Origin of the sequence: Chachezhania antarctica, from assembly GCF_003646465.1 — a bacterium.
GTDB lineage: Bacteria > Pseudomonadota > Alphaproteobacteria > Rhodobacterales > Rhodobacteraceae > Chachezhania > Chachezhania antarctica.
This window is the reverse complement of sequence record NZ_QZEX01000002.1, coordinates 170,489-396,428: the sequence shown is the minus strand read 5'-3', so window position 1 is coordinate 396,428 and position 225,940 is coordinate 170,489. Positions and strand designations below refer to the sequence as shown.

At 65.6% G+C, this 225,940-nt stretch carries 213 protein-coding genes, 1 pseudogene and 1 riboswitch (2 of these 215 cut by a window edge); of the genes and pseudogenes, 125 read left to right on the top strand and 89 right to left on the bottom strand.

Annotated features, from left to right (window positions below):
- Positions 1-1,006, top strand: the 3' portion of a protein-coding gene (locus D4754_RS05660; RefSeq protein ID WP_121061944.1) for an AMP-binding protein. 668 nt of this gene lie to the left of the window's left edge; the window shows 1,006 of its 1,674 coding nt (coding positions 669-1,674); its start codon lies beyond the left edge, outside the window; it ends in the stop codon at positions 1,004-1,006.
- A 33-nt stretch (positions 1,007-1,039) separates the two neighbouring features.
- Here the strand turns inward: D4754_RS05660 and D4754_RS05655 are convergent, their stop codons facing one another.
- The 3 genes from D4754_RS05655 to D4754_RS05645 are packed head-to-tail and all read right to left on the bottom strand — an operon-like array spanning position 1,040 to position 2,163.
- A complete protein-coding gene (locus tag D4754_RS05655) occupies positions 1,040-1,408 on the bottom strand; it encodes a ribbon-helix-helix domain-containing protein (RefSeq protein ID WP_121061943.1) in 369 nt (122 codons plus the stop codon).
- 15 nt (positions 1,409-1,423) lie between these two features.
- A complete protein-coding gene (locus D4754_RS05650) occupies positions 1,424-1,738 on the bottom strand; it encodes a muconolactone Delta-isomerase family protein (protein WP_121061942.1) in 315 nt (104 codons plus the stop codon).
- A 29-nt stretch (positions 1,739-1,767) separates the two neighbouring features.
- Positions 1,768-2,163 carry a VOC family protein gene (locus D4754_RS05645; protein WP_121061941.1) on the bottom strand — a complete coding sequence of 132 codons (396 nt, stop codon included), beginning with the start codon at positions 2,161-2,163 and terminating at the stop codon, positions 1,768-1,770.
- 338 nt (positions 2,164-2,501) lie between these two features.
- Between D4754_RS05645 and D4754_RS05640 the strand changes: the two genes are divergently transcribed.
- The 3 genes from D4754_RS05640 to D4754_RS05630 all read left to right on the top strand — a co-directional run bounded on the left by D4754_RS05640 (position 2,502) and on the right by D4754_RS05630 (position 5,264).
- Complete coding sequence (locus tag D4754_RS05640) at positions 2,502-3,362, top strand: hypothetical protein (RefSeq protein ID WP_163025787.1); 861 nt, start codon at positions 2,502-2,504, stop codon at positions 3,360-3,362.
- Between the two features lie 258 nt (positions 3,363-3,620).
- Positions 3,621-4,460 carry a mechanosensitive ion channel family protein gene (locus D4754_RS05635; protein ID WP_121061939.1) on the top strand — a complete coding sequence of 280 codons (840 nt, stop codon included), beginning with the start codon at positions 3,621-3,623 and terminating at the stop codon, positions 4,458-4,460.
- 30 nt (positions 4,461-4,490) lie between these two features.
- Positions 4,491-5,264: a Stf0 family sulfotransferase gene (locus tag D4754_RS05630; protein ID WP_121061938.1), complete on the top strand. Its 774-nt coding sequence runs from the start codon at positions 4,491-4,493 to the stop codon at positions 5,262-5,264.
- Here D4754_RS05630 and D4754_RS05625 read toward each other — a convergent pair.
- The gene (locus D4754_RS05625; RefSeq protein WP_240453758.1) at positions 5,248-5,898 is read right to left on the bottom strand and encodes a ribonuclease T2 family protein; all 651 of its coding nucleotides are present in this window, start codon (positions 5,896-5,898) and stop codon (positions 5,248-5,250) included. The two genes, D4754_RS05630 and D4754_RS05625, sit on opposite strands and share 17 nt — an antisense overlap.
- A 123-nt stretch (positions 5,899-6,021) precedes the next feature.
- Here D4754_RS05625 and D4754_RS05620 point away from each other — a divergent pair, with 123 nt between their 5' ends.
- Entirely contained in the window at positions 6,022-6,813 is a 792-nt protein-coding gene (locus tag D4754_RS05620) for a DUF1013 domain-containing protein (protein WP_121061936.1), read from the top strand.
- Between the two features lie 110 nt (positions 6,814-6,923).
- On the opposite strand, the gene D4754_RS05615 is transcribed toward D4754_RS05620, so the two are convergent.
- On the bottom strand, positions 6,924-8,003 hold the full coding sequence (locus D4754_RS05615) for a PA0069 family radical SAM protein (RefSeq protein ID WP_121061935.1): 1,080 nt from the start codon (positions 8,001-8,003) through the stop codon (positions 6,924-6,926).
- A 217-nt stretch (positions 8,004-8,220) separates the two neighbouring features.
- Between D4754_RS05615 and D4754_RS05610 the strand changes: the two genes are divergently transcribed.
- The 3 genes from D4754_RS05610 to D4754_RS05600 all read left to right on the top strand — a co-directional run bounded on the left by D4754_RS05610 (position 8,221) and on the right by D4754_RS05600 (position 11,267).
- The gene (locus D4754_RS05610) at positions 8,221-8,928 is read left to right on the top strand and encodes a corrinoid protein (RefSeq protein ID WP_121061934.1); all 708 of its coding nucleotides are present in this window, start codon (positions 8,221-8,223) and stop codon (positions 8,926-8,928) included.
- A 242-nt stretch (positions 8,929-9,170) separates the two neighbouring features.
- The gene (locus D4754_RS05605) at positions 9,171-9,827 is read left to right on the top strand and encodes a DUF1638 domain-containing protein (protein ID WP_121061933.1); all 657 of its coding nucleotides are present in this window, start codon (positions 9,171-9,173) and stop codon (positions 9,825-9,827) included.
- Positions 9,828-9,950: 123 nt separating this feature from the next.
- Positions 9,951-11,267 carry a calcium-binding protein gene (locus D4754_RS05600; protein WP_121061932.1) on the top strand — a complete coding sequence of 439 codons (1,317 nt, stop codon included), beginning with the start codon at positions 9,951-9,953 and terminating at the stop codon, positions 11,265-11,267.
- Positions 11,268-11,371: 104 nt separating this feature from the next.
- On the opposite strand, the gene D4754_RS05595 is transcribed toward D4754_RS05600, so the two are convergent.
- The 3 genes from D4754_RS05595 to D4754_RS05585 form a co-directional block, all read right to left on the bottom strand.
- Positions 11,372-11,806: a hypothetical protein gene (locus D4754_RS05595; protein ID WP_121061931.1), complete on the bottom strand. Its 435-nt coding sequence runs from the start codon at positions 11,804-11,806 to the stop codon at positions 11,372-11,374.
- A gap of 103 nt (positions 11,807-11,909) precedes the next feature.
- The gene (gene bmt, locus D4754_RS05590; protein WP_121061930.1) at positions 11,910-12,947 is read right to left on the bottom strand and encodes a betaine--homocysteine S-methyltransferase; all 1,038 of its coding nucleotides are present in this window, start codon (positions 12,945-12,947) and stop codon (positions 11,910-11,912) included.
- A 145-nt stretch (positions 12,948-13,092) separates the two neighbouring features.
- A complete protein-coding gene (locus D4754_RS05585) occupies positions 13,093-13,407 on the bottom strand; it encodes a DUF1476 domain-containing protein (protein WP_121061929.1) in 315 nt (104 codons plus the stop codon).
- Positions 13,408-13,565: 158 nt separating this feature from the next.
- On the opposite strand from D4754_RS05585, the gene purC reads away from it, so the two are divergent.
- The 6 genes from purC to D4754_RS05555 all read left to right on the top strand — a co-directional run bounded on the left by purC (position 13,566) and on the right by D4754_RS05555 (position 22,191).
- The gene (purC, locus tag D4754_RS05580; RefSeq protein ID WP_121061928.1) at positions 13,566-14,327 is read left to right on the top strand and encodes a phosphoribosylaminoimidazolesuccinocarboxamide synthase; all 762 of its coding nucleotides are present in this window, start codon (positions 13,566-13,568) and stop codon (positions 14,325-14,327) included.
- Positions 14,328-14,380: 53 nt separating this feature from the next.
- Positions 14,381-14,611: a phosphoribosylformylglycinamidine synthase subunit PurS gene (purS, locus tag D4754_RS05575; protein ID WP_121061927.1), complete on the top strand. Its 231-nt coding sequence runs from the start codon at positions 14,381-14,383 to the stop codon at positions 14,609-14,611.
- Positions 14,611-15,279 carry a phosphoribosylformylglycinamidine synthase subunit PurQ gene (gene purQ, locus D4754_RS05570; protein ID WP_121061926.1) on the top strand — a complete coding sequence of 223 codons (669 nt, stop codon included), beginning with the start codon at positions 14,611-14,613 and terminating at the stop codon, positions 15,277-15,279. The genes purS and purQ overlap by 1 nt, the downstream gene beginning before the upstream one ends.
- 36 nt (positions 15,280-15,315) lie before the next feature.
- Positions 15,316-17,124, top strand: coding sequence for a sensor histidine kinase (locus tag D4754_RS05565; protein WP_121061925.1), 1,809 nt, complete (start codon positions 15,316-15,318; stop codon positions 17,122-17,124).
- Positions 17,125-17,274: 150 nt separating this feature from the next.
- Positions 17,275-18,609 (top strand): sigma-54-dependent transcriptional regulator, encoded by a 1,335-nt coding sequence (locus D4754_RS05560; protein WP_121061924.1) that lies wholly within the window; start codon positions 17,275-17,277, stop codon positions 18,607-18,609.
- A 636-nt stretch (positions 18,610-19,245) separates the two neighbouring features.
- On the top strand, positions 19,246-22,191 hold the full coding sequence (locus D4754_RS05555; RefSeq protein ID WP_121061923.1) for an Rne/Rng family ribonuclease: 2,946 nt from the start codon (positions 19,246-19,248) through the stop codon (positions 22,189-22,191).
- A gap of 34 nt (positions 22,192-22,225) precedes the next feature.
- On the opposite strand, the gene tusA is transcribed toward D4754_RS05555, so the two are convergent.
- Positions 22,226-22,459, bottom strand: coding sequence for a sulfurtransferase TusA (gene tusA / locus D4754_RS05550; RefSeq protein ID WP_121061922.1), 234 nt, complete (start codon positions 22,457-22,459; stop codon positions 22,226-22,228).
- Between the two features lie 131 nt (positions 22,460-22,590).
- Here tusA and D4754_RS05545 point away from each other — a divergent pair, with 131 nt between their 5' ends.
- Entirely contained in the window at positions 22,591-23,343 is a 753-nt protein-coding gene (locus D4754_RS05545) for a cytochrome c biogenesis CcdA family protein (protein WP_121061921.1), read from the top strand.
- Here D4754_RS05545 and D4754_RS05540 read toward each other — a convergent pair.
- The 3 genes and pseudogenes from D4754_RS05540 to ccmI form a co-directional block, all read right to left on the bottom strand.
- The gene (locus D4754_RS05540) at positions 23,332-23,571 is read right to left on the bottom strand and encodes a DUF1289 domain-containing protein (protein ID WP_121061920.1); all 240 of its coding nucleotides are present in this window, start codon (positions 23,569-23,571) and stop codon (positions 23,332-23,334) included. The two genes, D4754_RS05545 and D4754_RS05540, sit on opposite strands and share 12 nt — an antisense overlap.
- Positions 23,568-24,038, bottom strand: coding sequence for a Holliday junction resolvase RuvX (gene ruvX / locus D4754_RS05535; RefSeq protein ID WP_121061919.1), 471 nt, complete (start codon positions 24,036-24,038; stop codon positions 23,568-23,570). Before ruvX ends, D4754_RS05540 begins: the two co-directional genes overlap by 4 nt.
- A 293-nt stretch (positions 24,039-24,331) precedes the next feature.
- Positions 24,332-25,552 (bottom strand): annotated as a pseudogene (ccmI, locus tag D4754_RS05530) (c-type cytochrome biogenesis protein CcmI); the annotation flags it as partial.
- 207 nt (positions 25,553-25,759) lie between these two features.
- On the opposite strand from ccmI, the gene D4754_RS05525 reads away from it, so the two are divergent.
- The 6 genes from D4754_RS05525 to D4754_RS05500 all read left to right on the top strand — a co-directional run bounded on the left by D4754_RS05525 (position 25,760) and on the right by D4754_RS05500 (position 31,835).
- The gene (locus tag D4754_RS05525) at positions 25,760-27,004 is read left to right on the top strand and encodes a sarcosine oxidase subunit beta family protein (protein WP_121061917.1); all 1,245 of its coding nucleotides are present in this window, start codon (positions 25,760-25,762) and stop codon (positions 27,002-27,004) included.
- Between the two features lie 169 nt (positions 27,005-27,173).
- Positions 27,174-27,368 (top strand): hypothetical protein, encoded by a 195-nt coding sequence (locus D4754_RS05520; protein ID WP_121061916.1) that lies wholly within the window; start codon positions 27,174-27,176, stop codon positions 27,366-27,368.
- Between the two features lie 90 nt (positions 27,369-27,458).
- Positions 27,459-27,794 carry a TfoX/Sxy family protein gene (locus D4754_RS05515; protein ID WP_121061915.1) on the top strand — a complete coding sequence of 112 codons (336 nt, stop codon included), beginning with the start codon at positions 27,459-27,461 and terminating at the stop codon, positions 27,792-27,794.
- 64 nt (positions 27,795-27,858) lie between these two features.
- Positions 27,859-28,188: a sarcosine oxidase subunit delta gene (locus tag D4754_RS05510; protein ID WP_121061914.1), complete on the top strand. Its 330-nt coding sequence runs from the start codon at positions 27,859-27,861 to the stop codon at positions 28,186-28,188.
- A gap of 61 nt (positions 28,189-28,249) precedes the next feature.
- Positions 28,250-31,261: a sarcosine oxidase subunit alpha family protein gene (locus D4754_RS05505; protein ID WP_121061913.1), complete on the top strand. Its 3,012-nt coding sequence runs from the start codon at positions 28,250-28,252 to the stop codon at positions 31,259-31,261.
- Positions 31,254-31,835: a sarcosine oxidase subunit gamma gene (locus D4754_RS05500; protein WP_121061912.1), complete on the top strand. Its 582-nt coding sequence runs from the start codon at positions 31,254-31,256 to the stop codon at positions 31,833-31,835. The genes D4754_RS05505 and D4754_RS05500 overlap by 8 nt, the downstream gene beginning before the upstream one ends.
- A 2-nt stretch (positions 31,836-31,837) precedes the next feature.
- On the opposite strand, the gene D4754_RS05495 is transcribed toward D4754_RS05500, so the two are convergent.
- Positions 31,838-32,605, bottom strand: a complete 768-nt coding sequence (locus D4754_RS05495; protein WP_121061911.1) for an FkbM family methyltransferase — start codon at positions 32,603-32,605, stop codon at positions 31,838-31,840.
- Positions 32,606-32,714: 109 nt separating this feature from the next.
- Between D4754_RS05495 and D4754_RS05490 the strand changes: the two genes are divergently transcribed.
- The gene (locus tag D4754_RS05490) at positions 32,715-33,314 is read left to right on the top strand and encodes a superoxide dismutase (RefSeq protein ID WP_121061910.1); all 600 of its coding nucleotides are present in this window, start codon (positions 32,715-32,717) and stop codon (positions 33,312-33,314) included.
- A gap of 64 nt (positions 33,315-33,378) precedes the next feature.
- Here the strand turns inward: D4754_RS05490 and D4754_RS05485 are convergent, their stop codons facing one another.
- Positions 33,379-34,770 (bottom strand): diguanylate cyclase domain-containing protein, encoded by a 1,392-nt coding sequence (locus D4754_RS05485; RefSeq protein WP_121061909.1) that lies wholly within the window; start codon positions 34,768-34,770, stop codon positions 33,379-33,381.
- A gap of 99 nt (positions 34,771-34,869) precedes the next feature.
- On the opposite strand from D4754_RS05485, the gene D4754_RS05480 reads away from it, so the two are divergent.
- From D4754_RS05480 to D4754_RS24335, 8 genes are all read left to right on the top strand, one after another.
- On the top strand, positions 34,870-35,148 hold the full coding sequence (locus tag D4754_RS05480; protein WP_121061908.1) for a DUF3572 domain-containing protein: 279 nt from the start codon (positions 34,870-34,872) through the stop codon (positions 35,146-35,148).
- An 11-nt stretch (positions 35,149-35,159) separates the two neighbouring features.
- Positions 35,160-35,849 (top strand): HAD family hydrolase, encoded by a 690-nt coding sequence (locus D4754_RS05475; protein ID WP_121061907.1) that lies wholly within the window; start codon positions 35,160-35,162, stop codon positions 35,847-35,849.
- Between the two features lie 114 nt (positions 35,850-35,963).
- A complete protein-coding gene (locus D4754_RS05470) occupies positions 35,964-37,532 on the top strand; it encodes a trimethylamine methyltransferase family protein (RefSeq protein ID WP_121061906.1) in 1,569 nt (522 codons plus the stop codon).
- A 121-nt stretch (positions 37,533-37,653) separates the two neighbouring features.
- A complete protein-coding gene (locus D4754_RS05465; RefSeq protein WP_121061905.1) occupies positions 37,654-38,241 on the top strand; it encodes a heme NO-binding domain-containing protein in 588 nt (195 codons plus the stop codon).
- Positions 38,238-39,350, top strand: a complete 1,113-nt coding sequence (locus D4754_RS05460; RefSeq protein WP_121061904.1) for a GGDEF domain-containing protein — start codon at positions 38,238-38,240, stop codon at positions 39,348-39,350. The genes D4754_RS05465 and D4754_RS05460 overlap by 4 nt, the downstream gene beginning before the upstream one ends.
- A gap of 304 nt (positions 39,351-39,654) precedes the next feature.
- A complete protein-coding gene (locus tag D4754_RS05455) occupies positions 39,655-40,902 on the top strand; it encodes a peptidoglycan-binding domain-containing protein (protein WP_121061903.1) in 1,248 nt (415 codons plus the stop codon).
- 28 nt (positions 40,903-40,930) lie between these two features.
- Positions 40,931-41,305, top strand: coding sequence for a radical SAM protein (locus D4754_RS05450; RefSeq protein WP_121061902.1), 375 nt, complete (start codon positions 40,931-40,933; stop codon positions 41,303-41,305).
- Complete coding sequence (locus D4754_RS24335) at positions 41,290-44,061, top strand: MFS transporter (RefSeq protein ID WP_240453757.1); 2,772 nt, start codon at positions 41,290-41,292, stop codon at positions 44,059-44,061. Before D4754_RS05450 ends, D4754_RS24335 begins: the two co-directional genes overlap by 16 nt.
- A 319-nt stretch (positions 44,062-44,380) precedes the next feature.
- Here the strand turns inward: D4754_RS24335 and D4754_RS05440 are convergent, their stop codons facing one another.
- From D4754_RS05440 to D4754_RS05415, 6 genes are all read right to left on the bottom strand, one after another.
- Complete coding sequence (locus D4754_RS05440; RefSeq protein WP_121061901.1) at positions 44,381-45,808, bottom strand: amidase; 1,428 nt, start codon at positions 45,806-45,808, stop codon at positions 44,381-44,383.
- Between the two features lie 216 nt (positions 45,809-46,024).
- The gene (locus D4754_RS05435) at positions 46,025-47,245 is read right to left on the bottom strand and encodes a serine hydrolase domain-containing protein (protein WP_121061900.1); all 1,221 of its coding nucleotides are present in this window, start codon (positions 47,243-47,245) and stop codon (positions 46,025-46,027) included.
- A 106-nt stretch (positions 47,246-47,351) separates the two neighbouring features.
- A complete protein-coding gene (locus D4754_RS05430; RefSeq protein ID WP_121061899.1) occupies positions 47,352-48,374 on the bottom strand; it encodes an extracellular solute-binding protein in 1,023 nt (340 codons plus the stop codon).
- A gap of 66 nt (positions 48,375-48,440) precedes the next feature.
- Positions 48,441-49,247 carry an ABC transporter permease gene (locus tag D4754_RS05425; RefSeq protein WP_121061898.1) on the bottom strand — a complete coding sequence of 269 codons (807 nt, stop codon included), beginning with the start codon at positions 49,245-49,247 and terminating at the stop codon, positions 48,441-48,443.
- Entirely contained in the window at positions 49,240-50,172 is a 933-nt protein-coding gene (locus D4754_RS05420) for an ABC transporter permease (protein WP_420837202.1), read from the bottom strand. Before D4754_RS05420 ends, D4754_RS05425 begins: the two co-directional genes overlap by 8 nt.
- A 33-nt stretch (positions 50,173-50,205) precedes the next feature.
- Positions 50,206-51,291 (bottom strand): ABC transporter ATP-binding protein, encoded by a 1,086-nt coding sequence (locus D4754_RS05415; protein WP_121062247.1) that lies wholly within the window; start codon positions 51,289-51,291, stop codon positions 50,206-50,208.
- Between the two features lie 269 nt (positions 51,292-51,560).
- On the opposite strand from D4754_RS05415, the gene D4754_RS05410 reads away from it, so the two are divergent.
- From D4754_RS05410 to D4754_RS05400, 3 genes are all read left to right on the top strand, one after another.
- Positions 51,561-53,222, top strand: coding sequence for an amidohydrolase (locus D4754_RS05410; protein ID WP_121061897.1), 1,662 nt, complete (start codon positions 51,561-51,563; stop codon positions 53,220-53,222).
- A gap of 335 nt (positions 53,223-53,557) precedes the next feature.
- Positions 53,558-54,310 (top strand): SDR family oxidoreductase, encoded by a 753-nt coding sequence (locus D4754_RS05405; RefSeq protein ID WP_121061896.1) that lies wholly within the window; start codon positions 53,558-53,560, stop codon positions 54,308-54,310.
- A gap of 29 nt (positions 54,311-54,339) precedes the next feature.
- On the top strand, positions 54,340-54,738 hold the full coding sequence (locus D4754_RS05400) for a GFA family protein (protein ID WP_121061895.1): 399 nt from the start codon (positions 54,340-54,342) through the stop codon (positions 54,736-54,738).
- Between the two features lie 34 nt (positions 54,739-54,772).
- Here D4754_RS05400 and D4754_RS05395 read toward each other — a convergent pair whose 3' ends face one another.
- Positions 54,773-55,390 (bottom strand): TetR/AcrR family transcriptional regulator, encoded by a 618-nt coding sequence (locus D4754_RS05395; protein WP_163025786.1) that lies wholly within the window; start codon positions 55,388-55,390, stop codon positions 54,773-54,775.
- Between the two features lie 104 nt (positions 55,391-55,494).
- On the opposite strand from D4754_RS05395, the gene D4754_RS05390 reads away from it, so the two are divergent.
- The 20 genes from D4754_RS05390 (at position 55,495) to D4754_RS05290 (ending at position 74,338) form a co-directional block, all read left to right on the top strand.
- Positions 55,495-56,628 carry an acyl-CoA dehydrogenase family protein gene (locus D4754_RS05390; protein WP_121061893.1) on the top strand — a complete coding sequence of 378 codons (1,134 nt, stop codon included), beginning with the start codon at positions 55,495-55,497 and terminating at the stop codon, positions 56,626-56,628.
- A gap of 48 nt (positions 56,629-56,676) precedes the next feature.
- Positions 56,677-57,438, top strand: coding sequence for an SDR family NAD(P)-dependent oxidoreductase (locus tag D4754_RS05385; protein ID WP_121061892.1), 762 nt, complete (start codon positions 56,677-56,679; stop codon positions 57,436-57,438).
- 753 nt (positions 57,439-58,191) lie between these two features.
- Positions 58,192-59,529, top strand: coding sequence for a DNA-packaging protein (locus tag D4754_RS05375; RefSeq protein WP_240453788.1), 1,338 nt, complete (start codon positions 58,192-58,194; stop codon positions 59,527-59,529).
- A gap of 582 nt (positions 59,530-60,111) precedes the next feature.
- Positions 60,112-61,305 (top strand): phage portal protein, encoded by a 1,194-nt coding sequence (locus D4754_RS05370; RefSeq protein WP_121061890.1) that lies wholly within the window; start codon positions 60,112-60,114, stop codon positions 61,303-61,305.
- Positions 61,298-61,534, top strand: coding sequence for a GTA head formation protein, RCAP_rcc01685 family (locus D4754_RS05365; protein ID WP_121061889.1), 237 nt, complete (start codon positions 61,298-61,300; stop codon positions 61,532-61,534). The genes D4754_RS05370 and D4754_RS05365 overlap by 8 nt, the downstream gene beginning before the upstream one ends.
- 17 nt (positions 61,535-61,551) lie before the next feature.
- On the top strand, positions 61,552-62,136 hold the full coding sequence (locus D4754_RS05360; protein WP_420837198.1) for an HK97 family phage prohead protease: 585 nt from the start codon (positions 61,552-61,554) through the stop codon (positions 62,134-62,136).
- A 41-nt stretch (positions 62,137-62,177) separates the two neighbouring features.
- Positions 62,178-63,359 carry a phage major capsid protein gene (locus D4754_RS05355; protein WP_121061888.1) on the top strand — a complete coding sequence of 394 codons (1,182 nt, stop codon included), beginning with the start codon at positions 62,178-62,180 and terminating at the stop codon, positions 63,357-63,359.
- A gap of 195 nt (positions 63,360-63,554) precedes the next feature.
- Positions 63,555-64,154: a head-tail connector protein gene (locus D4754_RS05350; RefSeq protein ID WP_121061887.1), complete on the top strand. Its 600-nt coding sequence runs from the start codon at positions 63,555-63,557 to the stop codon at positions 64,152-64,154.
- On the top strand, positions 64,151-64,501 hold the full coding sequence (locus D4754_RS05345) for a head-tail adaptor protein (protein WP_121061886.1): 351 nt from the start codon (positions 64,151-64,153) through the stop codon (positions 64,499-64,501). Before D4754_RS05350 ends, D4754_RS05345 begins: the two co-directional genes overlap by 4 nt.
- Positions 64,498-64,911: a DUF3168 domain-containing protein gene (locus D4754_RS05340; protein WP_121061885.1), complete on the top strand. Its 414-nt coding sequence runs from the start codon at positions 64,498-64,500 to the stop codon at positions 64,909-64,911. The genes D4754_RS05345 and D4754_RS05340 overlap by 4 nt, the downstream gene beginning before the upstream one ends.
- A gap of 283 nt (positions 64,912-65,194) precedes the next feature.
- Entirely contained in the window at positions 65,195-65,608 is a 414-nt protein-coding gene (locus tag D4754_RS05335; RefSeq protein ID WP_121061884.1) for a phage major tail protein, TP901-1 family, read from the top strand.
- A gap of 3 nt (positions 65,609-65,611) precedes the next feature.
- Positions 65,612-65,932, top strand: coding sequence for a gene transfer agent family protein (locus D4754_RS05330; protein WP_121061883.1), 321 nt, complete (start codon positions 65,612-65,614; stop codon positions 65,930-65,932).
- The gene (locus tag D4754_RS05325) at positions 65,929-66,144 is read left to right on the top strand and encodes a rcc01693 family protein (protein ID WP_121061882.1); all 216 of its coding nucleotides are present in this window, start codon (positions 65,929-65,931) and stop codon (positions 66,142-66,144) included. The genes D4754_RS05330 and D4754_RS05325 overlap by 4 nt, the downstream gene beginning before the upstream one ends.
- On the top strand, positions 66,128-66,829 hold the full coding sequence (locus D4754_RS05320; protein ID WP_121061881.1) for a phage tail tape measure protein: 702 nt from the start codon (positions 66,128-66,130) through the stop codon (positions 66,827-66,829). The genes D4754_RS05325 and D4754_RS05320 overlap by 17 nt, the downstream gene beginning before the upstream one ends.
- A gap of 15 nt (positions 66,830-66,844) precedes the next feature.
- Positions 66,845-67,477 (top strand): DUF2460 domain-containing protein, encoded by a 633-nt coding sequence (locus D4754_RS05315; RefSeq protein WP_121061880.1) that lies wholly within the window; start codon positions 66,845-66,847, stop codon positions 67,475-67,477.
- Positions 67,477-68,367, top strand: coding sequence for a DUF2163 domain-containing protein (locus tag D4754_RS05310; RefSeq protein ID WP_121061879.1), 891 nt, complete (start codon positions 67,477-67,479; stop codon positions 68,365-68,367). The genes D4754_RS05315 and D4754_RS05310 overlap by 1 nt, the downstream gene beginning before the upstream one ends.
- Positions 68,364-68,828, top strand: coding sequence for a C40 family peptidase (locus D4754_RS05305; RefSeq protein WP_121061878.1), 465 nt, complete (start codon positions 68,364-68,366; stop codon positions 68,826-68,828). Before D4754_RS05310 ends, D4754_RS05305 begins: the two co-directional genes overlap by 4 nt.
- The gene (locus tag D4754_RS05300) at positions 68,825-72,724 is read left to right on the top strand and encodes a baseplate multidomain protein megatron (RefSeq protein ID WP_121061877.1); all 3,900 of its coding nucleotides are present in this window, start codon (positions 68,825-68,827) and stop codon (positions 72,722-72,724) included. The genes D4754_RS05305 and D4754_RS05300 overlap by 4 nt, the downstream gene beginning before the upstream one ends.
- Positions 72,725-72,823: 99 nt before the next feature.
- Entirely contained in the window at positions 72,824-73,126 is a 303-nt protein-coding gene (locus tag D4754_RS05295) for a DUF7742 family protein (protein ID WP_121061876.1), read from the top strand.
- A gap of 261 nt (positions 73,127-73,387) precedes the next feature.
- A complete protein-coding gene (locus D4754_RS05290; protein WP_121061875.1) occupies positions 73,388-74,338 on the top strand; it encodes a PAS domain-containing protein in 951 nt (316 codons plus the stop codon).
- Between the two features lie 358 nt (positions 74,339-74,696).
- Here the strand turns inward: D4754_RS05290 and D4754_RS05285 are convergent, their stop codons facing one another.
- The 4 genes from D4754_RS05285 to D4754_RS05275 form a co-directional block, all read right to left on the bottom strand.
- A complete protein-coding gene (locus D4754_RS05285) occupies positions 74,697-75,242 on the bottom strand; it encodes a nucleotidyltransferase family protein (RefSeq protein WP_163025785.1) in 546 nt (181 codons plus the stop codon).
- Positions 75,243-75,259: 17 nt separating this feature from the next.
- Positions 75,260-75,769, bottom strand: a complete 510-nt coding sequence (locus tag D4754_RS23855; protein ID WP_163025784.1) for a hypothetical protein — start codon at positions 75,767-75,769, stop codon at positions 75,260-75,262.
- Between the two features lie 127 nt (positions 75,770-75,896).
- Positions 75,897-76,295 (bottom strand): hypothetical protein, encoded by a 399-nt coding sequence (locus tag D4754_RS05280; RefSeq protein ID WP_163025783.1) that lies wholly within the window; start codon positions 76,293-76,295, stop codon positions 75,897-75,899.
- A gap of 113 nt (positions 76,296-76,408) precedes the next feature.
- Positions 76,409-77,587, bottom strand: coding sequence for a hypothetical protein (locus D4754_RS05275; protein WP_121061872.1), 1,179 nt, complete (start codon positions 77,585-77,587; stop codon positions 76,409-76,411).
- Positions 77,588-77,788: 201 nt separating this feature from the next.
- On the opposite strand from D4754_RS05275, the gene cysE reads away from it, so the two are divergent.
- Positions 77,789-78,595, top strand: a complete 807-nt coding sequence (cysE, locus tag D4754_RS05270) for a serine O-acetyltransferase (RefSeq protein WP_121061871.1) — start codon at positions 77,789-77,791, stop codon at positions 78,593-78,595.
- 47 nt (positions 78,596-78,642) lie between these two features.
- Here cysE and D4754_RS05265 read toward each other — a convergent pair whose 3' ends face one another.
- The 4 genes from D4754_RS05265 to D4754_RS05250 all read right to left on the bottom strand — a co-directional run bounded on the left by D4754_RS05265 (position 78,643) and on the right by D4754_RS05250 (position 82,815).
- Positions 78,643-79,998, bottom strand: coding sequence for a pyruvate dehydrogenase complex dihydrolipoamide acetyltransferase (locus D4754_RS05265; RefSeq protein WP_121061870.1), 1,356 nt, complete (start codon positions 79,996-79,998; stop codon positions 78,643-78,645).
- Between the two features lie 12 nt (positions 79,999-80,010).
- A complete protein-coding gene (locus D4754_RS05260; protein ID WP_121061869.1) occupies positions 80,011-81,387 on the bottom strand; it encodes a pyruvate dehydrogenase complex E1 component subunit beta in 1,377 nt (458 codons plus the stop codon).
- Positions 81,388-81,399: 12 nt separating this feature from the next.
- Complete coding sequence (pdhA, locus tag D4754_RS05255; protein WP_121061868.1) at positions 81,400-82,389, bottom strand: pyruvate dehydrogenase (acetyl-transferring) E1 component subunit alpha; 990 nt, start codon at positions 82,387-82,389, stop codon at positions 81,400-81,402.
- A gap of 126 nt (positions 82,390-82,515) precedes the next feature.
- Positions 82,516-82,815, bottom strand: a complete 300-nt coding sequence (locus tag D4754_RS05250; RefSeq protein ID WP_121062243.1) for an FtsB family cell division protein — start codon at positions 82,813-82,815, stop codon at positions 82,516-82,518.
- A gap of 194 nt (positions 82,816-83,009) precedes the next feature.
- Between D4754_RS05250 and D4754_RS05245 the strand changes: the two genes are divergently transcribed.
- Positions 83,010-84,692, top strand: a complete 1,683-nt coding sequence (locus D4754_RS05245; RefSeq protein WP_240453756.1) for an acyl-CoA dehydrogenase family protein — start codon at positions 83,010-83,012, stop codon at positions 84,690-84,692.
- Between the two features lie 316 nt (positions 84,693-85,008).
- Here D4754_RS05245 and D4754_RS05240 read toward each other — a convergent pair whose 3' ends face one another.
- Together D4754_RS05240 and D4754_RS05235 are read right to left on the bottom strand one after the other, a co-directional pair.
- Complete coding sequence (locus D4754_RS05240; RefSeq protein WP_121061867.1) at positions 85,009-85,902, bottom strand: fructose bisphosphate aldolase; 894 nt, start codon at positions 85,900-85,902, stop codon at positions 85,009-85,011.
- Between the two features lie 320 nt (positions 85,903-86,222).
- Positions 86,223-87,413 (bottom strand): phosphoglycerate kinase, encoded by a 1,191-nt coding sequence (locus D4754_RS05235; protein ID WP_121061866.1) that lies wholly within the window; start codon positions 87,411-87,413, stop codon positions 86,223-86,225.
- A 155-nt stretch (positions 87,414-87,568) separates the two neighbouring features.
- On the opposite strand from D4754_RS05235, the gene D4754_RS05230 reads away from it, so the two are divergent.
- Together D4754_RS05230 and D4754_RS05225 are read left to right on the top strand one after the other, a co-directional pair.
- Positions 87,569-88,075 (top strand): peptidylprolyl isomerase, encoded by a 507-nt coding sequence (locus D4754_RS05230; protein ID WP_121061865.1) that lies wholly within the window; start codon positions 87,569-87,571, stop codon positions 88,073-88,075.
- Positions 88,068-88,619 (top strand): peptidylprolyl isomerase, encoded by a 552-nt coding sequence (locus D4754_RS05225; RefSeq protein ID WP_121061864.1) that lies wholly within the window; start codon positions 88,068-88,070, stop codon positions 88,617-88,619. Before D4754_RS05230 ends, D4754_RS05225 begins: the two co-directional genes overlap by 8 nt.
- Positions 88,620-88,807: 188 nt before the next feature.
- Here the strand turns inward: D4754_RS05225 and D4754_RS05220 are convergent, their stop codons facing one another.
- The 4 genes from D4754_RS05220 to bcp all read right to left on the bottom strand — a co-directional run bounded on the left by D4754_RS05220 (position 88,808) and on the right by bcp (position 92,366).
- A complete protein-coding gene (locus tag D4754_RS05220) occupies positions 88,808-89,419 on the bottom strand; it encodes a bactofilin family protein (protein WP_121061863.1) in 612 nt (203 codons plus the stop codon).
- Complete coding sequence (locus D4754_RS05215) at positions 89,409-90,737, bottom strand: M23 family metallopeptidase (RefSeq protein WP_121062239.1); 1,329 nt, start codon at positions 90,735-90,737, stop codon at positions 89,409-89,411. The genes D4754_RS05220 and D4754_RS05215 overlap by 11 nt, the downstream gene beginning before the upstream one ends.
- Positions 90,738-91,083: 346 nt before the next feature.
- Positions 91,084-91,887 (bottom strand): ferritin-like domain-containing protein, encoded by an 804-nt coding sequence (locus tag D4754_RS05210; protein ID WP_121062237.1) that lies wholly within the window; start codon positions 91,885-91,887, stop codon positions 91,084-91,086.
- Between the two features lie 17 nt (positions 91,888-91,904).
- Entirely contained in the window at positions 91,905-92,366 is a 462-nt protein-coding gene (gene bcp / locus D4754_RS05205) for a thioredoxin-dependent thiol peroxidase (protein ID WP_121062236.1), read from the bottom strand.
- A gap of 229 nt (positions 92,367-92,595) precedes the next feature.
- Here bcp and D4754_RS05200 point away from each other — a divergent pair, with 229 nt between their 5' ends.
- The 8 genes from D4754_RS05200 (at position 92,596) to D4754_RS05165 (ending at position 104,097) form a co-directional block, all read left to right on the top strand.
- On the top strand, positions 92,596-96,198 hold the full coding sequence (locus D4754_RS05200; RefSeq protein ID WP_121061862.1) for an AsmA-like C-terminal region-containing protein: 3,603 nt from the start codon (positions 92,596-92,598) through the stop codon (positions 96,196-96,198).
- Positions 96,199-96,346: 148 nt separating this feature from the next.
- A complete protein-coding gene (gene queA / locus D4754_RS05195; RefSeq protein WP_121061861.1) occupies positions 96,347-97,399 on the top strand; it encodes a tRNA preQ1(34) S-adenosylmethionine ribosyltransferase-isomerase QueA in 1,053 nt (350 codons plus the stop codon).
- Positions 97,400-97,607: 208 nt separating this feature from the next.
- The gene (locus tag D4754_RS05190) at positions 97,608-98,885 is read left to right on the top strand and encodes an MFS transporter (RefSeq protein ID WP_121061860.1); all 1,278 of its coding nucleotides are present in this window, start codon (positions 97,608-97,610) and stop codon (positions 98,883-98,885) included.
- A 105-nt stretch (positions 98,886-98,990) separates the two neighbouring features.
- Positions 98,991-99,566 (top strand): DUF924 family protein, encoded by a 576-nt coding sequence (locus tag D4754_RS05185; protein WP_121061859.1) that lies wholly within the window; start codon positions 98,991-98,993, stop codon positions 99,564-99,566.
- A gap of 235 nt (positions 99,567-99,801) precedes the next feature.
- Positions 99,802-101,196, top strand: a complete 1,395-nt coding sequence (gene lpdA, locus D4754_RS05180) for a dihydrolipoyl dehydrogenase (protein WP_121061858.1) — start codon at positions 99,802-99,804, stop codon at positions 101,194-101,196.
- Positions 101,197-101,262: 66 nt separating this feature from the next.
- Positions 101,263-101,742, top strand: coding sequence for a GNAT family N-acetyltransferase (locus D4754_RS05175; RefSeq protein WP_121061857.1), 480 nt, complete (start codon positions 101,263-101,265; stop codon positions 101,740-101,742).
- Positions 101,743-101,940: 198 nt separating this feature from the next.
- A complete protein-coding gene (locus D4754_RS05170; protein ID WP_121061856.1) occupies positions 101,941-102,795 on the top strand; it encodes an SHOCT domain-containing protein in 855 nt (284 codons plus the stop codon).
- A gap of 129 nt (positions 102,796-102,924) precedes the next feature.
- Positions 102,925-104,097 carry an MFS transporter gene (locus D4754_RS05165; protein WP_121061855.1) on the top strand — a complete coding sequence of 391 codons (1,173 nt, stop codon included), beginning with the start codon at positions 102,925-102,927 and terminating at the stop codon, positions 104,095-104,097.
- Here D4754_RS05165 and D4754_RS05160 read toward each other — a convergent pair.
- Positions 104,094-104,459, bottom strand: coding sequence for a hypothetical protein (locus D4754_RS05160; RefSeq protein WP_121062235.1), 366 nt, complete (start codon positions 104,457-104,459; stop codon positions 104,094-104,096). The genes D4754_RS05165 and D4754_RS05160 overlap by 4 nt on opposite strands.
- A 236-nt stretch (positions 104,460-104,695) precedes the next feature.
- Between D4754_RS05160 and uvrA the strand changes: the two genes are divergently transcribed.
- Positions 104,696-107,584: an excinuclease ABC subunit UvrA gene (gene uvrA, locus D4754_RS05155; protein ID WP_121061854.1), complete on the top strand. Its 2,889-nt coding sequence runs from the start codon at positions 104,696-104,698 to the stop codon at positions 107,582-107,584.
- A 340-nt stretch (positions 107,585-107,924) separates the two neighbouring features.
- Here uvrA and D4754_RS05150 read toward each other — a convergent pair whose 3' ends face one another.
- The 6 genes from D4754_RS05150 to D4754_RS05125 form a co-directional block, all read right to left on the bottom strand.
- Entirely contained in the window at positions 107,925-108,314 is a 390-nt protein-coding gene (locus D4754_RS05150) for a HEAT repeat domain-containing protein (RefSeq protein ID WP_163025782.1), read from the bottom strand.
- Between the two features lie 207 nt (positions 108,315-108,521).
- The gene (locus D4754_RS05145; protein ID WP_121061852.1) at positions 108,522-108,848 is read right to left on the bottom strand and encodes an excinuclease ABC subunit A; all 327 of its coding nucleotides are present in this window, start codon (positions 108,846-108,848) and stop codon (positions 108,522-108,524) included.
- A gap of 89 nt (positions 108,849-108,937) precedes the next feature.
- Positions 108,938-109,810 carry a 3-hydroxyisobutyrate dehydrogenase gene (gene mmsB / locus D4754_RS05140; RefSeq protein WP_121061851.1) on the bottom strand — a complete coding sequence of 291 codons (873 nt, stop codon included), beginning with the start codon at positions 109,808-109,810 and terminating at the stop codon, positions 108,938-108,940.
- Between the two features lie 87 nt (positions 109,811-109,897).
- Positions 109,898-110,929, bottom strand: coding sequence for an enoyl-CoA hydratase/isomerase family protein (locus D4754_RS05135; protein ID WP_121061850.1), 1,032 nt, complete (start codon positions 110,927-110,929; stop codon positions 109,898-109,900).
- On the bottom strand, positions 110,929-112,071 hold the full coding sequence (locus D4754_RS05130) for an acyl-CoA dehydrogenase family protein (protein WP_121061849.1): 1,143 nt from the start codon (positions 112,069-112,071) through the stop codon (positions 110,929-110,931). Before D4754_RS05130 ends, D4754_RS05135 begins: the two co-directional genes overlap by 1 nt.
- Before the next feature lie 133 nt (positions 112,072-112,204).
- Positions 112,205-113,704, bottom strand: coding sequence for a CoA-acylating methylmalonate-semialdehyde dehydrogenase (locus D4754_RS05125; RefSeq protein WP_121061848.1), 1,500 nt, complete (start codon positions 113,702-113,704; stop codon positions 112,205-112,207).
- A gap of 159 nt (positions 113,705-113,863) precedes the next feature.
- Between D4754_RS05125 and D4754_RS05120 the strand changes: the two genes are divergently transcribed.
- The 4 genes from D4754_RS05120 to D4754_RS05105 all read left to right on the top strand — a co-directional run bounded on the left by D4754_RS05120 (position 113,864) and on the right by D4754_RS05105 (position 117,040).
- Positions 113,864-114,760 (top strand): LysR family transcriptional regulator, encoded by an 897-nt coding sequence (locus D4754_RS05120; protein WP_121061847.1) that lies wholly within the window; start codon positions 113,864-113,866, stop codon positions 114,758-114,760.
- A 60-nt stretch (positions 114,761-114,820) separates the two neighbouring features.
- Positions 114,821-115,255 (top strand): CBS domain-containing protein, encoded by a 435-nt coding sequence (locus tag D4754_RS05115; protein ID WP_121061846.1) that lies wholly within the window; start codon positions 114,821-114,823, stop codon positions 115,253-115,255.
- A gap of 217 nt (positions 115,256-115,472) precedes the next feature.
- Complete coding sequence (coaD, locus tag D4754_RS05110) at positions 115,473-115,991, top strand: pantetheine-phosphate adenylyltransferase (RefSeq protein ID WP_121061845.1); 519 nt, start codon at positions 115,473-115,475, stop codon at positions 115,989-115,991.
- A gap of 110 nt (positions 115,992-116,101) precedes the next feature.
- Positions 116,102-117,040 (top strand): hypothetical protein, encoded by a 939-nt coding sequence (locus D4754_RS05105; protein ID WP_121061844.1) that lies wholly within the window; start codon positions 116,102-116,104, stop codon positions 117,038-117,040.
- Positions 117,041-117,044: 4 nt separating this feature from the next.
- Here D4754_RS05105 and D4754_RS05100 read toward each other — a convergent pair whose 3' ends face one another.
- The 5 genes from D4754_RS05100 to cobS all read right to left on the bottom strand — a co-directional run bounded on the left by D4754_RS05100 (position 117,045) and on the right by cobS (position 123,355).
- Entirely contained in the window at positions 117,045-117,389 is a 345-nt protein-coding gene (locus D4754_RS05100; protein ID WP_121061843.1) for a DUF427 domain-containing protein, read from the bottom strand.
- A 64-nt stretch (positions 117,390-117,453) separates the two neighbouring features.
- Positions 117,454-119,247 (bottom strand): aminopeptidase P family protein, encoded by a 1,794-nt coding sequence (locus D4754_RS05095; protein ID WP_121061842.1) that lies wholly within the window; start codon positions 119,245-119,247, stop codon positions 117,454-117,456.
- A 265-nt stretch (positions 119,248-119,512) separates the two neighbouring features.
- Entirely contained in the window at positions 119,513-121,387 is a 1,875-nt protein-coding gene (gene cobT, locus D4754_RS05090) for a cobaltochelatase subunit CobT (protein WP_420837197.1), read from the bottom strand.
- A 121-nt stretch (positions 121,388-121,508) separates the two neighbouring features.
- A complete protein-coding gene (locus tag D4754_RS05085; RefSeq protein WP_163025781.1) occupies positions 121,509-121,928 on the bottom strand; it encodes a hypothetical protein in 420 nt (139 codons plus the stop codon).
- 440 nt (positions 121,929-122,368) lie between these two features.
- Entirely contained in the window at positions 122,369-123,355 is a 987-nt protein-coding gene (gene cobS, locus D4754_RS05080; protein ID WP_121061840.1) for a cobaltochelatase subunit CobS, read from the bottom strand.
- A 305-nt stretch (positions 123,356-123,660) separates the two neighbouring features.
- Here cobS and D4754_RS05075 point away from each other — a divergent pair, with 305 nt between their 5' ends.
- On the top strand, positions 123,661-124,218 hold the full coding sequence (locus D4754_RS05075; RefSeq protein WP_121061839.1) for a fasciclin domain-containing protein: 558 nt from the start codon (positions 123,661-123,663) through the stop codon (positions 124,216-124,218).
- A gap of 156 nt (positions 124,219-124,374) precedes the next feature.
- On the opposite strand, the gene D4754_RS05070 is transcribed toward D4754_RS05075, so the two are convergent.
- Complete coding sequence (locus D4754_RS05070) at positions 124,375-124,968, bottom strand: J domain-containing protein (RefSeq protein ID WP_121062231.1); 594 nt, start codon at positions 124,966-124,968, stop codon at positions 124,375-124,377.
- 161 nt (positions 124,969-125,129) lie between these two features.
- On the opposite strand from D4754_RS05070, the gene D4754_RS05065 reads away from it, so the two are divergent.
- Positions 125,130-125,402 carry a BolA family protein gene (locus tag D4754_RS05065; protein WP_121062230.1) on the top strand — a complete coding sequence of 91 codons (273 nt, stop codon included), beginning with the start codon at positions 125,130-125,132 and terminating at the stop codon, positions 125,400-125,402.
- Positions 125,403-125,576: 174 nt separating this feature from the next.
- On the opposite strand, the gene D4754_RS05060 is transcribed toward D4754_RS05065, so the two are convergent.
- Entirely contained in the window at positions 125,577-126,476 is a 900-nt protein-coding gene (locus D4754_RS05060) for a GNAT family N-acetyltransferase (RefSeq protein ID WP_240453755.1), read from the bottom strand.
- Between the two features lie 109 nt (positions 126,477-126,585).
- Between D4754_RS05060 and D4754_RS23850 the strand changes: the two genes are divergently transcribed.
- Positions 126,586-126,765, top strand: a complete 180-nt coding sequence (locus tag D4754_RS23850) for a hypothetical protein (protein ID WP_163025763.1) — start codon at positions 126,586-126,588, stop codon at positions 126,763-126,765.
- A gap of 10 nt (positions 126,766-126,775) precedes the next feature.
- Here the strand turns inward: D4754_RS23850 and D4754_RS05055 are convergent, their stop codons facing one another.
- The 5 genes from D4754_RS05055 to pepN all read right to left on the bottom strand — a co-directional run bounded on the left by D4754_RS05055 (position 126,776) and on the right by pepN (position 132,802).
- Positions 126,776-127,237, bottom strand: a complete 462-nt coding sequence (locus D4754_RS05055) for a DUF4177 domain-containing protein (protein ID WP_121061837.1) — start codon at positions 127,235-127,237, stop codon at positions 126,776-126,778.
- 64 nt (positions 127,238-127,301) lie between these two features.
- Entirely contained in the window at positions 127,302-127,790 is a 489-nt protein-coding gene (locus D4754_RS05050; protein WP_121061836.1) for a thioesterase family protein, read from the bottom strand.
- Between the two features lie 224 nt (positions 127,791-128,014).
- Positions 128,015-129,526 (bottom strand): Asp-tRNA(Asn)/Glu-tRNA(Gln) amidotransferase subunit GatB, encoded by a 1,512-nt coding sequence (gene gatB, locus D4754_RS05045; RefSeq protein WP_121061835.1) that lies wholly within the window; start codon positions 129,524-129,526, stop codon positions 128,015-128,017.
- 176 nt (positions 129,527-129,702) lie between these two features.
- Complete coding sequence (locus tag D4754_RS05040) at positions 129,703-130,137, bottom strand: hypothetical protein (RefSeq protein WP_121061834.1); 435 nt, start codon at positions 130,135-130,137, stop codon at positions 129,703-129,705.
- Between the two features lie 118 nt (positions 130,138-130,255).
- Positions 130,256-132,802, bottom strand: coding sequence for an aminopeptidase N (gene pepN, locus D4754_RS05035; RefSeq protein WP_121061833.1), 2,547 nt, complete (start codon positions 132,800-132,802; stop codon positions 130,256-130,258).
- 327 nt (positions 132,803-133,129) lie between these two features.
- Here pepN and D4754_RS05030 point away from each other — a divergent pair, with 327 nt between their 5' ends.
- The 3 genes from D4754_RS05030 (at position 133,130) to D4754_RS05020 (ending at position 134,563) form a co-directional block, all read left to right on the top strand.
- Entirely contained in the window at positions 133,130-133,321 is a 192-nt protein-coding gene (locus D4754_RS05030; protein WP_121061832.1) for a hypothetical protein, read from the top strand.
- A gap of 166 nt (positions 133,322-133,487) precedes the next feature.
- Positions 133,488-133,856, top strand: coding sequence for a VOC family protein (locus D4754_RS05025; RefSeq protein WP_121061831.1), 369 nt, complete (start codon positions 133,488-133,490; stop codon positions 133,854-133,856).
- Positions 133,856-134,563, top strand: coding sequence for a helix-turn-helix transcriptional regulator (locus tag D4754_RS05020; protein WP_121061830.1), 708 nt, complete (start codon positions 133,856-133,858; stop codon positions 134,561-134,563). Before D4754_RS05025 ends, D4754_RS05020 begins: the two co-directional genes overlap by 1 nt.
- A gap of 64 nt (positions 134,564-134,627) precedes the next feature.
- Here the strand turns inward: D4754_RS05020 and arsJ are convergent, their stop codons facing one another.
- From arsJ to D4754_RS05005, 3 genes are read right to left on the bottom strand one after another with little or no spacing between them, the layout of a single operon-like run.
- Positions 134,628-135,869 (bottom strand): organoarsenical effux MFS transporter ArsJ, encoded by a 1,242-nt coding sequence (arsJ, locus tag D4754_RS05015; protein WP_121061829.1) that lies wholly within the window; start codon positions 135,867-135,869, stop codon positions 134,628-134,630.
- 29 nt (positions 135,870-135,898) lie between these two features.
- Complete coding sequence (locus D4754_RS05010; RefSeq protein WP_121061828.1) at positions 135,899-136,897, bottom strand: ArsJ-associated glyceraldehyde-3-phosphate dehydrogenase; 999 nt, start codon at positions 136,895-136,897, stop codon at positions 135,899-135,901.
- Positions 136,894-137,733 carry an arsenate reductase/protein-tyrosine-phosphatase family protein gene (locus D4754_RS05005; RefSeq protein WP_121061827.1) on the bottom strand — a complete coding sequence of 280 codons (840 nt, stop codon included), beginning with the start codon at positions 137,731-137,733 and terminating at the stop codon, positions 136,894-136,896. The genes D4754_RS05010 and D4754_RS05005 overlap by 4 nt, the downstream gene beginning before the upstream one ends.
- Positions 137,734-138,052: 319 nt before the next feature.
- Here D4754_RS05005 and D4754_RS05000 point away from each other — a divergent pair, with 319 nt between their 5' ends.
- From D4754_RS05000 to D4754_RS04990, 3 genes are all read left to right on the top strand, one after another.
- The gene (locus D4754_RS05000; RefSeq protein ID WP_121061826.1) at positions 138,053-140,194 is read left to right on the top strand and encodes a malate synthase G; all 2,142 of its coding nucleotides are present in this window, start codon (positions 138,053-138,055) and stop codon (positions 140,192-140,194) included.
- A 103-nt stretch (positions 140,195-140,297) separates the two neighbouring features.
- Positions 140,298-140,720, top strand: coding sequence for a GlcG/HbpS family heme-binding protein (locus tag D4754_RS04995; RefSeq protein WP_121061825.1), 423 nt, complete (start codon positions 140,298-140,300; stop codon positions 140,718-140,720).
- Between the two features lie 141 nt (positions 140,721-140,861).
- A complete protein-coding gene (locus D4754_RS04990; protein ID WP_121061824.1) occupies positions 140,862-141,722 on the top strand; it encodes a gamma-glutamyl-gamma-aminobutyrate hydrolase family protein in 861 nt (286 codons plus the stop codon).
- A gap of 155 nt (positions 141,723-141,877) precedes the next feature.
- Here D4754_RS04990 and D4754_RS04985 read toward each other — a convergent pair whose 3' ends face one another.
- Entirely contained in the window at positions 141,878-144,115 is a 2,238-nt protein-coding gene (locus D4754_RS04985; protein ID WP_121061823.1) for a xanthine dehydrogenase family protein molybdopterin-binding subunit, read from the bottom strand.
- 3 nt (positions 144,116-144,118) lie between these two features.
- Positions 144,119-144,583: a (2Fe-2S)-binding protein gene (locus D4754_RS04980; RefSeq protein ID WP_121061822.1), complete on the bottom strand. Its 465-nt coding sequence runs from the start codon at positions 144,581-144,583 to the stop codon at positions 144,119-144,121.
- 121 nt (positions 144,584-144,704) lie between these two features.
- Here D4754_RS04980 and D4754_RS04975 point away from each other — a divergent pair, with 121 nt between their 5' ends.
- Together D4754_RS04975 and D4754_RS04970 are read left to right on the top strand one after the other, a co-directional pair.
- Positions 144,705-145,310, top strand: coding sequence for a TetR/AcrR family transcriptional regulator (locus D4754_RS04975; RefSeq protein WP_121061821.1), 606 nt, complete (start codon positions 144,705-144,707; stop codon positions 145,308-145,310).
- Positions 145,311-145,625: 315 nt separating this feature from the next.
- On the top strand, positions 145,626-146,090 hold the full coding sequence (locus D4754_RS04970) for a DUF2269 family protein (protein WP_121061820.1): 465 nt from the start codon (positions 145,626-145,628) through the stop codon (positions 146,088-146,090).
- 120 nt (positions 146,091-146,210) lie between these two features.
- Here the strand turns inward: D4754_RS04970 and D4754_RS04965 are convergent, their stop codons facing one another.
- A complete protein-coding gene (locus D4754_RS04965) occupies positions 146,211-146,963 on the bottom strand; it encodes an SDR family NAD(P)-dependent oxidoreductase (protein ID WP_121061819.1) in 753 nt (250 codons plus the stop codon).
- Between the two features lie 276 nt (positions 146,964-147,239).
- On the opposite strand from D4754_RS04965, the gene D4754_RS04960 reads away from it, so the two are divergent.
- From D4754_RS04960 to D4754_RS04945, 4 genes are all read left to right on the top strand, one after another.
- A complete protein-coding gene (locus tag D4754_RS04960; RefSeq protein WP_121061818.1) occupies positions 147,240-148,814 on the top strand; it encodes a Re/Si-specific NAD(P)(+) transhydrogenase subunit alpha in 1,575 nt (524 codons plus the stop codon).
- Between the two features lie 13 nt (positions 148,815-148,827).
- On the top strand, positions 148,828-150,273 hold the full coding sequence (locus D4754_RS04955; protein WP_121061817.1) for an NAD(P)(+) transhydrogenase (Re/Si-specific) subunit beta: 1,446 nt from the start codon (positions 148,828-148,830) through the stop codon (positions 150,271-150,273).
- A gap of 186 nt (positions 150,274-150,459) precedes the next feature.
- Positions 150,460-150,867, top strand: a complete 408-nt coding sequence (locus D4754_RS04950; RefSeq protein ID WP_121061816.1) for a PaaI family thioesterase — start codon at positions 150,460-150,462, stop codon at positions 150,865-150,867.
- 101 nt (positions 150,868-150,968) lie between these two features.
- Positions 150,969-152,246 (top strand): DUF3422 family protein, encoded by a 1,278-nt coding sequence (locus tag D4754_RS04945; RefSeq protein ID WP_121061815.1) that lies wholly within the window; start codon positions 150,969-150,971, stop codon positions 152,244-152,246.
- 69 nt (positions 152,247-152,315) lie between these two features.
- Here the strand turns inward: D4754_RS04945 and D4754_RS04940 are convergent, their stop codons facing one another.
- The 3 genes from D4754_RS04940 to D4754_RS04930 form a co-directional block, all read right to left on the bottom strand.
- Complete coding sequence (locus tag D4754_RS04940; protein WP_121061814.1) at positions 152,316-153,281, bottom strand: ABC transporter permease; 966 nt, start codon at positions 153,279-153,281, stop codon at positions 152,316-152,318.
- Positions 153,274-154,281 (bottom strand): ABC transporter permease, encoded by a 1,008-nt coding sequence (locus D4754_RS04935; protein ID WP_121061813.1) that lies wholly within the window; start codon positions 154,279-154,281, stop codon positions 153,274-153,276. The genes D4754_RS04940 and D4754_RS04935 overlap by 8 nt, the downstream gene beginning before the upstream one ends.
- A gap of 359 nt (positions 154,282-154,640) precedes the next feature.
- Entirely contained in the window at positions 154,641-156,341 is a 1,701-nt protein-coding gene (locus D4754_RS04930) for a peptide ABC transporter substrate-binding protein (protein WP_121061812.1), read from the bottom strand.
- Between the two features lie 353 nt (positions 156,342-156,694).
- Here D4754_RS04930 and D4754_RS04925 point away from each other — a divergent pair, with 353 nt between their 5' ends.
- From D4754_RS04925 to D4754_RS04905, 5 genes are all read left to right on the top strand, one after another.
- Positions 156,695-158,524 carry an ABC transporter ATP-binding protein gene (locus D4754_RS04925; protein WP_121061811.1) on the top strand — a complete coding sequence of 610 codons (1,830 nt, stop codon included), beginning with the start codon at positions 156,695-156,697 and terminating at the stop codon, positions 158,522-158,524.
- 16 nt (positions 158,525-158,540) lie between these two features.
- A complete protein-coding gene (gene argE, locus D4754_RS04920; RefSeq protein WP_121061810.1) occupies positions 158,541-159,713 on the top strand; it encodes an acetylornithine deacetylase in 1,173 nt (390 codons plus the stop codon).
- A gap of 3 nt (positions 159,714-159,716) precedes the next feature.
- Entirely contained in the window at positions 159,717-160,889 is a 1,173-nt protein-coding gene (locus tag D4754_RS04915; RefSeq protein WP_121061809.1) for a M20 aminoacylase family protein, read from the top strand.
- A gap of 9 nt (positions 160,890-160,898) precedes the next feature.
- Positions 160,899-162,062, top strand: a complete 1,164-nt coding sequence (locus D4754_RS04910) for a M20 aminoacylase family protein (RefSeq protein WP_121061808.1) — start codon at positions 160,899-160,901, stop codon at positions 162,060-162,062.
- Between the two features lie 100 nt (positions 162,063-162,162).
- Complete coding sequence (locus D4754_RS04905; protein WP_121061807.1) at positions 162,163-163,329, top strand: M20 aminoacylase family protein; 1,167 nt, start codon at positions 162,163-162,165, stop codon at positions 163,327-163,329.
- A 376-nt stretch (positions 163,330-163,705) separates the two neighbouring features.
- Here D4754_RS04905 and D4754_RS04900 read toward each other — a convergent pair whose 3' ends face one another.
- The 3 genes from D4754_RS04900 to moaA are packed head-to-tail and all read right to left on the bottom strand — an operon-like array spanning position 163,706 to position 167,050.
- Positions 163,706-164,743, bottom strand: coding sequence for a glycosyltransferase family 4 protein (locus D4754_RS04900; RefSeq protein WP_121061806.1), 1,038 nt, complete (start codon positions 164,741-164,743; stop codon positions 163,706-163,708).
- Positions 164,736-166,037 carry a 3-deoxy-D-manno-octulosonic acid transferase gene (locus tag D4754_RS04895; RefSeq protein ID WP_121061805.1) on the bottom strand — a complete coding sequence of 434 codons (1,302 nt, stop codon included), beginning with the start codon at positions 166,035-166,037 and terminating at the stop codon, positions 164,736-164,738. Before D4754_RS04895 ends, D4754_RS04900 begins: the two co-directional genes overlap by 8 nt.
- Positions 166,037-167,050, bottom strand: coding sequence for a GTP 3',8-cyclase MoaA (gene moaA / locus D4754_RS04890; RefSeq protein ID WP_121061804.1), 1,014 nt, complete (start codon positions 167,048-167,050; stop codon positions 166,037-166,039). The genes D4754_RS04895 and moaA overlap by 1 nt, the downstream gene beginning before the upstream one ends.
- Positions 167,051-167,144: 94 nt before the next feature.
- On the opposite strand from moaA, the gene D4754_RS04885 reads away from it, so the two are divergent.
- Positions 167,145-167,663: a hypothetical protein gene (locus tag D4754_RS04885; protein WP_121061803.1), complete on the top strand. Its 519-nt coding sequence runs from the start codon at positions 167,145-167,147 to the stop codon at positions 167,661-167,663.
- A 152-nt stretch (positions 167,664-167,815) separates the two neighbouring features.
- On the opposite strand, the gene D4754_RS04880 is transcribed toward D4754_RS04885, so the two are convergent.
- The 4 genes from D4754_RS04880 to glmU form a co-directional block, all read right to left on the bottom strand.
- Complete coding sequence (locus D4754_RS04880) at positions 167,816-168,493, bottom strand: DNA alkylation repair protein (RefSeq protein WP_121061802.1); 678 nt, start codon at positions 168,491-168,493, stop codon at positions 167,816-167,818.
- A gap of 217 nt (positions 168,494-168,710) precedes the next feature.
- Positions 168,711-169,265 (bottom strand): pyridoxamine 5'-phosphate oxidase family protein, encoded by a 555-nt coding sequence (locus D4754_RS04875; RefSeq protein WP_121061801.1) that lies wholly within the window; start codon positions 169,263-169,265, stop codon positions 168,711-168,713.
- A gap of 18 nt (positions 169,266-169,283) precedes the next feature.
- Positions 169,284-171,107, bottom strand: a complete 1,824-nt coding sequence (gene glmS, locus D4754_RS04870) for a glutamine--fructose-6-phosphate transaminase (isomerizing) (protein ID WP_121061800.1) — start codon at positions 171,105-171,107, stop codon at positions 169,284-169,286.
- A 13-nt stretch (positions 171,108-171,120) separates the two neighbouring features.
- Complete coding sequence (gene glmU, locus D4754_RS04865; protein ID WP_121061799.1) at positions 171,121-172,467, bottom strand: bifunctional UDP-N-acetylglucosamine diphosphorylase/glucosamine-1-phosphate N-acetyltransferase GlmU; 1,347 nt, start codon at positions 172,465-172,467, stop codon at positions 171,121-171,123.
- A gap of 144 nt (positions 172,468-172,611) precedes the next feature.
- Here glmU and D4754_RS04860 point away from each other — a divergent pair, with 144 nt between their 5' ends.
- The 3 genes from D4754_RS04860 (at position 172,612) to D4754_RS04850 (ending at position 175,758) form a co-directional block, all read left to right on the top strand.
- Positions 172,612-173,283 carry an HAD-IA family hydrolase gene (locus D4754_RS04860; protein WP_121061798.1) on the top strand — a complete coding sequence of 224 codons (672 nt, stop codon included), beginning with the start codon at positions 172,612-172,614 and terminating at the stop codon, positions 173,281-173,283.
- Between the two features lie 262 nt (positions 173,284-173,545).
- The gene (locus D4754_RS04855) at positions 173,546-174,739 is read left to right on the top strand and encodes a DegT/DnrJ/EryC1/StrS family aminotransferase (RefSeq protein WP_121061797.1); all 1,194 of its coding nucleotides are present in this window, start codon (positions 173,546-173,548) and stop codon (positions 174,737-174,739) included.
- Positions 174,740-174,963: 224 nt separating this feature from the next.
- Positions 174,964-175,758 (top strand): IclR family transcriptional regulator, encoded by a 795-nt coding sequence (locus D4754_RS04850; protein ID WP_121061796.1) that lies wholly within the window; start codon positions 174,964-174,966, stop codon positions 175,756-175,758.
- Between the two features lie 9 nt (positions 175,759-175,767).
- Here the strand turns inward: D4754_RS04850 and D4754_RS04845 are convergent, their stop codons facing one another.
- Together D4754_RS04845 and D4754_RS04840 are read right to left on the bottom strand one after the other, a co-directional pair.
- On the bottom strand, positions 175,768-177,381 hold the full coding sequence (locus D4754_RS04845; RefSeq protein WP_121061795.1) for an APC family permease: 1,614 nt from the start codon (positions 177,379-177,381) through the stop codon (positions 175,768-175,770).
- A 231-nt stretch (positions 177,382-177,612) separates the two neighbouring features.
- Complete coding sequence (locus D4754_RS04840) at positions 177,613-178,305, bottom strand: hypothetical protein (RefSeq protein ID WP_121061794.1); 693 nt, start codon at positions 178,303-178,305, stop codon at positions 177,613-177,615.
- Positions 178,306-178,776: 471 nt separating this feature from the next.
- On the opposite strand from D4754_RS04840, the gene D4754_RS04835 reads away from it, so the two are divergent.
- Complete coding sequence (locus D4754_RS04835; protein ID WP_121061793.1) at positions 178,777-181,977, top strand: chemotaxis protein CheB; 3,201 nt, start codon at positions 178,777-178,779, stop codon at positions 181,975-181,977.
- A gap of 320 nt (positions 181,978-182,297) precedes the next feature.
- Here D4754_RS04835 and cobF read toward each other — a convergent pair whose 3' ends face one another.
- The 6 genes from cobF to cbiE are packed head-to-tail and all read right to left on the bottom strand — an operon-like array spanning position 182,298 to position 187,460.
- The gene (gene cobF, locus D4754_RS04830) at positions 182,298-183,044 is read right to left on the bottom strand and encodes a precorrin-6A synthase (deacetylating) (RefSeq protein ID WP_121061792.1); all 747 of its coding nucleotides are present in this window, start codon (positions 183,042-183,044) and stop codon (positions 182,298-182,300) included.
- On the bottom strand, positions 183,041-183,769 hold the full coding sequence (cobA, locus tag D4754_RS04825; RefSeq protein WP_121061791.1) for a uroporphyrinogen-III C-methyltransferase: 729 nt from the start codon (positions 183,767-183,769) through the stop codon (positions 183,041-183,043). Before cobA ends, cobF begins: the two co-directional genes overlap by 4 nt.
- Positions 183,766-185,088, bottom strand: a complete 1,323-nt coding sequence (locus tag D4754_RS04820; protein ID WP_121061790.1) for a cobyrinic acid a,c-diamide synthase CobB — start codon at positions 185,086-185,088, stop codon at positions 183,766-183,768. Before D4754_RS04820 ends, cobA begins: the two co-directional genes overlap by 4 nt.
- Positions 185,081-185,875 carry a precorrin-4 C(11)-methyltransferase gene (gene cobM / locus D4754_RS04815; RefSeq protein ID WP_121061789.1) on the bottom strand — a complete coding sequence of 265 codons (795 nt, stop codon included), beginning with the start codon at positions 185,873-185,875 and terminating at the stop codon, positions 185,081-185,083. Before cobM ends, D4754_RS04820 begins: the two co-directional genes overlap by 8 nt.
- Positions 185,872-186,255: a cobalamin biosynthesis protein gene (locus D4754_RS04810; protein ID WP_338031137.1), complete on the bottom strand. Its 384-nt coding sequence runs from the start codon at positions 186,253-186,255 to the stop codon at positions 185,872-185,874. The genes cobM and D4754_RS04810 overlap by 4 nt, the downstream gene beginning before the upstream one ends.
- Positions 186,237-187,460 (bottom strand): precorrin-6y C5,15-methyltransferase (decarboxylating) subunit CbiE, encoded by a 1,224-nt coding sequence (gene cbiE / locus D4754_RS04805; protein ID WP_121061787.1) that lies wholly within the window; start codon positions 187,458-187,460, stop codon positions 186,237-186,239. Before cbiE ends, D4754_RS04810 begins: the two co-directional genes overlap by 19 nt.
- Here cbiE and D4754_RS04800 point away from each other — a divergent pair.
- Positions 187,459-188,214, top strand: coding sequence for a cobalt-precorrin-6A reductase (locus D4754_RS04800; RefSeq protein WP_121061786.1), 756 nt, complete (start codon positions 187,459-187,461; stop codon positions 188,212-188,214). The two genes, cbiE and D4754_RS04800, sit on opposite strands and share 2 nt — an antisense overlap.
- Here the strand turns inward: D4754_RS04800 and cobJ are convergent.
- The 7 genes from cobJ to D4754_RS04765 form a co-directional block, all read right to left on the bottom strand.
- Positions 188,187-188,942, bottom strand: a complete 756-nt coding sequence (gene cobJ, locus D4754_RS04795) for a precorrin-3B C(17)-methyltransferase (RefSeq protein WP_121061785.1) — start codon at positions 188,940-188,942, stop codon at positions 188,187-188,189. The genes D4754_RS04800 and cobJ overlap by 28 nt on opposite strands.
- On the bottom strand, positions 188,939-189,712 hold the full coding sequence (gene cobI, locus D4754_RS04790) for a precorrin-2 C(20)-methyltransferase (protein WP_240453754.1): 774 nt from the start codon (positions 189,710-189,712) through the stop codon (positions 188,939-188,941). The genes cobJ and cobI overlap by 4 nt, the downstream gene beginning before the upstream one ends.
- A gap of 5 nt (positions 189,713-189,717) precedes the next feature.
- Complete coding sequence (locus D4754_RS04785; RefSeq protein ID WP_121061784.1) at positions 189,718-190,347, bottom strand: precorrin-8X methylmutase; 630 nt, start codon at positions 190,345-190,347, stop codon at positions 189,718-189,720.
- A 142-nt stretch (positions 190,348-190,489) separates the two neighbouring features.
- Positions 190,490-191,644: a cobalamin biosynthesis protein CobG gene (locus D4754_RS04780; RefSeq protein ID WP_240453753.1), complete on the bottom strand. Its 1,155-nt coding sequence runs from the start codon at positions 191,642-191,644 to the stop codon at positions 190,490-190,492.
- A complete protein-coding gene (gene cobN / locus D4754_RS04775) occupies positions 191,641-194,940 on the bottom strand; it encodes a cobaltochelatase subunit CobN (protein ID WP_121061783.1) in 3,300 nt (1,099 codons plus the stop codon). Before cobN ends, D4754_RS04780 begins: the two co-directional genes overlap by 4 nt.
- 24 nt (positions 194,941-194,964) lie before the next feature.
- On the bottom strand, positions 194,965-196,020 hold the full coding sequence (gene cobW / locus D4754_RS04770) for a cobalamin biosynthesis protein CobW (protein WP_121061782.1): 1,056 nt from the start codon (positions 196,018-196,020) through the stop codon (positions 194,965-194,967).
- Between the two features lie 3 nt (positions 196,021-196,023).
- Positions 196,024-196,440 (bottom strand): DUF1636 family protein, encoded by a 417-nt coding sequence (locus D4754_RS04765; protein WP_121062227.1) that lies wholly within the window; start codon positions 196,438-196,440, stop codon positions 196,024-196,026.
- 105 nt (positions 196,441-196,545) lie between these two features.
- A riboswitch (cobalamin riboswitch) is annotated at positions 196,546-196,757 on the bottom strand.
- A gap of 39 nt (positions 196,758-196,796) precedes the next feature.
- Here D4754_RS04765 and cobO point away from each other — a divergent pair.
- Positions 196,797-197,405, top strand: coding sequence for a cob(I)yrinic acid a,c-diamide adenosyltransferase (cobO, locus tag D4754_RS04760; RefSeq protein ID WP_121061781.1), 609 nt, complete (start codon positions 196,797-196,799; stop codon positions 197,403-197,405).
- Here cobO and D4754_RS04755 read toward each other — a convergent pair.
- The gene (locus D4754_RS04755; RefSeq protein ID WP_121061780.1) at positions 197,402-198,127 is read right to left on the bottom strand and encodes a sulfite exporter TauE/SafE family protein; all 726 of its coding nucleotides are present in this window, start codon (positions 198,125-198,127) and stop codon (positions 197,402-197,404) included. The genes cobO and D4754_RS04755 overlap by 4 nt on opposite strands.
- A 299-nt stretch (positions 198,128-198,426) precedes the next feature.
- Between D4754_RS04755 and D4754_RS04750 the strand changes: the two genes are divergently transcribed.
- Positions 198,427-200,463, top strand: coding sequence for a DEAD/DEAH box helicase (locus tag D4754_RS04750; protein ID WP_121061779.1), 2,037 nt, complete (start codon positions 198,427-198,429; stop codon positions 200,461-200,463).
- 206 nt (positions 200,464-200,669) lie between these two features.
- Here the strand turns inward: D4754_RS04750 and D4754_RS04745 are convergent, their stop codons facing one another.
- Positions 200,670-201,782: a Ppx/GppA phosphatase family protein gene (locus D4754_RS04745; RefSeq protein WP_121061778.1), complete on the bottom strand. Its 1,113-nt coding sequence runs from the start codon at positions 201,780-201,782 to the stop codon at positions 200,670-200,672.
- Between the two features lie 284 nt (positions 201,783-202,066).
- On the opposite strand from D4754_RS04745, the gene D4754_RS04740 reads away from it, so the two are divergent.
- The 5 genes from D4754_RS04740 (at position 202,067) to D4754_RS04720 (ending at position 207,463) form a co-directional block, all read left to right on the top strand.
- Positions 202,067-202,363: a virulence factor gene (locus tag D4754_RS04740; RefSeq protein WP_121061777.1), complete on the top strand. Its 297-nt coding sequence runs from the start codon at positions 202,067-202,069 to the stop codon at positions 202,361-202,363.
- A 49-nt stretch (positions 202,364-202,412) separates the two neighbouring features.
- On the top strand, positions 202,413-203,348 hold the full coding sequence (locus D4754_RS04735) for a methylenetetrahydrofolate reductase (RefSeq protein ID WP_121061776.1): 936 nt from the start codon (positions 202,413-202,415) through the stop codon (positions 203,346-203,348).
- Positions 203,349-203,433: 85 nt separating this feature from the next.
- Entirely contained in the window at positions 203,434-204,492 is a 1,059-nt protein-coding gene (locus D4754_RS04730) for a methyltetrahydrofolate cobalamin methyltransferase (protein WP_121061775.1), read from the top strand.
- Between the two features lie 115 nt (positions 204,493-204,607).
- Positions 204,608-205,618 carry a cation transporter gene (locus D4754_RS04725; protein ID WP_121061774.1) on the top strand — a complete coding sequence of 337 codons (1,011 nt, stop codon included), beginning with the start codon at positions 204,608-204,610 and terminating at the stop codon, positions 205,616-205,618.
- Between the two features lie 63 nt (positions 205,619-205,681).
- Entirely contained in the window at positions 205,682-207,463 is a 1,782-nt protein-coding gene (locus tag D4754_RS04720) for a gamma-glutamyltransferase family protein (protein ID WP_121061773.1), read from the top strand.
- 31 nt (positions 207,464-207,494) lie between these two features.
- Here D4754_RS04720 and D4754_RS04715 read toward each other — a convergent pair whose 3' ends face one another.
- The gene (locus D4754_RS04715) at positions 207,495-208,079 is read right to left on the bottom strand and encodes a poly-gamma-glutamate hydrolase family protein (protein WP_121061772.1); all 585 of its coding nucleotides are present in this window, start codon (positions 208,077-208,079) and stop codon (positions 207,495-207,497) included.
- Positions 208,080-208,127: 48 nt separating this feature from the next.
- Positions 208,128-209,105, bottom strand: a complete 978-nt coding sequence (locus D4754_RS04710; protein ID WP_240453752.1) for a class II glutamine amidotransferase — start codon at positions 209,103-209,105, stop codon at positions 208,128-208,130.
- A gap of 248 nt (positions 209,106-209,353) precedes the next feature.
- On the opposite strand from D4754_RS04710, the gene D4754_RS04705 reads away from it, so the two are divergent.
- From D4754_RS04705 to nuoL, 22 genes are all read left to right on the top strand, one after another.
- A complete protein-coding gene (locus D4754_RS04705) occupies positions 209,354-209,551 on the top strand; it encodes a hypothetical protein (RefSeq protein ID WP_121061770.1) in 198 nt (65 codons plus the stop codon).
- A 283-nt stretch (positions 209,552-209,834) separates the two neighbouring features.
- Complete coding sequence (locus D4754_RS04700) at positions 209,835-210,200, top strand: NADH-quinone oxidoreductase subunit A (RefSeq protein WP_121061769.1); 366 nt, start codon at positions 209,835-209,837, stop codon at positions 210,198-210,200.
- Positions 210,200-210,724, top strand: a complete 525-nt coding sequence (locus tag D4754_RS04695; protein ID WP_163025817.1) for a NuoB/complex I 20 kDa subunit family protein — start codon at positions 210,200-210,202, stop codon at positions 210,722-210,724. The genes D4754_RS04700 and D4754_RS04695 overlap by 1 nt, the downstream gene beginning before the upstream one ends.
- Positions 210,725-210,784: 60 nt before the next feature.
- Positions 210,785-211,396, top strand: a complete 612-nt coding sequence (locus tag D4754_RS04690; protein WP_121061767.1) for an NADH-quinone oxidoreductase subunit C — start codon at positions 210,785-210,787, stop codon at positions 211,394-211,396.
- Positions 211,397-211,414: 18 nt separating this feature from the next.
- A complete protein-coding gene (locus tag D4754_RS23845; RefSeq protein WP_163025778.1) occupies positions 211,415-211,585 on the top strand; it encodes a hypothetical protein in 171 nt (56 codons plus the stop codon).
- Complete coding sequence (locus D4754_RS04685; protein WP_121061766.1) at positions 211,585-212,805, top strand: NADH-quinone oxidoreductase subunit D; 1,221 nt, start codon at positions 211,585-211,587, stop codon at positions 212,803-212,805. Before D4754_RS23845 ends, D4754_RS04685 begins: the two co-directional genes overlap by 1 nt.
- A 165-nt stretch (positions 212,806-212,970) precedes the next feature.
- On the top strand, positions 212,971-214,179 hold the full coding sequence (locus tag D4754_RS04680; RefSeq protein WP_121061765.1) for an NADH-quinone oxidoreductase subunit E: 1,209 nt from the start codon (positions 212,971-212,973) through the stop codon (positions 214,177-214,179).
- A gap of 9 nt (positions 214,180-214,188) precedes the next feature.
- Complete coding sequence (locus tag D4754_RS04675; RefSeq protein WP_121061764.1) at positions 214,189-214,416, top strand: DUF5337 domain-containing protein; 228 nt, start codon at positions 214,189-214,191, stop codon at positions 214,414-214,416.
- 4 nt (positions 214,417-214,420) lie between these two features.
- Positions 214,421-215,698, top strand: a complete 1,278-nt coding sequence (nuoF, locus tag D4754_RS04670) for an NADH-quinone oxidoreductase subunit NuoF (RefSeq protein ID WP_121061763.1) — start codon at positions 214,421-214,423, stop codon at positions 215,696-215,698.
- Positions 215,698-216,132 carry a DUF5333 family protein gene (locus D4754_RS04665; RefSeq protein ID WP_163025777.1) on the top strand — a complete coding sequence of 145 codons (435 nt, stop codon included), beginning with the start codon at positions 215,698-215,700 and terminating at the stop codon, positions 216,130-216,132. Before nuoF ends, D4754_RS04665 begins: the two co-directional genes overlap by 1 nt.
- A 57-nt stretch (positions 216,133-216,189) precedes the next feature.
- The gene (locus D4754_RS04660) at positions 216,190-216,963 is read left to right on the top strand and encodes a sulfotransferase family 2 domain-containing protein (protein WP_121061761.1); all 774 of its coding nucleotides are present in this window, start codon (positions 216,190-216,192) and stop codon (positions 216,961-216,963) included.
- Between the two features lie 104 nt (positions 216,964-217,067).
- Positions 217,068-217,490, top strand: a complete 423-nt coding sequence (locus tag D4754_RS04655; RefSeq protein WP_121062226.1) for an MAPEG family protein — start codon at positions 217,068-217,070, stop codon at positions 217,488-217,490.
- Positions 217,491-217,650: 160 nt separating this feature from the next.
- A complete protein-coding gene (locus tag D4754_RS04650) occupies positions 217,651-217,992 on the top strand; it encodes a hypothetical protein (RefSeq protein ID WP_121061760.1) in 342 nt (113 codons plus the stop codon).
- Between the two features lie 86 nt (positions 217,993-218,078).
- On the top strand, positions 218,079-218,525 hold the full coding sequence (locus D4754_RS04645) for a DUF5333 domain-containing protein (protein ID WP_420837196.1): 447 nt from the start codon (positions 218,079-218,081) through the stop codon (positions 218,523-218,525).
- A gap of 2 nt (positions 218,526-218,527) precedes the next feature.
- Entirely contained in the window at positions 218,528-220,543 is a 2,016-nt protein-coding gene (nuoG, locus tag D4754_RS04640; RefSeq protein WP_121061759.1) for an NADH-quinone oxidoreductase subunit NuoG, read from the top strand.
- On the top strand, positions 220,540-220,938 hold the full coding sequence (locus tag D4754_RS04635; protein ID WP_420837195.1) for a hypothetical protein: 399 nt from the start codon (positions 220,540-220,542) through the stop codon (positions 220,936-220,938). Before nuoG ends, D4754_RS04635 begins: the two co-directional genes overlap by 4 nt.
- A gap of 6 nt (positions 220,939-220,944) precedes the next feature.
- Positions 220,945-221,985 (top strand): NADH-quinone oxidoreductase subunit NuoH, encoded by a 1,041-nt coding sequence (nuoH, locus tag D4754_RS04630; protein WP_121061758.1) that lies wholly within the window; start codon positions 220,945-220,947, stop codon positions 221,983-221,985.
- A 3-nt stretch (positions 221,986-221,988) separates the two neighbouring features.
- On the top strand, positions 221,989-222,483 hold the full coding sequence (gene nuoI, locus D4754_RS04625) for an NADH-quinone oxidoreductase subunit NuoI (protein ID WP_121061757.1): 495 nt from the start codon (positions 221,989-221,991) through the stop codon (positions 222,481-222,483).
- A 64-nt stretch (positions 222,484-222,547) separates the two neighbouring features.
- The gene (locus D4754_RS04620; protein WP_121061756.1) at positions 222,548-222,955 is read left to right on the top strand and encodes a carboxymuconolactone decarboxylase family protein; all 408 of its coding nucleotides are present in this window, start codon (positions 222,548-222,550) and stop codon (positions 222,953-222,955) included.
- The gene (locus D4754_RS04615) at positions 222,952-223,554 is read left to right on the top strand and encodes an NADH-quinone oxidoreductase subunit J (RefSeq protein WP_121061755.1); all 603 of its coding nucleotides are present in this window, start codon (positions 222,952-222,954) and stop codon (positions 223,552-223,554) included. Before D4754_RS04620 ends, D4754_RS04615 begins: the two co-directional genes overlap by 4 nt.
- A 165-nt stretch (positions 223,555-223,719) precedes the next feature.
- Positions 223,720-224,025: an NADH-quinone oxidoreductase subunit NuoK gene (gene nuoK, locus D4754_RS04610; RefSeq protein WP_121061754.1), complete on the top strand. Its 306-nt coding sequence runs from the start codon at positions 223,720-223,722 to the stop codon at positions 224,023-224,025.
- A gap of 4 nt (positions 224,026-224,029) precedes the next feature.
- Positions 224,030-225,940: the 5' portion of an NADH-quinone oxidoreductase subunit L gene (gene nuoL, locus D4754_RS04605; RefSeq protein WP_121061753.1), read on the top strand. The gene runs 219 nt beyond the window's last position; only the first 1,911 of its 2,130 coding nucleotides appear in the window; it begins with the start codon at positions 224,030-224,032; the stop codon falls past the right edge of the window.

Here is a 225,940-nt window from a genome sequence, read left to right as displayed (position 1 = left end):
CGCGGCGGTGCTGATCTATTCCGAGAACTCGAAGGACGATCCCGCCTCGCTTCCGGGGAAATCGAGCCTCGTCTATTCGCCGCTGTTCCACATCATGGGGCTGACCGCCGGTTTGCTGAAGCGCACCCATGAGGGCGGGGTGATGTACCTGCGGCTGCGCTACGATGCCGAAACGGCGATCCGCGAGGTCGAGGAGAAGAAGATCAACTCGCTCGGTGGTGTGCCCACTACATGGATCGCCGCGTTGCAGATCCCGGATATCGACAAGCGGGACCTGTCCTCGCTGGAATACATCGGATCGGGCGGGGCACCGCTGCCGGTCGAGGTCTACAACCGCGTGAAGCAGCTGACCGGCCTGAAGCTGCGCGGCGGCTGGGGGATGACCGAAACCTCGCCCGCAGGGACGAACGTGCCCAAGACCATGCCGGACGAAAAGCTGGGCACCATCGGCATTCCGCTGCCCGGGCTCGACCTGAAGATCGTCGATGTCGAAGACCCCCGCAAGACGCTGGGCCCGAACGAGACCGGGGAGATGGCGATCATGGGGCCGAACGTGACCCGAGAGTACTGGAACAAGCCCGAAGAGACGGAGGCCGCCTTCTGCGACGGCTGGTTCCTGACCGGCGATATCGGCTACATGGACGAGGACGGGTATTTCTTCCTGGTGGACCGCAAGAAGGACATGATCCTGTCGGGCGGGTTCAACGTGTACCCGCTGGTGATCGAACAGGCCGTGCATCTGCACCCGGCGGTGTCCGAAGCGATGGCCATCGGCGTGCCGGATGATTACCGCGGCGAAAGCGCCAAGGTCTTCGTGGTACTCAACGCAGGTGCGAAATCCTTTTCCCTGAAGGACTTGCAGGGCTTTCTTGAAGACAAGCTGGGCCGGCACGAAATCCCGCGCGAGCTGGAATTCCGGACCGAGCTGCCGCACACCCCCGTGGGCAAGGCGGACCGAAAGGCGCTGAAGAAGGAAGAGATGGAAAAGCTCGCCCACGCGAGCTGACCTTGAGCGCGCTCCTCAGGGGGCGCGTTTCGCCTAGAGCCGCGGGGCGCTGGACAGGCGGGCGCGGTCTTCGATGTCGAGGATATCCTGCGCGGGCAGCACCGACAGGTTCACATGATCTTCGAGCGGGATCAGCCCGCGCAGCTGAAGGTCCAGGTAGCGCAGGCAGCAGACCCGCAGGAACGACGTGAAATTGCCCACGTCGTGCCCGGCATCCAGGCTTTCGTTGTAAAGCCGGTGCAGCAGCTGCGGGACGGTCAGGCCGTCCCGCGCGCCGATGGATTCGAGCGTGCGCCAGAAAAGCTCCTCAAGGCGGACGCTGGTGACCATCCCGTCCATGCGGAATGACCTTGTATGAGATGCCCAGAGTGCGGGATCGGCGCCGATGAACAGCTGGCACATCTCGATATTTCCCCTTCAGCGGCCGAGACGTTCCTTCACGTCGTCGGCAAAGTCTTCATACCGGCGAAGCGATTTCACCTCGACGTTCACATGGTGCCCCATCTTCTGCATGATTGGCAAATCGAACAGGATCTGGTCGAGCGTGTCGGGGCTGTCGACCTCGACGATGGCCAGCACCTTGCGTTCGCCGACCACTTTCCACAGGTCCTTGACGACGCCCGCGGACTTGGCGCCAAGGGCGGCCTCCGCCTCCTCGGCCCAGACCCCCAGCAGGCCCTGCTGTGCCATGGTCGCGTCGTATTCGACGGTGAAGTTCAGTTGATAAAGCATTGTTTCCTCCCGTTTATGTCTGCTTGTGCTCAGGTGAAGCGGCCACCCTTTTCGATCACTTCGATCTGGTAGCCATCCGGGTCCGCGACGAAGAAGAACCTGGCCAGCCGTTCTCCGCCGGGGCGGAAATCGACGATATCGCGGGGCTCGGCGCCGGCCTTGATCGTGCGCTCGCGGGCGGCTTCGAGGTCCTCCACCACGAAGGCGATATGGCCGTAGCCGTCCCCCAGATCGTAAGGTTCCGTCCGGTCCTTGTTGACGGTCAGCTCCAGTTCGAACGCTGAGCCTTCCGAGACCATGTAGACCAGCGTGAAGGTGTCGAAATCGAGCCGGTCCTTCACTTGCAAGCCGAACGCTTCCTCGTAAAAGCGGATCGACGTCTGTTCGTGCAGCACACGGACCATGGAATGTACAAGTTTTGCCATTTTTTCGCTCCTTCTGCACAAGGTTAGCACAGGCACAGAACGCGAAGGTATTAGGGGGATAATACCTGTCCGGCATTCGGGCATGTTCACGCCACGTCCAGACGGCGGGCAGGCTTGACGATCCCTGTGCAGACCTACCTAATGGAAAGCTCAGACCGGCCGGTCCGGTTTGAAACGGTCCGCCAGCAGAACGTCGCCAGCTTCCAACCCTCTACAAAAAATTCACTTTTCGCTGCCGCCAGTCCTGATATCGCTGCGCCTCAACCTCCCCGTACACCAAGAAGGGGCTTCCTTTGCTCTCTTTCAGAAAACACCTGTGCCTGCTTGCGCTTCCCGTCGTGGCAGGCACCGCCGCCGTCGCGCAGCCTGAAGACATCGCGCCGTCCGCAGCCTTCAGTGGCGCTGCGGCCTTCCAGGGGTCGACGGAAGTCGACATGAAGAACGGCGATACCTTCCAGTGGTCGCGCAGCTACTTCCAGGCCAGCGGCATGATCGCCCAGTCGCGAGTGTCGTCCGTCGGGATCGAGATCGGTGGCGGGCAGACGAATTACTCCTTCGGCAGCGGGTTTGTCGGGCGGTCGTCGATCGACGTGAACGAACTGAAGGTGTCCTTTCCAATTCGGTTCCCGGTCGGGGAGAGGAGCGCCGCCTTCATCGTTCCCCAGATCAACTACGCGGCGGAAAGCGGCGCTGATCTTTCGGACGGGTTCACCTACGGGGCCATCGGCGGGATCATGTGGCGGGTGTCGCCGGATCTGGTGATCGGCCCCGCGATGGGCGTGCAGACCAGCCTTCTGGACGAAACCGTATTTTTCCCCTTCCTGTTGATCGACTGGCAATTTTCCGACCGGTGGCGCCTGGCCACCGGGTCGGGCTTTGCCGCCAGCCGCGGCGCCGGCCTTCGCCTGGCGTTCGAAGCCACCGACACATGGGAACTCGGGCTGGAAACCCGGTACGAGGAGTTCGAATTCCTGCTGGATGACTCCCACGGCCGGGCCGGTGGAACGGGCGTCGACAGCTCGACCCCCATCGTCCTGACAAGCCGCTGGACCCCCAGCGACACCTTGACGATCACCGGTTTCGCGGGGGCTGCCGTTAACGGTCAGTTCAAGTTCGAAGACGCCAACGGAAACGAAGTTTCACAGTCCGATTATGATCCGGCACCGATCTTCGGCCTGCTGGCCCGGCTGGAATTCTGATCGCCCTGTCCGGTCCATAGGCACCAGTGGACGGTGCCCACGATCGATGCCGTCGGACTTCTTCCGGCGGCTTTTTCATTCCAAAACAACGTTCTGAAGCCGGAAGCTGTTGTAACTCTGCCGCAGTCGCGTGCTGACCGATCCGAAACTCCCGGTATTTCCGATATTGACCAGACACTTGCCTGCAAGTGAGGGTAAGGCAGATTAAAGCCATTTACCCCGGCGGTTGATCGCCAATTACTGATACGGGAGTTCATTATGGAAGCTGCAACAGAAAATTATGTGGCGATGGTCGCCGCCTGGGTGCCCTTGATCCTCGACATTTTGAAGGCTCTGGCGGTTCTGGTTATCGGCTGGATCGTGGCGGCCTGGCTTGCAGCACGGGTCCAACGCCGCATGGACCGGATGAAGAACGTGGATCCGACGCTGGGCAAGTTCCTGTCCAGCATCGTGAAATGGTTCCTGCTGCTGATGGTCATCATGGCCGTCCTCGGCGTCTTCGGCATCCAGACAACCAGCCTTGTCGCCGCCCTTGGTGCCGCATCGCTGGCGATCGGCCTGGCCCTTCAGGGCACGCTCAGCGATCTTGCCGCGGGCTTCATGCTGATCCTGTTCCGCCCCTTCGTCGTCGGACAATATGTCGAGGCAGGCGGCATGTCGGGTACGGTGAAGGAGATCAACCTTTTCTTCACCGAGATGGCGACGCCCGACAACGTCCAGATCATCGTGCCCAACGGCAAGATCTGGGGGTCGGTGATCACCAACTTCTCGGCCCACAAGATCCGGCGGCTGGATCTGGTCTTCGGCATCGATTACGCCGACGATATCGACACGGCCGTCGGGATCATCGACACGCTGGCCCGTGCAGATGACCGCATCCATTCCGATCCTGAACCGTGGGTGCGGGTCACGAACCTTGGCGACAGCAGCGTCGATCTGACGGCGCGGCTTTGGTGCAGCGCGGATGACTACTGGGATCTGAAGTTCAAGCTGACGAAAGAGGTGAAGGAAGCCTTCGACAAGGCCGGCATCACGATTCCCTTCCCCCACACCGTCGCGATCTACAAGCCCGAAGGGCAGGCGGACGCGGCAGAGTAGACGCAGCGCACCCGCAGGGGACATGGGAGAATGTCGGATTACGACGGCTATGTCCTTTGCGGGACGCCCCGGACGGGCAGCACGCTTCTGTGCGATATGCTCGCCTCCATGGGCACGGCAGGCAGCCCGGACAGCTATTTCCAGAACACCTTCAGCCGCTACTGGCTGAAGGCCTGGGACCTGCCGGAGCGTGCCTTTGTGCCGGGGGACGTGTTCGACAGGCTCTACCTCGATCATGTCCTGGCCGAGGGCAGGGCGGGTACGCCGGTCTTCGCCCTGCGCCTTATGCGCGCGGATGTGGAAGGTCTGACCGGGATGCTCGGCCGTCTCCATCCCGGCCTTCCAGACGACCGCGCGCGGCTGAAGGCCGCGTTCGGGCGGCTCGCCTACATCCACCTGTCGCGGCAGGATACGCTGGCGCAGGCGGTGTCGTACCTGCGGGCGCGTCAGACTGGGCTCTGGCACAAGGCGCCCGACGGGTCCGAGATCGAGCGCCTCGCCCCGCAGGAGCCCGAGGGCTACGATTACCATCGCATCGCCGCCCAACTGGCCGAGTTCGAGACTCTGGCCGCCGCCTGGGACCCATGGTTCGACGCACAAGGCATCACGCCGCTCAGGATCGCTTACGAGGACCTGGCCGAAGATCCCCCCGGCGCGCTGGCGCGGATCGCGGCGAAGCTGGGCCTGCCCGCGCCGAAGAACGTGCAGGTCGGCGTTGCGCGCCTGTCCGACGCCACCAGCGCCGACTGGATCGCCCGCTTCCGCCGCGACCGTGCGGCAAGGACCGTCAGCGGATCGGCGTAAGCAGCGCGTCGGTCGCCGTGCAATCGCGCAGCGTTCGCCCCGTGCAGGGCCGCGGATCCAGATCCCGCGTCAGGCATAGCCGCGCCTCGGCAATGGCGCTTTCCTTGCAGGTGATCGTCAGCATGTCCGCGTTCCATCCGGGATTGGCCTCGAGAAACGCCTCCTCCACGACCGACGCGGGCAGGGTCACGGGTTTGTCCAGTTGCCGCAGCATCGCGGGCCTGTTCACGGCCTCGTAGGCCTGCCGCGACAGCGCGAAGTAATCGCCGGCCGACAGGCCCGAACAGGTGCCGTGCTTCTCCCACTGGTGCCACGCCAGCCCGGCCGTGCCCATGATGTCGGCCATGCCCAGCGTCATCGCCTGGCTGGGCGGATGTTCCGTCGTCTTGCAGTAGTCCGGCCAGCCGTTGTCGTATTGCGGCCAGAGCCCGTGCAGCGTCCAGCCGAAGTCACGATCTTTGTCGCATTGCTCCGACCCATGGGCATCGCCGACTTGCGCGCACCAGTTGGGCGACCATGACAGGCTCAGCACGTAATAGTCGAAATCCCCGGGCGTTTCGTCCCCGGCCCAGGCGGCTCCGGCCGCGAATACGGCCAGAAACAGCGCACCCAATGCCTGCATTGCCTCTTTCATTCCACAAAGCTCCCGTCTATATACGCCCAACGTTTTCCCCAAAAGGTAACTCGTTCCGGAAATTCCGGGACCGCCCCGATCCGGGCGACGGGTGAACTTTATGCGAAGAAAGAGGCGCGCAACATGTCAAAACCGTTGATGGCCAAGGCCACGGCCGTTTGGCTGGTGGACAACACCACGATCAGCTTCAAGCAGATCGCCGATTTCGTGGGTCTGCACGAGCTGGAAGTCCAGGGCATTGCCGACGGCGACGTGGCGGCCGGCGTGAAAGGATTCGACCCGATCGCCAACAACCAGCTGACCCAGGAAGAAATCGACAAGGCGGAGAACAATCCGCTTCACCGGCTGACCCTGAAATTCAATCCTGCCTCGGTGGGCGAGGAAAAGCGCCGCGGACCGCGCTACACGCCGCTGTCCAAGCGGCAGGACCGGCCGGCGGCCATCCTGTGGCTGGTCAAGTTCCACCCGGAACTGGCGGATTCGCAGGTCTCGAAACTGGTGGGCACCACCAAGCCCACGATCCAGTCGATCCGCGAACGCACCCACTGGAACATCGCCAACATCCAGCCCATCGACCCGGTGGCGCTGGGGCTGTGCAAGCAGTCGGAACTCGACGCCGCCGTGCAGAAGGCCGCCGCCAAGAAGGCCGCCGATGGCGCGTTGATGAGCGACGACGAACGCCGCCGTCTGGTGAGCACCGAACAATCGCTCGACATGCCGGCCGAACCTCGGATGCCCACCGCGATTGAAGGGCTCGAAACCTTCTCGCTCAGCGAGACCGGCACCGGTGGCGGATACGCCTCGGATGACGACGATGGCGGCGACAAGCCGGCAATCGACGCCGAAAACTTTTTCAACCTGCCCAAGGGCAATGACGAAGACGAAGACGACGCCGAAGACGACGACAAACGCTGATACCGGACCGGTCGGGCCCTGCGCCCGACCGTCCCCCGCGCTTCATTGGTCTTCAAATACCTCGGGGGAGTCGCCCGAAGGACGGCAGGGGCAGATCCCCCGATCCCCCCTCAGAACAATGACAGCTGGTCGCCCGCCTGGGGCGGCACCGCGAACAGGTCGCAGCGCAGATCCGGCGCATCGCCGTTCATGCCCAGCCGTTTCGCCGCTGCGCGAAAACGCTGCCCGATCATCTCCGCATATCGCCCTTCGCCGCGCATCCGGTGCCCCCAGCGCGGGTCGTAATCCCGCCCGCCATGCATCTCCCGAAGCCGTGCCATCACCTTCTCCGCCCGTCCCGGCTCATGCTCGGCCAGCCATTCCTGCCACAGCTCCGACACCTCCCGCGGCAGGCGCAGCATGATCCAGCTGGCGGTCTCGGCCCCCATCTCCCGGCCCGCGGCGAGGATCGCCTCCAGCTCGTGATCCGTCAGCCCCGGCACCACCGGCGACACCATCAGCCGCACCGGCACCCCGGCCTCCACCAGCCGCCGGACCGCTGCCAGCCGCCGCGCGGGCGAGGGCGCGCGCGGTTCCATCCGTCGGGCAAGCTCCGGGTCCAGCGTGGTGATCGAGATGCCCACCCGCGCCAGTCCGTCGGCCGCCATGGGCGCCAGGATATCGATGTCCCGCTCGATCAGCGCGCCCTTGGTGACGATGGCCACTGGGTGGTTGAACGTTCGCAGCAGCTCAAGGCACCCGCGCGTGATGCGGCGATCCCGCTCAACCGGCTGGTAGGGATCGGTATTGGTCCCGATGGCAATCGGCGCCACCTTGTAGCGTTTCGCACTCAGCTCTCGCCGCAGCACCTCCGCCGCCCGGGGCCGCGCGATCAGCCGCGTTTCGAAATCGAGCCCCGCCGAATAGCCCAGATAGGCATGGGCCGGTCGGGCAAAGCAGTAGATGCAGCCATGTTCGCACCCGCGGTAGGGGTTGATCGACCGGTCGAAGGGCAGATCGGGCGAGGTGACATAGTTGATCAGGCTCCGCGGCACCTCGTCCTCGACGATTGTCGCGAAGCCGGGGCGGTCTTCCTCGATCTCCCAGCCATCCCAGACCTCCACCCGGTTCTTGTCGAACCGGCCGGGCGTGTTGCTGACCGCCCCGCGCGCCTTGCGGCGTTTTTGATCGATTCCCCGTACCTGTTCCATGCGTCCAGAAGTGGAACATTTAGCGAACATTTGCAACAGTGCCTGCGGGCTGGGCACCGCGTCCAGTCACTGGGCAGCCGCGCAACGCCTTCAGGGCCCTGTGCCCGCGACAGAAATGCACGGAAGTCGGTCCCGGTTGAATGCTGGTCGGAATTTAACCAGTGTTTAGAGGGGTTATGGCATTACTGGAACGCGCCAGCCTTCAAGGAGACGCGCCATGGCAGATGAAGAAGACGAGATCGTCCTGTCGGAACTGGATGACGAAGAACTCGTCCAGCAGATGTACGACGACCTGTATGACGGTCTGAAAGAAGAGATCGAAGAGAGCGTGCACATCCTGCTGGATCGCGGCTGGGAACCCTACAAGATCCTGACCGAGGCGCTGGTGGGCGGCATGACCATCGTCGGCAAGGATTTCCGTGACGGGATCCTGTTCGTGCCCGAGGTGCTGCTTGCGGCCAACGCGATGAAGGGTGGCATGTTCATCCTGAAGCCGCTTCTCGCCGAAACCGGCGCGCCCACCATCGGGCGGATGGTGATCGGCACGGTCAAGGGCGACATCCACGATATCGGCCAGAACCTTGTCACCATGATGATGGAAGGCGCGGGCTTCGAGGTGATGAATATCGGGATCAACAACCCGGTGGAAAACTATGTCGAGGCGGTGAAGGAATTCGACGCCGACATCCTTGGCATGTCCGCGCTTCTGACGACGACGATGCCCTACATGAAGGTCGTCATCGACGCCATGAAGGAACAGGGTATCCGCGACGATTACATCATCCTCGTCGGCGGCGCGCCCTTGAACGAGGAATTTGGCAAGGCCATCGGTGCCGACGCCTATTGCCGCGATGCGGCCGTGGCCGTCGATACCGCCAAGGATTTCATGGCCCGCAAGCACAACCAGATGGCCGCCGGCACGTAACGTTCGCGGCTATCCGACCCGAAGCCACCTTTGCGGACCCGCTGTCGTGCTGCCGGTTCGGGGGCGGCGCTCTCACAAAGGGGCGCAGCCCCGCGCATCTGCGCGGCTTGCCCTTGCTGCGGGGGGCGGCCAGGCCCAGGCAGCAAAGGCGATGGCGGGGTCCGTGAAGATGGGCGCCCTCTTTGTGCTGAGCCCGAGCATACCTATCTCTGTTCCAGTACGGCCACCGGGAAACCGCGAGCATGATCCTGCCGCCCGACGAAAAGCTCACCCAAGACGGGCTCGCCCCCACGGCGGCCCCGTCAGACGGCCGCGTGCTGCTCATCGCCTGCGGGGCGCTGGCGCGGGAGATCCTGGATCTGAAGGACGCGAACGGCTGGGAACACATGGCGCTGACCTGCCTGCCGGCGATCCTTCACGCGCGCCCCGAAAAGATCGTGCCCGCCGTCCGCGCGGCGGTGGACAAGCATCGGGGCGACTATGCCCGGATCTACGTCGTCTACGCCGATTGCGGCACCGGGGGCCTCCTGGAGGCCGCGTGCGCCGAGATGGGCGTCGAAATGGTGAAAGGCCCGCATTGCTACGCGTTCTTCGAAGGCAATGACCGCTTCGCCGAACGGGCCGGCGACGAGGTGACGGCCTTCTACCTGACCGATTTCCTTGTCCGGCAGTTCGATGCCTTCGTGTGGCGGCCGCTTGGGCTCGACCGGTATCCGCAATTGCGGGACACGTATTTTGCCCATTACGAGAAGCTCGTCTACCAGGCCCAGACCGATGATCCGGCGCTGACGGACCTGGCCCGCGCACATGCTGACAGGCTGGGCCTGGCCTTCGAACGGCGGGTCACAGGCTATGGCGACCTGGCAGTGACGCTGTCGGACTGGGCGGCAAGGCGCTGATTTAAAACTATAAATGCGGCGCGCCATGTTGCGGCCAAACTTTTTCCCAGATTTTTACCTTTTTTCTGAAACTCATCGTCTCTGCGCCCCGTGTCTTCTTGTACCACAGCAATGGAGATACCCATGGCGCTTGAAAGCAAGACATTCGAATCGCTGCGTGACAGCCTGAAATCGGCCGATGCCGTTTACCGCGTCGATTTCACGACGCTCAACTCCTCGGGCGTATCGGCCGAGGGCGTGCTGTCGCTCGACCGTGCGAACATGACGCTCGACGTGGGCCTGGCCGGTAACGGCTTCGCCTCGGGCCAGACGGTGGTGCAGCACATCCATGGCCTGTTCGACGGCGACGGCAACAACATCGACAGCCAGACCCCCACCATCGCCAATGACACCGATCAGGACGGCATGGTCGAGGTTCTGGAAGGCGTGCCCAGCTACGGCGACATCATCATGTCGCTGGTCAATGACAGCGACGGGTTCGACACGACCACGGCGTCGGGAGATTTCTCGTTCTTCCGGTCCTACGATCTGACCGATGACAGCCTGTTCGGCAGCATCGTGACGGGCAACGATTATGCGGCCGAAGACCTGCTGCCGCTGCAACTGCGCGAAGTCGTGCTGCATGGCATGGAAGTGCCGAATGGCATCGGCAGCGGCACCGGTGGCGAGGTCGACGGGTCGCAGGACGGGTTCGTCCAGCTTCTGCCGGCCACGGCGGGCGAGATCGAAGCCGCCAGCCTGAAGCAGGCCATGGCAACGGTCGATATGCAGGCCGACATGCTGGGCGAGACGGCCGACCTTGGCCGCGGGAACCAGACCTTCAACGGGGGCATCGGCAACGATGTCGTCAAGGGCCAGCGCGGCAGTGACAGCCTGTTCGGCGGCGGGGGTGACGACTTCCTGCGCGGCAGCAAGGGCGGCGATCTTCTGGTCGGCAACGATGGCGATGACACTCTGATCGGCAACCGCGGCCGCGATATCTTTGGCGGCGGCGGCGGTAACGACTTCATCGAAGGCGGCCAGGGCAAGGACGAGTTCCACTTCGACGCCGGCACCGGCAAGGACAAGATCCGTGACTTCACCTCGGGCGAGGACGTGATCTCGATACTCGACGGTGGTGCGATCGACTTCGCGAACTCGTCCGAGGACGCATCGGGCCGGGGCGACAGCGATCTGGACAGCCGGGACTTCGACACGATCGAGAACCTTGCCGACATCGTGGGCGCCAATGACGGCCAGATCATCTATTCCAAGGGCGGCATGAACAACGTCGCCTGGGGACTGGCCGACGATGTCGAAGCCTATGTCGCGGTGGCGAATGCCAAGCGGACGAAACTGTTCTACGACGACGACTGGTCGGACCTTGAGGGCCGCGAAGAGATCGCCGTGCTGCACGGCTTTACCGAGACGATGACGGCGTCCGACTTCGACGTCTACTGACCTCCCTCGCAGGCCGGGCCATCCCCCGTCAGCCTGCAGCTTCCCCGCCGGACCGATGGGTTCGGCGGGGTTTTTCGGACCCCGGCGTCGGGTTTGCCCGCGACCTAGTCCAGCGTCAGACGGTCGACGGCGCTGTCGGGCAGGAAATGATGCAGGGTGTTCATCCACAGGACGAATTTCAGCCCCTCAGGCGTGCGTTCGATGATCCAGTCTTCGCCCACGATGCAGCGCAGCGGCGGACGGCCGTCGGTATCGGGGAAATGCGCTTCCCAGTAGAACGACCCGATGGCCCGGACGCGTTCCGGTTCGTCCGACAACTGCGCAAGGACGAAATCGCCCAGCACGAGATGCTGCGAGGCGAATTGTTCGTGATAGGCATGATGTTCGTCGAGCGTCATCGAGACGCCGCTTTCCTGCACGTAGATCCGGGCCGGGTGGTGAAGAAAGAAGGCTTCGCGTTCCGCGATGGTTCCGCCGTGGCGCAGCGTATCGCACCAGGATTCACCCAGGGCCAGAACTTCGTCGAGAGTGATTGCCATCTGGAGCCCCTTGTCTATTTTCGTCCGGCAGAAACAGGAAACCGCACGTCGTTAGCTTTGTCCGCTGCGATGAAAACTGCCGCAGACCGTTGACGAAAACTGACTATCCCCGGCGGCGGCCGCGACGGGTGCGTTGCGGGGTGTCGTCACCGGGTTCTTCGGTGCCGTCCACGTTGGAACTGAAACCGCCCAGGATCTCGACGATCTTCTCCAGCGTCGGCGCCTCGTCGCGCGGGCGGGAATCCAGTGCCTCGCGCATCGCGCGGAGGTGTTCGGGCGTGGTGCCGCAGCATCCGCCGACGATCCTGGCGCCGGCGTCGCGGGCCATGCAGGCATAGGCGGCCATCAGTTCGGGCGTGCCGTCGTAATGGATGTGGCCTTCGACATATTTCGGGATGCCGGCGTTGCCCTTGGCGATGAAGGGGCGGGAGGTGTTCTTGGCGGCAAAGCCTAGCACCGTGCGCATCAGGTCGGACGCGCCGACCCCGCAATTGGCGCCGTAGGCGATGGGCGGATTGTCCAGCTCTTCGACCATGTCGGCCATGCCGGCCGAGGTCAGGCCCATCATCGTGCGGCCCGCGGTGTCGAAGCTCATCGTGCCGCACCAGGGCAGGCCGGCCAGCGCGAAGGCTTCGGCCGCGGCCTTGTATTCTTCAGGCGCGCTGATCGTTTCGAGCCACGCGATATCGGCCCCGCCTTCCTTCAGCGCGTCGGCCTGTTCGTGGAACATCTCGACCGCGACGGCGTGGGAGAGGGTGCCCACCGGCTCCATGATCTCGCCCGTGGGCCCGACGGAGCCTGCGACGATCACCTTGCGTTCGGCTTTGTCAGCCACGTTGCGGGCGATCTCCACGCCCACCCGGTTCAGCTCGCGCACGCGGTTCTGCGCGTCGTGCAGCTTCAGGCGCGAGGCATTGCCGCCGAAGGTGTTGGTCAGGAACAGGTCGCTGCCCGCATCGACGGGACCCTGGTAGAGCGCCGCGATTTTCTTGGGCTCGTCCGTGTTCCACAATTCCGGCGCGTCGCCCGATTGCAGGCCCATGTTGAAAAGCGTGGTGCCGGTCGCGCCGTCGGCCAGAAGGACTTCCTTCGAGGCGAGCGCCTTGATCAGGGCATTGTCAGAGGGGGGGGCTGCGGTCATGGCACCTACCGGAACGAGGGGAACAGGATGTGGTCGAAAACCGGTGTCACGCGCGCGTGACCCGGGCAAGACCTAAATCTTTCATGATGAACATGAGGTGCATTGCGGCGGGCGCACCCGCCGCGTGCCAGTGTCCGGAAAGGGATCAGCCTTCGGACATGATCTCCGCCTTGGCGACGGGAAGAAGTTCTTCCATCGTGGCGCGGATTTCGTCTTCCGTCGCCTTGTCGCCCAGATCTGCCTTCACCTTGCGCACGACGTCTTCGTGGCCAGCTTCTTCGAAATCGGCGATGACGACCGATTTGGCGTATTCCGCCGCTTCACCGGCGGTCTTGCCCATCAGGCCGGCGGCCCACAGGCCCACCATCTTGTTGCGCCGCGCCACGGCGCGGAACTGCATTTCTTCGTCGTGGGCGTATTTTGACTCGAATGCGTTGGCGCGATCGTCGAAAGAGCTCATGTGCCTCTATCCTTGTGCAGCGGACGGGATCTCGGCAGATATGCCCTTGCGACCGCTTTCGCGCAAGGGTCCGGCGGCAGTTGCGACATCGCGGACCTTGGATTATGAGGGCTCAACGGCCGGACGGCTTCCGGTACTCCCACCCGAAAGGCACCTTCATGGCGCGGCGCAAGAAGATTTACGAAGGCAAGGCGAAGATATTGTACGAAGGCCCCGAGCCCGGGACCATCGTTCAGTATTTCAAGGACGACGCCACAGCCTTCAATGCCGAGAAGCGCGACGTGATCGAAGGCAAGGGCGTGCTGAACAACCGCCTGAGCGAATTCTTCATGACCGGGCTGAATTCCGTCGGCGTGCCGACCCATTTCATCCGCCGCCTGAACATGCGCGAACAGCTTGTCCGGTCGTGCGAGATCATCCCGCTGGAAATCATCGTGCGGAACTATGCCGCCGGGTCTCTGTCCAAGCGGCTGGGGATCGAGGAGGGCACGCAGCTGCCCCGTCCGATCGTCGAATATTGCTTCAAGGACGACGCCCTGGGCGATCCGCTTGTGACGGAAGAACACATCGCCGCGTTCGGATGGGCCACCCAGCAGGACATGGACGATGTGCTGAGCCTTGCGCTGCGGGTCAACGATTTCATGTCGGGCGTGATGCTGGCGGTGGGCATCCGGCTGGTGGATTTCAAGATCGAGATCGGCCGCGTTTATGATGGCGATTTCCAGCGGCTTGTCATCGCGGACGAGATCAGCCCCGACAGCTGCCGTCTGTGGGACATCGAGACCGGCCAGAAGCTGGACAAGGACGTGTTCCGCCGCGATCTGGGCAGCCTGACGGATGCCTATTCGGAAGTGGCGCGGCGGCTGGGCGTCCTGCCCAAGAATTCCGCCACGGTCAGCAAGCCCACGCTCATCAACTGAATCCATTGGTGACAAGACAGGGCTCAGTGGCAGCTCTCAAGGAGACGCAGGCAATGAAGGCACGTGTGACGGTGCATCTGAAGACGGGTGTTCTGGACCCGCAAGGCGAAGCGGTGCGGCAGGCACTGGGCGCGATGGGCTTCGACGGGGTCGAAGGCGTGCGCCAGGGCAAGGTGCTGGACCTGGATCTGGCAGACGGCACGACCGAGGCGCAAGTGACCGAGATGTGCGAGAAGCTGCTCGCCAACACGGTCATCGAATCCTACACGATCGAGATGGCCTGATGCGCGCGGGCGTCATCACGTTCCCGGGCTCGAACGCCGACCGGGACCTGGCCGAGGCATTCCGCAAGGGCGGCGCCGATGTCACCATGGTCTGGCACAAGGAAACCGAGCTGCCGCAGGGGCTGGACATCATCGGCATCCCGGGCGGGTTTTCCTTTGGCGACTACCTGCGCTGCGGTGCGATTGCGGCCCAATCCCCGATCATCCGTGCGGTGACGGGCTTTGCAGAAAAGGGCGGCTATATACTTGGCGTCTGCAACGGTTTCCAGGTGCTGACGGAAACGGGGCTTCTGCCGGGTGTGCTTCTGCGCAATGCTGGCCTGCATTTCGTGTGCCGGACGGCGCCATTGACCGTGGTGACGTCGGACAGCGCGTTCACCAGCGACTACAATGCCGGGGACGAGGTCATGATCCCCATCGCGCATCACGACGGCAACTACTTCGCCGACGATGACACGCTGGCGCGGCTGGCGGGCGAAGACCGGATCGCGTTTACCTATGGCGACAATCCCAACGGCTCACTGAACGATATTGCCGGGATCCTTTCGGACAACCGGCGCGTGCTGGGCATGATGCCCCATCCCGAACGCTGCGTGGAAGAGGTGCAGGGCGGCACCGACGGGGCGGCGATGTTCCGCGCGCTGGCGGATGTGCTCGCCCCTGCCTGACTTGTGAAGGGCAGGGACCGGGCGTAGCATCGCGCCATGGCCAGGACCGATCAGAGGGACGCGGAGAACAGCTCCGAAACGCTGCCGGCGGTATCGCCTGCTCCGCGCCGCCGTTCGCGCGCGGAAACCCGGCGCTGGCGGCTGCGGACCGCGATCATCGTCCTTCTGGTGATCGCGATGGGGACCATGTGGATCACCAACCAGCTGCTGACCGCGCGCTTCACCGAAACGACGAAGAACCGCGCCGAACTGCGCCTTGCGCTCTACAGCGGCAACCTCGTGTCGGAACTGCGCCGCAACGCCATCGTGCCGCAGCTTCTGGCCCGGGACCCGACACTGATCGGGGCGCTGAATTCCGGCGATTTCAGCCAGTCGACCCAGCGCCTGATTTCCTTCGTCGAGGAGATCGGGGCGGCGTCGCTGATGCTCTTGGACCGTGACGGGCGGACGGTGGCTGCGACCGACCGCAGCCGGTTGGGCTCGATCCACCGCGCGGCGCCCTATTTTCTTGACGCGTCGCGGTCGAACACGACGGTCTTTTCCGTCTTTACCCATGATGCGGGGGGCTATGGCTTCACCTATTCCCGCCGCATCGACAACGGCACCAACCTGCTGGGCGTGATCGTGGTCGAGGTCGACCTTCAGAAGTTCGAACGGGCCTGGGCCGGGATTTCCGACGCGGTTCTGGTGACCGACAGCACCGGCACGATCATCCTGTCGACCGAACCGCGCTGGGTGGGCTTGCAGGAAGACGCAGCACTGGAACGCGAGGCACCGCTTTCGGCCATCGAACGGGCGATCCGCGCCACGACCGACTGGGGCGCGCTGCCGCCAGATGCGTACCTGTTCGGCGAGGCGGTGATGCGGCTGCACACCCGGATCCCGTTCCACGGCTGGCGGATGACGTCCTTTACCAATTACGCCTCGGTGCGGGAGAAGGTGAACGGGGTCCTCGCGCTCGAAATCATGGGCTTCGCGATCCTTCTGGCGCTGCTTTTCTATGCCGCCAACCGTAAGACGGCCCTGCGCATGGCCCTGTTTCAGCGGGAATCCGCCGAACTTCGCCATCTGAACGCCCGTCTTCAGGCCGAGATCGCCGAGCGCGAACGCGTGCAGGAAACTCTTGCCGTGACCGAACAGTCGCTCGCGCAAAGCTCCAAGCTGGCGGCGCTGGGGGAAATGGCGGCGGCGATCAGCCACGAGCTGAACCAGCCGCTGGCGGCGATGAAGACCTATCTGGCCGGCGCCAAGCTTCTGATCCGCCGCAACCGGACGGAAGAAGCGCTGGCCGCCTTCGGCCGTCTGGACAGCCTGATCGAGCGCATGGGCGCGATCACCCGGCAGCTGAAGACCTACGCGCGCAAGGGTGGCAACACGCTGACGCCAGTGAATGTCGGGGCGGCGCTGTCGTCTTCCCTGTCGATGATGGAGCCGCAATTGCGCACCCGGCATATCCGCCTGACGCAAATCCTGCCCAAGGAGCCTGTCTGGGTGATGGGCGATCAGGTTCAGATCGAACAGGTGATCATCAACCTGCTGCGCAACGCGATTGACGCCACGAAATCGGTGGACGACCCGGCACTGGATGTGATCCTCGCTGCCGGCGAAACGGCCAGCCTGACGGTGCGGGACAATGGTGACGGGGTCGAGGATTTCGACAAGCTGTTCGAGCCATTTTACACGACCAAACAACCCGGTGATGGGGTGGGTCTTGGGCTTGCCATTTCGTCGGGCATCGTAAACGACCTGGGTGGCCGGCTGACCGCCAGAAACGGCGAAAAGGGCGGCGCGGTGTTCGAAATACGCCTGCCGATCCTGAAGCGAAATGTCGAAGCGGCGGAATAATAAATCGGAACCGTTGGAACCGGGGGCGCCCCCATTACGTAGTACTTTGAGTTTGGCCAGAACCGGGCGAAGATCCGTCAAGGCAAAAAAGGATTTCAGGGGGTCCGAAGCATCGGCGCATGCGCCGCAAGAAAGCAAGGAGACGGCCGGATGGCGCAGTCGATGAAAATTGCGATCGTGGATGACGAGCAGGATATGCGGCAGTCGATCAGCCAGTGGTTGGCGCTGTCGGGTTACGATACGGAAACATTCGCCTCGGCCGAAGATGCGCTGAAGGTGCTGGGCCCGAATTATCCGGGCATCGTCATCTCGGACATCAAGATGCCGGGAATGGACGGGATGCAGTTCCTGAAAAAGCTCATGGGATCCGACAGCGCGCTGCCGGTGATCATGATCACCGGCCATGGCGACGTGCCGATGGCCGTGGAAGCGATGCGCGTGGGCGCCTACGATTTCCTGGAAAAGCCCTTTGATCCGAACCGGATGTCGGACCTGGCCCGCAAGGCCGCGAATGCCCGCCGTCTGGTGCTGGACAACCGCCAGCTGCGGCGCGAGCTTTCGGACGGCACGCAGATCATGAAGAAACTGGTGGGCGCCAGCCCGGTGATGGAGCGCCTGCGGGAAGACATCCTCGACCTTGGACAGGCCGACGGTCATGTACTGATCGATGGCGAAACGGGGACGGGCAAGACGCTTGTCGCCCATGCGCTGCACGCCGTCGGCGGCCGCGCGGGCAAGAAGTTCGTGCTGATCTCGTGTTCCGCGTTCGAGGAAGAGGCACTGGCCAAGCGGCTGTTTGGTCCGATGCAGCCCGATGACGAACGTCTGCCCGCGCTGGAAGAAGCCCGCGGCGGGACGCTTGTGCTGGAAGACATCGAAACCCTGGGCGATCCGCTGCAAGCCAAGCTGCTGAGCGCGATCAACGAACAGGGCACGCCGGGCGAAACCCGGATCGTCGCGATCTCGAACATGCAGGAGGTCGGCCGCACCTGCGAAGACGCGCTGCGCCCGGATCTGTTCTACCGTCTGGCCGCGTTGCGCATCACGGTGCCGCCGCTCCGGTCGCGGGGCGAGGATATCCTGACGCTGTTCACTCGCCTGACCGAGCAGTTCGCCGAGGAATACGGCTGCGAAGCGCCCCAGATCTCGGCCCAGTCCGCCGCGCAGATCCTGCGCGCGCCGTGGCCCGGGAACGTGCGGCAGCTGATCAACACCTCGGAACGCGCGGTGCTGCAGGCGCGGCGCGGGTCGGGAACGATCGCATCGCTGCTGATCTCGGATCACGAGGAAATGCAGCCGGTGATGACGACCGAAGGCAAGCCCCTGAAGGAATACGTGGAAGCGTTCGAGCGCATGCTGATCGACAACACCATGCGCCGCCATCGCGGGTCCATCGCCGCCGTGATGGACGAATTGTGCCTTCCTCGCCGTACGTTGAACGAGAAGATGACGAAATACGGGCTCCAGCGGTCCGACTACCTGTAAGACGGTCCGGCGCAGGTCCCTGCACGGGGCCTGCGCGCGGCGCTGCGTCATGAACGCAATCTGCCGTTTCATTCATCCGTATTGCAACAACCCGCCGAAAGGATGGTGCAAAACGCTGACCGAACAGGAATGTTACGGATATCCCGACGTGTACATGGTCTTGTCTACATCTTGGCCATTGTGTTTACCGCCACGCTGGTCTTATGCTAAACGGACGGTCTAGCCTGCACTCGGTGCAGGCGAACCGACTTTGAGAGATTCACTGTTCCCGGCCACGGCCCGAACCGGTGGACGCCCCGACGAAGGGGCGCCGGCGCGCTGTGGTTTCGGATTGGTACAATCCGAGCCTCTGGAACAGATGTGACAGACCCTGGAAACAGGGTCGACCCGAGCGCCTTTTTCCGTGCCGTGAACCGGCCGGTGGAAAGGAATATAACGGGCAGGCCGATCGCCTATGGGCGGGGTCTGTCGGAGAAGAACCGCGATGACGCGCGCGCAAGAGATCGAAATCCGGGCGGAAGGGGCAACAGCCCCGTCCTGCCGCGCCGCGTCTCCCATCGCCCAGACAAGACATGCCCGCACGTGCTCCGGACCGCCTGGTCCGGACGTGCGCTTGCGCGTGTGCACGAAGGACAAATGGCAAAGAAAATGCTCATCGACGCCACCCACGCGGAAGAAACCCGCGTTGTGGTGGTGGACGGAAACAAGGTCGAGGAATTCGATTTTGAAGCCGAAAGCAAACGTCAGCTTGCAGGCAATATCTATCTAGCGAAAGTCACACGGGTAGAGCCGTCGCTGCAGGCGGCCTTCGTGGATTACGGCGGCAATCGCCATGGCTTCCTCGCCTTTTCGGAGATTCATCCCGACTACTATCAGATCCCGGTCGCAGACCGCGAAGCGCTGATGGAAGAAGAACGCGCCTTTGCCGAGGCGCAGAATTCGCGTGAAGACGACGAGGGCGAAAAAAATTCGAAGCGTTCGTCGTCTTCGTCCTCCTCGTCGTCTTCGTCTTCCCGGTCGCGTTCGCGCTCGCGGTCCTCGTCGAAGACGCAGGCAGAAACGGTCAAGTCGGATGACGCCGTCGAAACCAAGGATGTGGATCCCAAGGCCGAAGACACTACAGTCGTCTCGCCCGAAATCAGCGGGATGGAGACGATCGACCTCGACGCCGAGAATACCGGCACCGAGGCAGAGGCGCAGACCGATGCTCAGGCGGGCGATACCGCAACGGACACAGCCGACGCACAGGCCGAAGACACGAAGCCGAAAAAGGCCGACAAGGCCCCTTCGGACGACGAGTCCGGCGACGATTCGTATGACGACACCGATGGTGACGACGACGACAGCGACGATGACGGCAACGATGGCCGTAAGTCCCGTCGCTCAGTCTCCCGCTCGCGCGGGTCGCGCAACGATGCGGCGTCGAAGGACGACAGCATCGAATCCGTGTCCGACGACGACGACCAGGATGAAATCCGTCCGCCCCGCAAACCGCGGCCGCGGCGCTACAAGATCCAGGAAGTCATCAAGGTTCGCCAGATCCTGCTGGTGCAGGTCGTCAAAGAAGAACGCGGCAACAAGGGTGCAGCGCTGACGACATACCTGTCGCTGGCCGGCCGATACTGCGTGCTGATGCCCAACACGGCACGGGGCGGCGGGATTTCCCGCAAGATCACCAGCGCGACCGACCGCAAGAAACTGAAGGAAATCGCCACCGAGATCGACGTGCCGAAAGGCGCGGGCCTGATCGTGCGGACCGCGGGCGCCAAGCGCACCAAGGCCGAGATCAAGCGCGATTACGAATACCTCCAGCGCCTGTGGGAACAGATCCGCGAGCTGACGCTGAAAAGCATTGCGCCCGCCAAGATCTATGAAGAAGGCGACCTGATCAAACGTTCGATCCGCGATCTTTATAACCGCGAGATCGATGAAGTCTTCGTGGAAGGCGAACGCGGCTACCGCAACGCCAAGGACTTCATGAAGATGATCATGCCGTCCCACGCGAAGAACGTGAAGCAGTACAACGATCCGCTGCCGCTGTTTGCGCGCTACCAGGTGGAAAGCTACCTTGCGGCGATGTTCAATCCCACGGTGCAGCTGAAATCCGGCGGGTACATCGTCATCGGCGTGACCGAAGCGCTGGTGGCCATCGACGTGAACTCGGGCAAGGCCACCAAGGAAGGCTCGATCGAGGAAACGGCGCTTAAGACGAACCTGGAAGCGGCGGAAGAAGTCGCGCGCCAGCTGCGTCTGCGGGATCTGGCCGGTCTGATCGTGATCGACTTCATCGACATGGACGAGCGCAAGAACAACGCCGCCGTCGAGAAGCGCATGAAGGACCGCCTGAAATCGGACCGCGCGCGGATCCAGGTTGGCCGCATCTCGGGCTTTGGCCTGATGGAGATGTCGCGTCAGCGTCTGCGTCCCGGCATGCTGGAAGCGACGACACAGCCCTGTCCGTCGTGCCATGGCACGGGCCTGATCCGGTCGGACGACAACATGGCACTGTCGATCCTGCGCCAGATCGAGGAAGAGGGCGTCCGCGGCCGTTCACGCGAGGTTCTGGTCAAGTGCCCGGTGGGCATCGCCAACTTCCTGATGAACTCCAAGCGCGAGCATATCGAGCAGATCGAACTGCGCTATGGCATGGCCGTGCGCGTGGAAGGCCATCCGCACCTGATCTCTCCGGATTTCGAGATGGAGAAGTTCAAGCAGGCCACCCGCGCCGTTCCGGTGCCGCAATCGAACGTGGTGTCCATCGACACCACGCAGTTCGACATGGACGACGTGGACACGGACGAAGAGGAAACGCCGGACGAGGATACCCAGGCCAAGTCGGACACTTCCGACAAGTCCGACAGCGGTGAGAACGGCGATTCGGACGACCAGCCGAAGAAGAAGAAGCGCCGCCGCAGCCGCAGCCGCCGCCGCGGAAAAGGCTCGGGCGACAAGCGCGACGACAACGGGTCGGACGAGAATGGCTCGGGCGACAACGGGTCCGGCGACAACGGGTCCGGCGACAACGGGTCCGGCGGGTCGAACGGCGACGATGCGAACGACGGAACGTCGAACAACGATCCGTCGGGCGATGACACGCCGGATGACAACAAGCCCGGCGGCCGCGGCTCCAGCCGTCGCAAGTCCGACAAGGACAAGCCGGCCGAGGACGCGCCCGCACCGGAACCTGTCGCGGCCGAGGCTCCTGCCGAGACGGCGGACGCCGCATCCGCCGAGGCCGCTCCGGCGCCCGAGGTGACGCAAGCCCCGGCGGCCGATCCTGTCCCGGACGCCCCGGAAGAAGCGGCCCCGGAACCGGAAACGGCCGAGGCACCTGCAGCGGAGACGCCTGAACCCGTTCAGGCAGAAGACGCGCCGGCAGAACCCGAGGTCTCGGCAGAGCCTGCCCCGGAACCGGAGAAGGCCCCCGAAGCCCCGGCCGAAAGCCCGGTGACCAACGGTGCCGCACCGCACGATACCGCCGCGGAAGAATCCGCTCCGGAACACGCGGATGTTGCCGTGACTGAGGCCGAGCCGGAAGACGACAAGAAACCCAAGCGTCGCGGCTGGTGGTCGCTGGGTTAAGAAGAAACGGGGCGGGCGCCGGAAGGATGCCCGCCTATCGTCCCTTGCGGATCAGGTAGATCTGGTGGGGGCCTTCGAACTGCTGCGCCAGCAGGGTATGCCCGGCCTCGGTGCAGAAATGCGGCACGTCGATGATGGCCGCCGGATCGTCGGCCAGCATTTCCAGCACCTGGCCTTCGTCCAGATCCTTCAGCCGCTTTCGCGCCTTCAGGACGGGCAGGGGGCACAGAAGCCCGGTGGCATCCAGGTGATGATCGATCTTTGTCATGTCGAATGCGTAGCGCGTTTCGCGGCAGAATGCGAAGCGGTTTGACCGTGCCTGCGATGTTTCGACCTTGCCACGCCGTTGTGACCGCGCGCCGCGTGACGCCGGCCCGCGCTTGGCCTATGTGATCGTTCATGTTCGGGATCGACATATTCGATGCGGCGCTTCTGCCCGCGATGCTGGTGGCGCTGGTCGCCGGCGTGATCAGTTTTCTCAGCCCCTGCGTGCTGCCCATCGTCCCGCCATATCTGGCGTACATGAGCGGCGTCTCCCTGAACGACATGAACAGCGAAAAGGCCGCCCGCCGCCGCGCGACCTTTGCCGCGTTCTGCTTCGTGCTGGGGCTGTCGACCGTGTTCCTGTTCCTTGGCTTCACCGCTTCGGCCCTGGGCACGTTCTTCCTTAAAAATCAGGAGCTTTTCGCCAAGATCTCGGGCGTGGTGGTGATTATCTTCGGCCTGCATTTCCTGGGCGTCTTCCGCATACCGCTGCTGGACCGCGAAGCGCGGCTGGACACGGGGGACAAGGGGGGCTCCGCCCTGGGCGCCTATGTGCTGGGACTGGCCTTCGCCTTCGGCTGGACACCCTGCATCGGCCCGCAACTGGGCGCGATACTGTCGCTTGCGGCGTCCGAATCCTCGGTCGCGCGGGGGACGGTGCTTCTGGGGATCTATGCCGCGGGGCTGGGCATACCGTTCCTGCTGGCGGCGATGTTCATCGGGCGGTCGATGAAGATCATGAATCACATGAAGCGTCACATGAAGCTGATCGAACGGATCATGGGCGGGCTGCTGCTTCTGGTGGGTCTGGCGCTGGTGACGGGGCTTTTCACCCGGTTCAGCTGGTGGCTGCTGGAAACCTTCCCCGGTCTCGCCCTACTGGGGTGACCGCCGCCGCCCGCCGCGCCGTTTCCTGAGCCGGCTTTCGCGGGACGGCAGTTCCTCCATCAACGCGGCGCGGTCCTCGGGGGACAGAAGCGACCACTGCCCGATTTCCTGCGCCGTGCGGTAACACCCGATGCAGATCTTCTCGTCCGGATGCAGCACGCAGATCCGCACGCAGGGGGAGGCGATCTCCTCCCGCGACCAGACGTCTTTGCCATCGCGCCGCGTCATGCGTTCAGCACCCGCAGCCGGTCCAGCGCGCCCTGCAGGATATAGCTGGCGGCCACGTGGTCGATCACTTCCGACCGCCGCCGGCGCGAGGTATCGGCCTCCAGCAGCGCGCGTTCTGCGGCGACGGTGGACAGGCGTTCGTCCCAGAACCCGATGGGCAGATCAGTCTTCTGCATCAGGTTGCGCGCGAAGGCGCGGGTGGACTGGCAGCGCGGCCCTTCGGAGCCGTCCATGTTCCGGGGCAGACCAAGGACGATCCCGCCGATATTGCGGTCGGCGATGATCTTCAGCAGAGCCTCGGCATCCAGCGTGAATTTCTTCCGCCGCACGGTTTCCAGAGGAGTCGCGACAGAGAGCATCAGATCGGTCACCGCAACGCCGATGGTCTTGTCGCCCAGATCCAGCCCCATCAGCGCGCGGCCAAAGGGCAGGGCGCGGGCGAATTCATCGAACGGATCGCAGATCATTCGGTTGGCTCCGGCAATCCGGCCGCCTGCGCCGCGCTGCGGATCTGGTCGATCGCGGGTTGATCGTTGGCAAAGATCGCCAGCGCCTCGTCCCGGATGGCCGCTGCGCGTTCGGTATCGCCCATCACGCCAAGCGAACGGATCAGCTGCGCCCATTGCTCGGGCGGGCCGCCTTCGGTTGACAGCCGGTCGGACAGGTTGTTGACCATGCCCTGGATCATGGCAGAGCGCGCCTCGACCGAAAGGTCGGACGCAGCGTCGATATCCCCGGCGCTCGGGCCGCGAACGGGTGGTTCCTCAAGACCGGCATCCAGTGCCGCGGCGCGGATCAGGTCGATGGCCTGCGGGCTCCCGGCGAAGACGGTCAATGCCTCGTCCAGAATCGCGGTGGCCCGTTCGGTATCGCCCAGAACGCCCAGCGAGCGGATCAGCTGTGCCCATTGCTCCGGCGGGCCGCCTTCCGTTGCCAAACGCTGCGACAGGTTTTCGACCATGCCACGGACCATTGCCGTGCGGTCTTCGCCCGAAAGCTCCGACGCCGCCGCGATATTTTCATCGCTAGGGTCGCGCATGACGGGGGCGGGCAGGGTGTAATTGACGCCCGCCCGCTGCGCGACCTCTTCGATCTGCGCGCGGATCGGGGCTGACCATGGTGCGTCAGGCCCGCTTTGCTGCAGAAGTTCCTGCCAGAACCGGAAGGCCAGATCCGGCCGCCCGGTCTGAAGCTGCATCAGGCCCCAATAATACCGCGCCGCCCCGTTCTGCGGATCGACGGTCAACGTCCGGCGGAGCGCGGCTTCGGCCTCGGGCGAGACATAGCCGCCCGCGGCGCGGATCATCAGCCCGGCCAGCGTGGCGTGGTCGGCGGCCGTCGCCTCGTCACCCTTCAGTTCGACCAGCTTCTGTTGCGCCTCGTAGGCGGCCTTGTAGTTGCCCAGATTGGCCTCGTGCTGCGCCAGCAGCGCCTGGCCCTGCGCGTCGGCGGCGCGTTCGGCCGTCGTCGCGCGCAGGCGTTCTATCAACTGGCGGTAATCGTCGGTCACGTCGACGAGCGGCGGGGCGGGCGGCATCGATGCCTCGGCCGCCGCTTGGTCGGGCCGGCCTTCGCGGGCCTCCTGGGCCAGGGCCACCCGGCGTTTCAGGGACAGGTCGCCATAGCCCGGCGCGCCCAGATCGCGGTAGAGCCACAGGCTCCCCCCCACGACGGCGACGGCCAGCACGGCAACGGCGCCCCACGTGGCCCAGGCCGGGCCCTGCCGTTCGGCGCCTTGGGTTTGCGCGGCGCTGTCGGCGGCAAGGATCCGGCGCGATATTTCCGTGCGCACCCTGTCGGCCTCGGCCTCGGCGATGACGCCGCGGGCCAGATCGCGGTCGACCTCCTTCAACTGGGCGCGGTAGACCTCCAGATCATAGGCGGTGGCCTGTGCATCCCGTCCGCGCGGGCGCAGAACGGCCAGGGTCAGAAGGGCCGCAACCGCAAGCGACAGGCCGATGCTGGCGATCCAGAATGTCATTGCCTCTCCGTCTGTTGCCGGGCTGCATGTGTGCCCGCCGTCTACAGATGGCGTGCCTGTCGCGAAAGCGCAAATAACGAAAGCGCAGGATGTCGCAAGCGGCCGATATTGTGGCGTGCTTTTTCATCGGCCAATCTGCAGGGAAGGATAAGACTCGCCAGGGCCCGGTTCGGGCCTACGTTCACGTTCGTGCCGGAGCAAGCCCAGATGAAACGCTATTCCGCCTTCGCCATCGCCCGCGAAGCCTTCCGCGCCCACACGGGCTGGGACAAGGCCTGGGCCCGGGCCGAGCCCAAGCGCCGCTACGACGTGATCATCGTGGGCGCCGGCGGCCACGGGCTGGCCACGGCCTACTACCTGGGCAAGAACTTCGGCATCACCAACGTGGCGGTGCTGGAAAAGAACTGGCTGGGCGGCGGCAACACGGGCCGCAACACCACGATCATCCGGTCCAACTACCTGCAGGATCCGTCGGCGGCGATCTACGAGAAGTCGCGCAGCCTGTACGAGCATCTCAGCCAGGACCTGAACTACAACGTCATGTTCTCACCCCGCGGCGTGATGATGCTGGCCCAGACCCAGCACGAGATCCGCGGCTACCAGCGCACCGCCCACGCGAACGCGCTGCAAGGGGTGAAAACGGAATTCATAACCCCCGAGCGCGTGAAGGAGCTGTGCCCGATCATCGAACTGAAAGGCCCGCGTTACCCCGTTCTGGGCGCGCTCTGGCAGGAACGCGGCGGCACGGCCCGCCACGATGCGGTGGCCTGGGGCTATGCGCGGGCGTGCTCGGACATGGGGATGGACATCATCCAGAACTGCGAGGTGACGGGCGTCCGCACCGAGGCCGGCAAGGTACAGGGCGTCTCGACCACCCTGGGCGAGATCGACTGCGCCAAGCTGGGCGTTGTCGTCGCGGGCCATTCCGGTGCGCTGGCCGACATGGCGGCCTTCCGTCTGCCGATCGAAAGCGTGGCGCTGCAGGCGCTGGTGTCGGAACCGATCAAGCCCTGCATGGATGTCGTCGTGATGGCCAACACCGTCCACGGCTACATGTCGCAATCCGACAAGGGCGAGATGGTGATCGGCGGCGGCGCCGACGGCTACAACAACTACACCCAGCGCGGCAGCTTCCATCATATCGAGGAAACGGTCCGCGCGCTGGTCGAAACCTTCCCGATGATCTCGCGCCTGAAGATGCTGCGGCAATGGGGCGGAATCGTGGACATGACGGGCGACCGGTCCCCCATCCTGTCGAAGACGCCGGTCGAGAACATGTTCATGAACTGCGGCTGGGGCACGGGCGGCTTCAAGGCCATCCCGGGATCCGGCTGGGGCTTTGCGGAACTGATGGCCACGGGTGAAAGCGCGCTCTGCGCCGAATTCTCGCTGGACCGCTTCCGCGAAGGCCGCTTCATCGACGAAAGCGTCGCCGCGGGGGTTGCGCATTGATGACCCGGGTCTCTTTCCAATGCCCGGCCCCTGCATATGGTCAGGTCCCGACGGCGGGGCCCAATATGCGGCAAATCGGTAACACATGCGTCAGCGGGCATTTGTTTCGGAACTCTTCCCCTCTGTGTCGTGTTCTTCCTGCAACCGTAACCGAACGCAGGAGGCAAAGATGTCAGACCAGACCGACCACGGCTCGGGCGGCGACCGATTCATGGCCTTCGTTCTCGGCGCACTTCTCGTTGTCGCGATGGCCGCGGGCTATCTCGCGTATACGGGCGGCGTCCCGTTCGCCGAACGACCTGACCTCTGGACCCGGATGCCCGGCGGCATCGAAGTCCATGGCGAGGTCAATTCCGGCAGCTGACCTTTCAGCTCTGACCGGCACTGACGGGGACAGGCGTGTCGCGCGCCTGTCCCCGTCGTCGTGCGCGGTGGCTCTTGGCGGGGGCGCCTGATGGCCTATTCCACCGAAAACGCCGACATCATGCGCGCCGATCTGGGGATCGCGCCCGGCCTGTCGGAAAAGAAGATGTTCGGCGGGCTCTGCTTCATGCTGCATGGCAACATGGTCTGCGGCGTGATGAAGGACCACGCCATGTACCGCGTCGGCAAACCGCGCGAGGCGCAGGCACTGGTGGCCGGGGCCGAACCCTTCGCGCTCACCGGGCGCAAGATGGGCGGCATGGTCCAGCTGGATGACGGCGCCTTTACCGATGATGCCACCCGCTGCGCGCTGACCGATCTCGCGCTCGCGCATGCCAACAGCCTGCCTGCGAAGGAGCGTGCCTGATGCCCGTCCGCACATCCGCATCCCGTGGCCGCGCAGGCGCCACATTCCACGCAAAGGTCCCGTCATGCTGATCCTCCAGTGCCCCTATTGCGGTGTCATGGCCGATGAAACCGAACTGTCCCCGGGCGGCGAGGCGCACCTGACCCGCGAAGGGCCGGGCGCCTCGGACGATGCGTTCCACGATTACCTGTTCATGCGCGAGAACCCGAAGGGCGTGCATTTCGAACGCTGGCGCCACGCCTATGGCTGCGGCAAGTGGTTCCACGCCGCCCGCTGCACCACCACCCTGCAGGTCTTCGGCACCTACAAGGCCCAGACCACCGAACCCCCGAAGGACATCCGCGACCGCATTACCAAGGCGCGGCCCGGCTGGACGTGGAGGGATTACGCATGACGCCCCTCGTTCTTCTTTCTCCAAATACTCAAATCCGACTTCGTGGCCAGGGAACCCGTTCATGAGCTACCGCCTCCAGGACCGCGGCCGCCTGATCGACCGCTCGGACAAGATCACCTTTACCTTTGACGGCAAGACCCTCGACGGCTTCGCCGGCGACACGCTTGCCTCGGCCCTTCTGGCCAATAACCAGATGCTGGTCGGCCGGTCGTTCAAGTATCACCGCCCGCGCGGCATCGTGGCCTCCGGCGCGGAAGAGCCCAACGCGCTGGTCAACCTCGGCCACGGCGCCCGGATGGAACCCAACCAGCGCGCCACTACGACAGAACTGTTCGACGGGCTCACGGCCGTGTCTCAGAACCGCTGGCCCAGCCTCGACCATGATATCGGCGCGGTGAATGCGCATCTGTCGCGCTTCCTGCCGGCGGGGTTCTACTACAAGACGTTCCTATACCCGCGCGCCTTCTGGAAATCGGTCTACGAGCCCTTCATCCGCCAGTCGGCAGGCCTTGGCCGCGCGCCGGAAGAAAAGGACGCCGATACCTACGAACATTTCAACACGCACACCGACGTGCTGGTGATCGGTGGCGGCGTGGCCGGCCTGACGGCGGCGAAAGCCGCGGCCGATGCCGGGGCGAAGGTGCTGCTCTTCGAACAGACCGCCGTCTGGGGCGGACGCTCGCCCGTCGATGGCGGGATTATCGACGGCCTTGCGGCCAGCGCCTGGGTCGACCGGACCGTGGCCGAGCTTGAGGCGATGCCCAACGTCACCCTGCGCCTGCGTGCGATGGGGGCCGGGGTCTACGATCATGGCTACGTGCTGGGCTACGAACGGCTGACCGATCACACGCCGGACAAGGACGGGCCGCGTCACCGGCTGTGGCGGATCCGCGCCAAGCAGATTGTCACCGCGACCGGCGCCATCGAACGCCCGCTGGCCTTTGCCGGCAACGATGTGCCGGGCGTGATGCTGGCCTCGGCCGTGCGCGATTTCCAGGAAAACTGGGGCGTGGTGCCGGGCAAGCGGATGGTCGTGGCCACGAACAACGACGATGGCTACCGCACCGCGCTGCTGCTGAACGCGGCGGGGGTCGAGGTGCTGCGCATCCTCGACGCGCGCGAAGGCGGCGGCGGAGAGCTGATGGGCGAGGCCCGGAACGCCGGTATCCGCGTGGATTGCGGCCGGGGCATCGGCAAGGTGTCGGGCGGCAAGCGGGTGAAACACATCCAGATCTGTATGACCAACGGCACCGGCGGCGCGATGGAGGAGATCGCCTGCGACGGCGTCGCCATGTCGGGCGGTTGGTCCCCGGCCGTGCACCTGTGGTCGCACACGGGCGGCAAGCTTCTGTGGGACGAGGCGCAGGCCCATTTCCTTCCCGATTTCTCGCGCCCGCCCACAGGTGCCGACGGCCAGGCCATGGTGCGCACGGCAGGGTCGACCAGCGGGCCGATGGAACTGGCGGCCGTGATTCAGGATGCCCGTTCGGCCGGCGCGGACGCGGCCAATGGCGCAGGCTTCAAGGCGAAGACGTCTAAGCGCCCCTCGGTCGAGACCGCGACCGAGGCGCCGATGCTGCCGGTCTGGCAGATGCCGGGCCGGGCGGATTATCACCTGAAGTCGAAAAGCTGGCTGGATTTCCAGAACGACGTGAAGGTGACGGACGTCGAACTCGCCGCCCGCGAAGGGTTCGAGAGCGTCGAACACACCAAGCGCTATACCACGCTGGGCATGGCGACGGATCAGGGGAAGCTGTCCAATATCAATGGTCTGGCGGTCCTTGCCAATGCGCTTGGCAAGCCCATTCCGCAGGTCGGCACGACGACATTCCGCCCGCCCTACACGCCGATCTCGATGGGCGCCATCGCAGGCGAGGCACGCGGCGAAATCTTCCAGCCCGTTCGCAAGACGCCGATTCACGGCTGGCTCGACGCACAGGGCGCCGACTGGGAACCGGTGGGCCACTGGCGCCGCCCCTACGCGATCCCGCAGAAGGGCGAGAGCGTGCACGACGCCGTGATGCGCGAGGTCACGAACACGCGCGAAAATGTCGGGCTGCTCGATGCCTCGACCCTCGGCAAGCTCTTGGTCAAGGGGCCGGATGCGGGGCGGTTCCTAGACATGCTCTACACCAACATGATGAGCAATCTGAAACCGCGCCGCTGCCGCTACGGGCTCATGTGTTCGGAAAACGGGTTCCTGACCGATGACGGTGTCGTCGCCCGGATCAGCCAGGAATCGTGGCTCTGCCACACCACCACCGGCGGGGCCGACCGGATCCATGCGCATATGGAGGAATGGCTCCAGACCGAATGGTGGAACTGGAAGGTGCACGTGGTCAACGTGACCGAACAATACGCCCAGATCGCCGTCGTGGGCCCGAAGGCGCGCACGCTTCTGGAAGCCTTGGGCGGCATGGACCTGAGCGCCGATGCGCTGCCCTTCATGGCCTGGGCCGATGGCAAGATCGCGGGCATCCCCGTGCGGGTCTACCGGATCTCGTTCTCGGGCGAGCTCAGCTTCGAAATCTCCGTCCGTGCGGGGCAGGGGCTGGCGCTGTGGGAAAAGTTGATGGAGGCCGGCAAGGTCTACGGCGTCATGCCCTACGGGACCGAGGCGCTTCACATCATGCGGGCCGAAAAGGGCTTCATCATGATCGGGGACGAAACCGACGGTACCGTGATCCCGCAGGATCTGGGGCTCGACTGGGCGATTTCGAAGAAGAAGGAAGATTACATCGGCAAGCGCGCGCAGGCGCGGGCGCACATGATGGATCCGGATCGCTGGAAACTGGTGGGGCTGCAGACGCTGGATGGCTCGGTCCTGCCCGATGGCGCTTATGCCGTTGGCGAAGGCATCAACGCGAATGGCCAGCGGATCACGCAAGGCCGCGTGACCTCCTCCTATCATTCGCCCACGCTGGGCTGCGGCATCGCGATGGGGCTTGTCCATCGGGGCCCCGATCGGATGGGCGAGGTGCTGGAATTCCCCGGCACTGATGAAAAGACCTACCGCGCCCGGATCGTGAGCCCGGTCTTCTACGACCCCGAAGGGGAGAAGCAGAATGTCTGACGTGAAATCCGTGACCGCCTTGGGCGGCAAGTCCTTTGGCGGTCTGGTCCGGGTGGCCGAGGCGCCGTTGCAGGGCATGATCACCGTGCGCGGCGATCTTGGGCTGGCTTCGGTCAAGGAAGCGGCGACGGGCTTGACCAAGGCCGAGATGCCCGCGACCGGCCGGATCGAGACCGGGGCGGAGGGCGCCATCGCCTGGATGTCGCCCGACGAACTGCTGGTCCTGTGCGCCTATGCCGACGCCGCCCCGTCCGTGCCGAAGATGGAGGACACGATGGCCAAGGATTTCGCCTCGGCCGCCGATGTGTCGGACGCGCGGGCGATGTTCCGGCTGGAAGGGGCCCTGTCGCGCGAGGTGCTGGCCAAGCTGTCCCCGGCCGATCTGTCGGTCGAAGGTTGCGCGGTGGGCCAGATGCGCCGGACGCGCCTGGCGCAGGTGCCGGCGGCGATCTGGTTTACCGACGACGAAACCGCCAGCGTGATCTGCTTCCGGTCCGTCGCGGACTATGTCTTTGCGCTGCTGAAGACGGCCGCGCAGCCCGGTTCAGCGGTGGGTCTTGCCCCGGCGGGGTAAGATCAGCCGGCTGTCAGCAGGAACGACGGGAACTTTTGCAGCGCGCGGTCTCCGGTCAGCGCGTCGCGGCCCGTCGTGCCTGTCTTGACGTCCCGGATGCTGGGGTAGAACGACAGTGCGTCGGCCAGTTGGGCCAACGCGTCGGCGCGCTCCGCTTCCGGTAAGTAGGGGCCATGGGTCGAGAGATACAGCGCCGGGCGTTGTTTCTTCAGCCAGGGAAGAAGGCGCGGGATCAGGTCGAACTCGGCGCCTTCGACGTCGAGCTTTACCAGCGACACCTTCGACAGGTCGACCGCGTCTTCGAACACGGCCCAGTCGAGGGTCAGCACATCCATGCCGTGGGCGCCGTCGGGGTTCAGAAGGCTCGTCATGCTGTCGCCGGGTTCGCCCCGGAAACTGGCCATCCGGGCCACGCCGGTTTCGCCCGCGACAGCCGCGGCAAAAGCACCCACGTTGTCGAGCCCGTTCAGCGACAGGTTCCAGTCGAGCGCGCGAAACGCCTCGCGGTCGGGTTCGAACGCCCAGACCTTGCGGGCCTTCTTCGCGGCATAAAGCACCGTGGGCCCGATCCAGGCGCCGATGTCCAGATAATCGTGGTCCGGCGACAAATGGCCGTCGAGCACATCAAATGTTTCGGGCTCCCACCCGTTCCGGCTGCATTTGCGCCAGAACTTGGTGTGAAGCGGGTCAAACCTGAAAGGAACGCCGTTCAGGCTGCCCGGATAGGCACCGCGGAACCGCCAGAAGGCCTTCTGCAGATCGTTCAGCATGGCGCGCGCATGCAGGTCGCGCGCAGACGCGACCCTCTCGGGCCTTGACCTGCGGGGGGCCGAGACGCATGTAAAGCACAGACAATTGTAATCATTCAGGGGGCCCCAAATGGCTTTTGAACTTCCGGATCTTCCTTATGCACACGACGCGCTTGCGTCCAAGGGCATGTCGAAAGAAACCCTGGAATATCACCACGACATTCACCACAAGGCCTATGTCGACAACGGCAACAAGGCGATTGCCGGGACCGAATGGGACGGCAAGTCGCTGGAAGAGATCATCAAGGGCACGTACGACAAGTCCTCGGTGGCCCAGTCGGGTATCTTCAACAACATCAGCCAGCTGTGGAACCACAACCAGTTCTGGGAAATGATGGGCCCGGGTTCGTCGGCCATGCCGGGCGAGCTGGAAAAGGCGCTGACCGAAGCGTTCGGTTCGGTCGATGAGTTCAAGTCGCAGTTTGCCACCGCCGGTGGCGGCCAGTTCGGTTCGGGCTGGGCGTGGCTGGTGAAGGACACCGATGGCAGCCTGAAGGTCACCAAGACCGAAAACGGCGTGAACCCGGTGTGCTTCGGCCAGACCGCGCTGCTGGGCTGCGACGTGTGGGAGCATTCCTACTACATCGATTTCCGCAACAAGCGCCCCGCGTATCTGGAAAACTTCCTGAACAACCTCGTGAACTGGGAAAACGTCGCCTCGCGCATGTGATCCCGGCCGGTTCAGGCTTTGACGCTACGAAAACGCCCCGTCCTGCGACGGGGCGTTTTTCATGTCAGGCGGCTGCTTCGATGGTCTTGAACCGGTTTCGTCCGGCTGCCTTGGATTGGTAAAGGGCCTGGTCAGCCTGGTCGATGAGGCGGGTTGCCAGCTGTTCGTCGGTGCCCGCCGCGCCGATCCGTCCGGCCGAGATCGTCACCACGCCGACGCTGATGGTCACGTCCACGGGGCGTTCGGCCCCGGCGATGCGGAACGGCCGGCCGTTGATTTCCGCGCAGATCCGGCGGGCGATGCGCGAGGCATCGTTGGCCTTGACGCCGGGAATGGCGATCAGGAATTCTTCCCCCCCGACACGGGCGATCATGTCGTCGGGTTCGAACATCAGGCGCAGACGCTGCGCCGTCTCGATCAGAACGGCGTCGCCCGCGGCATGGCCGTAGTGGTCGTTGATCTGCTTGAAATGGTCGAGATCGGCCATCATCAGCGCAAGGTCGCCCCGGGTTCCGATCGTGTCCCGCAGGGCCGAGGTGAGATAGGGCAGGGCATAACGACGGTTGTAGAGCCCGGTCATCGGGTCCAGCACCGCGGCGCGCAGGCCGGCCCTGACGGTGGACCGCAGCCGGTCGCGCCGCGCCTTGCGGGCCAAGTCGAGCTCCAGCCGCAGGGCCAGTTCTTCCGCGTCGAAGCCGCCCGCCATCACATCCTGCGCCCCGCGATCCAGCGCATCGGCGAGGCTGTGCGGTTCGGCCCCTTCCGCCAGTGCGATCACGACGCAATTGGCGGTGGAGCTGCGCGCGAACAGTTCCGACATCAGCGACAGGGCCGGGGCGGGATCGCGGCGCGGGATCTCGATCACGATGGCATCGGGCACGGGTTGCGTCATCAGCCCCTGGATATCGCCCAGACGGAAGGTGCGCAGGCTGTGCCGTGTCTTGCTGGCCAGCTGACTGCGCCAGACTGTCCCGGTTTCTGCCTGCGCCGTGACAAGCGCCACGCGGGAGGGGCCGGAATAGGCCGTCGGGGCCTCGGCGAAGCCCAGTACCTCTCCGGTCATGGCGGGCAGGTCCTCGGCCCCGTCGCGCAGGCGCAGGAGGCTGCGGATCCGGGCTTGGAACACCAGATCGTTCAGCGGCTGTTCCAGCACGTCGTCGATGCCGGCGGCCAGCGCCTTCAGCCGGGCCATGCGGTCGCGCTGGTTGCCGATCGCAAGGATGGGGATCGCGGCCTGCGGCGGATCTTCGGAAAGGATCTTCTTCACGTCCTCGGCCGTGCCATCGGGCAGTTTCATCGCCGTCACGATCAGGTCGGGCCGGGTGCGTCTGACAAGGTCGCGCAACCCAACGAGATCAGTCCCCTGGACGATACGATAGTACGCGGCAGAAAGCTGCACTTTCAGGATGATGCGGTTGGTGGCAACGCCATCCAGGATCAGTATGGTGCCCTGCACGCTCCGGCCCTTTCGAGGGTTGTATTAACTATTACGGACAGTTTTCATGAATCTGGTTAATAAATTCTTTCACTTTTCAACCTTCGGCGAGGTTCCTGCATGAATCCTGACGCGGCAGAAACCTTCGCGCTGGACGTCCTGACCTGGCTGGCGGGCTCGGACGACCTGATGCCGGTGTTCCTGGGCTCGACCGGCGCGTCGATCGACGACCTGCGGGACCGGGCGGGCGACGCCGAATTCCTGGGTGCCGTGCTGGATTTCCTGATGCTGGATGACGCCTGGGTGATGGCCTTTGCCGAAAGCCGCGGGATAGATCCCGAACGGGTGATGCGCGCGCGGGCGGCGTTGCCGGGCGGGCAACAGGTCAACTGGACGTGAAGGAAAATCCCATGAGGTACGATGCGATCCTGTTCGACAAGGACGGCACGCTGTTCGATTTCGGCGGGACATGGAACGTCTGGGCCGCGAACCTGCTAAAGGACCTGTCGGGCGGCGATCCGGCGCTGAAGCAGGATCTGGCCGACCGGATACATTTTGATCTGGACTCCGTATCGTTCCGGCCAGACAGCCCGGTGATCGCGGGCACCAACCGTGAAGCGTCGTTCCTGCTGCAGCAGGGGCTGCCGGACAGAAGCATCGATGACCTCGACAGGTTCCTGGCCGAACGCGCGGCCCTTGCGCCGCTGGTGCCTGCAGTGCCGCTGGCCGGTTTCCTCGACAGCCTTGCGGCGCGGTCCCTGCGGCTGGGCGTGATGACCAACGATGCCGAGATCTCCGCCCATGCCCAGCTGCGCGCGGCGGGCGTGCTGGAACGGTTCGATTTCGTGGCCGGGGCCGACAGTGGCCACGGGGCCAAACCGTCGCCCGATCCTCTGCTGGCCTTCTGCCGCAGCGTCGGCGTGGCGCCCGGGCGCACGGTGATGGTGGGCGACAGCACCCATGACCTGATCGCCGGGCGCGCGGCGGGCATGACGGTGGTGGCGGTGCTGACAGGCCCGGCCGAGGTGGCCGAGCTTCAGCCCCATGCCGACGTGGTTCTGCCCGATATCGGCCACTTGCCCGAATGGCTCGACGCCTGAGATCGGCGAAAATCTGGGCGCCAAGTGCTGGTTTGCGACAAGTCCTGTCGCAATCGGACCGGATCGGCGCGCGATCCTCTGGCCCTGTGGAGCCGTTCAACAAGGGAGTCCCAGATGGCAGATGGCACAGATCCGGCCCCGCGCAAGGCGCGCGGCGGGGGCAGGGCGGGCCGCAAGGCGCGGCGGGGCAGTGCCATCATCGAACAGATGCCATGGCGCATGATCGAAAACATCGACCGCCCGACCGAACCCCTGGGCCCCGACGGGATCGAGGCGATCCACGACACCGCGATGCGCATCCTGGAAGAGGTGGGCGTCGCCTTTCTGAACGATGAAGCGTTGCAGCTGTTCCGCGAGGCGGGGTGCACCGTGGACGGCGAAATCGTCCGCATGGGCCGCGACTGGGTGATGGAGATGGTGGCCAAGGCGCCCGACAGCTTCACCATCACGCCCCGCAACCCGGACCGCACGATCACCGTGGGCGGCAAGACGCTGCTGTTCGGGAACGTGTCGTCGCCGCCCAACTACTGGGACCTGTCACTGGGCCGCAAGATGCCCGGCACCCGCAACCAGTGCCGCGATCTGCTGAAACTGACCCAGTTCTTCGATTGCATCCATTTCGCAGGCGGCTACCCGGTGGAACCCGTCGACCTGCATCCGTCGGTCCGCCATCTGGATGTGCTGTTCGACAAGCTGCTGCTGGGCGACAAGGTGGTTCACACTTATTCGCTGGGCAAGGAACGGGTCGAGGACGCGATGGAGATGGTCCGCATCGCCGGCGGCCTGACCCATGAAGAATTCGACGCCAAGCCGCGGTTCTACACCAACATCAACTCCACCTCGCCCTTGAAGCACGACCAGCCGATGATCGACGGTTGCCTGCGGCTCGCCCGGCGGGGCCAGGCGGTGGTGGTCAGCCCCTTCACGCTGGCCGGTGCCATGGCGCCCGTCACCATGGGCGGCGCGGTGGCGCAATCCGTGGCCGAGGCGCTGTCGGCCATAGCCCTCTTCCAGTACGTCCGCCCGGGAACTCCGTGTGTCTTCGGCACCTTCACCTCGAACGTCGACATGAAATCCGGCGCGCCCGCCTTCGGCACGCCCGAATACATGCGCGCAACCCAGATGACCGGGCAGTTGGCGCGGTTCTACGGGCTGCCGTTGCGCGCGTCCGGCGCCTGTGCCGCCAACGTGCCCGACGGGCAGGCGATGTGGGAGACGTCGAATTCGCTCTGGTCGGCCGTGCAGTCGGGGGCCAACATGGTCTACCACGCCGCCGGCTGGCTGGAGGGCGGGCTGATCGCCTCGCCCGAGAAATTCCTTATGGATTGCGAGATCCTGCAACAGATCCAGCGCTACATGGAGCCGGTGATCACCGCGACCGACACCGATGCGATGGCCCTGTCGACCATCGCCGAGGTCGGCCAGAACGGCCATTTCTTCGGCACGCAGCACACGCAGGACCGCTATACCACCGCCTTCTACCAGCCGTTCCTGAGCGACTGGAAGAACTTCGAAGGCTGGATGGCCGCGGGCGGGATCTGGACGGCGGAACGCGCACATCACCTGTATCGCGCCATCGTCGACCATTTCGAGGCGCCGCCGATGGACGAGGCCATCCGCGAGGAACTGGGCGCCTTCGTGACCAAGCGAAAGGCCGAAGGCGGCGCACCGACCGATTACTGACAGGCATCCTGTAACCCGCCGTAAATCCCGTCAATTTTATCTCTTTCATCTTTCTTAACCGCGTCCGGCGAAGAGTTGTCTTTGGCATCGATACTTTTCTGCCGGAAACGGGAGTACCTGCGTGCACGGGTTGGTGAACAGGGCGTTGCAGTCCTTTGTCTGCAACACCTACGGACAGGATCGCTGGAAACGCATGCTTGACGCGGCCGGGCTTGGCCAGGTCGAGTTCGAAGCCATGTTCACCTACGAAGACCGGATCACGGAAAAACTGCTGGCGGCGCTTGCAACCGAACTGGACCGTCCGCTGGACGACATCCTAGAAGACGTCGGCACCTACCTCGTCTCCCATCCCGAGCTGGAGCGCCTGCGACGGCTCTTGCGCTTCGGGGGGGAGACCTATCCCGATTTCCTGCATTCGCTGGACGATCTTCCCGACAGGGCGCGGCTTGCGGTTCCCGACCTTGATCTGCCCACGCTGGAACTGCGCGAATACACCAACGGGGATTACTGCCTGAACTGCGGGCTGGGGCTGCCGGGGTTCACCTATACGCTCATGGGCATCCTGCGGGCCATGGCCGACGATTACGGCGCGCTCGTGCTGCTGGATTACCTTGGCGGCAGCGAACGGTGCGAGCAGATTTCCATCTCGGTCATCCAGAGCGCCTTTTCCGAAGGCCGCACGTTCGAGCTGGGAGCGTCGCACGGATGATCGACTTGGGCCAGCTCAAGGACGTGATCGAGAAACTCTGCCCGATGGCGATCTGGGTCGATCGATGCGGCCATATCCGGCATGTCGGCCCGACCTTGCAGAAGGTCTGCCCGGAGACCGAGTTCGTGGGTCACCGCGCGCTGGAATTCTTCCGCGTGATCCGGCCGCGGTCGGTCCTGACGATGCAGGATCTTGCCAAGACGTCCGGGTCGAAACTGCATATGCAGATGCGCATGCCGCCCGGCATCACCCTGAAGGGCGTCTTCGTCGAACTGCCCGACGATGCCGGCGCGATCATCAACCTGTCCTTCGGCATCTCGGTCTTCGATGCGGTGCGGGATTTTTCGCTCAGCAGCAAGGATTTCGCGCCCACGGACCAGACCATCGAACTGTTGTACCTGATGGAATCGAAATCCGCCGCGATGGAGGCCTCGCGCTCCCTCAACGTGCGCCTGCAGGGCGCCATGATCGCGGCCGAGGAACAGGCCTTCACCGATACACTGACGGGCCTGAAGAACCGGCGCGCGGTCAACCACGTGCTGCACCGCCTAACAGCGGTGCAGAGGCCCTATTCGCTGCTGCATCTCGATCTCGATTACTTCAAGGATGTGAACGACACGCTGGGCCACGCCGCGGGCGATCATGTCCTGCAGTACGTGGCCCGGATCATGGTCGATGAAACCCGCGAAGGCGATACCGTCGCGCGCATCGGCGGCGACGAATTCGTGCTGATCTTCGACGGGCTGACCGACCGGGGTCAGCTGGGTTCCATCGCCCGCCGCCTGATTGACCGGCTTGAGCAGCCGATCACCTATGGCGGTCAGACATGCACCATTTCGGCCAGCGTCGGCATCGCCATCTCGGCCGAGGTCCGGTACCTTCCCGTGCCCGGTCAGGCGCCCGACGGGTCGGTGGCCGAGGTCAAGGACGGCGCCGATCGTGCCGACTTCAACGCGATCCTGAACTTTGCCGATGTCGCGCTCTACGAAGCGAAGCGCGCCGGCCGGGGCTGTTTCCGTTTCTTTTCGCCAGACATGCTGGTCAGCGGTGCCTCGGCGTTCATGCCCAGGGTTCTGGTGAACCGCCGGCAGGCCGGGGACGGGGCCTGAGCCGGGGGGAGGCCGCGCCCCAGAACGCGCCGACACAGTGATACGTGCGCGGGCCAGGGTTCTGTCGCTGGTTTCCCGAACACGTGATCGGACCACCGGCGGCGGTTCGCCGCCGGTGGGTCCGAAACGGCGATACGCCGCCAAAACAGGGGCTTGGCGGCGTATCCAGTTGACCGGGACGTCCATGTGATGCCGATCATGCGCACCTGCCGTGAACCTAGTGCGGATCTCGCGCGTTGGTTTGTAGCAATCCGCCCGCGAAACGGCGCGGACATGATAACAAGACAGGAGCGTCGACATCACCATGCGTGGAAGGTCCATATTCGTCGCAGCCGCCACGGCGGTCGCAATCACTGTCCCGGCGCCAAAGGCCCGCGCCGGTGACGAGCTTGCCATTGCCGGTGGTCTGATCATCGGCGGGCTGATCGTCAACGAGGTCGTCAAGCAGAACCGCCGCAAGGCGCAGCAGCAGGCGCAGGCGGCCTATTACGCCGGCCAGCAGTCCCAGCAGGCAACAACGCAGTCGACCCAGCGCAGCACCGCGACTTCGACACCGAGGAAGACAAGCCCGTCGATCTCGTCCGCGCAGCGGACCGAGAACAGGCAGGTGCAGACCGCGCTCAATTTCTTCGGCTTCGATGCGGGGACGGTCGATGGCGTGCTGGGCCAGAACAGCCGGTCGGCCGTTTCGCGCTACCAGGCCGAGATGAACGATCCTTCCGATGGCACCCTGACCGACAGCGAACGCCAGTTCCTGTTGTCGAGCTACCAGCGCGCCCGCGCGTCGGGCGGCGTGGCGCGATATGACACGGTCTTGGCCGAGCAAGGCCCCACCGCGCTGCTGAGGCTTTTCCGGGACGAGCGCGACGGCGTGGCGACACCCGTGGTGCAGGCATCGGCCGGAACCAGCCCCGAAGTGACGCGCGCGGCTTCGACCGTGACGATGGGTACCCCGGCTGCGGGCAGCAAGGAAATCACGCTGATCCCGCTGCCGGTCGTGCGTTCCGAAGCCTGCGACACCGCGCGCAGCAACGGCGCGCTCGAGTGGCAGCACTGCGTGGCCCGCAATTACGCCATTGCCGAAACCGCTCCGCTCGAGGCCGCCGTGACCAACCTGAGCAAGTCCGAGATCGAGGCCCATTGCGAAGGCATCTCGGCCGCGATGGCACCGTTCCGCGCCGAACTGACCGGGTCTGGTCGGAAAGCCGTGGTGACGTCTGTTTCCGAATTCCTGGCAAGCTCGGGCATGCCGACCGAGCAAGCGGTCGATACCGGTCAGGTCTGCCTTGGCGTCGGCTACCGGACCGATGACCCCGAAATGACGCTGGGATCGGCGCTTTTGCTCGTGGGAGCCGGGGAAGACGCATATGCCGAGATTGTCGGCCACCACCTGCGCGACGGAAGCGGCGTGGCGTCTGCCCATCCGCGCAGGGCGGCACGCTGGTTCGACCTGGCCATCGACAGCGCGGACTCCAATGAGGAAACGGTTCTGGGCCAGACCCCGGACCGGATGTCGGCGCTGCGCGCGGACATGTCCGCATCGGTGAACTGACCCGACGGTGAACAGATTCTGGTGACTCATGAAGGACCGGCCGACGCGCCGGTCCTTTTCCATTTCCGCTGCCGAGACGGACGAGACGCAAGTCGTGCGCGCGGCCTATGATGCCTTGCGCCACAACGACAGCCACATGATGATCACCGTGGCGCCGACCCTGTCGTGCAACTTCGGCTGCCGTTACTGTTTCCAGGGCACCGACAAGCCCCTGACACGGATGCCGCCATCGGTGCGGGAAGCCACCGACGCCTTCATCCTGCGCGAGTTGGAACGCCGCAAGAGTTTCCACCTGACATGGTATGGCGGCGAGCCGCTGATGGATCAGGACGCGATCTGGGACATCTCGGACGCCGCGATCCGGCACTGCGATGCGCAGGGCGCCAGGTGTACAGCTCGATGATGATCTCGAACGGCTACAAGCTGACGCGGGACGTGGCGGTGAAGCTGAAGGCGGCGCGCGTCACGCGGGTTCAGATCACGCTGGACGGGGACGGGGCGACCCATGACAGCCGCCGTCATCTGACCAGCGGGCGGGGGACCTTCGCGAAGATCCTTGAGAACGTGCAGGCGATTGCGGCGGAACGGCTGCTGCACATCTCGGTCCGGGTGAATATCGACGGCGAGAACGAGGCCTGTGCGCGCGCGTTGCTGGATGCGTTGCAGGGCGCGGGGCTTGGGGTGCGGAATGGCGTGTCGGTCTACTTCGCGCCGGTGGAAAGCGTGGCCGAGGCCGCGCAGGGCGGCTGCGACCGCTGCCTGTCCAAGACGGAGTACGCTGAGGCCGAGACCCGGCTTCAGGCGCTGGCCGTCGAGGTGGGGCTGATCGCGGCGACGAAAGTGCCGCGGTTCCTCGGGCTCTGCACAGCGGTGACGCCCAATTCCTACCTGGTCGTTCCGAACGGCGATCAGCACATGTTCTGGGACACGGTGATGGATGCCGGCCGGCGCGTCGGAGCCGTGATCGGGCATGACCGCAAGGCGGATGCGCGAACGAAGGCTCTCTGGTCGGACTGGTCGCCCTTCGACAATCCGGTCTGCGGCGATTGCACGTTGCTGCCCAGCTGCGGCGGGGCCTGCGCGTTCAAGTTTGTCCACAACGATCATGCATCGGGCGAGGCGGGCAAGCTTCCGTGCCCCAGCCTGAAACTCAACATGGCAGAACAATTGTTCCTGCGCGCGAAGGCGCGGGGGTTTGTCCAGTCCGACGACTGGGACCCCCGGCGCTCTCCCACCGTGCAGGAGGATGGCATGCTCACCGGGCAGCGCCACACACTGGGTTCCATCGGGGCTATTCATGAGTCGCTGCAGGGCCTGGCCCAGGGTCGCGCACTACCCCCGGTCGATATCGGCGGATCACATGGACCGCACCCAGGCTCCGTCCTGTTTCGGGCGGGTTTCGCCATTTCCAATGGAAACTGCCAGTCATGCTGTGCGTCGAACGGGCTATGCCCTTTTCATGTGACCTCTGCTCTCCGCGCATTTTTGCGGGTGGGCAGACCTATGCGTATGTCCAACGCAAGGCGGGCTGGCGCCGCCGGCCCCCCGGGCCCCGTGGCTTCACGGCTTGGGCCCGACCGGGGTGGACCGGTCGGCTTTTTCCGAAACCGCATTTCGCGATTGCCGGCATTAGGCCCGGTGCCGCGCCCGCTTCGGCGGTTGTTCGCCCGGCCTGCTTGCAGGCGTGACGCGCCATTCGATACCTTCGCCCTCGGCTCCCGCCCGGGGTCGGCTATCCCACCCATCCCGCCGGGTCAGGTTTCCGGATCCGGTCTGTCCGTCCCGGGCGAGAGCTACGGTCCCCTTGCCCAATGTGCATATCGGACAAACCGATTGAGCATTGCTGATCGCTTGCCTGAATGCTGCGGTGCAGCTACGTCTGGGAGCGTGGGAGGCACGGTTCACGGGACCTGTCAGGTCCCCGGAAAGGTACGCGTCTCCATGTCCGATCAGACGGCAGAATTGTCGCCGCCCAGTGCGGCCGACGCGCCCGGCGGCATCCCCGTGGGCGCGGTGCTGTTTGCGCTCGCCATGGGCGGTTTTGCCATCGGCACGACGGAATTCGCCGCGATGGCGCTGGTGCCGAATTTCGCCGCCGATCTGGGGGTGAGTGAGGCCCGCGCGGCCGATGCGATCAGCGCTTATGCGCTCGGCGTGGTCGTGGGTGCCCCGTTGCTGGCGGTGGCCGGCGCGCGGATGCGCAAGCGGCGGCTGCTGATCTGGCTGATGCTGGCCTTCGCCGTCTTCAACACGCTGTCGGCCATGGCGCCGACCTTCGGAACCTTCGTCCTGTCGCGCTTCTTTTCCGGCCTGCCGCATGGCGCCTATTTCGGGGTGGCGGCGCTTGTCGCGGCCTCGGTCGTGCCGCGGAACAGGCGGGCGTCGGCGGTGGCGCGGATCTTCCTTGGCCTGACGATCGCCACCACCATCGGTGTGCCGGCGGCAAGCTGGGTCAGCCAGTTCATCGGCTGGCGCGCGGGCTTCGTGATCGTGGGCGGGCTGGCGCTGGCGACGGCCTTGGCCGTGGCCCTGAAGGCGCCGCGCACGCCGGCCGATCCGAACGCCAATCCGCTGCGCGAGCTTGGGGCGCTGAAGAACCGGCAGGTCTGGCTGACGCTGCTGACGGGCGCCATAGGCTTCGGCGGATTCTTCGCGGTCTATACCTACATCGCGTCCACCGTGATCACGACGCTTGGCAAGACCCATGACGAGGTCGCGCTGATGCTGATGGTGGCAGGCGTCGGCATGACGGTCTTCAACCTGCTGATGGGCGCCGCGGCCGACCGTAACCTGAACCTGACGGCCTATGTGGCGTTCGGCGGCGGTGCCGTGGTGTTGCTCCTGTTCCCGACGGCGGTGGGGCTGGGGCTTTGGCCCATGGCGCTGGCCGTCTTCTGCATGAGCGTGCTGGGCGGGGTATCCACCGTGATGCAGACCCGGCTGATGAATGTCGCGGGCGACGCCCAGCAGCTGGCGGCGTCGCTGCATCACGCGGCCTTCAACGTGGCCAACGCGCTGGGGCCCTTCCTGGCCGCGCGGTTCGTGGCGTCCGGACACGGCTTCGAGGTGTCGGGCTATGTCGGCGCGGGGCTGAGTGCCGCGGGCTTCGTGCTGTTCGCCATCACGCTCTGGGACGCCCGGCGCAGCGGGTACGAGTGATCGCGGCCTGAAGTTTCAGTTCAACGGCAGGTTCGCGCCAGCCCCGGGAGCGGGTCGGGCGCGAACCGGATCGCTGCGCGCGCCGGGAGGTGAGTCCCCCGCGTCGGACGATGTTGCGTGATTCCAGAAAGAGAGAGCTATGCTGCTCACTTTTCCGCGGCACCCGGCATCCAAGACCTCACCCCAACCGTACGGCAGCAGGGACGCCAGGCGCCTCGCGCTTAAGTAGCGCAGTCGCACCAACAACAGAGCTTCCTGCACCTGCACGCCCGATTGTCGTTCGTGCGTATCCCGCTCTGGGCCAACACCATCTGACGCGTCAGATCTTGGGGCGTGTCTCGGCCGTGCGGTACCAGCCGCCCACGGCCGCCTCGAAGGCCATGGCGGCCTGGAAGGCGATTTCGTCCCGGTAGGTCGGCGCCACGATCTGCATGCCCGTGGGCACGCCTTCGTCGCCGAAGCCGGTGGGGACAGAGATCACGGGGCAACGGCTGTGCATGTTGAAGGGCGGCGTCAGCACCCAGCCCATGGACGGGTCGATGTTGACCCCGTCGATGCTCAGCCCCTCCTGCGTCGCGTCGAAATCGGCGGTCACCGCGGGCACGGCCGTGGTGGGACAGATCAGGCAATCGTAGTCTTCCAGCAGCGGGCCCAGCTTCTTGTAGCTCTGGCCAGCGACCTCCAGCGTCTTCACGAAATCCGCGCCAGTCGATTTGACCGCGTTCGACGCGATCCGGTGGACATAGGTCGTCAGCAGGTGGCCGTATTCCGGCATGGCTTCGGTCAGCGAGCCGCCGAACAGGTGGCCTAGGTAGCCGAAGCAGGCCTCGGGCACTTCGGGACCCCAGCCGATGTCGATCTCGGTCACCTCGGCGCCCAGATCGCGCAGGATCTGGGCCGCCGCACGGGTGTTGCGCTGCACGTCCTCGCGCACGCGGTAGCTGCCAAGATCCATCGACAGGGCGATCTTCCAGCCCTTGATGTCGGGGTATTCGGTCGGTAGCACCAGCTTGGGGTAAAGGGAGGCAATGTCATGCGGATGCGGCCCGCACATGACGTTCTGCATGAGGACAAGGTCCGAGATCGACCGCGCCATCGGCCCGGTATGGCAGTAGAAATCGTAGTTGAACGGGACGTCGTCCGGGTTGCGACCATAGGGCGGCTTGTAGCCCACCACACCCGAACAGGACGACGGCACGCGGATCGACCCGCCGATGTCCGATCCCGTGGCCAGCGACGTCGTTCCCAGCGCCAGCGAAGCGCCCGATCCGCCCGACGATCCGCCGGGCGTGTAATCGGTGTTCCACGGGTTGCGCGTGGTGCCCCAGATCCGGCTCCAGCAGATCACGGCGGCGCAATATTCTGGCGTCGTGGTGCGGGCGTGGCAGATGCCGTTCTCGCCCAGGATCCGGGCGTTGTTGGGCGATGTGCTGTCGGATGGCGGGTCGTTCTCGTGCAGGAGCGAGCCGTGGGATGTCTGCTGCCCCTCGATCACGCTTTCGTCCTTAATGGCGACGGACAGGCCGTCGAGCACCCCTTCCGGCGCACCCTTGGCCCAACGTGCCTCTGATGCGCGGGCGGCGTCCATGGCCTTGTCGTAATGGGTGTAGGCGAAGGCGTTGATCGTGTCGGCATGCGCCTCGGCCCGCGCGATCTGGGCCTCCAGCAGTTCGACCGGAGACAGGGATTTGTCCGCGAACCGCGCCAGCGCCTCAGTGGCGGTGAGGTAAAGAAGATCGTCACTCATATCTGGTCTGTCCTTCACATTTGCCTGTCGCGGCGCATCAGCGCCGCATCGCGCCCGAGGCCGACAGGGAGGGCGGGTGGGTCGTCCGAGGGCGCGATCCCGCCCATCTCATTTCCCAGGGGGCACATTGACAACCGTGCCCCCCACGCCAAGGTTCCCCCGACGGCGGTCACCGTCCGACGCCCGGTAGGGTGCGTGGTCCCCACGCACCGCGCGTCACGAAACCTCCCGCACAATGGCCTCGACCCCCGCCAGCCAGTCCGCCAGATGCGCCGGCACACCGGATGCCACGGGCCAGCTCGACAGCTTCACCGCCACGATGCCCCGGTCGGGATCGACATAGATATGCTGCCCGTGGATCCCCAGCGAGACATGGGCGCGGCCGCCCCTGTCCGGGATCCAGAACTGGTTGCGATAGCACCCGTTGGGGAACATCGCCTGCAGGTAATCATTCGCCAGCCCGTGCGGGCCGGAGCGGATATCGTCGATCCACGCCTTCGGCACCACCGGCACGCCATCGCGCATCCCGTCTTCCAAAAGCAGCCGCCCGAACCGCGCCATGTCGCGCAGGGTGATGCAGAACCCGCCATCGGCCAGCGGGTAGTTTGCGCGGTCGACGGTGAAGAACCCGTCGCGCTTGGCCCCCATCGGCGCCCAGAGGCGCGTCGAGGCCAGCTCGGCCAGCCCGGCACCGCCCACGCGTTCAAGGATGTAGCCCAGCATGTCGGTTTCGATCGACCGGTAGTCGAACCGCTCCCCGTGGGGCGCGTCGGCCTCGGTCAGGGACATGATCAGGTCCCAGGTTGAATAGCGCAGCTTCGTCGGGTCGGTCTTGGGGTGTGGCGGCTTCAGATTGGCCGCGACATCCACCAGGTAGATATGCGAATCCGGATCGCCGTAGCTTTCGTCGAACAGAACGCCCGTCGTCATGTCCAGAACCTGCTGAACCGTCGAACCCTTCCAGGCGGTGGCTTCAAGTTCCGGCAGGTATTCCGTGACCGGCGCGGTCACGTCCAGCAGCCCGTCGCCGATCAGCGTTCCAGCCACGGCCGAGGCGACGCTTTTCGAGACCGAGAAAATGATGTGCTGCGTCGCGGGCGTCATCCCGTTCCAATAGCCTTCGGCCACGATCCGGCCGTTCGCCCAGACCAGCGTCGCGTCGGTATAGGTGTCGTCGAGGATCTGCGCCCAGGTCTTGGGACCTTCCGCCAGATCGACCTTCAGGTCTGCGAAATCGGAAACCGCCGCAGGCATCTCCCACACGGTCTCTCCACGCGGCACATCCACCGTCGTCGCGACCGATCGCATGTTGCGGAAGGCCCAGCGGTTCCACGGCGGGTTGTCCCAGTCGAGCGCGGGCACGCGCCACTCGGGCGGGACGGGGGCGCCTTCCATTATGGGAAGCGGCGGCTCGGAATTCTTCCATGTCCGGGTCATCGGGCAGGGCTCGCGGATCTTGGCTGCTGGGGTGGCTTGGGAACGGGGAAGGGGTGGACCGCCCGGGGCTGCGTCAAGGGCCGGGCAAAACGCCCGGCCCCTCAACTCACTTCTGAAGGTCGGTCCAGATCCGGGTGTAAAGGTTTTGCACCTCGGGCGGGCAGGTGGGCGAGAACTTGCCCGCCGATTTCAGCTCGGCCGGCACGATGATCTCGCGCGCGGTCTTCATGTCGTCCGGCATGAATTCTTCCGACCCTTCGATCCCGTTGGCATAACGCGCAAATTCGGAAATGAGCGCAGCGTTTTCGGGATCCATGATGAAGTTCTGGAATTCCTTCGCTTCCTCGACATTCTTCGCGTCCTTCAGCACGGCGACGGAATCCATCCAGACGATGTAGCCTTCCTTGGGATAGCCATAAGCGATGTCGGGGTTCTGCAGGCGCATCCGGAAGGTCGAGCCGTTCCAGTTCACACCGGCCCAGAGATCTTCCTTGGCGAACTTCTCAAGGTTGCCGTAATCCATGCCCAGCCAGCTTTCCTTGGCCTTCATCAGGCCGGTATGGACCTTCTTCAGGATCTCCTTGTCGTCGGTGCAGGGCTCACCGCCGTAATACATGATCGCAAGGCTCATCACGTCGCCCATTTCCGGCACGACGTTGATCTTGCCGACCAGTTCCTCGGGCGGCTCCAGCCAGATGGCCGAGGTATCGATATCGCCGTCATAGTACTTGGTGTTCACGACAACGCCGGTCGTGCCCCACTGCCATGGCACGGTGTAATGCCGGCCCGGATCCCAGTCGACATCGACCCAGACCGGATCCATGTTCTTGAAGTTTTCCATCTGGTCGGGACGCGATTCCAGCAGCAGGTCTTCTTCCTTGTAGATCTGCACCCACGAGTTCGACGGCACGACGATGTCGAAGCCATGCCCGCCGGCCTGCACCTTGGCCAGCGCGGTCGAGTTGCTGTCGTAGTCGGTGATCGTCACGTCGATCCCGGTTTCTTTCTCGAATTTCTCGATCAGCTTGGGGTTGGTGTAGTTGCCCCAGTTGTAGATCTGCAGCTCGCGCGCGGAGGCGGCGCCGGCCATCAGGGCCATGGCCGATGCGGCGATGAGAAGCTTGTTCATGATACTCTCCGTTGATGTTTGTCGATATGTGGGCCGGCTTCTTTTCGGCCGGGTTGGAGTTGGGGATCAGCGGCGGTTGCTGCTGACCCAGAAAAAGATCGTGACCAGGAAGGCCCCGGCGAAGACGACGACCGTGGAAATCGCGTTGATCTCGGGTGTCACGACGCGGCGCAGCTGGCCCAGCATGTAGGTGGGCAGCGTGTCCTGGCCGGCGGATTTGACGAACTCGGTGATGACGACATCGTCCATCGAGATCACGAAGGCCAGCATCAGGCCCGCGATGATGCCCGGCATCATCATCGGCAGGGTGATCCGCCGGAAGACCTGCCAGCGCCCGGCGTAAAGATCGGCCGCGGCCTTTTCCAGCGTGTCGTCCATCGTTTCCAGCCGCGCGCGGATGGGGAGGTAGGCAAAGGGGATGCAGAAGGCCGTGTGCGCCGCGATCAGGTAGATCATCGAGGTATGCCCGGTGGCCACCTTGACCCATGCGAAGACGATCAGCAAAGCCACCGCCGTCACGATTTCCGGGATCATCAGGGGCTGGTTGATCAGCGCGTAGATCATCGTCTTGCCGGGAAAGTGCCGTGTCCGCGTGGTGGCCAGCGCCGCCATCGTCGCCGCGACCGTGGCGACCGAGGCGGAGATGCCAGCAAGATAAAGCGATCGGATCGCGGCGCTTTGCACCTGCTCGTTCGCGGCGGCGCGGTAGTACCATTTCAGAGAGAAGCCTTCCCAGATCGCCAGCGAATCCCCTGCGTTGAACGAAAAGGCCACAAGGATCACGAGCGGCGTGTAGATCGCCACGAAGGTGAAGATCGCGATGGCGGCAAAGCCCGGAATGGTCTGGACGGAGAAGGGCGCGCGTTCAGCCATCTTTTCTCTCCTGCGAGGTGACACGGATGTAGAAGATCAGCGCCACCATCACGATGACCATCAGCGTGAACGACAGCGAGGCCCCCAGCGGCCAGTTGCGACCGGCGCCGAACTGAAGCTCGATCAGGTTGCCGAACATCAGGTTCTTGCCGCCCCCCAGCACGCGCGGCACCACGTAGGCGCCAAGGCAGGGCACGAAAACAAGGATCGAACCGGCGATGATCCCCGGTTTCACCAGCGGCAGGATCACCCGGTAGAACGCCTGCCAGCGCGATGCGTAAAGATCATAGCACGCTTCCAACAACCGCTTGTCCAGCTTTTCGACGGCCGCATAGATCGGCAGCACCATCAGCGGCAGGTAGACATAGGTCATGCCCAGCCCGATGGCGAAGTTGGTGAACATCATCTGGACCGGTTCGTCCACGATGCCCACGAAGACGAGCACGTTGTTGATCACGCCCTCGGCCCGGATCATCTCCTGCACGGCGATGGTGCGGACCAGAAGGTTGGTCCACGACGGAACCGTCATCAGGAACAGCCACAATTCGCGCCGGCCGGGCGGGCGGGTAGAGATGAACCACGCCGTGGGCAGCCCAAAGATCAGCGTCAGCGCGGTCGTGATCATCGACAGCGACAGGCTGCGCCAGAAGATCGACAGGTGGGCATCGGCCCATTGCAGCGTGTCGTCGAAGATATCCCGCTGCATCAGGATCGACGACCATGCATCGGTTGAAAATTCCCATTTCACACCGCTGTAGTTGCCGGGGGTGAGAAAGGAATAGAGCAGCATCACCGACAGCGGACCGGCGGCGAAAAAGAAGATGATCAGGATCGAGGGCAGCGACAGGAACCAGCGCTGGCGCACGTCGCGGCTGGAATGTTCCGCTTCGAGCGCGCCGGGCTCGGCCGGGGCATCGAGGGGCAGCGCCTCGGATTCGGGGGTCACATAGGCCACGCGTCAGTCCTTCAGCACCGAAAGGGCGCCCGGCTGGATGCCGATGCGAACCTGCGCGCCTTCTTCCGGCATCCCGCTGCCCGTGGGCGCATTGGCCAGCCGCAGCTTCACCGGTTCGCCGGACTGTTCCAGTCGCGTGTGCATGCTCGTCGCCTCGCCGGAATAGACCACCGTTTCCACGCGGGCGGGCAGGGCGTCTTCTGCATCGGACAGAAACGCATGTTCCGGGCGCAGCAGGACCGAGACATCGCCATCGGCCACGTTGGCCGGATTTTCCACCGGGAACGTGCCGCCCGCCTTCAGCGTGACACTGCCGCCCGACAACCTGGCATCAAGGAAGTTCGATTCCCCGATGAAGTTCGCCACGAACCGTTCGGCGGGGCGCTGGTAGATTTCTTGCGGGCTGCCGATCTGGAGGATCTTGCCCGCGCTCATCACCGCGATCCGGTCCGACATCGTCAGCGCTTCTTCCTGGTCATGGGTGACGAAGATGAAGGTGATGCCGGTTTCGTGCTGAAGCCGCTTCAGCTCCATCTGCATTTCCTTGCGCAGCTTCAGGTCCAACGCGGACAGCGGTTCGTCCAGCAGCAGCACTTCGGGCTTGGGCGCCAGCGCGCGGGCAAGGGCCACCCGCTGTTGCTGACCGCCCGAAATCTCGGACGTGCGGCGCGCCTTCATGGCCTGCATCTGCACCAGCGTCAGCATCTCTTCGACGGTCTGGTTGATCTCTGCCTTGGGCTTGCCAAGCATTTCCAGCCCGAACTTGATGTTGTTCGCCACGCTCATGTGCGGGAACAGCGCATAGTTCTGGAACACCGTGTTCACGGGGCGCTTGTTCGGCGGCAGGCGCGAGATGTCCTTGCCGTTCAGCCACAATTGACCGGAGGTCGGCGGCTCGAACCCCGCGATGACCCGCAGAAGGGTGGTCTTGCCACAGCCCGAGGGCCCGAGAAGCGTGAAGAATTCGTTCCGCCGAATCCGGACCGAGACGTTGTCCAGTGCGCGGACCTCATCTTCTCCGCGGTAGATTTTCGAGATCTTGCGCGCGTCGATCGCGATCTCGCGCGTGTTTGACGTATCGCCCGGCATCGGCGCAGGTTCAGCCACATCTGTCTGGGCTTGCATGATGGTGTTCGGACCCCCGTCTTGGCCTGTTTCCGTGGTGGTGCCCACGGTTTCGTTCTGCCGAGCGTAGCGGAGGTTTTGCATGATGGGCAACTGTCGCGTAAAAGCAGGGCGGAAATTTGATCATTTTTTCCGCACTTTCCGCCGGACCCTGCGCACATTCACCGCGCAACGCTTCCCGGGGTTGCAGCGGGCTGATAGCAACACCCGGCGACGGGAAAAGGAGCCGCACGATGGCACAGGCCGACAAGATCATCCTTAACGCGAAAGTCCTGACGATGGATCCCGCGAACGCCACGGCGCAGGCCCTGGCCATTGCCGGGGACACGATTCTCGCGGTCGGCTCAGGGGACGAGATCGAAGCCATGGCCGCCCCGGACGCCCGCCGGATCGACGCCCGGGGCGCGACCGTCATGCCGGGATTTGTCGAAGCGCACCTGCACCTGTTCATGGGGTCCATGGGCCGGCGGCTGTTGCAACTGGGCGACGTGGAAGGCCTGCCCGCGCTCCGCAAGGCACTGCAGGGCTACGCGAAAGACAACCCGGACGAGGGCCTCTTGTTCTGCAAGGGGGCAAGCTACAACCTCTTCGGCGATGGCATCATGACCACCCGCCAGATGATCGACGAGGCGCTGGCCGACCGTCCGGTCCTGCTGATGTCCGACGACCACCATACCTGTTGGGCCAACACCATCGCGCTGGAAAAGGCGGGGATCCTGCACGGAAAGGACACTGCCGTGGGCACCGAGGTGGTCATGGCCGACGACGGCACCGCGGCGGGGGAACTGCGCGAATACGATGCCTATGAATCGGTCATGAAACTGCGCACCTCGGGCGGGCGCGAGAGCCTCGGCATGGACGGGCTGGAGCCCGGCCCCCTGACCGACGCGCAGCGCGAGGAGGACATCGAGGTCCTGACCGAAGGCCTGAACTACTGCGCGTCCTTCGGGTTCACGTCGCTGCACAACATGGACGGCAACCGCTACCAGCTGGAACTTCTGGCCGAGATCGAACGCCGCGGCGACCTGGTTTGCCGGATCGAGGTGCCGTTCCACCTGACGCCGTCCAAGCCTCTGGAAACGCTCGAAGAAGCGTCCGCCATGCAGGCCGATTTTCAGACCAGCCACCTGAAATGCAACCGGGTGAAGATGTTCATGGACGGCGTGATCGACAGCGGCACGGCCTACGTGATCGACGGCTATGCCGACCAGCCCGACTGGTGCTCCGACCCTCTGCACAGCCAGGAACGCTTCAACGCGGCGGCCATCGACATCGACCGCCGCGGCCTGCAGATCTCGGTCCACGCGATCGGCGACGCGGCCGTGCGGTCGGTTCTGGATGGCTATGCCGCGGCCGAGGCGGCCAACGGCAAGCGCGACAGCCGCCACCGGATCGAACATATCGAGATGATCGACCCGTCGGATCTGGACCGCGTGCGGGACCTTGGTGTCGTGGCTTCGATGCAGCCGTCGCACCCGCCGGGCGCGATGGATTTCCCGCTGCAGCCCTGGGTGTCGAAAGTGGGTCCGAAGCGACTGGCCCACGCCTTCCCGGTGCAGTACCTGCGCGACCGCGGCGTGAAGATCGCGTTTGCGTCCGACTGGCCGGTGGCCGATGTCGATCCGATGCGCGGTGTGCAGGCGGCGGTGACGCGGAAAGCCTGGCAGGCGGGGGACCCCTCCCACGCCTCGACCCTTATGGAGGCGCTGCACGACTACACGGCGGGCGGGATCTACGCAGGTCACGACGAGGACCGGCTGGGCCGGCTCGCGCCGGGGCTTCAGGCCGACATCGTGGTGATGGACCACGACCTTGAGGCAATGCCGGTCGAGGAGCTGGGCACCGCCCGCGCGGCCCTGACCCTTTGCGCCGGGCGCGTGACCTGGGAGGCCTGAGCTTTCCGGCCTTGTCAACGCGCTTAGGGCGCCGGGGGCTTTGCCCCCGTCCGGGCCTGCGGCCCGGACTCCCCCAGAATATTCGGGAAAAGAAGAACAGGGGAAAACGGGGAAGCGACCTGCCTGGACTGTCCGGGCGCCGCTAGTCTTGGCCGAGCCTCCGCTTCTTTGGTCTCCAAATACCTCGGGGGTGTGGGGACAGCGTCCCCACGCGGCCCTCTGTCTGCAACATGCGACCGGCGGGCCTGTTCGGTGAAGGTGGGGAGTACTCGGCGCTTGTTGGCGCTGCCCCCCGTCGCTACGCTTTCGTCTGTGCAGGGAAGGGGAGTTCGGACATGGGAACGCTGTCGGGAAAACGGGCGTGGATCACGGGGGCCGGGACGGGGCTGGGCGCGGCATCGGCCGTGGCCCTGGCCGAAAGCGGGGCCGAGATCGTGCTGACGGGCCGCCGGGTCGGGCCGCTGGGAGAGATCGCCGCGGAAGTGGAGGCGGTCGGCGGCACCGCGGAAGTGCTGCCGCTCGACGTCAGCGACCGCGACGCCGTGGCAGAGGCCGCGGGAAAGCTGGGGCAGATCGATATCCTGTTTGCCAATGCCGGGCTGAACGTGCCGAAACGGTCGCTGTCCGATCTTGCCACCGCGGACTGGGACACGGTCGTGTCAGTGAACCTGAACGGTGTGCTCTACGCAATACAGGCGGTGTTGCCGTGGATGCGGGCCGCGGGCGCTGGCACGCTGATCCTGACCGGGTCGTGGGCCGGGCGCTATGGCACGCGCATGACGGGCGCTGCCTACAATGCCACCAAGCGCGCGGTGATCGCGCTGGGGGAGGCCGTCAACGAGGAGGAGGGCGGCCACGGGATCCGGGCGACCGTCCTGATGCCGGGTGAGGTCGCGACGCCGATCCTCGACGCACGCCCGGTGCCGCCGTCGGACACCCAGAAGGCGCGCATGCTGCAATCCGAGGATCTGGCAGCCACCGTGCGCTTCATCGCAGAGATGCCGCCACGGGTCTGCATCAACGAGATCCTGATCTCTCCCACGTGGAACCGGTTCTACCGCGGGATGGAAGAAGTGCCGGGGCATTGACGGCCGATTGCAACGAGGAGGGGCGTAGGATGAGCTACAAGGCCGTCTCGCGCCTGCGTGGGCATTGCCTGTGCGGCGATTGCATGTTCGAGCTGGCGGGCGCCCCCAACTGGGTGGGCCACTGCCATTGCGAAAGTTGCAGGCGGGCGACGGCTTCTCCCTTCACAACGTGGCTGGGGCAGGAGAACGGGCGCTGGCGGTTCCTGGGCCAGGATCCGGTCGTCCATACCAGCAGTCCCGGCAACCGGCGCGGGTTCTGCGGCACTTGCGGATCGCCGTTGTTCTACGAATCCGACCGCTTCCCGAACGAGGTGCATTTCTACGTGGCGCTGCTGGACACGCCCGAGGTGCTGAGCCCCGGTGTCCACTATCATTCCGCCGAGATGCTGCCATGGATCCACATGGACGACGGGCTGCCGCGGAGGTAGGCCGGCGCGGCGCGCAAGGAGCTGCGTCGCAAATTCAGGCCGACAGCGCGCGGGTCAGGGTCTCCACGGTCCCTTCGGCGATCTCGTCGCGGCTTTTTGGGCCGTCGGGCCTGTACCAGTGGGCGATCCAGTTGATCGCGCCGGACACCAGAAAGGCGGCAAGCTGCGGATCCTGGGCCCGGATCGAGCCGTCGGCAATGCCCTCGTCGATCAGACCGCGCAGGATCGCGTCGATCTCGCGCTTCAGGGCGCGGAATTTTGCGCGGCTGGCAGGCGACAGTTCCGCGTCGCCGGTGCGGCTGACGCAGATGCCGAAATCCTCGGTCATCGCCAGCGCATAGGCGTGGATCAGGTCCTGCATCCGGTCCAGCCCCGTGCCGCCCCGTGCGGCCGCCCGCGCGGTGCCCTCGCGGATCTGGGCCAGCCCCATGCGCACGCATTCGAACAGGATTTCGTCCTTCGACGCGAAGTAGTGATAGATCGTGGGCTTGGTGACCTGCAGGGCGCTGGCGACGTCGGCCATCGACGTGGCGCGAAAGCCGTTCTCGTTGAATTGCCGCGCCGCCATCCGCAGCACGGCCATCCGCTTGGCCTGCCGTTCGGCGTCTGCGTCGGGCCGGTCGCTCCACGGTGAATCGGCAGGGGCGGGCATGGCGTGCATCCGTTGATCAGGGTGGCAGGTTGACTGTTGCGTCGGCAGTATACCCGCTGGTAAAGTCGCGTCAAATCCCGACAGCGGGGACAGGAGGATACGTGATGTTGCTGACCGAAGACCAAGAGATGATCCGCGACATGGCGCGGCGTTTCGCGGCCGAAAAGCTGGCGCCGAAATCGGCGGAGTGGGACCGGACGAAGGAGTTTCCCGCGGCCGAGATCGCCGAGATGGGGGCGCTTGGCCTTCTGGGCATGCTGGTGCCCGAGGACTACGACGGCTCGCTGACCGATCACGTGGCCTATGCCGTGGCGCTGGAGGAGATCGCGGCAGGCAACGGTGCGATCTCGACCGTCATGTCGGTGCACAACTCGGTCGGCTGCGTCCCGATCCTGCGCTTCGGGTCCGACGATCTGAAGGACCGGTTCCTGCGCCCCATGGCGAAGGGCGAGAAGCTGGGCGCGTTCTGCCTGACGGAACCCCATGCGGGGTCCGATGCTTCCGCCCTGAAAACGCGTGCGGTGCGGACCAATGCAGGCTGGCGCCTGAATGGGGTGAAGCAGTTCATCACCTCGGGTCTGAATGCCGATGTGGCTATCGTCTTTGCCGTGACCGAACCTGACGAGGGCAAGAAGGGCATCTCCGCCTTCGTCGTGCCGACCGATACGCCGGGCTACCGCGTTGCCTCGCTGGAGGACAAGCTGGGCCAGTCCCTGTCGGACACCGCCCAGATCGCGCTGGAAGACGTGGAGGTCCCGGCCGAGAACATGCTGGGAGAGGAGGGCGCGGGCTATCGCATCGCGCTGTCGAACCTTGAAGGCGGGCGGATCGGGATCGCCGCGCAATCGGTGGGTATGGCGCAGGCGGCGCTGGACGCGGCGCTGGCCTATGCGCAGGAGCGGACGTCGATGGGGTCGACCCTGATGGGCCACCAGGCGGTGGCGTTCCGGCTGGCGGACATGGCCACGAAGATCGAGGTCGCCCGCCAGATGGTGCTGCACGCCGCCGCCATGCGCGATGCGGGCCGGCCAGCGCTGAAGGAGGCGTCGATGGCCAAGCTCTTCGCGTCGGAGATGGCGGAGAAGGTCTGCTCGGACGCGATCCAGACGCTGGGGGGATATGGCTACACCAAGGATTTCCCGGTCGAACGGATTTATCGCGATGTGCGGGTGTGCCAGATCTACGAAGGCACGAGCGACATTCAAAGGCTGGTCATCGCGCGCGCGCTCGCCGGCTGAGGCAAAAGGGGCCGGCCCGCGCGTCGGCGGACAGAAGGAGAAAGACATATGCAAATAGACGGAACAGCGGCGATCGTGACGGGCGGTGCTTCGGGGCTTGGCGGGGCGACGGCGGACATGCTGGCCGAGGCCGGCGCCAAGGTCACCATCTTCGATCTGAACGAGGATCTGGGTGAAGAGAAGGCTCGCGCCATCGGCGGTGCGTTCATCAAGGTCAACGTGACGGATGAGAGCGCAGTCGAGGAGGCGGTCGCCAAGGCCGAAGGCCTGCACGGCAAGGCGCGGATCCTTGTGAACTGCGCGGGCATCGGGCCTCCGGCCAAGGTGGTGGGCCGCGATGGCAACGCCATTCCGCTGGCGGATTTCACGTCGGTCGTGAACGTGAACCTGTTCGGGACATTCAACGTGCTGTCGAAATGGGCCGCGGCGCTGATGCCGGCGGATCCGCTGGGGGAAGAGCGCGGCGTTGTGATCAACACGGCCTCTGTCGCGGCCTATGACGGCCAGATCGGGCAGGCGGCCTATGCGGCCTCCAAGGGTGGCATCGTCGGCATGACCCTTCCCATCGCCCGCGAATTCGCCCGGTCGGGCATCCGCGTCATGACCATCGCGCCGGGCCTGTTCCTGACCCCGCTCTTGGCCTCGCTGCCGCAGGAAGCGCAGGACAGTCTTGGTGCGCAAGTCCCGTTCCCGTCGCGGCTGGGGGACCCTAAGGAATACGCGATGATGGCACATTCCATCGTCGTGAATCCGATGTTGAACGGCGAGACGATCCGACTGGATGGCGCGATCCGTATGGCGCCGCGGTAGCATCAGGGTGGGGTGCGTGCCGAGCACGCACCCTACGGTTCGGGATTGCGGCGCTTTCGGCTTGATGCCGGCGGCGCCGGGGGCTCGGCCCCCGCCAGGGCCTGCGGCCTGGGCTCCCCCGAGGTATCTTAAGACCAAAGAAGCAGGGCGCGCTCCCTGCTTCTTATCTTCCCAGATACTCCCGCCGGAGGCGGTCCGATGCGTGCGGCCGGGTGTGCCTTCCGAAGGACGGGACCCCGCCAGTTGCGACGGGCCGACCCTGTAAATTACTAAGAAACAGTTAATTCACAGACCGCATAACATTCTGAAATTATTGACAAAACGTGCTTTTTGTTCTAGGAACGGAAGCACGCTGGAAGACATGACATGGCGGCCTCGGGGTGGTCCCCTGCCGGTCGCTTGTCATCTCGCTCGTACGGAGGCCCCTTCGAGAAGATGAGGCCACCATGCAGAGTACCTTGAGCACCGAAGAGACCCGGACGCGGCAGACGGAGGAGCTGCTGCGCTCACTGGAGGCGTCGATCGTGCGCCTCCGTCAGCAGGCGGAAGACCTGCGCGCACGGATCGAGACAGGGGAAGACTGGGACCAGACGACGTCAATCCGACAGGTGGCGGGGGCCGAAGGGCTGATCCGCGCCTGCCAGAAAGTGGAGATCTGCCTTGTCGAACGACAGAACCGCGCATCTGGAGCCGCCCGCGGAGCGGCGCCCCTTGACCTCGATACCCTACGATTTGAGATCGGGTGCCGGCTTGATCGCCTCCGCCGATGCGGCCGTGAGGGGGGAGTTCCTGAACACCCTGACGGATGATCAGGTCGCGGCCTTGCCCTATCTCTTCGAGTTCTGGGCATTGCCGCACCAATTGCCGCCAGTCTCGGCGAACGGACGGGAAGACTGGCGGGCTTGGGTGATCCTGGGCGGTCGCGGCGCGGGCAAGACCCGCGCCGGGGCCGAATGGGTGCGGTCGATGGTCGAGGGGGGGCGCCCCCTCGACCGCGGCCGGGCACGCCGCGTGGCGTTGGTCGGCGAGACCTACGACCAGGTGCGCGACGTGATGATTCGGGGCGATAGCGGGATCCTGGCCTGTTCGCCCCCCGACCGCCGCCCGGAATGGCGCGCAAGCGAACGGCGTCTCGTCTGGCCCAACGGGGCCGAGGCGCAGGCGTTTTCGGCACAGGATCCGGAAGCCATGCGCGGCCCGCAATTCGATGCCGCCTGGGCGGACGAGCTGGGCAAGTGGAAGAAGGCGGGCGAGGCCTGGGACCAGCTGCAATTCGCGCTGCGCCTGGGTGATCGTCCGCGGGTCTGCGTGACCACGACGCCGCGCAACGTGGCCGTTCTGAAAGAGCTGATCGAGGCACCGTCGACCGTGCTGACCCACGCACCGAGCGAGGCCAACCGAGCCAACCTGGCCGACGGTTTCCTCGAAGAGGTGCGCGCGCGTTTCGCCGGGTCTCGCATGGCGCGGCAGGAACTGGACGGCGTGCTGCTGGCGGACGTGGAAGGTGCGCTGTGGACCGGGGCGATGATCGATGCGGCGCATGTAGAGCACGTGCCGGAACTGAACAGGGTCGTCGTGGCGCTGGACCCGTCGGTCAGCGGCAAGGCGGGCGGGGACGAATGCGGGATTGTCGTCGTGGGCGCGGTGACGGACGGGCCGCCACAGGACTGGCAGGCCTATGTGCTGGCCGATTGCACGGTGCAGGGCGCGGGGCCCACGGGGTGGGCCACCGCGGCCATCGCCGCGATGGAGCGCTACGGCGCCGAGCGACTGGTGGCCGAGGTCAACCAGGGTGGCAAGCTGGTCGAGGAAGTGATCCGCCAGATCGACCCGATGGTGCCTTACAAATCGGTCCATGCCATGCGTGGCAAGGCGGCGCGCGCGGAACCCGTGGCGGCGCTTTATGAACAGGGGCGCGTGTTCCATGTCGCGGGTCTGGACACGCTGGAGGACCAGATGGTGCGGATGACGACGCAAGGCTACGAAGGCAAGGGCTCGCCCGACCGGGTGGACGCCCTGGTCTGGGCGCTGCACGAGCTGATGATCGTACCCGGTGCGGTGTGGCGGCGACCGAGGATCCGCACACTTTGAGCCAGGCGGTGCGTGCAGAGCACGCACCCTACGGCGCCGCAACGTCGAATCTGAATTGCTTGAAAGGGCGGGGGAGACCCCGCCTTTCCCGAGTCTGAAGGTCCGCTCGGGTTCACCACAGAGATGGGCCCGCCATCCCTACAGATCCACCATCGCCCGGGTCTGGCCTGAGCGCTCCCGGCCTCCCCGTCAAGGGCACGCCGCGCGGTGCGCGGGCCTGCGGCCCCTTGACGGGAAGACCGCGACCGCTCGACCCATCCCCAGGCGACGGTGGCTCCGCAGAGATGGCTTGGGGGATACATGTGAACCCGCCAAGGCCGCGCCCCTGTTCTTCTTTTCCCATATGCTCCGGGGGAGTCGCGCCGACAGGTGCGACGGGGGCAGAGCCCCCATTTGTCGGCAACGCGTCCCGATCCCGTGGGGTGGGTGGGGTCCCGGCACCGACGACAGTGGCTCGGGGATGGGCACCGTACGGTGGTCTCAGGAAATCTTTTCCAATTTTGGGCAAAACGTCCTCAACGCGCGGTGAACCGGGGTCGGGGCACCGCTTGACGAGACAAGGTCAAGAAGGAGCGGTGAGCGATGGCATTAGACTTCCTGAAGCGGAAGGGCGGCCGGCAGGAGGTTTCGGTCCCCGAGACCAAGGCCAGCGCGGCAGGGCCGGTCGTGGCCTGGCACACTTCAGGCCGTGTGGCGTGGAGCCCGCGGGACACCGTTTCGCTGACCCGGCAAGGCTTTTCCGGCAACCCGGTGGGCTTTCGGTCGGTCAAGCTGATCGCCGAGGCCGCCGCCGCCCTGCCGCTGGTCCTGCAAGACCAGGCGCAGCGGTTCGACACGCACCCGGTCCTGTCGCTGGTGCGCCGGCCGAATCCGGCGCAAGGGCGGGCGGACCTGCTGGAGGCGCTGTTTGCGCAGCTGCTCCTGTCGGGCAATGCCTACGTGGAAGCCGTGGGCGATGGCGGCGTGCCGGCGGAACTGCACGTGTTGCGGTCTGATCGGATGAGCGTGGTACCGGGCGCCGATGGCTGGCCAGTGGCCTATGAATATGCCGTGGGCGGGCGCAAGCATCGCTTCGATGCCAGCGGCCGACCCGCGCCGATCTGCCATATCCGCGCCTTCCATCCGCAGGACGACCATTACGGGTTCGCGCCCTTGCAGGCGGCGGCCATGGCTGTCGACGTGCACAACGCCGCCTCGCGCTGGTCGAAGGCGCTGCTGGACAATGCCGCGCGGCCGTCGGGCGCGCTCGTCTGGAAGGGGGGCGACGGGCAGGGGGCCATGGCGGACGACCAGTTCCGGCGGCTCTCGGAAGAGATCGAATCCCACTACCAGGGCGCCAAGAACGCCGGCCGGCCGATGGTGCTGGAAGGCGGGCTCGACTGGAAGCCGATGGGGTTCTCGCCCTCGGACATGGAGTTCCAGAAGACCAAGGATGCCGCCGCGCGCGAGATCGCGCTGGCCTTCGGGGTGCCGCCGATGCTGCTGGGGATACAGGGCGACAGCACCTACGCCAATTACCAGGAGGCGAACCGTGCCTTCTATCGGCTGACCGTGCTGCCTCTCGTCTCGCGCGTCTCGGCGGCACTGGCCGACTGGCTGTCGGGCTTTGCGGGCGAGGCGTTGGAGCTGAAGCCGGACCTGGATCAGGTGCCTGCACTGGCGGCCGAGCGCGACGCGCAATGGGCGCGCGTGGCCCGGGCGGATTTCCTGACCGACGCGGAAAAGCGCGCGCTTCTGGGCCTGCCGGCGCTGTCGGAGGAGGGATCGGATGAATGAACGGATCCCCACGCAGATGCTGGAAAGTTTCGACTGCGCGCCTGGTCTGCGCCTGACCGCGCACGAAAAGCTCTCTGCCGTGCACAACGAGAACCTGAACCGCCGGCTGGACCAGCTGGAGGCGATGCTGGAGCGGCTGGAACGGCGGGTCTGGCTGACGGTCTACGGCGTCGTCGCCGTGATCCTGGCGCAGGCCTTTCAGTCGGTGCTGGCCGCCGCAAGCCCCTGAACGCGAGGCAACAGATGATGACCGATCAACACACCATGGAGCGTGCGATGGACGCCGGATTGGAACACAAATTCGCCCGCTTCGGCGAACGGCTCGCCATGACCGGCGAGGCCGAGATCGAGGGCTATGCCAGCCTTTTCGACGCGCCCGACCAGGGCGGCGATATCGTCCGCAAGGGGGCCTATGCGGGATCGCTGGCCAAGCTCGAATCCGAAGGCCGGCGGGTCAAGATGCTGTGGCAGCACGACCCGGCCCAGCCCATCGGCGTTTGGGACATGGTGCGCGAGGACGATCGCGGGCTGTGGGTCAAGGGACGCCTGCTGGACAGCACCCAGAAGGGGCGCGAGGCGGCGGCACTGATCCAGGCCGGTGCGATCGACGGGCTGTCGATCGGCTACCGCACCACGAAGGCCACGAAGGACAAGGGGGGCCGCAGGCTCCTGATGGAACTGGAGCTTTGGGAGGTGTCGCTTGTGACCTTCCCGATGCTGCCCAGTGCGCGGGTAGCGGCCAAGGGCGACGCATCGTCCGAGGCCGAGGACGCCCTGCGCGAATTGGCGGCGGCCCTGACGGGCGCGCGGCTGGAGCTGGCCCGCCGCTAGGGACGGGCGGGCGGAACGAGACCCGAGAACAGGTGAAGCCGATGAGCAAGACCGAAACCCCGGCCGCGGCCGGTCAGGGGGCACCCATGCTGCGCGAAGTGAAAGAGGCGATGGCCGGATTCGTGCAGGGCATGCGGGACTTCCAAGACGACGTCGAAACCAAATTTCAACAGACAGAAGAGCGACTGACCATGCTGGATCGCAAATCCCATATCTCTGCCCGCCCGCATCTGGCCGGCGCTTCCGATGCAACAGCGCCGCACACCGCGGCCTTTGACAGCTATGTGCGCACCGGCGACGATGACGCGCTGCGCGGGCTGGAGCTGGAAGGCAAGGCGATGTCGACCGCGGTGAATTCCGACGGTGGCTATCTTGTCGATTCCCAGACGACCGAGACCATCCGCTCGATCCTGCTGTCGACGGCCTCGCTGCGGTCGGTCGCGAGCGTGGTCAATGTCGAGGCGACATCCTTCGACGTGCTGATCGACCATTCCGATGTCAGCTCGGGCTGGCAAACCGAGGCAGGGACGCTGGCCGAAAGCTCGACCCCCGTGCTCGACCGTATCTCGATCCCGCTTTATGAACTCTCGGCCCTGCCCAAGGCATCCCAGCGTCTGCTGGACGATGCCGCGTTCGACGTGGAAACCTGGCTGGCGGGGCGGATCGCCAACACCTTCGCCCGGGCCGAGGCCGCGTCCTTCATCAACGGCGACGGCAGCGAACAGCCGCGCGGTTTCCTGGACTACGCGATCGTCGAGAATGACAGCTGGGGCTGGGACAGCCTGGGCTACATCCCGACGGGCACCGCGGGCGGCGTCGGCAACGGCGATGCGATCGCCGATATCGTCTATGCCCTGGGCGCGGTCTACCGGTCGAACGGCACCTTCGTGATGAACTCGAAGACCGCCGGCATGATCCGCAAGCTGAAGGACGCGGACGACCGCTTTCTGTGGGCCGACGGCCTTGCAGCGGCGCAGCCGGCACGGCTGATGGGCTATCCCGTGCTGATCGCCGAGGACATGCCCGATCCCGGTGTCGATGCCTTCCCGATCGCGTTCGGCGACTTCCGCGCCGGCTATACGGTCGCCGAACGTCCCGACATCCGCATCCTGCGCGATCCGTTCTCGGCCAAGCCGCACGTTTTGTTCTACGCGACCAAGCGCGTCGGCGGCGGCGTGACCGATTTTGCGGCGATCAAGCTTCTGAAGTTCGGCATCTCGTAAGAGAGGCCGGGCGGGGATCGGCGCGTTTTGCGTGCCGGTCCCCGGGCGGGCGCACGCCGGCAGACCCTCCATGTTGTCTAGCTGCTCCCCTCCGTCCGAGCAACGTGGTGCGGCGTGCGCCCGCCATCTGTGGCGGGCGATGCGGGGAACCGGGCAGCCGGGGTCGATGGCGGCCCGATCATGCGGAGTGAAGTGATGATACTAAACGAACTCGAACCGATCCCGGATACATCTCTGCCGCTGGAACCGTTCCGGGCCCATTTGCGGCTTGGCACCGGCTTCGGCACCGAGACCCTGCAGGACACCGTGCTTCATGGCTTCCTCCTGGCAGCCATCGCGGCGATCGAGGCGCGCGTGTCGAAGGCGCTTCTGCGGCGCGATTTCGAGGCGGTGTTCTCCGACTGGCGCGATCCGGAGGTGCAGGTATTGCCGATTGCCCCGGTGACGCAGATCCATGGCGTGGTCATGGAAGATGCGGGTGGGGCGACGGAAACCGTGGCCACGACGCGCTACCGGTTCGAGCCCGATTTCCACAGCCCCCGTCTGCGGGCCACGGGGCTTGAATTGCCGCGTATCCCCCGGGGCGGGCTGGCGCGGGTGACGTTCCGGGCTGGCATGGCCGACGACTGGTCCGGCCTGCCGGGCGACATGGCTCAGGCGGTGCTGCTGCTGGCCGCGCATTACTATGAAAACCGCTCGGATACGCGGCTGAACGACGGCTGCACGCCCTTCGGCGTCACCAGCCTGCTTCAGCGCTACCGTCCGATGCGGCTGTCGGTGGGGTCGGGACGATGAGCAGGACCTGCCCGCCGCATCTGAACCGGCCCTTGGTGCTGGAAACCCCGCTCGAGGCGCCGGACAATTCCGGCGGGTTCGAGGCCGACTGGCTGGCGCTGGGAACGCTCTGGGCCGATGTCGTGCCCGGGTCCGGGCGCGAGACGTCCGGGGTCGCCGCCGATCCGCTGTCGGTGGTCCGCTACCAGATCGTGGTCCGCGGCGCACCCTATGGCAGCCCGGCCCGGCCCACGCCGGGGCAGCGGTTCCGCGAAGGCGAACGGATCTACCGGATCCACGCCGTGGCCGAGCGGGATCACACCGGCCGCTACCTGACCTGCTATGCCGAGGAGGAGCTGGCCGCATGACCTATGCCGTATCCGCCGCCCTGCAGGCCGCAATCTACCAGACGCTTTCGGCCGACACCGGGCTTTCCGGGCTGGTGGGCGACGCGATCTACGACGCGGTGCCCGCGGGCGGGTTGCCTGCCACCTATGTCAGCCTCGGCCCCGAGGACGCGACCGACCGGTCCGACCAGTCGGGCAGCGGCGCGCTGCATCGGTTCACCGTGTCGGTGGTGACCGATCAGGCGGGCTTTGCCGCGGTCAAGACCGTGGCGGCGGCGGTTTGCGACGCGCTGGACGTGGTCGACATGCCGCTGACCCGCGGCCGTGTCGTGGGGCTGTGGTTCGAAAAGGCCACCGCCGCGCGCGATGGTTCGAACGCGAAGCTGAGGCGCGTGGATCTGAAGTTCCGCGCCCGTGTGGAAGATGATTGACGAGGGGCCGGATGGATCGACCCGGATGCTCTGCACGTACGACGACGGGTTCGCGCCTGACCCCGAGGGTGGGCGCAGAACCGCCTGGTGTGCCGTGCAGTGAGCGAGCGGGATCCGAAACGAGCCGGACGCCTATCCCATTCGCGCCCGCCCTGGGGGGCGGGGTCGGGCGCGAACCGGATCACAAGTGATCCGGCAACGAGTTGCGATGGTTCGGAACCCGGTTTCAGACCACCCGTAACCAACCGAAGTAAAACAACCCTTCAACGCTCGGAGAGCTCTCATGGCAGCCCAGAACGGCAAAGATCTGTTGATCAAAGTGGACATGACCGGCGGCGGTCAGTTCGAAACCCTCGCGGGCCTGCGCGCTACGCGGGTCAGCTTCAACGCGGAAAGCGTCGATGTCACAAGCCTGGAAAGCCAGGGCGGATGGCGCGAACTGCTGGCCGGCGCCGGCGTGAAATCGGCCTCGTTGTCGGGGTCGGGCGTGTTCAAGGACGACACCACCGATGCCCGCGCGCGGGAGATCTTCTTCGCCGCCGAAACCCCGGATTACGAAGTGATCATCCCCGATTTCGGTACCGTGACGGGGCCGTTCCAGATCACCTCCATCGATTACTCCGGCACCCATAATGGCGAGGCGACCTACGAGATCGCGCTCGCCTCGGCCGGGCAGCTGACCTTCACGGCGCTCTGAGACATGGCCAATCCTTGGACGGGGGAAGTGGCGCTGGTGATCGACGGCGTAGCAAGGGACATGAAGCTGACCCTTGGCGCGCTGGCCGAACTCGAAGCGTCGCTTGGCACGGGATCGCTGATGGACATGGTCGAGCGGTTCGAACGGGGCGGCTTTTCCGCCCGCGATGTGCTGGCCGTGGTGGCGGCGGGCCTGTCGGGCGGCGGCTGCGATCTGACAGCCGCCGATCTGGCACAGGCCGAAATCCGGGGCGGCCCCATGGCCGCGGCGCGTGCGGCGGCGCTTCTGCTGTCGCGCGCCTTCGCCCTGCCGGGTGAGACATGAAACGCGGCTTCGACTGGCCCGCGCTGATGCGGGCCGGGATCCTTGGCCTGAGGCTGGAGCCGCACGTCTTCTGGCGCCTCACCCCGGCCGAGTTGCGCCTGATGCTGGGCGAAAGCGGCGGGCAGACACCGCTGGGGCGGGCGGGGCTTGATGCGCTGCTGGCCGCCTATCCGGACGCGACCGAAGGAGAGCGCGATGCAAGAGAGATTTGACGATCTGGAAGACCGCATCGACGGGCTGACCGAGACGATGGGGGAGGCCTCGCAGATGGCCGCGTCGTTCGAGGGCGAGCTGCGCCGGATCCGGGGCACGTTCAAGGATACGGGCACCGAGATCGGCGGGCTGGAACGCGGCCTGAGCCACGGCCTGCGCCGCGCCTTCGACGGGTTGCTGAACGACGGCGAGAAGCTTTCGGACGCGTTCGAGACCATTGCCTCCTCGATCGTGCGGCAGACCTACAACGCGGCGATGAAACCGGCGACCGACCAGATCAGCAGCACGGTCGCGGGCGGGCTCAGCGCGATGCTGGCAGGCGTCTTTCCCTTCGCCGACGGCGCGCCCTTCAGCCAGGGCAAGGTGATGCCTTTCGCCGATGGCGCGCCCATGGCGCAGGGGCGCGTGGTGCCCTTCGCCACCGGCGGCGTGGTCACCAGCCCCACGACCTTCCCCATGCGCGGCGGCACCGGGCTGATGGGTGAAGCGGGCCCCGAGGCGATCATGCCGCTGGCCCGCGGTCCGGATGGCAAGCTGGGCGTGCGCTCCGGGGGCGGCAACGCCCAGCCGGTGAACGTGGTGATGAATATCCAGACGCCAGACGCCGCAAGCTTCCGCCGTAGCCAAGGCCAGATCGCCGCCCAGATGGGCCGCATGCTGGGCCGCGGCAACCGCTACCGCTAGGGCAGGAGACGCGCCATGAGCTTTCACGACATACGTTTTCCCGCGGCACTCAGCTTCGGCTCGGCCGGCGGTCCCGAACGGCGGACCGAGGTAGTGACGCTCGCCAACGGGTTCGAGGAACGCAACACCCCCTGGTCCCATTCCCGCCGCCGCTACGACGCGGGCACGGGGCTTCGGGCGCTGGACGACATCAAGACGCTGATCGCCTTCTTCGAAGCGCGGCGCGGCCGGATGCACGCCTTTCGCTGGAAGGACTGGTCGGATTGCACGTCGTGTCCCGTATCGGGGCCGGCGACCTATGACGACCAGTCCATCGGGGCGGGCGATGGCGCGGCGGTGGAATTCCAGCTGACCAAGACCTATGCCCCCGGCGAGCACGAATACATCCGCCCGGTGACCAAGCCCGTCGCGGGCTCGGTCCGGGTGGGCGTGGACGGGATGGAACTGTCGGAGGGCGCAGATTTCACCGTCGATCCGCTGACCGGCAAGGTTACCTTTGCCAGCGCGCCGGCCAATGGCGCGCCTGTCACCGCGGGCTTCGAATTCGACGTGCCGGTGCGTTTCGATACCGACTGGATACAGGCCTCGGTCGCCAGTTTCCAGGCGGGCGAAGTGCCCAATGTCCCGGTGGTGGAGGTGCGTCTGTGATGGCCGATCTGCCTTCCGATTTCGCGGCCCATCTGGCCAGTGGCGACACGACGCTCTGCCGAGCCTGGGCGATCATCCGCCCCGACGGGGAAACGCTGGGCTTCACCGATCACGATTGCGGGCTGTCCTTCGACGGTGTCGACTTCAAGGCCGAAACCGGCATGTCGGCGATGGCGTTGCAGCAATCCACGGGCCTGTCCATCGACAATACCGACGCCATCGGCGCGCTGTGTGACGACGCGATCCGGGAGGAAGACATCGAGGCCGGGCGCTTCGATGGCGCGACCGTCAAGGCGTGGCTGGTGAACTGGGCCGACCCGGAGGTTCGCTGGCTGCAGTTCCGTGGTGCGATCGGCGAGATCCGGCGTTCCGACACCGCGTTCGAGGCCGAGCTGCGCGGCCAGACCGAGGCGCTGAACCGCCCCATGGGCCGGGTCTTCCAGAAGCCGTGCACCGCCGTCCTGGGCGATGTTACCTGCGGGGTGGATCTGGACACGCCCGGCCTGCACGAGATCCGCGCGGCCGAGATCGTGGAAGACGGCCGCGTCTTCCGTTGGGCCGGGTTCGACACACCCGTCGAGGGATGGTTCGCGCGGGGGCGGCTTTCTGTCTCCTCCGGCGCGGGGGCGGGCCTGTCGGGGCTGATCAAGGAAGACCGGCTGGAGGGCACCGACCGGATCGTCACGCTGTGGGAACCGCTGCGGGCCGGGATCGCGCCCGGCGACATGATCCGCCTTGATGCCGGTTGCGACAAGCGGTTCGCGACGTGCGGGGCCAAGTTCGCCAACGTGGTGAACTTCGGCGGTTTCCCCGACATGCCGGGCGACGACTGGATGGTCGCCACGCCCCATACCGGGCCGGGCAATACCGGCGGGAGCCGCCGGGGATGATCGACACACAGCAAAACGACGCCTTCCGCCGCCGCATCGTGGCCGAAGCGCAGTCATGGATGGGCACGCCCTACCGCCATCAGGCGGCGCGCAAGGGCGCGGGCACGGATTGCCTTGGCTTGATCCGGGGCCTGTGGCGGGCGCTTTACGGGTTCGAGCCCGAGCAGGTCCCGGCCTATAGCTGGGACTGGTCGGAACCGCAGGGCGAAGAACGCCTGTGGGCCGCCGCCGCGCGGCACCTTGTGCCCGCACACGGCCCCATCGCGCCGGGGCAGGTGGTGCTGTTCCGGATGCGGTCCGACGCGGTGGCCAAGCATCTGGGCATCCTTTCGGCCGGCGATCCCGATCCGCATTTCATCCACGCCTATGCCCATATGGGCGTCGTCGAAAGCGCGCTGGCCAGCCCGTGGCGGCGCCGCATCGCCGCAAGGTTCGATTTCCCGCAGGAGGTCCCGTCATGACCACGATCGTCCTTTCCGCCGCCGGCGCCGCGCTTGGCGGGTCCATCGGCGGCACGCTGGCGGGGGTGTCCACCGCGGCCCTGGGGCAGGCGCTTGGCGCCGCCATCGGGCAGAGTGTCGACCAACAGCTTTTGGGCAAGGGCAGCGAGCCGGTCCACAAGGGCCAGGTCGACCGCTTCCGCCTGACGCAATCGGCCGAAGGATCGCCCGTGCCGCTGACCTTCGGGCGCACGCGGGTGGGCGGGCAGGTGATCTGGTCGACCCGGTTCCTGGAAACCACGACAACCACCGGCGGCGGTGGCGGCAAGGGCGCGCCGTCGCAGCCGAAGACGGTGCAATATTCCTATTCCGTCTCGCTCGCCGTTGCCCTGTGCGAGGGCGAGATTTCGCACGTCTCCCGCGTCTGGGCCAACGGGACGGAGGTGTCGCTGCTGGACCTCAACATGACTGTCCACACCGGCGCGGCCAACCAGCTGCCCGATCCGCTGATGGAGGCGGTCGAAGGCGCAGGCCACGTGCCCGCCTATCGCGGCACGGCCTACGTGGTGATGGAGAACTTCGACCTTGGCCGTTTCGGGAACCGCGTGCCCCAATTCTCGTTCGAGGTCGTGCGCGCCGAACAACCCGACGCCCCGGGCTTTGACGAGGATCTGGCGCAGATCGTGAAGGGCGTGGCGATGATCCCCGGCACCGGGGAATACGCCCTGTCGCCCGCGGGCGCGTTCTACAATGACGGCCCGGGCAATTCCTGGGCGGCGAACGTCAACCACCCCTCGGGCGGGACGGATTTCTATGCCTCGCTCAAGGGGCTGATGGGCGATCTGCCGTCGGCGGAAACCGCCTCGCTCGTGGTGTCGTGGTTCGGCGGCGATCTGCGCTGCGGCGCGTGCGACGTGAAGCCCAAGGTCGAAAGCACCACGATCGACGCGTCCACCATGCCGTGGACCGTGTCCGGCCTGCCGCGCGCGGCGGCGGACCAGATCGCGCAGCAGGACGGCCGCCCGATCTATGGCGGCACGCCCTGCGATGAAAGCGTGGTGGAAGCGATCCGGCATTTCCACCTTTATGGCCGCAAGGTCACCTTCTACCCCTTCGTGCTGATGGACCAGCTTGGGGGCAACACGCTCCCCGATCCGTGGACCGGCGGCACCGGCCAGCCGGCGCTGCCATGGCGCGGGCGGATCACCACGTCGCTGGCCCCCGACCAGCTGGGCACGCCCGACGGGACGGCGGCGGCAGATGCCGAGGTCGCGGCGTTCTTCGGCACGGCGCAGGCCAGCGATTTCACCGTGGGCGATGGGACGGTCACCTATACCGGCCCCGACGAATGGTCGCTGAACCGGTTCATCCTGCACTACGCTGCGCTTTGTGCGGCGGCGGGCGGGGTGCACGCATTCTGCATCGGCTCGGAATTCCGCGCCCTGACCCAGATCCGCGGCGCCACCGGGTTCCCGGCGGTTCAGGCGCTGCGGACACTGGCCGCGCAGGCGCGGATCCTGCTGGGGCCGGACACGAAGATCGGCTATGCCGCCGACTGGTCGGAATATTTCGGCTACCAGCCGCCGGGCACGGATGACCGGCTGTTCCACCTAGACCCGCTCTGGGCGGATCCCCAGATCGACTTCATCGGCATCGACAACTACATGCCGCTGTCCGACTGGCGCGAGGGCGAGGATCACGCCGATGCCGCGTGGGGATCGATCTACGAACCCGCCTACCTGAAGGCCAATATCGAAGGTGGCGAGGGCTATGACTGGTACTATGCCTCGGACGCCGACCGCGACGCGCAGATCCGCACGCCGATCACCGATGGCGCGCATGGGGAGCCATGGGTCTGGCGCTACAAGGACATCCGGGGCTGGTGGGACAACCCGCATCACGACCGTATCGGCGGCGTGCGGCAGGCCACGGCAACCCCGTGGGTGCCGCAATCGAAACCGGTCTGGTTCACCGAACTGGGCTGCGCGGCGGTCGACAAGGGCACCAACCAGCCCAACAAGTTCATCGACCCGAAATCGTCCGAAAGCCGCCTGCCGTATCATTCGAACGGGCAGCGGGACGATTTCATTCAATTCCAGTACCTGAAGGCGACGCTGACCTACTGGCAGGACGCGGCGAAGAACCCCGTCTCGCCCGTCTACGGCGGCCCGATGGTGGACCTGTCGAACGCCTATGTCTGGGCGTGGGACCTGCGCCCCTATCCGCATTTCCCCAACAATCGCGGGCTGTGGAGCGACGGCGGCAACCATGCCCGCGGCCACTGGCTGAACGGCCGGGCCGGGGCACGGACGCTGGCCTCGGTCGTGGACGAGATCTGCCGCCGGTCCGGTGTGACGGATGCCGATGTCTCGCGCCTTTATGGCATCGTCCACGGCTTCCAGCTGGACCGCAACGGCGACGCCCGCGCGGCGCTGGAACCGCTTATGCTGCGCTATGGGTTCGATGCGGTTGAACATGGCGGCACGCTGTCCTTCCGACACCGCACCGGCGCGCCCATGGCCTTACTGGACCCGGGCGACATGGTCGAGGACGGCGAAGCCGACGGCATCCTCGAACGCACCCGCGCCGCCGAGGCCGAGCTTGCCGGCCGTGTCCGCATCCGCTTCCCCGAGGCGGGGACCGATCATGGCGTGATCGCGGAGGAAGCGGCGCTGGCAGACGACGCGCAGCTGTCCGTCACCACCTCGGACCTGCCGCTGTCGATGACCCGCGCCGAAGGCCGGCAGGTGGCCGAACGCTGGCTGGCCGAAGCGCGCGTCTCCCGCGACAGTGCCCGTTTCGCGCTCCCGCCCTCGCGGCTTGGCCTTGGGGCGGGCGACGTGGTCCAACTTCCCGGCGGCCGTTACCGCATCGACCGGGTGGAGCAGGGCGCCCATCAGATCGTCGAGGCGGTGCGGGTCGAACCCGACATCTACCGCCCCGCCGATTACCCCGACGACGCCCCCCTGACCGCGGCCTATCACGCGGCGGGCCCGGCGGCGGCGCTGTTCCTGGACCTGCCGCTCCTGACGGGGGAGGAGATCCCCCACGCACCGCACATCGCCGTCACCAGCCGTCGCTGGCCGGGGTCGGTCGCGGTGCATGGCAGTGCGGACGACGAAGGCTATGCGCTCGACATGGTGATCGAGGCAGGCGCCACGGCGGGCACCACGGAAACCGCGCTGGAGACGGGGCCGGTGGGCCTGTGGGACCGTGGCGCAGGGGTGGAGGTGCGCATGATCTCGGGCACCTTCTCCGCGGCGTCCAAGGCCCGCGTGCTGGGCGGCGCCAACGCGATCGCCATCGGCGACGGGGACGTGTGGGAGGTGCTGCAATTCACCGACGCGGAACTCATCGCCACCGACACCTATCGCCTGACGGGCCTTCTGCGCGGGCAGGCGGGCAGCGACGCGGTGATGCCGGGCGCGTGGCCCGAAGGCTCGTGGGTCGTGGCCCTGAACGGCGTGCCGCGGCAATTGCCGCTGACCCCGGCGCAGCGCGGGCAGGAACGGCACTACCGCGTCGGCCCCGCGTCGCAACCGATCTCGGACCCGGCCTATACCCATCACGCGCGGGTCTTCACCGGCATCGGGCTGCGCCCGCTCAGCCCCTGCCACCTGCGGGTGGCGGAAGCGGGGGGCGATATCACCGCCGGCTGGATCCGCCGCACGCGGATCGACGGCGACGGCTGGGACGGCGGCGACGTGCCTTTGGGCGAGGAACGCGAAGCCTACCGCGTGCAGGTCCGCGACGGCGGGACCGTGCTGCGCGAGGTCGAGGTCACGTCCCCCGCCTGGACCTATGCCGCCGCCGACCGGGCCGCCGACAGTCCCGGCGCCGGCGCAGTCATCGCCGTTTCCCAGATCTCGGCCCGCTTCGGCGCAGGGGCGGAGGTGACGGCGCCGCTGCCGGTCTGATCCCGGCACGCGCGCATTCGCGGCACGAGACTCGTGCTTAACGAAGTTTAAGGGGGCAGGGCGTATCCTGTTCCCGTCCCAATAACGGGAGGTCGCACCATGCGCCCGATCCTTCACGGCGATGTCAGCTGCGCGGCCCGCGCGCTTTATGCAGTCCCGGAAGACCGCCGGATGCCCCTTGGCACCCGCCTGATCCGCGAGGCCGAGGAGGCCGACCGTTTCGTCAACCGCTTCGGCAAGCTGCACCCGTTCTGGGGCAACGGCTCGCTCATGGCCGCCGCGCGAAGCCACGTCCTGGTGGACGAGCCCGGCTTCGACGACATCGACTATTGTGCCTGTTTCGAACTGGTGCTGCAGGTGCTGGCCGACCACCTCAGCCGGACGCGGGGACGGGCGGGGTAAGGGCGGTTAACGGCGTCCGGACGGTTCGGTTAATATCCGACGATACCGCGGCCCGGGCGGCGCAGGATCTGGGCTTTCGGAAACAGGATTTCTGTTACATCCGCCGGACTTCCATCCTGGCCTGCACCGCGTTAACCAAATTAACTTTTGTAGTCTTGCACCGCGCGACCGCTTTCGGGAAAACCCGGACTTGCTTACGGAGAGGGTCTGGTGCAGGTCGATACGTCATCCCCTAGGTGGAACCTTAGGGACAAGGATTCCATGTTCGACGTCGTGCATCATGCGCGGCTTCCGTTGTGCATCACGGATCCCCATAGCCCCGACAATCCGATCGTGTTCGTCAACCCGGCGTTCTGCGCGCTGACGGGCTACTCGGCAGAGGAGGTCATCGGCGCCAACTGCCGGTTCCTGCAGGGCGCGGAGACCACGCCCGAAAGCGTGGCGGAAGTCCGGGCGCTGGTGGAAAACCGCGCGGTCGATACGGTCGAGATCGTCAACTACCGCAAGGACGGCACCCCGTTCATCAACGCGCTCCAGATCGGCCCGATCTTCGACGCCGACGGCAACCTGCGGTTCTTCTTCGGCTCGCAGCTGGACATCACCCAGAAAAGGACCGTCGAGGACAGCGCCCGGCGGCTGGCCGACGACGAGATCCTGCACCGGCTGAAGAACATCGTGAACGTGATGACCGTGATCACGAAGCTTTCGGCGCGGCATCATTCCTCGGTGACCGAGTTCGGCGACATGCTGACGGCGCGGCTTGCGGCACTGAGCGAAGTGCACTTCTCGAACGCGCTGAGACCCGGGGACGACATGATGCTGTCGAACCTCCTCGGTTCGATCGTGTCGGCCTACGCGGCCATCGACGAACGCCAGTTTGCCGTCAAGGGACCCGATGTCGTGGTCCCGCCCAACCTTGTCTCGCCCATGTCGATCGTCCTGCACGAACTGTCGACGAACGCCGTGAAATACGGCGCGCTGGGGGCAGAGAGCGGCCGGGTGGATGTCGACTGGACGGTCGAGGGCGCAGGCCCCGGCGAACAGCTGCGCCTGACCTGGACGGAACGCGGCGGCCCGTCCATCGCGGCGCCGACGCGGACGGGGGGAACCGGGATCATCCGGAACATCCTCAAGGCCACCGGCGGCCAGCTCGAATTCGAATGGGCGCCCGAAGGCCTCGTCTCCACGCTGCTGGTTCCGTTGCGGGCCTGATCCCCTGGAGTGGCGGGGCCATGCTGGGCGCTCCGGGCTATGATCAAGTCCGCGGAACGCGGGGGCTGCTGCCGGGCTTCGGGACACGTCGCGGGAGCCTGTCAGAGACGTTTCGAGAGCTGGAGCAACCACTCCGTCATGGTCGCCGCTCGGAGACATGTTCCGGTGGACGAACCCGGCTTCGACGACATTGAATACTGCGTTTGCTTCGAGCCGATTCTGCAGGTGCTGGCCGACCATCTGAGCCGGACGAAGGGGCGGGAGGTGTGGTAGTGTAGACAGCGTCACATAAACAAAATACTTCGAGAAAGCCTGTGTAGCAATACCGTTAGTGCCTAGATTACCAGGTGATCAATTGCTATTGAGCTCTGTCAACGTCCATCCTAACAGGAACTTCGGGCCACCTATCGAACAAGTTGTTGCGTTTTAAGTATTCTTCGAAGTCATTGTATCGACCCTTATTCACAAAGTGTGGCGTTATTTGGAATACGGGATCAAACAGAGCGCCGTATCCAAAGATGGAAAAAATCACGGGCGCCCGGTCGTGAGCACCGGAAATTCCGATAGCGCTGACGGTTGATGGAAATTTTCCCATTGCGTCAGCAACGCTGGTATATTTATCCTCTGAATTGAATTCATGCATGCGCGCTTGATTATTTACGCGAAACGGCAGACCTGATGACTGCTGAAGCTTCCGCTCAAGTTCCCAATCCGTTTCAGCTAGAGTATCGTTATCGTTGAAGTAAATAAGGTCAACATCTCTGGGAAAAACGGGCCTGCTAAGCACTTTTCCCCAAGCTAGATCTCGGATCAGTCCGCCTACAATGCACCAATTCGGGAGATTAATTTCCATCGACGCTGCAATGGATGCGGAAACTATGGGTTGATGGATCAACAAATCCATCGCATCACAGTAGTTTCTCATACCAAGCGTCTTTTTGCTTGGGCATGTTCATCGTCAGAGATTCGTGGGATGTCTCGGGCCGCAGTGTCATACATAAGGACGATCTCCTTCGCCCAGTAAGTCGCGGCATTATCGTCAAGCTCACGTCCGCATGAGATGTACTCTATTTTGTTCGCGATCGCAGCAAATTCTTGAATGCCTCTGTAGTTCTGAAAAGCAGTAAGTCGGTCTGCAGAGATTTGCCAAATAGAGGAGGCTAGAAGCATGAATGTTGCAATGCTCATGGCAAAGGACGCAACATGATCTGGAATTCCCAGAAGGAGTGCAATTTGATTGGATCCAAAAAAACCTAAGCCCAACACAAGCGCAGATGCCGTGACAGTGAGAAAGTCCCGCGCAAGGGATTTCTTTAAGGATCTATCATGTCGACGATCACAAATTTCTTTCATTACCGCAGATTTCCTTTGGTAACGTTCAAAGATCTTTCGAACGTCTTCGTCGTTGTACTTCGGGTCAAACTCGCTCATTTTTCAAACCAATAAAGAGGTATCTCTGACTTTTTCTGGATAGCGAGGTTTATAGTTGCGTTGGGTCGGTGTTGCCTACGCGTACACTATATTTCCATCATAACCCTTCGATTTCCGCAGGGAAATATCAATGACACTTCGACAAATTCGCCACCTGACCCTTGGCCGTCAGGCAGGTCTTCCCGTCGGCGGAAAGCCTGAAGTTCCCGTGCTTGCCCTTCACGGATCCGCCCTTCACCCCGTCTTTCCCGACATTCACGTTGCCGTGCTTGCCTTTGACGGTGCCGCCCTTCACGCCGTGCTTGCCGACGTTGACGTTGGCGTGCTTGCCCTTTGCCGTCACGCCCTTCACACCGTGCGTGCCGATGTTGACGTTGGCAGGGCCGCCCTTCAGCGTCGCGCCCTTGATGCCGTGCTTGCCGACATTCAGGTTCATGTGCTTGCCCTTCAGCTTCACATCCGCCACGGCGGACACCGGTACGGACAGGGCTGCGAGCGATGCTAGTACAACTATGAGTGGTTTCATGGGTGCCTCCGATCAAGGATCAGGCTACCTTGGGGGCGGCTCGGAATCAACAGCGCCGGGGGCGGTGCGTGGGGACCACGCACCCTACGGCGGGGTTACCGGGGGTGCGCCGCTCAGTCGCTTTCGCTCCAGTCCGCGTCGGTTTTCCGGGTCGACAGGACGGGGGCGGTGAGCTTGCCGAAGACCCATTTCGTGCCGAACAGGATCGAATCCGACGTGCGGTAGGTGACGGCGTCTCCGGCGCTGTATTCGTATCGGCGCAGGCCCAGGTAGAATTGCAGGTCGAGGTGATCGAGATCCTGCACCACGCCTATGCCATAGGAACTGGCCCGCGTCCCGGACGCCACCGTGTTCCCCCCGCGGTAGGCATCGACAGAGACCGCCGTGTCCCCCCAGGCGGACCAGCGCCGGGTGAGGCCGAGCTTGGAGTAGATGTACTGGCCCTGGCCCTCGCGCGTGCCGGTGGCGGCGGTCAGGCTCCACCCCGATGGCGCGTGGAGCAGGCTGGCAGAGCCCGCGGCCTGTGGCGCGGTGTCGGTCTCGGACCGGGCGAGCGACGTGCCGAAGGAGGTCTTTACCTCGAAATCGCCAAGGCTGTTGCGGTAGAAGAGGCCGATATCGGCCAGCGAGTCGTTTACCACCACCACGCCGTCGGTCAGCTTGATGCCAAGGGCTGCTGCGACGTTGAACGTGCCGTACTGGTGCAGGCTCAGGTCGGGGCTGTCCCAGCGCGCGCGGGGGGCGCGGCCACCGTCGAAGGTGGGGAAGGCGTCGTAGACCGACACCGTGGAAATCGCGCCGTCGCCGGTGCGGAAATCGTAGCCGCCCGCGGTGTCGGAGATGCCAACATAGGCGGCAAGCTGGGTGCTGGAGAGATCGGATTCGGCGACCCCGTCAGACGCCATGCTGCCCAGGCCCAGCGAGAAGGAGCCCGCGCGGTCGGTCTCGATGATCATCTCGAGCTTGCGGACGGTCGCGGCGTTGAGGTTGATGGCCGGGGGCACGTTGTCCTGTGAGAGCGACGCGGATTGGCGCAGGCCCAGCGAGGTCTCGGCATTGAAGCGGGTCTGCACGCGATCGCCGGGCAGGGTGTACCAAAGCCCCACGCGTCCCCCGGAATAGGAGTTGTCGGCCAGCCCGGTATAGGTCGCCTCGCCATCGCCGAAGGACACGATCGCGGGGGAGAAGTGCCCGTAAAGGCTCAGGTTTTCGAACGGCGCGGATTGCGCGAACGCGGGCGAGGCCGTGGCCGCGAGGAGCGCCGCGGAAAGGAGCTTGGAGAGGCCGGTCATGGATCCTGTGGGCTTTGGGCACGCGGCGCGCGATGCACGATATGGTTGAAATCGGTCGGAGCCTATGGGCGCGGCCGGCGATGTTCAACCGGACAGGGGCGCAAGGTCTCATTCCGGATCGCGATTCACCCCATCACGGATTTGCGTTTGGCAGGGGAAGGGTTACATAGCTATCCTGTTCGCAGGAAAACGGAGGCTGCCATGGCCCATACCAAGACCAGCATCTCGTCCGTCGATCCGATCTGGGACCGGATCACGCACGAGGCGGAAGAGGCGGTGGAGCGCGAGCCGCTGATGGGCGGGCTGATCCATGCCTGCATCCTGCACCACCACAATATCGAGAAGGCTTTAAGCTACCGTCTGGCGGCGAAGCTGAACTCGAACGAGATGTCGATGGTGATCCTGCGAGAGATCGCGGAGGAAGCCTATGCCGACGATCCGCGGATCGTGGACGCGGCGCGGGCGGACCTTGCGGCGATCTACGAGCGCGACCCGGCCTGCCACCGGCTGTTGCAGCCGATCCTCTACTTCAAGGGCTACCAGGCGGTGCAAAGCTACCGCGTGGCGCATTGGCTGTGGACGAAGGGGCGGTACGATCTGGCCTATTTCATGCAGATGCGGATTTCGGAGATCTTCGGCATCGACATCCATCCGAACGCCAAGATCGGCAAGGGCATCATGATCGACCACGCCCATTCCATCGTCATCGGCGAGACGGCGGTGGTGGGGGACAATGTCTCGATGCTGCATTCGGTGACGCTGGGCGGCACCGGGAAGGAAGACGAGGATCGTCACCCGAAGGTGGAAGACGGTGTGCTGATCGGGGCGGGGGCCAAGATCCTTGGCAATATCCGCATCGGCCATTGCAGCCGGATCGCCGCGGGCTCTGTCGTGCTGAAGGACGTGCCGGCCTGCAAGACGGTGGCGGGCGTGCCGGCCAAGATCGTGGGCGAGGCGGGGTGCGATAACCCGTCCGTCTCCATGAACCAACTCTTCGCAGCGAAGTAGCGAAGGCCCTTTGCGCGGGCCCCAGGGCCCGCGCCGTGTGCCGATTATCAGGCCAGCATGACCATCGGGTTTTCAAGGTTGTCCTTGATCGCGGCCAGAAGCTCCGCCCCCAAGGCGCCGTCGATGACACGGTGATCGACCGACAGCGTGACCGACATCACTGTCGCCACGGCCAGTTCCCCGTCCTTGCCCACCACGGGTTTCTTCACACCGGCACCCACGGCCAGGATCGCGCCGTGGGGCGGGTTGATGACGGCGTCGAAATTGTCGATGCCGAACATGCCGAGGTTCGAGATCGCGAAGCTGCCGCCCTGATATTCCTGCGGCGCAAGCTTGCGGTCGCGGGCGCGGGTGGCGAGGTCCTTCATCTCGGACGAAAGCGCCGAGAGCGATTTCATCTCGGCATCCTTCAGAACCGGCGTGATCAGCCCGCCGTCGATGGAAACGGCAACGGCCACGTCGGAGGCCTTCATCTTCAGGATCCGGTCACCGGCCCAGACAGCGTTGGCGTCGGGGATGCTTTGCAACGCCAGCGCGCAGGCCTTGATGATGAAATCGTTGACCGACAGCTTCACGCCGCGCGGTTCAAGCTGCTTGTTGATGTCGGCCCGGAATTTCAGAAGCGCGTCGAGGTCGATGTCACGGCGCAGGTAGAAATGCGGGATCGTGGCCCAGGCCTCCCCCAGACGCGATGCGATGGTCTTGCGCATCCCGTCGAGCTTGACCTCCTCGTAATCGCGACCCTCGTAGAGCTTGATCACCTGTTCGGCGGATTGTCCCTTGGGCGCGGCGGCTGCGGCTGCGGGGGCATCGGTGGCTGCAGGTTTCGCTTCCGCCGCGGGGGCGGCTTCAGCGGCTTCCACGTCGGCCTTCACGATGCGGCCATGGGGGCCGGAGCCCTTCAGCTGCGTCAGGTCCAGCCCCTTGTCGGCCGCGATGCGGCGGGCGAGGGGGGAGGCGAAGACGCGGTCACCGGAGGACGTGACGGGGGCCGCCGGGGCCTTTTCCGTCGACGGGGCGGCGGTGGGCTTGGATGGGCTTTTCCCGCTCGGCGCGCCGGCCTCGTCGGAGCCCCCTTCGGGGGCCACCTTCTCGGCCGGAGCCTCTGCTGGCGCAGCGGCCGCCGCGGCGTCGCCCGTCTTGATGTCGTCGGCCGTTTCGCCGTCTTCCAGCAGCACGGCGATGGGCGCGTTCACCTTCACGCCTTCCGTGCCCTCGGACACGAGGATCTTGCCCATCACGCCTTCATCGACGGCTTCGAATTCCATCGTCGCCTTGTCGGTTTCGATTTCGGCAAGCAGGTCTCCGGACGACACGGTATCGCCTTCCTTGACCAGCCACTTGGCCAGCGTGCCCTCTTCCATCGTGGGCGAGAGGGCGGGCATCAGGATCTCGATGGTCATGGACCCGTCTCCTTACCGGTAAGTCACTTTTTTCACCGCCTCGATCACCTCGTCCGTGCTGGTCAGCGCCAGCTTTTCGAGGTTGGCAGCATAGGGCATCGGCACGTCTTTCCCGGTCACGTTGATGACGGGTGCATCCAGCCAGTCGAACGCTTCCTGCATCAGCACGGACGAGATGTAGTTGCCGACCGATCCCTGCGGGAAGCCTTCTTCGACCGTCACGCAGCGGTTCGTTTTCATGACCGAGTTGATGATTGTTTCGGTGTCCATGGGCCGCAGCGTGCGCAGGTCGATGACCTCGGCCTCGATCCCGTCTTCGGCCAGCTTGTCGGCCGCTTCCAGCGCGAACTGCATCGAGATGCCGAAGGAAACGATGGTCACATCGGCGCCTTCACGCCAGATCCGGGCCTTGCCGAAGGGGATGGTGAAATCGTCCAGCACGGGCACGTCGAAACTGTGGCCGTAGAGGATCTCGTTCTCGAGGAAGATCACCGGGTTGTCGTCGCGGATCGCGGTTTTCAGCAGGCCCTTCGCATCGGCCGCCGAATAGGGCATCGCCACTTTCAGCCCCGGAATCTGCATGTACCACGCGGCATAGTCCTGGCTGTGCTGGGCGCCTACGCGGGCCGCCGCACCCGAGGCCCCGCGGAACACGATGGGCGAATGCATCTGGCCGCCGGACATGTAATGCGTCTTGGCAGCCGAGTTGATGATCTGGTCCATCGCCTGCATGGCGAAGTTGAAGGTCATGAATTCGACGATGGGCCGCAGCCCGCCGAAGGCCGCGCCGACACCGATGCCGGTGAAGCCGTGTTCCGTGATCGGCGTGTCGATCACGCGCTTGGCGCCGAATTCGTCCAGCAAACCTTGGGAAATCTTGTAGGCGCCCTGGTACTCGGCGACTTCCTCGCCCATCAGGAAGACAAGCTCGTCGCGCTTCATCTCCTCGGCCATGGCCGAGCGGAGCGCCTCGCGCACCGTCATTTCCTTCATCTCGGTGTCTTCGGGCCAGTCCGGCGTCAGATCGGCCTTGGGGGCTGCGGGGGCCTTCGGGGCCTCCGCCTTCTCGGCGGGCTTTTCGTCGGATTTTTCGTCCGACGTGTCTGGGGCAGGGGCGGCTTTCGGCGCCTCGTCCGGCACCTCTTCGCCTTCCTCGACCATGATGGCGATGGGGTCGTTGACCTTCACGCCCTCGGTTCCCTCGGCCACAAGGATCTTGCCCATGATGCCTTCGTCGACCGCTTCGAACTCCATCGTCGCCTTGTCGGTCTCGATCTCGGCGATCACGTCACCGGACGATACGGTGTCGCCCTCTTTCACCAGCCACTTGGCCAGCGTGCCTTCCTCCATCGTCGGAGACAGGGCGGGCATCAGAATTTCGGTTGCCATTACGGTGTCCCCTTACGCGTAGATATCGGTCCAGAGCTCTTCGACGCCGGGCTCCGGGCTTTCCTTGGAGAATTCGGCAGCGTCGTTGACGATGTCCTTCACCTCCTTGTCGATGGCCTTCAGGTCGTCGTCGGTAGCGAAACCGCCGTCGATCAGCATCTTGCGGACATGGTCGATGGCGTCGTGCTCTTCGCGCATCTTCTGCACCTCGTCGCGGGTCCGGTACTTGGCCGGGTCCGACATCGAATGCCCGCGATAGCGGTAGGTCATGATTTCAAGGATGTAGGGGCCTTCGCCCGACCGGCAGTGGGCCACGGCGCGCAGGCCGGCCTCCTTCACTGCCAGCACGTCCATGCCGTCGACGATCTCTCCGGGGATGCCGAAGGCCTCGCCCCGTGTGTGGATGTCCTTCGACGAGGTCGCGCGCGCCTGAGAGGTGCCCATGGCATAGCGGTTGTTCTCGATCACGAAGACCACCGGCAGCTTCCACAGCGCCGACATGTTGAACGTCTCGTACACCTGGCCCTGGTTGGCGGCCCCTTCGCCGAAATAGGTCATCGTGACCCGGTCGCCGCCCATGTATTTCTGCGCGAAGGCAAGGCCGGCGCCCAGCGGCACCTGCGCGCCCACGATGCCGTGGCCGCCGTAGAATTCCTTGTCCTTCGAGAACATGTGCATCGAGCCGCCCTTGCCCTTGGAGTAACCGCCCTCACGCCCCGTGAGTTCGGCCATGACCCCCTTGGGATCCATCCCGCAGGCGATCATGTGCCCGTGGTCGCGGTAGGAGGTGATGCGGCGGTCGCCGTCTTCCATCGCGGCCTCAAGGCCCACGACGACGGCTTCCTGCCCGATATACAGGTGGCAGAACCCCCCGATCAGACCCATGCCGTACAGCTGGCCGGCCTTCTCCTCGAATCGCCGGATCTGCAGCATCTCGCGGTAGAAGGTCTTCAGCTCGTCCCCGGAAACCTCGGGTTTCTTTGTGTTTTTTCGGGTGGTCATGGCAGAGGTGTCCCCTTCCCGGAAAATAGTTTAGCCTTAAACTACTTCATAACGGATTTGCGGCGACATGACGAGGGGGTAACTGCCGCATAAAGCGAGGCGTTGCGCCGCGGTGATCGAACGTGATCAGCGAACGACGATCTCGTCGCTGCGCAGAAGGCCCAGCACCGACCGCGCCTGCTGGTCCAGCAGATCGAGATCGAGATACCCGTCCGACAGGCGGCGGGTCAGGTTTTCCATTTCGTCGATCTGCGCGTTCAGGCGGTCGAGCTCGGCCTGCAGCGTCTTTTCCTGTGCCGAAAGTTCGACCCGGCGGAACAGGCCGTAATCCCCCTGCACGGCGGCAAAGGTGAAATAGACGCCAAGGCCGAAGGCCAGGACGAGAAATATGAGAACGCCGAAGCTGGGGCCGGCTGCACGCCGCATCGCCTGTGCCATCTGGGTTGGTTCGCTCTGCTCGGGGCGCTTTCTGGTGAAGCGTTTCAAGGGGATTATGGCAGAACTGCAAACCAAAGGGAATCCCCTGCGTGGGCAGAGGTTTGTCTGACGCCGGGACGTGGGTGCCAGACGCGGATAGGTGCGGTAGGATGGCAGGGACTCGAGCCAGAAGGAGAGGCGCGATGAAGGACCGGACCCCGATGAACAATGCCGTGCCGCCGCGGAGCCGGCTGGGCACGCACGAGGTCGAAAACCAGCCCGCCAGCCCCGTGTCCCGCGACCTGTGGACAGGTGACGTGGCCCTGCGCGACGCGGTCAGCGCGGCGCTGGTCGCGGGCGCGGAAGGAACGGACCCGGACCCGGGCGGCCGCATCGCGGCGCTGGCCTGCGCGGGGGCGGAATACGGTGCCGAAGACACGCGCGCCGACGCGGCCGAGGCCCGCCGCGATCCTCCGCGGCTGCTGCTGTTCGACCGTAGCGGCCGGCGGCTGGACGAGGTCGGGTTCTCCTCGGCCTATCACCGGCTGATGCAGCTGGGCGTGGGGCAGGGCTATGCCGCGATGCCGTGGGACGGCGCGCCGGGTGGGCACGTGGCCCATGCCGCGCTCGTCTACATGCAAAGCCAGGAGGAACCGGGCGTGGCCTGTCCGCTGACGATGACCTACGCCGCCGTCCCGGCGCTGGACGCCGATCCCGATCTGTCTGCCATCTGGCGCCCCGGCCTGACATCGCGCGATTACGATCCGTCCCGCCGGCCCGCGGCGGACAAGGCCGGCCTGACGATGGGCATGGCGATGACGGAAAAGCAGGGCGGCTCGGACGTGCGGGCCAACACCACGCGCGCCGACCGCGACGGCGACCACTACCGGCTGACCGGGCACAAGTGGTTCTGCTCGGCCCCCATGTCCGATGGCTTCCTGACACTGGCGCAGGCGCCGGACGGGCTGACCTGCTTTCTCGTGCCCCGCTGGCTGGAGGGCGAACGCAACACGATCCGCCTGCAACGGCTGAAGGACAAGCTGGGTAACGTGGCCAATGCGAGTTCCGAGATCGAATATGACCGCGCGCTGGCCTATCGGCTGGGCGACGAGGGCGCGGGCGTCCGCACGATCATCGAGATGGTGCACCATACCCGCCTCGATACCGCCATGGCTCCCGCCGGCCTGATGCGCGCCGCGGTGGCCGAGGCGCATGCCTGGACCTCCCGTCGCACGGCTTTCCAGCGCCACCTGATCGACCAGCCGCTGATGCGATCCGTGCTGGCGGATCTGGCGCTCGATGCCGAAGGCGCGCTGGCCGCCGGAATTTACGTCGCCCGCAGCTTCGATGCCGGCGATGCGGACTCCCGCGCCTTCGCCCGGATCGGCGTGGCGCTGGCGAAGTATCTCTCGAACAAGCGCTGCATCGCCGTCACCGCCGAAGCGATGGAGGTGCTGGGCGGCATGGGTTACGTCGAAGACACGCCGATGCCGATGCTCTACCGCGAGGCGCCGCTGAACGGCATCTGGGAGGGTTCGGGCAATGTCATCTGCCTCGATATCCTGCGCACGCTCGCCCGTGACCGCATGGCGGGCGAGGCGCTGCAGGCCCGCCTTCAGTCCGCCCGCGGCACCCTGCCGGAGTACGACACGGCGCTTCAGGCTCACCTGTCCCGCTGGCCCGGCCTGCCCGAGGAGGCCGAGGCAAGGTGGTTCGCCGAAAGCCTCGCCGGTTTGCTGACCGGCATGGCCCTGATCGAGACGGCCCCCGAAGCGGTCGCGGCCGGCTACGCCAGAACCCGGCTGAAAGGGGACCGCGGATCGCTGCCCGGCGCGGTGACCGGCACGGATACCGAAGCGATCCTGTCCCGGATCGCGCCTGCATGAACGGGGCCACTTGAAGGCGGCCACGTGAACGGGTCACCGTCGCGGCGCTTCGGATCTCACCAAAGCAGCAGCTTCGAACCCGTCCTCACGCGCCCCCTGCCTGCCGGATCGGGACCCCGGCCTCAAGGACAATAGCCGTCTCCCCGCGCTGCGGGGCCCCTCGGCGATTGACCTTGACACCGGCGCCCCGCACCGGCCGCCCGGCGCCACGCGAGGACGGCTCCGAAGCAGCAGCCAGATAGGTGGGGCGCCCGGCTTCTTTGGTCTTCAAATACCTCGGGGGAGGGGAGGGCGGGGGCAGCGCCCCCGTATCCGGTCAGCCCGCGACCGACGCCCTGTGGGTCGTGTCGATGGTCGCGGCGAGGGTCCGGTCGAAATCCTCGTCCGCCTGCCGGGCCGAAAGCCCTTCGGTCAGCGCCCGGCTGAAGGACGCGATGATACCGCGGTTGGCGGCGAGCTTCTCGTTGGCCTCGTTCCGTGCATAGCCGCCCGACAGCGCCACGACGCGCATCACGCGCGGATGGTCGACCAGCGCGGCATACTGGTTGGCCTTGGTGGGAAGCGACAGTTTCAGCATGACCTGCTGGTCGGCGGGTACGCTTTCGAGGCCCTTCAGAATCTCGGCCAGGACGATATCTTCCGCCTCGGCCTTGTCGGGGATCGAGATGGTGACTTCCGGCTCGAGGATCGGAACCAGCCCGTGGCCCAGGATCTGGTGGCCGATCTCGAATTGCTGGGCGATATTGGCGGCGATGCCGGCGGGGTTGGCCGCGTCGATGACCGAGCGCATTTTGGTGCCGAAGATGCCCTTCGCGACGGCCTTTTCCAGCGTCGCGTCAAGCTCCGGCATGGGCTTCATCAGTTTTACGCCGTCGGTGCTGTCGGCCAGGCCCTTGTCGACCTTCAGGAAGGGTACGACGTGCCGTTTCTCCCACAGGTAGGTGGCGGTGGGCGTACCGTCGATATCGCGGTCCATCGTCATTTCGAACAGGATCGCGCCGATCACCTTGTCGCCGGTGAAAGCGGGCGACTTGATGATGCGCGAGCGCATCTGGTGGATCAGGTCGAACATCTCGGCCTCGGACCCGTAAGCGTCTTCCTCGATCCCGTAGAGCTTCAGCGCCTTGGGCGTGGACCCGCCGCTCTGGTCGAGCGCGGCGATGAAGCCGCCACCTGCGCGCATCTGATCGGCCTGGGTCTGGTTCGGCATGGGGTCGTCCTTCCAATAGCGTTGTGGTCACGCCACGCGCGCGCGGCGCCGTCAGGGATTTTGATACGGCACAGTCTGGCGGGCACGCAATCTCCGTTAGCGCGAACGGAACCGCGGCAGAGCGATGCAGTGGAAAACGGGGTATGGCGCGAGCGTTGCGAGGGGGGGGCGCTGCCCCCCGCCCGAGGTATTTGGAGACCAAAGAAGCCCACCCACGACAGCAATGGAAAAGGCGCCCGATCGAGCGGGCGCCCCTTCTTCTTTCCCAAATACTCCCGCCGGAGGCATCCGCCGCGGGGAAGCGGCGACCGGCCCGGATCTCAGGCGCCGAGGGCCGCGACGCCAGGCAGGGTCTTGCCTTCCATCCATTCGAGGAAGGCCCCGCCCGCCGTCGAGATGTAGGTGAAGCTTTCGGCAGCGCCCGCCTTGTTCAGGGCCGCGACGGTGTCGCCGCCGCCGGCGACCGAGATCAGGTGTCCGGAGGCCGTGCGTTCGGCGGCGATGCCGGCGGCGGAATTGGTGGCGGTGTCGAAGGGCGCGATTTCGAACGCGCCGAGCGGGCCGTTCCAGATCAGCGTCTTCGCGTTTTCCAGGACGGAGCCGATGCGTTCCACCGTTTCGGGGCCCGCGTCGAGGATCATCGCGTCGGCCGGGCAGGCGTCGATCGAGACGGTCTCGTTCGCGGCGCCGGCCTTGAATTCGCGCGCGACGACGATGTCTGTGGGCAGCACGATCTCGCAGCCCGCCGCCCTGGCCTGCGCCATGATCTTCTGCGCCGTGCCGGTCATGTCGTGTTCGCAGAGCGACTTGCCCACGTCATAGCCTTCGGCGGCCAGGAACGTGTTGGCCATGCCGCCGCCGATCACGAGGTGATCGACCTTTTCGACGAGGTTGCCCAGCAGGTCGAGCTTGGTCGACACCTTGGCGCCGCCCACAACGGCCACGACGGGCCGTTCCGGTTTGCCGAGCGCGGCTTCCAGCGCTTTCAGTTCCGCCTCCATAAGGCGGCCGGCGCAGGCAGGCAGGGTGCAGGCGATGCCTTCGGTCGAGGCGTGGGCGCGGTGCGCGGCGGAAAACGCATCGTTGCAGTAGATGTCGCCCACCGCGGCCATCTCGGCGGCGAATGTGGCATCGTTCTTTTCCTCGCCCGGATAGAAACGCGTGTTCTCCAGAAGCAGGATCGCGCCGTCGGGCAGGGCATCGGCCGCGGCGATGGCGGCCGGGCCGCGGCAGTCGGCGCAGAAGGTGACGGGGCGGTCGAAGGCGGCTTCCAGTGCGGGGACGAGCTGGCCCAGCGACATCTCGGGCACGACCTGGCCCTTGGGGCGGCCGAAATGCGCCAGAAGGATCGGCGTGCCGCCGGCGTTCAGGATCGTTTCTATCGTTGGAAGCAGGCGACGGATGCGGGTGTCGTCGGTCACCACGCCGTTCTCCATCGGCACGTTGATGTCGACGCGCACCAGCACGCGTTTGGACTTCAGATCCATGTCGTCGAGCGATTTCCAACCCATCGGTCAAATCCTTCGTGAAAAACGGTACTGACAGGGTTGTTCCCCGTTCCGGGCGCCTTGGTCAATGCGGCGAATGCCGCCGCTCCCTTGGCAAACCGGCGCAGCGCGAATAGGTGTCTTGGCAAAAGAACTAACAGACAAGAACGGAGGCTCGCATGGCCGAGTACGAAGATCCCGAGAACACGATCCTGATCGAACTGAAGGACGGCACCGTCGCGATCCAGCTGCTGCCCGATGTCGCGCCGCAGCACAGCGCGCGGATGAAGGAACTGGCCCGCGCCGGCGCCTATGACAATGTCTGCTTTCACCGGGTGATCGACGGTTTCATGGCCCAGACCGGCGACGTGAAGCATGGCAACATGGAAGAAGACTTCAACATTCGCATGGCGGGCACGGGCGGGTCGGACCTGCCGAACCTGCCGGCCGAATTCTCGCGCCTGCCGCATGATCGCGGCACCATCGGGGCGGCCCGGTCGGCCAACCCGGACAGCGCCAATTCGCAGTTCTTCATCAACTTCCAGGACAACAACTTCCTGAACGGGCAGTACACCGTCTATGGCCGGGTGATTTCGGGTATGGAACATGTCGATGCCATCGCGCGGGGCGAGCCGCCGGCGGAGCCCGACCGGATGATCAGCATGAAGGTGGCCGCAGATGCGTAAGCTTGCACTTGGACTGGCCCTGCTGGCCGCGGGCCCCGCGATGGCAACGGGGCTCGATATCGCGGTCGAAGGCGAAGGCGCGAACGGCACCATTCATGTCGACCTGCTGGAAGACGTGGCCCCGGGCCATGCCGAACGGATCGCCAGCCTTGCGGAAAGCGGCGCCTATGACGGCGTCGTCTTCCACCGGGTGATCGACGGGTTTATGGCGCAGACGGGCGACGTGGAATTCGGCAAGATGGGCGGCGACATGCGCATGGCCGGGCGCGGCGGCTCCGACGAACCGGATCTCGCGGCCGAGTTCTCGGACATTCCGTTCGAACGCGGCGTGGTCGGCATGGCCCGGTCGCAGAGCCCGGACAGCGCCAATTCGCAGTTCTTCATCATGTTCGACGAAGCGCCGTTCCTGAACGGCCAGTACACGGTCGTGGGCCGGGTCACGGACGGAATGGATGTCGTCGACCAGATCAAGCGCGGGACCGGCCAGAACGGTGCGGTTGTCGGTCAGCCCGACCGGATGACATCGGTCACGGTGACCGACTGATCCCATGTGCCAGATGCGGCGGGCCGGACCGGCCTGCCGCGACTTGCGCCGGGCGCGGCGACGCCTCCGACGGGAGGATCTGGGAAGAGAAGAAGAGGCCGGGACGGGGTTTCGGTGTCTTCAATGAAAACGGCCCCGCCGCAGAACGGACGGGGCCGATTTTGACCGGAAACCCGGAACTCGGCGATTTACGAAGACGGCGTGGTGTCGGCCTGTTTCCGCGCAGAAGCGGCGGCAGAGGCGGCTTTCGACGTCGTGCGGGCCGCGCTGCTGGCGTTGTCGGCCGCGGCGCTTTTGGATTCGCCGCCGGTGGACGTGTTGGCCGACCCCGAGGACTTGCCGCCCGGCTGCAGCGGATCGTCGTCGCGCTGGACGGAGCCTTCGAAATGGGCGCCGCTTTCGATCGCGATGGTCTTGTGGATAATGTCGCCTTCGACGCGGGCGGTGGCCGTCAGGCGGACCTTCAGCCCGCGGACGCGGCCCACGATGCGGCCGTTGATCACAACGTCGTCGGCGGTGACTTCACCCTTGATCGTGGCGGTTTCGCCCACGGTCAGCAGGTGCGCGCGGATATCGCCTTCGACCGAGCCTTCGACCTGGATGTCGCCGCTGGTCTTCAGGTTGCCCGTCACGTGCAGATCGGACGACAGGATGGAAGCAGCGGGTTTCGGCTTCGGAGCGCTCGACGTCGGGGCCTGGTTCTCCTGCTTCGGGGGGGCAGGGCGCGCAGCGGCGGGGGCTGCGGTTGCTGCGTCCGAGGCACGCGGGCCGGGTTCGTTGATTTTGCTTTTAGAAAACATTTCTCGCAGCCTTGATATAGATCATCGGGTTTTTGGGTTGGCCGGCAGCTCGCACTTCGTAGTGCAGATGGGTACCCGTCGAACGGCCAGTGCTACCCATATCACTGATATGATCCCCACGCGAGACCCTTTGGCCCTTCTTGACGAGAATGCGCGTATTGTGGGCGTAGCGGGTTTCCAGCCCGAAGGCGTGCTGGATCACGACGAGCTTGCCGTAGCCGGATTGCCAGCCGGCATGCGTCACGACGCCGTCGGCGGTGGCGTATATATTGGTGCCGTGGGGGCCGGCGAAATCGGTGCCGGAATGCAGCCGCCGACCGCCCGACCACGGATCGCGGCGATAGCCGAAGCCCGAGGTCATGCGCACCGAGGCGCGGACCGGGTTGGCGAAGGGCGCCTGCTCCGCGGCGAGGCGGTAGAGGTTCAGCCGGTCCATCTGGTCGAGGATCCGGTTGGCGCGCAATTCGTCGCCCGAAGGCTCTTCGCCCCGGGTCGAGAACGAGATCGGCATGAGCGGGCCGCCCTGTCCGTCATAGCCGCGGCGGACCTCTTCGATCATCCGGTCGGGCGACAGGCCGGCCGAGGTGAACATCTTGTTCAGCGGCTCGACCGAGACTTCGACGGCTTCTTCAAGCTGGCGGAAGATCTGGTCATTGCGGTCCTTGATGACTTCCAGTTCGGACACGAGCCGGTCGCGGTCCTGCTCGGCCGTCTTCGCGTCGTCGGCCGTCTGGTCGCGCTCGGCGGCCGTGCGGGCCAGCGCCTGCGACATGAACTCGATCTGCTTGGGCGCGGTTTCGGCGGCCAGCAGCATCCGGCTTTCGCCCTTGGTTTCGGCCCTGAGCGCGGTCAGCGCTTCGCGCGATTCGTCGCGTTCCTTCATCACGGTGCGCAGAGTGGTCTGGATGACCTCGATCCCGGTGGCCAGTTCGTGGCGGCGGGTTTCGGATTCCAGAAGTTCCGACTGCATGACCGAGATCTGTTCGAGCGCCGCGTTGAACCGGTTCTGCGCGGCGACCGCTTCTTCGGCACGGGCGTCACGCTCGGCCGAGATATGGTTCAGGCGGGCCTGGTAGATCGCCTTGTCGCGCGCGGCCTGGTCACGGAAGTTTCCGGACCCGATACTGTCCATCAGGACAATCGCCAAAGCGATGATCGCCCAGGAGGTCAGTAGAATAGCCGAACTGAAGGCTATGAGTTGCGTCGCCGGTTTCAGGCGAATGAAACGGGTATCCGTGTCCGATTTCAGGAATACCCGTCGTTCCGGAAATCGTTTTTCTAGAAACTTGTCGAGCTTGATCGCAAGCTTTGTCCGCACGTCCTCACCCCTATTCCCGTCCCCGAACGATGCACGGATCAGGGCTTCCGGCATCTTGGGGCACTTCGTAGTCCACGAGTTTGCATTTGGGCAAGCCTCATAGTCCGCTGCGGTTGGAAACGGGTTACCGCGCCCCCGGAATAGGCAACTCTTTGCCGATTCAGTGGAAATTCCTGACTTGCAGCAGCGTGTTCCAGCTTGGTGCAGTTTTGGTTTACGTTAGGTAAAGAGGGTGTGCGCCTTGTAATCGGCCAGAACCAATTCGCCTTTCGGGTCGTCGGGACACACGTAATGCGTGCATTTTCGTATCAAGTTTATCGAAATGGCAGATCACCGGGTCTGGCCTCTATCCGCGGGCCTTCTCCTCGGCCAGCGGCCAGTAGAAATCCGGTGGCAGCCCGGCATCGGCGCGTTTTTCCTCGTTGAAGGGGGGCTTCAGCGCGCCGTGGAAATAGCGCCGGACAAGGCTGTGGAATGCCTCCTTCGGGTCGAGCTCATCGCGCCCGCAAAGGAAGTTGAACCATTTCGAGCCATAGGCGACATGGGCCACTTCCTCCGCATAGATGGTTTTCAGCGCCGCCACCGCCTGCGCTTCGCCCGCCTTTTCGAAGATGCCGATCATGCCGGGGGTCACGTCCAGACCGCGGGCTTCCAGCACCATGGGCACGACGGCCAGGCGCCCCGGCAGGTCGTCCGCCGTATCGGACGCCGCGCGCCACATGCCGGCATGGGCGGGCAGGGCGCCGTAATGGCTTCCCAGCGCTTCAAGGCAATCGCAGACCAGCCCGAAATGCTTGGCCTCCTCGTCGCCGGATTTGACCCAGTCGTCGTAGAACCCTTGGGGCATCGGGACATGGCCGAAGCGGGCGATGATGTCCCAGTGCAGATCCACCGCGTTGAGTTCGATATGCGCCACGGCGTGCAACAGCGCGATCCGGCCCGTGGGGCTGCCGGGGCGGCGGCGCGGCACGTCGCGGGGCTCCAGCAGATCGGGCTTGGTGGGACGCGCGGGAAAATCGGGGGGCGACGCGGTGCCAATGGCGATCGGTGCGCTCTCTCCCCGCCGCGCGGCGAACCACGTTGCCGCATGGGCCCGCGACAGCGCCGCCTTGGCGCGGCCGTCGGCGGTGGACAGAACCTCCACCGCCATTTCGGTCAGCGTGAGGCTCACAGAGCCTTCACCGCCGCCAGCACCTCGTCGACATGGCCGTCGACCTTCACCTTGGGCCAGATCTTCGCGATCTTGCCGTCGGCGTCGATCAGGAAGGTGGCGCGGGTGATGCCCATGAATGTCTTGCCGTACATCTTTTTTTCACCCCATACCCCGTAATCTTCGCAGGTGGTGGTGTGTTCGTCCGACAGAAGGGGGATGGAGAGATTCTGTTTCGCAACGAATTTGTCGTGGCTGGCGACGCTGTCCTTGGAAATCCCCAAGACTTGCGCACCGGCGTCGGCAAAGGCCTGCGCGCTTTCCGAGAAGCCGATGGATTCCTTGGTGCATCCCGGCGTATTGTCCTTGGGATAGAAGAACAGAACCACCGGCGCACCGCGCAACGCTGAAAGCGTTACATCGCCGCCGCCGTCTCGGGGCAGGGTGAAATCCGGGGCGGTATCGGACACTTCGGGCATGTCGGGCATGGGGGTCTCCTCGGTTGACGTGATCGGTCGGTGCGGGCCGGCGCGCGTGCAACAGGACCAACCGGAATGGGCAGGATGATGCGATCTCGCGGTGACAGGCACGCCGTGTGGGGATCATATTAGGTCGTCCGCGACAATTGAAAAGACAACCGTACAGACGTCGAACCAGACATCGAACCAGATTGCGGACCAGACGGCAGACCAGACGGCGGAACGGAACATGGCGCCGAAGGGCGAGGACGCGACAGAGAAACGGAAGAAGCCCACGCGGCGCGAGCGGTACGATGCCGCGCGCGCCCGACGCGGTGCGCACACGTATCTGTGGTACATCAGCCGCGGCATCCTGACGACGGCCGGGTCCATCGTGCTGGTCGCCGGCGCCTTCGCGTTCATGCTGGTGGGCACGCCGCTGGATGCGCCGGGCTGGATGAAGGACCGTCTGACCGCCGGGCTGGAACGCAACATGGATGGTATGGGGATCGGCTTCGGCGAGATCTCGTTCACGCTGGGCCGTGACGGCAGGCCCAGCCTTCACCTGGGCGACGTGACGCTGACGGAACCGGACGGGCGCGACCTGGTGCTGATCGACAACGCGGAAATGACCCTGTCCATGCACGCGCTTCTGGACGGGCAGATCCAGCCGAAAACCGTGACGATCACCGGCGTCGAAGGTTTTCTTGAACGCGACCGGACCGGCCGCGTCGTGCTGTCGTTCATCGACGGCGCCCATCCCGTGCAGGCGGAAAACGTGCCGGAACTGATCGGCATGGTCGACGAGGCCCTGCAGGCCCCGCTGTTTTCCGAGCTGAACCGGATCGACGTGCGCACCCTGTCGCTGGATTTCGAAGACCACCGCGCGCGGCGCACCTATGAACTGGAGGGCGGCTACCTGACCGTCCTGCGCGGCGCGCGGGATCTGGAGGCGACGGGCGGGTTCAACGTGCTGGGCGGCCACGCCCCGCGGTCCACGGTTGAATTCAGCCTCGACAGCGATATCGGCGACAAGGCGGCGCAGGTGTCCTTCAAGCTCGACGATGTCGATGCGCGCGATCTGGCGGGGCAGACCGTGGCGCTGGCATGGCTCGATGCCCTGCGCGCGCCGATCTCGGGCGCGATGCGCGGCTCTCTCACGGAAACCGGCGCGCTGGGGCCCGTCTCGGGCACGCTTCATATCGGGGAGGGCGTGTTGCAGCCCACGGACAAGACCCGCCCGATCCCATTCCGGAAGGCGCACAGCTATTTCGAATTCAGCCCCGCCACGCGGACCCTGCGGTTCGACGAACTGGCCGTCGACAGCGACTGGGGCACAGGGACGGCCACGGGCGTGGCCTACCTGGACGTACACGAGAACGGCGGCCTGGACGAGCTGATCGGCCAGTTCGAGTTCACGGGCCTTGTCCTGAACCCGGCCGATATCTACCCCGCGCCGCTGGAACTGTCGGGCGCATCGACCGATTTCCGGCTGGAGCTCGATCCATTCCGCTTCACGCTGGGCCAGCTGTCGGTCTCGCAGGGGGAAACCGACCTGCTGCTGTCGGGCGCGGTGCGCGCCGTGGCCGAGGGCTGGAACATCGCGCTGGACGCGCAGGTGAACGAAATCACGGTAGAGCGGGCGATCAGTTTCTGGCCGCTGCCGGTGGCCTCGGAAGGCCGGGCCTGGGCGGCCGAAAACATTCGCGGCGGCCTGATGACAGGGATCGATGCGTCGCTGCGTTGGGCCCCGAACGAGGCGCCGGCGCTGCATGCCGATTTCGACTTCGAAAAGGCTTCGGTCCGCTATCACGCCACGCTGCCGCCGCTGCTGGACGCTGTCGGCCACGGCACGCTGGACGGCCGGCTGGCCGAGCTGTCGCAGGCCGTCGTTCCTGTGACCGTGCAGGTCGCCGCAAACGACGAAAGCGCAGGCCTTGATGCGCTGGATCGTGGCGGCGCGGCTCCCGGGGGCGTCTCGCAGGCCGCCCTTGTCCCGCCATGGACGCCGCAGGGCGGCACGGCCCCGACATTGACGCTGAAGGCGAAACCGGACGTGCCGGGCCTGCGCCTGTCGGCGACCGTCACCTCGGGCCGGATCCTGCCGCGGCAGGGCGGCGCGCTGGACGTGGCGGGCAGCAGCTTCACGATTCCGGACACCGGTGTGAAGAACGGTCCCGGCGAGGCCGAGCTGCGAGTGAGCGCAGAGGTCACGTCGCTTCTGTCGATGCTGAACGAACCGCCCTTCGGGATCATGGACATCGCCGACCTGCCGGTCGATTTCGCGCAAGGAAACGCGCTGGCCATCGGCCGGATCGTGCTGCCCATGCAGGATCAGGTCCAGTACGAGGAGATCGATTTCGACGTGTCCGCCCGGATCACCGGTTTCGAGACTGACGAACTGATCCCCGACCAGCGGCTGACGGCGGCGGCGCTGGACCTCGTGGCCGATCCGGCCCTCGTCTCGGCCACGGGTGACGTGCGCGTGGGGGACCTTCCCGCGTCGGTCACCTGGCGCCAGCCGATCGGCACCGAACCGGGGCCCGGCTCGGTCACGGGAACGGCCGAAATTTCGCAGCTGACAGTCGACACGTTCGATATCGGTCTGCCCGATGGCACCGTGTCGGGGCAGGGAACGGCGGATTTCACGCTCGACATGCCAAAGGGCGCGCCGCCGGTGCTGACGGCGCAGTCGGATCTCGCCGGCGTGCGGCTGGCCGTGCCGGCGCTTGGCTGGTCGAAACCGGCCGCGTCGCGCGGGCAGATGGATGTTGCCGTCACGCTGGATACGGTGCCGCGGGTCGATTCCGTATCGGTCGCGGCGGCGGGGCTGACGGCGACGGGAGACGTCACGCTGGGCGCCGACGGCAACCTTGATCGCGCCCGGGCCACGTCGCTGAAGATCGGCAACTGGCTGGATGTCTCGGCCGAGATGCGGGGCCGCGGCACTGCGGCGCCCGACATTGCGGTGACGGGCGGGCGGTTCGACATCCGCGGTTCTACCGTGCCGGAGGACTCGGGCGCCGGCGGCGACAGTTCGGTCAATCGCATGACGGTTCAGCTGGACCGGTTGCAGGTCACCGAAACCGTCGCGCTGACGGCCTTCGCGGGCGATTTCGACATGCGGCAGGGCATGGCGGGCGGCTTCAACGGTCGCGTGAACGGCGGCACGCCGATTGCCGGGCAGATCTCGCCCCAGGACGGGGGCAGCGCCTACCGGATCACGTCCGACGATGCCGGGGGCGTCGTGCGGTCGGCCGGGGTGTTCGACCAGGGGCGCGACGGCGACATGGTGATGACGCTGCTGCCCGCGGATGCGCCCGGCACCTACAACGGCTCGCTCAGGGTCGAGAACGCGCGGGTGTCCGGCGCACCGGCTGTGGCGGCGATCCTGAACGCGATCAGCCTTGTGGGCCTGTTCAGCGAACTGGCCGGCAAGGGGATCGAGTTCACGGGGATCGATGCCGACTTCCGCCTGTCGCCCGAGACGCTGACGATCTACCGCTCCAGCGCCGTGGGCCCGTCGATCGGGATGTCGATGGACGGGACCTACAATCTTGTCACTGGCTGGCTGGACACGCGCGGGGTGATTTCGCCCATCTACATGTTCAACGTCATAGGCTCGGTCGTGACGGGCAAGGGCGAAGGGTTGTTCGGCTTCAACTACACGCTGAAGGGCCCGGCCGAGGATCCGCGGGTCGAGGTGAACCTGCTGTCGGGGCTGATGCCCTCGTTCACGCGCAACATCTTCCGCGATGCGCCGCGGCCCAAACCGCCCGCCGATGGCGGTGAGCCCTTGGTCGAACAACACAAGGCCCCGCAGGAAGTGTTCATCAAGGGTGGCGACCGGTAGGCGAAACCCGCCTCCCTACCCATTCGGGGCCCACCCGCCCACCCCGTCGCCCGCGCAAAGCGCGGCCGCCGACCCCGCATGGGTAGGGAGGCGGACGGCGGCGTTTCAGGCGTTTCCATCGGCCGGAACCGGCGCTATAGGCGGCGCCATGCTGTTGAGCGATTTCGATTTCGACCTGCCCGAGGACCTGATTGCCACGCGCCCCGCCGTTCCGCGGAGCGCGGCGCGCCTGCTGGTGTCGGACGGGCCGCGGATCACCGATGCCCATGTCGGCGATCTGCCGGACTGGCTGCGCCCCGGTGACAGGCTTGTCCTGAACGACACCCGCGTGATCCCGGCACGCCTGACAGGCACCCGCCGCCGGATGAGCGGGCAGGGCGAGGTCACCGCGAAGATCGAGGCCACGTTGCTGTCGCCCCGGCCCGACGGGCAGTGGACCGCGCTTCTGAAGCCCCTGCGCAAGGTGCAGGTGGGCGAGGAGATCCGCTTCGGCGACGATTTTGCGGCTCGACTGACGGGGGTCGAAGACGGACAGGGCGTGCTGCGCTTCAATCTTGAGGGCGAGGCGTTCGGACAGGCGCTGGAGGCCCATGGCGCGATGCCCCTGCCGCCCTATATCGCCGGGCGCCGGGCCGCTGACGCGCGCGACCGGGACGATTACCAGAGCGTCTTTGCCCGCAACACCGGCGCCGTGGCCGCGCCCACCGCGTCGCTGCATTTCGACCGGGCGCTTCTGGACCGGCTGGCGGCGATGGGGGTGACGTTTTCCCATGTCACGCTGCATGTCGGCGCGGGCACCTTCCTGCCGGTGAAGGTCGAGGACGTGCGCACCCACCGGATGCATGCCGAATGGGGCCGCGTGAGCGAAACCGCCGCGGCCGAGATCGCCGCGACACGGGCCGAGGGCGGCCGGGTGATCCCCGTGGGCACCACCGCGCTGCGCCTGATCGAGACGGCGGCGCGGGCGGGCGGGATCGCGCCCTGGGAGGGGGAGACCGACATCTTCATCTACCCCGGGTTCGACTTCCGCGTGACCGATGCGCTGATGACCAATTTCCACCTGCCGAAATCGACGCTTCTGATGCTGGTGTCGGCCCTGATCGGGCGGGAGCGGGTGATGGCGATCTATGACCACGCCGTGCGGAACGGGTATCGCTTCTTTTCCTACGGGGATGCGTCGCTGCTGATTCCCCAACCCTAGGGGGCTCTGCCCCCGACCGCCTGGCGGCGGTCTCCCCCCGAGGTATTTGGGGACCAAAGAAGCCGGGGCGCGGGCGCTGTCGCGGCGAAGGGTCGCCGGTTGCGGATCCGGGGTTCAAAAGCGACTTGTCCTGTCGCACATCGGAAGGACGATGGCTCGCCGCACGGGTCATGGCAGGGCCAGCCAAACGGACCGGAGGCGCGCGCGCATGTTACAAGTTCTGTCGAGCGCCTGGGCGCTGCTTTTGGGCCTTGGCCTTCTGACCGTCGGCAACGGCTTGCAGACCACGATCCTTGGCCTGCGGGGGGAGCTTGAAGGCTTCTCCACGCTCGAGATGTCGATCATCGTCCTGGGCTATTTCGTGGGGTTCCTGGGCGGTTCGCGGCTGGCGCCCGAGCTGATCCGGCGCGTGGGCCACGTGCGGGTGTTCGCGGCGCTGGCGTCGGGCATTTCGGCGGTGATGATCGTCTACCCGATGTTCGCCGATCCCATCGTCTGGACCATCGGCCGGGTGATCATCGGGTTCTGCTTCTCGGGCGTGTATGTCACCTCGGAAAGCTGGCTGAACAATGCCGCCGACAACAACAACCGCGGCAAGGCGCTGTCGCTTTACATGGCCGTGATGATGATCGGCATGATCGCAAGCCAGGGCCTTGTCGTGGTGGCAAGCCCGGCGGGCTATCTTGGCTTCGCGATTGCCTCGATCCTGGTGTCGATCTCGTTCGCGCCGATCCTGCTGTCGATCTCGCCCACGCCGCCCTTCGACCGGACGAAGCCGATGAAGCTTAAGGAGCTGTGGGTCGTCTCGCCCCTGGGCTGCGTCGGCATGTTCCTGATCGGCGGCGTGATCGCGGCGCAGTACGGGATGGCGGCCGTCTACGGCGCGCAGGCGAAGCTGAGCGTTCTGCAGATCTCGGTCTTCGTGGCGACGTTCTATGTCGGCGCGCTTTTGATGCAGTTCCCGCTGGGCTGGCTGTCGGACCGGATCGACCGGCGGATGATGATCATGGGGGTCGCCGTGATGGGGGCCGCGGCGTCCTTCGCGGGCTATCTTGTGGGCGACAGCTACTACGTGCTGCTGGGGGTCGCGTTCCTGATCGGAGGCACGGCCAACCCGCTCTATTCGCTCGTGATCGCGCATACCAACGACTACCTTCAGCACGAGGACATGGCCGCCGCGTCGGGCGGCATGATCTTCCTGAACGGGCTGGGGGCCAGCTGCGGGCCGCTGCTGGTGGGCTGGATGATGGGCCCGAACATCATGGGGCCGGGGGGCTACTTCTTCTTCATCGCGACGCTTCTGATGATCTTCGCGATCTACGTGGCCTACCGCGCGACGCAGCGTGCCGCGGTGCCACTGGAGGAAGCCGGCGCGATGGTCGTCGTGGCGCCCAGCTATTCGCCCGTCGCGCTGGAAGTCGCGCAGGAGATCGCCATCGAGGCCGAGCTGGAAGAAGCTGCCGAGGAAGACCCGGGATCGGCATGATTCCGCAAGACTATGTCGGACTGTTGCAATTCTTGATCATATTTGCCTGTTCATCGGGCAGAATGCGAACAATATGAAAATCCTCTGCAACGTGGAGTACAGAAGATGGCAGACCCGGAAGAGGTCCTGAATTTCTGGCTGAATGAGGTCGGGCAAGCAGGCTGGTACAAGGTGGACGACGCGCTGGACCGCGAGATCCGCGACAGGTTCATGGACACATGGCAGGCCGCGTCACGCGATACGTTCTGCACCTGGAAGCAGAACCCGCGCCATGCGCTGGCGCTGATCGTGCTGACGGATCAGTTCCCGCGCAACATGTTCCGGGGCGAGGCACGCGCCTTCGCGACGGATGCGCTGGCACGGAAATACGCGAAATGCGCGATCGATCGCGATTGGGACCTGCAGGTGAAGGAGCCCGAGCGGCAGTTCTTCTACCTGCCCCTGATGCATTCGGAAAACCTGTCGGACCAGGAACGCTGCGTGCGCCTGATGATGCAGCGGATGCCGGAGGAGGGGGACTCGAACCTGCTTCACGCCCGCGCCCATCGGCAGGTGATCCGCCAGTTCGGCCGGTTCCCCTATCGCAACGCCGCGCTTGACCGTGCCTCGACCCCGCCGGAGATGGCCTACGTGGCCGATGGCGGCTATGGCTCGACCGTGACGTCCCTGCAGGCGGCCTGAACGCAGGGCTGCGGGCGGGAAACCTGCTCCGCGGACCTGCCCTCCCGCGCCCCGCGCGGCCCCGGACGGGGCCGCCAGCATCGTGTCGGGCGCAGCCCGGCCGCAGGGTAACGGTGCGTCCGGGGGACCCGAGCGATATGTCGCGCCCGGGCGTCGACACGCCTTGATTGCCCGCGCGGACCAGATAGTTTACCATTAAACCAGTTTCGACCCACCGTATGAAAGTGAGGGCGCCATGGCCGGGAAATCCTTCGACGTGATCGTGATCGGCGCAGGCCCGGGCGGCTATGTTGCCGCCATCCGTGCCGCCCAGCTGGGCCTGAACGTCGCCGTCGTCGAACGCGAGCACATGGGCGGCATCTGCCTCAACTGGGGCTGCATCCCCACCAAGGCCCTGCTGCGCACTGCCGAAGTCTTCCACCTGATGCACCGCGCCAAGGATTTCGGGCTGACGGCGGAAAAGGTCGGCTTCGATTTCGACGCCGTGGTCAAGCGTTCGCGCGGGGTGGCCAAGCAGCTTTCCTCCGGCGTCACGCATCTCTTGAAGAAGAACAAGGTCACCGCCATCATGGGCGAGGCCAAGCTGGCCGGCAAAGGCAAGGTCACCGTCACCACCGACAAGGGGACGGAGGATCTGACGGCCAAGAACATCATCCTCGCCACCGGCGCCCGCGCCCGGGACCTGCCGGGGCTCGAGGCTGACGGCAAGCGCGTCTGGATGTACAAGCACGCCCTGCAACCGCCGCATATGCCGAAGAAACTGCTGGTCATCGGCTCCGGCGCCATCGGCATCGAATTCGCCAGTTTTTACCATACGCTCGGTGCCGAGGCGACGGTGGTCGAGGTGATGGACCGTATCCTGCCGGTGGAAGACGCCGAGATCTCGGCCTTCGCCAAGAAACAGTTCCAGAAGCAGGGCATGACGATCCTCGAGAAGTCCGGCGTCAAGAAGCTGGATCGCGGCAAGGACAAGGTGACGGCCCATATCGAAACTGGCGGCAAGGTCGAAAAGCACGATTTCGATACGGTGATTAGTGCCGTGGGCATCGTCGGCAATGTCGAGAACCTCGGGCTGGAGGAGGCGGGCATCAAGGTCGATCGTTCCCATGTCGTGGTCGACGAATACTGCCGCACGGGTGTCGAGGGCGTCTATGCCATCGGCGATATCGCGGGTGCGCCCTGGCTGGCGCACAAGGCGTCGCACGAAGGCGTCATGGTCGCCGAGCTGATCGCCGGTGAGCACGTCCACCCGGTACGTCCAGAAAGTATAGCGGGTTGCACCTACTGCCATCCGCAGGTGGCCTCGGTCGGGTTGACGGAAGCCAAGGCCAAGGATGCGGGCTATGACATCAAGGTCGGCCGTTTCCCGTATATCGGCAACGGCAAGGCCATCGCGCTTGGCGAATCCGAAGGCATGATCAAGACGATCTTCGACGCGAAGACGGGGGAGCTTCTGGGCGCCCACATGATCGGCGCCGAGGTGACGGAACTGATCCAGGGCTATGTCGTCGGCCGCCAGCTGGAAACCACGGAACAGGACCTGATGAACACGGTCTTCCCGCATCCCACGCTGTCGGAAATGATGCACGAAAGCGTGCTCGACGCCTACGGCCGCGCGATCCACTTCTAGCCCGCCGTTGAAAGATTGCCGTAGGGTGCGTGGTCCCCACGCACCTTTCCCAAGCCAGAAAACCCGATGCAGCCCCACTCCCCCGAACGGTGCCGGCCAGACGACCCCCGTCTCCCCGCCATCCTCTCCCTGATCCAGCGGGCCTTCGCCTACATGGACAGCCGCATCGACCCGCCGTCGTCGATGACCCGGCTCACCCTGGCAGACATCGCGAAACAATGCGAAACCGGCGAGGTCTGGGTGGTGGGCGATCCCCCCGTGGCCTGCGTGTTCTTCAAGGAACTGGACGGCTGCCTCTACCTCGGCAAGCTCGCAGTAGACGATACGGCTCGCGGGCAAGGGCTGGCGCGCCGGATGGTCGACCTGGCCGTCGAACGGGCGGCCGCACGAGGCCTGCCCGAGGTGGAATTGCAGGCCCGCGTCGAACTCGTCGAAAACCACGCGGCCTTCACCAAAATGGGCTTCCGAAAGACGGGCGAGACGGCGCATGCGGGCTACGACAGACCAACCTCCATCACCATGCGCAAGCCCGTGACGCATCCGTAGGGTGCGTGGTCCCCACGCACCGCTCGCCCCGACACGATACCCGCGGCGGGATTCCGTGATCACTTCGGCCATTCCCCGCCGGAACCTTTCACTCCCGTGACCGCAACAACCGCTGCTGGTGTTGCCGTCGCGCTATCCGTGTTACCTCCCGCCGCGAATCGTCATGCGGGGCAGGGGCCCGGCACCCGGGGGAACGACATGGTACAGTTGAGTAGCGAAGGTCAGAACATCGTCAGCGATCTGGCAGGCCGGCACGGCTTCAGCCAAGACGCGGTCACGCATATGCTGGTTGCCGTGAACAATGGCGGCGGCACGCAGGCGCAGTTCGATCACTGGGAGTTCGGCGGCATGGGCCAGTGGTCCATGGGCGGGATGATCATGATCGGCGACATGTTCAACAACATGCTGAAGGGCCGGGTCGACGCGTTGTGCAACGACCTGTCGAATTCCCTGCGCAACGCGACCGTGTTCCAGCCCATGGGCTCCAGCCAAAGCCAGAGCCAGGGCGGCTACCAGACCACGGCTTTCGGCAACTCCAGCCTGTTCGTGCAGGAACCGGGGCAAAGCTGGCCGCAGGAACTGGGCCAGCCCTCGTCCCAGGGCGCGCAGAACGACATGCGCTACGCGTTTTTCCCGTCGACCCGGCGTCTGGCCGTGAAGATCGGCGGCCGGACGACGATCTACGACGCGGGCGATCACCAGATCGGCGGCTTCGGCCAGCAGCAAAGCGGATCGTCCACCGACGGCCTGACTTTCTCCAGCCAGTTCGGAACCTACCGTCCGTCGGATCTGCCGGTGATCTCGGTCGATGGCGTTGCGCCGCAACAGTCGCAACCCGCGCCGCAGCCGACCTATGATCCGCAGCCCGAACCGATGCCCGAGATGGCGCAGCAGCCGAACCCCACTCCGGAACCGGTGCAGGCGATGCAGCAGGCCAGTGCCGAGGGCAACATCATCGACCAGATCGAACGGCTGGGCGCGCTGCGGGACCGTGGCATCCTGACGGACGAGGAATTCACCTCCAAGAAGTCCGAGCTTCTGTCCCGCCTCTGACCCCGGGACCAGGGCCCTTGCAAAGGGCCGTTAAAAGCGGTTTCCAGATCGCATCTGAAGCCGGTTCCAAACCGGCTTCGCCCGGTCCCGCCCATGGGGCCGGGTCGTGCAGGCGACGGAACCGGCATCATGGACAGAACAACAACCGCCTTCGCCAAGGTGATCGGCCTTTGGGCCGCAGGCATGGGGGCGGCGGCGCAGTTCGGCAAGGTGTCGGTCGCCTATACCTACCTTGCCGAGATCTACGGCAATACCGGCGCGGCGCTCGGTTTCGCCGTGTCGCTTGTGGGCTCGGTCGGCATCGTGTTCGGCGTGGTCGCTGGGCTGGTCGTCGCGCGGACGGGCTTTCGTCGCGCGTTGATCTGGGCGCTGCTGCTGGGCGCCGTCCTGTCGGGCGTGCAGGCGCTTTTGCCGCCACTCTGGCTGTTCCTCGTCTCCCGCGCGGCCGAAGGAGCCTCGCACCTTGCCATCGTCGTGGCCGCGCCCACGCTGATCGCGCAGATCTCGGCCGAGCGTCACCGGGGCCTGACCCTGTCGCTCTGGTCCACGTTCTTCGGCGTGGCTTTCTCGCTGCTGGTCTGGCTGGGGCTGCCGCTGTTGCGGACCCACGGCGTGCCGGCGCTGTTTGCCGCCCACGGGGTCTACATGGCCGCGATGGCCGGGCTGATCCTGATCCTGTTGCCGCGCGACGTGGTCGGCCCGCAGCCCGGTACCCTGTCCCCGCGGGCGATACTGGCCGAACATGTCGAGATCTACCGCTCCCCCTACCTTTCCGCCGCCGGGCTGGGCTGGGTGTTCTACGCGGGGTCTTACGTGGCGATCCTGACCATCATGCCACCCTTCGTGCCCGAAGCGATCCGCGCGGCGACCTTCGCGGCCTTCCCGCTGGTGGGCATCGCATCGTCGATGACGCTGGGCGTCTGGCTGCTGCGCCGGGTGCCAGCCGTGCGGGTGGTGCGGGCCGGGTTCGTGGCGGCCCTTCTGGCCAGCGTTGCGATCGTCGCTTTGCCGGGTGCGGGCTGGCCCTATCTGCTGCTATCCGCCGTGCTGGGGCTGGTGCAGGGCGCGTCCTTCACCGCTATCCCGCAGTTGAATGCAGGCGCGCGGGGGCAGGCGCAGGCGAACGGCGCGATGGCGCAGATGGGCAATGTGGGCACCACCTTCGGCACGCCGGTTCTGGCCGCACTTGTGCTGGGCCTTGGGCTGACCGGGTTCCTGATCTTCGCCGCCACGCTTTTTGCCGGGGGGGCGCTGGTGCACACGGTCACCGCCGCCCGCCGGGCGCGCGTGGTGAAAGCCTAGGCCGGCACCGGGTGAAGCTCGTAGGTCTCGCCCTCAAGGATTGCGCGGTCCACCTCGATCCGCGGCAGGCCCGGATCGTCGTCGCGCCGGCCGCGCAGGATGATCTCCGTGCCGGGGGACAGCATGTCCTCGTCCAGCCCGGTCCGGCCGCCGCGCCATTGCTGGCCCAGCCGCGCTTCCCAGTTCTTGCCGTCCGCCTCGACCGTCAGAATGCCCCGCGGATCGCCGAGCTTCGCTTCGGTGATCACGCCGGTCAGCTCAAACTCGCTGTCTTCGGTCCAGCGCCAGCCATGGTGGGCAAAGGCGGGGGCCCCGGGCAGCGCCGGAAGCAGGGCGAGGAGGCCACGTCTGCTGAGTTGCATATCGATCTCCATCCAAATCCGGGGGCCAGCATCGCAAACCGCAACAGAGTCGTCACCTGACAGCGACGTGATCCCACCCCCTTGCAGCGGAGCCTTGCCGATCCTCTGCACGATACGCGGGCAATCCCGTCACAAACCTTGTTATGCGACCCCACGTGTTCACATTATGTTCGCATTTTTAGGTTGGAGACTCACCGCCGCTGACCTATGTCTGGAAGACATTGGCCGGGGGTGTCATGAGCGAACAGAAATTCATATCGGTCCGCGGCGCGCGGGAACACAACCTGAAGGGCGTCGATGTCGACATTCCCCGCGACCAGCTGGTCGTGATCACGGGTCTGTCGGGATCGGGCAAATCGTCCCTGGCCTTCGACACGATCTATGCCGAAGGCCAGCGGCGCTATGTCGAAAGCCTGTCGGCCTATGCGCGGCAATTCCTCGACATGATGGAAAAGCCGGACGTGGATCACATCACCGGCCTCAGCCCCGCGATTTCCATCGAACAGAAGACGACATCGAAGAACCCGCGCTCCACCGTCGGCACGGTGACCGAGATCTACGATTACATGCGCCTGCTCTATGCACGCGCCGGCACACCCTACAGCCCCGCCACCGGCCTGCCGATCGAAGCGCAGCAGGTACAGGACATGGTCGACCGGATCATGGCGCTGGGGGACGGCACCCGTGCCTACCTGCTGGCCCCCATCGTGCGGGACCGGAAGGGCGAATACCGCAAGGAATTCATGGACCTGCGCAAGCAGGGCTTTCAGCGCGTGAAGGTGAACGGCGAGTTCCACGAACTGGACGAGCCCCCGACGCTCGACAAGAAATTCCGCCACAACATCGACGTCGTCGTCGACCGCGTCGTGGTGCGCGAAGGCATCGAAACCCGGTTGGCGGATTCCCTGCGAACCGCACTGGACCTGGCCGACGGCATCGCCACGCTGGAAACCGCGCCGACCGAGGGCGAGCCGGAACGCCTGACCTTCAGCGAAAATTTCGCATGCCCCGTGTCGGGCTTCACGATCCCTGAGATCGAACCGCGCCTGTTTTCCTTCAACGCCCCCTTCGGCGCCTGCCCGGATTGCGACGGGTTGGGTGTCGAGTTGTTCTTCGACGAACGCCTCGTCGTTCCCGACGCGGCCTTGAAGATCGCCGATGGCGCACTGGCGCCGTGGCGGAAGGGGAAATCGCCCTACTTCCTGCAGACCATCAATTCCCTCGCCAAGCATTACGGCTTCAAGACCCAGACCAAGTGGAAGCACCTGCCCGAGAAGGTACAGCAGATGTTCCTGTATGGATCGGGCAGGGAAGAGATCAAGTTCCGTTACGACGACGGCGGCCGCGTCTACGAGGTGTCGCGCGTCTTCGAAGGCGTGATCCCGAACATGGAACGCCGCTACCGCGAGACGGATTCGAACTGGATCCGCGAGGAGTTCGAACGCTACCAGAACAACCGCCCCTGCGGCAGCTGCGGCGGGTACCGTCTGAAGCCCGAGGCACTAGCGGTTAAGATCGGTCCGGCCGATGGCCCTCAGGAAGATCTTCTCCACGTGGGGCAGGTCGTCCAGATGTCGATCCGCGAAGCGTTCGAGTGGTGCGAAACGGTGCCGAAACATCTCTCGGTCCAGAAGAACGAGATCGCCCGCGCCATCCTGAAGGAAATCCGCGAACGGCTGGGCTTCCTGAACAACGTGGGCCTCGATTACCTGACGCTGTCGCGGAATTCCGGCACGCTGTCGGGCGGCGAAAGCCAGCGGATCCGGCTGGCCTCGCAGATCGGCTCCGGCCTCACCGGGGTTCTGTACGTGCTCGACGAGCCGTCCATCGGCCTGCACCAGCGCGACAATGACCGCCTGCTGGGCACGCTGAAATCGCTGCGCGACCAGGGCAATACGGTGATCGTCGTGGAACATGACGAGGAAGCGATCCGCGAGGCCGATTACGTCTTCGACATCGGCCCGGGCGCGGGTGTGCATGGCGGGCAGGTGGTCAGCCACGGTACCCCCGATCATATCGCGGCCGATCCCGCCTCCCTGACCGGCCAGTACCTGTCCGGCACGCGCGAGATCCCGGTTCCGGCCGAACGGCGCAAGGGCAACGGCAAGTCGATCACGGTGGTGAAGGCCACGGGCAACAACCTGCAGGAGGTCACGGCCGATTTCCCGCTGGGCAAGTTCGTCTGCGTCGCGGGCGTGTCCGGCGGCGGCAAGTCGACCCTGACCATCGAGACGTTGTTCAAGACGGCCTCGATGCGCCTGAACGGCGCGCGGCAGACGCCGGCACCCTGTGAAACGATCAAGGGCCTGCAACACCTCGACAAGGTCATCGACATCGACCAGCGCCCCATCGGGCGCACGCCTCGGTCGAACCCGGCCACCTATACCGGCGCCTTCACGCCGATCCGCGACTGGTTCGCGGGCCTGCCCGAAGCCAAGGCGCGCGGCTACAAGCCCGGGCGCTTCAGCTTCAACGTGAAGGGTGGCCGGTGCGAGGCCTGCCAGGGCGACGGCGTGATCAAGATCGAGATGCACTTCCTGCCCGACGTCTACGTGACCTGCGAAACCTGCAAGGGCGCGCGCTATAACCGCGAAACGCTGGAGATCACGTTCAAGGGCAAGTCCATCGCTGACGTGCTCGACATGACGGTCGAGGACGCGCAGGGCTTCTTCCAGGCGGTCCCGTCGATCCGCGAGAAGATGGACGCGCTGATGCGCGTGGGCCTGGGCTACATCAAGGTCGGCCAGCAGGCGACGACGCTGTCGGGCGGCGAGGCGCAGCGGGTGAAACTGTCGAAGGAACTGGCGCGCCGGTCGACGGGAAAGACGCTCTACATCCTCGACGAACCGACGACGGGGCTGCATTTCGAGGACGTGAAGAAGCTCCTGGAAGTGCTACACGAACTGGTGGAGCAGGGGAACTCGGTCGTGGTGATCGAGCACAACCTGGATGTCATCAAGACCGCGGACCACATCATCGACATCGGCCCGGAAGGCGGCGATGGCGGTGGACGGATCGTGGCCGCCGGCACGCCGGAAGAGGTGGCGGCGGTCGAGGGGTCTCATACCGGGCACTACCTGAAGCCATTGCTGGATCCCAAGAGAAAGCGGCTGGCGGCGGAGTAGGGAATGGTGCGTGCGAAGCACACACCCTACGGTGGTCACGTGGCCGGTCAGCTCGGATTCACCACAGAGATGGGCCCGCCATCCCTGCAGATCCACCATCGCCTGGTTGGGGCCTGAGCGCTCACGCCCGTCCCGTCAAGGGCAAGCCGCGCGATGCGCGGGCCTCGCGGCCCCTTGACGGGACGGCCGCGACCGCTCTCATCGGCCCCAGGCGACGGTGGCTCCGCAGAGATGGCTTGGAGGATATCTGTGCACCGGGGCAGGGCGCGTGTTTTCTTCTCTTCCCGAAATACTCCCGCCGGAGGCGGACCCACATCTGCGATCGGGACTGGCGCTGGCCTTAGAGGACCGGGTCGGCGTAACCGCGCGAGAAGGTGAACATCTCCTCGTGCACGTGCCGGGCCATGGCGCGGACGGCGGCGGAGGGGTGGGCATCGCGGATCTGCATCAACGCGTCGTCGGTCTCGCGGCAGATCGGCATCTGGTGCAGGGCGCGGATTGCATCGACCGCCTGCCAGATGTCCCGCGGGGCCGACAGGGCGAGCCGCGCGAGCGCGGATGATGCGGACGGATCGGCGCGTTGGCCGAGGGCGCGGATGGCGCTGATCCGCACGTCCCTGTCGGAGCGTTTCAGGTGCGACAGGAGCCATGGCATCGTGTCGGCGGGACGGCCGCCGAAGGCGATCTCGGTCCCGCAGGCCGGGCAGAAGGCGGCGGCCTGGGGCGTCATTGCGGAACAGACGGGGCAGGGGCTGTGCATGGTCCGTGGCGGCCGTTCGACAACAGGTTGAGCCAAGTAGAATTGGCTCAGCTCCTAGTCAGGCTTTGCAACGAACATGTGACGGAATGCATTCTGTTTGACGGCAATCGGGCGCGCCTGTCGAAACGGGCACGGCCCGGACTGCGCCGGGGCATGGGCGCCCGGCGCGCCCGAGTGTCAGTTCAACAGCGTCGCGACGGCGCCGATCACGTTCAGCACTTCGCGTGTCTGGCGGTCCATCTGGTAGACCTGACCGCCGTACCGATAGTAATCGTAGCCGGGCTCGAACCCGTAGCGGCCCGGGCTCTCGATGATGATGTAGTCGCGGTCGACACGGTCGCCCTTGTAGACGTCGTTGTGGTTGGAGCGCAGCCCCGGCGGTGTGCAGGAACCCTTCTTCGCCAGACCGGGCGGGCAGCCCTTGGGGCCGGCGGTGACGGCGGCGGGCACGACAAGGGTCGCGGTGGCGAGGCCGATGGCGGTCGCGCGCAGGATGCGGTGCATGGCGGTATCCTCTCTTTCCATATTTCGGGAATATAACCCCGGATGACGGGAGAGGTTCCCCCTGTCTTCCCGCCCCTGCGGAGTTCCGCCTATCCCCGCCCGCGCTTTTCGAACCGGGGCAGCATGGCGCTGAAATCCCGGCCCTTGCCGTCCTCGTCCTCGACGAATGTCGCGTAGAGCGCCTGGGCCAGCGCGCCCATGGGCGTGTCGGCATCGGCGCTTTCGGCGGCCTGTTGCGACAGGCGCAGGTCCTTCAGCATCAGGTCGGCGGCGAAGCCCGGCGTGTAGCCATTGTCGGCCGGGCTTTGGGGGCCTACGCCCGGCGCGGGGCAGTAGGCGTTCATCGTCCAGCTGTAGCCCGACGAGGTCGAGACCACGTCGAACATCTTCTGGCGGTCGAGGCCCAGCTTGTCGGCGAGCGCAAAGGCTTCGCACGTGCCGATCATGGTGACGGCAAGGATCATGTTGTTGCAGATCTTGGCCGCCTGGCCTGCGCCGGAGCCGCCGCAATGCACCGCCTTCTGGCCCATGATGTCGAAAAGAGGTTCCGCCTTGGCGAAGGCGGCCTCGCTGCCGCCGGCCATGAAGGTCAGCGTGCCCGCCGCCGCGCCGCCGATCCCGCCCGACACGGGCGCATCGACAGCCAGCAGCCCGGCGGCTTCGGCCTGATCGGCCACCGCGCGGGCGCTGTCGACATCGACGGTGGAACAATCCAGCAGCAGCGCGCCGGACGCCATGGCCGGGATTACCTCGTCCGCCACGGCGCGCAGGATCGCGCCGTTGGGGAGCATCGTGATCACCACCTCCGCCCCTTTGGCGGCGGCCGGTGCACTGGAGGCGCTGGCACCGCCGTCGACCTCGATCCCGGCGGTGTCGAAGCCGGTGACCTCTTGGCCTGCGGCGATCAGGTTGGCGGCCATCGGCGCGCCCATGTTGCCCAGTCCGATGAATGCGATCTTCATGTGGTCTTCTCCTCCTTGGCGGCCACGATCAGGGCGCCCAAATTCGTCGCTTCGAAAGGCATCTCGCGCAGCGGTGACTGCGGTGTATCACAGGACGAGACCGTCTTCGCCCAGCGGCGCCAGAATGGCCTCGACCGCCGCGTCCGGCAGGTCCTCCAGCCCGTAGCGCCAGGCCGGATTGCGATCCTTGTCGATGATCTGGGCGCGCACGCCTTCCAGGAAATCCCCCTGTTCCATCGCCCGCCATGTAAAGCGGAACTCCAGCTCCAGAGCCCGCCCCATGGAAATCCCGTCTGCCGCGAGCCGGTCCAGAATCCCCAGCGTTGCCGCCATCGACAGGGGCGAGCCGCGCCGCAGCGCTTTTTCCGCCGAAGCCGCCAAGTCGCCCTCCATCCCGTCGAGCGCGGCCAGGATCTCCGCCGGGCCACGCAGGCCGAAGGCGGCACCGATCTCGCCCTGTGCCGCGGCCAGCGCACTGGGTGGCGGGGCGTCGGAATAGCCCAGCACCCGGTCGGCCTCACCTGTCGAGAGCAGGACGGATATCAGCTCGGGCCAGCGCTCCTCGTGCAGGTAGATATCGGCGAAACCGGCGTGGATCGCATCGGCCGCGTCCATCCGCGCGCCGGTCAACCCCAGATAGGCGCCAAGCGCGCCGGGCGCCTGCGCCAGAAGGAACGTGCCGCCGACATCCGGCACCAGGCCGATTCCGCATTCGGGCATCGAAATCCGGGTCGTGTCCCCCACCACCCGATGCCCGCCATGGCAGCCGATTCCCACGCCGCCGCCCATGACGAAGCCCTGCATCAGGCTGACGACAGATTTCGGATAGGTCGCGATGTAATTGTTCAGCCGGTATTCGTCGCGCCAGAAGGTGCGCGCGTAGTCGTAGTTGCCCTCCCGCCCGGTGCGGTACAGCTCGGCAATGTCGCCGCCCGCGCAGAAGGCTTTTTCGCCCTCGGCATCGATCAGCACCATGCGCACGTCCGGGTCGGTCTCCCAGGCGCGCATCGCCGCTTCGATCGCCAGGCACATGTCATGGCTCAGCGCGTTCAGCGCCTTGGGGCGGGTGAAGGTGATGCGGCCCGCGCGGCCCTCCACCCGGATGTTCAGATCGTGCATCACCGCGTTCCCAGAAGCTGGCGCGCCACGATGAGGCGCATGATTTCATTGGTGCCCTCCAGGATCTGGTGCACCCGCAGATCGCGCACCCGCTTCTCGATCCCGTAATCGGCCAGGTAGCCATAGCCGCCATGCAGCTGCAGGCACTGGTCCACGATGCGCGATCCGGCCTCCGTCACGAACGTCTTGGCCATGGCACAGAAATAGCTGGCGTCCGGGTGCTTCTGATCCACCTTCCACGCCGCCTGTCGCAGGAACGTTCGCGCGGCCTGCAGCTCGATCTCCAGATCCGCGGCCCGGAACTGCAACGCCTGGAACTGGTCGATGCTCTTCCCGAAGGCCTTCCGCTCGGCCATGTAGGCCACCGTCTGGTCCAGCGCCGCCTGCGCCGCCCCCAGCGAACACGCGGCGATGTTCAGCCGCCCGCCATCCAGCCCGATCATCGCGTATCTGAACCCGTCGCCCTCGGCCCCCACAAGGTTTCCGGCCGGCACCTTGCAATCGTCGAACTGCACCTGCGCGGTAGGCTGCGCCCGCCAGCCCATCTTGTCCTCGAACCCGCCAAAGCTCAGCCCCGGGCTCCCCGCCTCGACATAGACGGTGGAAATCCCCTTCGGGCTGTCATCGCCCGTGCGCACCATCACGACGTAGGCGTCGGAGTAATTGCCCCCCGAAATGAACGCCTTGGTCCCGTTCAGCACGTAGCCGTCATTCGATCGCACCGCCTGCGTTTTCAACGCCGCCGCGTCCGAGCCCGACCCGGGCTCCGTCAGGCAATAGGACAGCACGGTCTCCATCGCGCAGACGCCGGGCAGCACCCGTGCCTTCAGATCGTCCGATCCGAAGCTGTCCACCATCCGCGCGCACATATTGTGGATCGAAAGGAACGACGCGACCGACGCACAGGCCATCGACAGCGCCTCGAACACGAGCGTCGCATCCAGCCGTGACAGGCCGGATCCGCCAGCCTCCTCCGACACATACAAGCCGCCGAACCCCAGCTCTCCCACCTTGGGCCAGAAGTCGCGCGGGATTGTCCCCGCCTTCTCCCACTCCAACGCGAACGGCGCGATCTCGGCCTCGCCGAACGCGCGCGCCATGTCGAAGATGGCTGTCTGTTCATCGCTCAACGCGAAATCCATCGGGGTCCTCCCAGAACCGGTCCGGCTTCTTCTTTTCAGAAATACTCCCGCCGGAGGCAAACCCTATCCCCGAAAGGGGATAGGCAAACATCATGTGGCCCGCGGCAGCGGGCCTCCGCTAGGTCGCGTGCCGTTACTCCATCGGCTTGAAGTGGAACTCGCCGCCTTCCTTCAGACCCGACGGCCAGCGCGAGGTGACGGTCTTCGTCCGTGTGTAGAACTTGAACGCGTCCGGCCCGTGCTGGTTCAGGTCGCCGAAGACGGATTTCTTCCAGCCGCCGAAGGTGTGGTAGGCCAGCGGCACCGGGATCGGGACGTTGATGCCCACCATGCCGATGTTGATCCGGTTGGCGAAATCGCGCGCCGTGTCGCCATCGCGGGTGAAGATCGCGGTCCCGTTGCCGTATTCATGATCCATGGCCAGCTTTAGCGCTTCCTCGTAGCTGCCCGCGCGGACGGTCGACAGGACGGGGCCGAAGATCTCCTTCGTGTAGATGTCCATGTCCGGCGTCACGCGGTCGAACAGGTGCGGACCCACGAAGAACCCGTCCTCGTAACCCTGGAGCGAGAAATCGCGGCCGTCGACCACCAATTCCGCGCCCTGGTCCACGCCGGATTGCACCAGCTTCAGGATGTTCTCCTTCGCCGCCGCCGTCACGACCGGGCCGTAATCTACGTCATCGCCCGAGGTGTAGGGCCCGACCTTCAGCTTCTCGATTCGCGGCACCAGCTTTTCGATCAGCTTGTCGGCGGTTTCATCGCCCACCGGAACGGCGACCGAGATCGCCATGCAGCGCTCGCCCGCCGCACCGTAGCCCGCACCGATCAGCGCGTCGGCGGCCTGATCCATGTCGGCGTCCGGCATGACGATCATGTGGTTCTTCGCGCCGCCGAAGCACTGCACGCGCTTGCCGTTCGAACAGCCGCGGCCATAGATGTATTCGGCGATGGGGGTCGAGCCCACGAAGCCGATCGACTGGATTACCGGGTGATCGAGGATCGCGTCCACCGCTTCCTTGTCGCCGTTCACAACTTGCAGGATGCCCTTCGGCAGGCCGGCCTCTTCCATCAGTTCGGCCAGCATTAGCGGCACGGACGGATCGCGTTCCGACGGTTTCAGGATGAAGGCGTTGCCGCAGACGATGGCGGGCGCGAACATCCACATCGGGATCATGGCCGGGAAGTTGAAGGGCGTGATGCCCGCCGTCACCCCCAGCGCCTGACGCATGGAATACATGTCGATGCCGGGGCCGGCGCTGTCGGTGAAATCGCCCTTCAGCAGTTGTGGCGCGCCGATGCAGTATTCGACCACTTCCAGCCCGCGCTGCACGTCGCCCTTGGCATCGGGGAACGTCTTGCCGTGCTCGCGGCTCAGCGCTTCGGCAAGCTTGTCCATGTCGCGGTTCAGAAGGTCCACGAATTTCATCATCACCCGCGCGCGGCGCTGCGGGTTCATCGCGGCCCAGGCGGGCTGTGCGGCTTCGGCGATGGCGACGGCCTTGTTCAGCTCCTCGACCGAGGCGAGCGGCACCTTGGCCTGAACCTCGCCAGTGGCCGGGTTGAACACGTCGCCGAACCGGCCCGACGTGCCCTTCACGTGCGCGCCGTCGATGTAATGGGTCATTTCCTGCATGCTGCAAGCTCCTCCTGATCCGCCGCCTATACTGGCCGCGTCATTGATACCGTCTGCGATTTGCGCGCAGGATAGGCTTGCAAAAACACCCTGAACAGGGGCAAGTCCTCAAAAGGGCATTGCAAAAATGCAAAACATTATCTGTTGGAGCCTGCAGAAATGGACCCGAACTGGGACGATCTGAAAGTCTTCCTGGCCGTGGCGCGGGAGGAGACGCTGTCGGGCGCAGGCCGCCGTCTGAAACTGGACGCGGCCACCGCCGGGCGCCGGGTTCAACGGCTGGAAGCGTCGCTGGGCGCGGTCCTGTTCGTCAAGTCGCCGCAGGGCTATGCGCTCAGCGCCGCTGGAGAACGGCTGATGGAGCACGCGCTGGATGCCGAACAGGCGATGCGCACGGGGGCGGAGGCATTGACCGGGCCGTCGGACCGGCTGTCGGGCCAGATCCGCGTGGGCGCGCCCGATGGCTGTGCGAATTACCTGCTGCCGCAGGTCTGTGCGCGGATCGCAAGGGGGAACCCGGATCTGGATATCCAGATCGTGGCCCAGCCCCGCGTGGTGAACCTGTCGCGGCGCGAGGCCGATCTGGCGATCACCGTCAGCCCGCCCACGGTGCAGACGCTGACGGTTCAGAAGATCACCGATTACCGCCTGCATTTGGTGGCCGCGACGACCTATCTGGACGCGCATCCTGAACCCGCCACCGCCGCCGATCTGCGGGGGCGGCGGCTGATCGGGTACATCCCCGACATGATCTTCGACGCCGAACTCGATTACCTGCGCGATCTCGGGATCGAACGGGTGCCGCTGGCTTCGAATTCGGTGCCCGTCCAGTTGCGGCTGGCGGCCGAAGGGGCAGGGCTCTGCGTGGCCCATGATTTTGCGCTGCCGGCCCATCCCGGCCTGCGCAAGGTTCTGCCGGGTGAAATCGGCCTGACGCGCAGTTTCTACATGGTCCGCCACCGGGGCGACCGGCGGTCTGCACGCTTGTCGCGCTTTGCGCAGCAGCTCGCCGAAGGGTTGAAATTCGAAGTCGCAAATCTCGAGGCGCGTGCTTGACTTTTCGTCTTGTTGCGGCGAGCCTGATGGTCCCGCAATTAAGTTGCAAAGGACGTCCCGATGCTGGTTCAAGAAGTCCTGAAGGCCAAGCCCAGTTCCGACGTTGCGACCGTGACGTCGTCCACCCAGATAGCCGAGGCCGCGAAGGTTCTGGCCGACAAGGGCATCGGTACCGTGCTGGTGTCCGAAGACGGCAAATCGGTCGAGGGCATTCTTTCCGAACGGGATATCGTGCGCGAACTGGCGAAATCGGGCGGCGCCTGCCTGACCAAGCCGGTGTCGGAATACATGACCCGCAAGCTGGTCTCCTGCACCCGCCAGATGACGACGGACGAGGTGCTGCACAAGATGACCGAAGGCCGGTTCCGCCACATGCCCGTGATCGAGGACGGAGAGCTGATCGGGCTCGTCTCCCTTGGTGACGTGGTCAAGGCGCAGCTGACTCATGTCACGATGGAGAAGTCGGCCCTGGAAAGCATGATCATGGGTCACTGACCCGCCGGGAGGGGCGGGAGGGAGGACCTGCCCCTTTCATCCTGGCGGGCGCGGGCGCCGGAGGGGAGGCCGGCGCCCCACCGTCAGGTGGCGGTCATAAATTGCGCAAGATACAGGCAGTCGGCCTTGCAAAGGCGGGACCGACGTGTTTGCTTGCGCAACAAAGTTACCTGTTGATCGAAAAACGTTTCGACTCTTTCCCCCTGAGGAGACTGCCATGCGCGTGGGGCTCTATCCCGGCACGTTCGACCCGATCACGCTGGGCCATATCGACATCATCCGCCGCGCGGCAACCCTGGTCGACAAGCTGGTCATCGGCGCGGCGATCAACCGCGACAAGGGCCCGTTGTTCACGCTGGAAGAACGTGTCCGCATGATCAAGCACGAGACCGACCCGCTTCAGGAGGAAATGGGGACGGAGATCGTCGTGCATCCGTTCGAAAACCTGCTGATCGATTGCGCCCATGACGTGGGGGCCCAGATCATCGTGCGCGGGCTGCGTGCTGTCGCCGATTTCGAATACGAATTCCAGATGGTCGGCATGAACCGCGCCTTGGACGATTCGGTCGAAACCGTGTTCCTGATGGCCGAGGCCAAGCACCAGGCCATCGCGTCGAAACTGGTGAAGGAAATCGCGCGCCTTGGCGGCGATGTCTCGCGCTTTGTCACGCCGCCGGTGCGAGATGCGCTGGAAGCCCGGTTGAACGTCAAGCAGGTCCCGCGTCGCCGGGCCTGAGGCGCCGCACAACCCAAACCCGAAAATCCTTCGCATGATGCAGTCATGCCGCTAGTCTTGCCGTAGCCGGGCCCGAAATTGAGGCGGGCCCGATGCGAAAGGGTGCGCGCATGTTCACGACAACCATCATCGATGTCGCCATCGGCCTGATCCTGACCTACCTCGTGCTGTCTCTTGTCTGCGTCAGTATCACCGAGGCCATAGGCTCTGCCCTGCGCCTGCGCGCGCGGGTCCTGTTTTCCGAGATCAACCGCCTGCTGGACGATACCGACCTGCGCGAGACTTTCTGGGAAACGCCGATCATCCGCTCCGTCTCGCGCGACGGGCGGCTGCGGGATGGCAAGGTCGTGGGGCGGAAGGCGCCCAGCTACATCCATGCCCGGACCTTCGTCTCGGGCCTTTTCGCCGCGGCGGAACTGGCCGAAAAGAACCGGAACCTGCCCGAACCGCATCCTGTCACCACCTTCCGTGATCTGGCGAACTCGGCGGGGGAGGACACGATCTTCGGCGGCGTGCTGGCGCAGGTCGCAGGCGACGCCGACGCCCGCGCGGACACTGTGCGCGCCTATGTCGAAGACTGGTTCGATACCACGATGGAACGCACTGCCGGTGTCTTCAAACGCTGGATGCAGCTGATCTCGTTTCTCATCGCGCTGGCCATCGCCGTGGTGCTGAACGCCGACACGATCCGTATCGCCGGCGCGCTGTGGAGCGACGAGGTGCTGCGTTCGCAACTCGTCTCGGTCGCGGAGCAAACCGTGCAATCGGAGGGAGAGGCGCCCGGGTCGGTGAACGATATGATCGACCTCATCCGCCCGCTGCCCCTGGGCTGGAGCGGCGACCCGCTGCTGCGGCAGGACGACACCACCGCGACGACAGGTATGCTGGCCGGGGCAGGCACGGTCCTGGTCACGCCCTACAAGCTGATCGGTCTTGTGATCACGGCCTTCGCGCTGTCGCTGGGGGCGCCGTTCTGGTTCGATCTTCTGTCGCGTTTCGTGTCGATCCGCGGCACGGGGCCGGGGCGGGACGACGACAAGAAGCGCTGAAGCGTCAGACCCGTTCGACGGTCACGTCGTCGCTGGAATAGAACGCGAGGTAGCCCTTGATGTCGGCCACGTCGTCGTTGGGGTTCTCGTAGGTCCAGGCGGCATTCTCGATCGTGCCCGACTGGCTGACGATGGAAAAGTAATTGGCATCGCCCTTCCACGGGCAATTGGTGGTCTTGTCGGTCCGGTCAAGGAACGCCATCGCGATGTCTTCGCGCGGGAAATAGTAGACGGAGGCATAATCGCCTTCGCTCAACTCCAGCGCGTTGTTCGTTTCGGCCAGAACGGCCCCGCCCGAGCGGACTACCCAGGTGCCTTCCGCCTTGCGGATCTTGATATGGTCGGCCATGTGAAGCCTCCGTCATGAACGCAGTTCCGGGGGAGTGGTTACCGGAACATGTAACGCTGTGATGTCAGATCGACCGCGTCGCAGTCTCCAGCCACGAGCGCGCTGTTTCGGACACGCGTGGAGCGATCACCCTGGTCACTTCTGCGTGGTATTCATTGAGCCAATCCCTTTCGGCCCGCGTCAACATATCGGGCACGATGAGGCGTTGGTCAATAGGAACAAATGTCAGCGTCTGCCACGCAAGCATGTTACGTTCCGGATCCGCGGTGGGCAAGGCAGGCGCCTTGCGGACGACGATCAGGTTCTCGATCCGGATTCCGAAGGCACCTTCGCGGTAGTATCCGGGCTCGTTCGACAGGATCATGCCGGGTTCCAGCGGGATGGTGCTGACGCGGGAAAGCCGCACCGGCCCTTCATGGACCGACAGGTAAGCGCCCACGCCGTGCCCCAACCCGTGGTTGAAATCCTGTCCCGCCAGCCACAGCGGCATCCGCCCCACGGCCTCGATATCCCGGCCCGCCAGCCCCTTGGGCCAGACCAGCCGCGACATGGCGATCATGCCCTGCAGCACGCGGGTGAAGGCCTCGCGCGCGTCCAGTGTCGGTTCCCCCACGGCGATGGTCCGGGTGATGTCGGTGGTGCCGTCCAGGTACTGCCCGCCGCTGTCCAGCACGAGCAGTTCGCCGTCCTGCAGGGTACGGTCGGTCTCCTCCGTCACGCGGTAATGCATGATGGCGCCGTTTGGACCGCTGCCGGAGATCGTCTCGAAACTGATGTCCTGCAGCGCGTTGTCCTGCCGGCGGCGGGTTTCCAGCTGCTTGACGACGTCGATCTCGGTCACGGTGCCGGGGGCCTGCGCATCGAGCCACGCCAGCAGTTCCACCATCGCTGCGCCATCGCGCAGATGGGCCTCGGCCGCGCCCTCGATCTCGGCCTCGTTCTTGCAGGCCTTGGGCATGACGCAAGGGTCATCACCGTAAGCCACGCGGTCGCCCAGGATCTGGGAGAGTAGGTAGGGGGCCGAGCTGCGATCGACGCGCACGGGGCCGGGCAGGGTGCCCAGGTGGGCGATGAACGTCTCGGGCGCGCAGATCGCGACGCCGGCGCCCAGGTGATCGGATAGGCCCTCCAGCTTCGCGGGCGCCATGAACAAATCGACATGGCCACTGTCGTGCAGAACCGCAAAGCCCTGCGCCACGGGGTTGTGCGCGACGTCGCTGCCCCGGATGTTCAAGAGCCACATGATGCTGTCGGGCAGCGTCAGCACCGCGGCGCGATGCCCGGCCTCTTGCAGGGCACTGGCCAGCCGCCCGCGTTTACTCTCGGCACTTTCGCCTGCGAACTCAAGCGGATGTGCGCGAACGGGGGCCGATGGCGGCGCCGGCCGATCCGTCCAGATCGCATCCACCGGATTTGCGTCGAGCGGTTTCAGCGTGATGCCCGAGCCTTCCAGCGCACTCCGCGCCGTCTCGATCTCCGACACGGTATGCAGCCACGGATCGAAACCCACCGTGCCGCCCTGCGGCAGCTGTTCCTTCAGCCATTCGGCCAGACGGATATCGGGCCAGGGCACGGGCGTGAAATCGCGCGCGACCTGTGCCTTGACCTGCGTGCGGTAACGCCCGTCGATGAAGACCCCGGCGATATCCTTCAGTGCCACGCAGAACCCGGCCGAGCCCGTGAACCCCGTCAGCCACGCCAGCCGCGCATCGCAATCGGCCACGTACTCGCCCTGGTAGGCATCTGCCCGCGGCACGATGACACCGTCGACCCCCAGCGCCGCGAAGGTCTCGCGCAGCGCGGCAAGGCGCGGCGGCCCCTGTTCGGGTCGGGCGGTGACATCGAAACTCTGAAACATCTGGACGCTCCTGCGGAAAATGGCGGTTGCGGGCGGAGAGCACCTTGCGGATCCGGGCGCGGGATGTCCAGCGGCGCCGGGGGCTCTGCCCTCGCCCGGCGCGCGGCGCCGAACTCCCCCGAGGTATTTGGATGACCAAGGAAGACAAGGCCACAGGTGACGTGGTTGCCGGGCTTCTTTGGTCCAGAAATACCTCGGGGGAGTCGCGCCCCGGAAGGGCGCGGCGGGGGCAGAGCCCCCGTCACGGGCCAACGCCTGCGCGTCGTCAGCTGGCTTTCCGGATCCCCATAAGTCGCGCCCGCGCACGCGGATCGCTGTCGAAGAGAGCGGCGAGCTGTTCGGTCATGGCGCCCGCAAGTTGTTCGACATCGGTGATCGTCACCGCGCGGTCGTAGTAGCGTGTCACGTCGTGGCCGATGCCGATGGCCAGAAGTTCCACGGCCCGGCGCCGCTCGACCATCGCGATCACGTCGCGGAGGTGCTTTTCGAGGTAATTGGCCGGGTTCACCGACAGCGTCGAATCGTCCACCGGGGCGCCGTCCGAGATCACCATGAGGATCTTGCGCGCCTCGGGCCGGTTCACCATCCGCCGGTGCGCCCATTCCAGCGCCTCGCCGTCGATGTTTTCCTTCAGCAGGCCCTCTTTCATCATCAGGCCCAGATTCTCGCGCGTGCGGCGCCAGGGCGCATCGGCGCGCTTGTAGATGATGTGGCGCAGGTCGTTCAGGCGGCCCGGTTGCTGCGGGCGACCGTCGTTCAGCCATTGCTCGCGCGCCATGCCGCCCTTCCACGCGCGGGTGGTGAAGCCCAGGATTTCCACCTTCACGTCGCAGCGTTCCAGCGTGCGCGCCAGAACATCGGCGCAGATCGCCGCGATCGAGATCGGGCGGCCGCGCATGGAGCCGGAGTTGTCGAGCAGCAGCGTCACAACCGTGTCGCGGAATTCGGTGTCCTTCTCGATCTTGAAGGACAGCGGCGTCGTCGGGTTCGCCACCACGCGCGCCAGACGTCCTGCGTCCAGAATGCCTTCCTCCAGGTCGAATTCCCACGACCGGTTCTGTTGTGCCTGCAGGCGCCGCTGCAACTTGTTCGCCAGCCGGCTGACGGCACCCTTCAAGGGCTCCAACTGCTGATCCAGGTAGGCCCGCAGGCGTTCCAGCTCGGCAGGCTCGGCCAGATCCTCGGCCGCGATCTCCTCGTCCTGGTCCGACATGTAGACTTCGTAGTTCGGATCGGCTTCCGAGACCGGGGGCGGCGGGGGCGGATCCATGGGCGCCTCGCCCTCGGGCAGCTCGGTTTCCTCGCCCATCTCCTGATCGGCGTCGTCGTCCATCGAGACCTGCGCCTGCGCCTGGTCGTCCTGATCGTCCTGGCTGCGTTCGGGATCGGCGTCGGCGTCCTGGTCCTCCTGCTCTTCCGAGCCGGAATTGTCGGGATCGGGCTGCTCTTCGGCGTCGTCTTCCGCCTGGTCTTCCTGGTTCTCGTCTTCCTGGTCGGGATCGTCGCCCAGCTGGTCGCCATATCCCAGATCCTTGATGATCTGGCGCGCCATGCGGGCGAAATCGGTCTGGTCCGAAAGCTTGGCTTTCAGATCCTCCAGCGACATGCCCGCCTTCTCTTCGATATGCGGCTTCCAGAGATCGAACACGTTCCTGGCGCCCTGCGGAAGCTCCCGCCCCGTGGCCATCTGGCGGATCATGTAGCCGGCGGCGACGGCCAGCGGTGCTTCGGCGGTGGTCTGGATCTGGTCATAGCCGCGCCGCGCAGCCTCGGCGCCGATCTTGGCGTCGATATTGCCGGCGGTGCCGGGCATGTCGCGGGCGCCCATCGCTTCGCAGCGGGCGGTTTCCATGGATTCATACAGGTCGCGCGCCATGTCACCGGGGGGCGAATAGCGCGCGTGCACGCCGGCATCGTGATACTTGCGGTGCATCGCCAGTGCGTCGGCCGTGCCGCGGGCCAGCAGTACCTCGTCCTTCGTCATCCGGCGCGAGACCTGGGGCAGGCGCATCGCGTCGCCCGACAGGCCCGGCGCGTCGGCCGAATAGGCGACGGTGATATCCCGGTCGTTGGCCATCACTTTGGTGGCTTCGGCCAGCGCTTTCTTGAACGGATCGGCGGGGTTGTCGGAGTTGCTCATCAGGGGGCTCGGGCGCATCGTTCCAAGGGAGGCGGACCGGCCGAATGCATGCGGGCGGTCCTGACGCACGAGCCTAGTGGCTTGGCCGCGGATTGGCCAGTGCCCTTGAGGCGCCGTGCCGTCAGTCCGCCGACAGAAGAAGCCGTGTGCAGACGGCGATCTTGGCGTCCAGCCCCACCTCGGCCCGCCGGGCGCGCTTCAGGTTGATGGAATAATCGATGTCGCCGAAATGGGTGGAGATCTCGCTCCACCCCCGATGCCGCCAGCGTTTGGCCTGTAGCGTTGCTTCGGCCACGGTTTCGTCGTCGCCGTAAGGCAGCATCGCGTCGGTCAGCAGGTCGAATTCGTCGCGCAGGTCGGTCGTTTCCTGAACCCGCGCATCGTGGCGCGCGGCCTGACGGGTGCGCAGGGCATCCAGACGTCCGGCGCAGGTGGCGAAGATTTCCACCCGTTCCATCGGTGTGTCAGGCAGGCGCGTCGCGGCGAAAGCCGGCGCGGCGAAGCAGAGAAGGGCGAGTGGGAAAAGGACAACGTGTCGCATGTAACGACTTTATGACAGTCGTCGCACATGTCAATAACGTATATACAAGAGATATGTATTTTACATACTTTTCGGTCGCCGGGCGGCCGGGTTCCGGTGATTTTGGCCGATCGCCGAAGCAAGCGCCTTCCATGCGGTACGGCACACCACCGGCCACGGGCAGACTGGTCCCGGTCACGTCATCGCCACCCGGTCCGGCCAGATAGGCCACGGCACCGGGCCACGTCTTCCGGCGTGCCGGCGCTGCGGCGGACACGAACCGCATCGCGACCGTGAAAAATGGATCAAGTCAACGCCCCAATCCGTCCCCACGCCCGATCAGGATCGCGGGGCTGGCGCCAAGGAGGATGCGGAACGCATCCGACGGGGGAGGGCGGGTGGGGCGGCAGGCCCGCGATCCGTCGCAGGCCAACCGGTGCAGGTCATCGCAACCGGGCGGGTCAGCCCAGGCTGGTCGAGGCCGCGCTTTCGGGCAGTTCCTCGTCGAAGCAGCGCTGGAAGAACTCGGCCACGGTCTGGCGTTCCAGCTCGTCGCACTTGTTCAGGAACGACAGGCGGAAAGCATAGCCCACATTGCGGAAGATCTCGGTGTTCTCGGCCCAGGTGATCACCGTCCGGGGCGACATCACCGTCGACAGATCGCCGTTCATGAACGCCGTCCGCGTCAGATCCGCCAGCGTCACCATCTGCGACACGGTCTTGCGGCCCGCCTGGGTGTTGTAATGCGGGTTCTTCGACAGGACGATCGCGCATTCGGCGTCATGGCTCAGGTAGTTCAGCGTGGCCACAAGGCTCCACCGGTCCATCTGCGCCTGGTTGATCTGCTGGACGCCGTGATAAAGCCCCGTCGTATCGCCCAGACCCACCGTGTTCGCCGTGGCGAACAGGCGGAAATAGGGGTTGGGCGTAATGATCTCGTTCTGGTCCAGAAGCGTCAGCTTGCCGTCATGTTCCAGCACCCGCTGGATCACGAACATCACGTCGGCGCGGCCCGCATCGTATTCGTCGAACACGATGGCAGTGGGGTTCCTGAGCGCCCACGGCAGGATGCCTTCGTGGAACTCCGTCACCTGCATGCCGTCGCGCAGCTTGATCGCGTCCTTCCCGATCAGGTCGATCCGGCTGATATGGCTGTCGAGGTTCACGCGCACCGCCGGCCAGTTCAGGCGCGCGGCGACCTGTTCGATATGCGTCGATTTGCCGGTGCCGTGATAGCCCTGCACCATCACCCGCCGATTGCGCGAGAAGCCCGCCAGAATCGCCAGCGTCGTGTCAGGGTCGAACTTGTAGGTGGAATCCCGCGCCGGCACGCGGTCGGTGGTCTCGGCAAAGCCCTTTACCATCATGTCGGTGTCGATGCCGAAAACATCGCGGACCGAGATTTCTTCGGTAGGTTTTGCGTTGATGTCGATTGCGCCGTCGGCCATGCGTTTGGTCCTTGATAACCCGGATTGCGCCCGCGTTCCGGGCGCACCGGGACGTGGTGCAACATAACGCGCGCAAGGGCAAGGGGGAGGGACGCCACTTGCCGGGCACAGGCACGGGATTTCCGCCGGATCGCCCAGCGGGGCGGCACCCGGGCCTAGGGCGCGCCGCTCACGGATCAAACGACAACAACGTGATGCGGAAATTCCGGATGATTTGAAACTATCCGGTCCTTGGGCCCGTAGCTCCTGTCACATCCGGCGCAAATGCCGGTGTCTTAAAGTCCGAACCAAACGGGAGACCTGACATGACAACGATCAAAACCCTGGGCCTTGCTGCTCTTGCCACTGCCGCGACGACCTTTGGCGCCTATGCTGCCGACAATCCGGAAGTGGGCGGTGCGGCAATGTATCCGTCCAAGACCATCGTGGAAAACGCCGTGAACTCGGCCGATCACACCACGCTGGTCGCCGCGGTCCAGGCTGCCGGTCTCGTCGACACGCTGTCGGGCCCCGGTCCCTTCACCGTCTTCGCACCGACGAACGACGCCTTCGGCAAGCTGCAGGAGGGCACGGTCGAAAACCTGCTGAAGCCCGAAAACAAGGACATGCTGACCAAGATCCTCGCCTGCCACGTGGTTTCGGCCGACGCGATGTCGACCGCTATCAAGACCATGGTCGACGACGATGGCGGCACCCACCCGGTGCCGACACTGGGCGGCTGCACGCTGCAGGCCACCTATGAAGGCGACAAGATCATGCTGGAAGATGAACGCGGCCGCATGGCGACCGTGACCATCGCCGATGTCGACCAGTCTAACGGCGTGATCCACGTGATCGATACGGTGATGCTGCCGGAGTCGTAAAACGGGCCCAGGCCTGTACCGGGCCGCGTCCCCCTCCGCGGCCCATGGCAGGGTGCGTGCTCTGCGCGCACCCTGCATTCGTTTCGGGGCGCACCCATCCGCGACCGCCGTAGGGTGCGTGGTCTCCACGCTCCGCAACGCATACGCGATGGACCGTCAGTCCCTGAAGTTGCGGCTGTCCTTCAGCTGCTCCCACGCCCAGACGACCAGCTGAAGCTGTTCTTCCTGGCTGCGGTCGCCGCCGTTCATGTCGGGGTGGAGCACCTTGATCAGCGCCTTGTAGGCCTTGCGCACCTCGGTCTTGGTCGAGGAGTCGCGAACCTCGAGGATCTCGATGGCGCGGCGTTCGGTGGGCGGCAGGCGCTTGCCGGCATTGCGACGGCCGGGGTTCTGCGTGCTGTTGTTGCCCAGGACCTGGTGCGGATCCTCGATCCCCAGCCGCGCCCAGGCGCGGGTTTCGGGATCGCCCATCTTGCGGGTCTGGCGTTCCCACACGCGGTCCTTGGTCTGCTGGGCGTTCAGCTCGGCCTCGGTGGTGCCGTCGAAGAAGTTCCACTTCAGATTGTATTCCCGGACATGCTGCTGGCAGAACCAGAAATAATCGTCGAGCACGTCCGGCGCTTTCGGCGCACGGAACTTGCCCGGCTCCTCGCAGCCCTCGTGATCGCAGACACGGGTCGAGGTCTCGGACGCACCGGACATGCCCCTGCGACCGCGGGGGTTCTTCTTCTTGGCGGACGACACGGACATGTCGAAGCCAAAGGGATCGGATTTGGATGTCTTGTTCACGGGGCTTGTGCGTCTTTCATCGGCAGAACGAAAGGGGTGGTCTTTTCGACTCGGACACCGGAGTTTACGCTTTGAAGCAGAAGAATGAAGGGGTTGACTTGGATTTTTTGCAGGAGCGCGAAATGAGCAGCACAGAAACCACCGTGGCCGACATGATGCGCACCCGTCTGGAGGGGGCGTTCGACCTGTCCGCCATCGATGTCATCGACGAAAGCGAGGCCCACAGGGGCCATGCCGGGTACCAGGAGGGCGGTCAGAGCCATTTCCGTATCGTGATCCGGTCCGACGATTTCGAGGGCATGTCGCGTATCGCGCGTCATCGCAGCATCCACGAGGCACTGGGCAAGGACATCATGGGGCGCATTCATGCCCTGTCTCTCGACATAGGGACCTGAGCCGGCGCGGCATCGGCCGGTCACCATTCCGTGAAAAGCGGGTGTGCGTGCGGGCGTTTCAATCGCGCCCGGCCCCGGCCCACCCGCCCGCCCCGTCGGATCGCTGCGCGATCCGCCGACCGGCCCCGGGCGCGATCCGGCGCTGATGCGCCGGAAAGGCGGCCGCGCGGGGTGTCAGCCACGGGCAGGCAGGCCGTTTGTCGCCGTGTCGAGCTGCATCAGCCGCCGGTCGAGCCGGGCGAGGGGCCGCAGGCTGCGCCCCAGAGGCGGCCACCAGCCCCATGTTCCGCCCAGGGGCCGCAATCTCGCGCCGGTGCCCAGCTTGAAGTGCAGAAGGCCCGCCGCGTCCTCCCCGTTGGCAAGGCCCAGATCGAGCCGCGTGCACCCGGCCCGGGCCAGCCGTTCGATGGCCGTCCACATCAGGAGATTGTGCGCTGCCAGGTCGCGCCCGGTTTCGGTGCTGTGGCCCAGGTGATAGGTCGCCACCTTGCCGTGCCGCAGGAACAGCATCGCGGCGATCTCTTCTCCCGTCCGGTCGCGCGCCGTGAACAGACGCGCTTTGCCGGGATGGGCGGTGGCATAGGCCAGTGTCAGCGGCACGGGCCAGTTTCGGTAGCCGCGCTGCCGGCCCTGCGTCGTGTCAGCCCTGAGTAGCCAGTGATCGGGGTCGAGCGGCATCGGCCGGTCCGAGACGGACAGGCCCGAGGCCTCTGCCGCCTTCAGGCGGTTGCGCCATTTGCCCGAAAGGTTGCGGCGGAGCGCGTCCAAAGGCGCCCCGAGATCGAGCTCCGCCACCGTCACGGGGGAGACGAGCGGTACCGCGCCCAGCTGCGCCATGGCGGGGCAGGGCCCATCGGGGGCCAGCACGAGCGGCCAGGCGCCCAGCCCGGCGCGCGCCACGATATCGGGCAGCATCTCCCCCTGGCCGGGATCGAACCGCGTCAGCATCGCCACCGGCAGGCCGGCAAACCGGCGGCGCAGGACCGTGAGGCCCGAGACGATCAGCGGCGGGCGCCCGATCCGCGCCAGCGCCGCGCCAAAGCGCGGGTGCTGCTGCAGGGGAAGAAGGGACAAATCAGGACCGGACGTCATGAGAGCCAGTTCTGCCCGTCTCGTCCTAATCCGTGGTTAACGTGTGCCCGCGGGATCATTTTCACGCATTGTTAACCCGAATGGGGTTCGAATGCCTGCCATGACAAATCCGTCGCGAAAATCGCCCCGCTCCGCCGGTTCGCCGCGTTCCAACAAGCTGGCCCGCGCCGCGCCCGCGCCACGGCTGACACGGGCCGCGGCCCTGTTGGCAGCGCTCGCGCTGGCGATCCCGGTCTACCTTGTGCTGACGCTGGGCGCCTGGCTTTTCTGACAGCCGCGCGCTAGCTTCGGCGATCCTCGTCGTCCGCGTCATCGTCGCGGCCCTGCGTGGAGGTCATCGGGGTGCCGTCCGGCCATGTCTCGGGCGCCAGTGGCCGGAACGACGCTTTCCGGTCCGCGGCTCCCAGAGAGGGTTCCCGCGGCACGGCAGAGCCCAGCGAAGGCGTGTCCTTGACCGAAGCCGTGTCCTTGACGTCCGTGGCCAGTTCGGCGTCCTGCACCGTGGCCGCCCCCGTTGCGCGGCGGAACACCAGCATCGTGCGCCAGGCCCTGGTCGAGCCCGTGAGGCCCGACCGTTCCTCGGCCGGGAGGGTCTCTGCCCGCTGGAACTCCCAGCCGTCGGCGCCCATCCGGTTCAGCTCGCTTTCGACCGTGGCAGCAAAGCGGCCTTCGGGAGTCTTCACCCCGCGGGCCTTCTGCGCCTTTGTCGGCGCCGGTATCACCTTGTATTCATAGCGCTGCATCGGGCGCCCCATTCTTGTCGCACCGCCCCCCTCTAGCGGGCCGGACGGTGCTTGACCAGAGCGCTCAGCCCTTGCGGCGGATCCCGATGGGCTTGCCGATCGTCGCAGGGCGCGGCAGCGCCGCGTGCGCCTCGTGCATCGCCTTCACCTTGGCGTAGACGTCATCGGGCATCGCCGCGACGCGGGGGCCAGACATGTCGACATGCAGGCCCAACCCTTCGCCCGTGGCCGAGATCCAGCCATCGGAATGCACGATCTCCTGGTAGGTGTGGATCCGCTTTTCGTCGAAGTCGATCAGCTGCGTGGTGACGGTGACGATATCGCCTTCCTTGATCTCGCGCACATAGCGGACGTGGAATTCGGCAGTGTAGGTCGTCATCTTCCGCTCGGCGGCATAGTTCGGCCCGAACCCCATCGCGGCATAGCAGCTATCGACCCCGGTATCGAAGATCACGTTGTAATAGGCCATGTTCAGGTGGCCGTTGTAATCGATCCATTCCGGCTTCACGATGATCGGGTCGGAGGCGAAGGGCGCGGCGAGGATGGTCGTCATGAAGGGGTCCTTTCGTGGCGGTCCGGGCGTTTATGCCAAGGCACGCGCGGAATGGCCAGTCGAAGGGCAGGGGGGGCGCGGCGACATGCGGGCCTTGCGGAAATTGTTGCCGCATCAGCCACCCGACCGCCTGCCGCAGCGTCGCCTGACCGCCGACTTCAGCGGCCCCTTGCGACAGCCTGGACCCGGGCAGACGACCCGTCCAGCCTCGCAGAACCGGGCTGTCAGAGCCCCAGTTTCGCCATCACGATCTCGTTCACGGCCTTGGGGTTGGCCTTGCCGCCGGTGGCCTTCATCACCTGGCCCACGAACCAGCCCGCAAGTTTCGGGTTCTGCTGCGCCTTTTCCACCTGCTCCGGATTGGCGGCGATGACCTCGTCCACTGCCGTTTCGATCGCGCCCGTGTCGGTGACCTGCTTCATGCCGCGCTCTTCCGCGATCTGCGCCGGGTCGCCGCCTTCGGTGTAGACGATCTCGAACAGGTCCTTGGCCATCTTGCCGGAAATCACGTTCTTCGAGATCAGCCCGATCACGCCCGCAAGCTGGGCCGAGGACATCGGGCTTTCGGTGATGTGCTTTTCGTCCTTCTTCAGACGGCCGAAGAGTTCGTTGATCACCCAGTTCGCGGCCATCTTGCCATCGGCATCCGCCGCCACGGCTTCGAAATAGGCCGCGGCCTCGACTTCCGCCGTCAGGACCGAGGCATCGTAATCGGACAGGCCGAAATCCTTCATGAACCGCGCCTTCTTGGCGTCGGGCAGTTCGGGCAGGCGGGATTCGATATCGTCGACCCAAGCCTGTTCGATTTCCAGCGGCAAGAGGTCGGGATCGGGGAAGTAGCGGTAATCGTGCGCCTCTTCCTTGGACCGCATCGACCGGGTTTCGTTCTTGTCGGGATCGTACAGGCGGGTTTCCTGATCGACCGTGCCGCCGCCTTCGACGATGGCGATCTGGCGGCGCGCCTCGTAATCGATGGCGGCCTGGATAAAGCGCATGGAGTTCATGTTCTTGATCTCGCACCGCGTGCCCAGATGCGAGAAATCCTGCGTTTCCTGGTATTTCTCGTAGGCGCCGGGCCGGCAGATCGACACGTTCACGTCGGCGCGCATGCTGCCGCTTTGCATGTTGCCGTCACAGGTGCCCAGGTAGCGCAAGATCTGGCGCAGCTTGGCGATGTAGGCTGCCGCTTCTTCCGGCCCCCGGATGTCGGGGCGCGAGACGATCTCCATCAACGCCACGCCCGTACGGTTCAGGTCGACGAAGGACAGGGCCGGATCCATGTCGTGGATCGACTTGCCGGCGTCCTGTTCAAGGTGGATGCGCTCGATCCGCACCAGCCGCGCCACGCCTTCGCCCATTTCCACCAGCACTTCGCCTTCGCCCACGATGGGGTGGTACAGCTGCGAGATCTGGTAGCCCTGCGGCAGGTCCGGGTAGAAATAGTTCTTCCGGTCGAAGGCGGATCGCAGGTTGATCGCGGCCTTCAGCCCCAGCCCCGTGCGCACGGCCTGTTCGACGCAGAATGCGTTGATCACCGGAAGCATTCCCGGCATCGCGGCATCCACGAAGGCCACGTTCGAATTGGGTTCCGCCCCGAACTGCGTCGACGCGCCGGAAAACAGCTTGGCGTTCGAGGACACCTGCGCGTGTACCTCCATCCCGATCACAAGCTCCCAATCGTGCTTGGCCCCCGCGATGATCTTGGGGCTCGGGCTCTCGTAGGTCAGATCCAGCATGGGGTGCGCCTTGTGATGAAGGGAACGGCCGGTTTCTAGGCCACGCTACGTCCCGCGACAAGAGCCGCCCACATCTTTCACGACCTCTCCCGGCACTTCTTTGGTGCAAAAATACCTCGGGGGAGTTCGCGCAAAGCGCGGATGGGGGCAGAGCCCCCTCTACCGCAGCCACATGGTCACAGCACTGAAAACGGATTGCGCCGGATTTCCATCCCGCGCGCCTCGAACGCCTGTGCCAGCACATCGCGGCGGGGCAGGCATTCCTCGGGCAGGTGGACGCGCTTCTCATGGGCCTTCAGCACTGCCGTGACGCGGACCGAGAAATCCCAGCGGCGGTCGAAACGCATGTGGTCGATCTCGGCCAGTTCCAACATGCCGGTGCGGTTTCCCGTGGTCCAGATCAGCCGCTCGTCGTCCAGCGACAGGCTGGCGGGGGCGTCGACAATCAGATCGCGGATCGCGGGCAGGACCGGGATCAGAAGTATCGCCAGAAGCCACCACGCGGCCACGAAGACGATGCGCAGCAGGATCAGGATCATCATCGCCGCCGCGACCGACAGCATCGCGGCCGAGCTTCGGCCCGAGCGCTCGAAGGTAAACGGCTCGGTCATCGCCCGGTCGAAACGGAGCGAGCGATTGTCTCGATAGTGCGGGTCATGAAACCTCCGTTTCGCCTGACGTCCCTGCGGCGGCAGTTAGCGTCAGGCAAAAGGGGATGTCAAAGACCGGTCAGGCCAGCATCCGGCCCACCATCTCGCGCATGTCGCGGGACAGGTCGGGCGTGGCGGCGATGCGTTCCAGTTCGGCGCGCGCATGGGCCTGCCGGCTGTCGTCGTAATGACGCCAGCTTTGGAACGCGGCGCACATGCGGGCGGCGGTTTGGGGGTTCTTGGCATCGAGCTTGATCAGCCAGTCGGCCAGCAGCTTGTAGCCCGATCCATCGGCGGCATGGAACCCGGCGTGGTTCGCGGCCAGCGCGCCCATCACCGCGCGGAAGCGGTTCGGGTTCTGCCAGTTGAAATCCGGGTGATGGGTCAGCCGTTCGGCGATGGGCACGGCCGTCCAAGGATCGCCTTCCATCACCTGAATGCCGAACCACTTGTCCAGAACCAGCCGTTCGCCCTGCCACTGGTCGTAGAAATCCGCCAGTTCGCTGACGCCGTTGCCGAGCGCCAGCATGCAGCTGAGCGCGGAAAGCTGCAGCGTCATGTTGTCGGCCGAGGCATATTGCGCCCGCGCCCGCATACCGCCATCGCGCCGGTTCAACAGCCGCAGCGCGGCGTTGCCCAATGCCCGACGGCCGGACTGTTCGGCATCGGGGCGGTAGGGCGCGGTCACCTGCATCTGGTCATGGAGCGACAGAAGCTCGGATTCCGCCAGCCGTGCGATCTGGTCCTTCAGCGCTTCGGACGCCGTCCAGATCGCCGTCGGATCGGGCACGTTGCCGCGATCGTGGATGGCCGACGCGATTTCCGACTCGCTGGGCAGCGCCAGCATCATCGCGCGGTAGGCCGGGTCGAGGCTGTCGTCGCGCAGCACGGCGCGCAGGCCTTCGGCCAGGTCACCGTCCAGCGGATCGCCGGTCAGCGCGCCTTCGACCAGGATCTGCCGCGCAAGGCTGCGCGCGGATTCCCAGCGGTTGAAGGGATCGGTGTCGTGCGTCAGCAGGAACACCCGTTCTTCGCGCGGGACATCGCGTTTCAGCACCACGGGCGCCGAAAAGCCCCGCAGGATCGACGCCACCGGCTTCGACTGGATGTCTTCGAAGGTGAAGCTTTGGGTCGCCTCCGTCATCTCCAGCAGGGTCGAGCCCTGAAGCTCGCTGCCATTGGGGCCCAGCAGGCCGACCTCGATCGGGATCACCTGCGGTTGCGGATCGGGGGAGGCATCGGTGGGCCGCGTCGTCTGGCCGAAGGTCAGTGTGTAAGTGGACCCGTCCCAGTTTTCGTCCACCGTCAGATGCGGCGTGCCCGCTTGGCTGTACCAGCGTTTGAACTGGGTCAGATCGCGGCCCGTGGAATCCTCGAAAACCTTCAGCCAGTCCTCGATGGTGCAGGCCTGCCCGTCGTGCCTTTCGAAGTACAGATCCACGGCCTTGGCGTAGGCGTCGTCCCCCACCAGCCGCTTCAGCATGCCGATCACCTCGGCGCCTTTTTCGTAGACGGTGGCGGTATAGAAGTTGTTGATCTCTTCATAGCTTTCGGGCCGCACGGCATGGGCCAGCGGGCCGGCATCCTCGCGGAACTGCCGGGCGCGCAGGTCGATCACGTCGCCGATCCGCTTCACCGGGGCCGACCGCATGTCGGCGGTGAATTGGCTGTCGCGGAAGACGGTCAGGCCTTCCTTCAAGCACAGCTGGAACCAGTCGCGGCAGGTGATGCGGTTGCCGGTCCAGTTGTGGAAGTACTCGTGCGCGATGATCGCCTCGATCCGTTCGAAATTCAGATCGGTGGCGGTTTCCGGGCTGGCCAACACGGCAGAGGAGTTGAAGACGTTCAGCCCCTTGTTTTCCATCGCGCCCATGTTGAAATCGTCGACGGCGACGATGTTGAAGATATCCAGGTCGTATTCACGACCGTAGACGTCCTCGTCCCATTTCATCGACTTTTCAAGAGCTTCCATGGCGAAGGCGCACTTGTCCTCGTCGCCCTGGCGGACCCAGACATTCAATTCGACATCGCGGCCGGATTTCGTGGTGAAGCGGCCGGGGTGGTTGACCAGATCGCCCGCGACCAGCGCGAACAGGTAGGCGGGCTTGCGCCAGGGGTCGTGCCATTCGGCATGGCCCGGCCCGGTCGAGACCTTGTTGCCGTTCGACAGCAGCACCGGCAGATCGCCGTTGATGCGCACGGTGAAGATCGACATCACGTCGGGACGGTCCGGGAAGAAGGTGATCTTGCGAAAACCCTCGGGCTCGCACTGGGTGCAGTACATGCCGTTCGACATGTAGAGGCCCTCGAGCGCCGTGTTGTTGGCAGGATCGATCTCCACCACCGTTTCCCATATGAAATCATGGGACGGCACGTGGCAAGAAAGGCCTTCGGCCGTGATCACCGGCGTGACGGGCGTGCCGTCGATGGTGGCCGAGATCAGGTTCAGGTTCTCGCCGTGAAGGAAGAAGGCGGGGTCGCCCGCGGGATTGGGGCGGATCGCCATGCGCGTGGTGACGCGCGTGGCGTTCGGGGACAGATCGAACGTCAGATGGACGCTGTCGACGAAATATCCGAAGGGTTGGTAGTCATGTAGAAAAATCTTGCTGGGTGCGGCGTCGCGCATGCGATCCTCGCTGTTGCTTCTGAGAGCCAAGCTAAACATAGGGTAGGAACTCGTCCACAGCCCGGCAAGCATATGTTTCTGCGCTGCCGCATTTTCTTAACGTAATGGTTACCAAATAGGTTCATACGGGCTGATTCGTCTCGCCGCAGAGCGGCATGCCAGTGTGCTCGGGAAAGCGATTCGGGCTCCCTTGCAACCTGGGCAGATCATGGCTCAACGGGCTTCTCTTTAGGCGTGTGGCAGGGGATTTTCCTGCCTTTCATGAAACACAACCAGTTGTCGCGCGTTATGTTCCTGAACCGGAGCAAAACATAGGAGGGACAGCCCATGTCCGCCCCCGACACCAACATCAAACGCCAAGAACGCCGCCACAAGCCAGCCCTGCGCGGCATTGGTTTGTCCATCGGCGTCGTCGTCGTGCTTGTCCTCGTGATGGGCCTGATCGCATCCTACAGCGGGATCGGCCCGTTTGACGCAACGCCGGTGCCCAACGTGGAAAACCCGACGGTCGCGAACTGATGGCGGCCTGATGCAGAACCGGATTTGAATGGAAAAGCCCGCCCCGGATGCCCGGTGGCGGGCGTCCTTTTGTTGCGATCTTCGCAGTGATGACACATGCTGACAGGATGCTGTCAGCAGCCCTGTGACAGACAGGCGTCATCGGACACAGGAAAGGACCCCACCGATGACTTACACCCCCCGGAACGCGATCGCCTGGATGGAAATCCCGGTGACCGACATGGACAAGGCGATGGCCTTTTACAGCGCCGTCACGCAGATGGAATTCAACATGGAGGAGGGCGGCCCCAACCCGATGGCCATGTTCAAGACCGCCGATGGCGGGGTGGCCGGCCATCTTTATCCCGGCAAGCCCGCACCGCGGGGGCAGGGGCCGACGATCCACCTGTCCGCCCCAGACAAGCTCGAGGCCGTGACCGAACGCGTGAAACAAGCGGGCGGCACGGTGATCAGCCCGCCGATCCCGATCCCCAACGGCCGCTTCTTCTATGCCGAGGATCCTGACGGCAATTCCATCGGTTTCGTCGAGAGCTGATGCGCCGCGCCGACCGCCTGTTCGAGATCATCCAGCATCTCCGCGGCGGTCGGCGCACCACGGCTGCACGGCTGGCCGAGGCTTTGGAGGTCAGCCCGCGCACCATCTACCGCGACGTGGCCGACCTGATGGCCACGGGTGTTCCGATCTCGGGCGAGGCGGGGTTCGGCTATGTGCTGGACGACGGCTATGACATCCCGCCGCTGATGTTTTCGCGCGACGAGATCACGGCGCTGGTGGCCGGCGCCCGCTTGCTGCGCGCGTGGGGCGGGGCCTCGATGGCGCGGGCCGCCGAAGAGGCGCTGATCAAGATCGAGGAAGTCCTGCCGCCCGACGCCCGCGCGCAGGCCAGGGCGGTGGAGCTGCATTCCTTCGCCCCCGAAATGACGGATGGCGTGAGGACCAGGCTGGATGTCCTGACCCGGGCCATCGACACGCGCACCCGGTTTCGCCTGTCCTATACGGACGTCGATGCCCGCCTGACGGACCGGGTGGTCCAGCCCATGGGCCTGTGGTTCTGGGGCAAGGTCTGGACCCTGATCGCGTGGTGCGAACTGCGCGAGGATTTCCGCATGTTCCGCGTCGACCGCATCGCCGCGATGGAGGACACGGGCGCCGTCTTTCCCGTGATCAAGGGCAGGACCCTGCGGGATTTCTATGCGCAGGTCGAACATGCCGAAGTCCGCCGGCCGCCCAACAACTGCTGAGGCGGCGTAGGGTGCGTGGTCTCCACGCACCATCGGGCGTTACGGTGCGTGGGGACCACGCACCCTACGGCAAGTCGCGCGCGGGGCTCGTGAAGCGCCCGGCGCAGAGCCAGCTTGCGGCGGCCATCGCGGCGGCCGTGCCAAGGCAAAGCGGCAGACCGCCCACCTGGTAGCTGATGCCCGACAGGAGCGTTCCCGCCAGACGCCCGGCCGCGTTCGCCATGTAGTAGAACCCCACGTCCATCGTCACCCGGGCGGCGCTGGTGAAGGCGAGGATCAGGTAGGAATGGAGCGACGAATTGATCGCGAAGACCGCGCCGAAGGCCATGAGGCCGCCGATCAGGGTGACGGTCAGCCAGTCCTCGACCCCGCCGGCGATGAAGGCCAGCGTGGCCAGTGCCGCGGGGATCAACGCAAGGATGCCCACCCAGAGATGCGCCAGCCGCGTGACCTGCTCCACCGACTTGTCGCGGGCGCGCAGCAGTTTCGGCGCGGCGGCCTGGATCGCGCCGTAGCCGATGATCCAGACGGCCATGAACGTCCCGATCATGAAGAAGGCAGCGCGGTTACCGTCCTCTGTCCCGTCCGACAGGACGGCGTAGAAGTAGATCGGCACGCCCACCACGAACCAGGTATCGCGTGCGCCGAACAGGAACAGGCGCGCGGCGGACAGCCGGTTCACGTTCGGATCTTTCGAGAAGACCTCGGAGAACTTGGCGCCCTTCTTGCCGCGCGGCAGGCCCGGCGGCATCAGCAGCGCCACCGCGATCAGGATTGCCGCCAGCACCACGGCCATGGCGATGACCGAATGGGTGAAACCGATGGTGCCCAGCAGCAGCGTGCCCAGCAGGAATCCCACGCCCTTGACCGCGTTCTTCGACCCCGTCAGCGCCGCGACCCAGCGAAACAGCGCGCCGTCGCCGGAGGGGGCCAACAGCTTCACCGCCGATTTCGACGACATCTTGGCAAGGTCCTTGGCGACCCCGGACGCGCCTTGCACGGCCATCACGAAGGCCACCGACAGCCCGATGGTCCACGACGGGTCCAGCTGCGACAGTGCCACAAGTGCCACGACCTGCAGGATCAGCCCGGCATAAAGCGTGGAGGTCAGCCCGAACCGCGCGGCGATCCAGCCCGCGGACAGGTTCGTCACGATGCCCGCGACCTCGTACAGCACGAACAGGTAGGCCAGCTGGATCGGCGTGAAGCCCAGCATGTGGAAATGCAGCAACACCAGCATGCGCAGCGCGCCGTCGGTCAGCATGAACGCCCAGTAGGCCGCCGTGACCGCGATATAGGCGGACATGCCTTCCGGGCGCTGCGTGTCGGCGTGGCTCACAGCGAGGCCCCCACCATCAGCGCCACGTCCACCAGCCGGTGGGCATAGCCCATTTCGTTGTCGTACCAGGCGTAGACCTTCAGCTGCGTGCCGTTCACCACCATGGTCGACGGTGCGTCGATGATGCTCGACCGCGTGTCGTTGGTGTAATCGGCCGAGACGAGCGGGCGTTCCTCGTATCCCAAGATTCCCTTCAGCGGGCCATCGGCGGCGGCCTTGAAGAGTCCGTTCACCTCTTCAACCGTCGTCTCGCGCTCCATCTCGAACACGCAATCGGTGATAGAGGCATTCAGCAGCGGCACGCGAACGGCATGGCCGTTCAGCCGGCCCGTCAGTTCGGGATAGATCAGCGTGATCGCCGTGGCGCTGCCCGTGGTCGTGGGGATCAGCGAATTCAGCGCCGACCGCGCGCGGCGCAGGTCCTTTGCCGGGCGGTCGACGATGGTCTGGGTGTTGGTCACGTCATGGATCGTGGTGATCGAGCCATGGCGGATTCCGATCGCCTCGTGCACCACCTTCACCACGGGGGCGAGGCAGTTCGTGGTGCAGGACGCCGCCGTTACGATGCTCTGGCGGGCCGGATCGTAGCTGTCGGTGTTCACGCCGTAGACGATGTTCGCGGTGTTCCCGTCCTTCACGGGCGCCGAGACGACGACCTTCTTCACTCCGGCCTCGAAATAGGGGGCGAGCTTCGCTTCCGTCTTGAACACGCCGGTGCAGTCGATGACCACGTCGACACCGTCCAGCGGCAGGGCCGACAGGTCCTTGGAGCCGATGAAGGGCAGGCGGGTGCCGTCGATGGTCACGCTGTCCGCGTCATGAGAGAACGCGGCGTCCCACCGACCGTGGACCGTGTCGAATTCCAGCAGATGCGCGTGCATCTCCGGATCGCCGGTCGCGTCGTTGATCCATGCGATGTTGGCGCCACGTTCCAGCAGCGGCCGCAGCGCCAGCTTGCCCATGCGGCCAAGCCCGTTGAGGGCATAGGTGGTCATGCGGGCTCTCCGGAATGGGTGCGGCCGATGTCATCCACGGCCCGTTGCAGCGAGATCCGGTCGAGCGACGCCAGGGGCAGGGCCGAGAACGCCAGCACCCGGTTGCGCAGCGCGCCGTAGGCCTGCTGGAAGGCGAGGCTTTTCTCGGCATCCGTGCCTAGGGCCTTCACCGGATCGGGCAGGCCCCAGTGGGCGCTGACGGGCTGGCCGGGCCAGGCCGGGCAGTCCTCGTTCGCGGCGCGGTCGCAGACGGTGAACACGAAGTCGAAGACGGGCGCATCCTCTCCCTGCAGTTCCGACACGTTCTTGGCCCGCAGGACCGACACGTCGTGGCCCTTCTGGTTCAGCACCTGAAGCGCGAAGGGGTTCAGTTCGGACTGCGGCTTGGTGCCCGCTGAATAGACCGTGAACCGGTCGCCCGCCTCCTTCCGCAGGATGGATTCCGCGAAGATCGACCGGGCCGAGTTGCCGGTGCAGATGAACAGGACGTTGTACTTGGTCATGGCAGTGTCTCCAGTCAATTGGGCCGGAAGCGTGTCGAAACACGTCTCCATCCGGCCGCGGCAGCAATCGAACACGAGGTAATTCAGGGCGCTTTGCACTTCCGACATGTTCACCGCGTACAGAAGTGAGGTGCCCGCGCGTGTTCGCGTGATCAGGTCGGCCCGCATCAGCGCGGCCAGGTAGGTCGACAGCGTCGGCGCCTTGATCCTCAGCACCGCCGCGATTTCCCCGGCCGGCACCGCGTCGGGATAGCGCCGGACCAGCAGGCGGAAGACCTCCAGCCGTTCGGCGTGGCCCAGGGTCGTCAGTTGGGTGAGAATCATTTTTTGCATACTTCATGAATAACTAAAATAATGGATGGTGCAAACCCTTTTGGCGGGCTGTTGGTGGGGATTTGGAATGTTCCCTGCGTCGTCTTCCGGATGGGGCGAACGGTGCGTGGAGACCACGCACCCTACGGATGCAGCGGGCGGCGTGCAGCCGTCCCGTCGCCGGGCTGCCCTGAGGAGCGGCAGGCGTGCCCGGACCGCGGGCAAGATCCGATTTCCTGCATCCTCTTGAAACACTTGTGGCCGGGCATACCGTGGCATGCGTTGCCGAACGGGGGCCGATGCTCTACCGATTGTGCGATGCGTAGGGAGAGAAGCGACCATGTCCACTTGGCCGATTATTGAAGAAATGCAGGTTGCCCCCGAATTGCGGGCCTTCATCGAAAGTGAGGCACTGCCTGGCACGGGGGTGGAGCCGTCCGTCTTCTGGGCCGGCCTGTCGCGCATGGTGCACGAGCTGGGCCCCGAGAACCGCGCCCTGCTGGATGCACGCGAGGAGCTGCAGGACAAGATCGACGCCTGGCATGTGACGCGCCGCGGGAAGACGGTGGATCACCGCGCCTACAAGGCCTTCCTGGAGGAGATCGGCTATCTTGTCCCCGAGGGCCCGGATTTCGAGATCGAGACGACGAAGATCGACCCTGAATTCGCGACCATCGCCGGGCCGCAGCTTGTGGTGCCGATCACCAACGCCCGCTACGCGTTGAACGCCGCGAACGCGCGCTGGGGCAGCCTGTACGATGCCTATTACGGCACCGACGCCATGGGCTCACCCCCGCCTGCCGGCGGATACGAGACCGGGCGCGGGGCGCGCGTGGTGGCGCGGGTGCGGGTGTTCCTTGACGATATCGTCCCGCTGGATGGTGCCAGCCACGTTGACGTGACACGCTACACGATCAAAGACGGCGCGCTGCTGGGCGACGGCCATCCGCTGGTGGATCCGTCCAGGTTCGCAGGCTATCGCGGCGACGCAAGCGCGCCCGAGGCCGTCGTGCTGGTCAACAACGGGCTGCATGTCGAACTGATCTTCGACCGCGATCATCCCATCGGCAAGACCGACCGCGCCGGCATGGCGGACGTGGCGATCGAAAGCGCCGTCTCGGTGATCATGGATTGCGAGGATTCGGTCGCATGTGTCGACGCTGCCGACAAGGTGCTGGCCTATCGCAACTGGCTGGGCCTGATGAAGGGCGACCTGCAGGACAGCTTTGAAAAGGGCGGCAAGCAGGTCACGCGCAAGCTGATGCCCGACCGGAGCTATACAGCGCCGGACGGGGGCGAGCTGGTCCTGAAGGGCCGGGCGATCATGCTGGTCCGCAATGTCGGACACCTGATGACCAACCCCGCGATCTATGACCGCGACGGGAACGAGATCTACGAAGGCCTGCTCGACGCATTGGTGACCGTCGCCATCGCAATGCACGATCTGGCACAGGCGGGCGGAAATTCCGAGGCCGGCTCCGTCTACGTGGTGAAGCCGAAGCTGCACGGGCCCGAAGAGGTCGCGTTTTCCGACAAGATCTTCACTATGGTGGAAGAGATCCTCGACCTGCCGCGCTATACCGTGAAACTGGGCATCATGGACGAGGAACGGCGGACCTCCGTGAACCTGAAGGAATGCATCCGGGCCGCGAAGCACCGGGTCGCGTTCATCAATACCGGGTTTCTCGACCGGACGGGCGACGAGATCCACACCTCGATGGAGGCCGGGCCCTTCAGCCGCAAGGACTTCATCAAGAAGAAGGCGTGGATCACGGGGTACGAGAACCAGAACGTCGATATCGGGCTGGAATGCGGGCTGATGGGGAAGGCCCAGATCGGCAAGGGCATGTGGGCCATGCCCGACAAGATGGCCGCGATGCTGCAGGTCAAGATCGAACATCCGCAGGCCGGCGCCAACTGCGCCTGGGTGCCCAGCCCCACGGCGGCGACGCTGCACGCGCTGCATTACCACATGGTCGACGTGGCCGCGGTACAGAAGACCCTGAAGGCCGGGGGCCGGCGCGCCTTCGTGGACACGGTTCTGGACATTCCGCTGGCATCCTATCAGCAGTGGAGCCCGGCGCAGATCACCCGCGAAGTGGAGAACAATGCCCAAGGGATCCTGGGCTATGTCGTGCGCTGGATCGATCAGGGCGTGGGGTGTTCCAAGGTGCCCGACATCAACGATGTGGGCTTGATGGAGGACCGCGCGACCTGCCGGATTTCCGCCCAGCATATCGCCAACTGGCTGCATCACGACATCGTCTCGGCCCAGGACGTTATGACGGCGCTGCACAAGATGGCGGAGAAGGTGGACGAGCAGAATGCGGGCGATCCGGATTACGAACCGATGGCGCCCAGCTTCGACGGGATTGCGTTCCAGGCGGCGTGCGATCTGATCTTCAAGGGGCGCGTTCAGCCTTCGGGCTATACCGAGCCGGTGCTGCATGCGCGGCGCCTTGAGAAAAAGGCCGAGGTCTGATCCGGCGTCGGAAAGAGGGGGCTGTCTGCCCTCTCCCGCTCCTCCGAAGGTATTTTGGGACCAGAGAGGCGGGGCGCGGAATGAAATTGGGAGGAGGGATCTCATGTTTTCGATCGATGCGGCGCGGATGATCGTGAAGGGGGCGCTGGCCGAAGGGCGGTCGCGGGGGTTTCAGCCCCTAGCTGTCGTGGTGCTGGACGAGGGCGGGCACCTTGTGGCGTTCGAGCGGGAAGACGGCGCTTCGCCCGGGCGTTTCCAGGTGGCCAACGGCAAGGCCTACGGGGCGGTGATGATGGGCATGGCGGGCACGGCGCTGACCGGGCTGGCCGAGGCGCGGCCGTTCTTTTCGGCGGCGCTGACCGGTGTGTTCGACGGCCATTTCGCGCCTGTGCCGGGCGGCGTGCTGATCCGTGGCGACGACGGTTCGGTCATCGGCGCGGTGGGTGTCAGCGGCGATACGTCGGACAACGATGCCGATGCCGCCATGGCCGGGCTGGACGCGGCGGGGCTGACCGGCGAGCGGTAACGCCGGGGCTGAGCGCTTTTTGGGCGAATGCGGGTTTGTGCAGCGCGGCACAGCGCTGTCTCTTGTGGCGCGGGGGTGGGCCGTGTTGTCTGACGGGCGTCAGACGCTTAGGATTGCTGCAAATCCCGCGAAAGGTCGATCATGTCCCGTTCCGCCACCCTGTCCGTTCCGTCCACGCCTGATGCGCTTGCCGCGCCCGGGGTGTCGTCCGGCGGTGGCGGGGGGCGGCGGCCCGTCGTGGGGATCATCGGCAACACGACATTGCTGAACGATCAGTACGAGGCCTTCACCGGCGGCAAGATGAATGCGGAGGCGATTGCCCATGTCTCGGACTGCCTGCCGCTGGTGATCCCGTCGGATCCGTCCTTCGTCTGCGTCGAGGACCTGATGGAGATCTGCGACGGCTTCCTGCTGACCGGCGGGCGGGCCAACGTGCACCCGGAGGAATACCGCGAGACTGAGACCGAGGCGCACGGCGCCTTCGACCGTGCGCGCGACGGGATCACGCTGCCGCTGGTGCGGGCCTGCGTGGAAAGCGGCCAGCCCTTCTTTGGCGTCTGCCGCGGGTTTCAGGAGGTGGCGGTAGCGATGGGCTCTTCGCTGCATCCGGAAATCCGGGACCTGCCGGGACGGATGAACCACAGGATGCCACCCGACGGCACGATCGAGGAAAAGTTCGCCCTGCGCCATGTCGTGAGCTGCCGCTCTGACGGGCCGTTCCACAAGCTGTTCGGCGCGCGCGAGGTCCTGACCAACACGCTGCACGGGCAGGGGATCAACGAACCGGGCGCGCGCGTGGTTCTGGACGGTTTCGCGCCCGATGGCACGCCCGAGGCGATCTACATAGAGGATGCGCCGGGGTTCACCCTGTCGGTGCAATGGCACCCGGAATACAACGCCGCCAATGATCCGGTGTCGCGGCCGTTGTTCGAGGCGTTCGGCGACGCGGTCCGCGCGTGGGCCGGGCAACGTCAGCCGGTTTCCTTGCCGCGCGCGGGATAAGGTGCGTGGGATAAGGTGCGTGGGGACCAGGCACCCTACGGCTGCCGCTTTGCGGCGGCGGTCGGCCCCCAGTCAGAACGGGGTCCCTTGTCCCTGAAGGAGAATGAGCCGCTCCCGGATGGGATCGGCTCTCCGCCTGGTAATTGCACCTGGCCTCAGCTCACGAAGTCGAACGCGTGGGACAGGGGCAGGGAGCGCGGGCGCTTGCCGGTCAGATCGAAGATCGCGTTGGCCAGTGCGGGCATCGACGGTGGCGTGCCGGGTTCGCCCGCGCCGCCCATATAGGGGTTGGTTTCCAGCACCTTCACCTGTGTCAACGGGCTGTTGTGGATGCGCAGGGCGTCGTAGTCCCAGAAGTTCTGCTGCTCTGCCGCGCCGTCGGTGAAGGTGATCTCGCCCGTGCAGGCCGCCGACAGGCCGTAGATCATCGCGCCGGTCATCTGCGCCTCGATGATCCCCGGGTCCAGCGCGATGCCCACGTCGCAGGCGATCCAGGCTTTCGCGATCCGGATCGCGCCGTCCTCGTCCACCACTTCGACCACCATCGCCACCGGCGTGCCGAAGCTGTAGCAGAAGGCCGCCCCGCGGCCGACGCCGTCCGGCGTGCTGCCGGTCCATCCCGACAGTTCCCGCACGGCCGACAGCGTTCCGGCCGAGGGCGCATGCACGTCGCGGATCAGCTCGTAGCGCATTTCCAGCGGATCGGCGCCCGCGGCATGGGCCAGTTCGTCGATGAAGCATTCGTGGAAGAACGCGTTGTGCGAATTGCCGACCGACCGCCACGAGCCCACGGGCAGCGTCATGTCGGTCGCGTAGCCGCGGATGCGGTAGTTGGGGATGCCGTAGGGCTGGTTGAACGCGCCTTCGACCAGTTGCTTGTCCGGGCCCATCGGCGCGATGCCGATCCGCGTCATGAATTGCCGGATCACCGCCTGCGAGGCGATCTGACCGTCCAGCAGCACGACCTTCCCGTCCTGCACCGCGCCCGTCATCCGGGCGATGGCGGCGGGGCGGTAGAAGTCGCGGGACATGTCCTCCTCCCGCGACCATGCAAGCTGGACCGGCGTGCCCTCCATCGCCCTGGCGAGCTTCGCGGCGTAGACGGCATAGTCGAAATCGCCCCGCCGGCCGAAGCCGCCGCCAAGGTAGGTCGTGTTCACCTCGACCGCGTCCTGCGGGACACCGGCCGCTTCGGCGCATTTTTCCTGCACGATGATCGGTGCCTGGTTGCCGCACCAGACCGTCAGCTTGCCATCCTTCAGGTGGGCCGTCGCGTTCATCGGCTCCATCGTGGCATGGGCGAGGTAGGGCACCGTGTATTCCGCGCTGACCTCGGTTGCGCCCGCCGGAATTGTGGATGGGTCACCGTCATCGCGCATGGTCGAATCCGGGTCGGTGTCGAAGGTGCGGGTGATCTCGGCCATGATCGCGTCGGTCGTGGCGGGGTAGGTCGGGGCCTCCCAGTCGGCCACCACGGCCTCCGCGGCCTGGATTGCCAGCCATGTGTTCGTGGCAACCACCGCAAAGCCGTCGCCCAGATCCACCACCTGTTCCACACCCGGCATCTTCAGTGCCTGTGTCGCGTCGAAGCCGTTCATGCCCGACCGCGCGGGATTGCATTTCAGCGCGGCGAATTTCATGCCCGGCACGCGCACGTCGATGCCAAAGCCTGCCGTCCCGGTCGATTTCGCGACCATGTCGACCCGGGGCACGCTTTTGCCAAGGATCGTCCATGCCGACGGATCGCGCAGGGCGACACCCGTCACCACGTCGATCTTCGCGGCGTCGGGCGCCAACTCCTCGTAGGTCAGTTCGATATTGCCCGGGGCGATGACCTTGCCGCCTTCGGTCGTCAGGCGGCTGCGCTCCACGCCCAGCCGTTGCGCCGCGGCTTCCTTCAGCGTTTCACGGGCCGAGGCGCCGGCCTCGCGCATCCGGGTGAAGCCGTCCACCATCGAGGTCGAGCCACCGGTGACCTGCATGCCCATCAGCTTGCCGACCTTGCCCAGTTGCTCCGCCAGCCCGTGGGTGAAGCCCGACATCTCGTATTTCTTGCCGGGGATAAGCGCGCCCATCATCGCCGTGTTGTAATAGGCGGCAGCGGCGGGGCCGTGGATCACGCGGACCTGCGCCAGATCGACATCCAGTTCCTCCGCGATCAGCGCGGCCCATGTCGTGTGCACGCCCTGTCCCATCTCGGCCCGGGGCGCGACGAGCGTCACGCCATCCTGATCGACGACGACGAAGGGGTTGGGCACGGCCTGACCTTCGGCCGGTTGCAGCGGGTTCGGGGCGGGGCGGTTGATGTAGTAGGCCCCGAAGGCCACGCCGCCGACGACGGCGGCGGACCCGACAAGGAACGTCCGGCGAGCGATTTTTCCGATGCGGGACATGGATTAGGCCTCCTTCATCTTGGCGGCGGCGCTGTGGATCGCGGCGCGAATACGGGGATAGGTGGCGCAGCGGCACAGGTTGCCCTGCATCGCCGCGTCGATGTCATCGTCCGAAGGCTGGGGCGTATCCGCCAGCAGCGCCGCGGCCTGCATGATCTGGCCCGACTGGCAGTAGCCGCATTGCGCGACCTGATGTTCGACCCACGCGTTCTGGATCGCGGCCATAGCCCCCGGCGTGCCGAGGCCTTCGATCGTGGTCACGGCCCCGTCGACGGACCCCAGCGGCAACTGGCAGCTGCGCATGGCAACCCCGTCGACGTGAACCGTGCAGGCACCGCAGGCCGCGACACCGCAGCCGTACTTGGTGCCGGTCAGCCCCAGTTCGTCTCGCAGGACCCACAGCAGTGGCACCTCGTCGGGAAGATCGACCTTGTGCCGGGTTCCGTTGATCGTCAGCGTTCGTGCCATGGACGTCCTCCATCCGGGTATCCTGAAGATGATCCGAGACTGACAATTTTGCGGTAATATGTCAATCTGTAATTTGACAAAGTCTGGCAATAGTGTCAGGTCAGACGAACGAGGGACACGAATGCGTGATGATACCACAGATCCGCGGCGGCAGGCGATCCTGCAGGCAGCGATACAGGCGTTCGCGGCCTACGGGTTCCGCAAGACGTCGATGGACGACATAGCGCGCGGGGCGGGCATGTCGCGCCCGGCGCTGTACCTGCATTACCGCAACAAGGAAGACATCTTCCGTGCGCTGATCGAGGCCTTCTACGCCGCGAACGCGGATGCCCTGCGGGCCGAACTGTTCGCAGCCCCCGACCGGCCCCCGCAGGAGACGCTCGCCGCGGCCTTCCGGGTGCAGGGGGGCGAGATGATGGAGCTTCTGATGCGCTCGCCTCACGGCCTTGAGCTGTTCGAAGCGAGCTCGCAGACATCAATGGATCTGTTGTCCCGGGGCGAGGAGACGCTGACCGGGTTGTACGAGGCGTGGCTGCGGCAGGGAGCGGACCATGGGCGGCTGGCCCTGGCATCCCCACCCCGGGCCGTGGCGCGGACGATCACCGCCGCGCTGAAGGGGATGAAGTATGCAGCCGAGGATTATGAGTCCTACGTCACGCTTCTGGATGCACTGGCCAGACTTGTGGGCACGGGGCTCGTCGCCTGCAACACGCTGCAGGAAAAGTGATTTATGGTTGAATTCCATACTGTTCAACGCAGTCAAAAACATTCAACATAAAGTTGTGATGTTAAGGTTTCGATTCGGAAACCTTCAAGAAACATCGATCTTGTCGTGCTTTGACACGGAAAATGGGGTGGTACGGGGCCGGAGGAGTGCGTGCATGAATGGTAGCGCCGAGGGTGGGCGATCGATAAGTTTTCTCAGGTCTTTTTGGATGGCGCTATGGCCTAGCTGGGCCAAAGACCTAACTGGACGGGTGCCGAATATTTTCCAACCCCTTTTTCACTTGAACTGGACGTACGCAGGACTGGACTAAGAATAATGTACAACGTGTTGATGTTCTTACACTTTTTGAGTTCTGCAATTTTTCTTGGCACGGGTTTCGGGATCGCTTTCTTTCTCGCGCGCGCGACAGCCACGCGAAGTTCGACACGGGCTGCGCACATTGCCGGTTCGGTTCTGTCGATGGAGCTCTTCCTGACCATGCCGTCGGTTGTGATCCTTGCGATCACAGGATCCATTCTGGCCGGCATGAAGGGGCATTCGTTCGTCGAGGGCTGGTTGCTTCTGTCCCTGGTCGTTTTCGTGATGGTCGTGGTTCTCTGTGTGCCAGTGGTCCTGGCGCAGGTGCAGATGCGCAACCTGGCCGAGGATACGCGCGACGCGCGAAAGCCTTTGTCACAGGACTTTCTGAAATACCACCGTATCTCCCTTCTTTGCGGCGTGCCGGCGTTTCTGGGCGCGCTTCTGATCATGTGGGTGATGGTCCTGAAGCCCGCGATCTGAGGTTCAAGCGGCGGCGCGCGCCCGGGCAGCCCGCCCGCCCAACCCCCGCCGCCACCGGCGCCTGCCGCGCCGGAGCCGGCTTGCGGCCCGGGCGCGCGCCGATGGGCGGGCAGGGGTCTGCTACATCTGGCCGCCGGCGATCTCGATCACCTGTCCGTTCACGCTTTGCGAGCCGGGGCCGGTGAGCCACATCGCGGCGGCCGCGATTTCATCGGCGTCGATCAGGCGCTTGTGGCGGTTGGCCTCGACCATGATCTTCAGCGCCTCGTCCGCCGACACGCCCGCGCGTTCCGAGATCGAGGTCACGTTCCGGTCGACGATGGGCGTGGCGACATAGCCGGGGCAGATCGCGTTGAACGTCATGTCGGTGCCCAGGTAGTCCTCCGACAGCGCGCGGGTCAGCCCGATAAGGCCGTGCTTCGACGCTGTATAGCAGGCAGCGCCCTTGAGCCCCTTGATCCCGGCGACGGAAGAGATCGTGATCACGCGGCCCCAGCCGGCCTCGCGCATGCCCGGCAGGCAGGCGCGGATGGTCAGGAAGGCACCGTCCAGATTGGTCGCCATCATGTTGCGCCAGAATTCCAGCGACATCTTGTGGAAGGCCCGGCCTTCGGCCACGCCGGCATTGGCGATGCAGATCTGGACGGGCCCCCGCGCGTCGACCGCCGCGGCGATCTTGGCATCGACGTCGGCCTCGTCCCGGACATCCATCGCCAGGCCGAACAGGCCGTCGCCCGCGACCTCGTCCAGCACCTCCTGCCGCCGCCCGGTGATCGTCACTTGCACGCCCTGCGCCGCCAATGCCTTGGCGATGGCCAGGCCGATGCCCGTGCCGCCGCCCGTCACCAGCGCGTGTTTTCCTGCCAGTTCCATGTCCGAATTCTCCTCGCTTCATGTCCGGCGCCACCCTAGAGTGCGCCGCACGGCCCGCAAGCTGCGTCGTTGGGGCACAACACGCCACGGGTTGACTGACACTTGTCAGGTGCGCAATCTTCCGGCGGTTCGGTTCCGGGGGGCGCGCAAGATTGCGACAAAACCTAACAGTCTGACGAAGCATTCTTGTGTTGTTGGTAGCCCACAGATAGGTGACTGTTCGAATGAACCCGTCGTTAAAGACGGTTATCCGCGACAGGTAAGGGGAGCGCGAAGGTGAAAATCGGGACGCCTAAAGAGGTGTTTGAGGGTGAAGCACGGGTGGCAATGACGCCCGACAGCGCCCTTCAATTACAGAAACTGGGACATGAATGCCTGATCGAGACGGGGGCCGGACTGGCCGCCGGGTTCACCGACGCGGCCTACGAGAAGGCCGGGGTCGAGATCATCAAGACGGGTGCTCAGCTGTACAAGGCGGCCGACATCATCGCCAAGGTGCGCCCGCCCACGGAAACCGAGGTCAAGCGGCTCACACCCAGCCAGACGCTGATCTCGTTCTTCTATCCCGGCTCGAATGCCGAGCTGATGGAACTTGCCGCGTCCAAGGGCGCGACCGTGATCGCGATGGACATGGTGCCGCGAATTTCGCGTGCCCAGAAGATGGACGCGCTGTCGTCCATGGCCAATATCGCGGGCTACCGTGCCGTGATCGAAGCGGGCGCCAATTTCGGCCGCTTCTTCACCGGTCAGGTGACCGCTGCCGGCAAGGTGCCGCCTGCCAAAGTGCTGGTGGTCGGCGCCGGTGTGGCGGGTCTTGCCGCCATCGGGACCGCGACATCGCTGGGGGCCATCACCTACGCCTTCGACGTGCGCCCCGAAGTGGCCGAGCAGATCGAAAGCATGGGCGCCGAGTTCGTGTTCCTCGAATTCGACGAACCGGCCCAGGACGGGGCGGCGACGGGCGGCTACGCGGCGCCCTCCAGTCCTGAATTCCAGGAAAAGCAGCTGGAGAAGTTCCGCGAGCTGGCGCCTGACATCGACATCGTGATCACCACCGCGCTGATCCCGAACCGCGACGCGCCGATCCTGTGGACCAAGGACATGGTCGAGCTGATGAAGCCCGGCTCGGTCATCGTCGACCTAGCCGCCGAACGGGGCGGCAACTGCGAACTGACGGTGAAGGACGAAAAGATCGTCACCGACAACGACGTGACCATCGTCGGCTATACCGACTTCCCCAGCCGGATGGCGACGCAATCCTCGACGCTTTATGCCACCAACGTCCGTCACATGATGACGGACCTGACGCCCGAGAAGGACGGCGTCGTCAACCACAACATGGACGACGACGTGATCCGCGGCGCGACGATCACCCACGACAAGGAAGTGACGTTCCCGCCGCCGCCGCCGAAAGTGGCCGCCATCGCCGCGCAGAAGCCCAAGGAAAAGGTCCCCGAGCTGACGCCGGAAGAAAAGCGCGCCAAGGAAGTGGCCGCGTTCAAGGCCCAGACCAAAAGCCAGGTGACGTTGCTCGCCGTCGGTACGGGCCTGATCCTGCTTCTGGGCCTGATCGCGCCGGCCAGCTTCATGCAGCACTTCATCGTGTTCGTGCTGGCGGTCTTCGTGGGCTTCCAGGTGATCTGGAACGTCGCCCATTCGCTGCACACGCCGCTGATGGCGGTCACGAACGCGATCTCGTCGATCATCATCCTGGGCGCCCTGATGCAGCTGGGATCGGGGTCGTTCCTGGTGCTGCTGCTCGCGGCGATTTCGATCTTCATGGCCGGCATCAACATCTTCGGCGGCTTCCTCGTGACACGGCGCATGCTCGCCATGTTCCAGAAATCCTAAAGGGGCAGGTACCATGGAATACGGTTTCACCACTGCCGCCTATGTTGCTGCGGCTGTTCTTTTCATCCTCTCCCTTGGGGGCCTGTCGGGCCAGGAAAGCGCCAAGCGCGCCGTCTGGTACGGCATCGTCGGCATGGGGCTTGCAGTCTTCGCCACGCTGATCGGCCCGGGATCGGGCCTGTGGCTTCTGTCGCTGATCCTTGTCGCCGCGGGCGGCATCATCGGCTTCTTCGTCGCCAAGCGCGTCCAGATGACCGAGATGCCGCAGCTTGTCGCTGCCATGCACTCTCTGGTGGGTCTGGCCGCGGTCTTCGTGGGCTTCAACGCCGAGTTCGTGATGAACGCGGTCGCGGAGCTGCAGGCGGCCGGTGACGAAGCGGCGCTGGCTGCGCTCAAGGGCTTCTCCTCGACCGTCGCGCACAAGACCCCGGTCGAGATCGGTATCCTGAAGGTCGAGGTCTTCCTGGGCGTCTTCATCGGTGCGATCACCTTCACCGGGTCGGTCGTGGCCTTCGGCAAGCTGGCGGGCAAGGTCACCTCGTCCGCGACGAAGCTGCCGGGCGGTCACATGCTGAACGCCGGTGCGGCGGGCATCTCGCTGATCTGCCTCTTCTGGTACCTGGGCTCGGGCGCGCTGTTCCCGCTGTTCCTGATGACGGCACTGGCGCTCTTCATCGGCTATCATCTGATCATGGGCATCGGCGGCGCCGACATGCCGGTCGTGGTGTCGATGCTGAACAGCTATTCCGGCTGGGCGGCGGCGGCCATCGGTTTCTCCCTGGGCAACGACCTCCTGATCGTGGTCGGTGCGCTGGTGGGCTCGTCCGGTGCGATCCTGTCCTACATCATGTGCAAGGCCATGAACCGCAGCTTCGTCTCGGTCATTCTGGGCGGCTTCGGCGGCACGGCAGGCCCGCAGATGGAAGTCGAGGGCGAGATGATCGCGATCGAGGCCGACGGTGTCGCCTCGGCCCTGAACGACGCCGACAGCGTCGTGATCGTGCCGGGCTACGGCATGGCCGTGGCGCAGGCCCAGAACGCGGTTTCGGAACTGGTCAAGAAGCTTCGCGCGCAGGGTAAGCAGGTTCGCTTTGCCATCCACCCGGTCGCGGGCCGTCTGCCGGGGCACATGAACGTGCTGCTGGCCGAGGCCAAGGTGCCCTATGACATCGTGCTGGAAATGGAGGAGATCAACGACGATTTCCCCGAAACCGACGTGGTGATCGTGATCGGCTCGAACGACATCGTGAACCCGGCGGCGCAGGACGATCCGAACTCGCCCATCGCCGGCATGCCGGTTCTGGAAGTGTGGAAAGCCAAGCAGGTCTTCGTGTCGAAGCGCGGCCAGGGCACGGGCTATTCCGGCATCGAGAACCCGCTGTTCTTCAAGGACAACACGCGTATGTTCTACGGCGACGCGAAAGCCTCGCTCGACAAGCTGATGCCGATGGTCGACTGATCCCACGCAGGATCATCGCCTGAAACAGCGGGCCGGGGGCAATGCCTCCGGCCCGTTTTCTTTCGGGCCGCGACACCGAGACCGGGGGCAGAGCCCCCGGATCAGCGCGACGCCAGGCCCGGCCTTCGGAGATTTTGACAGGACCATGAAACCCTGACAGATGACAGGGGCAGGGAGGCGCAAGCGATGACAGATGGGCTCGATTTCGGAAAGACGATCCTCGACCGGCAGCCGTTCAACCGGTTCGTGGGGTTCACGCTCACACGGCTCGACGAGGGCGGGGCCGAGATGCGGCTGGAGGTCGGGGACGATCACAAGCAGGAGCGGGGCTTCGTGCATGGCGGCGTCATGGCCGCGATGGCCGATACCACGCTGACCTATGCCGCGGGCGTTCAGATGGGGCCCGTGCTGACGTCGGAATTCAAGATCAACTACGTCCGGCCGGGCATCGGCGACAGGCTGATCGCGCGGGCCGAGGTGGTCGCGAAGGGCCGCACGCAGGCCGTCTGCCAGTGCCGGATCTTCGTCGAGAACGAGGGCGCGGAAAAGCTCTGTGCGATTGCGCAAGGCACCATCGTGGCGGTGCCGGCCTGAGGCGGTATGCGACGGTATCCGATAAACTGTTGAATATCAGTTGGTTATTTGCCTGAGCTCCGTCTGCTGCTATATCTTCGGGAGCGACAGGAGGCGCCGTCATGCCCTTTTCCGATCATCCGCTCCGTTACCGGCTGGCCAACGAGCTTCACGCGCGGCCGTTTCCGACCGTTTCGGCGCCCTCGCGGGTGGTCTACCTTGCGATCAAGCGCAACGCGGATGCCGCCGCGCGGGATCGGGGCGCGGACCGGGCGCATCTGATCCTGCTGCTCGACCGGCACGGCGCGGCGCACCCGCAGCCGGGCGCCACGCATTACACGGGTCAGATCGGGCGGCACCGGATCAAGTGGGAAAGCCATACCGAGTTCGTGACCTATACCGTCTTCACCGATGGCGACGGGTTGGGCCCGTTCGATCCCGCGGCGTTCGACCTGTTCCCGAAGGACTGGCTGGAGGACAGCCCCGGGGAGCGGATGAGCTCGGTCCTGATCGAGGTGCTGCCGCGCCCGTCCGACGACCGGATCGTGACCCACCTGCAGGACTGGTTCGTGCCCGAAAGCCTTGCCGCGGCCCATGTTCTGGACGATGCGGGCGTGGCGGCGGGGGATTTCCGGATCGATCCGGCCGGGCACATGCGGTTCGCGTTGTTCGTCAATCCCGACACGGGCGAACGGCGCGTGGGCCGCGTGCTGCAACGCCTGTGCGAGATGGAGACCTACAAGGCCATGTCGATGCTGGGTTTTGCCCGGGCCCAGGATCTCTCTCCCGCCGTGGGGCGGCTGGACGCGGCACTCAGCGGGTTGATGGCCGAGATGACGGATGCCGTGACGCCGCCCGAGGACACGCTGCCGCGGCTGCTGGAGATCTCGGCGGAGCTGGAGCGGATCGGGGCGGAGGCCGCGTTCCGCTTCGGGGCGACAAGGGCTTACGAGGCCATCGTGCAACAGCGGACGGCGGCGCTGCGGGAGGCTCGGTTCACCGGGCGCCAGACCTTCGCCGATTTCATGCAACGCCGGTACGAGCCCGCGATGCGGACGGTCGCGGCCACCGAACGACGGATCGAGACCTTGTCGGACCGGGCGATGCGGGCGGGCGACCTGTTGCGGACGAAGGTCGACGTGGACCGCAGCGCGCAGAACCAGAAGCTGCTGGAAAGCATGGACAGGCGCGCGGACATGCAATTGCGCCTGCAACACACGGTCGAGGGGCTGTCGGTCGTGGCCGTCAGCTACTACGCGGTGTCTCTGGCTGGCTACGTGCTGGCGCCGCTGGGGGCGGAGGCGGGCTTCGGCAAGGAGGCGGTGATGGCCATGGTGGCCTTGCCGGTGATCGCGGCTGTCTGGGTCATGGTGCGCCGCATCCGCCGGCGATTCCGGTGACGATGTCCCGGGGCCAGATTTCGGAAGGCCCTTTGAAGGGCCTTCCTGTCCGGGCCTTGATGCCGTGCCTCAGCGTCCGCGGATCCGCGGGTCGAGCGCGTCGCGCAGGCCGTCGCCCAGGTAGTTCACCGCCAGAACGGTGATCGAGATCGCGAGCCCCGGCCAGACCACGCGTTCGGGATAAAGCACCATCCGGTCGACCGCGTCGTTCAGCAGCTTGCCCCATGTCGGGAAGTCGGGCGGGAAGCCGAAGCCAAGGAAGGACAGGGCACTTTCGGTGATGATCGCCGTGGCAATCCCCAAGGTGGCCGAGACCATGATCGGCGACAGCACGTTGGGCAGGATATGGCGCGAGATCAGCTTGCGGTTCCGGGTCCCCAGCGAGCGTGCGGCCAGCACGAACTCCCGCTCCTTCAGCGCCAGCACGTCGCCGCGCACGATGCGCGCGGTGGGCATCCAGCTTGTCACCCCGATCAGGCAGACGATCAGCACGAAGATCCCGCCCTCGGGCCCAAGTGCTGCCGACAGCGCCTCGCGGAACAGGACCGAGGCCACGAGGATCATCGGCAGGATCGGCAGGGCCAGAAACAGGTCGGTCAGGCGCATCAGCGGCCCGTCGAGCCGCTTGAAGTAGCCCGCGACAAGCCCGATCAGCGTGCCCAGGAACAGGGCAAGGATCATCGCCGTCAGCCCCACGGCGATGGACACGCGCCCGCCCAGCAGCAGCCGGCCCAGCGTGTCGCGGCCAAGGTTGTCGGTGCCCAGCGGATAGGCCCAATCGACCTTGGCGGACGGATCCCACAGCGCCACGTAGATCGGCCGCATGTCGCGAAGCGTGAGGAAATCCCGCCCCGTGGGCACGAATTTTGGATCGTTCCAGTAGATGAATGGTCCGATCACCACGCCCGCCACGATCAGCAGGAACGTGATGCCCCCGATCATCGCGCCACGGTGATGGCGGAACTGGTCCCAGACATTGCGCCACTGGCTGCGGGGCGGTTTCGTCGGCATCGGTTGCGCGGTGATATCAGTCATAGCGGATCCTTGGGTCGAGGATGCCGTAAAGCACATCGGCAACAAGATTGAAGAGCACGATCAGCACCGCGAAGATGAAGGTCAGCGTCTGCACCATCGGCAGGTCGTTGGCCTGGATCGCGGTGATCAGCAGCTGGCCGATCCCGTTCACCTTGAAGACCTGCTCGGTGATGATCGCGCCGCCGAAGATCGCGGGCACCCCCAGCGCGATCACAGTCACGACCGGGATCATCGAGTTCCGCAGCACGTGGATCAACACGACCGTGCGTTCCCCCAGCCCCTTGGCACGGGCGGTGCGGACGTAATCCTGGTTCAGGTTGTCGAGCATCGAGGCCCGCATGAACCGGCTGATCTGCGCCGTGATCTGCAGGGCCAGCACCATGACCGGCATGATCATCTGCATCAGCTGTTGCTTGAAACTGGCCCAGTCGTTCACCACCAGCGTCGTGTCGTAAATCGACGGGAACCAGCCCAGATTGACCGAAAAGATCACGATCACCAGCACGCCGGAAAAGAACGGCGGCACGGAAAAGCCCACCATCGACACGAAGGTCCCGGCCTGGTCGAACCACGAATACTGCCGGTAGGCGGAGTAGATGCCGATGGGGAGCGCGATCAGGATGCCCACGACATAGGCGGTGCCCACGACCCACAGCGTCTGCGGGATCCGTTGCGCCACGATGTCCATGACGGGCGACCGGGTCTGCCACGAGATCACCCGCAGCTTGCCCTCGGCCAGGTTGGTGCCGAAGATATGGTCGATCAGCACCTGCGGTTCGATCCAGAAGAACTGGACGATCCATTTCCAGAAGCGGACGGGGACGGGTTCGCCCAGCCCCAGCGCCTCGCGCATTTTCTGTTTCACTTCCGGCGGCACCGTTAGCGGCACCTGCGCCATGGGATCGCCCGGCGCCAGCTCCAGAAGAAGGAAGATGACGAGGCTGATGAACAGCAGCGTCGGCACGGCCACGATCAGCCGGCGGATCGTGAAGGTCAGCATCGGCGGCCTCCGGTGCGGTTCGGAACGGGACGGCGGAGCCGGTCCAGTCGGATCTGCGTGTCTCTCATACTACCCTGCATTTGCCGCCTTGGGGCGGTCTCATGACATGTTGGTGGCCGTGGCCGGAGGCGTCTTGGCCTCTGCATCGCACGGGGCCTGTTGAACGTGTTGAACTTAGAACGGCCTGCGCCGCAATAAGCGTCACCTGCCGTAAGTTTAATCGCATCGCCTCTGCCGTGCACAGGAGCAAATCACGCGCAATGCGGGTGCCGTGGCATGGCCGATCCCGGAAAACAGACGTGCCCCGGACGGGTGGTCCGGGGCACGTCAAGGATCAGGTCACGAAGCGCATGGCGCCGTTACGCGCCCTGCTTGCGGTACCAGTCGGCTGCGTTCCACAGCTCGGTGTCCCACACGTTCAGGATCACGCCGCCCAGCGTGTTCGAATGGGCGGACAGACGGCCACGGTGGACCAGCGGGATCAGCGCGCCTTCTTCGATCAGCATGTCGTTCAGTTGCTTGCCGATCTTGGACCGCTCCTCGATGCCCGCGGTTTCGGTCATCTTCTTGTGCAGCGCGTCATAGTCTTCGCTGCAGAAGCGGGTCACGTTCTCGCCCTGCCACTGGGTCGCCGGGCTGGGCGCCTTGTCGCACAGGTAGTTGCCCAGGTAGCTCTGCGGATCGGTGCCGTTGAACGTGTTGGCGTACATTTCGACATCGGCATAGAACTTCTGGAACGTGTCGGGGGAACCCGGGTCTCCGCCGAAGAAGACCGACGCGTTGACGTTACGCAGTTCGGTTTCGACACCGATCTCCTGCCACCACTGCTTGATCAGCGCCTGGAAATCCTGGCGCACGGCGTTGGTCGAGGTCTGGTACAGCAGGCTCAGGCGCACGCCGTCCTTCTCGCGCACACCGTCGGGACCCTTGATCCAGCCGGCATCGTCAAGAAGCTTGTTGGCCTGTTCCAGGTCCTGGGTCGAACAATCGAAGGTATCCGAATTGTAGACTTCGGGCGCCGGCACCAGGTTGCAGGTGACCTTGCCAGCCTGGCCGTAACCGATTTCCACCAGAAGCGGACGGTCGATCGCCAGCGACAGCGCCTTGCGGACCGCCGGATCCTTCAGGATCGGGTGCGGCTTGACGACGGCACGTTCGTCCGGGCCAAGCGACGGGTCGGGGTTGGTGTGGTTGATCATGATCCGCTCGGTCAGCGGGCCGAATCCTGCCACGGGCGTGCCCTTGCCGCCGGCTTCCATCTGGGCGATCACGTCGGGCGCCAGCTGAAGGTTCCAGGCGTAATCGTATTCACCGGTTTCCATCACGGCGCGGCCTGCCGCGGTGGCATCGCCGCCGCCCTTGAAGGTCACGGTCGCGAAGGCCGGTTTCGCCGGATCACGATAGTTTTCGTTGGCTTCCAGCTGGATCACGTCGTTCGGACGGAAGTCGGTGACCACGAAGGGGCCGGTGCCGATCGGGTTGAAGTTCTGTTCGGTGCATTCCGGCGCCTTGGCCCCCATGCAATCGGCGAACTGGGCCTTCTGCAGGATCGGGCTTTCACCGCCCACGAACGGGCCATAGGGAAACGGCGTGGGGCCGTCGAAGGTGACCTTGACGGTCAGGTCGTCGATCGCCTCGACCGAGGTCACGCCGCCGAACTTGGTGACCTGGGCGCAGCCGCCATCCGGGTCCATGCAGTAATCCGCGGTGAACACCACGTCGGCCGAGGTGAACGGCGAGCCGTCCGACCATTTCAGGCCTTCGGTGATCTTCCATGTGATCGTCGTCAGGTCTTCGGACACGCCGCCGTTTTCCACGGTCGGCACCTCGTCGACCAGCCAGGGCACCAGGTTGCCGTCCTGGTCGTAACGCGCGAGCGGTTCAAGGATGAGGCTGGAACTTTCAACGTCCTTGGTGCCGCCGGACAGGAACGGGTTCAGGATCGACGGCGCCTGCCAGTAGATGATGGAGACATTGCCATCCGATCCGCGCTCGGCCTGGGCCGCGCTTGCAAGCGCCGCACCGGCAACGGCGCCGAGCAGAAGGGGTTTGAGTTTCATGTCGAGTGACTCCCTGTGGTTGTATTGATCGTTCTTGCGCCCCCGCTCGTTGGCGGGGTGCTGTGAGTACCGGAGAGGCGGATTCGTTTCGATTCAATGCGTAATGCGGAAATTGGTAGCAACCGCATACGGAAAATGCCCCTGTTTGCCCGGTCTTCGAGCATCGAAGCAGATGCTGTCGAAAAAGCAAGCCTTACCGTAGCGAAAGCCGAAACCGGCGGAAACAGCCTTAGGGGCAGGGTTTGACACCGCCCTGAATCCGGGCGTAGCGTCGCCGGACAGGGACCGGGAAACAGCCGCGATACGCGGCGATCGTTCCGAAACCGGCCCGATTCCCGAACGGAGGTTCCGACATGCTCGACCAAGAGACTGCGCCCATTGCCCGGATCGAAGGGCTTCGCGTTGTCTTCGGAACCCGGGATGGCCCGGTTGTCGGGGTGGAGGATGTCTCTTTCGACATCAAGCCGGGCGAAACTGTGTGTGTCGTGGGCGAAAGCGGGTCGGGGAAATCGGTGTCGTCGCTGTCGATGATGCGCCTGATCGAATATGGCGGCGGTGAGATCGAAGGCGGCCGCATCATGTTCGACCGTGGCAACGGTCCCGACGTGAACCTTGTCGACACCGATCAGGACGACATGCGCCACATTCGCGGCAACGAGATCGGGATGATCTTCCAGGAGCCCATGACGGCCCTGAACCCCGTCTTCACCGTTGGCCGGCAACTGACCGAAGGCCTGCGCGTCCACAAGAACATGAACCGGCGCGAGGCCGAGGCGCGCGCGCTGGAACTGCTGCGCGAGGTGCGCATTCCCGAACCCGAACGCCGGTTGAAGCAATTCCCGCACGAATTGTCGGGCGGGATGCGCCAGCGGGTCGTGATCGCGATGGCAATGGCCTGCCGTCCCCGGCTGCTGATCGCGGATGAACCCACTACCGCGCTCGACGTGACGATTCAGGCAGAGATCCTGGCCCTGATGGACCGGCTGAAGCGGGAAACCGGGACGGCAGTGATGTTCATCACCCACGACATGGCCGTGGTCGCGCAGATGGCCGACCGCGTTGTCGTCATGTATCGCGGCAACAAGGTGGAGGAGGGCCCGGTCGAGGAGATTTTCGCCAACCCGAAACACGACTATACCAAGGCGCTGCTGGCCGCGGTGCCGAAGCTTGGCGAGATGACGGGCAAGGCCGCGCCCGAGCCGATGAAGCTGATGGGCGTCGAAGGCCAGAACATCGCGCCGATCCCCGGCACCGATGAGGTGCTGCTGTCGGTCAAGAACCTGACCACCCGTTTCGCCGTTCTGGGCGGCCTTCTGCGGCGGACGGTCGCCAATGTGCACGCGGTCGAGGATGTGTCCTTCGAAATCAACCGCGGGCAGACGCTGTCGCTTGTCGGCGAATCCGGGTGCGGGAAATCCACGGCGGGGCGGTCGCTGCTCCGGCTGGTGCAACCGCAGTCGGGCCATATCTTGCTGGACGGCGTCGATATCATGGCGCTCGACAATGAAGGGCTGCGCACGGCGCGGCTCGACATGCAGATGATCTTCCAGGATCCGTTCGCGTCCCTGAACCCGCAGATGCAGTTGCTGGATCAGGTGGCCGAGCCGATGCGGAACTACAACATCGCCTCGGGCTCGGAAATCGAGGACCGCGTCGCGTCGTTGTTCGACCGGGTGCAACTGCCCCGCAGCTTCATGCGGCGGTATCCGCACGAGATGTCGGGCGGCCAGCGCCAGCGGATCGCCATCGCCCGCGCGCTGGCGCTGAACCCGAAACTGATCGTGGCGGATGAAAGTGTCTCGGCGCTGGACGTGTCGGTGCAGGCGCAGGTGCTGAACCTGATGATGGAGCTTCAGGCCGATCTGGGCCTGTCCTTCCTGTTCATCAGCCACGACATGGCCGTGGTCGAACGGGTGTCGCACACCGTGGGCGTGATGTATCTTGGCCGGATCGTCGAAATGGGGTCGCGCGCCCAGGTGTTCGAAAACCCGCAGCACCCCTATACCAAGGCGCTGATGAAGGCCGTGCCGGTGGCCGACCCGACCAACCGCAAGTCGGAGAAAGACCTGAATTTCAAACCGATCCCGTCGCCGATCCACGGGCCAGATTACAGGCCCGATCGATCCCGATACCATGAAGTCGCGCCGGGGCACCTGATCCTGACCACGGACAGCGGCTACTGAACGCCAGAGAAGAACCATGACTGCATCCGAAAGACTATCCCCCCGCCAGATCCTGGATGCGCTCGTCTCGTTTCCGACGGTCAGCCGCGATTCCAACCTGCCGCTGATCGACTGGGTCGAAGACTACCTTTCGACCCATAGCATCGAGACGCACCGCCATTACGACGAGACCGGCCAGAAGGCGGCGCTTTTCGCCCATGTCGGCCCGTGGGAGGACGGCGCTGTCGTGCTCTCCGGTCATACCGATGTGGTGCCCGTGGACGGGCAGGCGTGGGACACCGATCCCTTCACGGTGGTGGAACAGGACGGCAAGCTGTTCGGCCGCGGCACTACCGACATGAAGGGCTTCGACGCGCTGGCCATCTGGGCGCTGGTCGAGGCATCGGGCCACGATCTGCAACGCCCGCTGCAAATCGCGCTGTCTTATGACGAGGAAGTCGGCTGCATCGGCGCCGCGCCTTTGATCGAGGCAATGGCCCCGGTTCTGCCCAAGGGCGAAAGCGTGATCGTGGGCGAGCCGTCGATGATGCAGGCCGTCACCGCGCACAAGGGCGGGCAGGGGTTTCTTGTGCATGTTCATGGGGTTGAAGTGCATTCCTCACTTCTGCCCTATGGTGTCAGCGCGATCCTTGAAGGCGCGCGGGTGCTGGAATGGATCAACCGCACGAACGAGGAGATCCAGAGCCAGACACCCACCGCGACGGCGGCGCTGTTCGATCCGCCCTTCACCACCTTCCACGTGGGCCAGATCCAGGGCGGCACGGCGCGCAACATCACCGCCAAGGATTGCGAATTTCCCGTCGAAATGCGGGTATTGCCGACGGAAAGCGTCGACACGTGGTCGGACCGTTTTGTTGACGGTGTCCGCCAGATCGAGGCCCAGATGCAGAAGCGTCGGCCCGAAAGCTCCATCGAGCTCACGCCGTTCTTCCTTGTCCCGGGCCTGAAGCCCGAAGAAAACGGCCCGGCCGAGGCGCTGACCCGCGCGATCACCGGCGACAACGGCACGCATGCCGTGAGCTACGGCACGGAAGCCGGCCATTTCCAGACCCACGGCTATTCCGCCGTCGTGTGCGGGCCGGGCGACATTGCCCAGGCGCATCAGCCGAACGAATTCATCACCATCGACCAATTCGATGCCGGGAAGGCCTTCATGCAGAAGCTTCTCACCCGGCTGGGAGGAAACTAGACCATGCCGATCCGAAACCGTCTCGCCGAAATGGCGCCCGAGATCGCCGGCTGGCGCCACCACCTGCACACGATCCCGGAACTGGAATACGATCTGCCGAAGACCACCGCCTACGTGCTTGAAAAGCTGGAGGAATTCGGGATCGAGGATGTCACCGCCGGTGTCGGCCAATCAGGCATCGTGGCCACGATCAAGGGCAAGTCCGACACCAAGGGCCGGGTCATCGGCCTGCGCGCCGACATGGACGCGCTTCCGATGGACGAGGTCGGGGGCGTCGATTATGCGTCGACCCATCCCGGCATGGCCCATACCTGCGGCCATGACGGCCATACCTCGATGCTGCTGGGAGCCGCCAAGTACCTGAACGAGACACGCAATTTCGACGGCACCGTCGTGCTGATCTTCCAGCCCGCGGAAGAGGAAGGCGCAGGCGGCAAGGCCATGGTCGACGATGGCATGATGGACCGGTGGGGCGTGCAGGAAGTGTACGGCATGCACAACATGCCGGGCCTGCCCGTGGGCCAGTTCGCCGTCCGGCCAGGTGCGCTTATGGCCTCGGTCGATACGTTCGACGTCACGGTGACGGGCAAGGGCGGCCACGCGGCAGTGCCCCACGATGCCATCGACACGAACCTCGTCGCGGCCCAGATGGTGGTGGCGCTGAACTCCATCACGTCGCGCAATGTCGATCCGCTGAAATCGGCGGTAGTGACGGTGACAACGATGCTGTCCGATACCGACAGCTACAACGTGATCCCCCAGACGGTGAACCTGAAGGGCACGGTGCGCACGCTCGACAACCCGATCCGCGACCTGATCGAAGAGCGCGTGACAGCCATCCTTGAAGCCACGGCCGTGGGCTATGGCGCGACGGTGGATATCGCCTACAACCGGGGTTACCCGGTGACGGTCAACCACGATGACCAGACGGCATATGCCGCGGAAGCCGCCCGCGCGGTGGTGGGCGACGCGGGCGTCGACACCGACACGCCCCCGATCATGCCGGCCGAGGATTTCGCCTACATGCTGGAAGCCCGCCCCGGCGCCTACCTGTTCCTTGGCAATGGCGACACGCCCATGTGCCACCATCCCGCCTACGTGTTCACGGACGATATCCTGCCGGTCGGATCGTCCTGGTTTGCCGAAATCGTCGAACGCCGCATGCCGGCAGCTTGAGGTCACAAAATGCCGATCAAGAACCAGTTCGCCGCCCTTCTGCCCGACATCACCGCATGGCGCCGCGATATTCATGCCCATCCGGAGATCGGGTTCGAAACCCACCGCACCGCCGGCATCGTGGCCGAAAAGCTGCGCGACTTCGGCTGTGACGAGGTTGTCGAAGGCGTGGGCCAGACCGGGGTCGTGGGCGTGATCAAGGGCAAGGCCGGTGGATCCGGTAAGGTAATCGCGCTTCGCGCCGACATGGACGCGCTGCCGATCGTCGAACAGACAGGGGCGGGCCATGCCTCGCAGACCGAAGGCGCGATGCATGCCTGCGGGCATGACGGGCACACCTCGATCCTGCTGGGGGCCGCGGCCTACCTTGCCGATACGCGGAACTTCGACGGCACCGTCGTGCTGCTGTTCCAACCGGCCGAGGAACTGGGCCACGGCGCCAAGGCGATGATGGATGCGGGCGTGATGGACCGGTACGGCGTGGACGAGGTCTATGGCCTGCACAACATGCCCGGCATCCCCGTGGGCGAATTCGCGATCCGCCCCGGCCCCATGATGGCCGCGACGGATGAATTCTTCATCGACCTGACGGGGAAGGGTGGTCACGCCGCCAAGCCGCATGAAACGGTCGATACCACCGTGATGGCGTCGCACATGATCCTGGCGCTCCAGACCATCGTGTCGCGCAATGCCGATCCGGTGATGCAGGCGGTGCTGTCGGTCTGCGCGGTGGATACGGCGACCCACGCCTATAACGTCATCCCGGAAACCGTCCGCCTGCGCGGCACGGTCCGCACCCACAGCCCCGAAGTGCAGGACGTGATCGAAGCCCGCATGGCCGAGATCGTTCACCACAGCGCCGAAACCTTCGGCGGCACGGCGGAACTGCGCTATCACCGCTATGTGCCCGTCACGATCAACGCGAAGGAACAAGCCGAATTCGCGGCCGACGTCGCGCGCTCGGTCGTCGGGGAGTGCGCCGAGGCGCCCCTGATCATGGGGGGAGAGGATTTCTCCTACATGCTCATGGAACGTCCCGGCGCCTTCATCTTCCTTGGCAACGGCAACACGGCACAGGTGCATCACCCGGAATACGACTACAACGATGAAGCCACGCCCGCGGGCTGTTCATGGTTCGCCGAACTGGTCGAACGCCGCATGCCCGCCGCCTGAGGGCGCCCCGAATTTAGCATTACGAGGCCATCCGGCCGTCCGCCCGGCAAGGACCCGGCGGATCGAGAGCCGGATGCATGCCTCCTGAAGGAGAAGACAGATGCCCATCAAGAACCGTTTCGCCGAATTGCACGCCGACATCACCGAATGGCGCCGCGACATTCACGAGAACCCCGAGATCCTTTTCGACACCCACCGCACCTCGGCGCTGGTGGCCGAAAAGCTGCGCGCTTTCGGCTGCGACGAGGTGGTCGAAGGCATCGGCCAGACCGGTGTCGTGGGCGTGATCAAGGGCAAGTCCGACAGCGCGGGCAAGGTCATCGGCCTGCGCGCCGACATGGACGCGCTGCCGATCCTTGAGGAAACAGGGCTCGATTACGCGTCGAAGACCCCGGGCGCAATGCATGCCTGCGGCCATGACGGCCACACGGCGATGTTGCTGGGTGCAACGCAGTACCTTGCCGAAACGCGGAATTTCGATGGCACCGTCGTTGTCATCTTCCAGCCGGCCGAAGAAGGCGGCGGCGGCGGGCGCGAGATGTGCAAGGACGGCCTGATGGACCGCTGGGGCATCCAGGAGGTCTATGGCATGCACAACTGGCCCGGCATGCCCGTGGGCAGCTTCGCGATCCGCCCGGGCCCGTTCTTTGCCGCGACCGACGTGTTCGACATCGAACTGGAAGGCAAGGGCGGCCACGCCGCCAAGCCGCACGAGACGGTGGACACGACCGTGATGGCCGCGCACCTGGTCACGGCGCTGCAGACCGTCGCCAGCCGCAACGCCGATCCGGTGGATCAGGTCGTGGTGTCGGTGACGTCCTTCGTGACGTCGAGCCAGGCGTTCAACGTGATCCCGCAGAAGGTGCACCTGAAAGGCACGGTGCGCACCATGTCGCCCGGCATGCGCGATCTGACCGAACAGCGCATGACCGAGATCTGCGCCGGTGTCGCCGCCACCTTCGGCGGCCGGATCGACCTGACCTATCACCGCAACTACCCGGTGATGATCAACTCGGAAGACCAGACGGCCTTCGCGGCCGACGTGGCCCGGTCCGTTGCGGGCGAATGCGATGACGAAGCCGATCTGGTCATGGGCGGCGAGGATTTCGCCTTCATGCTGGAAGAACGGCCCGGCGCGTACATCCTCGTGGGCAACGGCGACACGGCCAAGGTCCACACGCCGGACTACAACTTCAACGATGAAGCCATCCCGGCGGGCTGTTCGTGGTGGGCGGAGATCGTCGAACGCCGCATGCCGGCGGCATGAGGCAGGGTGCGGTGCGTGCAGAGCACGCACCCTACGGCCCGGCGGCGACGGGTGTGCTGTGCGGTCAAGGTCAGCTCGGGTTCACCACAGAGATGGGCCCGCCATCTCTGCAGACCCACCGTCGCCCGGGTCTGGCCTGAGCGGTCGCGCCCGCCCCGTCAAGGGCAAGCCGCGCGTCCGCGCGGGCCTGCGGCCCCTTGACGAAACGCCCGCGACCGCTCCTGCCGGCCCCAGGCGACGGTGGCTCCGCAGAGATGGCTTGGAGGATTTCCGTGCACCGGGGCAGGGTGCGCCCCTTGTTCTTCTTTTCACAAGTACTCCGGGGGAGTCGCGCCTGCCGGCGCGACGGGGGCAGAGCCCCCCTTGCGACCGCTGCTCAGGATCCTTCGGCCCAGATCTTTTCGTAGACGGCCGCGATTCCCGCCGCTTCGGTCTGAATGCTGTAGCGGGTCTCGGCCGCGACGCGCGCGGCGCGGGACATGGTGTCCAGCCGTTCCGGATCGCTCAGGATCGCGTGGGCGGCTTCGGCGGCCTGGGGCGGGGTGACGATCTGGCCGGCGCCGGAATTGGCGGCCAGTTCGGCATAGGCCCCTGCATCCGTTGCCACGAAGGGCGTGCCGCTGGCCATGCCCTCCTGCGGGACGATGCCGAACCCTTCGCCCTTGGGCAGCTGCATCACCAGTGACGCGGCCTTCATGATCTGAAGCAGCCGGTCGTTGTCGACCAGCCCCGTGAATATGATCCGATCCGACAATCCGGCCTGCGCCACCTGTGTCTTGAGCGCGGCTTCGAACCCCGCATGCTGCCGCGTGGCCTTGCCGACGATCAGCGCTACCGCGCCGGGAAGCCGGGGCAGAAGCTCGATCATGGCGGCGACGAAGGCGTCGGTGCCTTTCTCGGGCCGCACCCGGCCGATGGTCGCGATGCCCATCGTGCCGCCATACCCCAACGCGTGCCACGCCGCGGCCCGGTCGGGCGCGGGGGTGAAGCGGTCGGTCACCACGCCATGCGGCACCACCTGGCGCACATGCGGGACCAGTTTCGCGGCCTTTTCGGTCGTGGCGATCACCGCGTCCATGCGCGAGATCAGCCACCGCGGCAGCGCCGAATGCCGGTGCTGCGCCGCGGACGTGAACAGGATCCTGATCGGCAGCCGCAGCACATCCCGGGCCCAGATGGCCGAGCGCATTTCCGTGTTCCGCCGCACGTGCCAGATCGCGAAGGGACGGCCTTCGGCGCCTTTCTGAGACAGTTCGCGCGCTTCCGAGACCGTGATCGGATCGGGGCAGCCCTCCAGCGGATAGCCCACCAGCCGCAGGTCGTATTGGCCTGCCTGCACCGGGACGAGGTTGGCGATGGTCGAGCCGACACCGGTGATGTTGCGGTTGAAATTGGTCACGAACAGTTCAGGCATCATCTCTCTCCAGCCCCAGCGCCGCCATCAAGGGCGCCAGCACCGCCTCCATCGCACCCTTGTCCGCGGATGTCACGAAGCCTTCCGCCGCGGATTGCACACGCGACCGCGCGCCGGGATCGGTCAGCCACAGGTCGGCGGTTTCGATGATGGCCTTGGCGTCGTGGACGTCCACCACGCCTCCGGTTTCGATCAATGGCGCGAAGGTTTCCGAGAAGTTGAACACATGCGGCCCGGTCATCACCGCAGCCCCTGCGCGGGCCGGTTCGAACGGGTTGTGCCCGCCCACCTTCGCCAGCCCGCCGCCCAGGAACACGACGGGGCAGAGCGTGTACCACAGCCCCGTCTCGCCCAGCGTATCGGCGAGGTAGACAGAGGTGTCGCCGGTCAGTGCCTCGTCCCGCGACCGGCGGGCCAGCGGGAGGTCCGCCGCGCGGATCAGCGTCTCGACATCGTCGCCGCGCTCCGGGTGGCGGGGGATGAGGATCAGGCACAGGTCGGGCCAGCGTTTCAGAAGCGCACGGTGGGCGTCGAGCACCACTTCTTCCTCGCCCGGATGGGTCGAGGACGCGGCCCAGACCGGGCGGCCTTGCAGCGCGGTCTGCATCCGGGCCAGCGCCTCGGGATCGACGGGCAGGGGGGCGCCCACGGATTTCAGGTTGGCTCCGGTGCGGATCCTGTCCGCGGGCGCGCCCATGTCGCGCAGGTAACCTTCCTGCTCGGCATTCTGCGAGATCAGGATATCGAAGCAGCCCATCAGCATCGCGGCCGATGCGGGCCGCTTGCCCCATGCCGTGCGCGATCCCTCGGAGAGCCGCGCGTTCAGCAGCGCCAGCTTCACGCCGCGCGCTTGCGTTTCCATCAGCGTGACGGGCCACAGTTCGCTTTCAACGAAGATCGCCGCCTCGGGCTGCCAATGATCCAGGAACCGGCGGACGGGGCCCGGGGCGTCCAGCGCCGCGAACTGGTGCCGGGTTCGCACCGGCAGACGGTCGGCCACGATCCTGGCGGAGGTCGCGGTGCCCGAGGTGAGAAGGAAGGACAGGTCGGGGCAGCGCCGTCCCATCTCGCCCATCACGCTGAGGACCGACAGGCTTTCTCCCACGGACGCGCCGTGAAACCAGATCAGACGGCCGTCGGGCCGGGGCACGGACGCATAGCCCAGCCGCTCCCGCTGGCGCACTTCAGACACGCCGCCCGCCGCCAGCTTTGCGGCAACCTTCCGATAGGCAATCGGCGCAAGGGCCCGCGTGGCCAGCCGGTAGACCCGGTAAAGCGCCGTGGGCGCAGGCATCAGCCGCCCGTGTGGCTCATGTGACGGGTCATCTGCCCGTCCAGCCGCTGTCGGGAGTAATCGAAATCGTGGCCCTTGGGCTTCAGCGCGATGGCGCCGCGGATCGCCTCTTCCAGGGGGGCATCATCCGTCGGATGGGCGCGCAGGGCGCCGCGCAGATCGGCGCGGTCTTCCTGGCCCAGGCACATGAAGATCTCGCCCGTGCAGGTCACGCGCACCCGGTTGCAGCTTTCGCAGAAATTGTGGGACAGCGGCGTGATGAAGCCGATCTTCTGGCCCGTCTCCTCCAGCCGCACATAGCGTGCAGGCCCGCCGGTGCGTTCGGCCAGATCGGTGACCGTGTAGTTCTCGGCATAGCGCGCGCGGACGTCCTTCAGCGACCAGTACTGATCCAGCCGGTCCTCGTTGCCGATATCGCCCATCGGCATGACCTCGATCCAGGTCAGGTCCATGTCACGCTCGGCGCACCATTCGGTGATGCGCGGCAGTTCGTCTTCATTGAAGCCCTTCAGCGCCACGGCGTTGATCTTGACCCGAAGGCCCGCCTTCTGCGCCGCGTCGACGCCGCGCAGCACCTGGGGCAGGCGGCCCCAGCGGGTGATGTCGGCGAATTTCTGTTCGTCCAGCGTATCGAGCGACAGGTTCACCCGCCGCACGCCGGTCGCGTAGAGGTCATCCGCGAAGCGTTCCAGCTGCGAGCCATTGGTCGTCAGCGTCAGCTCGTCCAGTGCGCCGCTTTCCAGATGCCGGCCCATGCCTTCGAAAAAGGTCATGATGCCGCGCCGCACCAGCGGTTCACCGCCGGTAATGCGCAGCTTCTTCACGCCAAGGTGGATGAAGGTGGAACACAGCCGGTCCAGCTCCTCCAGCGTCAGAAGCTCCTTCTTCGGCAGGAAGGTCATGTTTTCCGACATGCAGTAGACACAGCGGAAATCGCACCGGTCGGTGACCGAGACCCGCAGGTACGAGATCGCACGCTGGAACGGGTCGATAAGGGGGGCGGTATCGGACATGGACCAGAGGTATAACCGCGGGACCGAAGGTACAAGTGGCGGCGGTTAACGCTTGGCGATTGCGGGCGCGTGGAGCGGGCACTAGGGTGGGGGAATGCGTACCGCGATACTCCTTTCGACGGCCCTGATCCTGCTTGTGCCGGGCTGCGACTCGCTTGGGCAGAGCATGGCCAACGTGCCGATCCTGTCCAAGCTTTCGGGCACTCCCGATGACATCGGCCCGCCGGACGATGCGACGGGGATAGGCCAAGGCGTCTCGGCCGAAGACCAGGCGCGCGTCGATGCCGAAACGGACCAGGCCGAGGCCGCGCTTGCCGCGACCCCCGTCGCCGCGATCACGCCCAATCCCCCGCCGCCGCCCGCCGCAGGGGCCCAGCGTACGGTGGCGAGCCTTGGTGATCCGGCGAAACCGGGCCTGTGGCTGGAAACGCCGCTGGTGACGAGCGAACGCAAGGGCCGCATCATCGCCGCCGAAAGCGGGGTGGAGGCCACGGTCACGCTGATCCCGCTCGAAGGCCCCACGACAGGCAGCAGTCGGCTGTCGCTGCAAGCCATGCAGGTTTTGCGCGCGCCGTTGACGGAATTGGTTGAACTCGACGTCTACCCGGGTTGAACCGGCGCTTCGTTGCCCTGGTTACGGTGCGTGGAGACCACACACCCTACGGCGCGTTGCCCGCCGCTCCTGAACTTCTTTGGTTCCCAAGTACCTCGGGGGTTTGGGGGCAGAGCCCCCATTCCGGCAGGAAACGCACGCCCCACCGCTGCTCAAAGATGCCGCGCCGCCTCCTTGCGGGCGAAGGGCTTCATACCCGCGCCATGCACTTCTATCCATGCACGCGCGCGCTCGGGATCGTGGCGCGAGAGATCCCGCACCCACCAGGCGATGGCCTTCTGGATGAACCATGCCCGGTCGGGCACATAGGACGCGGCCCAGCCCAGGATCCGGTCGCGGGCGTCCAGTTCTTCGGGCTTGGGATGGTTCTGCCGGGCCCAGGGTAGCGTTGCCACAAGCGCCGCGCGGCGGGTCCACATGTGGTCGGAACGGGTCCAGATCTCAACCGTATCCAGCCGGGCGGGATCGGCGGTCAGCCGGCGGCGGATCGCTTCGCAGGCGTGGTCGGCGATGGCCCAGCTGTCGAAATCGGGCACCCAGCTTTGCGTCAGGTCCCAGACCGCGTCGTCGGGGCGGATGCGGGCCTGCGTCAACAGCTTGGCGGCGGCGACGCGGGCGTCGTGGATGTTGGTCTGCCAGAGTTCGTCCGCAAGCCGGGTGCGGTCATCGAGGGGCAGTTCGGCGCGCCAGGTTTTCACCAGGTCGGCGATCTGCGGGTTGCGCAGGCCCAGATGGCGGCGGTCGACCTTGTGGTAGGCCCTTGCCTGTTCGGCGCGCTCCGGGTCGGTGAGGGCTTCGAGCTGGGGGAGGTAGTCGTCGATCAGGGGCATGGAGATCCGTTCCGGGAAGGCGGCTTGGTGAACTCCGCCTCGTGATGTTTCTGGGCGAGGGGTGCCGGGAGGCCCGGCCGGATCAATGGGTCGGGGTGGGGTGGGGGCGCTGCCCCCGCCGCGCCTTGCGGCGCGACTCCCCCGGAGTATTTTTGAAAAGAAGAAACAGGGGACCGGTGCTTGGGGTGGGCGTAGGGTGCGTGGTCTCCACGCACCGTCATGTGTCGGCTGGGACGGGAATGCCCGTGGGCTTGCCGTCGATGGTGGCGGTGTTCTTCTCCTGCCAGTAAGCGGCGATGTCGTCGTCGGACTTGCCGTCGGTCCAGCGGTCGAGCGTGTCCCGGTGGCGCGGATTGTCCATGAAGGGCACCGCATAGCCGCAGGAGGTCTGCACCATGTCGACGCGCATGTCGTAGATCTGGCGGGCGCCGCGGTGGGCGGGGAAATGGGCCGAGAGATCCGCCCAGTCGTCATCGGTGCGGTGGACGGCCCGGGCGGTGCCGTAGGCGCGCAGGATCAGCGGGCGGGTGGTGAACGAGCACCACATCAGCGTCATCCGCGGGATTTCCCTCAGGTGGCCCGCGGTTTCATTGCCCGATCCGGTGATGTTCAGCCACAGGATCCGGTGCGGGTCCATGACACGAAGCGACTCCATGCCCTTGGGCGAGACGTTGACCCGGCCGTCCGGCCCGGCCGTGCCCACGAAGAACAGGGGCTGGTCTTCGATGAAGGCCTTGTGCGCATCCTCGATACTGTCGAACTGCTTGGCCATTTGTCTGGTCTCCTGCGTCTATTCCACCGTCACCGACTTCGCCAGGTTGCGCGGCTGGTCGACATCCGTGCCCTTGGCCACGGCGGTGTGGTAGGCCAGCTGTTGCGCGGGCACAGCATAGAGGATCGGGGCCAGATCCGCATGGACTTTCGGCATCGGGATTGCATGCCAGAGCCCGTCACCCGCCCGGCCGATGCCCCGTTCGTCGGAGATCAGGATCACCTTGCCACCGCGGGCGATGACCTCCTGCAGGTTCGACATGGTCTTGTCGAAAAGATCGTCATCGGGGGCCAGCACTACGACCGGCACATTGGTATCGATCAGCGCGATGGGGCCGTGTTTCAGCTCGCCCGAGGCATAACCTTCGGCGTGTATGTAGCTGATTTCCTTCAGTTTCAGCGCGCCTTCCATGGCCAGCGGATACATCGTGCCGCGGCCCAGGAAGAGGACGTCGCGCGCCTCCGACACCGCCATGGCGATGCGTTCGACGGTCTCGCCCAGATCAAGCGCGGTGTTCATCACCGCCGGCAGGCCCCGCAGCGCGGCGAGGCGGTCGGCGATCTGGTCCGCGCTCAGCGTGCCGCGGTCGCCGGCGGCTTTCAGGGCCAGCAGCAGCAGCACCGTCAGCTGGGCGGTGAAGGCCTTGGTGGAGGCGACGCCGATTTCGGGGCCCGCGTGCAGTTCCAGCACGGCCGAGCTTTCCCGCGCGATGGAGCTTTCGGGGACGTTGACGATGCCGAGGATCCGGTCTGCCTTGCCCTCGCAATAGCGCAGCGCCGCCAGCGTGTCGGCCGTCTCCCCGGATTGCGAGACGAAGAGTGCCACGGTGCCGTCCACCACCGGCGGCTCGCGGTAGCGGAATTCGGAGGCGACGTCGATTTCCACCGGGATGCGGGCCAGCTTTTCGAACCAGTATTTCGCCGTCAGGCAGGCGTTGAAGGCCGTGCCGCAGGCCGACATCACCAGACGGTCGACCTTCGCGAAGTCGACATCGATGCCGGGCATCTCGATCGCGTCGGCGCCCGCGGGCACGTAGGCGTTGATCACTTCGCTGATGACGGTGGGCTGTTCGTCGATCTCTTTCGCCATGAAATGGCGGTAGCCGGCCTTGTCGACGCGGGTGGCTTCGGCCCGGACTAGGCGGATCTCGCGGTTGGCGAGGTCTCCGTTCGCGTCGCGGATCTCGACCGAGGTTCGCGTGACCACGGCCCGGTCGCCGTCTTCAAGGTAGGTGATCCGGTCGGTCAGCGGCGCCAGCGCCACGGCGTCGGAGCCCACGTACATTTCCCCGTCGCCATGCCCGATGGCCAGCGGCGGGCCCATGCGGGCGATGACGATCAGGTCTTCTTCGCCGTCGAAGAGGAACGCCAGCGCGAACGCGCCGGACAGGCGGTCGATGGTGCGGTAGGCGGCATCGACGGGGGACAGGCCTTCGTCCATGTACCGCTGGGTCAGAAGGGCCACGATCTCGGTATCGGTTTCTGTCTCGAAGGTGACGCCCTGACCTTTCAGTTCGTCCTTCAGATCGCGGTAATTCTCGATGATGCCGTTATGGACCACCGCCACAGTGCGGCCGCGATGGGGATGGGCGTTGCCTTCGGTGGGCGCACCATGGGTGGCCCAGCGGGTGTGGCCGATCCCTGCCTTGCCGGCCAGCGGTTCATGCACCAGCTTGTCGGACAGGTTCACCAGCTTGCCTACCGCGCGTCGCCGGTCCAGCACGCCATGGTTGACCGTGGCGATGCCGGCACTGTCGTAGCCCCGGTATTCGAGCCGCTTCAGCGCCTCGACCAGAACGGGGGCGGCCTCGTGATCGCCCAGTACTCCGATGATCCCGCACATGGGGCTGCTCCTGTCAGTTTCTGACCCGTGCTTTGCGTGCCTTCAGCATGTCCATCAGCTTCTTGGCACGGCCGGGTTTGTTGTCTTGCTTGGCCCGCGCAATCGCCAGCGCGCCGGGGTCGACATCGCGGGTGATCACGGCGCCGGTGGCGGTCATCGCGCCATCGCCTACGGACACAGGCGCCACCAGCATCGTGTCGGACCCGATGAAAACGTTGTCGCCGATCTCCGTCCGGTGCTTGAAGACGCCGTCGTAATTGCAGGTGATGGTGCCGGCGCCGATATTGGTGTTCTTTCCGACACTTGCGTCGCCGATATAGGTCAGGTGATTGGCTTTCGACCCTTCGCCGAGGATGGCGTTCTTGATCTCGACGAAGTTGCCGACATGGACGTTTTCGGCCAGCTCTGCCCCCGGGCGCAGGCGGGCATAGGGGCCCACGACGGCGCCGCCCGACACGTGGCAGCCTTCCAGATGGCTGAACGCCCGGATGCGCGCGCCGGATTCTACCGTCACGCCGGGGCCAAAGACGACGTTCTGTTCAATCTCCGCATCGCGGCCGATCACCGTGTCGTAGGACAGGAACACGGTTTCGGGCGCGGCGAGTGTCACGCCCAGGTCGAGCAGTTGGGCGCGGGCGGTCTGTTGGAAGATCGCCTCCGCCTGGGCCAGATCGGCGCGGGAGTTCACGCCCAGCGTTTCGGCCTCGTCACAGGCCACGGCGGTGACGGAGAGGCCGCGGGCGCGGGCGATTTCGACGATGTCGGTCAGGTAGTATTCGGCCGATGCGTTATCGTTTCCCACGGCCGCGATCAGGTCGAACAGCATCGCCCGGTCGCAGGCGACAAGGCCCGAATTGCAGAAGGTGATGGCGCGCTCGGCCTCGGTCGCGTCCTTGTATTCGACGATGCGTTCCAAGCTTTCGCCATCCATCATCAGGCGGCCGTATCGCTTGGGATCGGCGGCTTCGAAGCCAAGGATCACAAGGTGATGGGTCTGCCGCGCGTCGATCATGCGTTGCAGTGTTTCATCCCGCACGAAGGGGGTATCGGCATACAGGACGACGACATCGCCGTTGAAATCCGCCAACGCGCCGCGGGCCTGATCCACGGCATGGGCCGTGCCCAGCTGATCTTCCTGCAGAACCACGTCCGATGTCTCGTCCAGATCGGCGGCCACAAGCGCCACCGCTTCGGCCCCGTGACCGGCGACGACGACGGTGCGTTCAGGCGCCAGCACGGCGCCGGTACGCATGGCGTGGGCCAGCATCGGCGCGCCCGCGATCTTGTGCAGCACCTTGGGCATTTCGGAGTTCATGCGGGTGCCCTTGCCGGCGGCAAGAAGGACGAGGGCGATGCTCATGTGACCGGGTAACCCTGTTGTTGCGCTTCGGGCCGTTTTAACTGGCCCTTGGGGGATAGCAAGGGACGCGCCCATCAAGATCGGTTGCGGCCTGAAACAGGTACGGGCAATGTCCTGCCGACCGGGTTTCAGGGCAGGGCAGACATGACGACTGTGATTTTCGATCTCGACGGGACGCTGGCGGATACGTCGGGCGATCTGATCGACGCGGCCAACCAGTGTTTCCGCGAGATGGGCCATGGCGATCTGCTGGTCTACGGACAGGACGCGAAGATCGCGTTGCGCGGCGGGCGCATGATGCTGCGGGCGGGTCTGACGCGCATCGGCCACCCGGCGGACGAGATCGAGGCGGTGTGCGACAGCCACTACGCCATGCTGCTGGAGGCCTATAGCGGCTGCCTGTCCCGGCACACGGTGATGTATCCCGGCGCGATGGACGCGGTGGAGGCGCTGCGCCGGGACGGTGTGAAGGTGGGCATCTGCACGAACAAGCCGGAAGAGCTGGCGCATCTGCTGCTGGTGGACCTCGGCGTGCGGGATGCGTTCGGCTCGCTCGTGGGAGCGGACACGCTCCCGGTCCGCAAACCCGATCCCGAACCCCTGCGCGAGGCGGTGCGGCGGGCCGGCGGCGATCCGGCGCGGTCCCTGCTGGTCGGCGACAGCGACACCGACCGCAACACCGCGCGGGCGGCAGGCGTGCCGTCGGTGCTGGTCACCTTCGGCCCGGCGGGCGAGGACATGGCCGCGCTGGAACCCGAAGCCCTGCTGGAGGATTTCGCCGATCTGCCACGGCTGACCGCGGCCCTGCTGCCGTAGGGTGCGTGGTTTCCACGCACCATTGCCAGTGAACCGGCGCCGTCCGACGGCAGCGCAGTCTGGCGTTGGGTGCGTGCTCTGCAGGCACCCTTACCGGACGCGAACCGTGATGGTGCGTGGAAACCACGCACCCTACGCCGGAACGGGACGACATGGCCCACTGCACGATGACGTCCTGCGCGTCGGCCGCGCGGCTTTCGCCCCGAATGCGACACCGGTACCGCATTGACCGCGTGCGCGCCCCGGCGCATGACTTCGCCTCATGACCGAACGTTTCACAGGCCAGTTCACCCAGCAGGAACCGATCCCCGACGAGGCGATCGAAGCCGCAATGCGCGTCCTGCAACACGGGCGCCTGCACCGCTACAACACCGTCGGCGGGGAAACGGCGGAAGCCGCGCTGCTGGAACAGGAATTCGCGGCCTATACCGGCGCCAAGTATTGCCTTGCGGTGGCCTCGGGCGGCTATGCGCTGGCGACGGCCCTGCGCGCGGTGGGTGTGAGCCACGGTGACACGGTCCTGACCAACGCGTTCACTCTGGCCCCGGTGCCGGGGGCGATTGCGTCGGTCGGTGGCGTGCCGGTCTTCGTGGGCGTGACGGAAGACCTGACCATCGACCTGGACGATCTTGAGGCGAAGGCGCCGGACGCGAAGGTGCTGATGCTGTCCCACATGCGCGGGCATATCTGCGACATGGACCGGCTGATGGAGATCTGCACCGCCGCCGGCGTGACGGTGATCGAAGACTGCGCCCACACGATGGGCGGGGCGTGGAACGGGGTTGCCTCGGGACGGCACGGGGCGGTGGCCTGCTATTCGACGCAGACCTACAAGCATATGAACTCGGGCGAGGGCGGGCTGCTGATCACCGATGACGAAGACATCGCCGCACGGGCGGTGCTGCTGTCGGGGTCCTACATGCTCTACGAACGTCACCTCGCTGCGCCCCCGAAGGAGGCTTTCGAGCGGGTGAGATATGAGACGCCCAACATCTCGGGCCGGATGGACAACCTGCGCGCGGCGATCCTGCGGCCGCAACTGCGGGATATCGAGGCCCAGATCGACCGTTGGAACGAACGCTACCGGGCGCTGGAAGACGGTCTGCGCGACACGGGCGGGCTGACGGTGGTCGAACGGCCCGGGGCCGAGCGATATGTCGGATCGTCTTTCCAGTTCCTGCTGCTCGACTGGGCGCCCGGCAAGATCCGCGACGTGCTGGCGCGCACGGCCGCGCGGGGGGTGGAGCTGAAATGGTTCGGCGCCGATGAACCGGCGGCCTTCACCTCGCGCTACGATCACTGGCGCTATGCACCGTCTGACCGGATGCCGGCATCGGACCGCGTGCTGGCCAGCATCATGGATGTGCGCGTGCCGCTGACCTTCAGCCTGGACGATTGCGCCCAGATCGCGCGGATCATCCGCGCCGAGGTGAGCGCCGTCCACCAAAAGGGGTAGGGTGCGTGCTCTGCACGCACCCTACCACGGTAAACGCACGGATGGTGCGTGCAGAGCACGCACCCTACGGGCTTGGGCGTCCCTCGCGCCGAAACCGCAAATGGCGGGGGTTCGGGCGCGTCTGCTTCTGCCGATCAGATATAGGTAGCCGGGTTCTGGTCGCTGTATTGCGTTCTGCGCAATGAATTCCGTAAGGTGAAACGTCCGGATGTGAGGTACAGCGCATGAGCGACAGTGACGGCAACGGCAGCGGCGGGGTGCGCGCGCTGGATGCGGCGCTGGGATTGTTGCAGGCGATGGCAGCCTTGCCCGGCCCGGCGAGCCTGTCGGACATCGCGCGTGCGGCCAACGTCCCGCCCAGCCGGGCACATCGCTACCTTGCCTCGTTCCTTGCCGCCGGCCTGGCCGAGCAGGCGGGCCGGTCGGGCAAGTACGACCTGGGGCCGGGCGCGTCGGCGCTGGGGCTGGCGGCCATCGCGCGTCACGATTTCGTTAACCGCGCGGCCGAATCGCTGGCGGCCCTGTGCGACCAGACCGCGATGACGGGGCTGATCGCCGTCTGGGGGACCGCAGGGGCCACGGTGGTGCGCTGGCAACGCACACGGATGCCGGTGATCACCTCGATGGGGCTGGGCACGACGATGCCGCTGCTGAACTCGGCCACGGGCCGGGCCTTTCTTGCGTGGTCGGCGCCCGCGCCGATCCTGTCGGTGCTCGATTCCGAACTGCGCCGCGCCGCGGAAACGCCGGGGCTGATCCCGGATCTGGACGCCACACCCGCGGGCGTGGCCAAGATGAAAGAGCAGGTCCGCGCGCAGGGCTTCGCCGCGGTCGAGGGGCGGTTCATTCCGGGGCTGGTGGCCATCGCCGCGCCGGTGCTCGACTGGCAGGAGGAAGCGCAGGCCGTCGTCACGCTGGTGGGCACCGACACGGGGGCGATCCTCCCCGGCTCGGACGCGGTGACGGCGCTGCAGACGTTCTGCCGGCAGCAGTCGCTGCGCACGCCGGGACGCAGGTGAAGGCGCGCGTCAGCCGATCTTCTTGAAGCCTTCGAGCCCTTCCTCGGTGCCGTATTCCTCGATCTGGAGGCGGTGCTCCTCGGCGATGAAACTGTCGAACTGCGCCTGGCTCACCCGGTCGCGCACGGCGATGTAGAAGATCCCCAGCGCGCCCGCCGACACGATCAGCGAATCCCACGGCGAGGGGATGGCCGCGATCCCGCCGCCATAGACGCCAAGATAGGACATCACGGCCATGCCCAGCAGGTAGGGCCCGAACCAGATCACGCCGCGGGGGTGCAGATCCTCGCGCCCGATAAAGGCGAGACGAATGAAGAACAGGACAAGCCCCAGCGCCAGCAGGATCATCAGCCGCCAGGTCGTGTCCCAGCCCGACCAGTAGACCATCAGCGACGCGATCACGAAGCCCGCGGGCGCCAGAACACCGGCGGCGGGCAGACGGAAGGGCCGTTCGTAATCCGACGCCAGCGAGCGCAGCGCGATGACCGAGATCGGGCCGGACACGAAGGACAGGATGATCGCGGCGCCGTTCAGGGCCACGATTTCTGTGAAGGGCATGGTGAACATCATCACCAGCGACACGAAGAAGTTCAGGATCAGCGCCCAGAGCGGCACACCGTAGACGTTGAGCTTGGCGAAGATGGCGGGGAACACGCCGTTATTGGCCATCGCCATCGCCAGACGGCCGTTCGACCCCGTCGACACCAGTCCGCCGCCCATCGGCGCCACCACGGCGGCGACGTTCAGCAGGCTGACCATCCACAGGATGCCAAGCGCCGCGGCCAGCGCGCCCAGCGGCCCGAGATCGGAATCGAAGCTGAGCGAGTTCCACCCGGCCGTGAAATCGGAACTGTCGACCGCCCCCATGAAGGCAATCTGCAGGCCGCCGTAGACGAACAGGCAGATCAGCACGGCGCCGATCAGCGCCAGCGGGATGGTGCGCTGCGGGTTGATCGTCTCGCCCGCCATGTCGACGGCATGGCGGAAGCCCACGAAGGCGAACACGACCCCGCCCGAGGCCACGGCGGCAAAGACACCAGACATGCCATAGGGCAGGAAGCCGCCGTACTGGGTGAAGTTGGCACCGTCGAAACGATCGGCGATCAGCATCACGATGATGATCACCGGGACCACCAGCTTGAACCACGTGATGGTCGTGTTGATGCGGGCGAACCACTTCACGCCAAACGCGTTGACGACCGTGAACAGCGCCAGCAGGACCATCGCCGTGATCTGCCCCGGCAGGGTCATCCCGCCGTTCGGGTTCTTGTGGATCCAGGGCAGCCATTCCGAGGCATAGGTCAGCGATGCCTCGACCTCGATCGGGGCGGTGGTGCAATAGCCGGCCCACGCCGTCCACCCGACCAGCATGGCCAGCAAGCGACCGTGGCTGAACTGGGGCATCCGCGCGATGCCGCCCGCCACGGGGAAGAGCGTCGCGAATTCGGCCAGCGCCAGCGCCAGCAGCATCATCGCCACGGCGCCGATCAGCCAGGCGATCAGCGCACCCGGCCCGGCAAGCTGGCTTGTCAGCAGGGGCGCGAACAGCCACCCCGATCCCAGCACGCCGCTGACCGCGACGAAGGTCAGGCCGACAAGGCCGATTTTCCGTTGCATTGCCATGACTGTGTTCCTCGCACCCTGTCGCGGTCGGCCCGGTCTCTGGCTCGCCCTCCCGGTCCCCTGCGCGAGGTCTCCGGGCAGCCGCCTGCATGACCGCATCCGCAGGCGTTGGCCACGTGGCGAGCACGCCGGCTTCCGTGCACTTTTCATGACGGCTTGCCGTTTGGGAACCCCGTTCGATACCGGTGTTGCAGGGAAGACGCTTGATTTCGCGGCAGGGCGCAGGGCGCGTCAGGCCGTTTCGTCGTCCTCTTCGGCCCACCGAAGCAGGTCATGGCCCGAGGCCGGTTTGTGGGACACCGACGAAAACGGCCTTTGCTCTTCGGCCCAGCCGATTGCGTTCATGCCCGAATGCTCCGCCCCGAGGGGCTGCATGTCGTCTTCCTGCGCGACGAAGCGGCGGAGCAGGCCGGCGAAGAAGCCGAGCTCCGCCCGGGATTGCGCCAGGGCTCCGGCGCGGGCGCCGACGATTTCGGCCTGCTCCTCCGACATGATGGTGTTCATGGTGTGATCGCAGAGCTCGAGACAGGGATGCACGAGATCGACCAGCGCGCGAACGGCAAGTTCCTCCCGCTCGTCACGGAGCGATTCGGTCCGGTAGCGGGGCAGGAAGATGCTTTCCAGGTTGCCGAAGGCGCGGGTGAAACGGATGGTGACGGTCTGAACGCCATCGCGGGCGAAATCGGCCAGTACGCGCATGCCGACAAGGAACAGCCCCGGCATCTTGACCATCGTGTCCGAGGACGCGGCAGCCTGGTCGGAGCTTTCGCGCGGCAGGGCCGGTTCGATGGCATGGCAGACCGGCGCGCCAACCACTTCGCGCAGCGGCGTTTCGCCTTGAAAGTAGATCCGGGCATAGTGTGTCGCGTGCTTCATCTGCACCGATTCCACCCACCATTCGGTGCTGTCGCAGCGGCGACGCATGGTGACTGTCAGCTTTTTTCCGGATCCTGCGGGGATGGGATCATTCATGTTACCGGGCACCTCGAAACCGAGCCATGGCTCGCAAGAAATAGGACGACTTGGTTAATAAGTGGTTAGCCAAGCGCCCGGTGTGCGAGGAATTGGTTAATTCCGGCTTGCAATGCTTGGGGTTCCGGCCCGTGGGATCCCTTGAGTCGCCGCGAAAGGGGAGCCGGATCTGCGCTGCGGGGCGCATGTCCGGGCCTCGTCCAGCGGGGATTTCGGGTCGTTGGCGATTGTCATGATGCGGAGAAAAGGGTTAGCATTTCATGAGCGTACCGGTCGCGGCACGGGACGAAGATCCCACTCGCGTCTGTCTGAGCTGCGGTGGAATCGCTTCTGGGGGAGGCGGATTTACCGGCGTCGATCATTGCGGAGCTTTCGGGTTTCCAGGGGGCGGCGAGGGCCGAAAGGCCAGGGAGAGTGAGTGCGATGAAGGAATCTGTGCCGCCCCAGGTCGTGGTCGGTATTGCCGCATCCGCAGGTGGATTCGAGGCGATGACCTCGCTGGCCCAGCATCTCGGCACGGATCTGCCGTGCGCCTACGTGCTGGCCCAGCACATGTCGCCCAAGCACAAGAGCCTGCTGTCGACGTTGCTATCGCGCGAGACTGCGCTGAATGTGGTCGAAGTCACCCGGTCGATGACGCTTGAAGCGCAGACGATCTATGTCTCGACGCCGGGCTACGACATCACCGTCAGCGGCGGCTGCGTGCACCGCGAACTGCCCCGTGGCCACCCGGCCGAGCCCAAGCCCTCGGCCGACCGCCTGTTCGCCTCGATCGCCAAGTCCTCGAGGGAACTCAGCGTCGGCATCGTGCTGTCGGGCACGGGATCGGACGGATCCTACGGCGTGCAGGACATCCGCGAGGCGGGGGGCATCACGATCAGCCAGGACCCGTCATCGTGCAAGTACGACACGATGCCGGTCTCGGCCGTGGAAACCGGCTGCATTGACCTGGTGCTGACCCCCCGCCAGATCGGCGAGCACCTTGAGACGATTCTCGCACGGCCGCGCAACCTTCAGGCCCTTCAGGATTCGCTCAACAGCCACAGCGAATACAACGACCTGTTCCAGATCCTTCTGGCCCGCACCCGGGTCGATTTCCGCGAGTACAAGGAAAACACCATCAACCGCCGCATCCAGCGGCGCATGGTGGCCAAGGGGATCGAACGCTACGACGATTACGTGGCGCTCTGCCGTGCGTCGACCGACGAGGTCGATGCGCTCTACCGCGACCTGCTGATCTCGGTCACGCGCTTCTTTCGCGATGCCGAGCAGTTCGTCACTCTTGGCGATGCGATCAATCGGCTGGTCAAAGACCGCGGCGAGGAAAAGATCCGGGTCTGGGTGCCGGGCTGCGCCAGCGGCGAGGAGGTCTACTCCATCGCCATCCTGATCTGCGAAGCGATGGGCGGGCCGGGGCAGGTCGATGGCGCGCGCGTGCAGATCTTCGCCACCGATATCGACGAGGCCGCCCTGGGCCGGGCACGGGCGGGCGTCTATCCGCTGTCGGCGCAGGCCGACATTCCGGAGGCGTACCTGTCGCACTATTTTTCGATCTCGGACAGTGCGGTGTCCGTGTCGCCTGAGCTGCGCAAGCTGGTGCTGTTTTCCAAGCACAACGTGTTCCAGGATCCGCCCTTCGTCGATATCGACATAATTTCGATCCGCAACACCCTGATTTACTTCGATACCTCTCTGCAGGAGCGCGTGCTGGGCCGGCTGCATTACGCGCTGCGGTCCGAAGGGCTGATGTTCCTGGGCATGTCAGAAAACCTGGGCTCGATCGAGCCGTTCTTCGAGGCGGTCTCGGACCGCGCGCGGGTTTTCCGCCAGAACACCCGGACGCGGTTCGCCAGCTCGGGCGGCATCATGCCGGCAAGCTGGAACATGCCGACACCCCGGCCTCGCGCACGGGAGGCGCACGGGACGCGTGACGAATTCCGGCGCAAGTTCGAACAGATCTGCTCGGCCGTGGCGCCGACCGGATTCCTGACCAACTCCCGGCGCGAGATCCTCAAGATCTTCGGCGATCTGACCGAATTCGGCGCGATGACGGATTCGCTGCGCGATCGGCTCAACACCAACATCCTGCGCTCGCCTCTGGCGGCGGAGGCGTCGAGCCTCATCCCGCTGAGCCTTAAGCACAACAAGGCCCGGCAGGGATCGTGGCGCGAACTGGAAGGGCGCGGCTTCAATCGCGTCCGGCTGCATGCCTACCCGGTGGGCGACAGCGACGAAGCCGAGGCGCTGGTGCTGGTCTCTATCGAGACCGAGATGGCCGAGCTGAGCACGCCATCCCGCCACGACGAGGAGGATTTCGAATACACCACCCATCTGGAAAACGAGCTGGCCCGCGCGCGGGAGGCGCTGCAGGTGACGACCGAGGAATTGCAGACCTCGAACGAGGAGCTGCAATCCACGAACGAGGAGCTGCAATCCGCCAACGAGGAATTGCAATCGACGAACGAGGAGCTCGAGACCTCGAACGAGGAACTGCAATCCACGAACGAGGAACTGATCACGGTCAACGAGGAGCTGCTGATCAACTCGGAGGAGCTGAATACGACCGCCGCGGAACGCGCGGGCATCCTTGTCGCGCTTCCTCTGCCACTGCTGACGGTCGATCAGGGGCTGGTAATCCGCAACGCGTCCTATGGCGGGCGGGAGCTGTTCGGGCTGTCGGACAGGGGCAACCATTTCGGGCACCTGAGCCAGATCGATCTGCCGGAAGGTTTCCCGCGGGTGCTGGATATCTGCGCCGATGTCCTGAAGACTCGGAAAGGGCATTCGTCGGTCTTCGTGTCCAAGGGCACGCATTACGAGTTGCGGATCGGCCCCTACTTCCTGCGCAACGATGAACTGGCGGGCCTGACGCTGGTGCTGCTGGGCATGCCGCAGGTCGAGGAAGTGGCCCGCACGATCCGGTCCTTCGGCGACATCGCGACGTGGGAAGTGGATTTCGACACCGAAAGCTTCAGATGGTCGGAGGAACTCTTCCGCATGTTCGGGGCGCCCGCCGAAAGCGGGTTGCAGGCAATCGACGACATGCTGGACGAGTACTTTCCCGACGACGGCGAAAGGTTGCGGGAGTCGATCGACGAGGCGATCGGCGCAGGGTCGACCTTCCGGACAACCGCGCGAGGGGTCCGCAGGGACGGCAGCACCTTCCTGCTGGAACTTGCCGGATCGACCCTGCGCGCCACCGAAGGCACGCCGGCGCGTATGGTGGGCGTGGCCCGGAACGCGACCATGACGACGGGGAACAATCTGATCCTGCAGCATCTTCTGGAGGTGCAGGCCGAGACGGGGGTGGGATATTTCTCGTACGATGCGGAAAACGATATCCCGTTCCTGACCGGCAGTCTGTTCGTCGAACGCGCCCTTGCGCCCGCCGCGGCCAGCGGGCTGGACCAGATGCTGGACATCATCGCCGCGGGCGACCGCGACCGGGTCGAAGCCGCGTTCCGCACGGCGATCACGGACGGACAGGCATTCGCGGTGACGGCGGACCTGGCAACGCCGCGGCGCGGCGCAGCGCGGATCCGGTGCGAGGGCAAACCTCATTTCGGCCACGACGGCACGGTCAGCCATGTTTTCGGCGCGATGGTGGAACTCGTCGACGCCTGACCGCGCGTGCCCGTATTGGCTGGGGTTGGCAATGCGTCGGCGCCGGATCGCCCGCGCCGCGCTCCCGCCCGCCCACCCCGCGCGGCGCGGGCGATCCGGAACCCGGATTGGCTGATGTCGGTCGGAGCTCGGGCTCACCACGGAGAGGGACATCCTCTCCACGAACCCGCCATCGCTTGGGCTGCCTGAGCCATCGACGCCCCCGCATCAAGGGCAAGCCGCCCGTGCCGGGCGGGGCTGCGCCCCCTTGACACGGGGCCGACGACGGCTCCGGGACGGCAGCGCGACGGCGGCTCCGTGGAGAGGATTGGCTTCGGCGGTCAGGTCTTGCCGCGGCGGCGGAGGAGGTAGGTGTCCATGATCCAGCCATGGGCGGCCCGGGCCCGGGCGCGGGTTTCGACGATGTCGGGGGCGATGTCGGGGAGGGGACCGTGCCGGAGGACCTGTTCTTCCATGCCGAGATAGGCGCCCCACCAGATGTCGAGATCAGGGGCGGTGAGGGTCTGGAAACTGCAGTCGGCGTCCAGCATGACGACCGTGGTGTCGACGTCCTTGGGCCAGCCAGTTTCGGTGAGGCGGCGGCCTGTGGTGACCGTGACGGGACCGCCAAGCGTGTTGAAGGGGATCGCGTGGGCGGCCGTCAGGGCCTGAAGCGCGGTGATGCCGGGGATGACGCGGATCTGGGGTTCGGGCTCCAGCCGGGCGGCGATGCGCAGCGTGCTGTCATAGAGCGACGGGTCTCCCCATACAAGCAGGGCGATGGGGCCTTCGGGTGTGCCGGCGGCTTCGATGGTTGCGCGCCAGCGCGCCGCGATCTCGTCATGCCAGCGCCGGACGCGGGTGAGGTAGGGGAGGGCCGGGTCGCGGGTGGGGTAGTCGAACCCGGCGACCTTGGCCGTGGCGCCCGCGTCTTCCAGGATCCGGTGGCGGAGATGGGCGAGATCGTCTTTGGCCGGACCTTTCCGGGGCACGAGGATCAGCGCCGCCTCCCGCAGCGCCTTCTTGGCTTCCATCGTCACGTGGTCCGGGTTGCCCGTGCCGATGCCGATGAGCGAGAGCTGGATCACGGCCTGTGATCCTGCGCCAGAGGGCCGTAGAGGATCAGCGCCGGGTGCGCGCTGGTCGTGTCCTTCAACCGGTCGGCCAGGTCGGCGACGGTGGTGCGCAGCAGGCTTTGATGTTCGGTGCTGACCGCCTCGGCCAGAAGGGCGGGCGTGTCGCCGGGCAGGCCGTGGGCGATGAGTGCCTGGGCCAGCGCGGGGAACGTTCGCTTGCCCATGTAGACCACCGTGCTGGCGGCCGGGTCGGCGAGCGCCGCCAGGTCGATGTCGCGGGGAAGCTGGCCCGTCACGTCGTGGCCCGTCACGAATTGCACGCGGCGGGCGGTGAGCCGGCGGGTCAGCGGGATGCCCGCGGCGGCGGCGGCGGCGCAGGCAGAGGGCACGCCGGGCACGATCTCGTACGGGATGCTGGCCGCGCGGATCGCGGTGAGTTCTTCTTCCAGCCGGCCGAAGAGGCCCGCATCGCCGGATTTCAGGCGTACGATCCGGCCGCCTTCGGCCGCGTAGTCCGTCAGCAGGCGGCTGACATGGTGCTGCTTGGGCGACGGGCGCCCGGCACGTTTGCCGACGCCGATCAGGTCGGCGCCGGGCCGGGCATGGGACAGTATCGCGCCCGAGGACAGGTCGTCGAACAGCACCACGTCGGCGCGTTTCAGGCGGTCGACGGCCTTGAGCGTCAGGAGTTCGGGGTCGCCGGGGCCGGAGCCCACGAAGCTGATGAAGCCGGTCATTCGGGCTCTCCCGCGATCATGTGGAAGAACGTCCCCGTCACGTGGCCGCGGTGGGAGCCTGTCTCGGGAACCGGGTTTCCGTCGGCATCGGCCACCTGCGCGAGCGGCGCGTCGGGCTGGGCGAGGATGGTGGAGTAGTGGAATTCGTGACCGCGCAAGGCCGCGCCGGGCGCGTGGCCGGGCATCGGCGCCTGTAGATGCGCGCGGCGGTAGCCCAGGTGGAACTTGCGCTTTTCGTAGCTGGTGACGAGGCCGAGGAGACCGGCCATTTCGTGGCGCGTGCCGTTCTTGTCGATCAGCGCCTCTCCCAGGGCCATGTAGCCGCCGCATTCGCCGTGGACGGGCTTGGTTTCGGCATGTTTGCGGAGTCCGGCGCGGTAGGTCTGCGCCGCGGCGAGGGGGCCCGCGTGAAGCTCCGGATAGCCGCCCGGCAGCCAGACGAGGTCGGCGTCGGGCGCGGGGGCCTCATCGGCCAAGGGCGAGAAGGGCAGGATTTCGGCGCCGGCCCGGTGCCAGCCTTCCAGCAGGTGCGGATAGGTGAAGGAGAACGCGGCGTCTCGCGCCAGCGCGATGCGTTGTGCGGGCGGAACCGGCAGGGGGCCTGCCGCGACGCCCGCGTTGCAGGCGGCGGCGGCGCGGATCGCCTCCAGATCCACGTGCTCGCGCAGGAACGTGGCATAGCCCGCGATGGCAGCATCGAGATCGGGATGTTCGACCGCCTGGATCAGGCCCAGATGGCGTTCGGGCAGGGTCAGGTCTCCGCGCCGGGGCAGGACACCCAGCACGGGCAGGCCTGCGCGTTCCATGCCAAGGCGGATCAGGCGTTCATGGCGGGGGCTGGCGCAGCGGTTCAGGATGACGCCGGCGAAGGGCAGATCGGGGGCGTAATTGCGGAACCCCAGGGCGGTCGCGGCAGCGGATTGCGCCTGTCCACCGACATCCAGCACCAGCACCACCGGCCAGCCCATGCGGCGGGCCGTCTCGGCGCTGGAGCCCATGCCGGTCAGGCCCCGGGTCGCCACGCCGTCGTAGAGGCCCATGGAGCCTTCGGCCACGACGATATCGGCGCCCGCGGCCTCGCCCGCGATGGCGGTCAGCAGGTCGGGCGCCATGGCCCATGTGTCGAGGTTGAAGGACGACCGGCCCGCGGCGGCCAGGTGAAAGGCCGGGTCGATGTAATCGGGGCCGGATTTGAAGGGCTGGACGGTCAGCCCGTCCTCGGCCAGCGCGCGCAGGAGGCCCAGCATGACGGTGGTCTTGCCGGTGCCCGAGGCGGGGGCCGAGATCATGAGGCCGGGGGGAAGGATCATGTCAGTCATCTCCGTGTTGCCATTCCGACCATTCACTGTCGGCGCTTTGCGGACGGTAGCGGCGGTCGTAGTCGGCGGCGTAGAGGCGGCTTTCGGTGAACGCCTCGGCCCCGATGGCCCGGCCGACGAGGATCAGCGCGGTGCGCTTGATGGTCGGGTCCAGCGCCGCTTCGATGGTGGCGAGCGTCGCGCGCTGGATGGTCTCGTCGGGCCACGAGGCGCGGAAGACCACGGCGACAGGGCAATCGGGGCCGTAGAAGGGCGTCAGGTCCGTCACCACGCGGGGCAGGTTCTGGATCGACAGGTGCAGTGCCAGCGTGGCGCCGGTCGCGGCGAAGTTGGCCAGGGTCTCGCCGTCCGGCATGGCGCTGGCGCGGCCCGAGGTGCGGGTCAGGATCACCGATTGCGCGACGCCCGGCAGCGTGAGTTCGGTGCCAAGGGCCGCGGCGGCGGCGGCAAAGGACGGCACGCCGGGGGTGACGGTGAAGGGGATGTCCATTGCCTTCAGGCGGCGGATCTGTTCGCCCATGGCCGACCAGACCGACAGGTCCCCGGAATGCAGCCGCGCGATGTCGTGGCCCGCCGCGTGGGCCGCCGCGATCTCTGCCATGATGGCATCCAGATCCATCGGGGCGGTGTTCACGATCTTTGCGCCTTCGGGGCAATGGCCCAGCACCGCCTCGGGCACCAGCGATCCGGCATAGAGGCAGACCGGGCAGGCGGCGATCAGGTCGCGGCCGCGGAGCGTCAGCAGGTCGGGCGCGCCGGGGCCGGCGCCGATGAAATGGACGCTCATGTCGCGTCTCCTTCGGCCAGGGCGCAGGTCGCCATCCGGTCTTCGGATACCGCGCGGCGGGCCACCAGCCGCGCGCCGGGACCGGCGGCGGCAAGGGCTGCGGCCTCGGCCACCGAACCGGTGCCGCGGAACAGGAAGGCCACCGCGGAATGGGATTCGACCGGGGCCGCGCGCAGATCGCGGGGCGGGATATGGACGACCGGAACGCCAAGCGCGCGGGAAAGGCTCTGCAGCGCCGGGGCATCGCATTTGTCCTCGGGCGCGGCCAGAACGCTGGCGGTCGCTTCGCCCCCCGCGGCGGTCAGCGCGTCGCGCAGGCTTGCCTCGGTTGCCGCACCGCGAAATCCGAACCCGGCAACGATCATAGGGTCGCGCTCCATTGTACGATGGGCCGCGACGGCGTCCAGCCGCGGCGGGTGCCCAAGGGCTCCATCTGCGCAAGGTCGATGCGCATCAGGTCGCCGCCAAGGCGGGCCTGCCAGTCAGTCAGCAGGGATTCGGTTTCCAGCGTGACCGAGTTGGCGACGATCCGGGTGCCCTTCTGCAGGCGGTTGGAAAGCGCCTCCAGCAGATCACCCGACAGCCCGCCGCCCACGAAGACCGACCGGGGCGCATCGCCCCACAACTCCGGCGTGTCGAGCGCGCTGAGCGCATCCGTCTCCAGGATCCCCAGCCGGTGTTCGACACCGAAGGCCCGGGCGTTGCGCCGGATGCGCGCCGCGCGTTCGGGATCGCGTTCGATGGTCACGGTCGAGGCATGGGGATGGCTGAGGCACCATTCGATGGAGACCGAGCCGGACCCGCCGCCGATATCCCACAGCCGCGCGCCGGGCACGGGGGCCAGCGCCGAAAGCGTCAGCGCGCGGATCGGGCGCTTGGTCAGCTGGCCATCGTTTTCGAACAGGTCGTCGGGGCGCCCGGCGGATGTTTGCAGCGACGCGCCGCCGCCCGCGACGCGGAATGCCACGCAGAGCGGTGACCGCAGGCCCTTCGCGTCGATCCTGTCGGCGCGGGTTTCGGTGATGCGTTCGCGCGGGCCGCCAAGGGCTTCCATGATGTGCACCGGGCTGGCGCCGAAACCTCGGGTCGTCAGCCATTCACCCAGCGATTTCACCGCGTCGGCGCCGGTCAGGAAGGTGATGATCCGTTCGCCCGGCCCGATATGGCGGCGCAGCCGGTCCAGCGGCGCGGCATGCAGGCCCATGCAGGTGATCCGCTCCATCGGCCAGCCAAGGCGCGCGGCGGCCAGCGTGAAGGTCGAAGGCCCGGGCAGGGCGCGCCATTCGTGGGGTTCGAGGTGCCGGGCCAGCACGGACCCGGCGCCGAACCAGAACGGATCGCCCGAGGCCAGCACCGCAACCTTCTGACCGCGCAGGGATTTCAACTTGGGGATGCCGTTGGCAAAGGGCACGGGCCACGCGATGCGCGGGGTGGCGTATTCCAGCACGTCCGACACCAGGTCCAGGTGCCGCGGCGGGGCCATGACGGTATCTGCCGCCTGCAGTGCGGATAGGCTTGCGGGCGGCAGGCAATCGGGTCCATCCTCGCCAATACCGATTATGGTCAGCCACGGAGCGTCAGCCATGGAACCTTACCTTCTGATTCTGGGCGGCACGGCCGAGGCCAGCGCCCTTGCGGCGCAGGTGAGCCAATGGGGCGTGCGCGCCGTCTATTCCTATGCCGGCCGTGTGGCGGCGCCGAAAGAACAACCCATCCCGACCCGCATCGGCGGCTTCGGAGGGGCAGAGGGGCTGGCCGAATACATCCGGTCCGAAGGCATCACCCACATGGTCGACGCGACGCACCCCTTCGCGGCGGCGATGAGCAGCAATGCCGTGAAGGCCTGTGCCATGACACGCACCGCGTTGATCGCGTTGAGCCGCCCCGCATGGGTGGCGCAGCCGGGCGACAACTGGCAAAGCGTCAGGGGCGTGGGCCGCGCCATGGCCGCACTGGGCGAAACCCCGCGCCGGGTGTTCCTGGCCACGGGCCGGCAGAACCTTGAGGTCTTCGCCAAGGCCCCGCAGCATTTCTACCTTCTGCGGCTGGTCGATCAGCCGGACGGGCCGCTGCCCTTGCCCAATGTGCATGCCGAAATCGCGACCGGCCCCTTCAATGTCGCCAGCGACCGTGCGCTGCTGGAAGAGCACAAGATCGACGTCGTCGTGTCGAAGAACGCGGGCGGCACGGGTGCGCGCGCGAAGCTCGATGCCGCGCGGGCGCTGGGGCTGCCCGTGATCATGATCGAGCGTCCGGAAATGCCGGAACGGCACGAGGTCCATGACCTCGACGCGATCTACACCTGGCTGGCTCATGCCGGGACCGATCTGGGCGTGTAGACGATAGGGGCAAGCCCCGGCCGTTCGACGATCCGCGTCCGGGAGGAGCCCACGATCACCACCGTCCGCATGTCGGCCATTTCCGGCGTGGCGAGCGTCAGCGGGACGGTCAGGATGTGTTCGTCGGGCGTGGAGACCGCACGGGCGAAGATGACGGGCCGCGCGTCGCCGCAGGCGTCGCGCAGGATCTCCAGCGTGCGGGCGAAGCCTTCGGGGCGGGATTTCGACCGCGGGTTGTAGAAGGCCATGGCAAAATCGGCCTCGGCCGCGAGCCTCAGGCGGCGTTCGATCAGGTCCCAGGGCTTCAGATTGTCCGACAGGTTGATGGCGCAGAAATCGTGGCCTAGCGGAGCGCCCGCGCGTGCGGCTGCCGCCAGCATTGCCGTGATGCCGGGCAGGACCGCGATGTCGAGCGTCAGCCACTCCTTGGGTCCAGCCTCCAGCGCCTCGTAAACCGCGGCAGCCATGGCGAAAACGCCGGGATCACCCGAGGAGACAACGGCCACGTGCCGGCCTTCTGCGGCCATGCTCAGCGCATGGGCGGCGCGGTCGGCTTCCACCCGGTTGTCGGTCGCGTGCTTCACCAGCCCGGGCCGGTCGGGCACGCGGGCGACGTAAGGAATGTAGCCCACGATGTCCGTGGCGCGGGCCAGGGCATCCGTCGCCTCGGGCGTGACCAGCGTCTCGGCACCGGGGCCGAGGCCCACGATACGGACCGAACCGCTCACGGGCGGCGTCCCTGTCCGTGGACCACCACGATGGAGAAATAGGGCGTGGGTTTCTCGTGCACCTCGGACAGGCGCGCGACGGTTTCGTCGGGCATCGCGGCGTGCTGGATCAGCCACGCATCGTCGAAGCGGCCCGCGGCCTTCAGCGCGCGCACCACCTTGTCGAAGGTGCGGCCCAGCTTCATCACGACCACCGCGTCGGCATCTTTCATCCGCGCGGTCATCACGTCTTCGGGCAGGGTGCCGGCCAGCACGGTCAGCACGTCGTCACCCCATGTGACCGGCATGTCCGTGGCCGTCCACGCCGCCGACATGCCCGTGATCGCGGGCACGATCTTCACCGGCGCGATGCCTGCGAGACGGGAATGGAGATGCATGAACGAGCCATAGAAGAACGGATCGCCTTCGCAGAGCACGACCACGTCTTCGCCCTTCGCGCTCAGCGCGGTCAGATGCGCGGTGCACTCGGTATAAAAAGCCGAAAGGATCTGGTTGTAGCGCGGATCGCTGACGGGGATTTCGGTGGTGACCGGGTATTCCATCGCGTGTTCCACGGCGTCCGGGTGCAGCATGCCGTTGACGATCCGCCGCGCCTGTCCCGACCGGCCTGCCTTGCGGAAGAAGGCGATATGGCGGGCGTTCCGGACCAGCCGATCGGCACGTACGCTCATCAGGTCCGGGTTGCCGGGGCCAAGGCCCACGCCGTGGATCGTGCCTTGGGCGACGGTGCCCCCATCGGTTTCGAACTCTGCCATCACGTCCTTGTCCATGCCGCTCACTCCGCCCGGCTGGCGAGCGCATTGACCGCCGCCACCGTGATCGCACTGCCGCCCAGACGCCCGGCCACGATGCACGACGGCACCGGCTGCGCCTGCCACAGCGCCTCCTTGCTTTCGGCCGCGCCGATGAAACCCACCGGGCAGCCGATGATCGCCGCCGGGCGAGGGCAGGCCGGGTCTTCCAGCATGTTCAGCAGGTGAAAGAGCGCGGTGGGCGCGTTGCCGATGGCCACCACGGCGCCATCCAGGTGCGGCCGCCAGAGCTCCAGCGCTGCGGCGGACCGCGTGTTGCCCATCCTGGCCGCCCGTTCGGGCACGCCCGGATCGTTCAGCGTGCAGATCACGTCGTTGTCGGCAGGCAGGCGTTTCCGCGTCACGCCTTCGGAGACCATCCGCGCGTCGCACAGGATCGGCGCGCCGCCTTCCAGCGCGCTGCGGGCGGCCGTCACGAACCCGGCCGAGAACCGCACGAACGCTTCCAGCCCGACCATCCCCGCGGCATGGATCATGCGCACGGCGATCTGTTCCTCGTCCGTGTCGAACCGGGCCAGATCGGCCTCCGCCCGGATCGTGGCGAAGGACTGGCGATAGATCGCGGCGCCGTCGGTTTCGTAGGTGTAGGGCATGTGCGTTACCTGAACGTTGCGGACGGCTGTGGACCCAAGTCTCCCGAAGCGCGAAGCGATCCGGTGCGCGCCCGACCCGCCCCCGTCGTGCCGGGCGCGCCCCTTGCGTCGTTCCGTACCGCTGTCGTGGACGAGATCGGCATCATGCCTCCGGGGTGTCCTGGGTGAGAATCTTCAGGATCTGGTCTTCGGTCAGGTCTGCTTCGTCGGCCTCATCCCATGCATGTCCGTCCCGGACAAGGTCGAACCGCCCTTCGCGGCCCACCAGCGTGACGGGCGACGCCGCCGACCGGGCACAGCCCTTGGAACAGCCCGAAACATGCAGCCCCGCGGGCAACCGTGGCGCCAGCCGGCGGGCCAGCGTCCGCGTCTCGACCGAGGCGGCGGGGCAGTAAGGCGCGCCGGGGCAGGCATCGGCATCCAGCAGCGCATTGCCCAGCGTCGTGACGAACCCCGCGCGCGAGGCCGAGATCGTATCGGTCACGCCTTCGAGAAGCAGCATCCGCCACGGCGTCAGCCGGATCGCGGGCGCGCCGGTGTCGGTCAGAAGACGCACGAGGTCCACCGCCGGGATCTGGCCGAAGGGCGCGCCCACCAGCAGACCGGCGGTCACGGGTCCCGGTTGCGCGCGGGCGGCCATGGGCACGGGAAAAACGCTCGCCTCGCGCGGGGTGCCGGTGGCGGTGACGACCTTGCGCATCCGCCGCAGGTCGGGCGTCACCCGCTTGGCGAGCCATTGCGCGAGATCGATCAGCGCAGGCACGGCAGTCTCTTCGGTGACGGGCACGCCCTTGTCGGCGCCGTCGGCCCGCAGGATCAGCCCGTCGTTCGCGTCGCGTTCGAACCGGAAATCGGCAGACGCAGTGCCCAGCACGCGGGTTCGGCCCGTATCTATGGCGATCCCGATCTTGGCGGGCAGGGGCGGCAGGTCGGGCAGGGCGCGGGTGAGGGCCGCGGTCAGCCGGTCCTCAATGCCGCCCGACTTGCGGAAAGGCGTGATCAGGATGTTCCGCCGCGCTTCCAGGTCGGCGTCCTGATCCAGCAGGTCGAGCTCTTCCAGCGTCGCCAGGACGGTCGGGAAGTCATCCTCGGACACGCCGCGCAACTGCAGGTTGGCGCGGCTCGTCAGATCCAGCGTGCCGTTGCCGAAGGTGCTGGACAGGCCCGCAAGCCCCAGCGCCTCGGCACTGGTCAGCCGGCCCGCGCGCGGGCGGACGCGCACGACCAGACCGTCGCCCGACAGCATGGGGCGGTGCGCGCCGGGGCACCAGCCCTTCACCTGCGGTTCGACGGTCATGCCGATTGCGCCTGCGTGACGGGCAGGTCGGCCAGGATCGAATTCCGCCGCGTCTGCCACAGCCCGGCCGCATGCAGCGCCGCGAACCGGGCGCGCATCGCGGCGAGCGCTTGGGGGTTGGCCTCGTCCAGAAAGGCAGTCACGTCGGGATCTCCCAGGGTGGCATCATGGTATGCGTCGAAGAGATGCGGTCCGACGACACCGGCGAGATGGGCGAAAGCCGAGAGATGTTCAAGCGTTGCCGCAATTTCCGCAGCGCCACGAAAGCCGTGACGGCGCATTCCGGCGATCCAGCCGGGCTGCGTGGCGCGGGCCTGCACGACCCGGGCGATTTCTTCGGTCAGGGTGCGCGCGGCGGGACGATCGGGATTCGTGTTGTCGAGGTGGTAGAGCCGCGCGGCGCCGCCGGTAATGGCCTGCGCGGCGGCAAAGCCTGCCTCGTGCGCGGCGTAATCTTCCGCCAGCAGCAGATCGGTTTCCGGCAGGTCCTGCGGGTGGACGAAACTGTCTGCGCCTGACACGCGGGCCTTCAGCCCGTCCATGTCCTTGGTCGCGTGCTCTCCGTCCAGCGCCCATGCGCTGGCCGACAGCCACGCCTCGCCCGCGCGGGTCCGGGCATCGTCGGAGTAATCGTCGAGCATCCCGCTCATCGACAGCCCGAAACTGCCCGGCGCGGGGCCGTAGACGCGGGTGACTTCCGCGCTTGTGAAAGGGTTCCAGTCGGGTGCCTCGTCCCGGTCGGCCAGCACGCGGACGGCCTGCGCAAACAGCGCCGAGAGCGTCGGGAACACGTCACGGAAGAGGCCCGACACCCGCAAGGTCACGTCGATCCGCGGGCGGTCGAGCTCGGTGATCGGGATCACCTCGATGCCCGACACGCGTTCCGAGCCCTTGTCCCATTGCGGCCGCACGCCGATCAGGTGCAGCGCCATGGCGAATTCCTCCCCCGCCGTGCGCATGGTGGCCGAGCCCCACAGATCCACGACCAGCCCCTTGGGCCAGTCGCCTTCCTCCTGCAGGTGGCGGCGGACGAGTTCTTCGGCCAGTTTCACGCCCTGCGCATAGGCCGCGCGGGTCGGCACGGTGCGGGGATCGGTGGTAAACAGGTTCCGCCCCGTGGGCAGCACGTCCGTCCGGCCCCGGTAGGGGGAGCCCGACGGCCCGGCCTCGATCCGCTTGCCATCCAGCGCGTCCAGCAGGCTTTGCCGTTCGCTGTTCGTCGATGCAGTGGTCGAGAAGGGGGCCGCACCTTCGGGCGCGCGGCCCCAGACGTGCAGCCCGTCGCCATACTGGCTTTCCTTCACGTCGCAGACGAAACGGTCGATGCGGGTGATCGCCTCGGCGGTGGAGGAGGCAAGATCCAGCCCCAGATCGCTTTCAACGCCCTGCGCCTGCGCCTCGGCCCGGATATCGGCCTGCAGCCGGTCGCGGCGGCGCGGGTCCAGCCCGTCGGCGTTCGAGAATTCGTCCAGCAGCGCCTCCAGCCGGGCCAGCCGGTCGGTCGTCTGCGATTGCCCCATTGGCGGCGGGATATGGCCCAGCGTGACGGCTCCGATCCGCCGCTTGGCCTGCGCGGCCTCACCCGGGTCATTCACGATGAACGGGTAGATGACGGGCAGCGCACCCGTCAGAGCTTCGGGCCAGCAGGTATCCGACAGCGCCACGGATTTGCCCGGCAGCCATTCCAGCGTGCCATGGGCGCCGATATGGATCAGCGCGTCGGCCTGTTGGCGAAGCCAGAGGTAGAAGGCGACATAGCCATGCCGGGGCGTGCGGGACAGGTCGTGGTAGTCGTCGTCACGCGCCTCGCGCCGTCCGCGTTCGGGTTGCAGCGCAACCAGGCTATTCCCCTGCCGGATCGCGCGGAAGGCGAACCCGTCGGGGCCGGCGTCTGCGTCGTCTTCCGGGGAGCCCCAGGCTTGTGTCAACTGGTCCTGGAGATCCCTTGGCAGTTTGGCGAGCGCCGCGCGATAGGCATCCATCGGCCAGGTGATCGTCTCGGTCCCCAGCCGGTCCGGCAGCGCGTCGATGGCGGCGGTATCGTACCCGGAGCCCGCCAGATCCGACAGGATCGCGGAGGTCGAGGCCAGCGGGTCGAGCCCCACGGCATGGGCCATGTTCCAGTCCCGCCCGGGATAGGTGGACAGCACCAGCGCCAGCCGCCGGTCAGGGACTGGGGTGCGGGCAAGGCGGTCCCAACCGGCGACGCGGTCGGCGATGGCCTCGATCCGCGCGGGCTCGGCCCGGTGGGCCTGTGCCGCGAATTGCAGATCGGGGTCGGGCTGTCCCGCTTCCTTGAACGAGGCGACACCGGCGAAGATCCGGCCGTCGACTTCCGGCAGGACGACATGCATGGCGAGGTCGGCGGGGGACAGGCCGCGTTCGGCCTCCGCCCAGGCTTTGCGGGCCGATGTGGCGAGCGCGATCTGGAAAACCGGCACGCCCGCGGCATCGAGCGGCGAGGTGCCGTCCTTGCCCTTGCCCGAAAACGCGGTGGCATTGACGACGGCCACGGGGTTCAACGCCTTGACCTGCCGCGCGAGCCAGCCTGCCGCCTGCGGATCCTTGAGTGACGGGGCGAAGAGGCCAAGCGGGGTATAACCGCGCTTCCGAAGCGCCTTTGAAAGCGCTTCCACGGGACCCAGATCGGCCGCAGAGAGATAGGCGCGGTAGAAGGCGATGAGCACAAGGCGCTTGGGGCCAATGGCGAGCGAGGCCGCGGCGGGGCACGTCACCCCGGTGTCGTCCGACCACGCCCCGACCAAGGGAAGCGCCTTCGCACCAGCCACCGGACGGGCATAAAGACCGGAAGCCAGTGCCAGCTGCTGAAGCGCGGCCTGCGCCGCGACCACGCCGCCGGTATCGCAGAGATGCGACAGGCGCCGGAGCGTCGAGACGGGCAGCGTCGAGATCTCGTCCAGACGGTCATCGGGGCGTCCGTCCGCCGGGAGAACCGCCAGCGCGATGCCCTTGTCGCGGGCCAGGGCGGCCACGCTTTGCAGACCGTAGGACCAGTAGGGCGCGCCGCCGATCAGGCGGATCAGGATGCCCTTCGCGCCCGCAAGCGTCTGTTCGACATAGACATCGACCGACAGCGGATGCTTCAGCGCCGCGAGGTTCGCGAGCCGCAGGCCGGGAGTTTCGCCCGCCGCCTTCGCCCGGTGCCAGCCTGCCGCAAAGGCGCCAAGGTCACTGTCGGAAAAGGACAGGACCACCAGATCCGCCGGGCTTTGGCCCAGGTCGGTGGGGGTCTCGGTTTCCTCTAACCCGTGGCTTTCACGAAAGACGACATGCATGGTGCGGGCGACGTAGCAGCGGCCTTACTGGGCCGCTACCTCCTCTGCGACCAGCGCCGCGCGGATTGCGGCCGGATCAATGTCGTCATGTTCGGCGATGACCACCAGGCGGCCCTGCCGCGGTTCACCCGCGCCCCAGGGACGGTCGAACTGGTGGCGCACCCGGGCGCCCACGGCTTGCACCAGCAGGCGCATCGGCTTGCCTTGCACGGCGGCATAGCCCTTCACGCGCAGGATGCGCTGTTCGATGGCCAGACGTTCGATCCGGGCGACCAGATCGGCAGGGTCTGACACTTCGGGGATGTTGACGACGATGCTGTCGAAATCCTCGTGATCGTGATCCGGGGCGCCATCGTGATGGCTGGGCCGCGCCGCCAGATCGTCTTCGGCGGCGGCACCGATGCCAAGGATGATGCGCGCATCGACGATGCCTTCCGAGACCTCGATCATGGGCAGCTTGCGGGGGGCCTCGGCCTCGATCACCGCGCGGGCCTTGGCGAGGCCTTCGGGGCCGGCCAGATCCGGCTTCGTCAGCAGCACGATATCGGCGCAGGAGATCTGGTCTTCGAACACTTCCGACAGGGGCGTTTCATGGTCGATGCTGTCATCGGCCAGACGCTGGGCATCGACGGCGGCCACGTTGGGCGCGAAGCGGCCCGCGGCCACGGCCTCGGCATCGGCCACGGCGATCACGCCGTCCACCGTCACGGCCGACCGGATCGCGGGCCAGTCGAAGGCCTTCAGGAGCGGCTTCGGCAGGGCCAGCCCCGACGTCTCGATGACGATGTGATCGGGGCGCGGATCGAGCTTCATCAGCGCCTCGATCGTGGGGATGAAATCGTCGGCCACCGTGCAGCAGATGCAGCCATTGGCCAGTTCCACGATGTTTTCCGCCGGGCAATCGGGGATGGCGCAGCTTTTCAGGATCTCTCCGTCCACGCCCACATCGCCGAATTCGTTGACGATCACGGCCAGCCGCTTGCCGCCGGCGTTCTGCATCAGGTGACGGATCAGCGTGGTTTTGCCCGAACCCAGGAAGCCGGTGATGACGGTGACGGGAAGCTTGGCGAGCGTGGTCATGGATCAGGACTCCTGCGGGGGGATGCGGGCGATGCAGTTCTTGCGGAAATGTTCGGGGCGTTCGCGCCACGGGATCAGCCCGTCGGCCCGGTCGCGGTACAGGGCGGCGCCATCGGCTAGCAGCGTGGCGTGGTCGGTTTCATTCAGGTTGCCATAGACATAGGTCCATCGCGCAGGCCCGCCACGCAGCACGGCGGAACAGCCGTGATCGCAGTTCGACAGGCATTCGACGGGAACAAGGGTCACGCCCTCGGGCAGGCCATGGGCTTCGATCCCGGCGGCCAGTTGCGCGCCGGGGCGGGTGCCATCGTCGGCGATCTCCTGCCCGCGGCGGCATTTGACGCAGACCAGAAGTTCGACCGGGGCCAGAGAAGTTTCGCCTGTGGTGTCGTCCAGAGTATCCGGACGGGGCGTGGTCATGTCGTTCACGGGCCTGCGCCTTTCGCGGTTCGGGACGGGGGGAAGGCGGGTGCGCGTCGGCCCGGAGGGCGTCTCGCGTCCCGACACCGGAACACCCCGTCCGGTTGACGTCGTCTCTGGCTGGCAGGTCTCCCGGCTTGCGGATCCCGAAGCCTTGCGGCTTCTGCGGCGGCCCGGCCTTCCCGACGGATGTCAGTGGCGTTGGGCTGTCTCTCCGGTCACGGTCGCGGGGGCGGCTGTGCTTCGCGGATATTGGCATCCGTCTGCACATTCCCTTTTCACCCGTTTACACGGGCACCAGCACGGGCCCAAATGCGCGCGTTCAACGGCACATGTCAAGAGAGGGCGGCGGAACCATGGACGAGACGGCAGAACGCCACAAGCTGAAGATGCAGAAGATCAAGGCCGCACGCGACCGAATCCTTGAAACCAAGACCGAGGAAAAGGGCCTGATCGTCGTCCATACCGGGCCGGGGAAGGGGAAATCGTCCTCCGGATTCGGGATGGTGATGCGGGCCATCGCCTGGGGCATTCCCTGCGCGGTGGTGCAGTTCATCAAGGGCGGGCGCGAGTCGGGCGAGGCGAATTTCCTGCGCGATCGCTTTGCCGATGAATGCCGGTTCTTCATCTCGGGCGAGGGCTTCACCTGGGAAACCCAGGACCGCGACCGCGACATCGCGATGGCCCGCAAGGGGTGGGAAACCGCGAAGGAACAGATCCTGGACCCCGAGATCGGCTTTGTCCTGCTGGACGAGATCAACATCGCGCTGCGCTACGATTACCTGGACATCGACGAGGTGGTCGATTTCCTGCTGACGCAGAAACCGGCCATGACCCATGTCGTGCTGACCGGCCGCAACGCCAAGCCGGAGCTGATCGAGGCCGCCGACCTGGTGACCGAGATGACGCTGGTCAAGCACCCGTTCCGCGACGGCGTGAAGGCGCAAAAGGGGATCGAGTACTAGATCACCAGCGCCACCGCACTGACGAGCAGGATCGCGGTGACGGCCCGCCGGTAGAACGCATCCGACAGGCGTCGCCCCATCAGGAACCCGGCCAGCACGCCGATCAGCGCGGGTGCGCACAGGGTGGCGGTGTTGCGCCACAGCCCGTCGGCGGTGCCGGCCACGGCCATCTGTGCCAGAAGCGCCAGCGGAAAGGCGAAGGCGATACCGGTGAGCGTCGTGGCGCGGACCGTCTCGGCCTCCATCTTCAGGGCCAGCGCATAGGCGGCGATGGGCGGGCCGGGCATGGCCAGCGCGCCCGACAGCATCCCCGCCGCGGTGCCCGCCGCCACGCGCCGGCCGGGTGCGTCGGTCTGAAACAGCTTTGCCCGCGCCGCCAGCCCGCTGGCCATCGCGGCCGAGGCCAGCACCGCAAGGGCCGCCAGCGCCTTCAGCGTGTCGAGCGGCATCAGCGCGAAGATCACGGCACCGATGGGCGTGCCGATGCAGATGCCCAGGATCAGCAGCAGCAAGAGCCGCCGGTCGGATTTAGGCAACGTGTCGGGCACAAGCGCCAGCGCCATCAGAAACCCGAGCACCAGCGAGATCTGCAGCGCACCGGCCGTCCCGAAGGCCAGAAGCAGGGCAGGCCCGGCGACAACGCCGAACCCCATACCCGCGCCCGATTGCAGGAACGCCGCCAGCGCGACCACGACCCAGAGCCACACCGGCGCCTCAGCCATGAGCGTGGCCTTCGGGAATGGCCCGACAGGGCGGGGGAGATGTGAAACCTGCGTCCATCGCGCGCTTCTAACGGGTCGCGATTACCATTCCGTTTCACTGTATCGCGGCGCGCAGGAAGGGCACCCTGACTGGTGCCTAGCCGGTGCCATGACAGGTGTTATGACGGGGGCGCAGGTCCTTCTTGCAAAATCCTCGGTATACAATGGTGACAGATTGCGCTACGTGACCGCGCCTGTCCCGTCCTGCCGACGGGCCACGACGCGCTGCGTCATTCGCACCTTGCAGATCGGCTTTCCAGATGATCCAGACCCTCTCCGATGCGCTCGCCGAGCGCGGATACGAAACCTTGACCCCGGTCCAGGAGGCGGTGACGGCATCCGAACTTCAAGACGCCGACCTGCTGGTCTCGGCGCAGACCGGCTCGGGCAAGACCGTGGGTTTCGGGCTGGCCATCGGCCCGACGCTTCTGGGCACCGAAGACAGGATGGGCCCGGCCGCCGCACCGCTGGCCCTTGTCGTCGCCCCCACGCGCGAACTGGCCTTCCAGGTCACGCGCGAGCTCAGCTGGCTTTACGAAAAGACCGGCGCGCGGGTCGCGTCGTGCGTGGGCGGCATGGACATGCGCGACGAACGCCGCGCGCTGGACCGCGGGGCGCATATCGTCGTCGGCACGCCCGGCCGCCTGCGCGATCACATCCAGCGCGGCTCGCTCGACATGACAGGCCTGCGCGCGATCGTGCTGGACGAAGCGGACGAGATGCTCGACCTGGGCTTCCGCGAAGACCTTGAATTCATGCTGGGCGAGGCACCGGAAGACCGCCGCACGCTGATGTTCTCGGCCACCGTGCCGCCGATGATCGTGACGCTTGCAAAGCATTACCAGCGCGATGCCGTCCGCGTCACGACGCTGTCCGACCGCAGCCAGCACGCCGACATCACCTACCAGGCGCTGAAGGTGGCCCAGCAGGACGCCGAGAACGCGATCATCAACGTGCTGCGCTATCACGAGGCGCAGAACGCCATCGTCTTCGCAAACACCCGCGCGACGGTGAACCGGCTGACGGCGCGCTTCGCCAATCGCGGCTTCGCGGTCGTGTGCCTGTCGGGCGAGCTGAGCCAGACCGAACGCAGCCACGCGCTGCAGGCAATGCGCGACGGCCGGGCGCGGGTCTGCGTGGCGACCGATGTCGCCGCGCGCGGCATCGACCTGCCGAACCTCGAACTGGTGATCCATGCCGAACTGCCCTCGAACGCCGAGGGCCTCCTGCACCGCTCGGGCCGGACGGGCCGGGCCGGGCGCAAGGGCATCTCGGCACTGGTGGTGCCGCCCAAGGCCATGAAGCGGGCCGAACGCCTGCTGAAGACCGCGCGCGTGAGCGCCGAGTGGATCACGGCGCCGGGCGCGGACGAGATCCTGCGCCGGGACGAGGAACGCCTGCTGGGCGATCCCGGCTGGGACGCCGAGGTAACCGCGAACGAAGCCGATTTCGCCGCGCGCCTTCTGGCCGAGCGCACGCCCGAGGCCGTGGCCGCAGCCTACCTGCGCCTCTACCGCACCAAGCATTCCGCACCCGAAGACCTCGCCGCGCCCGATGCGCGCCCCGGGCCGCGCGACCGGGCGCCGTTCGGGCCCAGCACATGGTTCGCGCTGTCGGTCGGCCGCAATGACCGGGCCGAGGCGCGCTGGCTGTTGCCGCTCCTGTGCCGGACGGGCGGGCTCGACAAGGACATGATCGGCGCGATCCGGGTGCAGGAGACGGAAACCTACGTCGAACTCGCGGAGGCGGGGGTCCCGGGTTTCGAGGCCGCGCTGGGAAACAACGGCGTTCTGGAAGAAGGCGTCACCGCCCGCCGGATGGACGGGGTCCCCGGTGCCGGCGACACCCGCCGCCCGTCCGCGCCCCGGCCGCGTCCCGCACCATCGAAACCGCCCAAGCGCGCCGCCCCGGCGCCGCGTCCGGACGCCGAGGCCACACCGCCGAAACGCCGCGATCCCCCGGCAGAGCGGCCGCGCAAGGGTGCGGACGCGGCGCCAAGACGGAGGGAGACAGGCCCGGACCGCAAACCCGGACCCGACGCCGCACCGAAGTCCGCCAAGTACACGCCGGAAAAACGCGGCAAGGCGCCGGAGAAACGGGACCACGCGGGCGCTGCCAAACCGCGCACCAAACCCGATGGCGCGGCCAAGCGCCGTGGCCCGTCCGCGTCCAGCGGAGCGTCTGCCGCGGACACCTCGAAGCGCTTTGTCCCGCCGAAAGGCGCTTCGGCCGGAAAAGCCCGCCGCGGCCCGCCTGCCAAACCCGGCGCGCGGGGTCCGAAACCTCCCAAACGGTAGCGCGTACCCGCGCGGGCAGGGGGCTCTGCCCCCATCGCCCGTCGGGCTCCCCCCGAGGTATTTCCGGACCAAGGAAGGCATGGCGAAGGTCCCCCGACTTCTGTGGTCTTCAAATACCTCGGGGGGAGTCCGCGCATCGCGCAGGCAGGGGGCAGAGCCCCCGTCGACGATACCGGCCGGGTGAACCGCCAGCCACTGGTAGGGCCCTAGAAAGGGCCGTCCTCCAGCACGCCATCGGCGCTCATCTGGGCATAGAGCAGGCCCTCGCGCAGGCCGCGGTCGGCCACCGACAGCCGGTCGGTGGGCCATATCCTGAGCAGCGCCTGCAGGATGGCCGATCCCGACATGATCAGCGCATGGCGGTCTTCGCCGATCCGGGGGTCGGCGCGGCGGCCTTCCGGGCCCATGTCGAGGTAGCCGCGGATCACCTGGTCGATCTGGTCGGAGGTCATACGCAGGCCGTCCACCTTGGTGCGGTCATAGCGCGTGAGACCCAGATGGGACGCGGCGACGGTCGTGACCGTGCCCGACGTCCCGACGATCTGGAACCGTTCGCGCGCGTGGTCGCGGCGGTAGGGCGTGAAGTTGGCGAGGTTCTCCTCGAAGAACCAGCTCATCAGCGCGAAGCGGGCGCTGTCGTCCTGCACGTCCTGGAACTGGTCGCGCAGTGTTGCCACGCCCAGCGGGACCGAGATCCAGTCAATGACCTTCGCCGCGGGGAAGGGGCTTTCGGGCGGGTGGAACCCGGCATGGAGCCGCATGATCGCCCGGGGCCGGTCGCGCGCGGGAACCGACGTGATGTCGATCCACACCAGTTCGGTCGAGCCGCCGCCGATATCGACCACCAGCAGGTGGTCCGTCTTGGTGGACACCAGCGGCGCGCAGGAAATGACCGCCAGGCGGGCTTCTTCCTCGGGTTCGATGATTTCCAGCGACAGGCCGGTTTCGCGTTGCACGTTCTGGATGAAATCGCGCGCGTTCTTGGCGCGCCGGCACGCCTCGGTCGCGACAAGACGCATCCGCCGCACCTTGTTGCGCTTCAGTTTCTGCTGGCAGATCCTGAGCGCCTGCACCGTCCGCGCCATCGACGATCGCGACAGGCGGCCCGTGCGTTCCAGGCCCGCGCCAAGCTGGACGGACTTCGAGAAGCTGTCCACGACATGGAAGCCGCTGCCCTTGGGCTGGGCAATCAGCATGCGGCAGCTGTTGGTACCCAGATCCAGCGCCGCATAGAGTTCGGCTGGATCGGGCAGAATGGGCGCAGGCCGCTCGACCACCTTGGGGAGCGCGCCTACACTGGTTGGACGCTTGGGCGCCATAATACGCCCTCCGGATTTCGAGTTAATTTACAGACTAAAGAGAATGATGCCCTGCCGCAAGCCGTGCGATGGGAGGCGGCTTGGCAACGCTCCGTCAACCGGGGCTGTGGCAGGCTGTGCGCCATGGACGGAATGGTGCTTTTGGGCCGCACTTGCGGCGGAACGGGGTGCATGCCTTCCCTTGGGTCGCTGCATCGTGGCGTTGTGTCGAAAACGTGCCGCCGGGTTGTCGTTTCGTGGATTAGGAACGTCCCTCAGGTCAGGCCGCAAAAAGGGAATCGGTCATGCCGGAAGTTACCATCGTCTACTGGCGCGACATCCCCGCCCAGGTCATCGTCGGCAAGGGCCGTCGCGGTTCCAAGAAGGTTCTCGCGGAGCGGTTCGAGCAGGCCATTGACCGCGCGGCGATGAAAACCGGTGCCGGGGATACGGATGCCTACCTGGCCGAATGGCGCAAGTCGCCCTCTGGCACGGTCGAAGGCACCCCGGACGAGGTGGCCGAGGCAGAAGCCGCGCGCCTTGAGGCGGAATATGGTCCGGAAAGACTCCGGGCCATGATCGAAAACGACGGTTGGGCGTAAGCCCCGGGCGCAACGCGGGATCCTCCCGCATCGATTGGTGGAGGCGGCAATGGCCCTTCTGAACTTCAAGCGACGTGAAGACCTGGCCCAAGCGCCCAGCACGCCGCGCAATCCGCAGGTTGAAACCTTCCTCGAAGGCTATTCGATCGAGGTCATGCCCCGCACGGCCGAGAAGGTGGAATGTTTCGCCGACATCCTGCCCGCCGGCACGCGCGTCTACATCGCGCATATCGCGGGCACCCCGATCGAGGACATGGTCGCCACTGCCGCGCGCATCGCCGGCGAAGGCTTCACCGTCATGCCGCATTTCCCGGCGCGGATCATCGCCGACAAGGGCACGCTCGCCGACTGGATCGCCCGCTACCAGGGCGAGGCGGGCGTCGACCAGGCGCTGCTGCTGGCCGGTGGCGTCGATCAGCCCGCGGGCGATTTCGACAGCTCAATGCAGATGATGGAAACCGGGCTCTTCGACAAGGCGGGCTTCAAGCGCCTGCACGTGGCCGGGCACCCCGAAGGCAACCGCGACATCGACCCGAAAGGCGGCTTTGCCAATGTCGATGCGGCGCTGCGGTGGAAGCAGGATTTCTCCACCCGCACCGATGCCGAAATGGCCATCGCGACCCAGTTCGCCTTCGACGCGGGTCCGATCATCAAGTGGGCCGACAGCCTGAAGGACGCGGGCATCGACATCCCGATCCATATCGGCGTGGCAGGGCCTGCGAAGCTGCAGACGCTGATCAAGTTCGCCATCGCCTGCGGTGTGGGCCCGTCGCTGAAGGTCCTGCAGAAGCGCGCGATGGACGTGACCAAGCTGATGATGCCGTACGAGCCTTCGGACGTCGTCGCCAAGCTGGCCGCGCACAAGGCTGCCAACCCCGATTTCAACATCGAACGGGTGCATTTCTTCCCGCTGGGCGGTATCAAGACGAATGCGACCTGGGCGACCGAGAACGGCGGCGATGCCGCCCGGCCCGTGAACGGCTGAAGGCCCGGACACGCCCGTTGCCTGCCGGCCGCATTTCTGCGGCCGGTCGATTGTACCTTATTGAAAGACCCTGAAAGGGCCTCACATGACCCGCACCGTGCTGGAAAGCAAATCCAAGACCGCCATCATCGGCTTCGATCAGCCCTTCTGCGTGATCGGCGAACGGATCAACCCGACCGGCCGCAAGAAACTGGCGGCCGAGCTTGAGGCGGGCGATTTCTCGACCGTGGAAAAGGACGCCATCGCGCAGGTTGCGGCCGGGGCCACGGTGCTCGATATCAATGCGGGCGTCGTCTACAACTCCAACCCCAACCCGAACGAGACCGAGCCGCCGCTGATGCGCAAGGTGGTCGAACTGGTGCAGGGGCTGGTCGACGTGCCGCTGTGCATCGACAGCTCGGTCCCCGGCGCGCTGGAGGCGGGGCTGGAGATCTGCGAGGGTCGGCCGCTCGTGAACTCCGTCACCGGGGAAGAGGAACGGATGGAGTTCGTGTTCCCGCTGGTGAAGAAGTACAACGTGCCGGTGGTGGCGATTTCCAACGACGATACCGGGATTTCGGAAGATCCGGACGTGCGCTTTGCCGTGGCCAAGAAGATCGTGGAACGCGCCGCCGATTTCGGCATTCCGGCCCATGACATCGTGGTCGATCCGCTGGTGATGCCGGTGGGCGCGATGGGGACGGCCGGCGTGCAGGTCTTTACGCTGGTCCGCCGTCTGCGGGACGAACTGGGCGTGAACACGACCTGCGGCGCGTCGAATATTTCCTTTGGGCTGCCGAACCGGCACGGGATCAACAACGCCTTCCTGCCGATGGCGATGAGCGCCGGGATGACGTCTGCGATCATGAACCCGGTGGCGCTGCCCATCCCGCAAGCCAAGATTGCCGAGAAGAAGGCCGAGGTCGAAGCGCTGGGGATCGTGATCCCCGAGGGCATGGACGATGAAACCTTCGTGACGCTCTTTGGCCTGGGCTCGACCCTGCCGCGTCCGGGCAAGGAGATGGAGGCCATCCGCGCCGCCAACTTCCTTTGCGACCGCGATCCCCACGGATCGGCCTGGATCGCTTTCAACAAGCCTCCCGGTGAGGCCGGCGAAGGCGGCGGCCGCCGTGGCCGTCCCGGTGGACGTCGCCGCCGCGCGTAACCTTACGCTGGGAAGCCGCTTGGGGCGGCTTCCCAATGGGCCCGCGCCGCTGTGCCTGTCGACCTGAACGCCCGGCCGGGCTAAGCCGGGTGTCAGACGCACAGGAGGCCCCGCCGTGACCGATCAGAAAACCGGCCAGCAGATCGAACGCCGCGCGCTTGTCATCAGCATGTGGGCGAACCTGTTCATGGGGGTCACCGGTGTGATCTGCGCCGTGCTGTCCCATTCGAACGCGATCCTTGTCGACGGGCTGTTCTCGACGATCGGGTTCACCGCCGCCGTGGTGGGCCGCCGGATCAGCGCCCGGGCCGAAGACGGCCCCGACCGCTTCCGCCCGTTCGGCTATGCGGCGGACGAGGCGATCTTCACCACCTTCCGGTCGCTGTCCCTGCTGGGCCTGATGCTGTTCGCGATGCTCTCGTCGATCAAGCACATCTGGGCCTACACCCAAGGTCACCCGCCCGAAGAGATCGTCTTCGGCCCGGTCATCTTCTACTTCGTCGTGATCGGGCTGACCTGCGTTCTGCTGTGGCTGTCGCACCGCCGGTCGTGGCTGGCGGGTGGCAAGCGCAGCGAGATCCTGAAGATGGAAGCCAACGGCGCCGCCTTCGACGGTCTCCTGACCGGTGCTGCCGGGGTCGGGCTTCTGGCCATGCACTTTTTCAGCGACGGGTTCCTGGCCCCCATCGCGCCGGTGGGCGATTCGATCATCGTGCTGATCCTGTGTGCCGCCGTCGTGGGCCGCTATGTCTTCGACTTCCGCGCGGGCCTGCGGGAACTGGCGGGCGTCACCGCCGACCCGCGCGAGATCGCGATCATCCGCCGGGCCGTCCGCCCGGTTCTGGCCGAGGACGGCGGGCGCCTCATCGACCTGTCGGTCATGAAGATGGGCCGCAGCTACGCAGTTTCGGCCTATTACGACCCGGGTCGCGCGGTGACGGCGAAGCTTGTCGACCAGCTCTGTCTGGCCATGGACCGCGCAACGCAGGCCGTTCTTCCGGGGTCGTCCGTGATCCTGATCATCACGGAATGTGGCCGGGCTTGGCCCGAACACATGGTGCGCGATTTCCGCCTGTCGGGATCGCTCGACGATCCCGATGATGTTGCGGGCGCGTCGCACGGCTGATCGAGCTCTGCTGGCCTTGATACGTCGCATCAGGCATGTTGCCCCCGACGCAAGGAGGCACGCATGACATTCACCACCAGACCCGAGATCACCGGCACCTTCGGGGCCGTCACCTCGACCCACTGGATCGCCTCGGCGGTCGGCATGGGCATGCTGGAGCGTGGCGGCAATGCCTTCGACGCCGCCGTGGCCACAGGCTTCACGCTGCAGGTGGTCGAACCCCACCTGAACGGCCCGGGCGGGGAATTCCCGGCCATCTTCCGGTCGGCCAAGACGGGCAAGACCGAGGTGCTGTGCGCTCAGGGCACCGCGCCTGCCGGGGCGACCATCGCGCATTACCGGAACGAAGGGCTGGCACAGATCCCGGGCTCCGGCCTATTGGCCACCGTGATTCCCGGCGCCTTCGACGGCTGGATGCTGCTTTTGCGCGATCACGGCACGATGTCCCTGCGCGATGTGCTGGAACCCGCGATCCGTTACGCCCGCCACGGCCACCCGATCCTGCAGCGTGCGGCCGATACGATTGCCGATCTGGCGGGCTTCTTCACCGATCACTGGCCGACCTCTGCCCACACGTGGATGCCCGGCGGCAAGGCGCCCACGGGCGGGACGCTTTTCGCCAACCCGGTGCTGGCCGACACGTGGGAACGCATTCTGTCAGAGGCCGAATCCGTCAGGGGCCGCGAGGCGCAGATCGAGGCTGCGCGCAACGCCTGGTCGCAAGGCTTCGTGGCGGAGGCGGTCGACCGGTTTGTCAAGGGAACCGAGGCGATGGACGGCTCCGGCCAGCGGCACAAGGGTGTGCTGACGGGGCAGGACATGGCCGGCTGGCAGGCCAGCTACGAGCCGCCGGTCTCGGGCGATTACCGCGGCTGGCAGGTGCTGAAGACCGGGCCTTGGGGGCAGGGACCTGTAATGTTGCAGGCGCTCGCGCTGCTGGAAGGGTACGACATTGCCGCGATGGACCCGAACGGGGCCGAGTTCATACACCTCGTGATCGAGGCCATGAAGCTCGCCTTCGCCGACCGGGAAGCCTATTACGGCGATCCCGATGTCGTGGATGTGCCGCTTGAGGCACTGCTGTCCGCCGAACACACAGCCGAACGCGCGGCGCTGATCGGGGCCATCGCATCGGCGGAGCAACGCCCCAGCCGTCTGCCGGGATACGAGGCGCTGGCGGATGGCGTTCTGCACCGTGCGGCAAGCCTCACCGGCAACCGGGACGCGGCCGAGCCCACGATGGCGCACCTGGCCGACCGCAAGGGGGACACGGTCCATCTGGATGTGATCGACGCCGAGGGCAACATGATCTCTGTCACGCCGTCGGGCGGGTGGCTGCAATCCAGCCCGGTGATCCCGGAGCTGGGGTTTTGCCTGAATTCCCGTGCGCAGATGTACTGGCTGGAGGAGGGGCTGAACCAGTCGCTCCGCCCCGGCGCGCGGCCGCGCACGACGCTGACGCCCAGCCTGGCTTTCGGACCTGATGGCGAGGCGCTGGCCTTCGGCACCCCGGGTGGAGACCAGCAGGACCAGTGGCAGCTCGTCTGGTTCCTGCATCACGTGGACCACGGCATGAACCTGCAGGAGGCCATAGACGCGCCGCTGTTCCATTCGCAGCATTTCACCGGCTCGTTCTATCCGCGCTCGGCCATGCCGGGCGAGATGATGATCGAGGAGAGCGTGGGGGAAGAGGTGATCTCGGCCCTGCGGGCGAAGGGGCATGGCGTGAACCTGACACCGCCCTGGACGGCGGGGCGGCTGACGGCGGCCTCGCGCAATCACGACGGGCTGATCCGGGCGGCGGCGACACCGCGGCTGATGCAGGCCTATGCGATCGGGCGGTGATGGCCGAACGCTGGTGCCGCCATCTGATCTTTCAGTCGGTGGGCGCAGACGTGATACCGTTCCGGATGGCCGCGCAGAAGTCGTCAAGGGCCGTCTTGTCTTCTGCCAGCCTGCGACGCAGCGCACGTGGAAGCTCAAGTTGTACCCCTTTGCCAGAGCGTGTCCGGTTGCAGATGTTTAACGCGTGCACGCCGGGCAGGGTCTTGTTCGGGATGGCCCCGAAACCGGCGTCGCGCAGCGATTGGCCGATGGCATCGCGCAAATCGGTTGCGCGGCCCCCCAGCCATACCGCGTCGCTGCCGTCGTCCTTGCGCCCATGGATCGCCACCGCAGTCGAAGCTGTGCCGACAAGGGCAATGGCAACGGGTTCATCGAAGCGATGCGACGTTATGTGAAAGTCGCCGTGCGCCCCGGGTTTCAGGGCCTCGAAGGCATAGAACGACAGGTCGGTGCCCGCAATCGCTGCGGCGATTTCGGCTGTTTCGGGCTCTATCGACCCGCCATGAGGGGCGAGGATCACGGCGTTCGTGCCCCGATCCTCGCTCCGGATCCGGTAATCGACGTCCGGCTTCATATCGGCGGCGAGGTCTTTGAAGTTCTGATAGCGATCAGCCATGGATCATTCTCCAGCGGGTGCGACTGCCAGCGCGTTTGGCGCGGGCGTTCACATCTTCAGTTTGCTCACCTTCTTCGTAATATGTTCGCCCTTTCGCTCAAGGGCCACGATTTCACCGAATTCGATGTTCAGCCATTCGTCGCCATCTTCGGTCAAGGGCTCGGACGCGAATATGGCGGATGTGGCTTCGCCGTCCGGGCAGGCATCGACCTTGTAGGATTTCTCATGATCCAGAAAGTTCTTTCCCATCAGCAGATACATGGGTTCCAGCAGCATCGACAGCGCCATGTCGCCTTCGCCGTCCGCAGAGGGCCGCAGGTTCTTCCAGTCGCCGGCGACGTGGGTCTCTCCGTCATGCCCGCAGCCGTAATTGACGCCGATGATCCGACCCGGAGCGACCAGGGCGATCTTCAATTTGGTCAGGGCAGGCAGGCCAAGCTTTTCCATTGCCTGAACAATGACCTCCAGAAGTTTTTCGAACCCTTTCTTGACGTTTTCGTCGCTGTCGCCGTCAAGCAATGACAGCAGCAGGGCAAAAAGGAACTCCGTGTCGGTGGTGCCCTTTATCTGCTTCAGATACCGATCCTCGAAATGCGGCAGCAATTCCCTTTGCAGCAACCTCCAGTTCGGCAACGCGCCGTTCTGGGCAATGATCCACGGCGTACCCTCGAAGGTGAAGGGATGACAATTCTCATCGGTCAGGACAACCCCGGCATGATAACTCGACGCTCTGACATGCGCGAGCAGGGTGCTGCCCTGAAGGCTGGGTATGATCCCCTGTACGTTGTCGTCGTAGAAGGCCGCCTTGGGCCTGTGGTAAAGGAACGGCTCTTCCGGCTTCAGAAGGTGTTTGCTCCACGCTCCAAATCCCCAGCCAGCCAATTGAAGATGCGGATGAAGCTCCGGGTCCAGGCTCTGGTTGATCAGGCTGTTTTCCGGCTCGAGAAGCAGGCTTTCAAGCGGTATTTCCGGGCCGATATAGGCGAAGACGCGGCACATGTTTTTCCTAACTTTTGACTTGAACATAAGCCCGACGGGTTCATTCGGCGCAGCGCCTGAATGTGTCAAAGCCTCGTCTGCCCATGGCAGACCTTGCCGCGTCGCGCGGCATTGAGCAAGGCATGCTCTTCAAGGGCGTTCGGTGCCTTGCCTGAACGGTGAGATCCGGCCGACGCAACCTCTCCGGCGCGATGAAAGTGCGTTCTGTCACGCCGATGACGTATGCTCCCCGTACCCCGCACTCAGGCGAGTCGGGTTACAGGGGGACGGGCAGGATGAAGATCGTTGAAGGCGGGAACGTGCGGGTTGAATGCACGGACTCGGGGAAAATCGTGGAAGGGATCGTTGTGACGCGGTCGTCGAAGCAGGTGCGGATCAACATGGCCGGCGTAGCGATGACCTTCCGCGCGAACCCGAAAGGTGAGTTCTGGGCGCAACAGTCCGGCATGAGCTTCGTCATCCGGACAGTTTGATTCACTTTTTGGCGCCTGGTATCCCACTGCCCCCCCCGGCGGAGGACGCGCGCGTCACAGGATGACGTTTCGTCATCCAGCCCGGAAAATCAGTCGTTTCGGCCCGTTCTGGCCGGCATGCGGGCCCGCGTCGCCCAAGCTTTTGGCATCTGTCACCTGCGGCGATCCGGCCCGCGATGATGTGGCGGGTTCGGTTGACCCTGTCTCGCCACGGCGGTAGACAATCCCCCATGACCCGGCTCATGCGCGGCACCCGTCGAGGTGCCGGGAAAGGTTGTCAGTCTTGGAAGATCTTCTCAGAGACTACTTGCCCATCCTTATCTTTCTGGCCGTAGCGATTGGCTTGGCCATTGCGCTTGCCGCGTCGGCCATTCTCATCGCGGTGCGGAATCCCGACCCCGAGAAGGTCTCGGCCTACGAATGCGGGTTCAACGCGTTCGATGACGCTCGGATGAAATTCGATATCCGATTCTACCTGGTGTCGATCCTCTTCATCATCTTCGATCTGGAAATCGCCTTCCTGTTCCCATGGGCCACCGCGTTCAAGGACGTGTCGATGGTCGGGTTCTGGTCGATGATCGTCTTCCTGGGCGTCCTGACGATCGGCTTTGCTTACGAATGGAAGAAGGGAGCGCTGGAATGGGAGTGATGACAGGCCCGAACACCGCCGGCGCCGACCCGGACGTGAACGCACAGGCGTTCAACCGGGAACTCGAAGACCGCGGCTTCCTGCTGACCTCGACGCAGGACATCATCAACTGGGCGCGCACCGGCTCGCTCCACTGGATGACCTTCGGCCTGGCCTGCTGCGCGGTCGAGATGATGCATTCGTCGATGCCGCGCTACGATGCCGACCGCTTCGGGATCGCGCCGCGCGCGTCCCCGCGCCAGTCGGACGTGATGATCGTGGCCGGCACGCTGACCAACAAGATGGCGCCGGCGCTGCGCAAGGTCTATGACCAGATGCCCGAACCGCGCTACGTGATCTCGATGGGATCCTGCGCCAACGGGGGCGGGTATTACCACTACAGCTACTCGGTGGTGCGCGGCTGCGACCGGATCATCCCGGTTGACATCTACGTCCCCGGCTGCCCGCCGACGGCCGAGGCGCTGATCTACGGCTTCCTGCAGTTGCAGCGGAAGATCCGCCGCACTGGGACGCTGGCCCGCTGAGCGCGCAATGGGCCGCCACCCCGGCGGGGTGGGGCCTGCACATACTGAGGAACGAAGCCGATGAGCGACGCACTGAACGAACTGGGCGAACACATCGCCTCCAAGCGGCCGGATTGCGTGCTGTCGTGGGAAATCTCGTTCGATGAGCTGAACGTCGATGTGGCCCCGTCGAGCCTCGTGGGCTTCGTCGACTTCCTGAAAAGCGATGCGACCTGCCGGTTCACGTCGCTTGTCGACATCACCGGCGTCGATCATCCCGACCGGGCCAAGCGGTTCGACGTGATCTACCACTTCCTGTCGATGACCAACAACCAGCGCATCCGCCTGCGCGTGTCGATCCGGGAAGAGGACATGGTGCCGTCGATCATCGACCTGCACCCGTCCGCCAACTGGTTCGAACGGGAAACCTTCGACATGTTCGGCATCCTGTTCACCGGCCACCCGGACCTGCGCCGGATCCTGACCGATTACGGCTTCCGCGGCTATCCGCTGCGCAAGGATTTCCCGACCACGGGCTATATCGAATTGCGCTACGACGAGGCTGAAAAGCGCGTCGTCTATGAACCGGTCGACCTGGTCCAGGAATACCGCCAGTTCGATTTCATGAGCCCGTGGGAAGGTGCCAAATATATCCTGCCTGGTGACGAGAAGACGGACGAGGTTCCGAAGTGATCGGGCAGGGGGCATAATATGGGCTTCCTGATCTGGCTTCTGCTGGCCTCGGCCACGGTTCCGATGCTGAAGCTGCTGCCGCATTTCGGCATCAACAAATACTGGGCTTTCGCCTGCCTTATCCCCATCGGCACCGCTGCGCTGATCTGGTGGATGGGGGTCAAACTGCAAGAGCTGGAGAAACGCTGATGGACGGCTCCAAGGGTTTCGAAGACGCGCTGACCGGCGAACAGAAGATCCGGAACTTCAACATCAACTTCGGGCCGCAACACCCGGCCGCGCACGGCGTGCTGCGGCTGGTGCTGGAGCTTGACGGCGAGATCGTGGAACGCTGCGACCCGCATATCGGGCTGCTGCACCGCGGGACCGAAAAGCTGATGGAATCGCGGACCTACCTGCAGAACCTGCCCTATCTCGACCGGCTGGATTACGTGGCGCCGATGAACCAGGAACACGCCTGGTGCATGGCGATCGAGAAGCTGACCGGCACCGTCGTGCCGCGGCGCGCCTCGCTGATCCGGGTGCTGTTCTCGGAAATCGGGCGCAACCTGAATCACCTGCTGAACGTGACGACACAGGCCATGGACGTGGGCGCGCTGACGCCGCCGCTCTGGGGCTTCGCGGAACGCGAGAAGCTGATGGATTTCTACGAACGGGCCTGCGGCGCGCGCCTGCACGCGGCCTATTTCCGCCCCGGCGGCGTGCACCAGGATCTGCCGCCCAAGCTACTGGATGATCTGGATGCGTGGTGTGAACAGTTCCCGTCCAAGCTCGACGACATCGACGGCCTGCTGACCGAAAACCGGATCTTCAAGCAGCGCAACGTCGATATCGGCGTGGTGAACCAGCAGGACGTGCTGGATTGGGGCATGAGCGGCGTCATGGCGCGCTCGGCCGGGCTGGCATGGGACCTGCGCCGCGCGCAGCCCTATGAATGCTATGACGAATTCGATTTCCAGATCCCCATCGGCAAGAACGGCGACTGCTACGACCGTTTCCTGATGCGGATGGAGGAAATGCGCCAGTCGACCAAGATCATGCAGCAGGCGCTGGCCAAGCTGCGCGAACCCGACGCGCAGACCGATATCCTGGCCCGCGGCAAGCTGACCCCGCCCGACCGCGGCGACATGAAGCGGTCGATGGAAGCGCTGATCCATCACTTCAAGCTTTATACCGAAGGTTTCCACGTCCCCGCGGGCGAGGTCTATGCCGCCGTCGAGGCGCCCAAGGGCGAATTCGGCGTCTACATGGTGGCCGACGGCACGAACCGCCCCTACCGCGCCAAGCTGCGCGCGCCGGGCTTCCTGCACCTGCAGGCACTGGAATACATGACCAAGGGCCACCAGCTGGCCGACGTGGCGGCCATCATCGGGACACTCGACATCGTGTTTGGTGAGGTCGACCGTTAATGGGTGCTGGCAGGGGTCCGGGTCTTGATGGCTTTGCAACCGGTGGGTTCGCTGGCAGCCGGCCCGTTTCCCGCCTTGCCGATTCCATCCCGATGTCCGAGAAGGACGGCGCCGAACGTCCGATCTCGCGCCACGAACACGTAATAAAGCCCTAGGAAGACGCCTATGCTCCGCCGCCTATACCACGAACAGCCCGAGAGCTTCGCCTTCACGCCCGCCAACCAGGAATGGGCCGAGGCGCAGATCAGGAAGTATCCCGAAGGGCGTCAGGCGTCTGCCGTGATCCCGCTTCTGTGGCGCGCGCAGGAACAGGAAGGCTGGCTGTCGAAGCCCGCCATCGAAGGCGTGGCCGAAATGCTGGACCTGGCCTATATCCGGGTGCTGGAAGTGGCGACCTTCTACTTCATGTTCCAACTGCAGCCCGTAGGCTCGGTCGCGCATATCCAGGTCTGCGGCACGACATCGTGCATGATCTGCGGCGCCGAGGACCTGATGGCCGTCTGCAAGGACAAGATCGCGCCCGAGGCACACCAGTTGTCGGGCGACGGCAAGTTCTCGTGGGAAGAGGTGGAATGCCTTGGCTCCTGCTCGAACGCGCCGATGGCGCAGATCGGCAAGGATTACTACGAGGATCTGACCACCGAAAGCTTCGGCAAGATCCTCGATGATCTGGCCGCCGGCAATGTGCCGGTCCCGGGCCCGCAGAACGGCCGCTATGCGTCGGAGCCCAAGGACAACCTGACCAGCCTGACCGAGTACGAGAAGGACAAGATGCCCGACAACGCCTCTGTCGCGCTGGCCAAGGAAATCGGCGATACGATCAAGCGCATCGACGGCACCGAGGTGCCGTTGGTCACGCCGTGGATCAAAGCCGAGACCGATCCGGATGCGGCGCCGACGCCAGATCCGGTTCCTACGTCGGGCCCGGTTCCGGCGGACCATGCGCGTCCGGAAGAACCTGTCCCGACCGAAGACGCGCCGGTGTCTGACGAGGCCGCGAACGAGCCCGACGGCGCGAACGAGATGCCCGAAGATCTGCCGGACGACGTGCCGGGCGATCTTCCGACCGAGCCCGAAAGCGGTGACGCCAAGGACGAGGACCTGCTGGCCGGTATCGACGAATCCGAACCCCAGACGCTGTCCGCCCCGCGCGACGGCGCCGAGCCGGACGATCTGAAGCTGATCAACGGGGTGGGCCCCAAGCTGGAAGAGATGCTGAACGAACTGGGCTTCTACCATTTCGACCAGATCGCGGCCTGGTCCATGAACGAGATCGCTTGGGTCGACAATCGCCTGAAATTCAAGGGCCGGATCCTGCGGGACGACTGGGTCGCGCAGGCCGAGGCCCTCGCCGCCGACAAGAACGGAGCGTAAGCGCACGCCATGAGCGACGAACTGGACCGCAAGATGGCCCGTAAGGGCCGGCACACGGCGATCGTGATCGCCGGGTCCATCGTGCTGTGGCTTCTGGCGACCAATTTCGTCGGACCCGCCCTGGGCCTTCCGGGGCGCTATGCGCTGCTCTTCGATTTCGCAGCTTTGGCCGCGCTGATTTATGCCGGCGTCAACATCGTACAGATCTGGCGCATGCGCCAAGAAAGCCAGGGGTAACGACATGCTCAAGGATCAGGACCGCATCTTCACGAACCTCTACGGGATGCACGACCGTTCCCTGAACGGCGCGAAGAAGCGCGGGCATTGGGACAATACCGCGGGGCTGATCGCCGACGGACGCGACAACATCATCCAGAAGATGAAGGATTCGGGCCTGCGTGGCCGGGGCGGGGCGGGCTTTCCGACCGGTCTGAAATGGTCGTTCATGCCCAAGGAAAGCGACGGTCGCCCGGCTTACCTTGTGATCAACGCCGACGAATCCGAACCCGCGACCTGCAAGGACCGCGAGATCATGCGCCACGATCCGCATACGCTGATCGAAGGGGCCCTGATCGCGTCTTTCGCGATGAACGCGCATGCGTCCTACATCTACATCCGCGGCGAATATATCCGCGAGCGTGAAGCCCTGCAGGCGGCCATCGACGAATGCTATGAGGCGGGCATGCTGGGCGCGAACGCCGCCGGCTCCGGCTGGGATTTCGATCTGTACCTGACACACGGCGCGGGCGCTTACATCTGCGGTGAGGAAACCGCTCTGCTGGAAAGCCTCGAAGGCCGCAAGGGCATGCCCCGCATGAAGCCGCCGTTCCCGGCCGGCGCGGGCCTTTACGGCTGCCCGACCACGGTGAACAACGTCGAATCCATCGCCGTCGTGCCCACGATCCTGCGCCGCGGGCCGGACTGGTTTTCGTCCTTCGGGCGCCCGAACAACGCGGGCACGAAGCTCTTTGCCATCACCGGCCACGTGAACACGCCCTGCGTCTTCGAAGAAGAAATGTCGATGTCGGTGCGCGAGCTGATCGAAAAGCATGGCGGCGGCGTGCGCGGCGGGTGGGACAACCTGAAGGCCCTGATCCCGGGCGGCGCCTCGTGCCCCGTTCTGCGGGCCGATCAGCTGGACGACGCGATCATGGATTTCGACTGGATGCGCGAGAACAAGTCGAGCTTCGGCACCGGCTGCATGATCGTGATGGACCAGTCGACCGACATCATCAAGGCGGTCTGGCGGCTGTCGAAGTTCTTCAAGCACGAAAGCTGCGGCCAGTGCACGCCGTGCCGCGAAGGCACCGGCTGGATGATGCGGGTGATGGAACGGCTGGTGACCGGCAATGCCAGCGTGGAGGAGATCGACATGCTCTTCGACGTGACCAAGCAGGTCGAAGGCCACACCATCTGCGCTCTGGGCGACGCGGCCGCATGGCCGATCCAGGGCCTGATCCGCAACTTCCGCGACGAGATCGAAGAGCGTATCAAGGGCCAGGCCATCGCGGCCGAATGATGATTAACCCGGTACGGATCTTTTTTGCCGGTGCGCTGGCCGCGGCTCTCGCCAGCTGCACGGCCACGCCCGTTCCCGTCATGGCGCCGCCGCCCGGCGCCACTGCGAAAACTGCCGTCGAAAGCTATATCCGCGTGGTGTCGACCGCGCAGGCGATTGCGGAATCGTGCAGTGCCTACGGCATAACGCTCGCCTTCGACGACCGCGATGCGATGACCCAGGCCTATATCGCGCAACTGATCGACGCCGGGTTCACCCAGGCCGAGATCGAGACGGCTTTCAACACGATCAATCGCGACAGGATCTCGGCCGACGCCGTGCGTTACATGGACGAGCGCGGCGCGAAAAAGGGCGACCGGGAGTCGTTCTGTGCCGTGGGCGCGTCCGAGATCGAAAAGGGCACGGCCGTGGGCCGGCTTTTGTCGCTGTCCTAGGGTCCTGACCCTGGCGTGCGTTGACCTTTTCGGCCGCTCTCCGGTAACGGTGATCCCGTGTCGGCAAGACCGGGACAGGGCAGGCAGGGACCCGCGGTGATCATTTCCCACACGTACAGGTTCGTCTTCCTCCACATTCCTAAATGTGCGGGCAAGTCGGTGCGCCGGTACATCATGACGGCCGATCCTTCCGCCGTCTCCTACTGGGGCTGGGATTGGGACGAACGGTTCCAGCGGTTCGTCGACATGGCTCATCGCCCGCTTCTGGACCTGCCCGACAAGGATCTGGAGGCGGTCCGAACCTATCCCACCTGCGCCATCGTCCGCGATCCGGTTGCGCGCTTTGCCTCGGCCGTGGGGCAGCATTTCCACCAGCACAGCTACCGGATTCGCAGGACCGCAGACGAAATGCTGGACGAGATCACGTCGATCAAGATCCGCCACGATCCCGCGTACATCCACTTCTGCCCGATGAACGCCTATACCCATATCGGCGACACGAAACTGGCCGACACCGTCCTGCATCTGGAGGATCCGGACTGGAAGGCCGGGCTGAACCGGTTCCTGCAAGAGCAGGGCGCGCCGCTGCCGGAAGGCGAGGTCGGCCATCGCAACCGGCGGTCGTCCGATCAGGGCAAGCCCGAAGCGCCGGAAGACGTGACCCGGCTGGCCGCGCTCTATGCCCGCGATTTCGAACTGTTCGGATATCCCGGACCGGAAATCCCGCTTCGGACGGTGAACCTGAAAACCGAGCAGGGATGGGACAATGCGGTCGATTTCGGCAATCTCGACACTGTCCGCTTCCTGGGGCGGCGCATGACCCGGCGATAAGGCCACGCTGTAACGTTTGTGTGAGCCTGCACTCATTCAGCGACGCGGGCCGGGGGCTTTGCTAACGCTTTCCCCGTGGAACCAGTCCGGGAGAGTTCATGGTCATGGAACAATTTGCACCCTATTCGCACGCGATTGCCGCGCTGGCGCTCTATGCCCTGATCGTGCTGCTGCTCAGCCCGGTTTCGGCGGCCCGGAAGTCCGCGGCGGGGGTCGAGGCCGGCGGCACGCCGCCCGAAGACTATTCCGATCCGGTGTACCGTCTCGATCGCGCCTATCTGAACGCGATGGAAAACAGCGGCCCCTTCGCGCTGGCCACGATTTCGGCCATCCTGGTGGGGGCGAGCCCGTTCTGGGTGAACTGGCTGGCATCGATCTTCCTGATCGCGCGGATCGTGCACCTGGTGATTCACATCGCCGGTCTGGGCAAGCCCAACATGGGCGTGCGCAGCATCGTCTTCACGGTGGGCTGGGCCTGTTGCGGGGTCCTGGCCGTCTTCGCCCTGATCGGTGCCTTCGCGTTCTAGGCCGCAAGGGGCGGTTGCGGAAGATCGCGCAATAGGTTGAAACACCTGCCGCAATCGGGCATTTCCCTGTAACCGGTCACCGTACCTTTTTGTGGGGCCGTGGCGATGCGCGCCAAGGCAGGCGCGGGGGCATCGCAGGGAAATTGAGGGAACGCGTTCAATGCGGGCAACATCCGTTCTTGTCCTGGGGGGCATTCTCGCCGGTCTTGCGGGCTGCGGTTCGACCATCGACGACCGGGTGCCGAGATTCGACGGCTACCAGTTCCGGGGCAAGGCCAAGGGGACCGACAAGAACAGCCTTGCGCCGTTCGAAGTCGTCGTGCGCGACGCGGGCAAATCCGTCGAAGGCGCGCGCGAGGCGGGGCGCTACCAGGGCACGACCTATTGCATCCACAATTTCGGGACGTCGGAAATCATCTGGACGAACGGTCCTGATGCCCCCGACGGGGCACTTCGGATCTCGGACGGTAACCTGATTTTGACCGGTCGCTGCGATCCTTGACCGCGGTCCGTTGCTCTCGCCCTCTGTGAACGGGGATGATATTGCATATCTTGCTGCGGTCGGGGCCAGGTGCGATCGACCGAACCATGGAGGATGCGATGCAATCCACATTCAGAACCGCAGCCAGACCGCTGGGCCGCGCATTGGCCATATTCGCCTGTGTGGCCGCGGCCGCGCCCGGAATGGCGCTGGCCAAACCGTCGCTGCGCGACGTGCCCGAAATCGAAGATCCGCTCTTTGCCGTCGCGGTTGCCAATGAAATACGCGAAGTGTGTCCCTCGATCTCCGGTCGGGTGACGAAAGGCATCGGGGTCTTGTGGAATTTGCGGGCACGCGCCAATGAGTTGGGCTATACGGATGACGAGATCCGGGCCTATGTGAAGTCGCCGGAAGAAAAGGCCCGGATGCGCGCCAAGGGGATGGAAATCCTGGCCGATTACGGGCCGGTGAGCGACCCGCAGACATACTGCGCCTACGGGCGCGCCGAAATTGCCAAGGGAAGCGCTATCGGAGCGCTGCTGAAGGAGAAATAGCCATGTCCGACCTCCGCAAGATCGTCATCGATGGACGGGAAGTCGAAGTGGATGGCGCGATGACCCTGATCCAGGCCTGCGAACAGGCCGGGATCGAGATTCCGCGCTTCTGCTATCACGAACGGCTGTCCATCGCAGGCAACTGCCGGATGTGTCTTGTGGAAGTCGTGGGCGGCCCGCCGAAGCCGGCTGCGTCCTGCGCCATGCAGGTCCGCGACCTGCGGCCGGGGCCGGAAGGCCAGGCGCCGGTGGTCAAGACGAACTCTCCCATGGTCAAGAAGGCCCGCGAGGGCGTGATGGAGTTCCTGCTGATCAACCATCCGCTGGATTGCCCGATCTGCGACCAGGGCGGCGAATGCGATCTTCAGGATCAGGCCATGGCCTACGGCGTTGATTTCTCGCGCTATCGCGAACCCAAGCGTGCCTCGACCGATCTGGATCTTGGCCCGCTGGTCGAAACCCACATGACGCGCTGCATCTCGTGCACCCGCTGCGTGCGCTTCACGACCGAAGTCGCCGGCATCCACCAGATGGGCCAGACGGGCCGCGGGGAAGATGCCGAGATCACGTCGTACCTGAACGAGACACTGCATTCGAACCTGCAGGGCAACATCATCGACCTGTGCCCGGTGGGCGCGCTGGTGTCGAAGCCCTATGCCTTCACCGCCCGCCCGTGGGAACTGACGAAGACGGAAACCATCGACGTGATGGATGCGCTTGGCTCCAACATCCGGGTGGACACGAAAGGCCGCGAAGTGATGCGGATCCTGCCGCGGAACCATGACGGCGTGAACGAGGAATGGATCTCCGACAAGACGCGCTTTGTCTGGGACGGCCTGCGCCGCCAACGTCTGGACAAGCCTTACATCCGCAAGGACGGCAAGCTGAAGCCTGCAACCTGGCCCGAAGCCCTGGCCGCAGCGGCCGAAGGCATGAAGGGCAAGAAGATCGTGGGCCTTGTCGGGGATCTGGCGCCGGTCGAAGCCACCTTTGCGCTGAAGCAGCTGGTCGAAGGGCAGGGCGGCGTCGTCGAATGCCGCACCGATGGTGCAAAATTGCCGGCGGGCAACCGTGGCGCCTATGTCGGAAACGCGTTGATCGAGGATATCGACCACGCCGAATACGTCATGCTGATCGGCACCAACCCGGCTGTCGAAGCGCCTGTCCTGAACGCCCGCATCCGCAAGGCTTGGAGCCACGGCGCCCAGGTCGCGCTGATCGGCGAGGCCGTGGACCTGACGTTCGATTATGTCCACATGGGCACCGACCGCAAGGCGCTGAGCGATCTTCAGGGCAAAACCTTCAATGACGTCAAGGACAAGCCCTCCGTCGTGATCGTGGGGCAGGGTGCCCTGCAAGGCGAAGACGGGGCCGCGGTCCTGGCTGCCGCGCAGGATGTCGTGTCCAAGACCGGCAGCAAGCTGCTGGTTCTGCATTCGGCCGCGTCCCGCGTGGGCGCGATGGATGTGGATGCCGTGAACGACGATGGCATGGGCGCCGTGACGGAGGCCGAGGTCATCTACAACCTTGGCGCCGACGAGGTCGAGATCGCCGATGGTCCGTTCGTGATCTACCAGGGCTCGCACGGGGATCGCGGCGCACACCGCGCCGACGTGATCCTGCCAGGCGCGGCCTACACGGAGGAGCAGGGGCTGTTCGTCAACACCGAAGGCCGCCCGCAACTTGCGCTGCGCTCGGGCTTCGCGCCGGGGCAGGCGAAAGAGAACTGGGCGATTCTCCGGGCGCTGTCGGCCGAGCTTGGCGCGACGCTTCCATTTGATTCGCTTGCACAACTCCGGCAGGCTTTGGTGTCCCAAGTGCCACACCTCGCGAAAATCGACGAGGTTCCGGAGAACGAGATCCAGCCGCTGGAGGCCGGCACACTGGTCAGCGGCGACTTCGGCAACGCGGTGCCGGACTTCTACCTGTCGAACCCGATTGCCCGTGCCTCTGCGCTGATGGCCGAGATGTCGGCCCGGGCCTCGGCACGTGACGGGGAAAAGATCGCCGCCGAATGATGCCGAAAGGCGCGTTTGTGGCAGGGTTCGCGGGCCTTTTCCTGATGGGCTGCGACCCGGCAGAACGCATGGACGCGGGCGGGCCGCCGCCCGAATACGGAACGGTCGAAACGCGTCTGCTGGACGACGATCTGGTGCAGTTTATTGTGACGGTCGAGGATCCGCGAAGCCCTGCCGATCTGACGGCTTTTGCGGATTGTGCCGCAGCGCAGTATGCTCTTGTTCGCGGGTATAACTTTGCGCGGCATTTGCGCACAAATCTGCGGGAAAAGGGTAGCATGTGGGTCGCAGATGCGGTTTACACGATTTCGCCGGCACTGCCCCAGGGGCTGCGTACGTTGGACGCCGAAGTTATCGTCGCAGCCTGCCAGGAAAATGGAATACCAACGGTGTGAGGACCAATGGCTAGCTTCTTCTCCGACACCTATCTCGGCATCGCATTGGTCATCATCGGACAGATCCTTCTTGTCCTGCTGCCGCTGCTGGTAGCACAGGCCTTCATCATGCTGGCCGAGCGCAAGATCTGGGCTGCCGTCCAGCTGCGCCGCGGCCCGAACGTGGTGGGCGCCTTCGGCCTTTTGCAAAGCTTTGCCGACTTCGCGAAATACATTGTGAAAGAGGTCGTCTTCCCCGCCGGTGCAGACCGGTTCGTTTTCATTCTGGCGCCGATCATCTCGACCGTGATGGCGCTGATCGCCTGGGCGGTGATCCCTTTCGGGGACGATCTGGTCGTCGCCAACATCAACGTGGCCATCCTGTACGTCTTCGCGATCTCGTCGCTGGAAGTGTACGGCGTGATCATGGGCGGATGGGCCTCGAACTCCAAGTATCCGTTCCTGGGCTCGCTCCGGTCCGCCGCTCAGATGATCTCGTACGAGGTGTCGATCGGGCTGATCATCATCGGGGTGATCATTTCGTCCGGGTCCATGAACTTCGGCGCCATCGTCGCCTCGCAGAAGGGCGATTTCGGTCTCTTCTCTTGGTACTGGCTGCCGCATTTCCCGATGTTGTTCCTGTTCTTCATTTCGGCCCTGGCCGAAACCAACCGCCCGCCCTTCGACCTTCCGGAAGCGGAATCGGAACTGGTGGCGGGCTATCAGGTGGAATACTCGTCCACGCCCTTCGTCCTGTTCTTCTTGGGCGAACTGGTGGCGATGACGCTGATGTGCGCGCTGGTCACGCTGCTGTTCTTCGGTGGCTGGCTGTCTCCGGTGCCGGGGCTGCCCGATGGGCTGCTGTGGATGATCGGCAAGATGATCATCGTGTTCTTCCTGTTCTCCATGGTGAAGGCGATCACCCCGCGTTACCGGTACGACCAGCTGATGCGGCTGGGCTGGAAGGTGTTCCTGCCGATGAGCCTGGTCTGGGTGGTCTTTGTTGCCTTCGCCGCGAAATTCGACTGGCTCTGGGGCACGTATGCCCGCTGGGCCGTGGGAGGCTGATCCATGACGCAGATCGATTACGGACGCGCCGCCAAGTATTTCCTTCTGGCCGACTTCTTCAAAGGGTTCCGGCTGGGGTTCAAATACTTCTTCTCGCCCAAGCACACGATCAACTATCCCCATGAAAAGGGGCCCTTGAGTCCCCGTTTCCGGGGCGAACACGCGCTGCGCCGCTATCCCAACGGGGAAGAGCGTTGCATCGCCTGCAAACTGTGCGAGGCGATCTGCCCCGCGCAAGCCATCACCATCGATGCCGAACCGCGCGAAGACGGCTCGCGCCGGACCACGCGCTACGACATCGACATGACGAAGTGCATCTATTGCGGTTTCTGCCAGGAAGCCTGCCCGGTGGACGCGATCGTCGAAGGTCCGAACTTCGAATTCGCCGCGGAAACGCGCGAGGAGCTGTTCTACGACAAGGCAAAACTGCTGGACAACGGCGAACGCTGGGAAGCCGAGATCGCCCGGAACCTGGAACTGGACGCACCGTACCGATGACCTGTGCACGCAATCAGATCGAAACGGGGCAACTGGCGTCTACGGGCGTTCGGGGAGGCCGGTCATGACCGATCCGCAAAACCCGTTCGAGGCGATGCTGCGCCAGTCTCTGGACATGGTGAAGAAGATCAACCCTGCGATGGAGAGCTTTTCCGCGAAGGAGCTGGAAAAGCTCTGGCCGACCATGCCGAAAGAGATGATGGAATTCTGGTTCGGCAACACCGTCAACAAGGACGGGCTCGACGCCCGGACGCGGCTTCTGCTGACGCTGGCCGGCCTGACCATGCAGGGCGCGCAGGCGGATGCGGCCATCCGCCAGACGGTGCGCCACGCTGTCGAAGCGGGCGCCCGCAAGCAGGAAATCATTGAAACAATCGGCCAGATGTCGGCATTCGCCGGCATCCCGGCCATGACCCGGGCGCTTGAACTGGCGCGCCAGGTTCTGGACAAGCCCGAGGAGCAAGCGACATGATCGCCTTTTCCTTCTACCTCTTTGCTATCTGCGTGCTGGTCGGCGGGTTCTTTACCGTCATATCGCGTCAGCCGGTCCATTCGGTCCTGTGGCTGATCCTGGCCTTCCTGTCTTCGGCCGGACTCTTCGTGCTCCTGGGCGCCGAATTCGTGGCCATGCTGATGATCATCGTCTACGTCGGAGCGGTCATGGTGCTGTTTCTCTTCGTGGTCATGATGCTCGACGTCGATTTCGCCGAGCTGAAGGCCGAGATGGCGAAATACATGCCGCTGGCACTGGTGATCGCGCTGGTGCTGCTGATGCAGTTCTTCCTGGCCTTCGGGGCATGGGATGCGAACGCCGCGGCGGAAGGTCTGCGCCAGAACGTGACGCCCACCGACATTCCCAACACCAACGCGCTGGGGATGCTGCTCTACGACAAGTACTTCCTTCTGTTCCAGCTTGCCGGCCTGATCCTGCTGGTCGCCATGATCGGTGCCATCGTGCTGACCATGCGCCACCGGACCGACATCAAGCGTCAGGACATCCTGACCCAGATCTATCGCGATCCGGCGAAGTCGATGGAACTGAAGGACGTGAAACCGGGGCAGGGGTTGTGATGCCGGCCGCAAGCTGGATCGCCGTGGCCATAGCCGCTTTCATTCCCGTCGCCATGGTCGGCCAATGGCGCCGGGGCCGCAGTGGCGTGAAAACGGCTGCCCTAATGACATGCGCCGCGGTCGTTTCGGGGACCATAGGCATACTGAATTGAGGAACCGAGGGACATGATCGGACTCGAACATTACCTAACCGTCGCGGCCACGCTGTTCGTGATCGGCATCTTCGGTCTCTTCCTGAACCGGAAGAACGTGATCATCCTGCTGATGTCGATCGAGCTGATGCTTCTGTCGGTCAACATCAACCTTGTCGCGTTCTCGAGCTTTCTCGGGGATCTGACGGGCCAGGTCTTCACGTTGTTCGTGCTGACCGTCGCCGCCGCCGAGGCTGCGATCGGTCTGGCCATTCTTGTGTGTTTCTTCCGCAACCGTGGGTCGATCGCGGTGGAAGATGTCAACGTGATGAAGGGGTGAGCCCATGGAACTGATCGTCCTCTTCGCCCCGCTCATCGGCGCGCTGATCTGCGGTTTCGGCTGGCGGGTCATCGGCGAAACCGCCGGTCTGGTGATCACGACCGGCCTGCTGTTCCTGGCCGCGCTTCTCAGCTGGATCATCTTCCTGACCTTCGACGGGCACACCACCGTGATCCCGATCATGCCCTACATCGAAAGCGGCACGCTCGCGACCGACTGGGCCATCCGGATGGACCGGCTGACGGCGATCATGCTGATCGTGGTCACGACGGTGTCCAGCCTCGTGCACCTTTATTCCTGGGGCTACATGGCCGACGATCCGGAATTCGCCGGCGGCATCCCCTACAAGGCGCGGTTCTTCGCGTACCTGTCCTTCTTCACCTTCGCCATGCTGGCGCTGGTCACGTCCGACAACCTTGTCCAGATGTTCTTTGGCTGGGAAGGGGTGGGCGTTGCGTCCTACCTGCTGATCGGCTTCTACTACAAGAAACAGTCGGCGGGCGCGGCGGCCATGAAGGCCTTTGTCGTCAACCGGGTGGGGGATTTCGGCTTCGCGCTGGGGATCTTCGCACTATACTTTCTGACCGACAGCATTTCTTTCGAGGTCATCTTCTCGGAAGCGCCGACCATCGCCCAGACGAAGCTGCACTTCCTGTGGGGAGAATGGAACGCGGCCGAGGTCGTGGCCTTCCTTCTCTTCATCGGCGCGATGGGCAAGTCGGCGCAGCTGCTGCTGCACACATGGCTGCCCGACGCGATGGAAGGCCCGACGCCCGTGTCGGCGCTGATCCACGCGGCGACGATGGTCACGGCGGGGGTCTTCCTGGTCTGCCGCATGTCGCCGATCTACGAATTCGCGCCCGACGCGAAGATGTTCATCGCGGTCATCGGTGCCACCACGGCGCTGTTCGCGGCGACGATCGGCCTGGTGCAGAACGACATCAAGCGCGTGATCGCCTATTCGACCTGTTCGCAGCTGGGCTACATGTTCGCGGCCGCCGGTGTGGGCGTCTATTCCGTGGCGATGTTCCACCTGCTGACGCACGCGTTCTTCAAGGCGCTGCTGTTCCTGTGCGCCGGGTCCGTCATCACCGCGATGCACCACGAACAGGACATGCGGAATTACGGAGGCCTGCGTAAGAAGATCCCCGTGACCTTCTGGGCCATGATCTTCGGCACGCTGGCGATCACCGGCGTGGGCATTCCCTTCACCGATATCGGCTTTGCCGGCTACCAGTCGAAGGATGCGATCATCGAAAGCACCTGGGGCGCGGGCAACATGTACGCGTTCTGGCTGACGACCATCGCCGCGGCGCTGACGGCCTTCTATTCCTGGCGCCTGATCTTCATGACCTTCTACGGCAAACCCCGCGGCGATCATCACGCGCACGACCATGCGCATGAAAGCCCGCTGAACATGCTGATCCCGCTGGGGGTCCTGTCCCTTGGCGCCATCTTCTCGGGCATGATCTTCCTGAACGTGTTCTTCGGGCACACCGACCAGATCGGCAAGTTCATGGGCATCCCGGTGGCCGAGGCCAGCGCCGATGCCGGATATGGCGAGACGGACGATCACGCAGCAGGGGCGACCGACGACCATGCAGTTGCGTCCGACGATGGCCATGGCGCGGCCGGGGCCGATGGCGGCGGCGAGCATCATTATGTCTATGCCGGCAAGCCGGGCGAGGGCGCGATCTATATCGCCCCGGACAACCACGTCCTGGAACGCGCGCACGAGATCCCGTGGTACTTCAAGATCGCGCCGACGGTGGCGATGCTCATCGGGCTGGGGATTGCCGTGCTGTTCTACATCGTGAACCCGAAGCTGCCGGTGAAACTGGCCGAAAACCAGCCGCACCTGTACCGCTTCCTGCTGAACAAGTGGTACTTCGACGAGATCTACGACGCGATCATC

Excerpts from the sequence above, each read along its gene's own strand:
- D4754_RS05335 (WP_121061884.1), top strand. The coding sequence starts at position 65,195 with ATGGCAGCCCAGAACGGCAAAGATCTGTTGATCAAAGTGGACATGACC.
- D4754_RS05545 (WP_121061921.1), top strand. The coding sequence starts at position 22,591 with ATGTTCGGGATCGACATATTCGATGCGGCGCTTCTGCCCGCGATGCTG.
- D4754_RS04975 (WP_121061821.1), top strand. The coding sequence starts at position 144,705 with ATGCGTGATGATACCACAGATCCGCGGCGGCAGGCGATCCTGCAGGCA.
- D4754_RS05365 (WP_121061889.1), top strand. The coding sequence starts at position 61,298 with ATGAATGAACGGATCCCCACGCAGATGCTGGAAAGTTTCGACTGCGCG.
- D4754_RS05490 (WP_121061910.1), top strand. The coding sequence starts at position 32,715 with ATGGCTTTTGAACTTCCGGATCTTCCTTATGCACACGACGCGCTTGCG.
- D4754_RS04880 (WP_121061802.1), bottom strand. The coding sequence starts at position 168,493 with ATGCCCCTGATCGACGACTACCTCCCCCAGCTCGAAGCCCTCACCGAC.
- D4754_RS04930 (WP_121061812.1), bottom strand. The coding sequence starts at position 156,341 with ATGAAACTCAAACCCCTTCTGCTCGGCGCCGTTGCCGGTGCGGCGCTT.
- D4754_RS23850 (WP_163025763.1), top strand. The coding sequence starts at position 126,586 with ATGCCTGCCATGACAAATCCGTCGCGAAAATCGCCCCGCTCCGCCGGT.
- D4754_RS05025 (WP_121061831.1), top strand. The coding sequence starts at position 133,488 with ATGACTTACACCCCCCGGAACGCGATCGCCTGGATGGAAATCCCGGTG.
- D4754_RS04765 (WP_121062227.1), bottom strand. The coding sequence starts at position 196,440 with ATGACCACGCCCCGTCCGGATACTCTGGACGACACCACAGGCGAAACT.
- D4754_RS05105 (WP_121061844.1), top strand. The coding sequence starts at position 116,102 with ATGTTCACGACAACCATCATCGATGTCGCCATCGGCCTGATCCTGACC.
- D4754_RS05320 (WP_121061881.1), top strand. The coding sequence starts at position 66,128 with ATGCAAGAGAGATTTGACGATCTGGAAGACCGCATCGACGGGCTGACC.
- D4754_RS04645 (WP_420837196.1), top strand. The coding sequence starts at position 218,079 with ATGGAGGATGCGATGCAATCCACATTCAGAACCGCAGCCAGACCGCTG.
- D4754_RS04915 (WP_121061809.1), top strand. The coding sequence starts at position 159,717 with ATGCCGATCCGAAACCGTCTCGCCGAAATGGCGCCCGAGATCGCCGGC.
- D4754_RS04785 (WP_121061784.1), bottom strand. The coding sequence starts at position 190,347 with ATGCCCTACACCTACGAAACCGACGGCGCCGCGATCTATCGCCAGTCC.
- D4754_RS05280 (WP_163025783.1), bottom strand. The coding sequence starts at position 76,295 with ATGAAACCACTCATAGTTGTACTAGCATCGCTCGCAGCCCTGTCCGTA.
- D4754_RS05655 (WP_121061943.1), bottom strand. The coding sequence starts at position 1,408 with ATGTGCCAGCTGTTCATCGGCGCCGATCCCGCACTCTGGGCATCTCAT.
- D4754_RS05500 (WP_121061912.1), top strand. The coding sequence starts at position 31,254 with ATGTCTGACGTGAAATCCGTGACCGCCTTGGGCGGCAAGTCCTTTGGC.
- bcp (WP_121062236.1), bottom strand. The coding sequence starts at position 92,366 with ATGCCCGAAGTGTCCGATACCGCCCCGGATTTCACCCTGCCCCGAGAC.
- D4754_RS05395 (WP_163025786.1), bottom strand. The coding sequence starts at position 55,390 with ATGCCCGCCCCTGCCGATTCACCGTGGAGCGACCGGCCCGACGCAGAC.
- D4754_RS05145 (WP_121061852.1), bottom strand. The coding sequence starts at position 108,848 with ATGCACCGCATCCTGCGCGCGACCGCCATCGGCCTCGCCACCGCGACC.
- D4754_RS05620 (WP_121061936.1), top strand. The coding sequence starts at position 6,022 with ATGTCAAAACCGTTGATGGCCAAGGCCACGGCCGTTTGGCTGGTGGAC.
- D4754_RS04650 (WP_121061760.1), top strand. The coding sequence starts at position 217,651 with ATGCGGGCAACATCCGTTCTTGTCCTGGGGGGCATTCTCGCCGGTCTT.
- D4754_RS05070 (WP_121062231.1), bottom strand. The coding sequence starts at position 124,968 with ATGTCCGTGTCGTCCGCCAAGAAGAAGAACCCCCGCGGTCGCAGGGGC.
- D4754_RS04710 (WP_240453752.1), bottom strand. The coding sequence starts at position 209,105 with ATGTTCAAGTCAAAAGTTAGGAAAAACATGTGCCGCGTCTTCGCCTAT.
- D4754_RS05305 (WP_121061878.1), top strand. The coding sequence starts at position 68,364 with ATGATCGACACACAGCAAAACGACGCCTTCCGCCGCCGCATCGTGGCC.
- D4754_RS04855 (WP_121061797.1), top strand. The coding sequence starts at position 173,546 with ATGACCGAACGTTTCACAGGCCAGTTCACCCAGCAGGAACCGATCCCC.
- D4754_RS05480 (WP_121061908.1), top strand. The coding sequence starts at position 34,870 with ATGAATCCTGACGCGGCAGAAACCTTCGCGCTGGACGTCCTGACCTGG.
- D4754_RS05520 (WP_121061916.1), top strand. The coding sequence starts at position 27,174 with ATGTCAGACCAGACCGACCACGGCTCGGGCGGCGACCGATTCATGGCC.
- nuoH (WP_121061758.1), top strand. The coding sequence starts at position 220,945 with ATGGCTAGCTTCTTCTCCGACACCTATCTCGGCATCGCATTGGTCATC.
- D4754_RS05585 (WP_121061929.1), bottom strand. The coding sequence starts at position 13,407 with ATGAGCTCTTTCGACGATCGCGCCAACGCATTCGAGTCAAAATACGCC.
- moaA (WP_121061804.1), bottom strand. The coding sequence starts at position 167,050 with ATGTCCGATACCGCCCCCCTTATCGACCCGTTCCAGCGTGCGATCTCG.
- nuoF (WP_121061763.1), top strand. The coding sequence starts at position 214,421 with ATGCTCAAGGATCAGGACCGCATCTTCACGAACCTCTACGGGATGCAC.
- D4754_RS05040 (WP_121061834.1), bottom strand. The coding sequence starts at position 130,137 with ATGACCGAGCCGTTTACCTTCGAGCGCTCGGGCCGAAGCTCGGCCGCG.
- D4754_RS04995 (WP_121061825.1), top strand. The coding sequence starts at position 140,298 with ATGTTTTCGATCGATGCGGCGCGGATGATCGTGAAGGGGGCGCTGGCC.
- D4754_RS05495 (WP_121061911.1), bottom strand. The coding sequence starts at position 32,605 with ATGCTGAACGATCTGCAGAAGGCCTTCTGGCGGTTCCGCGGTGCCTAT.
- D4754_RS04780 (WP_240453753.1), bottom strand. The coding sequence starts at position 191,644 with ATGACCGTCGAACCGCAGGTGAAGGGCTGGTGCCCCGGCGCGCACCGC.
- D4754_RS04985 (WP_121061823.1), bottom strand. The coding sequence starts at position 144,115 with ATGTCCCGCATCGGAAAAATCGCTCGCCGGACGTTCCTTGTCGGGTCC.
- D4754_RS05560 (WP_121061924.1), top strand. The coding sequence starts at position 17,275 with ATGGCGCAGTCGATGAAAATTGCGATCGTGGATGACGAGCAGGATATG.
- cobM (WP_121061789.1), bottom strand. The coding sequence starts at position 185,875 with ATGAGCGTCCATTTCATCGGCGCCGGCCCCGGCGCGCCCGACCTGCTG.
- pepN (WP_121061833.1), bottom strand. The coding sequence starts at position 132,802 with ATGCGCGACGCCGCACCCAGCAAGATTTTTCTACATGACTACCAACCC.
- D4754_RS05175 (WP_121061857.1), top strand. The coding sequence starts at position 101,263 with ATGCAGCCCCACTCCCCCGAACGGTGCCGGCCAGACGACCCCCGTCTC.
- D4754_RS05210 (WP_121062237.1), bottom strand. The coding sequence starts at position 91,887 with ATGGCGGTGGAGGTTCTGTCCACCGCCGACGGCCGCGCCAAGGCGGCG.
- D4754_RS05225 (WP_121061864.1), top strand. The coding sequence starts at position 88,068 with ATGCGTAAGCTTGCACTTGGACTGGCCCTGCTGGCCGCGGGCCCCGCG.
- D4754_RS05125 (WP_121061848.1), bottom strand. The coding sequence starts at position 113,704 with ATGCAGGAAATGACCCATTACATCGACGGCGCGCACGTGAAGGGCACG.
- D4754_RS04750 (WP_121061779.1), top strand. The coding sequence starts at position 198,427 with ATGATCCAGACCCTCTCCGATGCGCTCGCCGAGCGCGGATACGAAACC.
- D4754_RS05020 (WP_121061830.1), top strand. The coding sequence starts at position 133,856 with ATGCGCCGCGCCGACCGCCTGTTCGAGATCATCCAGCATCTCCGCGGC.
- D4754_RS04675 (WP_121061764.1), top strand. The coding sequence starts at position 214,189 with ATGAGCGACGAACTGGACCGCAAGATGGCCCGTAAGGGCCGGCACACG.
- D4754_RS04980 (WP_121061822.1), bottom strand. The coding sequence starts at position 144,583 with ATGGCACGAACGCTGACGATCAACGGAACCCGGCACAAGGTCGATCTT.
- D4754_RS04800 (WP_121061786.1), top strand. The coding sequence starts at position 187,459 with ATGGAACCTTACCTTCTGATTCTGGGCGGCACGGCCGAGGCCAGCGCC.
- cobT (WP_420837197.1), bottom strand. The coding sequence starts at position 121,387 with ATGAGCAACTCCGACAACCCCGCCGATCCGTTCAAGAAAGCGCTGGCC.
- D4754_RS04900 (WP_121061806.1), bottom strand. The coding sequence starts at position 164,743 with ATGCCTGAACTGTTCGTGACCAATTTCAACCGCAACATCACCGGTGTC.
- D4754_RS04885 (WP_121061803.1), top strand. The coding sequence starts at position 167,145 with ATGCGTACCGCGATACTCCTTTCGACGGCCCTGATCCTGCTTGTGCCG.
- D4754_RS05410 (WP_121061897.1), top strand. The coding sequence starts at position 51,561 with ATGGCACAGGCCGACAAGATCATCCTTAACGCGAAAGTCCTGACGATG.
- D4754_RS05000 (WP_121061826.1), top strand. The coding sequence starts at position 138,053 with ATGTCCACTTGGCCGATTATTGAAGAAATGCAGGTTGCCCCCGAATTG.
- D4754_RS04745 (WP_121061778.1), bottom strand. The coding sequence starts at position 201,782 with ATGGCGCCCAAGCGTCCAACCAGTGTAGGCGCGCTCCCCAAGGTGGTC.
- nuoK (WP_121061754.1), top strand. The coding sequence starts at position 223,720 with ATGATCGGACTCGAACATTACCTAACCGTCGCGGCCACGCTGTTCGTG.
- D4754_RS04705 (WP_121061770.1), top strand. The coding sequence starts at position 209,354 with ATGAAGATCGTTGAAGGCGGGAACGTGCGGGTTGAATGCACGGACTCG.
- D4754_RS05250 (WP_121062243.1), bottom strand. The coding sequence starts at position 82,815 with ATGCGGCGTGCAGCCGGCCCCAGCTTCGGCGTTCTCATATTTCTCGTC.
- D4754_RS05295 (WP_121061876.1), top strand. The coding sequence starts at position 72,824 with ATGCGCCCGATCCTTCACGGCGATGTCAGCTGCGCGGCCCGCGCGCTT.
- D4754_RS05430 (WP_121061899.1), bottom strand. The coding sequence starts at position 48,374 with ATGAACAAGCTTCTCATCGCCGCATCGGCCATGGCCCTGATGGCCGGC.
- D4754_RS04940 (WP_121061814.1), bottom strand. The coding sequence starts at position 153,281 with ATGACTGATATCACCGCGCAACCGATGCCGACGAAACCGCCCCGCAGC.
- D4754_RS05300 (WP_121061877.1), top strand. The coding sequence starts at position 68,825 with ATGACCACGATCGTCCTTTCCGCCGCCGGCGCCGCGCTTGGCGGGTCC.
- D4754_RS05030 (WP_121061832.1), top strand. The coding sequence starts at position 133,130 with ATGTCCGCCCCCGACACCAACATCAAACGCCAAGAACGCCGCCACAAG.
- D4754_RS05150 (WP_163025782.1), bottom strand. The coding sequence starts at position 108,314 with ATGACGCCCCAGGCCGCCGCCTTCTGCCCGGCCTGCGGGACCGAGATC.
- D4754_RS04680 (WP_121061765.1), top strand. The coding sequence starts at position 212,971 with ATGCTCCGCCGCCTATACCACGAACAGCCCGAGAGCTTCGCCTTCACG.
- D4754_RS05330 (WP_121061883.1), top strand. The coding sequence starts at position 65,612 with ATGGCCAATCCTTGGACGGGGGAAGTGGCGCTGGTGATCGACGGCGTA.
- D4754_RS05115 (WP_121061846.1), top strand. The coding sequence starts at position 114,821 with ATGCTGGTTCAAGAAGTCCTGAAGGCCAAGCCCAGTTCCGACGTTGCG.
- nuoG (WP_121061759.1), top strand. The coding sequence starts at position 218,528 with ATGTCCGACCTCCGCAAGATCGTCATCGATGGACGGGAAGTCGAAGTG.
- D4754_RS05010 (WP_121061828.1), bottom strand. The coding sequence starts at position 136,897 with ATGACCACCTATGCCCTCAACGGGCTTGGCCGCATGGGCAAGCTGGCG.
- uvrA (WP_121061854.1), top strand. The coding sequence starts at position 104,696 with ATGAGCGAACAGAAATTCATATCGGTCCGCGGCGCGCGGGAACACAAC.
- cobW (WP_121061782.1), bottom strand. The coding sequence starts at position 196,020 with ATGACCACGCTCGCCAAGCTTCCCGTCACCGTCATCACCGGCTTCCTG.
- D4754_RS04740 (WP_121061777.1), top strand. The coding sequence starts at position 202,067 with ATGCCGGAAGTTACCATCGTCTACTGGCGCGACATCCCCGCCCAGGTC.
- D4754_RS05200 (WP_121061862.1), top strand. The coding sequence starts at position 92,596 with ATGGCGCCGAAGGGCGAGGACGCGACAGAGAAACGGAAGAAGCCCACG.
- cobN (WP_121061783.1), bottom strand. The coding sequence starts at position 194,940 with ATGCATGTCGTCTTTCGTGAAAGCCACGGGTTAGAGGAAACCGAGACC.
- D4754_RS04945 (WP_121061815.1), top strand. The coding sequence starts at position 150,969 with ATGCCCTTTTCCGATCATCCGCTCCGTTACCGGCTGGCCAACGAGCTT.
- D4754_RS04655 (WP_121062226.1), top strand. The coding sequence starts at position 217,068 with ATGGAACAATTTGCACCCTATTCGCACGCGATTGCCGCGCTGGCGCTC.
- bmt (WP_121061930.1), bottom strand. The coding sequence starts at position 12,947 with ATGACCGCAGCCCCCCCCTCTGACAATGCCCTGATCAAGGCGCTCGCC.
- D4754_RS23845 (WP_163025778.1), top strand. The coding sequence starts at position 211,415 with ATGGGCTTCCTGATCTGGCTTCTGCTGGCCTCGGCCACGGTTCCGATG.
- D4754_RS05440 (WP_121061901.1), bottom strand. The coding sequence starts at position 45,808 with ATGAGTGACGATCTTCTTTACCTCACCGCCACTGAGGCGCTGGCGCGG.
- D4754_RS05475 (WP_121061907.1), top strand. The coding sequence starts at position 35,160 with ATGAGGTACGATGCGATCCTGTTCGACAAGGACGGCACGCTGTTCGAT.
- D4754_RS05325 (WP_121061882.1), top strand. The coding sequence starts at position 65,929 with ATGAAACGCGGCTTCGACTGGCCCGCGCTGATGCGGGCCGGGATCCTT.
- D4754_RS05435 (WP_121061900.1), bottom strand. The coding sequence starts at position 47,245 with ATGACCCGGACATGGAAGAATTCCGAGCCGCCGCTTCCCATAATGGAA.
- cobS (WP_121061840.1), bottom strand. The coding sequence starts at position 123,355 with ATGGCCGACGGCGCAATCGACATCAACGCAAAACCTACCGAAGAAATC.
- D4754_RS05285 (WP_163025785.1), bottom strand. The coding sequence starts at position 75,242 with ATGGATTTGTTGATCCATCAACCCATAGTTTCCGCATCCATTGCAGCG.
- D4754_RS05470 (WP_121061906.1), top strand. The coding sequence starts at position 35,964 with ATGGCAGATGGCACAGATCCGGCCCCGCGCAAGGCGCGCGGCGGGGGC.
- cobA (WP_121061791.1), bottom strand. The coding sequence starts at position 183,769 with ATGACCGGCTTCATCAGCTTCGTGGGCTCCGGCCCCGGCGACCCCGAA.
- glmU (WP_121061799.1), bottom strand. The coding sequence starts at position 172,467 with ATGAGCATCGCCCTCGTCCTTCTTGCCGCCGGCAAGGGCACCCGCATG.
- D4754_RS05050 (WP_121061836.1), bottom strand. The coding sequence starts at position 127,790 with ATGACGACCATCCTCGCCGCGCCCTTCGCCTCCGACCCGATCATCGTG.
- D4754_RS05260 (WP_121061869.1), bottom strand. The coding sequence starts at position 81,387 with ATGGCAACCGAAATTCTGATGCCCGCCCTGTCTCCGACGATGGAGGAA.
- D4754_RS05515 (WP_121061915.1), top strand. The coding sequence starts at position 27,459 with ATGGCCTATTCCACCGAAAACGCCGACATCATGCGCGCCGATCTGGGG.
- D4754_RS04820 (WP_121061790.1), bottom strand. The coding sequence starts at position 185,088 with ATGACTGACATGATCCTTCCCCCCGGCCTCATGATCTCGGCCCCCGCC.
- D4754_RS05595 (WP_121061931.1), bottom strand. The coding sequence starts at position 11,806 with ATGGCAATCACTCTCGACGAAGTTCTGGCCCTGGGTGAATCCTGGTGC.
- D4754_RS05635 (WP_121061939.1), top strand. The coding sequence starts at position 3,621 with ATGGAAGCTGCAACAGAAAATTATGTGGCGATGGTCGCCGCCTGGGTG.
- D4754_RS05190 (WP_121061860.1), top strand. The coding sequence starts at position 97,608 with ATGTTACAAGTTCTGTCGAGCGCCTGGGCGCTGCTTTTGGGCCTTGGC.
- purC (WP_121061928.1), top strand. The coding sequence starts at position 13,566 with ATGGCGCGGCGCAAGAAGATTTACGAAGGCAAGGCGAAGATATTGTAC.
- D4754_RS05555 (WP_121061923.1), top strand. The coding sequence starts at position 19,246 with ATGGCAAAGAAAATGCTCATCGACGCCACCCACGCGGAAGAAACCCGC.
- D4754_RS05610 (WP_121061934.1), top strand. The coding sequence starts at position 8,221 with ATGGCAGATGAAGAAGACGAGATCGTCCTGTCGGAACTGGATGACGAA.
- arsJ (WP_121061829.1), bottom strand. The coding sequence starts at position 135,869 with ATGTCCGCCTATATCGCGGTCACGGCGGCCTACTGGGCGTTCATGCTG.
- D4754_RS05355 (WP_121061888.1), top strand. The coding sequence starts at position 62,178 with ATGAGCAAGACCGAAACCCCGGCCGCGGCCGGTCAGGGGGCACCCATG.
- purS (WP_121061927.1), top strand. The coding sequence starts at position 14,381 with ATGAAGGCACGTGTGACGGTGCATCTGAAGACGGGTGTTCTGGACCCG.
- D4754_RS05455 (WP_121061903.1), top strand. The coding sequence starts at position 39,655 with ATGCGTGGAAGGTCCATATTCGTCGCAGCCGCCACGGCGGTCGCAATC.
- D4754_RS05360 (WP_420837198.1), top strand. The coding sequence starts at position 61,552 with ATGACCGATCAACACACCATGGAGCGTGCGATGGACGCCGGATTGGAA.
- D4754_RS05460 (WP_121061904.1), top strand. The coding sequence starts at position 38,238 with ATGATCGACTTGGGCCAGCTCAAGGACGTGATCGAGAAACTCTGCCCG.
- D4754_RS23855 (WP_163025784.1), bottom strand. The coding sequence starts at position 75,769 with ATGAGCGAGTTTGACCCGAAGTACAACGACGAAGACGTTCGAAAGATC.
- D4754_RS04990 (WP_121061824.1), top strand. The coding sequence starts at position 140,862 with ATGTCCCGTTCCGCCACCCTGTCCGTTCCGTCCACGCCTGATGCGCTT.
- coaD (WP_121061845.1), top strand. The coding sequence starts at position 115,473 with ATGCGCGTGGGGCTCTATCCCGGCACGTTCGACCCGATCACGCTGGGC.
- cobO (WP_121061781.1), top strand. The coding sequence starts at position 196,797 with ATGGACGAGACGGCAGAACGCCACAAGCTGAAGATGCAGAAGATCAAG.
- D4754_RS04935 (WP_121061813.1), bottom strand. The coding sequence starts at position 154,281 with ATGCTGACCTTCACGATCCGCCGGCTGATCGTGGCCGTGCCGACGCTG.
- D4754_RS04965 (WP_121061819.1), bottom strand. The coding sequence starts at position 146,963 with ATGGAACTGGCAGGAAAACACGCGCTGGTGACGGGCGGCGGCACGGGC.
- D4754_RS04730 (WP_121061775.1), top strand. The coding sequence starts at position 203,434 with ATGACCCGCACCGTGCTGGAAAGCAAATCCAAGACCGCCATCATCGGC.
- D4754_RS05095 (WP_121061842.1), bottom strand. The coding sequence starts at position 119,247 with ATGTTTCAGAGTTTCGATGTCACCGCCCGACCCGAACAGGGGCCGCCG.
- cysE (WP_121061871.1), top strand. The coding sequence starts at position 77,789 with ATGGCCCATACCAAGACCAGCATCTCGTCCGTCGATCCGATCTGGGAC.
- D4754_RS05130 (WP_121061849.1), bottom strand. The coding sequence starts at position 112,071 with ATGGATTTCGCGTTGAGCGATGAACAGACAGCCATCTTCGACATGGCG.
- D4754_RS05405 (WP_121061896.1), top strand. The coding sequence starts at position 53,558 with ATGGGAACGCTGTCGGGAAAACGGGCGTGGATCACGGGGGCCGGGACG.
- D4754_RS05450 (WP_121061902.1), top strand. The coding sequence starts at position 40,931 with ATGAAGGACCGGCCGACGCGCCGGTCCTTTTCCATTTCCGCTGCCGAG.
- D4754_RS05265 (WP_121061870.1), bottom strand. The coding sequence starts at position 79,998 with ATGACCATCGAGATCCTGATGCCCGCCCTCTCGCCCACGATGGAAGAG.
- D4754_RS04970 (WP_121061820.1), top strand. The coding sequence starts at position 145,626 with ATGTACAACGTGTTGATGTTCTTACACTTTTTGAGTTCTGCAATTTTT.
- D4754_RS04665 (WP_163025777.1), top strand. The coding sequence starts at position 215,698 with ATGATTAACCCGGTACGGATCTTTTTTGCCGGTGCGCTGGCCGCGGCT.
- D4754_RS04875 (WP_121061801.1), bottom strand. The coding sequence starts at position 169,265 with ATGGCCAAGCAGTTCGACAGTATCGAGGATGCGCACAAGGCCTTCATC.
- D4754_RS05055 (WP_121061837.1), bottom strand. The coding sequence starts at position 127,237 with ATGCAGCGCTATGAATACAAGGTGATACCGGCGCCGACAAAGGCGCAG.
- D4754_RS04850 (WP_121061796.1), top strand. The coding sequence starts at position 174,964 with ATGAGCGACAGTGACGGCAACGGCAGCGGCGGGGTGCGCGCGCTGGAT.
- D4754_RS04755 (WP_121061780.1), bottom strand. The coding sequence starts at position 198,127 with ATGGCTGAGGCGCCGGTGTGGCTCTGGGTCGTGGTCGCGCTGGCGGCG.
- D4754_RS05315 (WP_121061880.1), top strand. The coding sequence starts at position 66,845 with ATGAGCTTTCACGACATACGTTTTCCCGCGGCACTCAGCTTCGGCTCG.
- D4754_RS04810 (WP_338031137.1), bottom strand. The coding sequence starts at position 186,255 with ATGGAGCGCGACCCTATGATCGTTGCCGGGTTCGGATTTCGCGGTGCG.
- D4754_RS05625 (WP_240453758.1), bottom strand. The coding sequence starts at position 5,898 with ATGAAAGAGGCAATGCAGGCATTGGGTGCGCTGTTTCTGGCCGTATTC.
- D4754_RS05505 (WP_121061913.1), top strand. The coding sequence starts at position 28,250 with ATGAGCTACCGCCTCCAGGACCGCGGCCGCCTGATCGACCGCTCGGAC.
- glmS (WP_121061800.1), bottom strand. The coding sequence starts at position 171,107 with ATGTGCGGGATCATCGGAGTACTGGGCGATCACGAGGCCGCCCCCGTT.
- D4754_RS05290 (WP_121061875.1), top strand. The coding sequence starts at position 73,388 with ATGTTCGACGTCGTGCATCATGCGCGGCTTCCGTTGTGCATCACGGAT.
- D4754_RS05075 (WP_121061839.1), top strand. The coding sequence starts at position 123,661 with ATGACAACGATCAAAACCCTGGGCCTTGCTGCTCTTGCCACTGCCGCG.
- D4754_RS05275 (WP_121061872.1), bottom strand. The coding sequence starts at position 77,587 with ATGACCGGCCTCTCCAAGCTCCTTTCCGCGGCGCTCCTCGCGGCCACG.
- gatB (WP_121061835.1), bottom strand. The coding sequence starts at position 129,526 with ATGCTGGATCTGACCTACGAGAGCCCGAGCCCCAAGATCATCGCGGGG.
- D4754_RS05220 (WP_121061863.1), bottom strand. The coding sequence starts at position 89,419 with ATGTTTTCTAAAAGCAAAATCAACGAACCCGGCCCGCGTGCCTCGGAC.
- D4754_RS05160 (WP_121062235.1), bottom strand. The coding sequence starts at position 104,459 with ATGCAACTCAGCAGACGTGGCCTCCTCGCCCTGCTTCCGGCGCTGCCC.
- D4754_RS05135 (WP_121061850.1), bottom strand. The coding sequence starts at position 110,929 with ATGCACGATCTGAACATCCGGGTGGAGGGCCGCGCGGGCCGCATCACC.
- ruvX (WP_121061919.1), bottom strand. The coding sequence starts at position 24,038 with ATGATCTGCGATCCGTTCGATGAATTCGCCCGCGCCCTGCCCTTTGGC.
- D4754_RS05650 (WP_121061942.1), bottom strand. The coding sequence starts at position 1,738 with ATGCTTTATCAACTGAACTTCACCGTCGAATACGACGCGACCATGGCA.
- D4754_RS04860 (WP_121061798.1), top strand. The coding sequence starts at position 172,612 with ATGACGACTGTGATTTTCGATCTCGACGGGACGCTGGCGGATACGTCG.
- D4754_RS05540 (WP_121061920.1), bottom strand. The coding sequence starts at position 23,571 with ATGACGCGGCGCGATGGCAAAGACGTCTGGTCGCGGGAGGAGATCGCC.
- D4754_RS05565 (WP_121061925.1), top strand. The coding sequence starts at position 15,316 with ATGGCCAGGACCGATCAGAGGGACGCGGAGAACAGCTCCGAAACGCTG.
- D4754_RS04950 (WP_121061816.1), top strand. The coding sequence starts at position 150,460 with ATGACAGATGGGCTCGATTTCGGAAAGACGATCCTCGACCGGCAGCCG.
- D4754_RS04925 (WP_121061811.1), top strand. The coding sequence starts at position 156,695 with ATGCTCGACCAAGAGACTGCGCCCATTGCCCGGATCGAAGGGCTTCGC.
- D4754_RS05165 (WP_121061855.1), top strand. The coding sequence starts at position 102,925 with ATGGACAGAACAACAACCGCCTTCGCCAAGGTGATCGGCCTTTGGGCC.
- cobI (WP_240453754.1), bottom strand. The coding sequence starts at position 189,712 with ATGGACAAGGACGTGATGGCAGAGTTCGAAACCGATGGGGGCACCGTC.
- D4754_RS04840 (WP_121061794.1), bottom strand. The coding sequence starts at position 178,305 with ATGCGTCGCCGCTGCGACAGCACCGAATGGTGGGTGGAATCGGTGCAG.
- mmsB (WP_121061851.1), bottom strand. The coding sequence starts at position 109,810 with ATGAAGATCGCATTCATCGGACTGGGCAACATGGGCGCGCCGATGGCC.
- D4754_RS05600 (WP_121061932.1), top strand. The coding sequence starts at position 9,951 with ATGGCGCTTGAAAGCAAGACATTCGAATCGCTGCGTGACAGCCTGAAA.
- D4754_RS05005 (WP_121061827.1), bottom strand. The coding sequence starts at position 137,733 with ATGCAAAAAATGATTCTCACCCAACTGACGACCCTGGGCCACGCCGAA.
- D4754_RS04895 (WP_121061805.1), bottom strand. The coding sequence starts at position 166,037 with ATGCCTGCGCCCACGGCGCTTTACCGGGTCTACCGGCTGGCCACGCGG.
- D4754_RS04620 (WP_121061756.1), top strand. The coding sequence starts at position 222,548 with ATGACCGATCCGCAAAACCCGTTCGAGGCGATGCTGCGCCAGTCTCTG.
- D4754_RS05630 (WP_121061938.1), top strand. The coding sequence starts at position 4,491 with ATGTCGGATTACGACGGCTATGTCCTTTGCGGGACGCCCCGGACGGGC.
- D4754_RS05120 (WP_121061847.1), top strand. The coding sequence starts at position 113,864 with ATGGACCCGAACTGGGACGATCTGAAAGTCTTCCTGGCCGTGGCGCGG.
- D4754_RS04735 (WP_121061776.1), top strand. The coding sequence starts at position 202,413 with ATGGCCCTTCTGAACTTCAAGCGACGTGAAGACCTGGCCCAAGCGCCC.
- D4754_RS04905 (WP_121061807.1), top strand. The coding sequence starts at position 162,163 with ATGCCCATCAAGAACCGTTTCGCCGAATTGCACGCCGACATCACCGAA.
- D4754_RS05085 (WP_163025781.1), bottom strand. The coding sequence starts at position 121,928 with ATGCGACACGTTGTCCTTTTCCCACTCGCCCTTCTCTGCTTCGCCGCG.
- D4754_RS05235 (WP_121061866.1), bottom strand. The coding sequence starts at position 87,413 with ATGGGTTGGAAATCGCTCGACGACATGGATCTGAAGTCCAAACGCGTG.
- nuoI (WP_121061757.1), top strand. The coding sequence starts at position 221,989 with ATGACGCAGATCGATTACGGACGCGCCGCCAAGTATTTCCTTCTGGCC.
- D4754_RS04690 (WP_121061767.1), top strand. The coding sequence starts at position 210,785 with ATGAGCGACGCACTGAACGAACTGGGCGAACACATCGCCTCCAAGCGG.
- D4754_RS04695 (WP_163025817.1), top strand. The coding sequence starts at position 210,200 with ATGACAGGCCCGAACACCGCCGGCGCCGACCCGGACGTGAACGCACAG.
- D4754_RS05385 (WP_121061892.1), top strand. The coding sequence starts at position 56,677 with ATGCAAATAGACGGAACAGCGGCGATCGTGACGGGCGGTGCTTCGGGG.
- D4754_RS05310 (WP_121061879.1), top strand. The coding sequence starts at position 67,477 with ATGGCCGATCTGCCTTCCGATTTCGCGGCCCATCTGGCCAGTGGCGAC.
- D4754_RS05605 (WP_121061933.1), top strand. The coding sequence starts at position 9,171 with ATGATCCTGCCGCCCGACGAAAAGCTCACCCAAGACGGGCTCGCCCCC.
- D4754_RS05100 (WP_121061843.1), bottom strand. The coding sequence starts at position 117,389 with ATGGCCGACCATATCAAGATCCGCAAGGCGGAAGGCACCTGGGTAGTC.
- D4754_RS05615 (WP_121061935.1), bottom strand. The coding sequence starts at position 8,003 with ATGGAACAGGTACGGGGAATCGATCAAAAACGCCGCAAGGCGCGCGGG.
- D4754_RS04845 (WP_121061795.1), bottom strand. The coding sequence starts at position 177,381 with ATGGCAATGCAACGGAAAATCGGCCTTGTCGGCCTGACCTTCGTCGCG.
- D4754_RS05065 (WP_121062230.1), top strand. The coding sequence starts at position 125,130 with ATGAGCAGCACAGAAACCACCGTGGCCGACATGATGCGCACCCGTCTG.
- D4754_RS05370 (WP_121061890.1), top strand. The coding sequence starts at position 60,112 with ATGGCATTAGACTTCCTGAAGCGGAAGGGCGGCCGGCAGGAGGTTTCG.
- D4754_RS05390 (WP_121061893.1), top strand. The coding sequence starts at position 55,495 with ATGTTGCTGACCGAAGACCAAGAGATGATCCGCGACATGGCGCGGCGT.
- lpdA (WP_121061858.1), top strand. The coding sequence starts at position 99,802 with ATGGCCGGGAAATCCTTCGACGTGATCGTGATCGGCGCAGGCCCGGGC.
- D4754_RS05345 (WP_121061886.1), top strand. The coding sequence starts at position 64,151 with ATGAGCAGGACCTGCCCGCCGCATCTGAACCGGCCCTTGGTGCTGGAA.
- D4754_RS05415 (WP_121062247.1), bottom strand. The coding sequence starts at position 51,291 with ATGCCGGGCGATACGTCAAACACGCGCGAGATCGCGATCGACGCGCGC.
- D4754_RS04910 (WP_121061808.1), top strand. The coding sequence starts at position 160,899 with ATGCCGATCAAGAACCAGTTCGCCGCCCTTCTGCCCGACATCACCGCA.
- D4754_RS05645 (WP_121061941.1), bottom strand. The coding sequence starts at position 2,163 with ATGGCAAAACTTGTACATTCCATGGTCCGTGTGCTGCACGAACAGACG.
- D4754_RS05350 (WP_121061887.1), top strand. The coding sequence starts at position 63,555 with ATGATACTAAACGAACTCGAACCGATCCCGGATACATCTCTGCCGCTG.
- D4754_RS04835 (WP_121061793.1), top strand. The coding sequence starts at position 178,777 with ATGAAGGAATCTGTGCCGCCCCAGGTCGTGGTCGGTATTGCCGCATCC.
- queA (WP_121061861.1), top strand. The coding sequence starts at position 96,347 with ATGCTGTTGAGCGATTTCGATTTCGACCTGCCCGAGGACCTGATTGCC.
- D4754_RS05230 (WP_121061865.1), top strand. The coding sequence starts at position 87,569 with ATGGCCGAGTACGAAGATCCCGAGAACACGATCCTGATCGAACTGAAG.
- D4754_RS05185 (WP_121061859.1), top strand. The coding sequence starts at position 98,991 with ATGGCAGACCCGGAAGAGGTCCTGAATTTCTGGCTGAATGAGGTCGGG.
- D4754_RS05340 (WP_121061885.1), top strand. The coding sequence starts at position 64,498 with ATGACCTATGCCGTATCCGCCGCCCTGCAGGCCGCAATCTACCAGACG.
- D4754_RS04955 (WP_121061817.1), top strand. The coding sequence starts at position 148,828 with ATGGAATACGGTTTCACCACTGCCGCCTATGTTGCTGCGGCTGTTCTT.
- D4754_RS05425 (WP_121061898.1), bottom strand. The coding sequence starts at position 49,247 with ATGGCTGAACGCGCGCCCTTCTCCGTCCAGACCATTCCGGGCTTTGCC.
- argE (WP_121061810.1), top strand. The coding sequence starts at position 158,541 with ATGACTGCATCCGAAAGACTATCCCCCCGCCAGATCCTGGATGCGCTC.
- cbiE (WP_121061787.1), bottom strand. The coding sequence starts at position 187,460 with ATGGCTGACGCTCCGTGGCTGACCATAATCGGTATTGGCGAGGATGGA.
- tusA (WP_121061922.1), bottom strand. The coding sequence starts at position 22,459 with ATGACAAAGATCGATCATCACCTGGATGCCACCGGGCTTCTGTGCCCC.
- D4754_RS04615 (WP_121061755.1), top strand. The coding sequence starts at position 222,952 with ATGATCGCCTTTTCCTTCTACCTCTTTGCTATCTGCGTGCTGGTCGGC.
- D4754_RS04715 (WP_121061772.1), bottom strand. The coding sequence starts at position 208,079 with ATGGCTGATCGCTATCAGAACTTCAAAGACCTCGCCGCCGATATGAAG.
- D4754_RS05510 (WP_121061914.1), top strand. The coding sequence starts at position 27,859 with ATGCTGATCCTCCAGTGCCCCTATTGCGGTGTCATGGCCGATGAAACC.
- D4754_RS04720 (WP_121061773.1), top strand. The coding sequence starts at position 205,682 with ATGACATTCACCACCAGACCCGAGATCACCGGCACCTTCGGGGCCGTC.
- D4754_RS04685 (WP_121061766.1), top strand. The coding sequence starts at position 211,585 with ATGGACGGCTCCAAGGGTTTCGAAGACGCGCTGACCGGCGAACAGAAG.
- D4754_RS05525 (WP_121061917.1), top strand. The coding sequence starts at position 25,760 with ATGAAACGCTATTCCGCCTTCGCCATCGCCCGCGAAGCCTTCCGCGCC.
- pdhA (WP_121061868.1), bottom strand. The coding sequence starts at position 82,389 with ATGACCACCCGAAAAAACACAAAGAAACCCGAGGTTTCCGGGGACGAG.
- purQ (WP_121061926.1), top strand. The coding sequence starts at position 14,611 with ATGCGCGCGGGCGTCATCACGTTCCCGGGCTCGAACGCCGACCGGGAC.
- D4754_RS05245 (WP_240453756.1), top strand. The coding sequence starts at position 83,010 with ATGAAGGACCGGACCCCGATGAACAATGCCGTGCCGCCGCGGAGCCGG.
- D4754_RS05400 (WP_121061895.1), top strand. The coding sequence starts at position 54,340 with ATGAGCTACAAGGCCGTCTCGCGCCTGCGTGGGCATTGCCTGTGCGGC.
- D4754_RS04635 (WP_420837195.1), top strand. The coding sequence starts at position 220,540 with ATGATGCCGAAAGGCGCGTTTGTGGCAGGGTTCGCGGGCCTTTTCCTG.
- D4754_RS05240 (WP_121061867.1), bottom strand. The coding sequence starts at position 85,902 with ATGCCGAACCAGACCCAGGCCGATCAGATGCGCGCAGGTGGCGGCTTC.
- D4754_RS05170 (WP_121061856.1), top strand. The coding sequence starts at position 101,941 with ATGGTACAGTTGAGTAGCGAAGGTCAGAACATCGTCAGCGATCTGGCA.